A 230686-nucleotide genomic window follows, 5' to 3' on the forward strand; every position below is an offset into this window, starting at 1 on the left:
ATGCCTGATGACCATAGCGAGTCGGTCCCACCCCTTCCCATCCCGAACAGGACCGTGAAACGACTCCACGCCGATGATAGTGCGGATTGCCCGTGTGAAAGTAGGTAATCGTCAGGCTCCTCACCCCAGTCCCGGCCCCGCCCCTCAAAAGGCGGGGCCGTGGCCGTTTACAGCGGCGCGTTTTTACCCTGCCGCTGGCCAGCGCTGCTTAAGCCGGGCTGGCAGCGGCGACACGGGTAACGAGCCGGGCTGCACGCTCAGACTGGCGCCGCCCCGATAGCGCCGGCGCCACGATCCCGGCCGGGGCAGACATTTCTTCCCGGCAGACCCTCCCTCCGGTTGATAGCTCCCGTACGCGCACCGCTACGCGCTGTCCCCAGACACTGGCATCTGTTTCACCGCACGTGCCATGCGTTCATGCCACGTATCAACGCAAGGCCGTCCTGCGGTCTCCCCCAGCAACGCGACATCGCGGGCAATGACCTGTGACAACCGCTACTCATCGAAATCAATCATCCGCGCAAGCAATGCATTGCCGGAAGTCCATCACAAATTTCATAGATCTGGTATCCCGACTTGGTGTGCGATAACCGTAAGCGTTGCTTCACCACCGTCTGTTCATAGGTGCGCCTGATCGGCAACCTAGTTCCCACCAGATCAAGTGGGAACCAGAACGATGGAAACGAAGGCAGTAGGCCGACGACCGGGATCCAAGAACTACTCAAAGGCATTCCGGGCGATGGTCGTAGCGCAATCAAACGATCCGGCCCGTTCGATCGCCGACGTAGCACAGGAGCACGGATTGAACGCCAACATGATCGCGCGCTGGCGTCGTGCTCATGAGCGCGCCCAATCGACTACGCAAGCTCAGCCCGCTGAGACGTTCATTCCTGTGCATGCCTGTGCCGGCGCAACTGACGTCGAGTATCGTCGTCGAGTGCGGCGCCGTGCGAGTCCGCTTCGATGGACCACTTGATCTGAGTGCGCTTCGGACGGTACTGGCAACGTTGCGGTCGTCGTCGTGATTGGCCTGCCGTCAGGGACGCGCGTGTGGCTGGCTGCCGGTGTGACCGACATGCGGGCCGGATTCAACAGCCTCGCCGCCAAGGTGCAGACCGTGCTGGAAAGGGATCCTTTCTGCGGGCACGTCTTCGTGTTTCGTGGCAAACGCGGCGACCTGCTCAAGATGCTGTGGTGGAGTGGCGATGGGATGTGCCTGCTGATGAACTAGCTGGATTCATACTGCAACTCCTATTCGCGGCATCAGAGGGTTTTAGATGCGACGCTCGCTGTGCGCCGCTTTCGCACGGTCAGTGAGTCGATCCCATCGGCTGCTGTGCTTTATTGGCGGGTGGGAATCCGGGACTTCATAGAGAAACGCATAATCGTTATAGGCGTGTCGTTTGACGAGGCCGTGTTCGACCCACCAGGTGAGTGTTGCTTCGTGGATGTCGAGTCGAGCTGCAGCCTCCAGTTTTGTGAGCATGCCGCGGTCTCGCAGTCTGTCGCGGCGGGACCGGAGTCCGTTTCGCTGTGCGATGTATGAGACGCGCAGCGCGGTAAACCGAATGTTGCTTTTGCCTGGACGGACACAACCGCCGGGGCGGATACCCCGATCATTGAGGAGCTGGGCAATCTGAGAGCACGTATGGTCATCGAGAAGCTTGTCGATGAGCTCGAGGACCTCTGGCTGGGTTTTGACCTGTTGTGCAGATGTTTTGGGATTCTGCGCCGTGAGCGTTTCAATCTTGCCGGCCTTGAAGCGAACGTGAATCTTTGTTGTCCCTTCGTCTGCAAGTTTGACCAGTGTGACGTCCTCGACGATATAGGCTAGCAGCCGCTTTCGCTCTCGATTCGCCAGCGGCTGGATCACGCCAAAGTGCTTTGAAGTCCGCTGTCATTGCGATGAGCCGGTCGCGCATCGCATCGTCGAGTATGAGACGCTCCTGCTGCTGGCTACGCTCCCTTTGTTCTCTCGCGTCGGCCAATATGCGCAGTTTGTCGTTCCATTCTTGCTCGAGTGTGTCGGCGACCAGTCGGTTACTTGGGTCGACCAGCATGAAGCGCCGTTGCGCAAGATCTGCATCGAACCGGGCGCGTTCGATGGCGCGCAGGCGTAATCGGTCGGCTTCATCGTGACGCGTTTCGATTTCCCTGCGTATCTCCCATGCCAACTCAACGGCAGCCGGAGTCATCGACGCGACGATCAATGCGCCAACCGCTTCATCAATCGGCGCTCCGGCAATTGACTGGCAGCAAGGTTCTCCACGAGCGCCGTGTGCTCGATCGCAGACATACCAGGCTTCCTGTCGTCCGCGTAGCGTACCGGAGCCGGAGATACCGACCACAACGACCGCAGATGGCGCGTCCCTGCAGTAGAGCAGCCCCCTCGCGAGGTGGCGATGATCGCGCGACTTTATACCCGCGACCATTCGTCTCCAGAACAGCAAGGTTCTGCTGATACTGCTCCCAGGTAATGTATCCAGGATGGGCGTCCGGAATGCAAGCAAGCCAGTCATTGCGATCACGCTTTCTCGGCACTTTCCGCCCGTCTGCGAGTTTGCGATAGTGCCTCCGGCCGTAGGCGTAAGCGCCTGCGTAGCGCGGATTGTTTAACATGCGAAGTGCCGTCGACGCGGTGAGGTGCTGGAAGACCAGGAACTTCGCGTTGCGCATACGGGATGGAAACAGGAGGCCTTCTTTCTTGAAGACCTTGACTGTCTGGCTGGCAGAGCCGACTCGCAAAAACGTTTCAAAGAAGTATGTGATGGTCTCTCTGACCTGGGAGTCTGGGTCAAGCACTACGTTGCCAAGGTCGTCATATACGAAGCCGGTCGGTAGCACGCACCGATACTCGCCTCGATTCACCTTGTTCAGAATGCCGCCTCGTAGGCGCGCTTTGAGAACATGAAGCTCCGCTTCACTCATTGTTCCTTTGAGCCCAAGCAGGAGCCGATCATTGAAGCTTGCTGGATCGTATATCCCGTCTTCGTCGAGAATCAGCGTATCAGCGAGCGCGCAGATTTCCAGAAGCCGATGCCAGTCAGCATTGTTTCGGGCCAGGCGCGACACCTCCAGGCCCATGACGATGCCTGCGCGGCCCATGCCCACGTCAGTGACCAGTCGTTGAAACCCCTCCCGCCAGGACGCCGATGCTCCAGACTCCCCTTGGTCGCTATCGATAGTGACGATCTGCTCGTCACGCCAGCCGAGCGCCGTCGCGCGTCCACGCAGGGCATATTGTCGCTTTGTGCTCTCGACGTTCTCGAGGACTTGCCGCATCGACGACTGCCGGACGTAGAGGTAAGCGCTCCGTTCGAGGTGGTGAGGCTGAACTTTAAGGGACGCGTTCACGGTGTTCTCCGCTCATTGACCGTCACAGCCATGCCTGCGAGTACGTAGATAAAGCCTTGACGCTCGATGGGCTGAGCGTTCGACGACTTTACATGTGCGGCAAAAATCCCTTTACGGTCAAGTACCGCTCCCGGCACGCCTGTACGAAAGGCGTCTCACGAGTAGCGCAAGCTCCATCAAGTCGTTGACCGTGAACAACGCGCGCTCTCGTCCCATAGAGATCTCGGGATCAGGTTCGCTCATATCGGTCCACTTCGGAGGAACGGAGCAATAACTCTTGTCGTCGATGCGCAGAAGGAGACGTCGGCCAGACCGGTTATAGCGTTCTCCAACACAAAGAAGTTGCTGTCCGCTGAACGGGTGGAACGGGTGAGTGATGCGGACAAGATGTTCTGTGGCAGCCCCAGAGCCTGCATTTCGCGGTATGTTACAAGCGGCTCGAGAAGGGGCGCTTCGTATGGCCTCAAGCCGACGCTGGTGTTATTTGCCTGAGCCCGGCGCAATTATCCATGCTGCTGGAAGGCATCGACTGGCGGCAACCAACGAGAACAGCGCGACCGACCTCAGCGTTGTAAACGTCGTTGCCGGCGCGTAAACTGCCTGCATGACGCGCGCGAACCCCTTCCCGACGATGTCGAAACGCTGAAGGCCATGCTGTTCAGCCAGGAGGCGGCGCTTCGCGAGCGCGACGCTCAGGTGCTCAAACTGCAAGAAACGGTCGACTCGCAACAAGCCGCCTTGGCTTCGCGCGCAGCCGAAGTCGAACACCTGAAGCTGCTCATTGCCAAGCTGCGCCGTATGCAGTTCGGTCGCAAGTCGGAGAAGCTGGACCGTCAGATCGAGCAACTCGAACTGCGTCTCGAAGAGCTTGAGGCCGACGAAGGCGCGACGCCGCTCGAAATCCCGAAGACGCCGCGCGCGGCCGTGGAACAGGCACCGCACAAGCCACTGCCCGATCATCTGCCGCGAGAGATCCAGACGCACCTGCCCGAATCCGCCGGGAAGTGCACGCAGTGCGGTGGCCTGATGAAGTCGCTGGGCGAAGACGTCGCCGAACAGCTTGAGTACGTACCGGCCAGCTTCCGGGTCATCCGTCATGTGCGCCCGAAGTTTGCCTACGTGTGTTGCGACCACATCTCCCAGGCGCCTGCACCGAGCCGCCCCATCGAACGCGGACTCGCCGGCGCAGGGCTGCTGGCGCACGTGCTGGTCTCGAAGTTCGCAGACCACATACCGCTTTACCGGCAGTCAGTCATGTACGCGCGAGAAGGCGTCGAGCTTGATCGTTCGCTGCTTGCGAAGTGGGTCGGTCACGCGGCGACGCTGCTGCAGCCGCTCGTTGAAACACTGCGTCGTCACGTGATGTCGGCGACGAAACTGCACGCCGACGACACACCGGTTCCAGTGCTTGCTCCGGGCAACGGCAAGACGAAGACGGGTCGCTTGTGGGTGTACGTGCGCGATGATCGCGCATCGGCCGACATCACACCGCCGGCGGTGTGGTTCGCCTATACGCCGGATCGCAAGGGTATCCACCCGCAGCAGCACCTCGGGTCGTTCAGCGGTACGCTGCAAGCCGATGCATACGGTGGCTACCAGGCCATCTATGAAACCGGGCGTGTCACGGAGGCAGCTTGCTGGGCGCACGCTCGACGCCAGTTCTATGAATTGCACGCAGCGCGCCCCAATGCGTTGAACACCGAGGCGCTTGAGCGTATCGGCGCGCTATACCGGATTGAGGAAACGATCAGGGGCAAACCGCCCGACGAGCGCCACGCCTATCGCCAGCAGCACGCAAGGCCGTTACTTGACCGATTCCATGCGTGGCTCACGACGACACTCGAAACGCTCTCGCGCAAATCCGACACGAGTCGGGCGATCCTCTATGCGTTGAACCGGTGGGAAGCGCTCACACGCTACTGCGATGATGGCCAGCTCGAAATCGATAACCTGCCAGTCGAGCGCGCGCTACGCGGGATGGCCATCGGTCGACGCAACTATCTGTTCGCTGGAGCAGACTCTGGTGGCGAACGTGCCGCCGCAATTTACAGTCTGGTTGGCACCGCGAAACTCAATGGCATCGATCCTGAGGCGTATCTGCGCTACGTGCTCGCACGCATCGCCGACCATGCGATCAACCGCATCGACGAACTCGTACCGTGGGTCGTTGCCGCTCAACTCCGCACCGCAGTCTGAAATCACGATTTCCAGTCAAGAGGTCGCTGGTGACACGCTTACCGATAACCGTTATCGCAGCGCTTTAAAGCTTCAAAAGAATTTAAAGATACAAAACACTCCTAATAGGCCTGATGTTTAATTCATAAGAAAAATAGCCTCAAAAAGGGCGCGATTCATCTCGCAATTTTCCGTGTAGGATACTGTACAAATATACAGGTATTTTCCTACATCGATGTCAGCCGCCGCTACCCGTGCCGAAGAGATTCATCCGTCGCTATGGCGAGCCTCACAGCTCGCGCGCGGCGGACGGCGCACGCTCGACACCGGCTATCCCGCGCTATCCACTGAGTTGCCCGGCAGTGGCTGGCCCATCGGCGCGCTTGTCGATTTGCTGGTCCAGGTGCCGGGCGTCGGCGAGCTGCGGCTGTTGCGGCCGGCATTGAGTTCACTGGGCGATCGGCCGGTTGCTCTCGTTCAGCCGCCGCATATTCCTGACGGCCTGGGCCTCAATTACATCGGGCTCTCGCTCGACAAGCTGCTGCAAATCAAAGCCCCCAAAAGCGTCGATGCCTTCTGGTCCGCCGAACAGATCCTGCGTGCCGGCAGTTGCGGCGCGCTGATCCTGTGGGCACAGCATGCGCAGGCGTCGTCGCTGCGGCGTCTCCATCTGGCCGCGCAGTCGTCGGAGACGCTCTTCATCATGGTCCGGCCGCTCGCCTCGGCTCAGGACTCATCCCCGGCGCTCTTGCGGCTCGCGTTACGCCCCTCGGCCGACGGTCTGATGGTCGACATCGTGAAACGACGAGGCCCAACACGCGCGGAACCTCTGTCGATCCCTCTTCAACCCACTCCTGTTCTGTTTTCTCGCCATGCGCGTCTTTCTCGCCGTCCATCTGCCGAAGTTGCCGCTCGAAGTCTTTCGACCGAGGTGGTCGCCTGAGCCGGTGCACGGCAGCGCGGTGCTGGAGAAGGACAAGGTCGCGATTGCCGACAGCGCGGCCCGCGCAGCCGGCGTGCGACTGGGCATGAAGCGCGGTGGTGTGCTGACGTTGTCGCCGGAAACAGCTCTGTACGAGCGCGACATCGCACGTGAAAACGCGGCGCAGCGCGAAGTCGGCGTGGCGCTGATGAAATTTTCACCCGATGTCGCGTTGCTCGACGAAGCGACGGTGCTCGTCGAAGTCGGCGCGAGCTTGCGGCTTTTCGGCGGGCTGTTGTCGCTATGCCGGCAGGCGAAGGCGGTTCTCGACGCGCTCGGTCTGACGGCGCGCATCAGCGCCGCGCCGACGGGGCAGGGCGCATGGCTTCTGGCGAAACACGGCAACCGGCGCGTGCTGCAGCTCGCATCGCTCGAGCGCGTGCTCGAGCCGCTGCCGATGCTCGCCGTGCCGGAGATCCGTCCGTTTGCCGACTGGTTCGGCGGCTTGGGCTGCGAATCGATTTCCGATGTGCGCCGTCTGCCGCGCGCAGGTCTGCAGCGGCGCTGCGGCGAGCATCTGCTGGATTCGCTCGACCGCGCGTTCGGCACCGCGCCGGAACTGTTCGACTGGCTCGAGCTGCCGCCCACGTTCAGCGCGCGCCTCGAATTGCCCGATCGTCTGGAGCATGCGGATGGCGCCGTGTTCGCCGCGCATCGTCTGATCGTGCAGCTGTGCGGCTGGCTGTGCGCGAAGCAACTGGCCGTGACGGCGATTACGCTATCGTTCGAGCACGAGCGCGGCCGTGAAGCCATCGCGCCGACGTCGATCGACATCGCACTGGGCGAAGCCGCATGGCGCGAAGACCACCTGCTGCGCCTCGTGAAGGAGCGGCTGCATCGTCTCACATTGGAGGCACCGGCTATCGCGGTGCGGCTCGATGCATCGAAGGTCGATGCGGCCGCGCCCGCCACCGATCAGCTCTTTCCCGAGCCGGGTGGCTCGCCGGCGGATCACGCGCGGCTGATCGAGCTGCTGATTGCGCGACTCGGCGACGAAAACGTGTTGCGTCCCGCGCCGACGGCCGACTACCGGCCGGAGATCGCGAACCGCTGGGTGCCCGTGAACCACGCGGAAAAAAAGATGCAGTTGCCGAAGAGCCTGCCTCGTCCGACGTGGATGCTGGCGACGCCCATGCGTCTGCTGATGCGTCAGCACCGGCCGTTTTACGGCTCGCCGCTGAAGATAGTGTCGCCGGGCGAGCGGATCGAAGCGGGCTGGTTCGACGGCGCACTCGTCACGCGCGATTACTTCGTCATGCAAGGCGAAGACCGCAGTTGCTATTGGGTTTATCGCGAGCGCATCAGCAGCCGCGATGCCGAAGAGGAGCCGCGCTGGTTCCTGCACGGCCTGTTCGGGTGACGCGCGATGGACACGACATTCAATGCGTTGCCGGCCTACGCCGAGCTATTCTGCTTTTCGAATTTCACGTTCCTGCATGGCGCATCGCATGCGGAAGAACTCGCCGAGCGCGCGTTTCAGCTGGGTTATTCGGGGCTCGCCATCACCGACGAATGCTCGCTCGCGGGCGTCGTGCGCGCGCATGTCGCGGCGAAGGAAGTGGGCTTGCCACTCGTCATCGGGTCGTATTTCCGGTTGCGCAATGCCGATGGCACGCCCGCGTTCGGCCTGATTCTGCTGGCGCAGAATCGCGAGGGCTACGGCAATCTGTCGGAGCTGATCACGCTCGCGCGCACGCGCGCGCCGAAGGGCGAATATCGCCTCACGCCGCACGATCTGTCGCGGCCTGATCGCGAGAACGCACATCTGCGCGGCATGCCCGATTGCCTCGCGATCCTCGTGCCCGACTTTCCCGCGGACGAAGAGGCGCTCGAAGCGCAGATCGAATGGCTCGACGAGACGTTTCCCGGCCGCGCATGGGTCGGGCTCGTGCTGCATCAGCGCGCAATGGACGACATTCATCGCGGCGCGCTCGAATATGTCGCGGGCAAGCAGAACGTGCCCGTCGTCGCATTGGGTCATGTCGTGATGCATGTGCGCTCGCGCAAGCCGCTGCAGGACACGATGACGGCGATCCGCGTCGGCAGGCCGGTGCACGAGTGCGGCTACGAGCTTGCGCCGAATGCAGAACAGCATCTGCGTTCGCGTCTGCGCATCGCGAATCTGTATCCCGAGCATACGTTGCGTGAAACGATCAGCGTGTTGTCGCGCTGCGCGTTTTCGCTTGATGAACTTCGCTACGAATATCCCGACGAACTCGTGCCCGAAGGCTACACGCCGACGCAATATCTGCGACAGGAAACGTATATCGGTGCGCAGCGGCGTTTTCCTTCGGGCATTCCGCAGAATGTAAAGGATCAGATCGAGCACGAACTCGCGCTGATCGCGGACCTCAAATACGAGCCGTACTTTCTGACCGTCTATGACATCGTGCGTTACGCGCGCAGCCAGCACATTCTGTGTCAGGGGCGCGGGTCGGCGGCCAATTCGGCTGTCTGTTACTGCCTGAGCGTGACGGAAGTGGACCCGGCGCGCGGCAACATGCTGTTCGAGCGGTTCATCAGCAAGGAACGCGGTGAGCCGCCCGATATCGACGTGGACTTCGAGCATCAGCGGCGCGAAGAAGTGATCCAGTACATCTATCGCAAGTACGGGCGCGACCGTGCGGCGATCGCTGCGGCCGTGTCGACGTACCGGCCGCGCGGCGCGTTGCGCGAGACGGGCAAGGCGCTCGGCGTCGATCCGCAGATCGTCGATACTGTCGCGAAGTCGCATCACTGGTTCGATACGAGTCACGATCTGCTCAAGCGCTTCGAAGAGTCGGGGCTGAACCCGGAGAAGCCGCTGATTCAGGCATGGGCGCGGCTCGCGTCGCAATTGCTCAATTTTCCGCGCCATCTGTCGCAGCATTCGGGCGGCTTCGTGATCAGCCGCGGCAAGCTCACGCGGCTCGTGCCCGTCGAGAACGCGGCGATGGCCGATCGCTCCGTGATCGAATGGGACAAGGACGATCTCGAATCGCTGGGCTTGCTGAAGGTCGATGTGCTCGCGCTCGGCATGCTGTCGGCGATCCGGCGCACGCTGGATCTCGTTTCGGAGCGGCGCGGCGAACGCTTCGAGATGCAGGACATTCCGCCCAAAGACAAAGCGACCTACGACATGATCTCGCGCGCCGATACGATCGGCGTGTTCCAGATCGAATCGCGCGCGCAGATGAGCATGCTGCCGCGTCTGAAGCCGCAAGAGTTCTACGATCTCGTGATCGAAGTCGCGATCGTGCGGCCGGGGCCGATTCAGGGCGGAGCGGTGCATCCGTATCTACGCCGGCGGCAGAAGCTCGAACCCGTCAGTTATCCGAACGACAAGCTGAAGGTCGCGCTCGAGCGCACGCTCGGCGTGCCGATCTTCCAGGAGCAGGTGATGCAGGTCGCGATTATCGCGGCGGGGTTCACACCGGGCGAAGCCGATCAGCTGCGCCGCGCGATGGCTGCATGGAAGCGCAAGGGCGACCTCATCAAATACTACGACCGCATCGTCAACGGCATGCAGGAGCGTGGCTACCCGCAGAGCTTCGCCGAGAGCATCTTCGAGCAGATCAAGGGCTTCGGCGAATACGGCTTTCCGGAGAGTCACGCGGCGAGCTTCGCGCTGCTGGTCTATACGAGCAGTTGGCTGAAATGCCACGAGCCCGAGGCGTTTCTCGCCGCGATGCTCAACAGCCAGCCGATGGGCTTCTATTCGCCGTCGCAACTCGTGCAGGACGCGCGGCGGCATGGCGTGATCGTCTTGCCCGCGGATGTGACCGTCAGTGGCTGGGATTCTTCGCTTGAAACAGTGGCGGGCCGCACGCGTCCCGCTGTGCGCCTCGGGCTGTCGCTGTTGCGCGGCATGAAGGACGGCGCAGCAGAGCGCATCGAAAAGGCACGCGTGGAGCGCCCGTTCAGGAGCGTCCATGATCTCGCGCGGCGGGCGCAACTCAACCGGCACGACCTGCATGTGCTCGCCGATGCGAATGCGTTGTCGTCGCTGGCGGGCAACCGGCGCGAGGCGTTGTGGCATTCGGTCGCTGCCGTGCCCGACAAGGACATGCTGTCTGTCGCCGCCGTTCAGGACGACACGCCCGAACTGGGCGCGCCGTCGGAAGCGCAGGACATCGTCGCTGATTACCGGTCAGTGGGACTGACGCTCGGCCGTCATCCGCTGGAACTGCTGCGGCCCGTGTTGCTGGAGCAACGCCTCATGCCCGCGTCGACATTGTGCAGCTATCGCAATGGACGTCTCGCACGCGGATGCGGAATCGTCACCGTGCGGCAGCGGCCCGGCACGGCGAAAGGCGTGCTGTTCGTGACGCTCGAGGACGAAACGGGCAACGTCAACGTGATCGTATGGCCGAGCCTGCTGGAGAAGCAGAGAAGGGAAGCGCTGGGCGCATCGCTGCTCGCCGTCTACGGCACGTGGCAATGCGAGGGCGAAGTGCGGCACCTCGTGGCGCAACGCCTCGTCGACATGTCGCATCTGCTGGGCGGACTGCAATCGACGAGCCGCGACTTCCATTGATCTCGCGCCGTTTTATGCCCCGCTAACCGCGCCATGGAAACTGAGCGAGCACCTGGCGGATCGCCGTATCGAACGGCGTGCGCCGACCCATGCCGAGCGCTTCGAGCCGTGACGAGTCCAGATGGCAGTTGTGCGGACGCGGCGTCGAGTCCGTTGGCGTGTGCTGCGGCACGAGTTGCGCGTCGATTTGCAGCGCGTCTGCGAGGCGTTGCGCGATGTCGTACTTCGTCATTGGTTCGTCGCCGGACCACTGCGCCGTGCCACACACCGCCTCGCCGCGTGCATGCCGCTCCAGCAACTGTCGCACGACGACGGCCACATCCGGCGTATAGGTCGGATAGCGGATCGCCCACGCGTCCATCATGGCAGCCTTTGCGTCGGGCGCCGCGCTTGCCGATGCCGCAATCGCGGGCACGAGACTCGTTACCGCCGACTCCTGCCAGCCGACGATCGGCCCGAACAGCAGCGGCAGGCGCAGCACGCAGCCCAGGTCGGTGGATTCGGCGAGCGCCCGCTCGCCATCCAGCTTGCTGCGGCCATATGCGTTGATCGGCGACGGCGTCGCATCGCCGTGATAAGGCGGCTGCGTGCCGTCGAATACATAGTCGGTGGAAATGGACAGCAGCCACGCGCCGCGCCGCTGTGCCGCCGACGCAATCGCGCGCACGGCGTCGACATTCAACGCGCGCGCGAGCGCCGGGTCGTGCTCGCAGACATCCGGCCGGCGCTCGGCCGCTGCGATCACGATGGCATCGGGTTGCTCGCCCTCGACGAACCGCGTGACGGCATCGGCATCGCGGATGTCGAGCCTGACGCTTTGCGGGCCCGGATGGTTGAGTGCCGTCTGCACGAGTTGCCAGTCATGCTGCCGGGCGAGCTCGCCGACGACGGCCCGCCCCAGCAGACCCGATGCGCCGATAACGGCAACCTTGAACATCTGCGTTCCCCGGCTCAATGGCTGTCGACGGCGACGACTGTGTAGCCGGCTTCGTCGATGGCGGCCTTGAGCGTGTCGACGGATGCCCCCGACTGGACGGCGACCTTGCCCGCAGGCAGATCGATGTGAACCTGCGCGTGCGCGTCGTGTTCCTGGATGGCGCGTGTAACGGCCGCGACGCAATGCTGGCAGCTCATGCCTTCTACCTTGAATTCGATGCTCATGCTTTTCCTTTAGCTTGTCAGTCCTGCAACCATTGAATTATGCCTGTCGACCGGCAACTACATGATTGACCTTCCCATCATGGGAAGGTCAAGAATCATGCAACATATTGTGGAAAGCAGAGTGGGGAACGGGCGATGAATATCGGTCAAGCGGCCCGCGCATCGGGCGTGACGGCGAAAATGATCCGCTACTACGAGAGCGTCGGATTGCTCGCGGCAAAGGAGCGCACGTCAGCGGGATATCGGGTTTATGGCGCGCAGGAAGTACATTCGCTGCGCTTTATCCGTCAGGCGCGGCGGCTGGGCTTTCCCGTCGAGGACATCCGCAGGCTGCTCGCGCTGTGGCACGACCGGACACGCACGAGCGCGGAAGTGAAATCGATCGCGCTGGAGCACGTCGCCGAACTCAACCACCGCATCGCCGAACTGACCGAGATGCGCGACACCCTGGCGCATCTCGCGGAGCATTGTCATGGTGATGACCGGCCGGATTGTCCGATTATCGAGGGCCTCGCCGCTGTTGATCCGATAGATATCGCGCCGGATTGTCACAGCCATTGAAAAACAGCCACGCAACATTGTGCCCAATCGCCAACGATTGCGCTAAATTGGTGCAATCGTGATGCAACTTCCGCGGATTTCACGGCAAATCTCAAGAAATCTACCGCAAAACAAGGGTTTGTCTAAGAGATTAAGATGCACCATTCCAAAACGGAATGCACACCATTCGGGCAATTCACTGGCAAGACCGCACCAGACCGCTATAATCCGGGTTAACCCTTTTACGGGAAATCCCTGATGTCCAACCCACCGGGGATTCTTCACTGATCCTTGGAGTTCATCATGATTGCGTTTCTGGTCGAAAAGCTGAGCAACTGGTTTGAAACTGCTGAACGTAGCCGCCGTGAGGCTTACCTCGCAGCGTCGTCGGATATCGTCCAGCTCGAGCAGCGTATTCGCTCGCTCGAAACCAGCGGCTACTCGCTGTAAGTCGATCGCTTCAGTCAACGCGGCACGCTGTTCGCCGCGAGCCCAAAGCGATACGGAAGCCCCGCCATGCGGGGCTTTGTCGTATCTGGCGCCTGCGGATCGCGTGCGATGGCTTCGACGACTAGCCGGAACGCGGTCGTCGCGGTAATGTAGGACGTTTTTGCGATAACCGGCATTCCTACAATCAACCCGGGGCGCTCATGTTTTCAGACCATTCGATGCTTCTGCTGCGATCAGCAGCAACCGTCGTGCTGCTGGGGGCGGCATCGGCGGTGTTTGCCGCTTCGCCGGCGGGCCGTCAGCCGCTGATTCTCGATACCCAGAGCGGCATCAGCGACGGCCAGAGCGGCACCATACTGCAGACGGGACCACTTTCGACGAGACGCATCGTCGAAGCACAGCCGATCGCGGCGCCCGAGGAATTGCCGTACAACAACGGCTCGACACCGCCTTATGTGGTCGCGCCGTATATCCAGCTGCCGGGCGGTGCGCCGGCGTCGCATCCGCCGCCTCAGCCGCATCCACGACCCACGCCTCGCTCGCAATAGAGCGGCTGATTTGCCCCGCGCAAATATTCCGCGCTTGCACGCAAGGGACGGACGATCGCCCATCATTCGGGTTTCGGCGCATGGCGCACGCCGGATCATCCGACGACAATCGTTTCGCAATCATCGCTCGCGGCACACGCGGTTAGCGCGTCCAACGCAGTGAGACGAACAACTCGAAAAAGACAGGAGACGACGAATGTCCAAGCTCTGGTTCCGGCGCGCCATGGGCGCCTGTGCGGCGCTGCTTGCGCTCGCGACGTATCCCGCCATCGCGAAAGAGACGCCCGAGAAGCCGAAGCTCACGATGGCCGTCGGAGGCTTGCCGGGCCTCTACTACCTTCCCGTGCTGACCGCGCAGCAACTGGGCTTCTTCAAGGATGAAGGCCTCGACGTGACGCTCGAGGATTTCGCGGGCGGATCGAAGGCGCTGGAAGCCGTGGTCGGCGGCAGCGCGGATGTCGGCGCGGGTGCCTACGAACACACGATCTTCATGCAGGCGAAAGGCCAGCACTATCGCGCGTTCGTGCTGATGGGCCGCGCGCCGCAGATCGTCGTGGCGGTGACGAAAGAGAAGGCCGGCACGTTGAAGACGCTGGCCGATTTCAAAGGCGCGAAGGTCGGCGTGAGCGCGCCCGGTTCGTCGACCGACCTCGTGCTGACCGTCGCGCTGCGCAAGGCAGGGGTACAACGCAGCGATATCTCGGTGATTGGTGTCGGCAGCGGCGCGACGGTGATTTCCGCCGTGAGCAACGGACAGGTCGACGCACTATCGAATGTCGATCCGATGATGACCAAGCTGCAGCGTTCTGGCGACATCAAGGTGCTGGTCGATACGCGCACCGTGAAGGGCACGCAGGAAGTATTCGGCGGGACGATGCCCGCGGCGACGCTCTACGCACCGGACAGCTTCATCCAGAAATATCCGAAGACGACTCAGGCTTTGGCCAACGCGATCGTGCGCGCGGACCGCTGGCTTCAGACGGCCAACGACGCCGGCATCGTGAAGATGGTGCCCCCCGCGTATCTGCTCAACGACAAGGCGCTGTATATCGATGCGTTTCACAACGTCCGCGAAGCCTATTCGCCGGATGGCCTGATGCCCGCGGACGGGCCGCCGACGGCCTTGCGCGCGCTTTCGTCGTTCGATACGCGGCTCGACGCGTCGAAGATCGACCTGAAGGCGACCTATACGAACGACTTCGCGCGCAAGGCGGACGAGCAGACCAAGTAGTTGCGGCGCTGCGCGGGAGCCGCGTCTTAGGTACGGCTCCTTCTTCTCTCTAATGCACGTGCTTGCTGTACCGCTTAGGTCCGAGTCCGCGTTCGGCCCAATGTGGCTCAGTCGCCACGATGTTCGATCTTGAACTGTGCGGCCTTGTCTTGACCGAGCGTCCCGACGAGCCACGGCAGCGCTTCCTTCATCATCTTCGGCAGCGTGTAGGGCGGATTCAGAATGAACATGCCGCTGCCAAAGAGTCCGAAGCCATCGCTGGGCGGGCTGCTGACCGTCAGCGACACATGCAGCCAGTTCTTGTTCTGCAGCCGTTTCAGCTGTTCGGGGAATCGCTGCGACTCCGGACGCGCGACTTGCGGATACCAGACCGCATATGTTCCCGTCGCAAAGCGCTTCAGACTTTCTTCGACGCAAGTCAGCGTGCGCGCGTAGTCGCGCTTGTCTTCATAGGACGGATCGACGAGCACGAGTGCGCGGCGTGGCGCGGGCGGCAGCAGCGTCTTGATACCATCGAAGCCGTCACCATCGAACAGCATTGCGCGCCGGCCGGCATCGCGGAAGTTATGGCGCAGCACGTCGATTTCGGTGCTGTGCAATTCGAACAGGCGCATGCGGTCCTGCTCGCGCATCAGCCGCCATGCGAGATAGGGCGAGCCCGGGTAGAAGCGCAACTCGCCGTCGGCATTCAGCGCGGATACTTCATCGACATACTCCGCAATCACGGGCGGCAAGTCCTTGCGATTCCACAGCTTCGCGATGCCCGTTTCGAACTCCGCAGTCCTGGTCGCGTACCCTTCCTTCAGCGAATACACGCCCGCGCCAGCATGCGTGTCGATATACCAGTACGCCTTGTCCTTTTGTCCGAGATAGCGCAGCAGTTGCACGACGACTGCGTGTTTCAGGACGTCGGCGTGATTGCCTGCGTGAAAAGCGTGGCGGTAACTGAGCATGGCGATGAGAAGCGCTAGAAGAGGCGGGTTATGCGGCTGCGTATTGTACGTGAATGAGGTAAGCGAACGAGCGGCGCGGCCGGCGCCCGCGGTTCGCCGTTCCGGCCGAACGCATGATCCGGTCGACCCGCGCTCGACCCTCGTCCGGCTCGAGGCTCTTCGAAAGCCTAGTCGTAAGCGTCGCCGACAATCGTTTCTATATTGAACTTGATTTCCGATGTGATCTGCTCGGCGACATCCTGCGCCTTCATGTTTTCCGCGATCTGCTCGACGCGCGACGCGCCCGTAATGACCGTGCTGACGTTCGGATTCGTCAGGACCCACGCAAGCGCAAGCTGCCCCACGGTGCAGCCCAGTTCGTCCGCGAGTTCGCCGAGCTGGCCGACGATGTTGTTCCTGCCCGCGTCGGTGACTTCCTTGCGCAGCCAGTCGTAGCCTTGCAGTTCCGCGCGGCTGCCGGCTGGCACGCCGTTGCGGTACTTGCCCGTGAGCAGTCCCGAAGCAAGCGGGCTCCACGTCGTGAGACCGAGGCCGATGTCCTCGTAGAGCCGTCGGTATTCGTCTTCGACGCGCTTGCGGTGGAACAGGTTGTATTGAGGCTGCTCCATCACGGGCTTGTGCAAATGATGCCGCTCGGCGATTTCATAGGCCGCGCGGATCTCGTCGGCGCTCCATTCGGACGTGCCCCAGTACAGCGCTTTGCCGCGCGTGATCATGTCGCTCATCGCCCATACCGTCTCTTCGATGGGCGCGTTCGGGTCAGGACGATGACAGAACACGAGGTCGACATAATCGAGTTGCAGACGCTTCAGCGAGCCGTCGATCGCGTTGAGCAGGTACTTGCGATTGAGCGTGTGATATTGATTGGGCGCTTCGTTGAGCCCCCAGAAAAATTTCGTGGAGACGATATAGCTCACGCGCGGCCAGTTCAGCTCCTTCAGCGCCTCGCCCATGATCTCTTCGGATCGACCGCCCGCATAGACTTCGGCGTTGTCGAAGAAATTGACGCCCGCGTCGCGCGCAGCCGCCAGCGATTCCCGCGCGGCGCGCCGGTCCACCTGATTGCCGTAAGTCACCCATGAGCCGATGGACAGCTCGCTGACCTGCAGGCCGGAACGGCCGAGACGTCGGTAGTTCATCCAGATCTCCTTGTAAGTATCGTCGCCGGAACATCACACATTAATCCGATTCGGCAAGACGCGCCTTTGGTGTTCATTCGCGTCGGTTCATGCACAATAGCGAAGTCGGCCGCAGCGCAGCAATCGACCGAACGGCATATGCCGTTCGGCCAGCTTCACGCTATCTGCGCGCCATGTTCTCATTGCTCAATCAACCGCATGGAGGTTCTGGATGTCGTCATCGAATGAGAGTCTGAAAGGCAAGGTCGCCGTCGTCACGGGCGCGGCGAGCGGCATCGGCAAGCAGATCGCGTTGACGCTGTCGGCGGCGGGCGCGGCCGTCGCGATCGCTGACTTGAACCAGGACGGCGCGAATGCCGTCGCCGAAGAGATCAGGAAGGCCGGCGGCAAGGCGCTCGGCGTCGCGATGGACGTGACGAGCGAAGACGCCGTCACTCAGGGCATCGATAAGGTCGCGGCCGAACTGGGCTCCGTGGATATCCTGGTGTCGAACGCCGGCATTCAGATCGTCAACCCCATCGAGAACTATTCGTTCGCCGACTGGAAGAAGATGCAGGCGATCCACGTCGACGGCGCGTTCCTCACGACAAAGGCCGCACTCAAGCACATGTACAAGGACGATCGCGGCGGCGTCGTGATCTACATGGGCTCGGTACACTCGCACGAAGCGTCGCCGCTGAAGTCGGCATACGTGACAGCCAAACACGGACTGCTCGGTCTTGCGCGCGTGCTTGCCAAGGAAGGCGCGAAACACAATGTGCGTTCGCATGTCGTGTGTCCGGGCTTCGTGCGCACGCCGCTCGTCGACAAGCAGATCCCCGAGCAGGCCAAGGAGCTGGGCATCAGCGAGGAAGAAGTGGTCAAGCGCGTGATGCTGGGCGGCACGGTGGACGGCGTATTCACGACTGTCGAAGATGTCGCGCAGACGGTGCTGTTCCTGTCGGCATTCCCGACCGCTGCGCTCACGGGCCAATCGTTCATCGTGAGCCACGGCTGGTACATGCAATAAGAACGGAGGGTGATGATGGCGCAACGCGAATCACAACGCAGCGTGAAGCGGGAGCGCGCCGGCGGCGCCGGTGCGGAGGAGGGCGAACGGGTGGGCGCGTCGTCCGGCGTTCGCGCCAGTCATCACATCGAGCTGCCGCAGTACGAAACGGTCGCGCTGGTGCTGCAGGGCGGCGGCGCGCTCGGCGCATATCAGGCGGGCGTCTACCAGGGGCTCGACGAGGCCGGCATTTTGCCGAACTGGCTCGCTGGCATTTCGATTGGCGCGTTGAACACGGCGATCATCGCGGGCAACGCGCCCAAACATCGCGTCGAAAAGCTGCACGAGTTCTGGGAGACGATCTGCCAGCCGGCCTACGGTCCGCCCGTGCCGCCGTCCATCGAGCACGCGCTCTTCAATTCGAACGACGCCGTACGCAAGATGTTCACGGCGATGCAGGCAGTCGGCGCGCTCGTCGACGGGCAGAAGGGTTTCTTCACGCCGCGCTTTCCGCCGCCGTTGCCTGCCGTGTCGGTTCCGCCGCAAAACGCGAGCTACTACGACACGACGCCGCTCAAGGCGACGCTCGAGCGGCTATGCGATTTCGACCGGATCAACTCGAAAGAGATGCGCGTATCGGTCGGCGCGGTGAACGTGCATACGGGCAACTTCGCGTACTTCGACAACACGCATACGACGCTCAAGCCCGAGCATTTCATGGCATCAGGCGCGTTGCCGCCGGGCTTCGGGGCCGTGGAGATCGACGGCGAGTACTACTGGGACGGCGGGCTGATGTCGAATACGCCACTCGCCGAGGTCGCGCAGGCAAGCCCGCGCCGCGATACGCTCGCCTTTCAGGTCGATCTGTGGAGCGCGATCGGCCCCGTGCCCGACAACATCACCGACGTGCAGGGTCGTGTCAAGGACATCCAGTATTCGAGCCGGACGCGCTTCGTCACGGACACGATGCGGCATTCGCAGCGCTTTCGGCATGTGCTGCGCGAAGTGCTTGAGCGCGTGTCGCCGGAGCATCGCAACGATCCGTGGTGCAAGCTCGCGGAGCAACTCGCGTGCTCGAAGCGCTACAACATCATTCACCTGATCTACCGGGACAAGGAATACGAAGGACACTACAAGGACTACCAGTTCGGCTTGTCGACGATGCATCAGCATTGGGCAAGCGGTCTGGACGATATCCGCAACTCGCTTGCGCAACCGGGCTGGCTCGACATGCCGGACAACGACGCGAGCTTCGTCACGCATGACATTCATCGCGATTCACGTTGAGCGTCGTGTCCGACGCCTGCTGATGACGTGTGGCATTGAATGCACGGTTGCCGTCGCGTCGAATGCGCTCGCGAGTCGGCGTAAGGGCGAGTGGGGCATGACATGAAAAAGGCGCTCACGAGGAGCGCCTTTTGACTGGCAGCATGGACTGCCATGCGAGACGAGACGGCGCTGCACGCCGTCTCTTTACGACTTACTTCAGGACGGCAGCAACCGCGTTGGCCACGACGTCCAGATTGCGTGTGTTCAGCGCGGCCACGCAGATACGGCCCGTGCTGACGGCGTAGATGCCAAATTCTTCGCGCAGACGGTCAACTTGCGGCGCCGTCAGACCCGAGTACGAGAACATGCCGCGTTGCGCGTTGACGAAGCTGAAGTCGCGGTCGATGCCCGCCGCCTTCAGACGCTCGACGAGACCATTGCGCATCGCGCGGATGCGGTCGCGCATTTCTCCCAGTTCCGTCTCCCACGTTGCGCGCAGTTCCGGCGAAGCGAGTACCGCTGCGACGACGGCACCGCCGTGCGTCGGCGGGTTCGAATAGTTCGTGCGAATTACGCGCTTGAGTTGCGACAGCACGCGCACAGCCTCTTCCTTGCTGCCCGTGATGATCGACAGTGCGCCGACGCGTTCGCCGTACAGCGAGAACGACTTCGAAAACGACGACGACACGAACACGTTCAGCTCCGATTGCGCGAAGAGACGCACGGCAGCCGCGTCGGCGTCGATGCCGTCGCCGAAGCCCTGATAGGCGATGTCGAGGAACGGCACCAGTTCGCGTGCCTTCACGACTTCGACCACCTGGCGCCACTGGTCGACCGTGAGATCGACGCCCGTCGGGTTGTGGCAGCACGCGTGCAGCACGACGACTGTGCCCGGTGCGTAGCTATTGAGCGCCGACAGCATGCCTTCGAAGTTCACGCCATGCGTCTTTGCGTCGTAGTACGGGTACGACACGACTTCGAAGCCAGCGCTTTCGAACAGCGCGCGGTGGTTTTCCCAGCTCGGATCGCTGATTGCGACCTTCGCCGCCGGATTGAGGCGCTTCAGGAAATCCGCGCCGATTTTCAGCGCGCCCGTGCCGCCCAGCGCCTGCGCCGTCACGACACGGCCAGCGGCGATCAGCGGCGAGTCGTTGCCGAGCAGCAGCTTCTGCACCGCTGCGTCATAGACGGCGATGCCTTCGATCGGCAGATAGCCGCGCGGCAGCGCGGCTTCAACGCGTGCCTTTTCTGCTTCGCGGACGGCGCGCAGCAGAGGAATCTTGCCTTCTTCGTTGGTGTACACGCCGACACCCAAATTGACTTTAGTGGTGCGCGTGTCGGCATTGAAGGCTTCGTTCAGGCCCAGAATCGGGTCGCGGGGAGCAAGTTCGACGGCGGAGAACAGAGACATGATGATTCGGCAGTAGTGAAAAGAGGGACGACTTCGGATGCTGCTAGGAACCGCATGCGGCTCGGGGCGGCGAGGTTCGGAATATGCGATGGGACCATGCTTGGGTCCCGATCATGCTTTCGACGACAGCCGCGCGGGCGCGAACGTGCCATTGTAACGAATCTCGCCGGGCTTTTTTGCGCCGGGCGCGCTTGCAGATGGATTAATTTGCAATGAAAACAGCGATCTGGCGATGTTTTTTTGCCGCAAACGCATGATTTCCGGCGCAACGGCGTGGGTGGTCGGGCACGGTTTCAGACGCGAGGTGAGGCGTCGGCTCGACCGTTCGCAAAACGCTAGAATAGTCGTTTGCTCCGGGGCCGAGGTGCCGCTTCCATGTCCGAACATCATCTGAGTGAAGTCAACGACGCTCTCGACGAATCCAAATTCGTGACGTTCGAGGACTCGCCGTTCAGGCTCTATCAGCCGTATCCGCCCGCTGGCGACCAGCCGACGGCGATCGACACGCTCGTCGAAGGCGTCGAGGACGGTCTGTCGTTCCAGACGCTGCTCGGCGTGACGGGCTCCGGCAAAACGTACACGATGGCGAACACGATCGCGCGTCTGGGCCGGCCCGCAATCGTCTTCGCGCCCAACAAGACGCTCGCGGCGCAGCTGTACGCGGAGTTTCGCGAGTTTTTTCCGCACAATGCCGTCGAGTACTTTGTCTCGTATTACGACTACTACCAGCCGGAAGCGTATGTGCCGCAGCGCGACCTCTTCATCGAAAAGGACTCGTCGGTCAACGAGCACATCGAGCAGATGCGTCTGTCGGCGACGAAGAGTCTGATGGAGCGGCGCGATGTCGTGATCGTCGCGACCGTGTCGGCGATCTACGGTATTGGTAATCCGTCGGAATATCACCAAATGATTCTGACGCTGAGAACCGGCGACAAGATCGGACAGCGCGACATCATCGCGCGTCTCATCGCGATGCAGTACAACCGCAACGAGGCCGATTTCCAGCGCGGTTCGTTCCGCGTGCGCGGCGACACGATCGATATCTTTCCTGCCGAACATGCGGAAATGGCGGTGCGCGTCGAACTGTTCGACGATGAAATCGACACGCTTCAATTGTTCGATCCGCTCACGGGCCGCGTGCGTCAGAAGATTCTGCGCTTCACCGTTTATCCGTCGTCGCACTATGTGACGCCGCGTGAGACCGTGATGCGTGCCGTTGAGACGATCAAGTCCGAACTGCGCGACCGGCTCGAGTTCTTCTACAACGACGGCAAGCTCGTCGAAGCGCAACGGCTCGAGCAGCGCACACGCTTCGATCTGGAAATGCTGCAGGAACTGGGCTTCTGCAAGGGCATCGAGAACTACTCGCGGCATTTTTCAGGCGCCGCGCCTGGCGAGCCACCGCCGACGCTCGTCGACTATCTGCCGACGGACGCGGTCATGTTCCTCGACGAATCGCACGTGCTGATCGGCCAGCTGAACGGCATGTACAACGGCGACCGCGCGCGCAAGGAGAATCTCGTCGACTACGGCTTCCGGCTGCCGTCCGCGCTGGACAACCGGCCGCTCAAGTTCAACGAGTTCGAGCGCAAGATGCGCCAGGTCGTGTACGTGTCGGCAACGCCCGCCGACTACGAGAAAAAGACGTCGGGGCAGGTGGCCGAGCAGGTCGTGCGTCCGACGGGCCTCGTCGATCCGGAAATCAACGTGCGGCCGGCGCGCACGCAGGTGGACGATGTGCTGGCCGAGATCAACGAGCGCGTGGCCGCGGGCGACCGCGTGCTCGTCACCGTACTGACCAAGCGCATGGCCGAGCAGCTGACGGAGTTTCTCGCCGATCACGGCGTGAAGGTGCGCTATCTGCACAGCGATATCGATACCGTCGAGCGCGTCGAAATCATCCGCGACTTGCGGCTGGGCACGTTCGACGTGCTGGTCGGGATCAATCTGCTGCGCGAAGGGCTGGATATTCCGGAGGTTTCGCTGGTCGCGATTCTCGACGCGGACAAGGAAGGCTTCCTGCGCGCCGAGCGTTCGCTGATCCAGACGATCGGCCGCGCCGCGCGCAACGTGAACGGCAAGGCCATTCTCTATGCGGACAAGATCACGGATTCGATGAAGCGTGCGATCGACGAAACCGAGCGGCGGCGCGCGAAGCAGATCGCGTTCAACGAGAAGATGGGCATCGTGCCGCGCGGCGTCGTGAAGCGGATCAAGGACATCATCGATGGCGTGTACAACGTCGACGAGGCGCGCGCCGAACTGAAGGAACAGCAAGTCCGTGCGAAGTTCGAAGACATGTCCGAGAAGCAGGTCGCGAAGGAGCTGAAGCGACTTGAGAAGCAGATGATGGAGCACGCGAAGAATCTCGAATTCGAAAAGGCGGCTCGGGTGCGCGATGAGATTGCCCTGTTGCGCGAGCGTGTGTTCGGCGCAAACGTCGGCGATCATCTGACGGGCACGGATTAGGGTTTCAGCGACGTCCTTCAAGACGCACAGATGGTCAACGTGCGGCGCTTTGCCGCCGCGCACATCTGTTTGCCGGATTGCAGTAACGGCATCGTTCTGAAAACAGTGCTTAAAGCTTCCCGTAAGACCCTGTTGCAGCAAGGCTTTCGACGCGTTCGCATTTGTTCTTCCGCATGAACAGTGATAAACTCCGCCATGTATTGAGAATGGTTCGCATTACCGTTCGTTACTGCTTTCGCACTTGCGCGAGCGGCATCGAACAATTGGCGAAACACGTGAAGAAATGCGCATGCGAAACCTCTTCGACGCGCCTTTCCGTTTCCAGCTTTTCCTTGCTTCAGTCTAAAAAAACAAAGGAGTTTCAATGCGCGTTTCGTCAATTCTGAGCGGCGGCGTTGCTGTCCTCGCTGCCGTTGCCGCGATGTCGGCGTCGGCTGCTGAATATCCGATCGGCAAGCAGCAGATCCAGGGCGGCATGGAAATCGGCGCCGTGTATCTGCAGCCGATCACGATGGATCCGGAAGGCATGATGCGCAAGGCATCAGATTCCGACATCCACCTCGAGGCCGACATCCACTCGGTCAAGAAGAATCCGACTGGTTTCGCCGAAGGCGACTGGATGCCTTATCTGCAAGTGCGCTACGAGCTGACCAAGCCGGGTTCGAGCTACGACCAGAAGGGTGATCTGATGCCGATGGTCGCCGACGACGGTCCCCACTACGGCGACAACGTCAAGCTCGCTGGCCCGGGCAAGTATCACCTGAAGCTGATCGTCGAACCGCCGATGCAGAACGGCCATATGGCGTTCGGCCGTCACGTCGACAAGGAAACGGGCGTCGGTCCGTGGTTCAAGCCGTTCACGATCGAATACGATTTCCCGTTTGCGGGCATCGGCAAGAAGGGCGGTTACTGATCGCCGTCGATCGCATCGCGATCCCCAATGAAGTGAGCGGCGCGTGAGAGCGCGCCGCATTTCCAGGAAGGGTGCATGAGAGTCAACAAGAAGATTGCCGTTCTGGCATTGGCCGCATCGTTCATCGGGCTGGTGCACGCGGACGAAGCCGTGACGTTCAAGCTGGAAATGACGGACGGCAAGCTGAATCCGGCGCGTATCGAAGTGCCCGCCGGCAAGCGCATCAGAATCGAAGTGAAGAACACGGGTAAAGGCGCGGCGGAATTCGAGAGCGTCGAGTTGCGCAAAGAGAAGGTTCTGGCGCCGGGCGCCGAATCCGTCGTCGTGATCGCTCCGCTCGATCCCGGTACGTACAAGTTTTTTGACGATTTCCATCAACAGGCGCAGGGCGTGATCGTCGCCAGGTGATGTCGTCGCGGCGAGCCGTAACACGGACGCGCGGCGTCCACTGAAGCAGTTGGAGGTTTCGATGGGTCAGGTGGTGTTCATCGTTTGGCGGGAGAGCGTCGAGGCGCTGCTCGTCGTCGGGATTCTGTACGCGTGGCTGAAGAATGGCGACGAGCAGGCGCGCCATGGTCTGCCGTATCTGTGGGCGGGCGTGGCGGCCGGCGTGCTGGCCGCGATCGGCCTGGGCGCGGCGCTGGTCGGGTTCACCGAGGTATTGTCGGGCGATGCGCAGGACTATTTCCAGACGGCGATGGTGCTGATCGCTTGTGTGCTGATCGTGCAGATGGTGCTGTGGATGAAATCGCACGGACGCACGCTCAAACGGGACATGGAACAGTCGCTCAAGAAGAGCACGCAGGACGCGAACTGGTGGGGCATCGCCGTGCTCGTCGCGCTGGCGATCGCGCGCGAGGGCAGCGAGACGGTGATCTTCCTGTACGGTCTCGGCTTTGGCCAGTCGGGCCATGTGGACGCGAGCCAGGTGATTGCCGTTGTCGTCGGCCTTGGCCTTGCGTTCATCACGTTCTATGTGCTGCAGCTGGGCGGCAAGATATTTTCATGGCGGCTCTTTTTCCGCATCACGGAAATGATGCTGCTGTTCCTCGGCGCGGGTCTGTTTCAGACGGGCGTCGACAAGCTGATCGACAAGGAAATCCTGCCGACCATCTTCGACCGGCTGTGGAACACATCGATGATCCTCGACGATTCCAGCACGTTCGGCTCGCTCGTCGCGACGCTCACCGGCTATCGTGCTCATCCCGCGTTGATGAACCTGATCACCTATGCGCTGTACTGGGCCGTCGTCTGGCTGCTGCTGCGCCGCGCGAAGCGCGGCCCGGCGCGGCAACCCGCGGGGCGCGCGGCATGAGCAGTGTCGTTGCGAATCGCCGCAGCCGTCTTGCGGAAGTCGGCCACTGGATGCAGCGCCACGGCGCTGTCATCCGCGGCATTCAGTGGATGGTCGTTGGCGTCTACGCGTTTCTGATTCTCGTGCCTGCGTTCACCGAACTGCCGGGCGACACTGCGCATCTGTGGAGCAACCTGACGCTCGCCGCGCAGTTCGTTTTCTGGGGCATCTGGTGGCCATTCGTGCTGCTGTCGATGGTGATGCTCGGACGCGTCTGGTGCGGTGTGCTGTGTCCCGAAGGCGCGCTGTCGGAGTTCGCGAGCAAATACGGACGAGGCCGGGCGATTCCGCACTGGATGCGCTGGGGCGGCTGGCCATTCGTCGCATTCGGTCTGACGACGATCTACGGCCAGATGGTCAGCGTCTACCAGTATCCGAAAGCGGTGTTGCTGGTGCTCGGCGGCTCCACATTGGGCGCGATGGTCATCGGATTGCTCTATGGCCGTGAGAAGCGCGTCTGGTGCAAATACCTGTGCCCTGTGAATGGGGTTTTTTCGCTTCTGGCGCGGCTCGCGCCGTTTCACTACAAGGTCGATGAGGACGCGTGGCGCCGCTCGTACAAGCAGGGCGAGCACGGTCATCGCGTGATTCCCATCAACTGCGCGCCGCTCGTGCCGTTGCGCAACATGAAGGGCGCGTCGTCGTGCCATATGTGCGGCCGTTGCAGCGGGCATCGCGACGCGATCGCGCTGACGTGGCGCAAGCCGTCGTCGGAAGTGGTCGATCTCGGCGACAAGCAGGCGAGCGCCTGGGACACGGCGCTGATCCTGTACGGCCTGCTCGGCATCGCGATCGGCGCGTTCCACTGGACGGGCTCGCCGTGGTTCATCGACGTCAAGCAGACGCTCGCGACGTGGTTCATCGATCACGACATCATGTGGCCGCTCGACACGAATGCGCCGTGGTTCGTGTTCACGCACTATCCGGAGCAGAACGACGTCTTCTCGTGGCTCGACGGCGGGATGATCATCGGCTACATCCTCGCGACGGGCGCCTTCTACGGCACGGCGCTGCTGGCGCTGCTGGCGGGCGCGACGCGCACGCTGGGCCGCTTCGACACGACGCGCCTGCATCATCTCGCGCAGGCGCTGATTCCGATTGCGGGCACGGGCGTGTTCCTCGGGCTTTCGGCAACGACGCTGTCGCTGCTGAAGGCCGAGCATGTGCCGATCGACTGGGCTTCGGATGTGCGCATCGCGATTCTCGTGATCGCGAACGCGTGGAGCGCGTGGCTCGCGTGGCTCGTGACGCGCCGCTACACCTCGCACATTTTGCAGCGCGGGCTCGCGATGGTATGGTTCATGGCGGCATTGGCGGTCGTCGATAGTGCGTGGTGGCTGATGTTCTGGGGCTGGACGCACTGAAGGCGCGCCGCGTTTTCCAGCGAGGTAGCCTGTGAGAACCAAACCCGTACTGACCGACGAAGACGTCAAGAAAATGGCGGCCGCCGCCGAGGCGCACGCGGTGGCCAATCACTGGATCGTGACGATCGCCATCCTCGACGATGGCGGTCATCTGCTCCATCTGCACCGGATGGACGGCGCCGCGCCGGGCACGGTCGACATGGCGACCGCGAAGGGGCGCACGGCTGTACTCGGGCGCCGCGAAACCAAGGTCTATGAAGACGTGATCAAGCAGGGGCGCACGGCGTTTCTAAGCGCGCCGATCACGGCGATGGTCGAGGGCGGCGTGCCCGTCCTCGTGGACGGCGAGACGGTCGGTGCGATCGGCGTATCGGGCGTGAAGTCGGAGCAGGATGCGGCGATCGCGCGCGCGGGCATCGCCGCGCTGGAGATCGGCTGACGCCGTTTTTCCGCCGTCGGCCGAGGCTCGCGATTCCGCGCGACACGCCTTCAAGGACAAAAGCCGTGCGGATGTATTCATCCACACGGCTTCATCTCGTTTGAACGTCGCGCGCTGTTCGTTGCGCGCGCTTTATAGTGCTATCCGCGGTGAGAACCCAAAAAAGCGGCCTGGCTGGCTGAGACGGCTGGCTTGGTGTCTGCACGAAGGGGTCTAGATCTCGCGTGCAAGCCGTCGTGGCTGGCTAATGCCCAACACCTCTCGGAGAGGTGGTCCCCACAATACCCGGTTCTACTGCAATCGTTACTTGGTCAGGATCAGCTTGCCCAGACGCGTCGCGCGCAGTTGATACGTCTCGCCGTTATGCACGATGCTCACGTGGCTGCGGCCCTGAAGCAGCGCGTCGCTGGTCAATACGCGCTCGGTCGGCTCGGCGGGTCGTGCGGCGTTACTGCCGCTGCCGTTGCCGGTGCGGCTTTCGGCGGGTGCCGTCGTGACGGACTTCGCCGGGCGGCCGGTCGTCAGTGCCGCAGCGGCGGGGCGGCGCAGGCTGAGCGTGGAAGAGCGAGTCGTGTTCGTCATGCTTGCCATCGGTTCGTCGATTTGTTGGATTGATTCTAAATGATAACCATTCCTATTCACAAGGCAGCGAAATCAATCGGCAAGGCGTTTCGATAGGCAGAGGATTGCGCCGCACGGAGCGTCCGGCGGCGCGCAGGATTTAATGCAGCTGGTCAGGCGTATTGCGCGTGCTGACGTACTGGCGGATCAGCCGGACAGTGTCGATGTCCGACTCGCGATACGCCGATTTCACGATCTCTTCCGTCTGACGCGCGTCGGGATCGCCGTTGTCGTCGGCGGAGGGCAGGCTCGTTTTGTACTCGAAGCGCAAAAAGAGCTGCAACTCGTCAGGCTGCTCGATCGTCATCGTCAGCGATCCCCCGACGTATTCGGCCGTCGCGAGGATGTCGTAACGCACGCTGTCCTTCGGCGTGAGCGTCACGTGATCGCGCACGGTTGCCTGGCCGTAGTGCAGTTCACGTTCCATCGTGCTATCGGTGCGCGAGAGGATCGAGCAGCTGTCGAGGCCGATCACGAACAGCTGCGGCTGCTCGGCGCGCAGCACGAGCCCCTCCCACAGCTGTTCGCGCGTCAGCGATTCGACGAGCGGATTCAGCGGATCGTTAATCTGGATCAGATGTTCGAAGTTCAAGGCGGCAGCTTCCTTCTAAAGCCCAAGGTTTATAGCGTCAAGCAACAGCCAGGCCTGTACGGATCGAAATCGGATTGCTGAGGATCTTGTGCACGGGACACGAATTGGCGATCTGCAGGAGCCGTTCTTGCTGCTCGTCGGACAGATCGCCCGTCAGCACGATCTGGCGGTCGATGGCCGTGCCGTCGCCTTCTTTCTGCATGGACAGCGTCACGCGCACTTCTTCGAGCGGCCAGCCTTTGCGCTGCGCATACATCTTCAGCGTAATCGACGTGCACGCGCCGAGGCTCGACAGCAGCAGCGAGTTCGGCGTGGGGCCGCGATCAGCTCCGCCGAGCGACTCGGGTTCATCGGCGATCCATGTATGCGCGCCGTCGTCGAACATCACTTGATAATTCGTCGAGCCGATGTGTGCCGTGACCTTCGTGTCTGCCATGCGCGTTCCTTACGGGAAAGGTGATGCCGCGCGGCATATCACGCGGCGCGCGGGCTCAGGTTGCTTTTCTCAGGTTGCTATTGTGAACGAATTTGCTGCGATTCGCGGGTAGGGCTTGCTGCGCGTAAAACTGAAACTTCGGGGCGAAAGGGCGCTGATAAGGCGCTCAATGCGTGATCTGTCCCATGCGGCCCGCCTGATAGTCGATGACGGCCTGACGGATTTCGTCTTCCGTGTTCATCACGAACGGGCCATAGCGCACGACGGGCTCGTTGAGCGGCACGCCGCCGAGCAGCAGCACGTCGAGCGGCTCGGCGCCGGCGGCCATCGTCACCGTGTCGCCGTCGTTGTCGAATACGATCATCTGCTGCGGTCCGATTTCGAGCTGCTCGTCGCTATAGAAGCCTGTGCCCGCGAGCCCATAAGCGAACACGCGATAGTCGCGCGGCACCGGATGCACGATGCGCGCACCCGGCTGCAACGTGAAATGCTGATACAGGATCGGCGTGCGCGTCTCGATCGCGGCCTTCACGCCGAGCGCCTCGCCGGCGATCACCTTTACGCGCACCTTGCTGTCGTCGGATGTCGCGATGGGGATGCCCTCCGACGGCATCTCCTGATAACGCGGCGCGATCATCTTGTCACGCTTCGGCAGGTTCACCCACAGTTGCAGACCGTGCACGCGCCCACCCGTCGCGACGAACGACGGGTCCGGCATTTCGCTATGCACGACGCCGGAACCAGCCGTCATCCATTGGACATCGCCCGCGCGCAGCGTGCCCGAGTGGCCCGCCGAGTCCTTGTGGCCGAACTGGCCTTCGAGCACGTACGTCACCGTTTCGAAGCCGCGATGCGGGTGATCTGGCGCGCCTTTCGCCTCGCCGGGCGCGTAGTCGACGGGACCCATTTCGTCGAGCAGCAGAAACGGATCGAAGTCCATCAGCATGCGTGTCGGAAACGGGCGGTGGACGACAAAGCCGCCGCCCTCAACCGTGCGAACAGAAGGGTACGTGCGTTCGATCGTGCGGGTCGCGCTCATCAAAGTCACCTCGAAAAAAGGGGAATAGCGTTATTTCTGAAACATGCGGCTATTATATGGACCGATTTTGGCCAAAACAGGCCGTCTGTCGCAATGGATTGTTCTGCTAGTGAAACGATGACATGAAGATCGATTCGCATAACCTGAACGACCTGATGTACTTTTCGCAGGTCGTCGAACATGGCGGTTTTTCCGCCGCCGAGCGTGTGCTCGGCATTTCGAAGTCGCGTCTGTCGCGGCGTCTGACCGAACTAGAGGCGTCGCTGGGCGTGCGTCTTTTGCAGCGCTCGACGCGCAAGCTCGCGCTGACGGAAGCCGGGCAACTGTTCTACCAGCACTGTCAGGCGATGCTTTCCGAGGCGCAGGCGGCCGTCAACGTCGTACAGCAGCTGCGCTCGTCGCCGCGCGGCACGGTGCGCGTCAGCGTGCCCGTGACGATCTCGCAGACCATCCTGTCGCAGATCCTGCCGGAATTCATGCATCGTTATCCGGAAGTGCGCGTCGTGATGCGCGTGACGAACCGCGTCGTCGATCTGTTCGAAGATTCGATCGACGTTGCGTTGCGCGTGCGCTCCGAGCCGCCGGAGAACGCGAACATCGTCGTGCGGCCGTTGTGGCGCACGCAACAGATGCTGGTCGGCGCGCCAAGCCTGCTGAGCCAGAATGCGCCGCCGCTCGCGCCCGCCGATCTGAACCGTTTCGAGACGCTCGACACGCCGACGGGCGACGGCCGCCACGTGTTCAATCTGATTGCGCCGGACGGCACGCGTCACGCGCACGAGCACGAACCGCGCCTCGTGACGGCCGATCTGATGATGATCACGGAAGCGGCGCTCGCGGGCGTCGGCATCGCGGCGCTGCCGGAGATGATGTATGGCGCCGCGTTGCGCAGCGGGCGCCTGTCGCCCGTGATGCCGGGCTGGACGCTGCCGTCGCCGCAGCTCTATGCGGTGTTTCTGTCGCGTCAGGGGATGGTGCCGGCCGTGCGGACTTTCGTCGATTATCTGGTCGAGATGCTCGATCCGGACACGGGCAAGCATATCCAGCAGGAATGCCCCGAGCGCGCAGCGAAGCCGGCGCGTCTGAAGGCGGAAGCGATCTGACGCATCGACATCACATCGCATCGCGCCGTGTCCACGCGTGAACGTAGCGCACGCCACACGGCAAATATCGTTTTTGCCATTTAAGCGCGAACGGCGATGGATACTTTCAATGGCCGCAGACTTGTACGCACGCGCCCGCAGGCTTATATTGAAATCCCTTCGCTAAGGAGTGTCCTATGCGAAAACTGACGGCCGCTTTGATAGTGAGCCTGATAGGGCTGACCGCGCTGTCCGTGTCAACCACGGCTGCCGCATGCGGTGATCAGATCCAGAGCAGAAGCGATGGCAAATGATCCCGCCGCCCGAAGGCGCCGAGTGCGCACGAAAAAAGGCCTTCATCCGACGATGAAGGCCTTTAACATTTAGCCCTGAAAAACAGGGCTTTTCTTCGAAGAACGACGAACGCGGGCGGCGCGCTCAGCGCGCTTTCGGCTGCGTGACGAAGCCGATCTTCGTCAGACCGCCCGCCTGGGCCGCCGACATCACGTCCGCCACCTTCTCGTACGCAACCTTGCGGTCCGCGCTCAGATGCAGCTCCGGCTGCGGATTCTGCTGCGCAGCCGCGGCGATTTTCGCCTGCAGCGCATCGTCGGAGATTTTCTGGTCGTCCCACAGCACGTTGCCGTCGGCGTCGATCGACACCGTCACCTGCGCGGGCTTCGTGTCTTCCTTCTGGCTGCTCGCGTGCGGCAGGTCGATCTTCACCGCATGGCGGATCACCGGGATCGTCACCATGAATACGATCAGGAGAACCAACATGACGTCGACGAGCGGCGTCATGTTGATTTCGTTCATGAGGCCGTCGTCATCGTCGCCGGCAAAAGGGCTCATTGCCATCGCTATGCCTCCCGGTTAGTTAGCGCGGGACGCGAGCCGAAGACCGTCTCCGCGTTTCGTCGACGACAGGCGTGCGCCCGTCACGAAGAACGCATGGAGGCCATGAGCGAAGCGGCTCAGCTTGCTGACGATCGCCTTGTTGGCGCGCGTGAGTGCGTTGTAGCCGAGCACGGCAGGAATCGCGACGAAGAGACCGAAGGCCGTCATGATGAGCGCCTCGCCGACGGGGCCCGCGACCTGATCGATCGACGACTGGCCCGTCGCGCCGATGCTCAGCAGCGCGTGATAGATGCCCCACACCGTGCCGAACAGGCCGACGAACGGCGCGGTGCTGCCGATCGACGCGAGAATCGCGAGGCCGCTCTGCATGCGCGCGACGCTGTCATCCATCGTGTCCTTCAGGCAGCGCGTGACCCAATCCGATACATCCATGCGGTCGTGCAGATGCGGCTGCGTCTGATGATGATGGTCGGCGGCTTCCTGGCCCGACAGCGCGAGCGCGAGAAACGGGTTTTCAGCCGGCGACGACGTATCGCTGCCGAGCTTCTTCACGCCGTCGTTGAAGTCGTCCGAATGCCAGAATGCCTGCTCGGCGTCTTTCGTCAGACGCTTGAGACGCATGACGTTCCAGCTCTTGATGACGATCACGCTCCAGGACAGCACCGACATGATGAGCAGTGCCAGCGCGATGCCGCGCGTGACGAAATCCCCTTGTGCCCAGACGTGGGCAATACCGTAGTTCTGCATGGCAATTCCTTTTCTTCTTTGAAATCTGTTCCGGCGGATCAGTTGCTAAGGCTGAAGGCGAAAGGCTGTGTGTACGCGGCGCGGACGGGCTCGCTGTTTTCCAGGTACGGCTTGCACGAACTGGAGTGCATCGCGTCGAGCGCGGCCTGGTCGAGGCGGTCGTAGCCGCTGCTCTTTTTCAATTCGATGTTCTCGATCTTGCCCGTCAGCCCGACGACGAAGTGGATCATTGCTGTCCCCGTCTCGCCGCGTCGGCGCGACAGGGCGGGATAGTCGGGCTGGACGATGCTGCAATCGAGGTGCGACACGTTCTTCGGCGCGGACAGCGCCATCGTCGGCTTGCCGACGGCTGGCGCGGCGGGTGCAGCTGGCGTCGCGGGAGCGGGCGCGGCTGGCGTGGGCGGAGCCGGCGGGGCAGGCTCGGCGGGCGCGGCGATCTCGTGCTGCGACGGCGCCTGCGCAACGGGCAGCGGCGTCGGTGTGGGCTTCGGCGTCGGGCGCGGCTGCACCTTCGGCTTGACCTTCTGGACGGGCGTGGGCTTCGGCGGAGGCGGCGTCGGGATCGATTGGATTGCGGCCGGCGCGGCGACGGGCGCCGGGCTGATCAGCTCGGCCGTGATCGTGCGCGATTCGATCGGTTTGAACGGCGTCGCTTCGCGCATCGTGAACGCGACGGCGAGCGCAACGAAATGAAGTCCGATGACTATACCTGTCACCGTGACGATACGCGGATTGATTCGGGCGGAAGCGTCTGGCGCGAAGCCGGTTGGGAGAGTAGGCGTGGCCTGCATGTTAGCGTGGCGGCGCGCCGTCGATGCAGCACGGCGTCATTTTCGGAATATCAGCAGTGAAATGCACAGGGTGGTCACGAAACCGATCAGCAATTCCATTTCGAACTCCTCGAAGAATGGCGTCGCTGGCTGGTCTCGGACTGGCTTGCTGACGGCGGAAAGAAAACTGAAGCGCGTGCGATGCTAGCGCGCTTTTCAGCGCGCAACATGAAGATGAGTCAAGGCTGACGAACGCAGTTTCAGGCGGCCTTGCGTTCGTAGAACGTCAGCGGCACGGCTTGCGTGTGGTGCTCGACGCCGCAACGGCTCGCGCAGACGCCACTTTCGGCCATCACATCCCGCACGGATTGTTCGCACTTGCCGCAGCACATCGCGACGCCCAGCTCGAATTGAAGTTCGTCGAAGGTGTCGATGCCCTCGGCGATCGAGGCGCGGATCTTCCGGTCGGATACAGACTTGCACACGCAGACAATCATGACAGCTCGCGATAGCTAACGTTAATGCGAATTATTATCATTATGTTGGGGCGCTTTGGCAAGCGTCTGTCGCAAATTTTTGTAACAAAACCAGCCTGGTGGAAGGGTTTCGTTCCTGCGGTCCTTATGTGGCGCGGGTGCCGCAAGAGTGCCGTGTGGGCTTTTTACCGCAGGCGGACGTTGGGAGCGTATATCTGTTGCGACCGACGGTGGGCGTAAGACAGCACTGATGTGCATCCAGATCGGAAAATACCGCGCGCCTGCTAACCGGAATCAGCTCAGGCGGCGTGCGAATCCGTGGCGGCCGTACGACGAGAAGGAATGTGCACGCGCTCAACGGGTGCGTCGATTTGCAGCAGTGTCGCCGCGAGCTGTCTGAGATGCGCGCCGTCGCTGGTCGAGCAGAAGCGGGGCTGGGCGGCGTCGCGCTCGGGCGGACGCAGCCCCTGTTGGTCGAGCACGCGCTCCAGTTGGCGGGCAATCGCGATGCTCGTGTCGATCAGCGCAAGCCGGTCGCCGGCGATATCGCGGATCGCGGCGTCGAGAAACGGATAGTGCGTGCAGCCGAGCACGAGCGTATCGGCGCCGGCATCGAGCATCGGCTGGATGTAGCTTTCGAGCAGCGCGCGCAGTTCCGCCGAGCCGATATCGCAGCGCTCGACAGCCTGCACGAGCCCGTGGCCCGGCTGGCACAGAAAACGGCAATCGGCGGCGTGGCGTTCGAGCAGCGCCTGAAAGCGCGCGCTGCGCAGCGTCACCTGTGTGGCGAGCACGCCTGCCACGCGCGAGCGCGATTGCAGTGCCGCGGGCTTCACGCCCGGCTCGACGCCGATCAACTGAATAGGCAGTTTCTCGCGTACCAATGCGATCGACTGCGCCGTCGCCGTGTTGCACGCGACCACGAGCGCCTTCGCTCCTTGCGCGACGAGCCATTCGCCGATCGCCAGCGTGCGGTCCGCGATGAAGTCGTCGTCGCGCTCGCCATAGGGGGCGTAGAGCGAATCGGCGACATAGATGATCGCTTCGCTCGGCAGTTGCGCGCGCACCGCGCGCAACACCGACAGGCCGCCCAGGCCCGAGTCGAAAATGCCGACGGGCGCACGCGGATCGAGCGAGGGAATCGCAGCGAGCGAAGACAGCGCGGAGGAGGCGGGGGGCGAAGCGGTCATGGATTCAATGGAAGCCATATAAGAAAATCCGCGCTGCGCGTTCGAAAGACGTTGCGCGGATCGAACCGCGGAAGTGTAGCAGGAGTCGCAGGCGCGGCGATGCCACGGTTTTATTCTTCGGGCGAACCCATCGCGGACTGCTGGTAATTCTGGATGCCGACCTTGTCGATCAGATCGAGTTGCGTTTCGAGCCAGTCGATGTGCTCTTCGGTGTCGTCGAGAATCGTCGTGAAGATGTCACGCGATACGAAATCGCGCACCGACTCGCAGTAGGCGATCGCCTCCTTGCACGTGCCCTGCGAGATCTGCTCGAGCTTCAGATCGCATTCGAGGATTTCCTTCGTCTCTTCGCCGATCAGCAGCTTGTGCAGATCCTGCAGATTCGGCAAGCCGTCGAACATGAAAATGCGCTCGATGAGCATGTCGGCGTGTTTCATCTCGCCGATCGATTCGTCGTATTCATGCTTGCCAAGCTTGTCGAGACCCCAGTGCTTGTACATCCGCGCGTGCAGGAAGTACTGGTTGATCGCGGTCAGTTCGTTCTTCAACTGGGCGTTCAGATATTCGATGACCTTTTTATCGCCTTGCATGATCTTTCCCTCTCTGGAGCCTGGTTTTCCAAGTACGATAAACGGCTGAACCCGAAAAGCCAAGGACGAATGCGGTTGATGAGAATTGCTCACGCAATTGTGTTGCGTTCTGCGTGAGCAAATAAAAAGCCGGGACTATAACGCCCCGGCTTCCGTAAAACAAACGGACACAAACAGACTCAGGCCGTCGCGACAGGGATCTTGCCGATCTTCGCCTGCCATTCCTTCGGGCCCGTCTGGTGAACCGACGTGCCGTTCGAATCGACGGCCACCGTCACGGGCATGTCCTGCACGTCGAACTCATAGATGGCTTCCATGCCGAGGTCTTCGAACGCGAGCACCTTCGCGCTGCGGATCGCCTTCGACACCAGATACGCCGCGCCGCCCACGGCCATCAGATATGCAGCCTTGTGCTTCTTGATCGCGTCGATCGCGACGGGGCCGCGCTCGGCCTTGCCGATCATCGAGATCAGGCCGGTTTGCGCGAGCATCGTCTCGGTGAACTTGTCCATGCGCGTTGCCGTGGTCGGGCCTGCGGGGCCGACCGCTTCGTCGCGCACGGGGTCGACGGGGCCCACGTAGTAGATCACGCGGTTCGTGAAGTCGACGGGCAGCTTCTCGCCTTTCGCGAGCATGTCGGCGATGCGCTTGTGCGCGGCGTCGCGGCCCGTCAGCATCTTGCCCGACAGCAGCAGCGTCTGGCCCGGCTTCCACGACGCGACTTCTTCAGGCGTCAGCGTGTTCAGGTCGATGCGCTTGCTCGTTTCCGTGTTGGGCGCCCACGTGACCTTCGGCCATGCGTCGAGCGACGGCGCTTCGAGCTTCGCGACGCCCGAGCCGTCCAGCGTGAAGTGCGCATGGCGCGTGGCCGCGCAGTTCGGGATGATCGCGATCGGCTTCGATGCCGCGTGCGTCGGCGCTGCCATGATCTTCACGTCGAGCACCGTCGACAGGCCGCCCAGGCCCTGCGCGCCGATACCGAGCGCGTTGACCTTCTCGTGCAGCTCGACGCGCAGCTCTTCGATCCAGTCCTTCGGGCCGCGCGCGATGACGTCCTGAATGTCGATCGGGTCCATCAGCGATTCCTTCGCCATGACCATCGCCTTCTCGGCCGTGCCGCCGATGCCGATGCCGAGCATGCCCGGCGGGCACCAGCCCGCGCCCATCGTCGGCACGGTCTTGAGAATCCAGTCGACGATCGAGTCCGATGGGTTCAGCATCGCGAACTTCGACTTGTTCTCCGAGCCGCCGCCCTTGGCCGCGACCTGCACGTCGACCTTGTCGCCTGGCACGATCTCGTAGTGGATCACGGCCGGCGTGTTGTCCTTCGTGTTCTTGCGGCCGCCTTCGGGCGGGCTCACGATCGACGCGCGCAGCACGTTGTCGGGGTGCGTGTAGCCGCGACGTACGCCTTCGTTGATCATGTCGGTGACGCTCATCGTCGCCGAACCGGATTCACTCGCCCAACGCACGTCCATGCCGACCTTCACGAACACCGTGACGATGCCCGTGTCCTGGCAGATCGGGCGCTTGCCTTCGGCGCACATGCGGCTGTTCGTGAGGATCTGCGCGATGGCGTCCTTCGCGGCCGGGCTCTCTTCAAGCTCGTACGCGCGGCCGAGTGCCTGGATGTAATCGAGCGGATGGTAGTAGCTGATGTACTGCAGCGAGTCCGCAATACTCTGGATCAGGTCTTCCTGTTTGATGACGGTCATGGCTAGGCTCAGTGGGGTGGCGCTCGTTATCGCGACTGCGCGGCTGCGCGGTCGGTCATGCGCTTTCAGGGGAGTGGGAAATCTTCTGCTTCAAGGTGCGCGCGGCTGCGGGCTCGTGGAAATGCTCGGGGTGCGTGTGCGTCGTGAGGCGGTCGACGTAGGCCATCACCAGCGCGGACACGAGGAACGCGATGTGAATGATCACCTGCCACATCACCGCGTGCGTCGTGTGCTGATCCGGGTTGATGAAGGTCTTCAGCAGGTGGATCGACGAGATGCTGATGAGCGCCATCGACAGCTTCACCTTCAGCACGCCAGCGTTCACATGGTCGAGCCATTCGGGCTCGTCGGGATGGCCCTCGACGCCGAGCCTCGACACGAACGTTTCATATCCGCCGACGATCACCATGATCAGCAGGTTCGAGATCATCACGACGTCGATCAGGCCGAGCACGACGAGCATGATGCTGGTTTCGTCGAGCGTCATCGACGCGGTGACGAGGTGCCACACTTCCTTCAGGAAGAGCACGACGTACACGCCTTGCGCGACGATCAGGCCCAGATAGAGCGGCACCTGCAGCCAGCGGCTCATGAAGATTACGGAGGGCAGCGGGCGCATGCGTCGATGCTGGCCGGAAGGAACGGGGCGCAGGGCAGTCATGGGGCGTCGGCGTAGTGTTGGCGCTTGATGGTGGCGAATAACAGCGGGCACGGGCGCGCTCGCATCGACGACGGCGGATCACGCGGGAGAGCGAACAACCGACGTTCAGGCGGCCGGCGATGAAACCGGCCGGCGCAGCGCGCTGGGCGCGTTATTGTACAGCTTGATGCATGACGGCCGTGTCGAAACGGGCAGAGGCGCGCACGGCGTCCCGCGCGCCCGGCATATCAGCACGAGGGCCATGCGTGAGGTCACGCGTGAGGTCATGTGTGAGGTCATGTGTGACGCCGAGGCTACGACGCGACGGGCGGCACGCGCCTCACCTTGAGGCTCGCGAGCGCGATGCCCGCGATCACGCACGCGAGCGCGACGCCGTGCGCGAGCGTCGGACGTTCATCGAGGAACACGATGCCGTAGACGGCAGCCGCGACGGGCAGCACCGCGCTGAACACGCCCGCAAGGCTGCCCGGCACGTGACGGATGCCCTTCATCCAGAGCCAGAACGAGAAGATGCTCGCCGACAGCCCGTACCACAGCACGAGCGCCCAGATGCTGACGGGCGTGCTCATATAGTCGAATGCGAACAGCGCCGACACGCCGAGCGGCAGCATCAGCAGCAAGCCGAACAGATGCGTGTACGCGCAAATATCGATGGGGGCGAGCGTCTGCGTGAGGCGGCGCGACAGGATCACATACAGCGATTCGCAGCAGACGGCGCCCAGCACCATCAGATTGCCGGCGAACGAGTTCGCGCTCGCGGCGTTGTCTGCGTGCGCGAGATTGATGACGACTACGCCGGCGATCGCGAGCGCAATCGACGCCAGTGCCCGCCCATCGGGCTTTTCTTTCAGGAAGATCCACGAGAACAACGCGACGACGGCGGGTATCGTGCTCGTGATGACGCCTGCCGCCACGGCGCTCGTCCGGTGCACGCCGTTGAGCATCAGCAGCGTAAACCCGAATGTGCCGAAGAGGGCCTGGAGGAACAGATTGACCCATTCGCCCGCTTTCACGCGGCGCAGCTTGCTCACGCGCAGCAACGGCCACAGCACGGCCATCGCGATCACGAAACGCAGCAGGGCGAAGAGCGGAACGGGAACGAACGCAACAATCGACTTGCCAATGCCGACGTTGCTGCCGACGAGCAGCATCGCGGCAATGAGGAACAGTGAATAGCGGTTCAAGCTGGAATCCATATGGCTAGTTCAGTTAGCATTGTAAAAGGGCGCATAACAGCGGCGCAAAGCCGACAGCAATTGCACTAGGACGTGTGCAAGACACGCGAGCGACAGGTAGGCTCGATGTTTGCGGCGTTTGCGATGCTTGCGATGTGCTTGCATCGCGATGTGTCGGCAGTTATGGCGCCTGGTGTTTTGCCTGACGCGCGGCCGGTCCGCGCGTAAGTACGCGGTAAGTTGCAACGCTTATCGTGGGAAGCGATCGAAGCTGTTGAACGGGCAGGCGGTCCGCGCGATGTTGCGACGCCGCACCTGCCATGCGTTGATTCGCAGTGTGCCCGCCGATGCGGATGGGCACGAGGGTGGGAGACACGCCGCGGCCGGTGTCACGCGCGGCGCCACTATGACGACACGGAGCGACGCCTTGCGCCCGCTGGACGGGCACGCATCGCGAGCGCGCCGGCACAGGATTGATGTTTCATCTTCACCAAGGGGTAGTCGATGTCTGCGATTGAATCGGTTCTTCAGGAACGCCGCGTGTTTCCGCCTTCCGCCGAAATGACGGCACAGGCAGCAGTGTCCGGCATGGACGCATATCGGGCGCTCGCCGCCGAAGCGGAGCGCGATTACGAAGGCTTCTGGGGCAGGCTGGCGCGCGAAACGCTCAGCTGGAAAAAGCCCTTCACGAAGGTGCTCGACGAATCGGATGCACCTTTCTACAAATGGTTTGAAGACGGCGAACTGAACGCGTCATACAACAGCATCGACCGGCATGTCGAAGCGGGCAATGGCGATCGCGTCGCCATCATCTTCGAAGCCGACGACGGCACCGTCACCAACGTCACGTACAAGGACATGCTGCAGCGTGTGTCGCGCTTCGCGAATGCGCTGAAGAAACGCGGCATCAAAAAGGGCGATCGCGTCGTCATCTATATGCCGATGTCGGTCGAGGGCGTCGTCGCGATGCAGGCCTGTGCGCGTATCGGCGCGACGCACTCGGTCGTGTTCGGCGGGTTCTCGTCGAAGTCGCTGAACGAACGTCTCGTCGACGTGGGCGCCGTCGCGCTGATCACGTCCGACGAACAGATGCGCGGCGGGAAGGCGCTGCCGCTCAAGAACATCGCCGACGAGGCGCTCGCAATGGGCGGCTGCGAGGCGGTGAAGACCGTGATCGTCCACAAGCGCACGGGCGGCAAGATCGGCTGGGACGACAAGCGCGATCTGTGGATGCACGAGATCACGGCGAACGAACCGGATCAATGCGCGCCGGAATGGGTCGGCGCCGAGCATCCGCTTTTCATCCTTTATACGTCGGGCTCGACGGGCAAGCCGAAGGGCGTGCAGCACAGCACGGGCGGCTATCTGCTGTGGGCCGCGCAGACAATGAAGTGGACCTTCGACTGGAAGCCGACGGATGTCTTCTGGTGCACGGCCGACATCGGCTGGGTCACGGGCCACAGCTACATCACGTATGGGCCGCTCTCGCTCGGTGGCACGCAGGTCGTGTTCGAAGGCGTGCCGACGTATCCGAACGCAGGCCGCTTCTGGGACATGATCCAAAAGCACAAGGTCTCCGTGTTCTACACGGCGCCGACGGCGATCCGCTCGCTGATCAAGGCATCGGAAGCCGATGCGAAAGTGCATCCGAAGAGCTACGATCTGTCGTCGCTGCGCATCATCGGTACCGTCGGCGAGCCGATCAATCCGGAAGCGTGGGTGTGGTACTACGAGAACGTCGGCGGCTCGCGCTGCCCGATCGTCGATACGTGGTGGCAGACGGAAACGGGCGGCCACATGATCTCGCCGCTGCCGGGCGCGACGCCGCTCGTGCCGGGTTCGTGCACGCTGCCGCTGCCGGGCATCATGGCTGCGATCGTCGATGAAACGGGCCAGGACGTGCCGAACGGGCAGGGCGGCATTCTCGTCATCAAGCGTCCGTGGCCCGCGATGATCCGCACGATCTGGGGCGACCCCGAGCGCTTCAAGAAGAGCTACTTCCCCGAAGAACTCGGCGGCACGCTGTACCTCGCGGGCGATGGCTCGGTGCGCGACAAGGAGACGGGCTACTTCACGATCATGGGCCGCATCGACGACGTGCTGAACGTATCGGGCCACCGCCTCGGCACGATGGAGATCGAGTCGGCGCTGGTCGCGAATCCGCTGGTGGCGGAAGCCGCCGTGGTCGGCCGTCCGGACGAGACGACGGGCGAGGCCGTGTGCGCGTTCGTCGTGTTGAAGCGCGCGCGCCCTGAAGGCGAAGAGGCCGCGAAGATCGCTGCGGAACTGCGCAACTGGGTCGGCAAGGAAATCGGTCCGATCGCGAAGCCGAAGGACATCCGTTTCGGCGACAACCTGCCGAAGACGCGTTCGGGCAAGATCATGCGGCGTCTGTTGCGCTCGCTCGCAAAGGGCGAGGAGATCACGCAGGACGTGTCGACGCTCGAGAACCCGGCGATTCTCGATCAGTTGGGTGAATCGCGCTGATCGACGAAAGGGCATGGGGCCGTAAGGCTCTTAAGGGCCTTAAGGCCCTTAAGGCCCTGAAGCCTTGAAGACGCAAACGGCGCATCCGATCAGGGTGCGCCGTTTATTTTTGTGCCGCGCGGCGTGCTTCGACGGGTGACGCAAGTCGTTGCGCGGACAACCCCGATTGCCGATGCAACACGTTTTTGATACATAGGCGCATGGCCGCGCCACACCACACATCGCGTCACAACCTCAATCCCTTGCCCGAGCCGCCGCCCGTGACGGAGGCGATGGCGCGCGCGCACGCGCGCTACTGGCGCTTCAACGTCGTGCTGATTGTCGCGTTGATGCTGGTCGGCTTCTTCGTGTCGTTCATCGTGCCGCTGATCGCGAAAGGGCTCGCGCCCGTGCGTTTCGCGGGCTTTAGCCTGCCGTTCTACATGGGCGCGCAGGGCGCGATCCTCGTGTATCTGATGCTGATCGTGATCTACATCGTGCTGATGCAGCGCGCCGACGCCGCATTGCAACGCGCGCTCGAAGCGAGCGCCCAGGACGACATCGCCGAGCGCACGGCCGACCGATGAAGCTCGCGCATCGGCTGATCCGTTCGTATTCGCTCTATACGCTGGGCTTTTTTGCGTTCATCTATTTGTTGTGGCGTATCGAAGCCGCGAACGGGCCGGGCATGTGGATCGGCTATGTGTTCCTGTTCGTGCCGATCGCCGTGTATGCCGTGATCGGCCTGCTGTCGCGCACCTCCGATCTCGTCGAGTACTACGTGGCCGGGCGGCGCGTGCCGTCCGCATTCAACGGCATGGCGACGGCGGCGGACTGGCTGTCGGCGGCGTCGTTCATCGGGCTTGCCGGGTCGCTCTACGCGACAGGCTACGATGGCCTCGCGTACACGATGGGCTGGACGGGCGGCTACTGCCTCGTTGCGTTTCTGCTCGCGCCGTACGTGCGCAAGCTCGCGCGCTACACGATTCCGGATTTTCTCGGCACGCGCTTTTCGAGCAACGCGGTGCGAGGTCTTGCGGCGCTGTCGGCGATTCTCTGTTCGTTCGTCTATCTGGTCGCGCAGATTCAGGGCGTCGGACTGATCGCGACGCGCTTCATCGGCGTCGACTTTGCGATCGGCATCTTCTGCGGGCTAGCGGGCATTCTCGTGTGTTCGTTCCTCGGCGGCATGCGTGCCGTCACGTGGACGCAGGTCGCGCAGTACATCATCCTCATCGCGGCGTTCCTGATTCCCGTGTCGATGATCGCGCACAAGGATGGCCTCGGCTGGGTGCCGCAATTCGGCTATGGGCGTCTGATGGAGCGCGTCGAGACGATGGAGCGCGCCGTGCGCGATGCGCCGTCCGAGCAGTCGGTGCGCGACGATTACCGGATGCGCGCGGCGCTGATGCAGGCGCAGATCGACGGCCTGCCGCAGTCGTATATCGACGAGAAAGGCCGTCTGACCGATCAGCTCGCCGACTTGCGGCGGCACAACGGACCGTTGCGCGAGATCGCCGATCTCGAACGGCGGATCGAGCGCTTTCCCCGCGACGCCGCGATGGCACAGATCGTATGGGCGCAGCAACGCGACGAGATGATCCAGCGCGCGGCGGCGCCCGTGCAGATGCACGAGCCGTTTCCCGCCGCGAACGAAGGCGAGCGGCGGCTGCATCTGCGCAATTTTCTTTCGCTGCTGCTGTGCCTGTCGCTAGGGACGGCGAGCTTGCCGCACATTCTGACGCGCTATAACACGACGACCTCCGTGGCGTCGGCGCGGCGCTCGGTCGGCTGGACGCTCTTCTTCGTCGCGCTGTTCTACCTGACGGTGCCCGTGCTCGCGGTGCTGATCAAGTACGAAATTCTGTCGAACCTCGTCGGCCATCGCTTCGCCGAACTGCCGCAGTGGGTGATGCAGTGGCGGCGGATCGAGCCGTACCTGATCAGCATCGCCGATGTGAACGGCGACGGCATCGTGCGCTGGAGCGAAGTCCAGATGCAGCCCGACATGGTCGTGCTGGCCGCGCCGGAGATAGCGGGGCTGCCGTATGTGATGTCGGGGCTGATCGCGGCGGGCGCGCTGGCGGCGGCGCTGTCGACAGCCGATGGCTTGCTGCTGACGATCGCCAATGCGCTGTCGCACGATGTCTACTACCACATGGTCGATCCCGACGCGTCGAGCCAGCGGCGCGTGACGATCTCGAAGATCCTGCTGCTGGGCGTGGCGCTGTTCGCTTCGTATGTGGCGTCGCTGAATACGGGGAACATCCTGTTTCTGGTCGGCGCGGCGTTTTCGCTGGCGTCGTCGAGTCTCTTTCCGGTGCTGGTGCTCGGCGTGTTCTGGAAGCGCACGACGCGGCTGGGCGCCGTCGCGGGGATGCTCGCGGGGCTGGGTGTGTGCATTTACTACATCGTGTCGACGTATCCGTTCTTCACGCAGCTGACGGGCTTCGTCGGGACGCGCTGGTTCGGCATCGAGCCGATCAGCTCGGGCGTGTTCGGCGTGCCGGCCGGGTTTCTGGTGACGGTGCTGGTGAGCCTCGTCGACGCGAAGCCGGACGCTTACACGAGGGCGCTGGTGGATTACATACGGCACCCGTGACGCTGGCCATCCGGCTGAGGTGGCAAGGGCGCGAGAGTTTGCTATAATGCGCGTCCCCGCCGGAGAGATGGATGAGTGGTTTAAGTCGCACGCCTGGAAAGCGTGTATAGGTTAATAGCCTATCGGGGGTTCGAATCCCCCTCTCTCCGCCAGGACACCCATGAATACGGGCCTTTTCGGCCCGTTTTTCGTTTCCGCCCGCCAAAAACCCGCCGCACACCAAAAAGGCGCCTGTGCGCGGGCCATCAGTGCCTGTGGTGCATCAAATCGACGTAGTGCGTGTCGAGCCAACGGGCTCCCCGTCCGTGTCCGGGCTTGCCGTGGTAATGGGCGACGATCCAGAGAACAACGCCGACGATTGCCATTACGACGGGCCCTAGCAAGTACGCCATCAACGTTTCATTCACGGCGTGCCCTCCATCAAGTCGTGGCCGAACTTACATTGTAGGTGACTACTCGCGAGAACGCTGGCCAGGGTCGATGCATTGCGAGCGTCCCTCAACGGCGGCAAGGCCGCGGTCACAGCGTCACAAATCTCGACACGAACTTGATGCACAATCGATGCTGGTTCGCCACACACGATCTCCACGAGGAGCAGAGATGAGAGTTTCGGATCTGGAAGGTGCGTTGCTCGATTACTGGGTCGCACGAGCGGACAATTTGCCGAAGCCGCGCGTCGACGATGGCTTCTGCTGGATCGAAGAACCGGCTTGCGACGGCGACCCGGAAGGCGCGCTCGAAGCCGCGTTCGCGCCGTCGACGGATTGGGCCCAGTGCGGCCCGATTATCGAGCGGGCCAGGATTCATCTCGTGCCCGCCGCGGCGGGCGAGCAGGCGACGTGGACGGGTTCCGTCCCCGCAGGCACAGGCACGATCGAACAGACGGGCGCCACGCCATTGATCGCCGCGATGCGCGCGTTCGTCGCGAGCCATTTCGGCGATACCGTCGCGGATCAATCGAATACGGCCTGAGCGCCGTTCATCGCTTCATCAGAAGCACTCGAACACAACTTCGACACTCTGATTGCCCGCGCTGCGCACGCCGTTCGTATGGATCTCGACGGTGTGCATCTGCATGTTCTGGTCGCGGCAATAGGCCTTCGCGTGCTTGAGCCCCGCGTTGCGGATGCTGTTCCACGATGCGAGGCTGGTGCGTCCGCGACTCGTGACCGAGAGATAGCCATTCTGCTTCTTGTCCACGCTCGATACCGCGGTGCAGGCCGCGAGCACGCCAATCCCGGCCAGCAGAATGCACTTCTTCATAGTCCTCCCCTGGTTGGCGCATTGTGGCGGCCGATGCCCATAACAAGCAATCGAAAAAAGTCCTGGTCCGATTCACGGCGCCAATGCGGGCACGCATCGGACCATGTTATTGCATGTGCTTCCGATACCGGACGTGGCGGGCCAATTGCGTCTGGCAGGCCGCGAAAACATGAATTGAGTAAAGCTCAAGAATGCGAGATTCATGCTGATCCTCGTGGCTCGATCACTTCAAAACGACTCGCAGAAAATGGGCGATTATGCTATCCCTCACTTGACGCAAAAGATGAGATAGACTCAAATGAAGACGCAAATGTCCCGCCAGGGCCCGCAACGCGCAACCTGTATGCGATTCGACGTCCGGCATCGACATCTGCGAACTCGACGCGTTGTGCGGATCATCCGCGTCGCTTGCGGAGTAGCATGACATCGAGCGCATTGCCGCATGTATAAGCAACACTCAGGAGACACTGATGCTTCCCGCCGCTGACACCTACGACGGTCTCATCGCCGCATTCGAATGGCGCATTCCGCAGCAATACAACATCGGCGTCGACGCGTGCGACAAGTGGGCTGACGGCAGCGGCCGTCTCGCGCTGATCTGCGAGACGCGCAAAGGGCAGGCGACGCGCTACACGTTCGACGAACTGAAGTCGCTGTCGGACCGCTTCGCGAATGCGCTGCGGCGCAGTGGGGTGAAGAAGGGCGACCGCGTCGGCATCTTTCTCGCGCAATCGGTCGAGACGGCGATCGCGCATCTCGCCGTCTACAAGTGCGGAGCAATCGCGGTGCCGCTCTTCGCGCTGTTCGGGCCCGATGCGCTCCAATACCGCTTGTCGGATAGCGGCGCGGTCGCGCTCGTCACGGACCTGAGCGGCGCGCAGAAGATCGCCTCGGTGCGCGCCGCATTGCCCGAACTGCGCGCGATCTTTTGCGTCCACGCCGAGCAAGCCGATCCCGCATCGCAGGTCGAATCGTTCTGGACCGCGCTCAACGAATCGCCGGCCGCGTTCAATGCAGAGGCGACCTCCGCGGACGATCCCGCCGTCATCATCTACACGTCCGGCACGACGGGCAAGCCGAAGGGCGCGCTGCACGCGCATCGCGTGCTGCTCGGCCATCTGCCCGGCGTGGAGATGCCGCAAGCGTTTTTCCCCGCCGATGCGCGGCTGATGTGGACACCCGCCGACTGGGCATGGATCGGCGGTCTGTTCGATGTTCTGCTGCCCGCATGGCATCACGGCGTGGCCGTGCTCGCGCGGCGCTTCGAGAAGTTCGATGGCGAAGCGGCCTTCGATCTGATGCAGCGATATGCCGTTACGCACACGTTCTTGCCGCCGACCGCGTTGAAGATGATGCGCGCCGTCGAGCATCCGGAGCGATGGAAGCTTTCGCTGCGCGCAGTCGCGAGCGGCGGCGAGTCGCTCGGCGCGGAGCTGATCGACTGGGGGCGGCGTGCGCTCGGCGTGACGATCAACGAATTCTATGGCCAGACGGAGTGCAACGTCGTGGTGTCGTCGTGCGCGACGCTGTTCGAGCCGCGTCCCGGCTCGATCGGCAAGGTGGTGCCGGGGCATCGCGTCGCGATCGTCGACGATGCAGGGCAGACCGTCCCGCGCGGCGAGCCCGGCAATATCGCGATCCGCGCGCCGGACCCGGTGATGTTTCTCGGCTACTGGCGCAACGAGCCGGCCACGCGCGACAAGTTTCGCGGCGACTGGCTGCTGACGGGCGACATGGGTCTGATGGACGCGGACGGCTTCATCCGTTTCGTCGGCCGCGACGACGACGTGATCACGAGCGCCGGCTACAGGATCGGTCCCGCGCCAATCGAAGACTGCCTGCTGCGTCATCCCGCCGTGCGGATGGCAGCTGTGGTCGGCGCGCCCGACGTGCAGCGCACCGAAATCGTCACCGCCTTCGTCGTGCTGAATCCCGGCTACGAACCCGGCGATCTGCTCGTGCGGACTTTGCAGGAGCACGTGAAGACGCATCTCGCCGCGCATGAGTATCCGCGTGCGATTCATTTCGTCGAAGCGCTGCCGATGACGGCGACGGGCAAAGTGATCCGCCGCGAACTGCGCGAGCGCGTTTCGCCGCCGCAGCGCTGAGCCCGTGCGCGCAAGCGGCGCGCGAGCGGATCTGAGCCTTCTTTAAGCCCATTCGCGCGGCACATCGTCATCCGCGGACAGCGTGAGGCCCGCGACGGGCAGCGGCAACGCCGTCTTGTAGCGCACCTGCTTGAGCGCGAAGCTCGAGCGGATGTTCGACACGCCGGGAATCTTCGTGAGCCACTGCACGATGAAGCGTTCGAGGCTTTGCATGTCGGGCACGACGACGCGCAGCAGATAGTCGGCGTCGCCCGTCATCAGATAGCACTCCATCACCTCGGGCCGCTCGCCGACTTCCTGTTCGAAGCGGCGCAGCGCATCTTCGACCTGCTTTTCGAGGCTCACCTGAATGAACACGTTAATGCGCAGCCCAAGCGCCCCGGCATCGAGCAGCGTGACCTGCTGACGAAAGAGCCCGAGCTTTTCAAGCGCGCGCACGCGGTTGAAGCACGGCGTCGGCGACAGGTTCACGGCACGCGCCAGCTCCGCGTTCGTGATGCGTGCGTTCTGCTGTAGCTGCTGGAGAATCGCGATGTCGATACGGTCGAGCCGCCTTGCGGTGGCGGATCTGGCTTCCGATGTCATAGTGTAAACATTCCATATGAAGCTGAATTTCAGGAATAAATACACTATCTGAAAGCGCGCGAGCAAGCAAAAGAGACGCACATTTTGTGACTGCATGGGTAAGCTGATCCGACGTTGCCAGGTCGTTTCGACATTCCGCCGCCTTTCACGTCTCTCTTCTGCCGGAGTCGCGCCATGACCGATTTATCGAGCGGTGCTCAACCCGTTCAAGCCCTCACTCAAGCTCGCGTCGACAGCGACCCGCAGGAAACGGCCGAATGGCTCGCCGCGCTGGATGGCGTCGTTCAGCATGTCGGCATCGAGCGCGCGCAGTATCTGTTCGACCGGCTCGCCGCGCATGCGCTGTCGAACGGCATCGCGTCGGCGCGCGTGAGCGTCACGCCGTACGCGAATACGATTCCCGTCGATCAGCAGCCGCCTTATCCCGGCGATCTCGACACGGAAGAACGGCTCGCCGCCGCGTTGCGCTGGAATGCGCTGGCGATGGTCGTGCGCGCCAATCGCGCATACGGCGAACTGGGCGGTCATATCGCGAGCTATGCGTCGGCGGCCGATCTGTTCGAAGTCGGCTTCAATCATTTCTTTCGCGGCCCAGACGATGCGCGCGGCGGCGATCTCGTCTACTTCCAGCCGCATTCGTCGCCGGGCGTGTATGCGCGCGCGTTTCTCGAAGGCTTCCTGAGCGAGACGCATCTCGAGCATTACCGGCGCGAGATCGCCGGGCCGGGGCTGTGTTCGTATCCGCATCCATGGCTGATGCCGGACTTCTGGCAGTTCCCGACGGGCTCGATGGGCATCGGGCCCATCAACGCGATCTACCAGGCGCGCTTCATGCGCTACCTGCACAATCGCGGCCTGCTGAAGACGGAAGGCCGCAAGGTGTGGGGCTTTTTCGGCGACGGCGAGATGGACGAGCCTGAATCGATCGGCGCATTGTCGCTGGCCGCGCGCGAAGGGCTCGACAACCTCGTGTTCGTGATCAACTGCAATCTGCAGCGGCTCGATGGTCCCGTGCGCAGCAACGGCCGCATCATCGACGAACTCGAAGCGCAATTCACGGGCGCGGGCTGGAACGTGATCAAGGTGCTGTGGGGCTCGGACTGGGATGCCCTCTTCGCGCGCGATCGCACGGGCACGTTGCTGCGCGCGTTCGCGCATACCGTCGACGGCCAGTTCCAGACCTTCTCGGCCAACGACGGTGCCTACAACCGCGAACGCTTCTTTGGCCAGAACCCGGAGCTGGCCTCGCTCGCAGCGCATCTGAGCAACGACGACATCGACCGCCTGCGGCGCGGCGGCCACGACGTGCGCAAGCTGCACGCAGCGTATGACCGCGCGTCGAAGCACAGCGGCCAGCCGACCGTGATTCTCGCGAAGACGATGAAGGGCTTCGGCATGGGCTCGATCGGCCAGGGGCGGATGACGACGCATCAGCAGAAGAAGCTCGACGTCGAGCAATTGAAGGCGTTTCGCGACCGCTTCCGTCTGCCGCTCTCCGATGACGACGTCGAGCAGCTCCGGTTCTACAAGCCAGCGGAAAAAAGCCCGGAAATGCAGTACCTGCATGCGCGCCGGGCTGCCTTGGGAGGCTATTTGCCCAGAAGGCGGAGAGCCGCATCGCAGACGCCGACCGTGCCTGCGATGCCGTCCTGGGGGCAATTCGCGCTGGACGCGAACGGCAAGGAGATGTCGACGACGATGGCGATCGTGCGGATGCTCGGCAGTCTGTTGAAGGACGCGTCGCTCGGGCCGCGCATCGTGCCCGTCGTCGCCGACGAGGCGCGCACGTTCGGCATGGCGAACCTGTTCCGCCAGGTCGGCATCTATTCGCCGCTCGGCCAGTTGTACGAGCCCGAAGACATGGGCTCGATGCTCTACTACCGCGAAGATACGCGCGGCCAGATACTCGAAGAGGGCATTTCGGAGGCGGGCGCGATATCGTCGTGGATCGCGGCGGCGACGTCGTACAGCGTCCACGATCTCCCGATGCTGCCGTTCTACATCTACTACTCGATGTTCGGCTTCCAGCGCATCGGCGATCTGATCTGGGCCGCCGCCGACCAGCGCGCCCGCGGCTTTCTGATCGGCGCGACGGCGGGCCGCACGACGCTCGGCGGCGAAGGCTTGCAGCACCAGGACGGCACGAGCCATCTGGCGGCATCGACGGTGCCGAACTGCCGCGCGTACGATCCCGCGTTCGCGTACGAGATCGCGATGATCGTCGACGAAGGCATGCGCGAGATGATCGAGCGTCAGCACGACGTGTTCTATTACCTCACGGTCACGAACGAAAACTACGCGCAGCCTTCATTGCCAGCCGCGCCCGTCGATGCGGTGCGCGACGGCGTGCTGAAGGGTATGTATCCGCTCGATGCCGTGGCGCTCGATACGGCGCAGGTTCAGTTGCTCGGCTCAGGCGCGATACTCGGCGAGGTGCAGGCGGCGGCGCGCATGCTGAAGGACGACTGGCAGATCGACGCGGCTGTGTGGAGCGTGACGAGCTTCACTGAACTGCATCGCGACGGCGTCGCATCGGAGCGCGCCGAGCGCCTGTTCGATGCCGATGCCGACGACGAGGCGCCTTATGTCACATCGGCGCTCGCCGTATCGCGCGGCCCCATCATCGCGGCAACCGATTATGTGCGCGCCGTGCCCGAGCTGATTCGCGCGTATGTGCCGCGCCGCTACGTGACGCTCGGCACGGACGGCTTCGGGCGCAGCGACACGCGCGCGGCCTTGCGCGCGTTCTTCGAGGTGGATCGGGTATCGATCGCGATCGCGGCGCTGAAATCGCTCGCCGACGACGGCGTTGTTTCGCGCGATACCGTGCGGCAGGCGCTTGGACGCTACGGCAGGCTCGACGCGGATCGGCGCGTGCCGTGGGAAAAGTGAGCCGCCATTGCCGCGATTCGCGTAGCGGTTGCCTGGGTCACTGCTGCGGCACGAGCAGATTGGCGTCGCGCGCGAGCAGCCAGCGGCCGTCGATTTCCTTGCGCAGGATCGTCAGCGTGTTGCCGGCGCGGCGCATCGGCGGCGAGCCGTCCTTCGGCGTGATCGTCACTTCGAGATGCGCGCGCAAGAACGCCCAGTCGCCGAGCACCTGAAGTTCGAGAATGTCGCTCTTGCCGTCGATGTCGATGTTCTTCTGTCCTTCGGATGCCGCCATGAACGCGGCCTTGCCGAAAGGCTTCTGGCCCGCGACCATGAACACGGCGTCGTCCGTCATCAGGCTCAGCACGGTCGCCGTGTCGCCTGCCTTGCTGGCGGCGAGCCATGTGTCGATCAGCTGGCGGATTGCGCGCTCGTCGTCGGTCATGATGCTGTCCTCGATGGTCGGAATGTGATCCGTCGATTGTAGACCGTCGATGCGAAGCGTCAGCGCAGCGCGTTATCTCGACGTGACGATTACGCCGACGCTCGCGCTCACGACGAACAGCGTCCCCGCGAGTTGCAGCGCCGTCATCGGCTGATGCAGCACGACGAAGCCCGCGAACGCGCCGATCGCCGGTTCGATGCTCATCAGAATGCCGAACGACGACGCGGGCATGTGCCGCAGCGCGATCATCTCCAGCGCGTAGGGCAGAAGCGGCACGAGCAGCGCGAGCCCGGCCGTTGCGGCCAATTGCGTCGATGCGATGTGCAGGCCGTGCTCAGCGAGCCCGAACGGCGTCGCGGCGAGCGCCGCCGCGATCAGCGATACCGACAGCCCTTCGAGCCCGTCGAAGAGCGCGCCCGTCTTCTTCATCAACACGATGTAGCTGCCCCAGCCGCACGCCGCGCCCGCCGCGAGCAGCATGCCGATCGGCTCGCCGACCCAGCCCGCGCGGTCATGCGCGAGCAGCAGCACGCCGGCGACGGCGAGCAGCGGCCATAGCAGCGCGCGCAGATGCCGCACGCCCAGCGTCGCGACGGTGAGCGGGCCGAGAAAATCGATCGCGACGGCAAGGCCAAGTGGAATGCGCTCGATCGCCGAGAAGAAGCACAACGTCATGCCCGCCATCGCAACGCCGAGCACGCCCGCCGCGATCCAGTGCGCGCGCGAGTAGCGGCGCAACCGAGGTCGCACGACGAGCGCGAGAACAGCCGCCGCCCACGCGAGCCGCAACCAGGTCGTGCTGAATGCGCCGAATGCGTCCATCGTCGGCGCGGAAAGCGCGGCGCCGAATTGCACGCACGACATCGACAGCAAGCCGAGCAGCGCTGCCACGCCGACGTGGCGCTTCGGCGCGGCGGGCGTAGGTGCGGCGGTCTCTGGCGTGGCCGGCGCGGGTCCAGTCGGTGCGGGTCCGGTCGGTGCGCGAGACGAAGGCGACGCGTCCAATGCGGTGGGATCGGCGAACGAGGAATCTTTCATGGGTTGTTTTCAATGGGCGCGCAGTGCAATGGGCGCGCAGTGTGCATCGAAGGACAGAAGAACGACAGAACCCATCATATCGGCGAAATGAGCGTTAAGATAAGCTGATATTTCTTATGCCACTATCACGGACGCTAATAGTGCGCGACTTCGACAACAGTCTTCTCAGAGCCTTCGTGACGGTCGCGGAGACGGGCGGCGTCAGTGCCGCCGCTGCGCGGCTCTCACGAACCCAGGCGGCCGTCAGCATGCAACTGCGCCGACTGGAGGACGACATCGGCCAGCGTCTGCTCGAGCGTTCGCCGCGCGGCGTGCGCCTGACGGAGGCGGGCCATCGGCTGCTGCCCTATGCGCACGCGATTCTCGGCGCGGGTGAAGATGCCCGCCGCGCGTTCGAAGCGGGCGATGTGGCAGGCACCGTGCGTCTCGGCATGCTCGAAGACGTCGCGGTGGGCCGTTTGCCGCGCGCGTTGCGGCGTTTCTCGGCGGCGCATCCGCAGGTCGCGCTGGAGATCGTCGTCGATGCGAGCGCGGCGCTGTCGCAGCGCCTTGCCGATGGCGCGCTCGACGTGCTCGTCGGCGATCCGGCGATGGTCGATGCGACGCCGCTCGTCGCGTGGACTCAGCCGCTCTATTGGGTCGGCGCGCGCGGCTATGTGGCCGGGCGCGATGCGCCGCTGCCGCTCGTCGCCTTCGGCGGCACATGCCTGTGGCAGCAGCATGTGATGACGATCTTGCGGCGCGCGGGCATCGCGTGGCGCGTCGTCTGCACGAGCACGAGCCTGCCTGCCGTGCAGTCGGCCGTCGAAGCAGGGCTGGGCGTATCGGTGCTGCTCGAAGGCAATATCCGCTATGAATCGATGCGTGTGCTCGGCGCCGCCGACGGCTTGCCCGAGCCGCCCACTGCAGACCTCGGCCTTTTCACCCGGCACATGCCGGGCGCGCAGAGCGCCGCCGTCGATGCATTGCAGACCTTCCTTTGCGAAGAACTGGATATCGGCCTTATCGAGCGTTCATCGAAAGAGCGCCGTTAGCGCCGGAATGCGGCAGCGGATGCTATGCACGCATGGCTTGCGCGAAAAGCGACAGTTTGAGAGCGCGTGAAAGCTGTGAGGATTCCTCGTATGTCCAACGATGAACAACGGTGAACAACCGTTGACTTGCGGGCGTGTTGATCGTGTTGTCATATTGCCCGTTCATAGTCTGTCCGAGGGCCGCGATGGCTTGAGTGCGTGAGAGCCCGCTTCAGCACATATCAATTCGACACTGCCGCTACAGCATGACGAGGTGATCCGCGCGGACGGTGTGATCGGGGAAAGGCATGAACCATCATCAGCTTGAGTCGGATCTCGAGCATCTCGAGCATGTCCTGGTGCGCATTTCCGGTGCGGAGCCCATTCCGCTTTCGTACTGGCGCAAGCGCGTCGATGACGTCAATGCGGCTGCGCGCATTCCTGCGCAGAAGTGCCGTGCGCAGAAGCTTCACGAAGCGTTGAATGCGCTGGAGTCCCGTACGGGGACTTGAGCGTTTGCCTGTTCCGCGATGCGTCGCCTGGGCGCTTTCGCTGGCATCCGCGTTAGCGCCTCCTCGCGCATTGCGGATGCTCCGAACAGGCAAGGACACCCACGAAAAGCAGCCGCAAGCGGCTGCCGGCAACTATTGCAAAAAGCGGCAAAAGCGGCGGCGCCGCGCACGATTTGCAGGCGCCTCGATCAGCCGTTTGCCGGAACAAAGGCACGTGCGCTCAGCGTCTGATCACGCCCATCAGCAGCGTCACGAGGAAGATCACGATAAAAATAAAGAACAGCACCTTCGCGATTTCGGCAGCGCCGGCGGCGATACCGCCAAATCCGAAGATGGCCGCGATAATGGCAATGACGAAAAAGATGGCAGCGTATCGAAGCATGGCAGTCTCCATCGTTGGATTGCTGGACAGGTCGATGCAGCGATCGACCGACACGCGGGAACCGCGTCGGCAGGCGCAGGCGCCGCCGTCACGGCATCGAGCAACGCCCGTGCCCATCATGCCATCATAGGAAGCCTGGTGGGCCCTATGCAATTTTCAGCAAGTGTCGGCTCATGACAGCCAATTTTCTCGCCTCGATCGGAATTTCGTGGATCGTCATCGCTTGCGTGGTGGTGGCGATACTGCCGTTGTCGATTGCATGGCTGCGGCCCGCAATCACCGCGTGCAAGCAGGTTTCGTCGACGGGTATCGGGTCGGTCGCGTTCTTCTACGGCGCAAACGTGCAGGCCGAGCAGTTAGAGTCGTTCGATACTGTCGTGCTCGAACCCGACAGTGGATTCGATCCGTGCGCACACACGGCGCACTGTCCGAACTGGTATGCGTATGTGAGCGTCGGCGAGGTGACGAAGCAGCGCGCGTACTACGCGAAAATCCCGAAGGAGTGGTTTGCAGGCCGTAACGAAGCGTGGGTGTCGACGGTCGTCGACCAGACGGCGGCCGGCTGGCCCGGGTTCGTTGTCGACGAGATCATCGGGCCGCTGTGGGAGCGTGGCTATCGCGGCTTTTTCCTCGACACGCTCGACTCGTATGGGCTCGTCGCGAAGACGGATATGGAGCGGGCGCGGCAGCAGGCGGGATTGATCGCGGTGCTGCACGCATTGAAGGCGCGCTACCCGCAGGCACAGCTGATCCTGAATCGCGGCTTCGAGATCCTGCCGCATGTGCACGATCAGGTCGCGGCCGTTGCGTTCGAATCGCTGTTCGGCCGCTGGGACCAGGCGAACCAGCGCTATGACGACGTGCCTGACAACGACCGTGAATGGCTGCTCGACCAGGCGCGCACGATATGCGAGCGGTACAGGCTGCCCGTCATTTCAATCGATTATTGTCCGCCGGATGACGACGCACGCCGCTGCGAGATCGCGCTGAAGATCGCCGCGCTGGGCCTCGAGCCCTATGTAACGGACGGCGCGTTGCAGACGGTGGGCGTGGGCAGCGCGGCACTCGAAGACATCGCGCGGCCCACGAAGGTGACATTCAAACTTTGAAGAGCCGGCGCGACAATCGACGCAATCCGGCACACGTCAGCGGCCTTAGCGCAACTGCGTGACGGCCAGCAGCAACACCATGCTGCCGATCGCGCCATCCAGCACGCGCCACGCGGTCGCGCGTTTGAAGAGCGGCGCGAGAGCCCGCGCGCCATAGCCCAGTGCAACGAACCAGATCGCGCTGACGAACATCGCGCCGACGGCGAACGCGGCACGTGTGCCTTGCGCTTCGCGGGCGCCCGCCGTGCCGATCAGCAGAAACGTATCCAGATAGACGTGCGGATTGAGCCACGTGAACGCGAGCGTCATCAGCACGATAGGCCACGCGCGTTGCACGGGCGGCGCGGCGTCGCCTTTCGAATCGGTGTCGAGCACGGCATGCCCGGGGCGCAGCGCGCGCATCAGCGCGCTGATGCCGAACCACGCCAGATAAGCGAGACCCACATACAGCAGCGCGTGGATGAAAGCCGGATAACGCTCGACGAGCACCGATGCGCCGCCGACGCCCGCGCCGATCAGCAGAAAGTCCGACAGCGTGCACAGCAGCACGATCTTGCCGATATGCGAGCGCATGATGCCTTGACGCAGCACGAATGCATTTTGCGCGCCGATAGTGACGATGAGTGACGCGCACAACGCGGCGCCATGTGAAAAAGCGAGCCAGTTCATGATGTTTTTGGGGAAGTGAGGAAGTCGCGTGGTGCCAGTCTGCCGCGATCGTTAGAATAAGAGAAGCTAATTTCGGTAATGCCGATTAAGGAGCGCTAATGCTCGACTATGCACTGCTGGATGCGCTCGCGGCCGTCGTGCGCCACGGCTCGTTCGATCGCGCGGCGACGGCGCTCAATGTGACGCCTTCGGCCGTATCGCAACGCGTGAAGCTATTGGAAGAGCGCGTCGGCAGCGTGCTCGTCAAGCGCGGGCAGCCATGCACGGCGACCACATCGGGCGCGTTGCTGTGCCGGCATACGGAGCGCGTGCAACTGCTCGAAGCCGAACTCACGGGCCGCGTGCCCGATCTGCCCGGCGCGTTGCTGGAGCCGTGGCCGACCTTGCGCGTCGCCGTGAACGACGACAGCGTGGGCACGTGGTTCATCGATGCTGTTGCGGGCTTCTGCGCCGAGCGCGGCATGTTGCTCGATCTGGTGATCGACGATCAGGACCATACCGCACAGCGTATTCGTGACGGCAGCGTGCAGGGCGCCGTGACGACGCAATCGGAGCCCGTGCAGGGTTGCCGTTCGACGCGGCTCGGCAGGATGCGTTATCTCGCCGTCTGCACGCCCGCGTATTTCGAGCGCTATTTCAGCGAAGGCGTCGCGCGCGATACGCTGCGCCGCGCGCCGTGCATCGATTTCAATCCGAAGGATCAGCTACAAAAGCGCTTCGTGCGCAAGATCACGCGCGCCGAACTCGATGCGCCGACGCACTGGATTCCGCACGTCTCCGGGTTTCTGCGCGCATGCTCGACGGGCCTGGGCTGGGGCATGTGCCCGGAGCGGATGATCGCCGCGCAGCTCGAAAGCGGCGAGCTGATCGACATGGCGCCGGGCAAGCATCTCGACGTCGACTTGTACTGGCAGAGCTGGCGGCTGTCGATCGGCTGGCTCGACGATTTTGGCGCGGCGCTGCGCAAGCGGTCCGCCGAGTTTCTCGACTGACCGCCTGCATGCTTTCTTTTCACGCGAGATTCAATGCAGCCGGATCACAGGATGCACGCGGCGGCGCAGCCAATGGCTCGCCGTATCGAGCGTCATGCGCGCGAAGCCGGTGAGCGTCATTACGTGCCGGCGATAGATCAGCCGGTAGACGACGGTTGCGAACCAGCCGTCGACGAACACGGGCCGTTCGCGCAGCCCGCTCAGGCTGCCGATCGTGCCGACATCGCCGAAGCCGACCAGCGTGCCCGCATCGCGATATGTGAACTCCGGCAGCGCTTCACCGCCGACACGGCATTTCAGCGCGCGGGCGAGAAACATCGCCTGCTGATGCGCAACCTGCGCACGCGGCGCGAGAAAGCCGTCTGCATCTGACGGACAGGCCGCGCAATCGCCGAGCGCGAACACGTTCGCATCCGTCGTCGTTTGCAGCGTGCGGTTCACAAGCACCTGCGCGTTGCGATTCACCGCGATGCCGTCTAGCGTGCGCAACACGGGCGGCCCTGCAATGCCTGCTGTCCAGATCGCGATATCGCTTGCGAGTTGCTCGCCGTCGTGCGTGCACACGGCCGCTTCGCGCACTTCGGTGACACGCGTATTCGTGAGCACGTCGACGCCGAGCCCGCCGAGAATCCGCTGCGCCCGCGCCGAAATGCGTTGCGACAGCGCGGGTAATACGCGATCGGTGCCTTCGATCAGCCTGATGCAGAAGTCGCGCTCGGGATCGAGTGCGAAGAGGCTATAGCGGTGCATCAAACGGATGCTGTCGCGCAGCGCTGCCGCAAGCTCGACACCCGTCGCGCCCGCGCCGATGATGTTGATCGACACGGGCTGCACGTGTTGCGCGCCGCTCACGCGCCGCGCGTGATTCGCCCGCGTGCACGCGTCGAGCAGCTTGCGGCGAAACGATTCCGCATGCGTGACTGATTCAAGCGGCAGCGCGTGTTCGGCGGCGCCTTGCACGCCGAAATAGTTCGTCACGCTGCCCATCGCGAGCACGAGCGTATCGAATGCGATGTCGCGCGCGGGCAGCACTTCGCGGCCATCCGCGTCGCGCGTCGCATCGATCGTGATGCGGCGCTGCGCGCGATCGAGCGATTGCAGCGAGCCCTGTTCGAACTCGAAGCCATGGCGCCGCGCCTGCACCGCGTATTGCAGCTGGTGCGTGGCGGGATCGATCTGCCCCGATGCCGCTTCGTGCAGCAGCGGCTTCCAGAAGTGCGTCGGCGAGCGGTCGACGAGAACGATCCGCGCTTGTCCGCTCTTGCCAAGCGATTCGCCGAGCCGCGTCGCGAGTCCCAGTCCACCGACGCCGCCGCCAACGATGACGATACGGTGCGGCGCATAGTGCGTGCTGCTTGCTGTGTGTCGATCGATCGAGGCCATGACGTGTACTCTCCTGAACGTTTGCAATTCGATTCATGCGGCAACTTCATCATTGAGGTCGAGTATAGAATCGGGGAAAACAGCAGCACAATTTAATGTTTGTACGAAACATATAGGTTTTTGCTTATGTTGAAAGCGGCGACATTTCGTCAATTGAAGGCGCTTCATACGGTGGCGAAGCTCGGCAGCGTGTCGGGCGCGGCGGAGGAGTTGCGTCTGACGCAACCCGCCGTATCGCTGCAAATCAGGTTGCTCGAAGACGCCGCGGGCGCGCCGCTCTTGCAGCGCGTGGGCCGCGGCGTGCAACTGACGGCGGCGGGAGAAATCCTCGCGCGCTATGCGCTCGAAATCCTCGACTTGTGGAACGGCGCCGCCGACGATCTCGCCGCGTTGCACGGCGAGCAGGGCGGCACGCTGCGCATCGGCGCAATCACGACGGCCGAGTATCTGATCCCGCCGTTTCTCGTGCGTTTTACTGAGGCGCGTCCGCAGGTGAAGGTGCAGTTCAAGGTCGGCAACCGCGCGGACATCATTCGCATGCTTGCGACGCACGAAATCGATCTCGCCGTGATGGGCAGTCCGCCGCGCGAGTTGCGCACGGTCGCCACGGCATTCGCGAAGCATCCGATGGCGTTCGTCGCGTCGCCGTCACATCCGCTGATGAAGAAGAAGCGCCTGACGCTAGGCGATCTGGAGTCCGCGAATCTGTTCGTGCGCGAGCGCGGCTCGGGCACACGTTCGACCGTCGAAAATCTGTTCCGTCAGGCGGGGCACAAGCTTCACATCGGCTCGGAGCTGTCGAGCAACGAAGCGATCAAGCAACTGGTGGAAGCGGGCCTCGGCATTTCGTTTCTGTCGCTGCATGCGTGCACGCTGGAATTTCAGGCGGGGCTGCTCGCGCTGCTGCCGCTACCCGACAACCCGATCGAGCGCGACTGGTATGTGATGCATGTATCGGACAAGCGCTTGCCGCACGTCGCGAGCCTGTTTCGCGACTTTCTGATCGACGAGGGCATGACGGGCAGTGTGCCGATTCCGATGCCGTCCGTCGCGGCTGCGAGGAAGCGGCGCCGCGCGTGAAATCTGCCGGCTCGCGTTGAGACTTCGAGCCGAGCACGGCCGAAGCGCGCATCGACGTTGCTTCTACGTTACTCCGCCCGCTTGAACGGTCCTTCGTCGGACGGCGCGGGCTTCGTCTGCATATCGTCGTTTGCATCGCGCGTCTCGGGCATCGCGGCCCACACGAGCAGCACCGCAAGCGCGCCCGCGCCCGCGAGTCCGAAGAAGCTGATTGCGCTGCCGAAGCGGTCGGCAATGAAGCCCGCGAGCGCCGTCGAGAACGTTGCGCCGATCCCCGCCGCAAGACCGAACAGGCCGATCGTGAGGTTGTAGCGGCCCTTGCCGCCTGCGACGTCGGCGGCGATCAGCGGCAGCATCACGCCGAACACGGCCGCGCTCACGCCGTCGAGCATCTGCACGGGCACGAGCAGATACGGGCTGCTCACGCCCGCGAACAGCAACGCGCGCAACGGCAAAGCGGAGAAGCCGAGCAGCAGGATAGGGCGGCGTCCCCAGCGCTCTGCCGTGCGTCCGACCCACGGTGACAGCATCGCGACGATCGCTTGCGGCACGATGATGCAGGCGGCGATCACGAGTTGAACGTTTTCGCCCATGCCCGTCGTCACTTCGCCCGCTGCGAGGTTCAGCATTGCCGCATTCGACAGGTGGAACAGCACGACGCACGCCGCGAAGACCAGCATGCGCTTGTCGCGCAGCAGCTCGAGGATCGACTCCTTTTCCTCGTGCTCGTCTTGATCGTTCTTCACGGGCACGTGCGCCGGTGCGTGGTGCGACGGCATCGTGATCATCGACAGCGCGAGCAGAGCGGGCGCCGCGAGCGCGGCCGTCAGCCAGAACACGGCGCGCGCCGAGAAGTACTCGCCGAACAGGCCCATCAGGCCCGCGGCGATGGCGCTGCCGATCGACGCCCAGCGCGCATTGCGTCCGAGCCGGTCGCCGAGATCGTGCCGTCCGACGAGCGCGAACGAGATGGCCGCCATCGCCGGCACGAGCATGCAGCTCGCGAAGCCGTGAAAGACCTCGGCGGCCATCACGGGCAGCATGGTCGGACTCGCCGCGAGCAGCACGGCGCTGAGGATGATCGCGATGATCGCCCAGGCGGCGGCGCCCTTCTTGTTATGCAGGGCATCGACGACGGCGCCGCCCGGCACCTGACACACCATCGCGCTGATCGTGCCGACGGAAAGGGCGAGCCCGATCTCGCCCTGCGTCCACTTGTGCGACGCGAGGTAGGAAGCGATGAACGGCCCGAATCCCGTCTGCACGTTGGCGACGAAGAAGTTGAGCCAGTCGAGGGCGCGGAGACTGCGTGCGTTGACCATGAAACGGCTCGTCATCGTGAATTGCGTGCGGTTGATGCCGCCGCAGCGGACGACGATGGGCCAGCCGCCGTGGCAGGCGCGGAGGCTGGAGGCGGTGCGGGCAGTGCGGGTGACACGGCGCGGATCGGCTTGTCCGTCTCGTAGGATGGCGACGCCTTGATCTGCGCGTCATTGAGGTCCATCAACGGGCGCAGCGTCTTGTCCTTCGTGACGAAGCGCAGCGCCGACCAGTTCGCGGCGATCATCCGGCGATCGGGGCTGATGATGCCGCTCACGTCGAGCACGACGGCCTGCGGCTGCGCGTTCGCATCGATCAGCACGTCGATCACGCGGCCGACCTTGCCGCCGTTCGGACGCTCGACATCCGCGTCCATCAGTTCCAGTTGGCCGGGCGGCACGGCGGGCGGCGCCGTCACGGCGGCGAGCGGCGTCGCGAGCGCGGCCGACGGCTTCGGCTGGCTGGCCGCCGACACTTGATTGGGCGGCACGGTGATCGTGATCGGCGCGCCTTTCGCGTTCGGCGTGAAGCGGAAGGCCGTCCACGGAAATCCGACCTTGCGGTCGCCGACGCCGAGAAAGCCCTGCAGGTTCACGATCATCAGTCGCGGCGTGCCGCTCGCGTCCGCCGTCATGTCGACGGCGCGGCCAAACACCTTGCCGTCGCTCTTCTGCACTTCGCTGTCGAGCAGACCGTGCGTCGTGCTGCGCTCGATCACGCGCGTCGTGATGATCGGCGCGGGAGCGGGCGGCGGGGGCGGCGGCGGGGGCGGCGGCGCGACGACGGGCGGCGGCGGTTCCGGCTTGCGCGGACGCACCACAGGGGGACGCGGCTTCTTCGGTTCCTTCGGCTCGACGGTTTCGACGGGCTCGGGCTCAGGCTCGGATGCGGCGACGGGCGCGGGGACGTTCAGCAGCGTCACCGTCGCTTCGCTGATGGGCGCGGGCGGCTGCTCGGTGGGTCCGAACAGGCTGCATCCCGACAGGGTGGCGATCAAGGCCGCAAAAACGGCCAGAAACAAAAGACGGAAGGCTGGACGTAGGAAACCGCCGTTCATCAAGTGGGACTCCGTGGCCAGGGCGGCAGGCCGATGCAGGTGCTGTCGCAAACAAACGATCGAGAGACTCACGCGGGCATCGAAAGCCTCGCCGGCAATGCATTAAAGGCGTGGTTTGCCGAGAGTTTAACCTGTGACGCCGCGCGGCCCTTGTTTCGTCTGCGTTTGCGGGGCGCGGAACGCACGGCGCCGCTTCGCAAACGACGCTGTCGATGCGGTGGCCGCGCGAGCGCGCGGGCTGCATTCAATCTCGGCTTCAAAGTGCTTACAGCAACGCTTGCGCGCCTGTCGGGCCGCGCGCAGGCGTAGGTGTTAACACGCGGGTCGCGAGCGCGCGTTGCCGTGATTCAAACGATATAAGGATCGCGACATGCCCGGCATCTTTTTATCGCGATGGGACTTATAAGGTGATTCGCCTAACCTTCGCCTCAGCATAAAAAGAACAACGGCGCGCTGGCATGACGGACGACGTCCACCAGCGCGCCGAGGGCCGGAAAGGCAACACATACCGACTACTCAACGAGACGAACCTGATGACGGCGCAGCCGCTGAAGCGGCCGCCGTTTCAGCATGCTGATAAAGGAGGCACTCATCATGATGGAACCCCAGGCCCAGAGCATCGCGGAAGCCGCCGCGAGCGAGGTATTCGAAGGCACCCGCGGCGGGCAGACGTTCATCGATCGCTTTTTCGACATCACCGCGCGCGGCAGCACGGGACGTCAGGAGATCATCGCAGGCATCACGACGTTTCTCGCGATGGTGTATTCCGTGTTCGTCGTGCCGGGCATGTTCGGCAAGGCGGGTTTCGACACGAGTGCCGTGTTCGTCGCCGTGTGTCTGACGACAGCCTTCGGTTCTCTGCTGATGGGCCTCTGGGCGCGCCTGCCGATCGCGATCGGCTGCGCGATCTCGCTGACTGCATTCACCGCCTTCGGCCTCGTGCTCGGCAAGGGCTTGCATCCGAACGTCGCGCTCGGCGCCGTGTTCCTGATGGGCCTCGTTTTCACGGCGATTTCGGTGACGGGCGTGCGCTCGTGGATTCTGCGCAATCTGCCTGCGGGCGTCGCGCATGGCACGGGCATCGGCATCGGGCTCTTTCTGCTGCTGATCGCGGCCAACGACGTCGGTCTCGTCGTGAAGAATCCTGGGCCGGGGCTGCCTGTGTCGCTGGGCCATATCACGTCGCTGCCGGTGCTGATGTCGGTGGGCGGCCTCGCTGCCATCTTCGGTCTCGTGCGCCGTCGCGTGCCGGGCTCGATCCTGATCGTGATCGTCGCAATCTCGGCGCTCGCGCTGCTGATCGATCCCGCCGTCGCGTTCCATGGCGTGTTCGCGTTGCCGTCGCTGAGCACGCCGGGGCACGCTTCGCTGATCGGCGCGATGGACATCAAGGGCGCGTTGTCGCTTGCCGTGCTGCCTAGCGTGCTCGCGCTCGTGATGACGGCCGTGTTCGACGCGACGGGGACGATACGCGCCGTCGCAGGGCAGGCGGGCCAGCTCGACGAGAACGGCCGCATCATCAACGGCGGCCGCGCGCTGACGGCCGACTCGCTCAGCTCGATCTTCTCCGGCCTGATGGGCGGCGCGCCGGCTGCCGCTTATATCGAGTCGACGGTGGGCGTCGCGGCGGGCGCGAAGACGGGTCTGGCGGCGGCCGTGGTCGGCTTGCTGTTCCTCGTGGTCATGTTCTTCTCGCCGCTTGCCGCGCTCGTGCCTTCGTATGCGACGGCGCCTGCGCTGATGTATGTCGGCTTGCTGATGCTCTCCAGCGTGAGCAAGCTGCACATGGACGATATGGTCGATTCGATGTCCGGCCTCGTGTGCGCCGTGTTCATCGTGCTGACGGCCAATATCGTCACGGGCATCATGCTGGGCTTCTGCACGCTCGTGATCGGCCGCGTGGTCAGCGGCGAATGGCGCAAGCTGAACGTGGGGACAGTGGCGATCGCTGTTGTGCTGGCCGTGTTCTATCTCGGCGGCTGGGCGATCTGATTCTTCCGTCTGTCTCTCCTTCGTCTGCGGCGCGCAAAGCAAATCACACACAAGCTGTCGCAGACGCAACCCGGCGTTGACACCGGGCTTGACACCTCGCGTCAGACGCCTACACTTAACCTCATGGTTAAGTTTCAAGTCGACACACTCGATCGCACGTTCGCGGCGCTGGCGGACCCCACGCGCCGCGCGATGCTGTCGCGTCTGTCCGACAGCGTGGATCTGTCCGTCTCCGAACTCGCCGAGCCGTTCGCGATGTCGCTGCCCGCCGTGATGAAGCACCTCGACGTGCTGTCGGACGCGGGCCTCGTCACGCGGACCAAGACGGGCCGCACGGTCGCGTGCCGTCTGTCGGCGGGGCCGATGGAGGAAGCGATGGAATGGCTGCGCCGCTATCAGCGGTTCTGGTCCGAAGCGCTCGATCAACTGGCCGCCTACGTGGAGGAACAGTCATGCCCGACCGCCCCAGTCTTACGCTCCACCGACACATCAGCGCGCCCCCGGCGAAAGTCTTCAGCGCGTGGACGGACCCGCAGCAAATCGTGAAGTGGCTGCATCCCGGCGGCTGCAACGTCGTTCACGCCGAGATGGAGCTGAAGGCGGGCGGCCGCTTTCACATGATCATGCGCGCGCCCGATGGCGAAGAGCACGACGTGAACGGCGTCTTTCGCGAAGTCGCGATGAACGAAAAGCTCGTCTATACGTGGGCGTTTCGTTCGACGCCGGAACGTGAGTCCATCGTCACATTTACGCTGAAGCCTGACGGCGACGGCACGTGGCTCACGTTGAAGCACGAACAGTTCTTCGACGAAGCCGCGCGCGATGCGCATCGAGGCGGATGGACGGAAGCGCTCGACGGACTCGAACACTATTTCTTGTGAAGGCCGCGCTCGCCTGCATGGAGTGAACGTAGAGTGAATGCAGAGCGAACGGGCCGTGCAACCGGAGGAACAGATGGAACAGCACAAGATCGTTTCACGCGAAGAATGGCTTGCTGCGCAACGCGCACATCTCGTCGAAGAAAAGGCGTTCACGCGCGCACGCGACGCGCTTGCGAAAAAACGCCAGGCACTGCCATGGGTGAAAGTCGACAAGACCTACATGTTCGATACACCCGATGGCAAGAAGACGCTCGCGGATCTTTTCGCGGGGCGAAGCCAGTTGATCGTCTATCACTTCATGTTCGGACCGGACTGGGAGCAGGGCTGTCCCGGCTGTTCGTTCCTGTCCGATCATATCGATGGCGCGCTCGTGCATCTCGCGCATCGCGACGTCACGTATGTGGCTATCTCGCGCGCGCCGCTCGAAAAAATCGAGGCGTTCAAGGAGCGCATGGGCTGGCAATTTCCGTGGGTGTCGTCGTTCGGCAGCGACTTCAATTACGACTTCAACGTGTCGTTCACGCCGCAGCAGGAAGCCGAAGGCAAGGTCGTCTACAACTTCGACACGCAGGATTACGCGTGCGACGAACTACCCGGCATGAGCGTGTTCTACAGGAACGACAAGGGCGAAATCTTCCGCACGTTCGCGTCGTTCGCGCGCGGCGGCGAGCCGTTGATCGGCACGTACACGCTGCTCGATTACGTGCCCAAGGGCCGCGATGAAGGCGAGAACAAGATGATGGGCTGGTTGCGTCGTCACGACAGTTACGAAGACGGCGTGACGGGCAGATCGTTGACGGAAGGGAAAGAGGCCGACGCATGCTGCCATTCGGCGACGCACAAGTGAACGCGCGTGAATAGCCAGCACAGCCGGATCGGGCCCGCGTTTACAGCGACATTTCGAACGCGGGCTTGAGAAAGAGTTCGATGGCCATCACGACCAGGCCCATCGCGCCTGATGCGAGCGTGAGCGTGCCGTATTCGTCGTAACGCGAGTCGTACAGGCACGCGATCACGAAGAGAATCGCGAGCAGATTCGTCAGCCAGTCGAAGTTGAGTGCAAGCAGCATTGAATGATCCGGGCTCGTGCCGATAGATCAAAATCGTCGTGATCCTGATCGAACGGATTCTAGCGATGCGAGCTTACGGATAAGCAACAGCCGGGCTTACAGCGTGTGCGCTGGACAACGTTCTGCGCGCGTTTCTACGCGTCTTTCTACGCACCTGTTACGCGTCTTTCATCATGTCGTTCTCGATCCAGTCGATTACCGACGTGCGCGCCGGTTGCCAGCCGAGCAGATCGCGCGAGCGGGTGCCGCGCACGCGGCTATTCGAGCCGAGCCCATACGACGCCATTTCGTAGCCCCATTCGGCGATGGCCTGATCGAGCGGCCAGTCTTGCGCGGGACCGAGATGCAGTGCCTTCGCGATGGCCGCGCTCATGTCGCGGAACGACGCTTCGCCGCTTTCGACGAAATAGAACGTACCCGCCGGGCTCTTCTCCAGCGCGAGACGATACAACTCGACGACGTCGTCGATGTACACGTTCGACCAGATGTTGCCCCCGCTGCCGACATGCCGCACGACGCCGCTCTTTTGCGCCTGACGCACGAGGCGCGGCAACTGCACGCTCGCGCTGCCTTTGACGGCGCCGTGTCCGTAGATCAGCGTATTGCACAGCACCGACGAACGGACGCCGCGCTGCGCCGCATCGAGCACGAGCCGGTCGATCGCGACGCGCGGCGCCTTGTCGGCCGTCGGCTCGGGCAGCGCATCTTCCGTGTAGATCTTCGCGTCGCCGCGTTCGCCGCCCGACGCATCGCCGACGATGCTCGATCCGCTCGTGTGCAGGAGCGGCTTGCCGGAGCCCGCGAGTCCTTCGATCAGCGCAACGACCGCGCCGCGATGGTCGCTGCTCGCCGCGTTGATGACGGCGTCGGCTGCTTGCGCTTGTGCGATCAGCAGATCGCGGTCGTCGAGCGTGCCAGTTACGGGCTCGATGCCGAGGCGCTTCAGTTCGGCCGCATGTTCCGGGTTGCGGATCAGGCCCGTCACGCGATGGCCCGCGCGCACGAGCCCCGCCGCGATCGATCCGCCGATAAAGCCGCTTGCGCCTGTCACGAAGATGTTCAAAACGTTCTCCTTACGAGAAAAGACTTGGGACGGCGTCAGTATGGCGGCGCGCTGCTCTTGCAAAAAGCGCGCGGATCTCAAATCAATCTTGATCTGGAATCAAGAATGCGTCCGCGTGGCAGACATCGGCTGGCGCGGCGGTTTTTGTCCGCTTGCCAATGCGCAAACTCGACGTGTATATACAAGTTATCGGCGCGGCGCGACGAGGCGCGTGAACTGAAGCGCGAATTCGGCGATCGGCATGAACCGGCGAAAACTGCCAGATCCATGCCAGATTGCCTTGTCAGCTCTAATGGAAACCCCTTATGCGAATCTTCGAAATTTGAGTTGTATATACAAGCTGACGCCGCTACACTTCTCGAAATTGTATAGACAGGAACTCACACCATGATCCTCACGCCCGGCTCCCTGACTCTGCCCCAACTGCGCCAGATCGCGCGCGAACAGGTGACGTTGCAACTCGATCCCGCGAGCTTCGCCGCCATCGACGCCTGCGCTCAAGCCGTCGCGGACATCGCCGCCAAGGGTGAGCCGGCGTACGGCATCAACACGGGCTTCGGCCGCCTCGCGAGCACGCACATCCCGCACGATCAGCTCGAACTGCTGCAGCGCAATCTGGTGCTCTCGCATGCCGTCGGCGTCGGCGAGCCGATGTCGCTGCCCGTCGTGCGTTTGCTGATGGCGCTCAAGCTGTCGAGCCTCGGCCGCGGCCATTCGGGCATTCGCCGCGAAGTGATGGACGCGCTGATCAAGCTGTTCAACGCCGACGTGCTGCCCGTGATCCCCGTGAAGGGCTCGGTCGGCGCATCGGGTGATCTCGCGCCGCTCGCGCATATGTCGGCCGTGCTGCTCGGCGTCGGCGAAGTGTTCGTGAAGGGCGAGCGCATCTCCGCGACGGAAGGCCTGCGTCTCGTCGGCCTCAAGCCGCTGACGCTGCAAGCGAAGGAAGGCCTCGCGCTCTTGAACGGCACGCAGGCATCGACGGCGCTCGCGCTCTACAACATGTTCGCGATCGAAGACCTGTATCGCGTCGGCCTCGTGGCGGGCGCGTTGTCCGTCGATGCGGCTGCGGGTTCCGTCAAGCCGTTCGACGCGCGCATTCACGCATTGCGCGGCCATCAAGGCCAGATGGATGCAGCCGCTTCGTACCGCACGCTGCTCGACGGCTCGGCGATCAATCTGTCGCATCGCGATTGCGGCAAGGTGCAGGACCCGTACAGCCTGCGCTGCCAGCCGCAGGTGATGGGCGCATGCCTCGACCAGATGCGCGCCGCTGCGCAAGTGCTGCTCGTCGAAGCGAACGCGGTGTCCGACAACCCGCTGATCTTCCCGGACACGGGTGAAGTGCTGTCGGGCGGCAACTTCCACGCCGAGCCCGTCGCGTTCGCCGCCGACAATCTCGCGCTCGCCGCATCGGAAATCGGCGCACTGGCCGAGCGCCGCATCGCGCTGCTGATCGACGCGACGCTGTCGGGTCTTCCGCCGTTCCTCGTCAAGGATGGCGGCGTCAACTCGGGCTTCATGATCGCGCACGTCACGGCCGCCGCGCTCGCATCGGAGAACAAGACGCTGGCTCACCCGGCTTCCGTCGATTCGCTGCCCACGTCGGCGAACCAGGAGGACCACGTGTCGATGGCGACCTTCGCCGCGCGCAAGCTCGCCGACATCGCCGATAACACGGCGAACATCCTGTCGATCGAGCTGCTCGCCGCCGCGCAAGGCGTCGATCTGCGCGCGCCGCACAAGACGAGCCCCGCGCTGCAAAAGGTGATGGACACGGTGCGCGCGCACGTCGCGCATTACGAACTCGACCATTACTTCGCGCCCGATATCGCGGCGATCACAAAGCTCGTGCAGGACGGCACGATCGCGGCGCACAGCCCGTTCTCGTTCGTCTCCGAGCAACGCTAAACCACTTGCACAGCGACAGAGCGAGAGCGATGCCCAGCATGAACGCACCGGCCTATCAGGGAATCAAGGACTTTATCCTCGCCCGCATCCACGCGGGCGAATGGAGCGAAGGGCACCAGGTTCCATCGGAGAACGAGCTTGCACGCGAGTTCAACGTCGCGCGCATGACGGTCAACCGCGCGCTGCGTGAACTGACGGCCGAACAGGTGCTCACGCGCGTTCAGGGCTCGGGCACGTTCGTCGCGCGGCCGAAATACGAGTCGACGCTGGTGGCGATCCGCAGCATCTCCGACGAGATCGTCGCGCGCGGCCATCAGTATCACGCGAACGTGCTGCACGTGGGCGCCGCGATCGCCGACGAAGAACTCGCCGCCGAAATGCAGGTGAGCGCGGGCAGCCCGATCTTTCATTCGCGCGTGCTGCACTTCGAGAACGACGAGCCGGTGCAACTCGAAGAACGTTGGGTCAATCCCGCCGTCGCGCCCGAATACGCATTGCAGGACTTCACGAACACGACGCCGAATCAGTATCTCGTACGTGTCGCGCCGCTGCAGCGCGTCGAGTACCGCATCGAAGCGTCCGCGCCGGACACCGACACGCGCCGGCTTCTGACGATGGACGACGTCGAGCCGTGCCTCGTGCTGCATCGTCGCACATGGTCACAGAGTGTGGTCGCGTCCATTGCGAACCTCTGGCATCCGGGCAATCGTTACCGGTTCACCGGGCACTTCTGATTTCGTTCCGTTCGATCCATTCGCTCAGTCATCACCTCAGTCATCACCTCAGTCATCACCGTTACTAGCGCTTCCGAGGGCAACATGAATAACCCGAAACACATCGACCCGCGTCTCGACCCGACCCGCACGATCCGCGCGCCGCGCGGCAGCGAGAAAACCTGCAAGACCTGGATCGCGGAAGCCGCGTACCGGATGATCCAGAACAACCTGGACCCGGAAGTGGCCGAGCATCCGCATGCGCTCGTCGTGTACGGCGGCATCGGCCGCGCGGCGCGCAACTGGGATTGCTTCGATCAGATCCTCGCATCGCTGAAGGACCTCGAAGAGAACGAGACGCTGCTGGTGCAATCGGGCAAGCCCGTCGGCGTGTTCCGCACCCATGCCGATGCGCCGCGCGTGCTGCTCGCGAACTCGAACCTCGTGCCGCACTGGGCGAACTGGGACCACTTCCACGAACTCGACCGCAAGGGCCTGATGATGTACGGCCAGATGACGGCGGGCAGCTGGATTTACATCGGCAGCCAGGGCATCGTGCAGGGCACGTACGAGACGTTCTTCTCCGTCGCGAACCAGCACTTCGACGGCAACCCGAAGGGCCGCTGGATCCTGACGGGCGGTCTCGGCGGCATGGGCGGCGCGCAGCCGCTCGCGGCGACGATGGCGGGCTTCTCGATGATCGCCGTCGAATGCGACGAGACGCGCATCGACTTCCGCCTGAAGACGCGCTACGTCGACAAGAAGGCGAAGACCCTCGACGAAGCGCTCGCGATGATCGACGAGGCGAAGAAAGCGGGCACACCCGTTTCGATCGGCCTGCTCGGCAATGCCGCCGATGTGTTCGCGGAACTCGTTGCGCGCAACATCACGCCCGATTGCGTGACCGACCAGACGAGCGCGCACGATCCCATTCACGGCTATCTGCCGCAAGGCTGGACAATCGAAGACTGGCGCGAGCGTCAGAAGACGGACCCGCAGAGCATCGTGACGCCCGCGAAGCAGTCGATGGCCAAGCAGGTGCAAGCGATGCTCACGCTGCAGCAACGCGGCGCGGCCACGCTCGACTACGGCAACAACATCCGTCAGATGGCGCTCGAAATGGGCGTGCAGAACGCGTTCGATTTCCCCGGCTTCGTGCCCGCGTATATCCGTCCGTTGTTCTGCGAAGGCAAGGGGCCGTTCCGCTGGGTCGCGCTGTCGGGCGATCCCGAGGACATCTACAAGACGGATGCGAAGGTCAAGGAGCTGATCCCCGACGATCCGCACCTGCACAACTGGCTCGACATGGCGCGCGAGCGCATCGCGTTTCAGGGCTTGCCGTCGCGGATCTGCTGGGTTGGCGTGAAGGACCGCTATCGTCTGGGCCAGGCGTTCAACGAAATGGTCAAGAAGGGCGAACTGAAGGCGCCCATCGTGATCGGCCGCGATCACCTCGATACGGGATCGGTGGCGAGCCCGAACCGCGAAACGGAGGCGATGAAGGACGGCTCGGATGCCGTCAGCGACTGGCCGCTGCTCAACGCGCTGCTGAACACGGCAGGCGGCGCGTCGTGGGTATCGCTGCATCATGGCGGCGGCGTCGGCATGGGCTTTAGCCAGCACGCGGGCGTCGTGATCGTCGCCGATGGTTCGGACGCCGCGCACGAGCGCCTCGGCCGTGTGCTGTTCAACGATCCCGCGACGGGCGTGATGCGTCACGCGGACGCCGGCTACGAGCTTGCGCAGAAGACGGCGCGCGAAGCCGGTCTCAAGCTGCCGATGCTGGGCCGCTGATCGTGAGCGCGACGTCATCGTCCGCAAGCGTGTCGCTGATCCGCGGCGCGGATCTCGTGGCGTCGCCGTGGAAGAACGGCGGCGGCGTCACGCGCGAAGTCGCGGCTCATCCCGTGGGCGCGGCGCTCGATGCGTTCGTGTGGCGCGTGAGCGTCGCCGATGTCGGCGCGGCCGGTCCGTTCTCGCGCTTCGCGGGCATCGACCGGACGCTCGTGCTGCTGTCGGGCGCGGGCATGCTGCTCGACGAAGCGAGCGAAGAGGACGAAGCGCAACGAATGTCGCATGCATTGCGCGCGCCGCTCGACGTTGCGCGCTTCAAAGGCGAGACGGCCATCGACGCGCGCCTCGTCGACGGCCCGACGCGCGACTTCAACCTGATGGTGCGGCGTGGCGCGGCAACGGGCGACGTCGCGATATGGCGTGACGAAGCGCGCGCGCAACTCGATGCCGACATTGTGCTGCTGTTCTGCGCGCATGGTTCGCTCGATGTCGCGCTCGGCGGCGATATGAAAGCCGCCACGCTCACGTCCGACGACACCTTGCGCATCGACAGCGCACGCGCATTGCGATGCGAGGTCGAAGGCAAGGGCGCGTTGCTCGTCGTCAGCATTCGTTATACAGACAAATCTACGGACAAGTCTGCGGACAACTCGCCAGCCTGAACGTGCCTTGAACGCAATGGGCCTGCCCTCAACAGACTGCCTTCAACGATATCCGCAATGAAGCCAACCGTCTGGAACCATCTCAAGCTCTGCGCGCAGGGCAACCCCAACGAAACGATCGACGATGCCGCGATCGCCGTCGAGAGCGGCCGCATCGCGTGGCTCGGCGCGGCACGCGAACTGCCCGCGCAGTATGCCGCGTGGCCGCGCGAGGACCTGGGCGGCGCGTGGGTGACGCCGGGGCTCGTCGATTGCCATACGCATCTCGTGTACGGCGGCCAGCGCGCCGACGAATTCGCACAGCGTCTCGCGGGCGTGAGCTACGAAGAAATCGCGAAGCAGGGCGGCGGCATCGTGTCGACGGTGCGCGCGACGCGTGCCGCCGACGAGGCATCGCTCTTCAGTCAATCGGCGGCGCGGCTCGAACCGATGCTCGCCGAAGGCGTGACGGCCATCGAAATCAAATCCGGCTACGGGCTCGACCTACAAAGCGAGCGCAAGATGCTGCGTGTCGCGCGGCAACTGGGCGAGCGTTATCCCGTGACCGTCTACACGACGTTTCTCGGCGCGCATGCGTTGCCGCCGGAGTTCGCAGGCCGTGCGGACGACTACATCGATGAAGTGTGCGAGCGCATGCTGCCCGCGCTCGCCGACGAAGGGCTCGTCGATGCCGTCGACGTCTTTTGCGAGCGCATCGGCTTTTCGCTCGAACAGAGCGAGCGCGTGTTCAACGCCGCGGCGCGGCGCGGGCTGCCCGTCAAGATGCACGCGGAGCAGTTGTCGAACAGCGGCGGCACGGCGCTTGCCGCGCGTCATCGCGCGTTGTCGGCGGATCATCTCGAGTTTCTCGACGAAGCGGGCGTCGCCGCGATGAAGGAAGCGGGCACCGTCGCCGTGCTGCTGCCGGGCGCGTTCTACTTCATCCGCGAAACGCAGTTGCCGCCGCTCGACTTGCTGCGCCGTTACGAGGTGCCGATTGCGATTTCGACCGACAGCAATCCGGGCACATCGCCCGCGACCTCGCTGCTGCTGATGATGAACATGGCGACGACGCTCTTCCGGATGACCGTCCCCGAAGTGCTGCAAGGCGTGACGCGCCATGCGGCGCAAGCACTCGGCAAGGCGGATACGCATGGCGCGCTCGCGGTCGGACGTGCCGCCGACTTCGCGGTGTGGTCGGTGCAATCGCTTGCGGAACTCGCATACTGGATCGGACGGCCGCTGTGCGAGCGCGTGGTGCGCGGCGGCGAAACGGTATATACGCGGCGCGGCTGATCCGCGCGCGGGAACACAGGCACAGAAACACGCACAGACGCACGCACACGCACAGACGCACGCACAGGCACGCTATCAAAAGCACGCCAACGCAACGACAGCCCAACACGACATGACTCAAGCCACCCAATCGCTTTTCGCCGATCACGCGTTCCTGCCCGAAGGCTGGCGCCGCAATGTGCTGCTGCAATGGAACGCGCACGGCGCACTGCTTTCCGTCACGCCCGACGCGCAAGCGTCCGCAGGCGTCGCGCGCGCGAGCGGCCCCGTCTTGCCCGGCATGCCGAATCTTCATTCGCACGCGTTTCAGCGCGCGATGGCGGGCCTCACCGAATACCGCGCCGCATCGGGCACAGGCGCCACCGACAACTTCTGGAGCTGGCGCGACCTGATGTATCGCTTTGCCGCGCGCATCACGCCGGAAGGACTCGCGTCGATTGCGCAATGGCTCTACATCGAAATGCTGAAGGCGGGCTACACGTCCGTGTGCGAGTTCCATTACGTGCATCACATGCAGGACGGCAGCCGTTATGCGAACGCGGCGGAACTGGCGCAACGCGTCGTCGATGCGGCTGGCGCGAGCGGCATCGGCATCACGATGCTGCCCGTGCTCTATCAATACGCGGGCTTCGGCGCGCAGCCGCCGCGCGACGATCAGCGCCGCTTCATCAACACGCCGGAGAGCCTGCTCACCCTGCTCGACACGCTGCGCAGCGCGCGTCCCGAACACGGCGCGCTGCGTTATGGGGTCGCGCCGCATTCGCTGCGCGCCGTGTCGAACGATACGCTGCGCGCGCTGCTCGATGGCCTCGATGCGATGTCGCCGGGCGCGCCCGTGCACATCCATATCGCCGAGCAGACGGCGGAAGTGGATGCGTGCATCGAAACGGAAGGCGCGCGGCCCGTGCAATGGCTGCTCGATCGCTTCGACGTGGATGCGCGCTGGTGTCTCGTGCACGCGACGCATATCGACGCCGACGAAACCACGGCGCTCGCGAAGAGCGGAGCCGTCGCGGGCCTGTGCCTGACGACGGAAGCGAATCTCGGCGACGGCATCTTTCCCACGCACGATTATCTGGAGCAAAGAGGGCGCATCGGCGTCGGCAGCGACAGCCATATCGGCGTCGACTGGCGCGCGGAACTGCGGCTGCTCGAATACGGCCAGCGCCTGTCGAGACGGCAGCGCAACGTGCTCGCGTCGGCGGACATGCCGCGCGTCGCGGACCGCCTGTTCGCCGCGTCGCTGGAAGGCGGCGCGCTCGCGACGGGCCGCGCGGTCGGCGCGTTGCGTACCGGCGCGCGCGCCGACTTCATCGTGCTCGATGCGAACCATGCGAGCATCGCGGAGCATGGGAGCGACGCGTGGCTGTCGGGTGTCGTTTTCTGCGAGCACGGAGAGACACCCATCCGCGATGTGTACGCGGGCGGCCTAAAGGTTGTCGACGGTCGCAAGCATCGCGACGAAGAGCGCGCGTATGCGCAATACCGCGCGGCGCTCGCCGAACTGCTGAAGTGAAGCTAGCCGCCGAATCGCCGGCGCTTTTGTCGGCCCGAATCAACTTTGAGAAGCACTGACGACATGACTGCGACGCACACCTTACCCGTCTTCTCGCTGCATCGGGGAAGCCTGCCGATGCTGATCTCGATCCCGCATCTGGGTACGCGTATTCCCGACGACATCGCCGCGACGATGACGCCCATCGCCGCGCGCACGGACGATTGCGACTGGCATCTCGACCGCCTGTACGCGTTTGCGAAGCGCATGGGCGCGTCGATTCTCGCGCCCACTTATGCGCGCTACGTGATCGACCTGAACCGTCCGCCCGATGGCGCGAACCTCTATCCGGGGCAGGACACGACAGGCCTCTTGCCTGTCGATACCTTCGACAAGGAGCCGCTCTATCGAGACGGCCATCTGCCCGACGACGCCGAAATCGCGCGCCGCCGCGATGCGTACTGGAAGCCGTATCACGAGGCCTTGCAGGGCGAGCTTGCCGCGCTGAAGGCGCAGCACGGTAACGTGCTGCTGTGGGAAGCGCACTCGATCCGCTCGCAGGTGCCGCGCTTCTTCGACGGACGGCTGCCCGATTTCAACTTCGGCACGTCGAACGGCGCGAGCGCAGTCGAAGGGCTCGCCGAAACGCTGGCGAATATCGTCAAAGGGCACGACGGCTATACGGCCGTTGCGAATGGCCGCTTCAAGGGCGGCTACATCACGCGGCACTACGGACAACCCGCGCAGAACGTGCATGCCATCCAGCTCGAACTGTCGCAGATCACGTACATGCAGGAGCAGATGCCGTACGCGTACGACGAAGCGCTTGCCGCAAAGATCGAACCGCTGCTTGAAACGCTCGTCAAGACGGCGCTCGAACGCGTCGTGGCCGCCTGATCCTCCTCTTTGCCCGCCACACGGCGAAATCCATGTGGCGGCGTCTCCATCGCGCGGAACGCTGCTTGCTTTCCGCGGTCAATTCCCGAGTGAGTTGCGCGCGTCTGTTCTGCGCGCCACTGTTGTCTTTGCGCCGCGGCGTTCGGGCGAATCCGGTTGCGCGCCGCATGGCGATGCGTCTATCTTTGTCGAACACAGCGCCTGGGCACGTGCGTTGCGCCGCGAGGCTGTCCGGCGGAGCATCGTGCATGGGCGCGGCCTGCGCGCATGCGCTAGCAGCGAGACTGACGAAGGAAGAGCCAGCGATGGAATATTCCGACGAATACCTGCTTCCTGTCTGGCGAACGAATCTGGCCTTGCTGACGCGGGAGGTCGGCGCATCGACGCGTCTTGCGCGGATGATGACGTTCTCCCCGTCGTACCTGAAGCTGATGCTCGCCGGCCAGCGCGACTTCAGCGAAGAGTTCGTGCGCGGCGTCGAAGCGGTGACGGGGCTGCCGCCCGGCTGGATGGATACGCCGCATGAATCGCACGACGTGCCCGACAATGCACGCGATGCAATCGACAACGAAACGCCGCTTGCCCGCTTTCGCGGCACCGCGCATCCGGTACGAAAGAAGTCGGTGCTGCGTCCGCCGGAACCGATCTTCGGTCAGCAGCCGCAACGCCGTCCCGAAGATGACACTCACGAAGCCGAACAGCATCGGCGTCAGGCGCACTTTCGCAAGGTGCGCGATCTCGCCGTGCAGGAAGTGCGGCGCTTCGAACGCTATCTGACGCATCCGCCCGTCGAGCTCGCGTCGGTGCGCGCGAAAGTCGAAGACGTAATGGCTGCCGCCGATCTCGACGAACGGATCGATGCCGATCTCGCCGGCCGTCTCGAACAGATCGACAAGCACCGCCATATGCTGCTGCGTCATACAGAGCGCTTGCACGCGCTGCTCGCACAGCTAGGCGAAGACGACTGACCACGTCGCGCACGAGCCTATAGCGCATGATGTGTCAGAGCCGCGCGAGCGCGGCGCTGTCGAGAATGCGGATCCGCTTGCCGCGCGCATGCACGAGCCGCTCCTGCTGCAACTTCGAGAACATCCGGCTGGCTGTCTCGAGCGTGATGCCGAGATAGCTGCCGATCTCGTTGCGCGTCATACGCATGTTGAACTCGGTCGCCGAATAGCCGAGCGTGCCGTAGCGCTCCGCGAGATTCAGCAGAAACGCGGCGACGCGCTGCTCGGCGCGCATCGTGCCGAGCAGCAGGATCATGTTCGTTTCGCGTACGATTTCCCAGCTCATCATTCTGTGCAGATGGCGCTGCATCGGCCTGATTTCGCGGCACAGGTTCTCGAGCGGCTCGAACGGAATCACGCAGACGGTGCTGCGTTCGAGCGCAACCGCGCCGCAACGATGCTGGCCGCCGGCGATGCCGTCCAGCCCGAGCATTTCCCCAGAGATCTGGAATCCCGTCACCTGCTCGCGTCCTTCTCGATGCATGACGACGGTCTTGAACGAACCGCTGCGCAGGACATAGACGCTTTGAAACGGATCGTTAGCGCGATAGAGGTTGGCGCCGCGCTGCACGGTACGCACCTCGCAAACGAGCGAGTCCACCTGCGCGAGTTCGTCGGCGCTGAGATCGGCGGGATTGCATAGCGTGTTGATCGCCCATTGCGAGCCGCGCGGCACCGGATGCAGTGCCGCGCCCGCGTGCAACCTGCGCGCGAGGTCCGGTGCCTGGCTGAATGGGAAGAGCGTGGTCGTCTGCGCATCGACAAGCAGCATGATGGTCTCCTTCAAGGGAACGCGCATGCGGGCCATGTGCACGCGCTGTGGTGTTGTCCCGCTTTCGCGTCATTGCAGAAGAGCGGCGCGGACGGGCGACGTTAGCGTTGCATCGAGCGTGGCGCTCAGGGTTCCTCGCTGTCATCGAACAGCCTGTGGCGCATCGCGTAGCGCACGAGCGCCGTGCCGTGCGGCATCCGCATCTTCTCGAGGATGCGGGCCTTGTACGTGCTGACGGTCTTCGTGCTCACGCACAGTTGCGTCGCGATCTCGCCGATTCTTTCTCCCGCCGTGATGCGCCGGAACACATCGAATTCGCGCTTGCTGAGCCGCCGATGCGGCAGCGCCTCGACAGGCTCGGGCGGATTGCGCCCGATCTGCCCGGCCATCGCGACGCCCATGTAGAGACCGCCACTGGCGATTGTCATCAGCGCGCCGATCAACTCGCCGCTTGCGCTTTCGCGGGTCAGATAACCCGATGCGCCCGCCTCGAATGCGCGCATCGCGTACTGCTCGTCGCCGTTCATCGTCAGCACGAGTACCTGGATACCCTGATTGATCTCCCCGATTTCGCGGATCAACTCGACGCCGGTGTGGCCCGCGATCGACGCGTCGAGTATCAGGACGTGCGCTTGCGTCGAGCGCACCAATGCGATCGTGCCGGCCGCGTCGGCTGCTTCACCGGCGACTTCGAAGTCCGTCAAGTGCAGCAGAATGTTGCGAATGCCTTCGCGTATCAGCGCGTGGTCGTGTGCAATGAGGATGCGAGTCATGAGTGCGGCTCTTGAAATTGAAAGGGCGTTCAATGGAAACGCGTTCTCACGCGCGAACGGTACGATTTACGTGTCGTCGCGCGTCATGTTCATTTCGTTCGTTCGCGTTCTCGATTATTTAATGCATCGATCATGTTTGATATCGCTTATGTAACTACCGGATAGCCGGCATTTCATCGTTGCAAACAAAGCGGATTGATCGTGCATGGGAATGATTTATCCCCCTCCAAACGGAGGGTGCCACATTGAATTTGTCGACTTAGACTCTCTGCTAATCGGTCGAGCATGCAGCCAGATGTAGCCAGGAAGCGCGCCGCGATCGGCTTGCACGCCATGACGTCGGATGCGCGAATCAACGATGTATTCAGCGCTCCGCCGCATGCCGTTTTGCATACGCCTAATCAACCGCGCGAAGGAAAAAGACCTCCGCTTCAAGGCCTGCGACTCACAGTCGTGTTCTGCATGTTCGCGCTTGTTCATCGGATGCCTCCATTGCGATACCGAGTTAGCAATGCAAAACGGCGTTTTGCCGTATCGCGAGTCGAGATGTATATGATTTTTCCTTAAAAATAATATGTCCCATAGGATAACTAAGAAATAGATGTAGTTGAAAACAGCATTTTCATTTTTGAAAAAGGTTTCTTATGGATCTAAACGCGACTCGTATGTTCGTTACGGCAGTGCAGACGGGGACCCTTTCTGCCGCGGCAGCACGCCTTAACGTACCGTTGCCCACGTTGAGCCGACGCATCCGGCGGCTCGAGCGCGACTTGCGCGTGCAACTGATCGAGCGCGGCACACGGGGCGTGACGTTGACGCGCGCCGGCATGCAGTTTTATGAAACGACGGACTTCGGCATCGACTCACTGCTCAAAGCCGAGGACGTGCTGAGATCGGGGCAGGCTCACTATGAAGGCGTGCTCAGGCTATCGTTGCCGCCTTCGTTCGAGCCGTGGTGGGAAATGCTCGGCGATTTCCAGGAACGGTATCCGGCGATCAAGGTGTGCGTGTACACCAGCGAGCGCAATGTCGATCTGCGGCACGAGGGCATCGACGTTGCGCTGCGGGTTGGCCGGGTCGTCGACGACAGCATGGTAGCGCGGCGGCTCGTCAGCTACCGGCATGTGCTGGTGGCAAGTCCATCGCTCGCCGAGCGCCTCGATATCGATTCTCCTGAGGCGCTGCAGTCGTGTCCGTGCGCGGTCTGGTCGAACCAGCCGAACGACGAAAGCAGCTGGCGTCTGGGCGACCAGGCGCTGCGCGGCAGCGTGAGGCTCGCCACGAACGACTACCTTCATTTGCGCATTCGCGCGTTGCGTGGCGAGGTCGTCACGGAGCTGCCGCCGTTCCTTGCCGCGGACGCGATCCGCGATGGCACGCTGCGCGCGCTTTTCCCCGACCACGTGATGCCGTTGCAGTACATCAGTCTCGTGTACCCGTCGCATCGGCATCCGTCGAGCCTCGTGAAGGCTTATCTCGACCACTGCGAGGAATACGTCGCTTCGTTCGTGGGGCTCGCCAACCAGGGGGCGCACGCACCCGGAGCCGCGCGGCCGTCTCGCTCGTGACGCGTGCCTTCAGGCGCGCAGTTCGCTCAGGATCTGTTCCGCGAGATAGTCGCAAGGCGGACGATTCGAGCGCGCGCTGCGTGCCAGGATGATTTCGAGTTCCGGCAGCTTCGGCAGGCCATGCTGCCGACCGAGCGTGACGAAGCGCTCGGGCACCGCGCAACGCGCGAGCGGCGCGACGGCGAGCCCGGCGTCGACCATGCTGAAGAGGCCCATCAGGCTCGGACTTTCATACGATGTGCGATAGGCGATCTTTGCGCGTTCCAGCGCGTGAAGCGCATTCGCGCGCGCGACGCTGCCCGTGCCGAACACGGCGATGGGCAGCGGGCGCTCCTTCCACACTTCGCGTCCTGCGGCGGACGTGCCCGCCCAGACCATCGGTTCGAGCCGGATGAACTCGCCCGCGAGACCCTTGACGCGCGTCACGCACGCGAGATCGATCTTGTTGTCCTTCAGGAGCGGCGCCAGCGCATTGCTGGGCAGGCCGACCACCTGAATTTCGACCTTCGGATACGTCGCCGAAAAATTACGCAACACGGAGGGCAGCAGCGACGACGCGTAGTCGTCCGGCACCCCGATCGCGACGCGGCCTTTCACATCGGGATGCACGACGGACGCCCACGCCTCGTCGCGCAGCGCGAGCATGCGCCGCGCGTAGGCGAGCAGCGTCTGGCCGTCCTGCGTCAGCGTCACGCTGCGCGGTCCGCGTATGAAGAGCGGCTTGCCGAGCGCCGCTTCGAGCGAACGTATCTGCATGCTCAGCGCCGATTGCGAGCGATGCACGAGCGTCGCGCCGCGCACGAAGCTGCCCGTGTCGGCGATGGCGACGAACATCGCGAGCACGTCGAGGTCGAGGGCTTTCATTCGCTTTTATCCGTCGTTATCTGCTTGATTGAACACATCAGAAATATTGATCGAAATGTTCAATATAACGCGTTTGCCTGAAGTCAGGTGCGGCGGGCATACTGGTTTCGTCAGAGACCTTTCACACGACACCATGACGACGCCCGCCACCTACGACGAATTCAAGCGCCTGAACATGCGGCTCGACATGTCGCGCGGCAAGCCTTCGCCCGAGCAACTGGACCTGTCGCGGGCACTGATCGACGAAGCGGGGACGGCGGGCTTCATGTCGCGCGATGGGATCGATTGCCGCAACTACGGTCATGTGCTGGGCTTGCCGGAAGCGCGCGAGTTCGGCGCGCAACTGCTGGATGTCGACACGGCGCAAGTCGTCGCGGCGGGCAATTCGAGCCTCGAACTGATGCACGATGCGCTCGTGTTCGCGATGCTGCACGGCGTGTCCGACCATGTATCCGCGCATGCATCCAATCACGCGCCGTGGAGCCGGCAGGGCGAGGTCGCGTTTCTGTGTCCTGTGCCCGGCTACGACCGGCATTTCGCGATCTGCGAGGCGCTGGGCATTCGCATGATCGCCGTGCCGATGACGCAGGACGGTCCCGACATGGACGCCGTCGAAGCGCTCGTCAAGCACGATGCGTCGGTGAAAGGCATCTGGTGCATGCCGCTCTACAGCAATCCGTCGGGCGCGATCTGGTCACGCCCGACGATCGAGCGTCTCGCCGCGATGCCGACGGCCGCGAACGATTTCCGGCTCTTCTGGGACGACGCCTACCGTTTTCATCATCTGACCGACACGCCGCACGCGACGCCCGACATCATCGAACTCTGCGAGCGGGCGGGGCACGCGGATCGCGCGCTGGTATTCGCGTCGCTGTCGAAAGTGACGCTCGCGGGCGGCGGCGTCGCGTTCCTCGCGTCGTCGCGGCGCAATGTGGACTGGTGGCAGCGGCATGCGAGCATTCGCACGATCGGCCCGGACAAGCTGAACCAGTTGCGGCACGTGCGCTATCTGCGCGACCGCGAAGGGCTCGAACATCTGATGGCGAAGCATCGCGCGTTGCTGCGCCCGAAGTTCGATGCGGTGGTGGCTGCGTTCGACGCGCTGCTCGCCGATGTGCCCGATGTGTCGTGGAACCGGCCGGAAGGCGGCTACTTCATCAGCCTGTACGCGCCAAAGGGCCGTGCGAAACGCACCGTCGCGCTCGCGGCCGACGCGGGACTCGTCTTGACGCCCGCGGGCGCCGCGTATCCATACGGACGCGACGACGAAGACCGGCATCTGCGTATCGCGCCGTCGTTTCCTTCGCTGCATGAGGTGACGCTCGCGGCGCGCGGCATCGCGCTATCGCTGCGTCGCGCGCTGGAGGAGAGCGCCGCCAGCGCGACGCGGTGACGAGGTGAAGCGCGCCCGCCCGCATGCGCAAGCCACATGCGGCGCAAACCGGTAGCGCGCGCAACAAACTGTAATGACGGGCACGCGATGGAACTCGTCATCGCCGGCGGTTTTGCGGTAAAAGAAGCGGATGACCGACCGCGCCCGCATCATTCCGCTGATCGTTGCCTGCCCGCTGTTCCTGCAAAACCTCGATACGTCGATCATGGCGACCGCGTTGCCGTCGATCGCGCGCTCGCTCGACGTCGAGGCGCTGCATCTGAATCTCGCGATCACTTCCTATCTGCTCAGCCTCGCGGTGTTCCTGCCCGCGAGCGGCTGGCTTGCCGACCGCTTCGGTGCGCGCCGCGTGTTCTGCTCGGCGATTGGCCTGTTTTCGTTTGCCTCAGCGCTGTGCGGGCTCGCCACGTCGCTGCCGCAGCTCGTCGTGTTCCGCGTGCTGCAGGGCATGGGCGGCGCGATGATGGTGCCCGTCGGCCGCCTGATCCTGTTGCGCAGCGTGCCGCCCGCGCAGATGGTCGCGGCGATGGTGTGGTTCACGGTGCCGGGCGCCGTCGGGCGGCTGGCAGGGCCGCTCCTCGGCGGCTTCGTCGTGACGATTACGTCATGGCGCTGGATCTTTCTGCTCAATGTACCGTTCGGCGTGATCGGCGTGCTGTGCGCGCTGGCCTTCGTCGACGATACGCATGAGCACATCGACGAGCGTTTCGATCTGCCCGGTTTCATCCTGCTTTCGACGGGGCTTGTCGGGCTCGTCGGCGGGCTCGACACGGCGGGCCGCGGACTCGTGCCGCAATGGGTGACGTTCGCGTTCACAGGCACGGGCGCGCTATCGATGCTGCTGTACTGGCTCTATAGCCGCCGCCACGCGGACGCCATCATCGATCCGTTGCTGCTGCGCTTCAAGGCGTACCGGACGGCCGTGCTCGGCGGGATGCCGCTGCGCATCGGCATCGGCGCGTCGCCCTTTCTGATGCCGCTGATGCTGCAACTGGGCTTCGGTCTCTCGCCGCTCACATCGGGGTCGCTGAGCGTCGCGACGGCCGTCGGTTCGCTCGCCGTGCGCGGCGTGATGGGCCTCGCGATCCGCCGCATCGGCTTTCGCACGGTGCTGATCGGCGCGACCTGCATGACGGGCTGCTTCTACGCGTGCTATGGCCTGTTCCGGCCGAGCACGCCGCATCCGCTGATCTTCTGCGTGTTGCTGGTGGGCGGCCTGTTCAATTCGCTGGCGATGGTCACGCTCAACACGCTCGGCTACTCCGACATGCCCAAGCCGAAGATGAGCCGCGCGACGGCGCTGTCCGGCATGGCGCAACAGCTTTCCGTGAGCGTGGGCGTCGCGTTCGGCGCGTCGCTGCTCGCGCTGACGGCGCATCTGCACGGCGGCAGCGCCGCGCATCTCACCGCGCGCGACTTTTCGCCGGCGTTTTTCGTCGTCGGCGCGGCGGTGCTGTGCTCGCTATTCTTCTTCGTAAAGCTGTCGAAGGACGAGGGCGCGGAGTTGCGGCAGCGTTAGACGGTTCGCTCGCTTGCGTTGGCGGCGTTATTCGCGCCGGCGCCGCGCAACGAACTCGCCTTGCAGATTCCACGAGATGCCGTCATCGGCGAGTGCGACGCCTGTCCAGCGGAACGAATCGTCGGTGATCTCGGTGAAGTTCCAGCGGATCGGCGTGCCGTTCGTACGCGTGCCGATCTGCACGATATCGCGGCCGACTTTCCTGCCGATCAGCTCGTCGCGCTGGCCGTTCACCGGATTGATGTACGTGACGCGCCACGCGCCGATCGACGGGTCCCAGACGCGCAACGTCGTGCCGTACATGTCGAGGCCGGGCTCGCGCTGCGCGCTACGGTCCGCGCGGCGCGGCATGATCCAGACATCCTGCACCGCGCGCCCTTCGAGCGCCCAGCCGAAGTGAATCTCGCCCGTGAGGCGCCGCTCGCGCACGTCGACGCGATAGTGCAAAACGTCCATGTCCCAACTGCCGACGAGCCAGCCATACAGATCGTCGGCGGCATCGATATCCGCTGCGCGGCAAGGCGCGGCGAGTGCGGCCTGAAAGCCAGAAGCGAGACCATGATCCAATGCGTTCATTGCGTGTTGCTCCGTTTGACAGGTTCGGTTGAAGGGTCCGGTTGACGAATCCGGTTGAAGGTTCCGGTTGAAAAGGGCGGCCGGGCGTGGCACTGTGCGCCTGCCGCCGATGTGATAAAACGATCGTACGGACCCGGCGAGGTGACATCTTGGGAAAAATTGCCGTCGATCTCGAAGCTGCGCTGCAACGACGCGATGCACTCGGCACGCGCGGCGACACACACATGCGCACGCTCGCAGCAGGCGACGGCTGGACTGTCGTCGATGTGCTGTGCACGTTCGGTCCGCGTGACCTGCCCTTCGAAGAGCGGCACGCGGGCGTCTGCATCGCGATGGTGGTGGCAGGCGCGTTCGGCTATCGCTCGACGAGAGGACGCGAGTTGCTGACGCCCGGCTCGCTGCTGCTCGGCAACGCGGGCGAATGCTTCGAGTGCGGGCATCGTCATGCGCCGGGTGACCGCTGCGTGTCGTTTCACTATCAGCCTGCGTACTTCGAGCGGCTTGCCTCCGACGCGGGTTTTTCACGCAAGGACATCCCGTTCCGGCATGGCTGCATGCCGCCGTTGCGCGCGTTTTCCGGGCTGATCGCGAAAGCCTGCGTGGGCGCGACCGATGCAACGCAGTTCGACGCCTGGGACGAACTGGCCGTCGATCTCGCCGAAGCCACGCTGCGCTCGACGCAAGCCGATGTGAAACGCCGCGCTGCGCAGACGAGCGCATCGGCATGGGCACGCGTCACGCAGATCGTCCGCGCGATCGACGAAGCGCCCGATGCGCCGCATACGCTCGCGAGTCTCGCGCAAATGTGCGGGCTGTCCGATTTCTATTTTCTGCGCACCTTCGAACGCGTGACGGGCGTCACGCCGCATCAGTACGTGCTGCGCGCGCGACTGCGTCACGCGGCGCTGCGGCTTGCCAGTGAGGACACGAAGATCGTCGATATCGCTTTCGATAGCGGCTTTAACGACGTGTCCAATTTCAATCACGCATTTCGCGCCGAATTCGGCATGAGCCCGCGCGCGTGGCGCGTGCAGCGCGGCGCGCGTGCGGATCGCGTGGCTCGCATCTGCGAGGCATCGAAAGCATGAGCCGGCGTGTGCACCGGTTGCGCGCGGCTGCCGTGCTGCCGCTGATCGTCTGCGCATGCGGTGCAGTTGCCGTGCACGCGCAGGAGCGCGTCGCGCCCGACGACGTGCCGCCGTCGACCACGGAACGCGACGTGCATCTGTTCGTCGTGCAGAAAGACGGTTCCGTCGAGGAGCACGACGATACGATCCTGCGCGCGAACACGACGAGCGGCGTCGACGAAATCGCGCAGCGCTATGTGTGGTTCAACAAGGACATCGAGCAGGTGCAGCTGCTCGCGGCGGAGACGATCGACGGCAATGGCGTCGCGCATCCCGTCGGACCGGACGGCATTCGCGACGTGCAGGAGCCGCGCTCGGCGGGCGCGCCGACCTTCGAGGACGGCGTGCTGCGCACGGTGATCTTTCCGGGCGTCGAGCCGGGCTCGCGCGTGCATCTCGCGTTTCGCAAGACGCGCGCGGTGCCGTTGCAGGCGGGCACGTTCGCGTATTTCGTCGAGCCGACGCGCGGGCCCGTCGATATGCAGCAGCTGATCTTCGATCTGCCCAGCGACGTGCCGCTCTACGCCGACGCGCGCGGCTACGTCGCGCTTCCTCCCGTGACGGAGAACGGCCGCACGCGCTACACGTTCGAATACCATCACGGACCCTATGCGCCCGTCGAGTCGGGCGCCGTCGGCTATCCGACGTGGGGCGACCGCCTGATGGTCTCGACGACGCGAGACTTCGCCGCGTTCGCCGAGCGTTATCGTTCTGCCGCATACGATCCGAGCTGGCGCGACCCGAGCGTCGTGCAACTCGCGCAATCGTTGACGGCGCAGGCCGACGATCCGCGCACGAAGGCGCAGATCCTTTACGACTGGGTGCGTCTGAATATCCGCTACGTCGCGCTTTTTCTCGGCGAGACGGCGGCCATGCCGCACAAGGTGAGCGACATACTTCGCAACCGCTACGGCGACTGCAAGGACCACGTCGCGCTTTATAGCGCGATGCTGGCGGCCGTCGGCATCGACAGCCAGGCCGTGCTGCTCAATCTCGGGCCCGTCTATTCGCTGCCCGACGTGCCGGGCTACGGCGCGAGCGCGATCAATCATGCGATCACGTGGATTCCGTCGCTGCAGATGTACGCGGATACGACGGCGGGCGGAATCGGCTTCGGCTATTTGCCGCCGGGCGCGATGGACCGGCCCGTGTTGCTCGTCGACGACGGCGCGCTCGCGCGCACGCCCGCGACACAGGAGCACGGCCGCACGGTGCGGCTCGCCATCGACATCGATCGCACGGGCACGGCGGGCTTCACGTATCGCGTCGAGGATGCGGGCGTGTCCGCCGAACTGGAGCGCAACGTGTTTCGACGCGCGACGCGCCAGCGCTGGCTGCAGATCGCCGCCGACCGCTTGCGGCAGACGGGACTGCACGGCATCGCGCGCCTTCAGCCGGGCGAGCTGCGGGCGACCACGGGCCCGTTCCCGACGACGATGCAGGGCACGCTCGAGCACTTCTCATGGCCCGACGGCACGACGGCGCTGCCCGCACTGACGAGCTTGTCGGGCGGTATCGCGACACAGGTGCAGGCGTGGCTCGCGGAGCCGGCCCGCACGCAGCCGTGGGTGTGCATCGGCGGCGACTTCGACGAGACGTCGCAGATCACGCTGCCCGATACAGTGCGCGTGACCGACATGCCGCAGGACACATCGGTGCGCGACCGCTTCTTCGATTACGAGTCGCACTATGTGTTCGATCCGTCGTCGCGGATCGTGCAGATCACGCGGCGGCTGCATGCGCGGTTCGGGCATCAGGTGTGCAGCCCGGATGAGTTCGCGCAGACGCGGGCGTCGCTGGTGAGGATCGAACGCGATGCGTTGTCGCAGATCGTGGTAAGGGTGGGCTAGGGCGCCTGAGGTCTGAGTGTGATTGGTTGGTTTAGCCTGCTGCTGGCATCCGCGTATGCGGTTTCTGTCTGCGACGGCTTTTTTGTGATGGTTGTTTCAGCGTGCCGCTGGCATCCGCGTTAGCGCCTCGCGGCGCGAGCGTTGCCCCTGTGCGGGGCGGCACCTACTTTTCTTTGCCGCCGCAAAGAAAAGTAGGCAAAAGAAAGCGGGCTAACACCGCCAATGCTTGACGATTACCCACGGGCTCTCAACGTCCCCGTGTTTCGCACGGCAATGTGCTGGCTTGCATTCGTTGCCAACGCTCTGGCTCGACGCCTCACCCGCTTCATACACGCGTGGCACAACGGAGGGTATCGAACGCTTTAGCGCCGCATGTCGGTAGTGAATGAGGTTGCTGTGTCGTACAGGGCAACGCTCGAACCTGGCGCCGCATCGCGTAGCGAGGGTTTCCTGTGCGGTGCGATCGCCTACACACAGTTTGCCGCAAAGGGGCCCGCGATCTTCGATGTCGCGGCCCGCAACACGGGTGCATGAAGCAGGTGAGGCGCTCGGGTAGTGCGTTGGCAACGAACATGAGCCGGTAAGTTGCCGTGTGAACGATGGGGACGTTGAGGGCTCGTGGGTAATCGTCAAGCACTGGCGGTGTGAGCGGCTTTCTTCTGCCTACTCTTCTTTGCCGCGGCAAAGAAGAGTAGGTGCCGCCCCGCACAGGGGCAACGTCCGCGCCGCGAGGCGCATCGCGAATGCCAGCGGCCGGCCAAAACAACCAGCCAGCGGCAGGCTAAAACAACCAAAAAAAGGGGGCCGCGGCGACCGCTAAACGCCGCTCTTAGTCACGACAGGCACCCAAACCCCGTTCTTCACCTGATACAGCGTCGATGCCGCGCTCTTCAGCGCGCCCGTGCTATCGAACGAGATCGTGCCCGTCACGCCTTCGAAGTTAATGCTCTTGAGAGCCGGGCGATACACCTTCGGGTCCGACGATTTCGCCGTCTGCATCGCCTTGATCACGGCCCACGCCGCGTCATAGCCGAATGGCGCATACGACAGGATGTCGTCGCCGAAGCGCTTCTTGAACTTCGCCGAGAAGTCCTTGCCGCCGGGCAACTGCGCGAGCGGCCGGCCATATTCCCAGGCCATCGCGCCTTCGGCCGCTTCACCCGCGAGCTTCACGAACTCGGGATCTTCGACACCGCCGCCGCCGAGCAGTTGCGCCGTCATGCCGAGCTGCTTCATCTTCTTCGCAATCGCGGCAGCCTGCGTGTCGAGTCCGCCGAAGAAGATCAGATCGGCGTTGGTCGCCTTGATCTTCGTGAGCTGCGTGCTGAAGTCGACGGCCGTGTTACTCGTGAACTCGCGCGCGACGATATTGCCGCCCGCCGCCTTCACCGCCTTCTCGAACTCGTCCGCCTCGCCCTGGCCGAACGCCGTGCGGTCGTCGATGATCGCGATGCGCTTCGCCTTCGTCACCTGCACGGCGTACGTCCCCGCGTTGCCGGCGTTCTGCGCATCGGTGGAGATCACCATGAACGTGTTCGCGAAGCCGCGGTTCGTGATGGTCGGATTCGTCGCGGCGGGATCGATCATCGGAATACCCGCCTGTTCATAGACCTGCGAGGCGGGAATCGTCGTGCCCGAGTTGAAGTGGCCGACGATGCCGGACACGCTCTGGTCCACCAGTTTCTGCGCAGCCTGCACGCCGATGCGCGGGTCGGCCTGGTCGTCCTCCGAGACCAGTTCGAAACGCGCGACCTTGTCGCCGATCTTGATCTTCTGCGCGTTGGCTTCCTCGATGGCGAGCCGCACGCCGTTCTGCAGGTCCTTGCCATACCCTGCGTTGGGTCCCGTCATCGGTGCGGCGAAGCCTATTTTTACGGGCATTTCGTCTGCGGCGAAACTGGTGAGCGGCGCAATGGACAGCACGGCGCCCAACATCACGGCAAACGGATTCAGCGTCTTGCAAAGGCTCATGGTTTCTCCTTACATCGGCAGACAGGGATGGGAAAAACAGCCGGCTTGCAGTGCACGCTTCACGTCGGGCTCGACGTCTGGTCTTACGTCGAATGACGCGAAGCGCTACCGGTCGGATTGCTCGATGCAGTGTGTCGGCAGGGTCTCCTTCGTGACGAAATCGGACAAATGCACGGACGAGAGTACGGACGATGCAGCACAAACGGCAATGCTGGAAAACACCGAAGCCGCATCGCTTGCATGCCCTCTGCCGACGGACCTGTGACCTCGCGCAACCCGCGTGCTGCAGCCGATCCGTGGCGCGAATATAGAAAGCCAATATGCGTGCGTCTTGGTAGTTCGCGGCATGTTGAATGCGCATTTCAGCACAGCGGGTGTGCCACGAGCGTGCCGGCTGTCGAGCGAGGGCAGCAAAGATGCGCATGCGGTTGGCCGCGCAAGGGGAGGGGAAGTGTGGAGGCCGCGCGTCATGCCCGCATGGCGCGCTGGCGATCACGCAACGTCCGTTCATGCAAAAGATGCAGAAGGCGCTGCGCGAGAAAGATCAGCGTGATGTGCTCACTGCTCGCCTTGCATGCGCAGCAGTTCTTCGCGCAGACGCAGCAGCGGCTCTTTCACGTCGTCTTCGGCCCATGTGTCGAGATCGTCGATTGCGCGCTGGCAACCGTCGAGCACGACGTCGAGATCGACGGGCACGCCGTTCGCAATTGCGAAGTGCAGGGTCTCGGCGAATTGCTGGCATTCGTCCGCGCCATACGAGATGTCGAGGTTGTCGCCGATCACTTCGGCGATGTTGCTGCGCGCCTTGTCGTCGGGCGTGACCATGTCGATGATGCCGCGCGCGACGGCGGGCGAGTAGTAGAGCGCGATATCGAGCCATTGAGCCGCGTCGAAATCCGCTTCGCCGAATTGCGATTCGAAGAACTCGATCGCTTCCTGCTCGTGCGCTTCGTCTGCATCGACGCTGATGCACAACTCTTCAAACTGCTCTTCACGTTCGCTGCGGATAGTGCCGTCCATCGGTGCCTCGTCTGCCAGTGCCAATAACAATGCTGCGCGGTTTCGCGCGGCACGCATTATAGGACGTCAGGCTTAAAGGTAAAGTTCGCGGACGCTCGATGTATCGCCGGACGCTATGCCGACTCCACCACCCACGCATCGAACCAGTCGCGCGGATGCGCGATATCGTCCTGCGCGGCGATGATCTCGAGCTCATAGCGTCCCGCATCCCACGTCGCGCGCACGACTGCGTTGACGGCGGCCATCGTATGTTCGAACGCGCCGCGCACGGAATCGCCGTGCAGCGTGCGCGCGACGAACACGGCGCTCGTCAGGTCGCCGACGCCGACGGGCTGCCGCGCGAACGGGTAGAGCGGGCGCTGGCCCATCCACGCTTCGCGCTCCGTGACGACGAGCATATTGAAGCGGTCGGCGGCGCTGTTGCGATCGAGCAGATGCTTGACGAGCACCGTCTTCGGTCCGCGCTCCATCAGGTCGCGGCACGCGGAGACGGCTTCTTCGACGGTTTCGATCTCACGGCCCACGAGCCGCTGCAATTCGCTGTGATTCGGGCACATCACGTCGGAGACTTCGGGCATCGTCCGCACGAGAAACTGCTGGATGCCGGGCTCGGCGCGGCAGCCCGTCGCCGAGCCCATCACCGGGTCGCAGATATAGCGCGCATGCGGATTCGCGGCCTTCACGGCGCGGACGATTTCGATCACCGCCTGCGCCTGCTCGGGCGTGCCGAGATAGCCCGACAGCACGGCGTCGCAGCGCGGCAGCACGCCGATCGCGCCGATCCCTTCGACGAGCGCGAGCATCTGCGATGCGTCGATCGCGCTGCCTTCCCAATGGCCGTATTGCGTATGGTTCGAGAACTGCACCGTGTTGAGCGGCCACACGTTGACGCCGAGACGCCGCATCGGAAACACCGACGCGCTGTTGCCTGCGTGCCCGAACACGACGTGTGACTGAATGCTCAGAACGTTTTTCATGTTGAACCGATATGGCGCGGCGAAGGCGCTGGTCAAATGCGGACGGATGTATTGATGGGCACCCGGCACCCGGCAGGCAGCACGCGTCGGCTCATGCGCCAGGCGACCTGTCGGGCAGCCGCGCGCGCGGGCGTCCTTGCACCGTTTTGGCGTCTATGCCCATCGATATATGGACAGCATGCGCGTCATGCCCTGATCAGCACAAGATACATGAGTTTTCGTGCGACGGAAGCGATCCGGCCCCGTCGTGTTGCGCCGAACCATCATCGCGAAGGCCGATGGCACAGGCGCTTGCGTCCGATCACGCGGCGCCGCAGCACGCCTTGACGCGCGCTTACACCAGTTCGCGATACAGCGCGAGATAGCGTTCCGCCGATGCGCCCCAGCTGAAGTCCTGGCGCATCGCGCGACGCTGCGCCGCTTTCCAGTCGGTGCGCCGCGCGTACAGCGCGAAAGCGCGGCGGATCGCGCCCAACAGCGCATCGGGCTCGAAGCGCTCGAACACGAAGCCCGTCGCGAGATCGTCGGCGATGTTTTCGAGCGACGCATCCGTGACGGTGTCCGCGAGGCCGCCCACGCGATGCACGAGCGGCAGCGATCCGTACGCGAGCGCATAGAGCTGCGTCAGGCCGCACGGCTCGAAGCGCGACGGCACCGCGATCACGTCGCTGCCCGCGACGATCTGATGCGCGAGCGTCTCGTCGAAGCCGAGTTCGACGGCGACGCTGTCCGGATGCGCGTGCGCGACGCGCTGCAAGCCGTTCTCGAGCGCCGGATCGCCGGTGCCGAATACGACGAGCTGCCCGCCGCGCTTGACGATCTCCGGCAGTGCCGCGAGCAGCAGATCGAGACCTTTCTGCTCCGTCAGCCGGCTGACGACGCCGAACAAGAGCGCGTCGCTCTTTTGCGCGAGATGGAAGCGCTCCTGTAGCGCCGTCTTGCACGCGCGCTTGCCGGCGAGGCGCGTGTCGGTGTAGCGCGCGGCGATCAGCTGATCGGCGGACGGCCGCCACACCGCGTAGTCGACGCCGTTCAGAATGCCCGACAGATCGTGCGAACGCTGGCTCAGCAGCCCGTCGAGCCCGCCGCCTTGCGCGAGCGTCTGGATTTCGCGCGCATAGGTCGGGCTCACCGTCGTAATGCGGTCGCTGTAGAAGAGGCCTGCTTTCAGAAACGACATCTGCCCGTAGAACTCGACGCCGCTCATGTGGAAGAAATCGGCGGGCAGTCCCAGCTGGCCGAACTGATGCGCAGGAAAAATGCCCTGATACGCGAGGTTGTGGACCGTGAACACCGTGCGCGGCAACGGCCTGCCGCGCTCGCGCCCGGCGGCTTTCAGATACGCGGGCGCGAGCCCGGCGTGCCAGTCGTGCGCGTGGACGATCTGCGGCGACCATTCGGGATCGAGCTGCTGCGCGAGCTGCGCCGCCGTCCAGCCGAGCGTCGCGAAACGCTGCGCGTTGTCGCCGTAGGGCACGTGCTCGGTGTCGAGATACGGATTGCCGCCGCGGTCGTACAGCGTCTTCGCGCGGATCACATACACGACGAGGCCGTTCGCGGGCAGCGTGCCGCGCTCGAGCGTCACGTCGGGCGCGCCGAAGCGCTCGCCGATCCGGGCGACGGGTTGCAGGTCCGACAGGCCCGCGACGACGGCGGGAAAGCCCGGCAGCAGCACGCGGACGTCGGCGCCCAGCTCGATCAGCGCGGGCGGCAGCGCGCCCACGACATCGGCGAGACCACCCGTTTTCAGAAGGGGATACAGCTCGCTTGCGACGTGCAGCGCGCGAATCGTCATGGGCTGGGTCCTGTTCGCAATGGGTTGGGTTCGTTGTTCCAGTGCCGGCGATTGCCACGATTGCCACCATCGCCGCGCCCGCCGCGCGTCCGCTATTGCACTGCCGCCGCCTGACGCCTGAGCGCTTCGGCCGTCACGAGCACGACGCCGCTATCCGTCCGGTAGAAGCGCTCGCCGTCGCGCACGGGGTCTTCGCCGATCACGGTGCCGTCGGGAAGCTGGCAGCCGCGGTCGATCACGACCTTACGCAGTCGGCAGCTCGCGCCGATCGTCACCTGCGGCAACAAGACTGCCTCAGCGATGTTACAGAACGAATTCACGACGACATTCGACGACAGCACCGAGCGCGAAATCTGCGAGCCGGAGATCACGCAGCCGCCGCACACGATCATATTGGTGCCCGAGCCTTGCAGTCCGTTCAGGTCGCGCACGAACTTCGCGGGCGGCAACTGCTCCTGATGCGTCCAGATCGGCCAGTTGCGGTCGTAGAGATCGAGCGCGGGGATCGTCGATGCGAGATCGAGATTCGCGGCCCAGTAAGCGTCGATCGTGCCGACGTCGCGCCAGTACGGCTCGACGCTCGGGTCCGACGATACGCACGACATGCTGAACGGATGCGCGATCGCATGCCCCGACGTGACGACGCGCGGAATGATGTCCTTGCCGAAGTCGTGATCCGTCGCGACGCTGGTGATGTTGTCCTCGAGCAGCGAGTACAGGTAGTCGGCGTTGAACACGTAGATGCCCATGCTCGCGAGCGCGATGTCGGGGCGGCCGGGCATCGCGGGCGGATCGGCGGGCTTTTCGACGAAGCCCGTCACGCGGCGCTCTTCGTCCACATGCATCACGCCGAACGCGACGGCATCCATGCGCGGCACCTCGATGCAGCCGACCGTGCAGTCCGCGTGCGACTCGACGTGGTCCATCACCATCCGCGTGTAGTCCATCTTGTAGATGTGGTCGCCCGCCAGCACGACGACGTACTTCGGACTGATCGAGCGGATGATGTCGAGGTTCTGGAACACCGCGTCGGCCGTGCCGCGATACCAGTGCGCGCCTTCGACGCGCTGCTGCGCGGGCCACAAATCGATGAACTCGTTGAACTCGCCGCGCAGGAAACCCCAGCCGCGCTGCACGTGGCGAAGCAGCGAATGTGCCTTGTACTGGGTGACGACGGCGATGCGCCGGATGCCTGAGTTCAGGCAATTCGATAACGCGAAGTCGATGATCCGGTATTTGCCGCCGAAGTGGACGGCGGGTTTGACGCGCTTGTTCGTCAGGGGGCCGAGGCGGGTGCCGCGTCCACCAGCGAGAACGATCGCGAGTGTCGTGTGCTGAAGATCGTTGAGGCTAGCCGGCGTATCCATGTGCGTCTCCGGTGTCGACCAGAGTTGGCATGGGACGGGAATTGACGCTTTAGCTGTCGGCTGGAGTGAGTGCATTAGCCCTTACTCCAGCCCCATGCAGAACGTCGACTCGCGTCCCATGCTTACTCTGGTCCCATGCGAGGGGGGCGACCAGAGTTGGCGCTTTAACTGTCGGCTTGAGTTAGTGCTTTAGCACTTACTCCCGCCTCATGCGGAGCACCTACTCCGGTTCCATCCAAGATGGTTGCTGTTATGGGTGAGCCCTGGTGGAAGCTTTCTGTCTTCGCCTACATTGCCCCGGCGTTTTATTGTTCTGGCCTGGCGCTTGATGTTGCTGTCGGCTGCGCCAGCCAGCGTTTAGTCTGGACCATGCGCATGCGGCGCGCAACGGTAGGGCGCCCGCCTGTTGTGCGTCGCGCGTTCGGCACGCCACATTGCGCGCGTGGCCGCAAGAAGAAGCGGCTCGTATCCGGTAGAAACGGCTCTCATGCGCTGCGGCATGAAGCACGTACGGTAATTGATGCCGTAGTCAAACGCGCGTTTGGACCGCGCTCGCCGCCCGACGCAGTGGCACGTGCGCGCGGCGCTGCAAAGGGGCCGCGACGCGGGCATCATGCGGGCTTGTCTGCTCTTCCTTCCTGTGTATTCATTCCACGCTCACTGCCTATGAGATTGCCTTCATCCCTCGTTGCCGTCGCCTTGTCCGCATGCGCCGCCGCTCTGGGGGCGAATGCCTTCGCCGCCGATGCCACGGCTGCCTCTGCTTCATCCGCCACGTCTTCGCCGAATGCGGCAGCGAGCGACGATGGTCCCGCGTACGGTCCCGAACTTCAGGGCTTCGACTATCCCGCGCCCGTGCAGCAGTTCGAGTTCACGTCGCAAGGCGAAGCGCTGCACATGGCCTATATGGACATCGCGCCCGCGCATCCGAACGGCCGCACGGCCGTGTTGCTGCATGGAAAGAATTTTTGCGCCGCGACATGGGAAGGCACGATCGAGCGGCTGTCGGCAGCGGGCTATCGTGTGATCGCGCCCGACCAGATCGGCTTTTGCAAGTCGAGCAAGCCGCAGCGTTATCAATTCAGCTTCCAGCAGCTCGCGCGCAACACGCATGCGCTGCTCGAATCGCTCGGCGTGAGCAACGCGACCGTCATCGGTCATTCGACGGGCGGCATGCTCGCGATCCGGTATGCGTTGATGTATCCGGCGCAGACGCAGCAACTGGTGCTCGTCAATCCCATCGGGCTCGAGGACTGGAAAGCGAAGGGCGTGCCGTCGCTTTCCGTCGATCAATGGTACGAGCGCGAACTGAAGACCACGGCGGACGGCATCCGCCGATACGAACAGGCCACATACTACTCAGGCCAGTGGCGCAGCGATTTCGAGCCGTGGGTGCAGATGCTCGCGGGCATGTATCGCGGGCCGGGCAAGAAGGAAGTCGCGTGGGATTCGGCGCTGCTGTACGACATGATTTACACGCAGCCGGTCGTCTACGAACTCGGGCAGTTGAAGATGCCGACGCTGCTGCTGATCGGCGACAAGGACACGACGGCCATCGGCAAGGATGCGTCGCCGCCCGACGTGCGCGCGAAGATCGGCCACTACCCGGAACTGGCGAAGCTGACCGCGCAGGCCATTGCGCATGCGAAGCTCGTCGAGTTCGCCGAGCTTGGCCACGCGCCGCAGATGCAGGACCCGCGAGCGTTTCACAAGGCGCTGCTCGACGGGCTCGCCGCCGTGCCGGCCGATCACTGAACGCGGCTGTTCGATGATGATGCGAAGGCGGTGGTGCCGCCTTCGCCGGCGTCTTGTGTGCCTGTCATTGCCGTGGTGCGCCGACTCGCATGCACGACGCGCCGGCCGTATCGCAACTGCTCAAGCTTTCACTTCACGCCGATTTCGTCGCGCACCTGCGCGCCGATCTCGAATGAACGCAGCCGCGCCGCGTGATCGTAGATCTGCGCGGTCAGCATCAGTTCGTTCGCGCCCGTCTGCTCGGTGATCGATTGCAGGCCTTCGCGTACCGTGTCGCGATCGCCGATGACCGAGTACGCGAGCGAATGACGCACACTGCTCAACTCCATCTCGGATGCGTCGATGCGATCGACGGGCGGTTGCAGTTGGCCTGGCGTGCCGCGCCTCAGATTGATGAACTGCTGCTGCAACGACGTGAAGAGGCGTTGTGCCTGTTCGTTCGTATCGGCGGCGAACAGATTCACGCCGACCATCACGTACGGCTTTTTGAGCGTCTCCGACGGCTGGAACTGCGCGCGATATACATGCAGCGCCTGCATCATGTAGTCAGGCGCGAAGTGCGAGGCGAACGCGAACGGCAGGCCGAGCGCCGCTGCCAGTTGCGCGCTGAAAAGGCTCGACCCGAGCAGCCACAGCGGCACGTGCAGCCCAGCGCCCGGCACGGCGCGCACGCGCTGGCCCGGCACGGGATCGGCGAAATAGCGCTGCAATTCGACGACGTCGTCGGGAAACGAATCGGCGCTGCCGTGCAGATCGCGACGCAGCGCGCGGGCCGTCGTCTGGTCCGTGCCGGGCGCGCGGCCGAGGCCGAGATCGATGCGCCCCGGAAAAAGCGACGCCAGCGTGCCGAACTGCTCGGCGATCACGAGGGGCGCGTGATTCGGCAGCATCACACCGCCCGAGCCGACGCGGATCGTCTTCGTGCCGCCCGCGACATGCGCGATCACGACGGACGTCGCCGCGCTCGCGATGCCCGTCATGTTGTGGTGCTCGGCGAGCCAGTAGCGCTTGTAGCCCCATTGCTCGGCGTGCCGCGCGAGATCGAGCGTGTTGCGGAACGCGTCGGCGGCGCTTCCGCCGGCCGTGATGGGCGAAAGATCGAGGACCGAAAAAGGAATCATGGCAATGGATGTGCGGCCAACCATCGTCCGCTGCAAGGGGCGATGGGCGAGCCGGCTCGGCAGGGCAAAACCGGATTGTGCCAAAGCGTCCTCATTCGCGCTGGTGGCGTGATCGTGCCCCTGACGGCGGGAGGGTCGCGGCCATTGTTGGTTGCAAACCCGGCAAGCGCGGAACAGCGAGGCCGCGCGCCCGACGGCAGAGCACCTTGAAAACACGGCTCGGCATGTGTTGCCGTCTGCTTCGATGCGTGTGTCCTCGCACAGAGTCCGGCGCGTCCGTGCGTTAGGGTCAAGGCGTCGCCGTCGACGACGCGAAACTGCGCGGCGCGTTTTCGCGTGGCGAAGCGGCGGCCTCCACGGACCTCGACGCCGGTCGGTCCGTCACGTCACGCGTAGGTCGGCTACGCAGCACACACCCGGGCGAACCGGGCCGGCCGGGTCAGCCGGGCACGCATTGCCCGCCTGCTATCTTTGCGCGCGCCCGCGAAATCGGCACCGCCAGCTTGCGATTCATCAGCCGATTCGGTGTAAACGCGCTCTCGCGCAATTCGCACGCGGACGCTAGATTGTCAGCATTTGCGGGACAGTCGAGGGGCCAGTGGCCGTCGCTCCGGCGGCCGATCAAGTGGTGAAATTGCGCGACGGCCAGATGCCCCAAGGGCTTCTGGCCGAAACGCTAACTGCACGGCGGCTCTTATCCATGGCTTGCGTCTGCGGCCTGCGTTGTTCGCAGTGAACCGGTTGCGTCGGCCGGGCCCTCATTCATGCACGCGCTCGTGCAATCCGCTATCCCGGCACGTCTCCTCACTCAGCATTTCCGCACTTCTCCGCACGCGCGAAATCTCGCGTAGCAATTCTTTAACTTTCCAAACACATCTGCGTTCCGCTCGCTCTCGGTTTCGCCGTCGAGCGGGTTATCCTCTCTGTCGTTCACACTATGTGATTGACATGTCATCGAAGATGGTTATCCGCACCTCGTTGCGCAACATGATGCTTTTCGCAGCGGTGGCGGGCGCGCTCTCCGCGCTTGCCGGCTGCGACCAACAGCAAAGCGATCAGGCCGTGCAAAAACTCAAGGAATTTTTCAACGCCGTCAAACCGGATGCGCTGCTTCTGAAAGGCCTCACGCCCGGCGTCACGACGGAAGCGCAGATTCGCGACCAGATGGGCAAGCCCGAAACCGAACGCGATTTCACCGACGGCTCGAAGCGGCTCGAATATCCGCGCGGCCCGCAAGGGCTCAACACGTACATGGTCGACATCGCTCCGGACGGCACGCTGCAAGCGATCACGCAAGTGCTGACGGCCGCGAACTTCGCGAAGATCCGCCCGGGCATGACGGAAGACGAAGTGCGCCGCCTGCTCGGCAAGCCCGGCGAAGTGGCCGTCTATCCGCTCAAGCCCGAGACGGTATGGAGCTGGAAGTGGCGCGAAGGCGGCGTCACCGAGGAGGGCTTTTTCAATGTGCATTTCGACGTCAATCACGTCGTCTACGCGACGTCGCGCTCGGACGTGATGCGCGGCCATTGACGAACTACGAAGCAGCGCAAAGCACGAAGCACGCGAGACCGCGAAGCAACCGGAGGACGATACTCGCCGGGCGACGACCACGACCGGATACGAAGCGCGAAATATCGGGCGCGAAATGCCATGCGTGAAAATATCGAAGGCAACAGCGGCCGATTAAAACAAACGCCGAAAACGCCGGTCCAATCATAAAAATGGCTGGAAGCAAGGGAGAGAACAACGGTGTCAACTCAAAGACGCTACCGGCGCATCGGCCTCGTGCTCGGCGGGGGCGCTGCGCGGGGCTGGGCGCATATCGGTGCGATTCGCGCGCTGCACGATGCGGGGATCAGGCCGGATATCGTCGTGGGGACGTCGATCGGCGCGCTGGTCGGCGCCGTCTACGCGAACGGCGATCTCGACTGGCTCGAGGAGTGGGTGTCGCGGCTCACGTGGCAGACGGTGGTGCGGCTGCTCGATCTGCGTATCTCGGGCGGTCTGCTCGGCGGCAAGAAAGTCATCCAGGTGTTTGCGAACCGCTTTAACGGCCGCGAGATCAACCAGCTGGACATGCCGTTCGCCGCCGTCGCGACCGAGCTCGATTCGGGCCGCGAGACGTGGCTGCAGGATGGCGGCGTGGTCGATGCGGTGCGCGCGTCGATTGCGATCCCCGGCATCTTTACGCCCGTTCTGCACGATGGCGTGTGGCTCGTCGACGGCGGGCTGTCGAATCCCGTGCCCGTTTCCGTTGCGCGCGGGATGCGGGCGGACTACGTGATCGCCGTCGATCTGAACAATGATCTTCTTAACGGCCGCGATTTCGGCGGTGCGGTGGTCGATCTGCCGCCCGTGCCTGTCGAAGAGGCGCAGCCCGTCGGCGTCGATCCCGATGCGCCCGCGCCCGCGATCGCCACGGCTGAGCCTTCGCCGCTGTTACGGCGCAACGGCAAGCCGTTTCCGGACTGGTTGCAGCCGTCGCCGGAATATTCGCGCGACGTGCGCGTGCCGGCCGCGCCGAGCGCGCGCGTGCCTTCGTTGCTCAGCTCGATCGCGCAAAGCATCGACATCATGCAGGTGCGGATCACGCGCAGCCGCCTCGCGGGCGAGCCCGCCGACATCCTGATCCAGCCGCGTCTGGGCGGCATGGGCATTTTCGATTTCCATCGCGCGGAGCCCGCGATCGAGGAAGGGCGCGCGGCCGTCGAGGCCATGCTGCCCGCCATTCGCGCGTGTCTCGCGATCGATTGACGCACTTGTGCCGGTTCGCCTTCAATCCCCGGCGCCTTCCGTGCGTTTGGCCGCGATGATGCGGCACACGCGCTTGCCCGAACTGGCGCTCGTCGTGTCGTCGGTGAACAGGATCACGCAGGCGCTCAGCGCGTTCGTGACGGGCGAAGGCTCGAACGCCGACTAGAGGCGCCCATCCGGCTGGCGCTGGGTTCTCGCGCTCAGTGACGCACCATCACCGGACCAGAATCGCCGCATGACACTTCGCCCTGACTCCGCGACGCTCGCATCAGCAAGTCTGGCGCGCGGCGAAGAATGCGGCTTCGACGCCACGCGCGTCGCCGCGCGAAAGGCGCTTGTCATTCAGGGAAAGCCCCAATCGGCGCGGGTTTGCGGCCTTTTCGCACGGCTTGCGCGTCTATCGAAAAAGCGACCCGAAACTTGCGAAATCACGGCACGCCGATTGCGCACGGCGCCCGCTTACAAACCGATAGCGCCCGAGTCTGCGGGCCTTCAACGCTAGCCATCCGTCGCCATTGAAGATGTTGCGATGCACAAGAGCTGATCGGTCCGGTTTGAGAAAGTATTTTTGCCTGCGAGTATCCGCGCCATGCCGCAGTTGATGCGGCTTTCGAACGATTCTGCTTTGCATGGGACGGGAGTCAGTGCTAAAGCACTGACTCCAGCCGACAGCTAAAGCGCCAACTCTGGTCGACAGCTTTGCATGGGACAAGGAGACGCGCGTGATTCTTTATGGCTTTGGCCCGGTGCTTCTCGACGGCACGATCAAGACGATCGAGCTGTCGGTTCTTTCGCTGGCGGCGGCCGTCGTGCTCGGCCTGATCGGCGCGGCCGCGAAGCTGTCGTTCAACCGCCCGCTGCGCGCGATCGCGACGGGCTACACGACGCTGATCCGCTCGGTGCCCGATCTCGTGCTGATGCTGCTGCTCTTCTACAGCATCCAGATCGCCATCAACAATCTGACGGACGCGCTCGGCCTGCCGCAATTCGACATCGATCCGTTCGTCGCGGGCGTGCTGACGCTCGGCTTCATCTATGGCGCGTACTTCACCGAGACGTTTCGCGGCGCGTTTCTCGCCGTGCCGCGCGGCCAGCTCGAAGCGGGCGCGGCGTATGGCATGAGCGGTGCGCGCGTGTTCGCCCGCATCCTGTTCCCGCAGATGATGCGCTTCGCGCTGCCCGGCATCGGCAACAACTGGCAGGTGCTCGTGAAGGCGACGGCGCTCGTGTCGATCATCGGGCTCGCCGATGTCGTCAAGGCCGCGCAGGACGCCGGCAAGAGCACCTTCAACATGTTCTTTTTCATCCTCGTCGCCGCGCTGATCTATCTCGCGATCACGACCGTATCGAATCTCGTGCTGATCTGGCTGGACAAGCGCTATTCGACGGGCGTGCGGCACGCCGAACTCTGACTGCCCGATTCCGCTGGAGACGACGACCATGATCGACATCCTCAACCAGTTCTGGCGCGCGTTCCTCTATTGGGACGGCCAGCGCATCTCGGGGCTTGCCGTCACGTTGTGGCTGCTGGTCGCATCGATCGGCATCGGCTTCGTGACGTCGATACCGCTTGCCGTCGCGCGCGTGTCGAAGAAGCGCTGGCTTTCGATGCCCGTGCGCTTCTACACGTACGTGTTTCGCGGCACGCCGCTCTACGTGCAGCTGCTGCTGATCTACACGGGCATGTATAGCCTCGAGTTCGTGCGCTCGCATGCGTTGCTCGACACCTTTTTCCGCAGCGGCTTTCACTGCGCGATCCTCGCGTTCGCGTTGAACACGTGCGCGTACACGACGGAGATTTTCGCAGGCGCGATCCGCGCGACGCCGCATGGCGAAGTCGAAGCCGCGCGTGCTTATGGGATGAGCTGGTTCACGATGTACCGGCGTATCGTGATACCGTCCGCGCTGCGCCGCGCGCTGCCGTTGTACAGTAACGAAGTGATCCTGATGCTGCACGCGACCACCGTTGCCTTCACGGCGACTGTGCCCGACGTGCTGAAGGTCGCGCGCGATGCGAACTCGGCGACGTACCGCTCGTTCGAGGCATTCGGGCTCGCGGCGCTGATCTATCTTGCTGTATCGTTCGCGCTGGTTGCGCTGTTCCGGCGCGCCGAGCGTCACTGGCTCGCGCATCTGGCCGTACGCGGGCATTGACCGGGCTTCGCGCCGCAGCGCATGTGCGCATCGTTCGCCTTGATCGATCGGCCGCCCGACAGCATCGAAGCATTCGTTTCACCCGTCTTCACTCTGGGAGAGCATCTTGCTCCACACGACTCAAACGGAAGCCTGCAAGCTCGCCGTGCAGGACATCCACAAGCGCTATGGCGATAACGAAGTGCTCAAGGGCGTTTCGCTGAACGCCAACAAGGGCGACGTGATCAGCATCATCGGTGCGAGCGGGTCGGGCAAGAGCACGTTCCTGCGCTGCATCAACTTTCTCGAGCGGCCGAATGCCGGACAGATCATCGTCGATGGCGAAGCGGTGCGCACGAAAGTCGACCGCCACGGCAACTTCGAAGTCGCGGATCACAAGCAGTTGCAGCGCATTCGCACGAAGCTCGCGATGGTGTTCCAGCACTTCAATCTGTGGGCGCACATGAATGTGCTGGAGAACGTGATCGAGGCGCCCATCCATGTGCTCGGGGTGCCGCGCAAGGAAGCGGAAGACCGCGCGCGCGAATACCTCGAGAAAGTGGGCCTCGCGCCGCGTCTCGAGAAGCAGTATCCGTCGCATCTGTCGGGCGGCCAGCAACAGCGCGTGGCGATTGCTCGCGCGCTGGCGATGCATCCCGACGTGATGCTGTTCGACGAGCCGACTTCCGCGCTCGACCCCGAGCTCGTCGGCGAAGTGCTGAAGGTAATGCAAAAGCTCGCCGACGAGGGCCGCACGATGATCGTCGTCACGCACGAAATGGGTTTCGCGCGCAACGTGTCGAACCATGTGATGTTCCTGCATCAGGGGCGCACGGAGGAAGAGGGCGTGCCGTCCGAGGTGCTGGTCACGCCGAAGAGCGAGCGCCTGAAGCAGTTCCTGTCCGGCAGCCTCAAGTAATCCCGTATCGCGCGGCACTACTTTGCAGCACACATCAATGGCACGCCCGTCGTCCAGTCCGGCACGCACGACCCAGGTCGCGATCGTCGCGTTGCCGCCCGTCTCGATGTCGGGCGTGGGCCCCATCGTCGATGCGCTGAATCTTGCCAATGAAATCGACGGCCGCGCGCTGTACCGCTGGCAGGTGTGTTCGTGGGACGGCCGGCCCGTGCCGCTTGCGGGCGGCGCGCACTGGCCCGCCGACGCCGCGTTCGGCGATGCCGTTTCATGCGACTGGCTGATCATCGTCAGCGAACGGTTCCAGCAATTCGCGGATTACCGCCTGTTCCTTGCGAGCCTGTCGCGCGTCGGCCAGCGCACGCCGCTGGTGACGGGCATTCATCATGGCGTCTGGTGGCTCGCGATGGCGGGGCAGTTGTCCGGCTATCGCGTGAGCGTGAACTGGGAGACGTACCAGCAGTTCACGGAGCAATTCGAGCGCTCGATCGTCACGCAGCAGATCTTCGAGATCGACCGTGACCGTGCGACTTGCGCGGGCGGCCAGGCGACCGTCGATTTCATGCTCGCGATGATCGGCCGCGAACACGGCCCGGAGTTGGCGGAACGCATCGCGGACACGATGGGCGTCGGCACACTGCGCTCGGGCGAGGAGCGCCAGCGCATTCCGTTTGTGACGGCGCCGGGCGAGCGCCATCCGCGTTTGAACGACGCGTTGCTGCTGATGGAAGCGAACATCGAAGACCCATTGACCTCGGACGAGATCGCGGGTCTGGTCGGCGTATCGCGCCGGCAGTTGGAACGTCTTTTTCGCCAGTACCTCGGCTCGATGCCGTCGAAATACTACCTGGGGCTGCGCCTTGCGAAGGCGCGCACGCAGTTGCAGCGCACGAGCAAGTCGGTCGTGCAGATCAGCCTTGCGTGCGGGTTCTCGTCGGCGGCGCACTTTTCCAATGCTTACCGCGAGCGGTTCGGCGTGACGCCGCGCGAAGAGCGGCGCAACTGGATCGAGAAGCAGCACGGGGGTGGGGTTGGGGCTGCGCGTGCGGGCATCGATGAGCCGCGGCCGGCGGCGATGATAGAGCCGCCTGATGCTGGCGGGGGGTGAAGGTTTTTGTTGTGGTTATTTCAGCGTGCCGCTGGCATCCGCGATGCGATGGTTGCTTTGCCCTTGCCGCGGGCATCCGCGATGCGCCTCGCGGCGCGGGCGTTGCCCCTGTGCGGGGCGGCACCTACTTTTCTTTGCCGCCGCAAAGAAAAGTAGGCAAAAGAAAGCGGGCTCACACCGCCAGTGCTTGACGATTACCCACGGGCTCTCAACGTCCCCATCCTTCATGCGGCAGCGTACTGACGTGCATTCGTTGCCAGCGCACTACTCAAGCGCCTCACCTACTTCATGCACCCGTGTTGCAGCCCGCGACGTCGAAGATCTTCGGCCCCTTTGCGGCAAACTGTGTGTAGGCAGTCGCACCGCACAAGAAACCTTCCTACGCGATGCGGCTCAAGTGCGGGCGGCGTCCTGTACGACACAGCAACCTCATTCACTACCGACATGCGGCGCTGAAACGCTCGATACCTTTAGCTGTACCACGCGTGTATGAAGCGGGTGAGGCGTTGAGCCAGAGCGTTGGCAACGAACGCAAGCCCGCACATTGCCGCGCGAAACACGGGGATGTTGAGAGCCCGTGGGTAATCGTCAAGCATTGGCGGTGTTAGCCCGCTTTCTTTTGCCTACTTTTCTTTGCGGCGGCAAAGAAAAGTAGGTGCCGCCCCGCACAGGGGCAACGCTCGCGCCGCGAGGCGCAATCGCGGATGCCCGCGAAGGGCAAGGCAAACCAACGCATCGCGGATGCCCGCGAAGGGCAAGGCAAACCAACGCATCGCGGATGCCCGCGACAAGGGCAAAGCAAACGACCGCTAACGCGGATGCCCGCGAAGGGCAAGGCAAACCAACGCATCGCGGATGCCCGCGAAGGGCAAGACAAACCAACGCATCGCGGATGCCAGCGAAGGTCAAGGCAAACGAACGCACGCGTGGATGCCAGCGGCACGCTGAAATAACCGGATGCCCGCGACAAGGGCAAAAAACCAAAACAGCGTCGCGAGACATTAAAAAGAACCCGTCGCTTCCACGCAAGACGCCTCGCGCCACGTCACCTACACTAGGAACCATTACTGTGAACGAGCCCCAAGGACCCGCCATGAACGACCAGAACGTAACCCGCCAGACCTTCGACGAAGTCATGGTCCCCGTATTCGCGCCGGCGTCTTTCGTGCCGGACCGCGGCGTCGGCTCCCGCGTGTGGGATACGCAAGGCAAGGACTACATCGACTTCGCAGGCGGCATCGCCGTGACGGCGCTCGGCCACGCGCATCCGGAACTGCTGAACGTTCTGCACGATCAGGGTGCGAAGCTGTGGCACATCGGTAACGGTTACACGAACGAGCCCGTGCTGCGTCTGGCAAAGCGTCTCGAAGAACTGACCTTCGCCGATCGCGCGTTCTTCGCGAACTCGGGCGCGGAAGCCAACGAAGCCGCGCTGAAACTCGCGCGCCGCGTCGCCTTCGAGCGCTTCGGCGCGGACAAGGACGAAATCATCTCGTTCACGCAGTCGTTTCATGGCCGCACCTTCTTCACGGTGAGCGTCGGCGGCCAGCCCAAGTATTCGGAAGGCTTCGGCCCCGTGCCTGCGGGCATCCGGCATCTGCCGTACAACGACATCGACGCGGCGCGCGCGGCCATCGGCCCGAAGACGTGTGCGGTGATCGTCGAGCCGGTGCAGGGCGAAGGCGGCGTGATTCCCGCCGATCCCGCGTTCCTGAAGGCGCTGCGCGAAGCATGCGACCAGCACAACGCGCTGCTGATTTTCGATGAAGTGCAGACGGGCGTGGGCCGCACGGGCTTCTTCTACGCGTACGAAGACACGGGTGTGACGCCCGACGTCCTGACGACGGCGAAGGCGCTCGGCAACGGCTTCCCGATCGGCGCGATGCTGACCACGAAAGAACTCGCCGCCCACTTCAAGGTCGGCGTTCACGGCACGACATATGGCGGCAATCCGCTCGCGACGGCGATCGCGCTGAAGGTGGTCGATCTCGTCAGCGATCCGAAGCTGCTCGAAGGCGTGCGCGCGCGCAGCGAAGCACTGAAGGCGACGCTCGCGAAGATCAACGAACGCTTCGGCATTTTCAGCGAAGTGCGCGGCAAGGGCCTGCTGATCGGCGCGGAACTCACGGACGCGTACAAGGGCCGCGCGAAAGATTTCGTGACGGCAGCGGGCAAGCACGGCGTGATCATGCTGATGGCGGGTCCCGATGTGCTGCGTTTCGCGCCGTCGCTGATCATTCCGCTCGACGACATGAACGAAGGTCTCGCGCGCTTCGAAAAGGCGATCGAGGAAGTCGTCGGCGCCACGGCGCTGGCCAAGTAATCCACGAGCCACATTAAAGCTTCATTACACGAGACCACGATGCTCTTCGTCCGCCCTGGCCGCCTGGCCGATCTCGACGCCTTGCAACAGATGGCGCGCAACGCGCAGCCCGTGCTGCACTCGCTGCCGCACGACCGACGCGCGCTGGAGGCGCGCGTCGCGTTGTCGGAGGACTCGTTTCGCGCGGAAGTCGATTTTCCGGGCGAGGAGTTCTATCTCTTCGTGCTGGAGGACAGCGAGACGGGCAAGCTGCACGGCACGGCGAGCATCGTCGCGGCAGCCGGCTACTCGGAGCCGTTCTACGTGTTCCGCAACGACGCCCTCATTCATGCGTCGCGCGAGCTGCACGTGAACCGCAAGATCCACGCGCTGACGATGTCGCATGAACTGACGGGCAAGAGCCGTCTCGCCGGCTTCTACATCGACCCCGCGATGCGCGGCGATGCCGCCGCTCACCTGATGTCGCGCGCGCGCATGATGTACATCGCCGCGAACCGCAAACGCTTTACGTCCGAGGTCTTCTCGCTGCTGCTCGGCGTGACGGACGACGCGGGCGTGTCGCCGTTCTGGGAAGCCGTCGGCCGCAAGTTCTTCGGCCGCAATTTCGCGGATATCGAAGTGCAGTCGGGCGGACGCAGCAGCACGTTCATCGCGGAAGTGATGCCGAGCTATCCGATCTATGTACCGCTGTTGCCCGAAGCCGCGCAGCGCGTGCTCGGCGAGCCCGACGAAAAGGCACTGCTCGCCTACGACATCCACATGGAAGAGGGCTTCGAGACGGACCGCTATGTCGATATCTTCGATGCGGGCCCAGTGCTCACCGCACAGGTCGATCGCAGCACATGCGTGGCGCGCAACGAGACGCGCACGGTGCGCGAGGCATCGGCGCAACAGGGCGCAACGTATCTGATCGCGAGCAACAGGCCCGGCGAATTCCGCTGCGTGCTCGCCGATCTGCCCGCGCAGAAGGACGATGGCGCGCCGCTGCCGGTTGCCGCACGTCATGTGCTCGGCGTGCAGGACGGCGAGGCCGTGCGCTGCGTGCCGCTGCATCAGCAGGAACAGAAACAGACTACGGGAGAAGCACAATGATCGTCGTTCGCGTCGTGCAGACGGGCGATGTGGATGCGCTCGTCGCGCTCGCTCAGGAGACGGGGCCCGGTCTCACGACCTTCAAGCCGGACCGCGATGCACTCGCCGCGCGCATCGCGCGCGCGCGCCGCACGATCGAGGACAAGGCCGCATCGCACGAGAAAGGCTACTTCTTCGTGATGGAAGATTCGCAGACGAAGGACATTGCCGGTGTCTGCGGAATCGAAACGGCCGTGGGACTCGAGCAGCCGTTCTACAACTATCGCGTGAGCACGGTCGTGCACGCGTCGCAGGATCTCGGCATCTGGACGCGCATGCGCGCGCTCAACATCTCGCACGACCTGACGGGTTACGCGGAAGTGTGCTCGCTGTTCCTGAGCCCGCGTTATCGCGCGCACGGCGTCGGCGGCTTGCTGTCGCGCTCGCGCTTCATGTTCATCGCGCAGTTCCGCGACCGCTTCCCGCAGCGTATCTGTGCGGAGCTGCGCGGCCATTTCGATGCGGACGGCACGTCCCCGTTCTGGCGAGCGGTCGGCTCGCACTTCTACCAGATCGACTTCAACGCAGCGGACTATCTCAGCTCGCATGGCCGCAAGTCGTTCCTCGCTGAACTGATGCCGCGCTTCCCCGTGTATGTCGAGCTGCTGCCCGAGAACGCGCAGCAGGCGATCGGCCTCACGCACAGCGATACGCTGCCCGCGCGCAAGATGCTCGAAGCGGAAGGGCTGCGATACGAGAATCACGTCGATATCTTCGATGCGGGCCCCGTGCTCGAATGCCATGTCGCCGACTTGAGGACGGTGCGCGAGAGCATCGTCGTGCCCGTCGAAATCTCCGCAGTTCGAGCGCAGGAAGACGCCGCGCCCGAAAGCGGCCCGCGTTCGCTCGTATCGAACACGTCGCTTGCAGATTTCCGCACGGGCGTGGCGGCGGGCGTCGTCGAGGATGGCGTGTTCCGTCTGTCGGCGCACGAGGCGGAGGCATTGAACGTGAAGGCAGGCGAGCCCGTGCGCGTGCTGCCGCTGAAACGCAAATGAGCGTAGGTAAGTGAGAGAGAAACAAGGACTGACATGAGCGAGCTTTTCATCGACGGCGAATGGATCGCCGGCACAGGACACGCATTCGCATCGCGCAACCCCGGCACGGGCGCGACGGTGTGGGAAGGCAATAGCGCATCGGCCGACGATGTCGATCGCGCCGTGATGAGCGCGCGCCGTGCGTTCGCGGTGTGGTCGGCCGTGAGCCTGGACGAGCGCATCGCCATCGTGCGCCGCTTCGCTGCACTGATCAACGAACGCAAGGAAGCGATCGCCGAGGCGATCGGCCGCGAAACGGGCAAGCCGCTGTGGGAAGCGCGCACGGAAGCCGCGTCGATGGCGGCGAAGGTCGAGATCTCGATTCAGTCGTACAACGAGCGCACAGGCGAACGGCGTGCCGCGATGGCGGACGGCACGGCTGTGCTGCGTCATCGTCCGCATGGCGTCGTCGCCGTGTTCGGCCCGTACAACTTTCCGGGGCATCTGCCGAACGGGCATATCGTGCCCGCGCTGATTGCGGGCAATGCCGTCGTGTTCAAGCCTTCGGAACTCGCGCCGGGCGTCGCGCGCGTCACTGTCGAAGTGTGGCGCGACGCGGGTCTGCCCGCTGGCGTGCTGAACCTCGTGCAAGGCGAGAAGGACACGGGCATTGCGCTTGCGAATCATCGGCAGATCGACGGCCTCTTCTTCACGGGCAGCTCGGATACGGGCACGCTGCTGCACAAGCAGTTCGGCGGCCGGCCTGAGATCGTGCTTGCGCTGGAGATGGGCGGCAACAACCCGCTCGTCGTCGCGCCCGTCGCGGATATCGACGCCGCCGTGCATCACACGATTCAATCGGCGTTCCTGTCGGCCGGGCAGCGCTGCACGTGCGCGCGCCGCATCTTCGTGCCGAACGATGCGTTCGGCGACAGCTTCATCGACCGCCTTGTGGACGTGACGTCGCGCATCGCGGTCGGCGAATACAACGCGGATCCGCAGCCGTACATGGGCGCCGTGATTTCGGCGCGCGCGGCGGCGCGTCTCGTCGAAGCGCAGGCGCGCCTGATCGCCGACGGCGCGAAGCCGCTCCTGAAGATGGCGCAGCGCGATCCGAAGCTCGGCTTCGTGAAGCCCGCGATTCTCGACGTGACGAACGTGCAAAGCCTGCCTGACGAGGAGCACTTCGGTCCGCTTGCGCAGATCATTCGCTACGGTTCGTTCGACGAAGCGATCACGGGCGCGAACGATACCGGGTTCGGTCTGTCGGCAGGCCTGCTCGCCGACGACGAAGCGCTGTGGATGCACTTTCAGCGTACGATCCGCGCCGGCATCGTGAACTGGAACCGGCCGACCAATGGTGCATCGTCGGCGGCGCCATTCGGCGGCACGGGGCGCTCGGGCAACAACCGGCCGAGCGCGTATTACGCGGCCGATTACTGCGCGTACCCGATGGCGTCAGTCGAAAGCGCGCAACTGCAAATGCCCGCGAGCGTGTCGCCGGGTCTTCATTTCTAAGGATCGACGATGCAAGCCACTGAAGCGAATTTCGACGGACTCGTCGGACCGACCCACAACTATGCGGGGTTGTCGTTCGGCAACGTCGCGTCGCAGACCAACGAGAAGTCCGTTGCGAACCCGAAGGCCGCTGCGAAGCAGGGCCTGCGCAAGATGAAGCAGCTCGCGGACCTTGGTTTCAATCAGGGCGTGTTGCCGCCGCAGGAGCGGCCGTCGATGCGCCTGTTGCGCGAGCTGGGTTTCTCCGGCGATGAAGCGAGCGTGATCGCGCGCGTCGCGAAGAATGCACCCGAATTGCTCGCGGCGGCGAGTTCCGCATCGGCGATGTGGACGGCGAACGCCGCGACCGTCAGCCCGTCCGCGGATACGCACGATGGCCGCGTGCACTTCACGCCCGCGAACCTGACGAGCAAGCTGCATCGCGCGATCGAACACGAATCGACGCGCCGTACGCTGCGCGCGATCTTCGCGGACCCGTCGCGCTTCGTCGTGCACGAAGCGTTGCCCGGCACGCCCGCGCTCGGCGACGAAGGCGCGGCGAACCACACGCGTTTTTGCGCGCAGTACGGCGCGAAGGGCGTCGAATTCTTCGTCTACGGCCGCAGCGAGTATCGCCGCGGACCGGAGCCGAAGCGTTACCCTGCGCGTCAGACGTTCGAGGCGAGCCGTGCTGTCGCGCATCGTCATGGCCTTTCCGACGATGCAACGGTGTACGCGCAACAGACGCCCGATGTGATCGACGCGGGCGTGTTCCACAACGACGTGATCGCGGTGGGCAATGCGCGCACGCTGTTCTGTCATCAGCTGGCGTTCGTCGATCACCAGGCCGTGTACGACGAACTGCGCGCGAAGCTGTCGAAGCTCAACGGCGAGTTCAATGTGATCGAAGTGCCAGACGCGCAGGTGAGCGTGGCCGATGCCGTGACGTCGTATCTGTTCAACAGCCAGTTGCTGTTGCGCGGTGACGGCCGCCAGGTGCTGGTGGTGCCGCAGGAGTGCCGCGAGAATCCGCGCGTTGCGGCGTATCTCGACGAGCTTGCATCGGGCAAGGCGCCCATCGATGATGTGCTTGTTTTCGATCTACGCGAGAGCATGAAGAACGGCGGCGGGCCCGCGTGCCTGCGTCTGCGTGTGGTGCTCAACGATGCCGAGCGTGGCGCGGTGGCGCCGGGCGTGTGGATCGACGATAGTCTCTTCACGCGGCTCGATGCCTGGATCGAGAAGCACTATCGCGACCGCCTCGCGCCGCTGGATCTGGCCGATCCGCAGTTGCTCGCGGAGTCGCGCACTGCACTCGACGAACTGACGCAGATTCTGGGTTTGGGATCGCTGTATGACTTCCAGCGCTGATACGGCCGTGCCGGCGATGCTCGACGATTTTCTCGCGTTCACGCTCGCGGGCGCGCATCCTGCCGACGATGCGCGCGCCGGCGTGTGCGTGAACGGCGTGCAATGGTCGTGGATCGACGACGGCGTGCTGCAGTTCGAGCCCGCTGCGTCATCGGGCGGCGACGTGCATAGCGTGCTTGCGTCCGCTGGCATTCATGGCGACGAGACGGCGCCCATCGAGTTGCTGTCGTTTCTGGTCCGCGACATTGCGCACGGACGCGTTGCGCTCGCGTGCCGGCTGCTCGTGATCCTCGGCAATGTGCAAGCGATGCGCGAGTCGTGCCGCTATATCGACGACGATCTGAACCGGCTTTTCAGCGGGCGTCATGCGCAGTTGCCCGAGAGTCACGAGGCGCCGCGTGCTGCCGCGCTCGAGCGCATCGCGATGCGCTTTTTCGCCGATGCATCGGATGCGCCCGGTGCGCGCTGGCACATCGACATGCACACGGCGATTCGCGCGTCTGTGTTCGAACAGTTTGCGTTGTTGCCGCATACGGGCGCGCCGTTGTCGCGTTCGATGTTCGAGTGGCTGCGCGATGCGCGTATCGCGGCTGTGCTGCTGCATACGACGAAGGGCAACACATACTCGCATTTCACGGCCGAGTCGTGTGGCGCGGATGCCTGTACGTTGGAGCTCGGGAAGGTAAGGCCCTTTGGGCAAAACGACTTGTCGCGGTTTGCCGGCGCGGATCATGCCGTGCGACAGCTCATCGCCGGTGAGGCGGGGGATGCTTCGCTTGCGTTGCCGCGCGTGTTTACTGTGATCGATCAGATCACCAAGCAAAGCGATGCGTTTGAGTTGCTGCTCGCAAAGGATGTGGCCAACTTCACCGCGTTCGGGCGCGATACGGTGCTCGCGCGGGATGGCGATTATCGGTATGTCGTGCGGCATGACGAAGAGCGGATCGTGTTTCCTAACGCGACCGTCAAGCCTGGGTTGAGGGCGGGGTTGCTGGTCGTTGAGACTACCGATGAGACTCATTCGGTGTTGATGTAGGTTTTTTGTCTGCGACGGCTTGGGTTTTTATGGCTTGCTGCTGGCATCCGCGTTAGCGGTCGTTTGCTTTGCCCTTGTCGCGGGCATCCGCGATGCGCCTCGCGGCGCGGGCGTTGCCCCTGTGCGGGGCGGCACCTACTTTTCTTTGCCGCCGCAAAGAAAAGTAGGCAAAAGAAAGCGGGCTCACACCGCCAGTGCTTGACCAATACCCACGGGCTCTCAACGTCCCCATCCTTCATGCGGCAGCGTGCTGCCGTGCATTCGTTGCCAGCGCACTACCCAAGCGCCTCACCTGCCTCGCGCACCTGCATTGCGGCTCGCGACATCGAAGATCTTCGGCCCCTTTGCGGCAAACTGTGTGTAGGCATTCGCGCCGCACAGGACACCCTCGCTACGCGATGCGGCGACAAGTGCGTTGCCCTGTACGACACAGCAACCTCATTCACTACCGACATGCGGCGCTGAAACGTTCGATATCTTCGTCGTGCCACACGTGCATGAAGCGGGTGAGGCGTTTAGCGAGCACATTGGCAACGAACACAAGCCAGCAAACTGCCGTGCGAACTATGGGGACGTTGAGAGCCCGTGGGTAAAGGTCAAGCATTGGCGGTGTGAGCCCGCTTTCTTTGCTTACTTTCTTTGCGGCGGCAAAGAAAGTGAGTGCCGCCCCGCACAGGGGCAACGCCCGCGCCGCGAGGCGCATCGCGGATGCCCGCGAAGGGCAAAGCGAACGAACGTATTCGCGCATGCCAGCGACAAAGGCAAAAAAACCCAACAGCGTCGCAGACAAAAACCCATCGACCAACACCAATCCCATTGCCCCTTTCCGACAAGAACTTGCGAATTCACGCGCAGCAGGAACCATCGAGACAAGAATCAAAACCGACACTGCCGCGCGCGGCGAACAAGGAAGACCCTGTAAAATCCACCGCCTCGTGCGGCGCCTTGTGCGCCGCATCAACCCCCGCGCATGCGCTTGAACCGCATTTTTGGCGTTGCAATGATCGCTCGCACGCCCAACGCGGGGCGTACCGCATACCCGCATTCTTGAGGAAAGCATCGATGAAAATGAGTTGGCAAAAGATGGCCGCGCTCGCCGCATTCGCGGGCGCGATGATGGCAGTGAACGCAACGGCCGCCGAGATCAAGGAACTCCGTTTCGGCGTGGAGGCGTCGTATGCGCCGTTCGAATCGAAGTCGCCGGCCGGCGAACTGCAAGGCTTCGATATCGACATCGGCAACGCCGTCTGCGCCAGGCTCAAGACGAAGTGCGTGTGGGTCGAGAACGCGTTCGACGGCCTGATCCCTGCGCTCCAGGCCCGCAAGTTCAACGCGATCAACTCGGATATGTCGATCACCGACCAGCGTCGCGCCGCCATCGACTTCACCGATCCCATCTACGTGATCCCCAACCAGATGATCGCGAAGAAGGGCAGCGGCCTGCTGCCGACGGCCGCATCGCTGAAGGGCAAGCACGTCGGCGTGCTGCAAGGCACGATCCAGGAAACCTACGCGAAGGCCAAATGGGCGCCCGCCGGCGTCGACGTGATTCCGTATCAGACGCAAGACCAGGTGTACGCCGACCTCGTCGCGGGCCGCCTCGATGCTTCGTTCCAGGACGCGGAAGCGGCCTCGAAGGGTTTCCTCAAGAAGCCGCAGGGCGCAGGCTTCGAATTCGCGGGTCCGCCCGTTTCGGACGAAAAGCTGCTCGGCTCGGGCGTCGGCTTCGGCATCCGCAAGGGAGACGCCGCGCTGAAGGACGCCGTCAACCAGGCACTGAAGGAGCTGAAGGCTGACGGCACGATCGACCGCCTCGCCGCCAAATACTTCGACGTGAAGGTCGTGCTCAGGTAATACGCGCGTCATCGGCTGCGGATAAGCTCGCCGACGTTGTTCGACTACGGCCGCTTCGAGCGGCCGTTTTGTTTTTTTGCCCTTGTTTCAGGGTCTTTTTCACGCAGCCGTGCTCCCGGGCCATCGTGGCTGAGCTAAAATCGGCGAGCGGGGAAAGGGGCTCGATGCGCCGCGCTCGGGAAGCGGGCGCCTCGAAGCCTGAAGAACAACACTGAACACGATGAGAGTACGAAGCGTCACGCTTCGCCGCAATCACTTGCATGGGACCAGCAGGCATGGACAGGAGCACACGCTAAAGCGCCCACTCCCATCGCGCGCCACGTCTGGTCGACAGGGGACCGCAATGACCACCACCGCAGTCGCTGAGGAACGCCAGGCCGAGGGCGTTCCCGGCATCGCGCAGGACCAGCGGGCAAACGTTTCCTTTGCTCGTCAGCCTGTTCTGAATCGCGACAACATGTTGTGCGCGTTCGAACTCAAGGTGTACCAGCCGCCCGTCGCGAAAGCGAGCGAAGAGCCGGCAGCGGCAGATGAGCCGTCATCGAAGGCCCAAGGCAGCGCAACGGAAGCCATCATCCACGCGGTTTTGCAGGCCGATGTGCGCGCCGCGCTCGCCGGTCATCCGGGCTATTTGCAGGTCACGCGTGAACTGCTGTTCGACGACGCGCTTCGCCAGATTCCCGCCGGGCGATTCATGTTCGAGTTGCCGCCCGAAATCGGAGCCGACGATCAACTGATCGCGCGCATCGTCGAGCTGCATGGCCGCCGCTATCGCTTCGTGCTCGACAACGTCGCGCAGGCCGACGAAACGTTTGCGCGTCTTCTGCCGTATGCGGATGCCGTGAAGATCGACGTGAACCGCATCCCGCAGGCGATGTTGCCGAAGTTCGCAAGCGTGCTGAAGTCGGCGGGCAAGCTGCTGATCGCGGTGGGCGTCGAGTCGCAAGCCGCGTTCGAGCAGGCCTTCAATCTCGGCTTCGACCACTTCCAGGGCTATTACTTCGCGCATCCGCAGGGCGCTGACGCGCGCAAGGTCAGTGCGCCGCGTCATGCGCTGCTGAACCTGCTGCAACTGCTCGGCGGCGAGCCGACGGTCGCGCAACTCGAAGCGGAACTGAAGCTGAACCCCGTGCTCGTGATGCACCTGATGCGCCTCGCGAACTCGAGCGGCCTCGCGATGGGGCGCAAGGTCACGACCCTGCGCGAGGCGATCAACGCGACGGGCACCAACCGCATCGCGCGCTGGACGCAACTGCTGTTGTACGCGGACGGCCGCAAGGTCGCGCTCGAAGACGATCCGCTGCTGCAACTCGCCGCCACGCGCGCGCGCTTCATGGAACTGGCCATCGAGCGCCTGCCCGAGGCGGGCCGCCACGAAACCGATGCGGCGTTCCTCACGGGCGTGTTCTCGTTTGTCGATTCGGTGTTCGGCGGCTCGCTCGAACATACGCTGAACGTGCTCGCGCTGTCGAAGCCGATCCGCGACGCGATTCTCCAGCGCGAAGGCGTGCTCGGCGCGTTGCTGACCGTGATCGAAGCGCTGGAGCGCGGCGCGTGGACCGACATCGAAAACGGCTGTGTTCGGCTCGAAGGCCTGCAGGTGCGCGACGTCGCGCAAATGGGCCTGGTCGCGGCCGCATGGGCGGGTATCGCCGATCGCAGCGCGGAAGCGGCGGGGCTCGAGCGGATCGACGATTGAAGAAGCCGCGCGGCTCGAACGCATGAGCCGCGCAGATCGATGGCAGAACGCGCGCGTCTGATCTCGGCCGGAGCCCGTCAGCGCGCTCTTCCAGATTACTTCACAGCGTTTCCACTTCGCTCACCGGCGCGTGCGCGAAGAACCGTCCCAGTTCTCGCGCGAGGTCGTTGAGCGCGGCCATTTCCCGCTGCGAGATGCGGCGCGGCATATCGTGACGTGCCCAGTCGCCGTAGAGCAGGGCCACCGTCGATTTGTTCTCCAACACTACGGGCAGCAATACGAACGAATGCACGTCGTCGAATGCGCGGCGATACCAGCCGGGCAAGCGCGCGTGCATCTTCGGATCGCGCGCGTTCTCGATGAAGATGCCGACCGAGTTCGCGATCGCGAGATGAAACACGTCGGGCTCGAACGCCGTCGCGAAGCTGAGCTCGGGCAACGCGCCTCCGATCTTCGCGCCGAAGCCCATCGTCGCCCTGAAGATGCCGCTGCCCTGACGCACGAACACGACGGTGCGTTCGAAGTTCAGCCCGGCAAGCACGGTCTCCGATGCCATCGCGAGCGCGGGCGCAAGTCCGCTGTCGCCCGGCAACGCCTGTAGCTCGCCGACGCCCGCAAGAATGCACGATTCGGGGTCGAGCGACTCGCGCGCAATCGCATCGGCGTTCGCGCGCAATTCGAAGATCTCGCGCATCACGCCGTCGCGGGTCTCTTCTTCGGCGAGCGTCAGGCTCATGTCGACGAGCACTTCGGGGTCGGTGCCGAGCGTGCGGCTGTAGCGCTGCGCAAGTTCGGCGATGCGCACGTCGCGTTGCGACTCGGGCAGATGCGTCTGCGTGAGCACGTTTGCGACTTCCGTCGAATAGTTCGTGATCGCGCGCAGCCATTGCGCCTGGCGTGGTTCGTCGTGCTGCTGCGGATCGAACTCGGTCATGCCGACGCAGATCATGTCCGGCAGGCGCCAGCGCGTCGCCGCTTCGAGTCCGATCTCCTGGAACGTCACGCCGAGCACGCTTTCACACGCTTCGTTTTCGCCCATGCCCGTATCGATCTGGCGGCGAATCTGATCCCACTCGGCATCGAGATAGAACACCACGAGCAGCTTGCCGACCTGGCGCATCAGCGTGCACACGACGGCCTCTTCGCCCTGGCGCAGATCGCCGCGTTCGGTGATCTTGCGCGCGACGCAGCCCGAGAGCATCGTGCGATTCAGTTCGAGCTTCGCGTCGATGCGGCGCGGCGCGCTGTGATGAAAGTGATCGACGATTTTCAGGCCGACGACGAGATGGCCGACGGCGTCCATGCCGAGCACCATCAGCGCGCGTGAGACGGTCGTGATGTTGCCGCCGAACGCCATGTACATCGCCGAGTTCGCGAGACGCAGCACTTTCTGCGTCAACGCGAAGTCGGAGAGCACGATCTGCACGAGTGCGCTGAAGTCGAGGTCGTCGCTGTTCATCGCGGCCATCGTCGTGCGGAGCGACTGCTGCAGCATCGGAAAATCGCCGCGCTCGTTCATGCGAGCCCAGAGCCGTTCAAGCAGCGCAGCCTTTAGCATGAGAATCCCGCGAAAGCCATACAAGTTCCAGTTAGCGGCACGCGCAAGCGTGGCCGATGCACAGTGCGAACACGCGTCGTCTCAGTCACGCTTCACCATGCACGTGTAGCGCGCGCGATTCGAAGCGCTGTGCGAGTTCTTCCGACGGCAGTGCCTTGCAGACGAGCCAGCCCTGAATGTGATCGCAGCCCATCTCGGTGAGCAGATTGCGCTGTTCTTCCGTCTCGACACCTTCGGCGACGAGTTCGAGATCGAGCGTCTGCGCAAGGCCCACGACAGCGCTGACGATGGCCTGATCGTTGCGCGAGGTTAGCAGGTTCTCCACAAAGCTGCGGTCGATTTTCAGTTTGGCCAGCGGAAAGCGTTGCAGATACGCAAGGCTCGAATAGCCGGTGCCGAAGTCGTCGACGGCGAAGCGGATGCCGAGGCCCGTCAGTTCTTCGAGCAACGTCGTCGCGTGCTGCGGGTCGTGCATCAGCAGGCTTTCCGTGATCTCGAACACGAGCCGGCGCGGATCGATGCCCGTCAGCGCGATCGCCTCGCGCACGCTCTCCTTGAAGCGCGGATCGCGGAACTGTTGCGGCGACACGTTGACGGCGACGTATTGCAGCCGGATGCCTTGCGCGTCCCAGCGGATCAGCTGCATGCACGCGGCCTTCAACACCCAGTTGCCGAGGTAGTTGATCAGGCCGACCGATTCGGCGAGCGGAATGAACATCGACGGCGGCACGAGTCCGTGCACGGGATGCTGCCAGCGGATCAGCGCTTCGACGCCGACGACGCCGCGCGTCTGGCTGCTCGTGATCGGCTGGAAGTGCAGCGAGAACTCGCCGTTGCGCACGCCGTCGTACAGGTCCGATTCGAGCTTGAGACGCTCGGCGTCGGCGGGGCTGTCGTCGGGCACGTAGAAGGCGAGCGTGTTGCCGCCCGCCGCCTTCGCGCGCAGCAATGCATGATCGGCCCAGCGCAACAGCTGGCTGTCGCGCGGCGACGCGTCGGACGAGTCGGGCGTGCGCTGCATGTCGAGAATGTGCTGCACGTCGGACATGTGCTGCGCGTCGGGATAGAGCGCGATGCCGACGCTCGCCGACAGATGCACGGGCTGACGGTTGAATGTGTACGGCTGCTGGATTGCCGTCAACAGACGCCGCGCTAGCGCTTCGGCGGCGATCGCGGCATCGGCGCGTGCATGCACGGGCGGCAGCAGAATCGCGAATTCGTCGCTGGAAATGCGCGCGATCACTTCGCCTTGTGTCGCCATATTGGTCAGGCGGCGCGCGGTGTCGCGCAGCATCTCGTCGCCCGCGTCGTAGCCGAGCGCGCGGTTCACGCGCTGATAGTCGTCGAGATCGAGCAGCAGCAGCGCGGCCGCCTTGCTCGTCGCAACGGCCTTTCGCTGTGCGTCGCGCATGTCCTCGATCAGCGCGGGCAAGGTCGCGAGGCCCGTCAGATGATCGTGATGCAGTTGATGCTTGAGGTTTGCTTCCGCTGCGCGCCAGCTCGATACGTCGAAGCCCGCGATCGCGTAGCCTTCGATTCCGTCGTGACAGTTGCGCGCAATGCGCAGCTCGACGGGCACGGGGTAGGTCAGCGACTTGATCAGATCGAGCGTGACCTTTTCGACGGCGCCCGTCTCGTCGGCACGGCGCAATGCGGCGTCGAGAGACGCGACATCGGCGGGGGCGACGAGCTCGTGCAGCGTGACGGTCTGCAGGTATTCGCGGTGATAGCCGATGAAGCGCAGGCTCGCTTCCGATACATACAGGAACGTGAGGTTGCGCGCCACGTGCGCGAGGAAGTCGACGGCGCCCGCAGCCTGCTCGAGGCCGGCCGCGAGGCTTTGCGCGACCGTCGTGCGCGCGGGCTGACGGCCCGCGCGGAACCGGTCGATAGCTGTGCGCAGCAAGCCCCGGCGGGCTGGGGTGATCCTGGTCGCTTCCATGTATGTCGCTGACTACCCGGGTTCGTCGTGAGGCGGGACGGCCGCGCAATACCCGCGGGACGACGGGTCCGTCGGGGCGTAAGGCCATCCATCAGAACGGGATAACGACCCCCGCGACGGAATCTTTAGCGTTCGCACATAAAAAGCGCCATAACGTGTGATAGAAGCGGCCGTCCAATGCATGCGCCGATGAATTCCGCTAAAGTCGCGGCGATCGTGCACCGTTAATGCGGCTGATGTGCCGCGTTGGCGAAGCACGCACGTTGCCCAAAGGGTGGCACGCGCCAGCCCATTCAACTCACCATGGAATTCAAGCCGCCGGGAAAAATGTCCGATCCGTCTCACGACAACGATGAAGCCCTTCGTCTCCAAACGTTTGCGCAAGCGCATGGCGAGGACGACGCGCTGCAGTCGTCGCAGTCCGCGTCGCAGTTCGTCTATGTGGGACGTCAGCCGATTCTCGACCGCAACGGCGCGTTGCATGCGTACGAACTGCTCTTTCGCGGCAGCGCGCGCAACTACGCGGAAGTCTCCGACGATGCGCAAGCGACTGCACAGGTCGTCGTGCGCACGATCGGCGGCATCGGCGTGCAGTCGATGCTCGGCACGCATCTGGGCTATGTGAACATCGGCCGCAAGCTGCTGTTCGACGACATCGTGCATCTGATGCAGCCCGAGCGCTTCGTGCTCGAAATCCTCGAAACGGTCACGTTCGATGCGCGGCTCATTGCGCGCATCGCCGAGTTGCGGCGCGCGGGCTTTCGCATTGCGCTCGACGACGTGTGCGAGCTGTCGCCGAATCTGCTCACCGTGTTGCCGCACGCGGACATCGTCAAGATTGACTTCCTGCAGACGGACCGCGCGCAGCTGCGCACGCTCGCACGGACGCTGCGCATGCACGGCAAGACGCTGATCGCCGAAAAGGTCGAAACGCGCAAGGACTTTGCGCTTGCCCGCGAGTTGGGCTTTCATCTGTTTCAAGGCTATTTCTTTGCGCGGCCACAAGTGCTGTCGACGCGCCGCAATCGTTCATCGCGCACGTCGTTGCTGCGGCTGCTTGCGCTGCTCGCGCGCGATGCGGGCATCGTCGAGCTCGAAGACGAATTGAAGCGCAATCCGAACGTCGTGATGCAACTGCTGCGCCTCGTCAATTCGAGTGCGTTCGGGCTCGGACGCAATATCTCGTCGCTGCGTGAAGCGATCATCGCGACGGGCACGCGGCAGATCGCGCGCTGGGCGCAACTGTTGCTGTACGCGGGCGGCGGCGATCTGCCGTGGCGCTCCGATCCCCTCGTGCAGCTGGCGGGCACGCGCGCGCGCTTCATGGAGCTGGCCGCGCGCTGGATACGTCCGAACGACGAAGGCTTCGCCGATGCAGCGTTTCTGACGGGCGTGTTCTCGCTGGTGCATGTGCTCGTCGATTCGACGCCCGATGAGACGCTCGATCCGCTCGACCTGTCGCCCGTCATTCGCGATGCGATCGTCCAACGCGCGGGGCCGATGGGCGTCCTGTTGCGGATCGCCGAAGCGGCGGGCGAAGCTCAGGATGCGGCCGCGATTGCAGCGATCGCGAGTTCGGCATCGCTGGCGGAATTCGCGGCGCTGACGCCCGCCGTGCTCGCCGAGTTGAACCTGTCGGCGGCAGCGTGGTTCGGCGCGCATCTCGTGGATTAAAGTCCGCATCCCGTTCGTTTCATGCATTGGCGGGCGATGGTGCGCGATGTCAGCGGACTGCAAAGTTCGTGGCCGCATCGACAGCCTTCATGCTGTGCGCCGACGTGCATTCGCCAAACGTGGTCCAATGTTGGACGGCAGGTTACGGTTGCGACGGCTCGCATGGCTGATGCGAGAGCGTCGCGCGGCGTCGCACGGGCATCGTGCGCTCAAGATTCGAGGGCTCGACATGAAGCAGAAGATTGTGCCGTTGGCGCTCGCGGCTACGCTGTGCGCGAGTTTATCGGTGTATGCGCTAACGGCTTCCGCCACGCTCAAGCCCGGCGACGACGCGCCGGACTTCACGACGCAGGCATCGCTGGGAGGCAAGACCTATCAGTACCAACTCGCCGATGCGCTCAAGAAAGGGCCCGTCGTCCTGTACTTCTATCCCGCCGCCTTCACGAAGGGCTGCACGATCGAGGCGCATGAATTCGCTGAAGCCGTCGACGAGTACAAGAAGTACGGCGCGACCGTGATCGGCGTGTCGCACGACAACATCGACACGCTGACGAAGTTCTCGGTCAGCGAATGCCGCAGCAAATTCCCCGTTGCGGCCGATCCCGATTCGAAGGTCATTAACGCGTATGACGCGGGCCTGCCGATGCATGCGTCGATGGCGAACCGCGTGTCGTATGTGATCACGCCCGACGGCAAGGTCATCTACGAATACACGAGCCTGTCGCCCGACAAGCATGTCGAAAACACGATGCAGGCGCTCAAGGAGTGGGCCGCGACCCACAAGCAGCCTTGATGATGCTTCGTTGCGCGCAGTCCGCGTCGTTCCACTTCTGATCGCCGATACGCGATGCCGATAGCCGTCGGACTGCTCGTACTGGCCGCGCTGATCTATGGCGCCGTGCAGGCGTTTCACGCGCTGTCGGCGCGATTCGGCGTGGGCGTGGCCGTCGGCGTCGCGATGCTCGTCGCGGCGCTGCTGCTCACGGCGCTTGCGTGGTGGTCGCGTCGCCGCAAGGAAGTCGCGGCCAATATCCGCGACGGCGACTGGACGCACGAACTCAAAGGCGAATGGGGCGACGTGCGGCTCGCTGCGGGCAAGCGGCTTTGCGACGTGCAGGTGAGCGGTGCGCGCGGCTCGTACATTTTCGCGGACCTTCGACACGCGCAGCCGGTGCGCGATGGCGAGCGCTGGCAGGTCAAGCTCGATGTGAAGGATGCGGCGCATCCCGAATGGCGCTTGCCGATGACGTCGGAGCGCGAGGCGCGTCAGTGGACGCGCATTTTCTTGCTGGCGATGGCGCAGAAGCTTTGAGCGGGAGAGGGCTTGTAGCGAGTATCGGAACGACTCGCTGAACGCTGGCATTCGCATGATGCTTCGCGGATGCCAGCGACCCGGCAATGCAAATCACAACAAGCGCCATCGCATGTAGCGAATCGAACAGACTCAGCTCCCTGAAGCCGCCGCCTGTGCTCCCTTGTTCTTTCGCGCTTCCCAGCGCACGCGCAGGCGGTCCATATACAGATAGACGACGGGCGTCGTATAGAGCGTGAGCATCTGGCTCACTATCAGCCCGCCGACGATCGCAAGACCCAGCGGCGCGCGCAGCTCCGCGCCTTCGCCGCGCCCGAACGCGAGCGGCAGCGCGCCGAGCAAGGCTGCACAGGTCGTCATCATGATCGGGCGGAAGCGCAGCAGACACGCCTGCTCGATCGCATCGCGCGACGACAGCCCTTGCCGCGACGCATCGATTGCGAAGTCCACCATCATGATCGCGTTCTTCTTCACGATGCCGATCAGCAGGATCACCGCGATCAGCGCGATGATGCTGAACTCCGTGTTGAAGAGCAGCAGCGCGAGCAGCGCGCCGACACCCGCCGACGGCAGCGTCGACAAAATGGTCAGCGGGTGGATGTAGCTCTCGTACAGGATGCCGAGCACGATGTAGACGGCCGCGAGCGCCGCGAGAATCAGGATCGGCTGGTCGGACATCGATTGCTGGAAGGCTTGCGCGGTGCCCTGGAAGCTGCCGTGGATCGTCGCCGGCATGCCGATCTCGGCCATCGTCTGGTAGATGATCTGCGTGGCCTGCGAGAGCGACTTGCCGGGCGGCAGGTTGAACGAGATCGTCGACGCGACGAACTGGCTCTGGTGGTTCACCGCGAGCGGCGTGTTGCCGGGGCCGAAGCGGGCGATCGCGGAGAGCGGAATCATCGTTTCCTTCGAGGTCGACACGGCCGCGCCCGTCGACGCGCTCGACTTGCCGCTCGCCGCAATCGAGTTGTTCGCCAGATTGCGCGCGGAGTCGGCGGCGATGGCGGCCGCGCTCGATGCCGCCGTGCCCGCGGTGCCGCCCGCCGACGAACGTGTCGTCGCCGTCGTGGCCGACGTGACCGTACCCGCCGTCGCGTTAGTGGATTGCGAGCCGCTCGCGCTGCCACCCGACGTGCTGACCCATACCTGATTCAGCATGTCGGGGCTCTGCCAATATTTCGGCGCGACTTCCATCACGACGTGATACTGGTTCAGCGGGTTGTAGATCGTCGAGACCTGGCGCTGGCCGAATGCGTCGTACAGCGTGTTGTCGATCTGCGCGGGTTTGATGTTGAGGCGCGCCGCCGTCGCGCGGTCGATCGTCACCATCGATTCAAGACCGGCTTGCTGCTGGTCCGAGTTGACGTCGGTGAGTTCGGGGCGCTTTTGCAGCGCTTCCGTGAGAAGCGGCGCCCATTTGTACAGGTCGGCCGTAGTGTCGGAGAGCAGCGTGAACTGATATTGCGCATTCGACTGCCGGCCACCGACGCGTATGTCCTGCACCGCCTGCAGGAACGTGCGCGCGCCCGCGACGCCCGACAGGGGCACGCGCAATTGCTGGATCACCTGATCGGCGGAGATCTTGCGCTCCGTCTTCGGCTTGAGCGATACGAACATGAAGCCGGAGTTGGTCTGCCGTCCGCCCGTGAAGCCGACCACGCTGTCGACGGCGGGGTTCGCCTGCACGATGCGCATCATCTCGGAGAACTTCACCTTCATCGCCTGGAAGGATGTCGCCTGGTCGGCCTGGATGCCGCCGACGAGACGCCCCGTGTCCTGCTGCGGAAAAAAGCCCTTCGGCACGATGATATAGAGCGCGATGTTGAGCGCGATCGTGACGAACAGCACCATCAGGATCAGCAGCGGATGACGCAGCGACCAGCCGAGCGTGCGCGCGTAGCCGCGCTGCATCCTGTCGAAGCCGCGTTCGAGCCAGCGCGCGAAACGGCCTTCTTCGCGCTTCTCATGTGGCTCGGAGAGCAGGCGCGAGCACATCATCGGCGTGAGCGTCAGCGACACGATCAGCGACACGCCGATCGCGAGCGACAGCGTGAGCGCGAACTCGCGGAACAGCCGCCCGACGATGCCGCCCATCAGCAGGATCGGCAGGAACACGGCGACGAGCGAGATGCTGATCGACATCACCGTGAAGCCAACCTCGCGCGCGCCGACGAACGCCGCCTTCATGCGCGGCATGCCGCTCTCGATATGGCGCGTGATGTTTTCGAGCACCACGATTGCGTCGTCGACGACGAAGCCCGTCGCGATGGTCAGCGCCATCAGCGACAGGTTGTCGATTGAAAACCCGAGCAGATACATCGCGGCGAACGTGCCGATGATCGAAATCGGCACGGCCACGCTCGGAATCAGCGTCGCGCGCCAGTTGCGCAGGAACAGGAACACGACCATCACGACGAGCGCGACGGCGATCATCAGCGTGTGCTCGGTGTCCTTCAGCGACGCGCGGATCGTCGTCGAGCGGTCGGCCGTCGGTGTGATCTGGGCGGCGGCGGGCAGCGAAGCCTGCAACTGCGGAATCATCGCCTTCACGCGGTCGATCGTCTCGATGATGTTCGCGCCGGGCTGCCGGTACAGGATCACGAGCACCGAGCGCTCGTTGTTCATCAGGCCGAGATTGCGCAGGTCCTCGACGGAATCGACGACTTCGGCGACATCGGACAGATGCACGGCCGCGCCGTCGCGATACGCGATCACGAGGTCCTTGTACTGCGAAGCCTGCTTCGCCTGGTCGTTCGTGTAGAGCTGCACGCGGTTAGGGCCGAATTCGATCGAGCCTTTCGGGCTGTTCGCATTCGCCGAAGCGAGCGCCGCGCGCACGTCTTCGAGACCGATGCCGTAGTGAAAGAGCGCTTGCGGTTCGAGTTCGACGCGCACGGCCGGGTTCGCAGAGCCGCTCACGTCCACTTCGCCGACGCCTTCGACCTGCGACAGCGACTGTTGCAGCACCGTCGCGGCCGAGTCGTATAGCTGGCCCGCCGTCATCGTCTTCGACGTGAGCGCGAGAATGAGGATGGGCGCGTCGGCGGGATTGACCTTGTGGTAGGTCGGGTTCTGCCTGAGGCTCGTGGGAAGGTCCGCGCGAGCTGCGTTGATGGCGGCCTGCACGTCGCGCGCGGCGCCGTCGATGTTACGGTTCAGTCCGAACTGCATCGTGATGCGCGCCGAACCGACGGAGCTCGTCGACGTCATTTCGGTGACGTCGGCAATCGACCCGAGATGCCGTTCGAGCGGACTCGCCACGCTCGTCGCGACGGTCTCCGGGCTCGCGCCCGGCAGGCTCGCCTGAATCGAGATGGTCGGGAAATCGACTTGCGGCAACGGCGCGACGGGCAACCTTGCGAGCGCGAACAGGCCCGACAGTGCAATGCCGATCGCGAGCAGCGTCGTGGCGACGGGACGCTTGATGAAAGGGCGCGACAGGTTCATCGGTTCGGCCTCTTCATTCAGGCGTCGGCGTCGGTGACGGGCGGAGTCGGATGGCCGTCGCGATGAAAGCGCGCGCGCAGCCGCCGCGCAATCGAATCGAAGCCAAGATAGATCACGGGCGTCGTGAAGAGCGTCAGCAACTGGCTGACGATCAGGCCGCCCGCAATCGCGATACCGAGCGGCCGGCGCAGCTCCGAGCCCGCACCCGTGCCGAGCATCAGCGGCAGCGCGCCGAGCAGTGCCGCCATCGTGGTCATCAGGATCGGCCGGAAGCGCAACAGGCACGCCTGATAGATCGCTTCGCGCGGCGGCTTGCCGTGCTCACGCTCGGCTTCGAGCGCGAAGTCGATCATCATGATCGCGTTCTTCTTCACGATGCCGATCAACAGCACGATGCCGATGATGCCGATGATGTCGAGATCGTGGCCCGTCAGCAGCAGCGCGAGCAGCGCGCCGACGCCCGCCGACGGCAGCGTCGACAGGATCGTGACGGGATGCACGAAGCTCTCGTACAGCACGCCGAGCACGATGTACATCGTGACGACGGCGGCGAGGATCAGGAACAGCTCGTTCGAAAGCGACGCCTGGAACGCGAGCGCCGCGCCCTGGAAGCGCGTCTGGAACGACGCGGGCAGGCCGATGTCCTTCTCCGCCTGCTGGATCGCCTTGACGGCCGCGCCGAGCGACGCGCCGGGCGCCAGATTGAACGACACGGTCGTGGCTGGGAACTGGCTCAGATGCGTGACGAGCAGCGGCGCGGGCTTCTCGTGAAAGCTCGCGATGGACGCCAACGGCACCTGGCCGCCCGTCGACGTCGACGACGGCAGATAGATCGAGTTCAGCGACTCCGTGTAGTGCTGCATCTGCGGCTGCGCTTCGAGAATCACGCGGTACTGGTTCGACTGCGTGAAGATCGTCGAGATGATGCGCTGGCCGAACGCGTCATAGAGCGCGTTGTCGACGGTCGCGGGCGTAATGCCGTAACGCGCCGCCGACGCTCGGTCGATTTCCACGTAGACCGACTGGCCGTTGTTCTGCAGATCGGTGGCCACGTCGACGAGCTCGGGCGACTGTTGCAGGCGCTCCATCAGCTTCGGCACCCACGTCGCGAACTCTTCGATGTTCGGATCGGTCAGCATGAACTGATACTGCGTCGGGCTCACCGTCGAATCGATGGTCAGGTCCTGCACCGGCTGCATGTAGAGCGTCGCGCCCGGAATGTGCGACGTGTCGCGCTGCAACTGGCGGATCACCTGGCTCGCCGTCGCGTCGCGGTCGTCGCGCGGCTTCAGGTTGATCAGCATGCGGCCGCTGTTCAGCGTGATGTTGCTGCCGTCCACGCCGATGAAGGACGTCAGGCTCTCGACGTTCGGATTCTTCAAAATCTCGGTGGCCAGCTGCTGCTGGCGCTCGGCCATCGACGCGTACGACACCGACTGCGGCGCCTGTGTGATCGCCTGGATCACGCCCGTGTCCTGCACCGGGAAAAAGCCCTTCGGAATGAACACGTACAGCACGCCCGTGAGCACCAGCGTGAGCACGGCGACGACGAGCGTCGAGCGGTGCCGGTCCAGCACCCATTCCAGCGCGACGGCGTAGCGCGCGATGATCCAGTCGATCGCCGCGTGCGCCCTCGCTTCGAAGCTGTGGCTTTCCTTGGGCGGCGTGTGGCGCAGCAGCTTCGCGCACATCATCGGCACGAGCGTGAGCGATACGACGGCGGAAATCACGATCGTCACGGCGAGCGTGATCGCGAACTCGTGGAAGAGGCGGCCGACCACGTCGCCCATGAAGAGCAGCGGAATCAGCACGGCGATCAGCGAGACCGTCAGCGAGATGATCGTGAAGCCGATCTGCTTCGAGCCTTTCAGCGCGGCTTCGAGCGGCGTGTCGCCTTCCTCGACGTAGCGCGCGATGTTCTCGATCATCACGATCGCGTCGTCGACGACGAAGCCTGTCGCGATGGTCAGCGCCATCAGCGAGAGGTTGTCGAGCGAGAAGCCGCACAGGTACATCACGGCGAGCGTGCCGATCAGCGAAAGCGGCACCGACAGGCTCGGAATGATCGTCGCGTAGATGTTCGCAAGGAACAGGTACATCACCAGCACGACCAGCACGACCGACATCAGCAGTTCGAACTGCACGTCGCGCACGGACGCGCGGATCGTCGTGGTGCGGTCGGTGACGATCTGCACGTCGAGCGCGGCAGGCAGCGACTGCTGGAGCGTGGGCAGCAGCTTCTTGATGCTGTCGACCGTCTGGATCACGTTCGCGCCCGGCTGGCGCTGCACGTTCAGGATGATCGCGGGCGTGTTGTTCACCCATGCGCCGAGCTTCGTGTTCTCCGCGCCCGAGACGATGCTCGCGACGTCCGTCAGCATCACGGGGCGGCCGTTCTTGTACGCGACGACGGCGCTTTTGTATGCGTTGGCGTCCGTCAACTGATCGTTCGCGTTGATCGTGTACGCGCGCGTCGGGCCGTCGAAGCTGCCCTTCGGCGTGTTGACGTTGAGGTTCGAGATCGTCGTGCGCAGATCGTCGAGATTGAGGCCGTAAGAGGCGAGTGCGCGCGGGTTCGCCTGGATGCGCACGGCGGGGCGCTGGCCGCCCGACAGGCTCACGAGGCCGACGCCCGCGACCTGCGAAATCTTCTGCGCGAGCCGCGTATCGGCGATGTCCTGCACCTGCGTGAGGGGCATCGACTTCGACGTGATCGCGAGCGTGATGATGGGCGCGTCGGCGGGATTGACCTTCGCATAGATGGGAGGCGCGGGCAGGTCCGACGGCAGCAGGTTGCCCGCCGCGTTGATCGCCGCCTGGACTTCCTGCTCGGCGACGTCGAGGGGCAGGTCGAGACTGAACTGCAGCGTGATGATCGACGAGCCCGCCGAGCTTTGCGACGACATCTGGTTCAGCGACGGCATCTGCCCGAACTGGCGCTCGAGCGGCGCCGTCACCGATGACGTCATCACGTCGGGGCTCGCGCCCGGATAGAACGTCTGCACCTGGATGGTCGGGTAATCGACTTCGGGCAGCGCGGAAAGCGGCAGGAAGCGCAGCGCGACGAGCCCGACCAGCATGATGGCCGCCATCAGAAGGGCGGTGCCGACCGGGCGCAGGATAAAGGCGCGGGATGGATTCATGCGAAAGCCAGTACCTTATTCCGCCGACGTCTGCGACGCGTGCCGGCGACGATGTGTGCCCGATGCGCCCGCTGCACCTGATGCACCTGATGCACCTGATGCACCTGATGCGCCCGATGCGGCGCGGGCACCCGAAGCACCTGAAGCACCCGACGCGCCACGGGGCCGGTCAGCCGGAATGGTGATCTTCGCGCCTTCCTTCAGGCGGTCCGAGCCGTCCGTCACGACGCGCTCGCCGACCTGCAGGCCCGACGTGATGCTGGTGCGCTCGCCGTCGACGGGACCGACTTTCACGGGGCGCACTGTCACCGTGTTGTCCGGCTTGACGACATACACGAACGACCCGATCGAGCCGTTGAGCACGGCCGACGTCGGCACGATGATGGCGTTTTTCACGACATTCACGAGCAGGCGCGTATTGACGAACTGATTCGGGAACAGCATGCCTTCGTTGTTCTGGAACGTCGCGCGGAGTTTCACGGTGCCCGTCGTCGTGTCGATCTGGTTATCGACGGTTTCCAGATAGCCCGCTTCGAGCGACGTCGTATTGCTGCGGTCATACGCCGTCACCGACATCTTCGTGCCCGTATGCAATTGCTTGAGGATGGCGGGCAGGTTGTCTTCGGAGGTCGTGAAGATCACGCTGATCGGCTGCAGTTGCGTGATGACGACGACACCGTTCGTATCGCTCGGCGTCACGTAGTTGCCGGGGTCGACCTGGCGCAGGCCGACGCGGCCCGACACGGGCGCCGTGATGCGCGCATAGACGAGATCGAGCCTGAAGGTATCGATGTTCGCCTGGTCGGACTTGACCTGGCCTTCGTATTGCCTCACGAGCGACGCTTGCGTATCGACCTGCTGGCTCGCGATCGAGTCTTGCGACAGCAGCGTCTGATAGCGTTTCAGGTCGAGGCGGGCGGTTTGCAGGAGCGCCATGTCCTTGGCAAGCGTGCCTTCGGCATTGGCAAGACTGATCTGATACGGACGCGGATCGACCTGTGCGAGCAGATCGCCTTTCTTCACCATCTGACCTTCCTGGAATGCGACCGTCTGCAGTGTGCCCGTCAGTTGCGTGCGCACCGTGACGTTCGCGAGCGGCGTGACGGTGCCGAGCGCGTTCAGCACGACAGGCATTTCGCCTTGCGTAACGGAGGCCACATGGACAGGCTGCGGCTGGTTCATGCCGCCCGCGCCGCCGCGGCGTCCGCCGCGCGCCGCCTGCGCACCGCTCGCGCCCGCTGCCGCGCTCGCGCCGGCGTCGCTCCTGTTCCACGGATGCCAACGTACCAGCACGATCGCCGCGATGATCACGACGGCGACAATCAGCGCAATCGTGCGGCCGCGATGCCGTTTGACGGCGCCGGGTTCATGTCCGGGAGGAGGGCTGGACGGACCGGCGTTGCGTGAAGATTCTGGCTGATTTTTTTGTTCGTCCATCGGTTCGATCAAATGGCTGGCGTGAATTGAAGCAAACGTGCGATGCGCGGCGTGCGAACTGACGGCTGCCGCGCGCGGGTTGTCGTGCTCGCGCCTGTCTGCGCGCCTGTCTGCGCGTTTATCCGCGCGATGCTACGCGATGCGAGGCTCATCGAGATGACCTTGATGTGACGGTGACGGCGGCCGCGCTGGCGGCCTGGCGCGTTGTCGACATGAATGACGGCTCCTCCCCGACGGCCGTGCTTTTGCCCGCTGCGCGTTCGACGTCGCGTTGCCGCGGCAGCGCTCGCGCTGCTGCAACGAAAGACCGGTCCGATGGTCGCTTCGATGGGGCTGGCCGTTGCCGATGCGCGTCGCGTTGCATATGAAGGGCATCGTGGCCGGCCGCGCCGAAAACCGGCCGCACCGGGCATCGGCGCGCGGGAAAGCATGATGCTACGTCCCCGGCCGAGTTACAGTCCAGCGGCGTATTTTTCGGCGGATTACGACCGTTACATACGGTTGGGTAATTTGAAAGCCTGGGTTAGCCGGGTGTCGCGCAAGGTGGCGCGGCAACGGGTGTATCGGCGGGGAGGGCGGCGAAAGTCGACGCGCGTCGATGCGTCGTGCCGCGCGAAGCTCAATCGTCGAGCCGGCGGCCCGGCGTTCCGCCGATCTCATGGATGATCTTTTCGATCGTTTCGAGCAAGACGGGCGCCGCGCGCGACACGAGCCAGTCGCGCGGGCACTGATGCGCGGAGCCGCCGCAATTGACCGCGTAGCGCTCGCCCGACGGTCCGATGAAGCCAGCCGCGATCGCGTTGAGCCCCTCGTACCATTCGCCCGTCGCGATCGCGAAACCTTGCGCGGCCGTTTCCTGCAGCGCCGCGTCGAGACGGCTGCTGATATGCCCCCACTCGTCGCCGGCTGCGGCTTGCAGGCCCGTCAGCAGACTCTGGCGATCCGTCTCGGAGAGCGCGGCGAGATACGCGCGGCCGACGGCCGTGCGGCTCAGGTCCATCCGCGAGCCGACGTCGAGGCGCGACACCAGCACGGCCGAGCGCGGCTTGATCGCATCGATGACGACCATGTCCAGCCGGTCGCGCACGGCGAGATGCACCGATAGCGACGTGCGTTCGGCCAGTTCGATCAGGAATGGCCGCGAACGCGCGCGGATGTCGAAGTTGCGCAGGAAACCGTTGCTCAGCTCGAGCACCGACGACGTGAGCACGAAGCGCTCGCTGTCGGGCAGACGAAACAGAAAGCCTGCACTGACGAGCGTCGCGGTGATCCGCGAGACGGTCGGTTTCGGAATACCCGTCAGTTCTGTCAGCTCGCGGTTGGAGAGTGGCGCGTCGGCGGCGGCAATGCGCCGGAGCACGGTCAGGCCGCGCGCGAGCGCAGTGACCTCGTCGCCGGAGCCGTCCTTTTCCTTCAACGGATCGGTGGCGGACGGACGCGTCGATGGCTGGTTCATGTGGTTTTTATGAAACGTTATTTCACTATAGTTGAACGCGCGTCGAAAGGCAGACGCCTTCAGGCCGCGCTCCGCCCTCTCTCAGCAGGGCGTAAGTCCATATTTTTCGTACGACCATTCATTGTATCGAATTGTGAGATGCAAGGCCGCCGAGCCGCTCAGATTTTGCTTGACTTAGTCAGCATTACCATAAAAAATGGAACTATATTTCGAAACCGGAAAAGGTGGGCCCGCGCCCACATCGCCCATAGATCATTGCGCGTGCAACCAGTGCGCGCATCGGCGTCAGCCCGGTTCGGCCCGGTTCGGCTGCGCTTCGCAGCGGCTTCGAAGGCAGGATTTCTTCAGTACCGTCTCTCAGGTTCTAGCACGGCCCTCGGAATGGCTAGAACTTTTTGAAGGCGCCATGGCAACATGGCGCCTTTTTTTTGTCCGTCTGATCGGCTGTCGTTTGCGTTCGATGCGAGTTGCCATCATGGCGCGCATCCGTGAACGACGCGGCGGCAGTCTGCACGACTGCCGCCGTCAGGGCGCCCAAAGCAAAGAGAGTCAGCGGCGCCCGCCTTGCTGCGCGACGTGAGGGCGCCTGTCAGAGCCCGCGGTCGCGCGTCACTGCCGGATCGACCGAGGTCGTGGTCCAGTATGGATCGCGGTTGTAGTACTTGTGCATCTGCGTGCCCCAGGTCTCGTCGGCCATCGATGGCCAGTGGTCCTTGTCGAAGCCTGGTTCGTCCTTGATCCGCTGCGCGGTGATGTCGACGCGGAAGACCTTTTCGTCCGTATCGAGCGTCAGCGCGCTCCACGGGATTGCGTGCAGATTGCTGCCCATGCCGAGGAAACCGCCTTCCGACAGGACCGCATACGCAATGCGTCCGCTGCGCACGTCAAGCATGATGTCCGAAATCTTGCCGACGTGTTCGCCATCCGACGAGACGACCTTGTTGCCATCCAGCGTGGCCGCGGCCATCACCTCAGGCCCCGGACCTTCGCCGACTCCACCGCCGACGATGCCTGCGCCGGCTTGCGCCGGGTTCATTTTCGGGTCTAGCGTGGTCATGATTTCCTCCCTGGAAAAGTCCACGGGATGCGATGCGCATCCGCCGTGCCCGCGAGCTTTTCACGGGACGGCGAACGCAGGCGTGCGTGCATCGTCACGAACGCGGCAGGACCAAACTCGAAGCCGCTGCCGGCAATGCACAGCGGCGCGGCTCGAATGTGCGGCTGCAAAAACTTCAAGCACCGGTGTCAAGCTGACAGAGACACGCGCGTCGCCTGGCCGACTGCGCATGCAACGACGATCGCGCTCACGACGTCGCGGTGCCCGGCGAAGAGCCGCATGCAGAGTCGACGTTCTCCGCGCTGGCGACGCCCCTCATCGACGAAGCGCTCGCGCGCGTCGCCGCCATCCACGCCGACGCTTCTCCCGAATCCCTGCATCAGTTGCGCGTCGCGCTGCGGCGCCTGCGTTCGCTATGGTGGGCGTACCGACCGATGCTCGACAAGGAAGAGAACGCACGGCAGCGCGCGCTGTATCGCTATCTGGCTGACGCCGCGGGCAGAGAGCGCGATTGGGACATCTTCCTCGAACTGCTCGCCGGCGACGAAGACAGCCCGCGCGATGTGCCACCATGCCTGCGCGAAGCGCGCGAGCAGGCGCTGGCGGCGAGCCGCGAGACGCTCATCAACGCCGATATCCGTAACGTGCTGCACAGCGCGCTTGCGAGCACGTCGAAGGAACTGAACGCCGCACCGGAACGACATGCGCTGCAGAAGTTCGCTGCGAAGCGCGTGCGTGCCGCCGAACGCTCACTGCGCAAGACGCTGCGCGGCGCATCGCATGCGAAGCGCTTCGATCACGAGGCGCTTCGTGATGTGCGCAAGGCGGGGAAGAAGGTCCGCTATCTGCGCGAGTTTTTCGGGCCGATGCTCGACGACGATGGACACGGACACACGCTCGCGCACCTGGAGAAACTGCAGCAGTGCTCGGCGAACTCAACGACGTGATCGCAAGTGTCGCGCTGCTGCGCGACAACACGGGTCTTTTCGCCGACGAGCAGGACGCCAGCGCGGCGCTCGCGTATCTTAAAGAGCGGCGCAGGCATCGTCAGCGCGAAGCCGTGCGGCTGCTGCGCAAATCATAGTGTCCATTGCATCTGCGCATCGGGCGCGCGAGGGCAGAAGTCGCGCCTTCAAAACCGTATATACTGTTTATACCGTTAACGAGGAATCGACATGAGCACGCCACGAATCAAGGAACCCACGAAGAAAGCCTTCCACTTCCCGAAGAGCGCGAAGGAAACGTCCGCTGAAGCGAAGAAGCCGTCGGCGAAGGCATCGCGGGCGTCGGATGCGAAGAAGGCATCCCCGGATGCGCAAGCGGCCGCGAGCGCGCCGGATGCGGCATCGACGAAAGCGCAGGCACCGAAGGCCGCGCCGCAGAGCAAGGCCGCGAAGACTACGAAGCCGACGAACGCAACGAAGCCGACGAACGCAACGAAGCCGACGAAGCCGGCAAAGGCCGTCAAGCCCACGCAGACGCCAGAGGCCGCCAGGCCCGCGGCGAAAACGCCGAAGGCAGCGAAGTCGTCGAAGGCGCAAGCGGCGCCCGCCGTCGCTGCGGAGAAGAAGCCGCGCATGAAGAAGGAAAAGGAAAAAGTCGTCCGCGACAGCTTCACGATGCCCAAGTCGGACTACGCGAAGATCGCCGAACTCAAACAGCGCTGCCTCGATGCGGGACTCTCCGTGAAGAAGAGCGAATTGCTGCGCGCAGGTTTGAACCTGCTCGCCGTCTCGCCTGCGAAGCGGCTGATCGCGGCCGTGCAGGAGCTCGAAGCGGTCAAGACGGGACGCCCCGCCAAGTCGTGATCATGCGGCGGCCGCCCGCGCCGCCGTCATCCCGCATCGTTTGGATAGCGCCCGGCGAAAGCCGAGTGCATACGCTTGAGCAGCGCAATATACGGACGCCCTTGATCCGTCATCATCCAGGATGCGGCCAGGGCGTTCGTCTCATCCCACAGGCGCTCGAACTTGTCGCGCGCGACGTCCGCGGGAATCCCGGACATCATCAGATCAAGAAAGTCCTTTTCGATTGCTTCGGCGGAGCGGGGCGCCGGCGCTGGCGGGCTCGTCTGCATGTCGCCGGACTGATCGGAGGACACGATCGCCTCGCGTGCTAGTTCATCGATGGCAGGAATCGCCAGCGCCGATCCATCCTGTGCAGCAGCGCGATATACGAAAACGCGGCATCGCTGTCGACGCACGACTGTGCCGCATCGTTGACTTCGTTCCACAACGTTTCGAATCGAACCGCCGCTTCGGGCCGGCTGAGCGGCTGCGTGAGGAGCACCGAAAAAGCAAACGACAGTTCCTCCGCGCTGCGCCGCAGCGGGTAGCACGATCGACGCGATAGATATCTGTACTTCAAGTGGTCTCCGGCTAACGTGTCGGTATGTACGCGTTCGAAAGCGGCGCCGATGTCGCTGACGTCACGGGGGTCCGGCATCACATTGCCCGCCGCATATGACGCCGATGATACAGCCGCGCGAAACGTGCGCGGCAGCCATCGTCCGTGATCTTTTGGTGAAGGACGGATGTCTGTCATCGCCGTCAGCGGCGACGCGGCAACGTGCTCCCCTCAGCGCGCGACGGCGGCCACCGTCGCGATGCCGAGCACCGTCGCGATCACGGAAGCCGTCACGTGAATCGCGATCTCGCCGGCGGCCCAGTTCAGCCGTCCTTGTTGCAGGTGCTGGACCACTTCCGCGGAGAAGGTCGAGAACGTCGACAGCCCGCCCATCAGGCCAGTGATGATGAAGAGGCGCCATTCGGGCGCGATCTGCGGATTGCGTCCGAAGTACGCGACCGCGACACCGATGATGTAGCCGGCGATCACGTTCGCCGCGAGCGTGCCGAGCGGCAGCGCGGGAAAGAGCGCATTGAGACGCAGACCGAGCAACCAGCGAAACAGCGAACCGAGTGCGCCGCCAATGCCGACGGCAAGAATGGACAGATACATGGGAAGCCTGGAAAGCCGAACGTCGACAAACCGGCTGCGGCGGGGCGTGAGGCTGCAACGTCCGCAGTGATCCGGGCGAAGCAGGCATCATCAGCCACGAGGGCGGTTCAGGAGAATGCCATCTCCGGCGCGCGCAAGTCTAACACCGGCGCGCGCGGTGTATGAAGGGCGCGCGGCTCGACAGGGCGGGCCGCTCACCAGCATCGCGAGGTTACACCAGCAGCGCGGGCACTGTCAGCGAACGCACGCAGCCGCGCTGTGCTTCCGGCGATGCAGCGCACGTCGTCCCGCTTTGCGCGAGTCATTCGGTTGCCGGACCCATGTCGGCTCGATATCGCGCCGTTCAGCCGACCGTCTCGCGCTCCGGCGTCGACGTGATCTTGTGGATCGACAGGTCGGCCCCGTTGAATTCGTTTTCCTGGTCGATCCGCAGTCCGACGCTCATGCGGATCGCGCCGTAGACGATCGTGCCGCCCAGCGCCGCGAACACGACGCCGCCGAGCGTGCCGATCACCTGCGCGACGAGCGACACGCCGCCCAGGCCGCCCAGCACATGCTGGCCGAAGATGCCCGCCGCGATGCCGCCCCACGCGCCGCACAGACCATGCAGCGGCCAGACGCCGAGCACGTCGTCGATGCGCCAGCGGTTCTGGACAATCGTGAACATGTGGACGAACAGCACGCCCGCGACGGCGCCCGTCACCAGCGCGCCGAGGGGATGCATCACGTCCGAGCCGGCGCACACGGCCACCAGCCCCGCGAGCGGACCGTTGTACGTGAAGCCCGGGTCGTTTCGGCCCGCGAGCCACGCGGTGAGCGTGCCGCCGACCATCGCCATCAGCGAGTTGACGGCGACGAGGCCGCTGATCTTGTCGATGGTCTGCGCGCTCATCACGTTGAAGCCGAACCAGCCGACGGCGAGCACCCACGCGCCGAGCGCGAGAAACGGAATGTTCGACGGCGGATGCGCGGCGATGCGTCCGTCGCGCGTGTAGCGGCCATGCCGCGCGCCGAGCAGCATCACGGCGGGCAGCGCGACCCAGCCGCCGAACGCGTGCACCACCACCGAGCCCGCGAAGTCATGAAACGGCGCGCCGAGCGCGTGCGTGAGCCATGTCTGGATGCCGAAGCGGTCGTTCCACACGATCCCTTCGAAGAACGGATAGATGAATCCCACCAGCACGAAGGTCGCGAACAGCTGCGGGTTGAACTTCGAGCGCTCGGCGATACCGCCCGAGACGATTGCGGGGATCGCCGCCGCGAACGTCAGCAGGAAGAAGAAGCGCACGAGCGCGTAGCCGTTGTGCGCGGCGAGCGTCTCCGCGCTGCCGTAGAACTGGACGCCATAGGCGATCGTGTAGCCGATGAAGAAGTACGCGATGGTCGACACCGAGAAGTCGACGAGGATCTTCACGAGCGCGTTGACCTGATTTTTCTTGCGGACCGTGCCCAGTTCCAGGAACGCGAAGCCCGCGTGCATGGCGAGCACCATGGCCGCGCCGAGCAGCAGGAAGAGGGTGTCGGTGCCGGTTTTCAGACTGTCCATCGGTAGGAATCCTGCGATGCGCAAAAAGCGGGCGTCGAATGCAAGAAACGGGCCAAAGCGAGGCGCGCACGCGTTCTGCCGGTGCGAAGGCGCACCGGAATGGGACGAGACGATTCCGTGAGGCGGTCTGTTGGAACGGGTTACGTGGCGATTCGGACGAAGTGAGCACCGTATGTGTGCAATTTGTCCAAAAACAGGGCATCGGACGAACCCAAAAATGTGCGAATCCCTATGGTTTGCTTGATAAAGCCCTACGATTTCATAACAGACGCGGCGTCCGACGCGCCGAACGAAACGTGCGCCGCCGGTGTGCGCCGATGCGGGCTGTATTTGCATCAGGCTGGCGAGCCATCCTCGCTGGACGGCCTTTTGTCATCGGAACCGATCGCCGACATAATGTGCCGTCCCCCGGCGCAACCCGCCGGCTTCCGCTTCTTCCGGCGCGCGCATGAGACTTACCACCAAAGGCCTGCTGCTGATCGCGATACCCGCCGTATTCGAAATCGCGCTGCTGTCGGGGCTGCTGAAGGCGCAGTCGGATGCCGATCAGGCCGAACGGTGGAGCATGCACAGCCAGGACGTGCTGCGTCGGACGGCGGACATTCTGGCGCCCGTGCTGCTGGAATCGGTGCGGCTGCGCGGCGCCGTCGTCAGCGGCGCGCGCGATACCGCCACGCCCGTCGCGCTGTGGATGGATGTCGATCGGCGCATTGACCAGCTGGCCGAACTCGTCTCCGATGATCCGGCGCAGGTCGAGCGTGCGGTGCAGATCCGCCAGTCCGTGCAGGCGTACCGGCAATGGTCGGACCGCGTGCAGGACCTGATCCGCTCGGGGCGCCGGCGAGACGTGCTGCAACGCTTTCGCGACCTCGCCGCGACCGACGTGCTCGACCGCTTCCGTGCGCAGGTCGCCGAGTTCCAGGCGCAGGAGCGGCGTCTCGATTCGCTGCGCTCGGCGGCCGCCGCGGCGGCGCGCTCGCGGCAGCAGTCGCTGATCGTCGCGGCTGTGGTCAGCTCGCTCGTGTTCGTCGCAATCGCGTTCTGGATGTTCGCGCGCGGCGTGCGTGGCCGGCTCGCGCTGCTGTCGGACAATGCGAGCCGCCTCGCGAGCAACGAGCCGCTTGCGCCGCTTACACCGGGCAGCGACGAGATCGCGCGGCTCGATCTGATGCTGCACGAGACCAGCCGACGTTTGCTCGAATCGGAGCGCCAGCAGGCGCGTTTTCAGTCGGATCTGAGCCGCCATGCCGCCGAGCTCGCGCAGACCAACGAAACGCTGCGCCAGCAGACGCAGGAGAACGAGACGTTCATCTACAGCGTGTCGCACGATCTGCGCGCGCCGCTGGTGAATTTGCAGGGCTTCTCGAAGGAGCTGATCCATGCGTGCGACGATCTGCGCGCGGCCGTGCGGCAGTCGTCACTGACGCGGCAGCAGCGCGAACACGTCGAGCAACTGATCGACGAAGACATCGGCGAAGCGCTGCGTTTCCTGCAGACGGCCGTGCTGCGCGCATCGCACATCATCGACGCGCTGCTGCGGCTGTCACGCGTCGGCCGCGTCGAGTACCGGCGCCAGCAGGTCGACGTGCGCGACATCGTGCAGCGCGTGATCGACGCCATGCAGGCGACGATCCGCGATCGCGGCGCGCGCATCGTTGTGCAGACGCTGCCGCCCGTGTGGGGCGACCCGACCGCGCTCGAACAGGTTTTCGCGAACCTGATCGGCAATGCGATCAACTATCTGAGCCCGGCGCGCGCGGGCGTCGTCGAAATCGGCACGACGGTCGGGCCGCCCGGCGTGCAGACGCTGCGGATCTTCTATGTAAAGGACAACGGACGCGGCATTCCCGACATCGCGATGCCGCGTCTCTTCAACGCGTTTCAGCGGCTGCACGGCAACGTCGCGGCGGGTGAGGGAATCGGTCTTGCGCTCGTGCGGCGGATGGTCGAGCGGCACGGCGGGCGGGTGTGGGCGGAATCGAAGGAGGACGTCGGAACGACGTTCTATGTGTCGTTGCCGGACGCCGCCCCGGCAACGTCGGGCGACGAGCGGCAAGACGTCGTGCTCTCGGGCGCCGTGCAGGCGCTGCGGGCTGAAACGCGGTAGCCTGGGGCGCGCACAGGGCGAACGTCAGGTCGCCGAAAACAGCCGGCGCGGCCGGAGCAGCTTGCTGCCGCGAATCGACCAGTAGCAGCTGGCCGCGATCAGGAACAGCGCGCCCGCCAGAATGAACGAAGGCGCGACGTGGAGGGCCCCGGCGCCCAGCACGAACAGCCCGCGTACGACGACGAACAGCGCGGCCCAGAACGACAATACGGCCTGTGCGAGCAGCCGTGTGCCCGTGAAGCGCCGCGCGCGGTTTTCAATCGACCAGCTGGCGGGCGCGCGCGAGCAGAAGAACGTCAGCGAGATCAGCGCGACTGCGAGAATGATCATCCAGTTAGTGAGATCCATGGTAGAGCCCTTCTAAAGTCAACGCGCGACTTTAGGGGGCGCTACGCGTAGCGGATATCGGAGAAGTCTCAATCTGGACTGTGAGCGGCAGCGTGCCGCGCATCAAGGCCGGGCGCGAACCCGGCCATCGAGACGCATCAAAGTTCGATGCGCGTGCCGAGCAGGACTAGGAATTGCCGCAGCCATTCCGGATGCGCGGGCCACGCGGGCGCGGTGACGAAATTCGCATCGGTGACGGCCGCGTCGATGGGGATGTCCGCGTAGTCGCCGCCCGCCAGTCTCACTTCCGGCGCGCACGCCGGATAGGCCGAGATGCGCCTGCCGCGAATCACGTCGGCGGCGGCCAGCAACTGCGCGGCGTGACAGATCGCGGCGATCGGCTTGTTGCCTTGCGCGAAGTGGCGCACGAGATCGATCACTTTCGCGTCGAGGCGCAGATATTCCGGCGCGCGTCCGCCCGCGATCGCGAGCGCATCGTATCGGGACGCGTCGATGTCGTCGAATGCGGCGTTCAGCGTGAACTGGTGGCCGGGCTTCTCGGAGTACGTCTGGTCGCCCTCGAAATCGTGGATCGCCGTCTTCACGCGATCGCCTGCGCGCTTGCCGGGGCAGACGGCATCGACGGTATGGCCGATTGCCTGCAGCGCCTGAAACGGCACCATCGTTTCGTAATCTTCGGCAAAGTCGCCCGTGAGGAACAGAATCTTCTTTGCTGCCATCGCATGCCTCCAGTCGTTGAGGGAAGACGTCGAACGTCGGCCAGTCTACTCCAGCACATTTGACAACACCGCGAACGATCGCCTGATAACCCCGTCGCGAACGGAGTCAATGACACGCAGCGGCGTATCATTGAGATGTTTTCGCATCAGGAGGCCGCTTGAGGCGGCTCATACGCAACGATGACACCGATCAAACCCATCTCCCGCCGCCCGATCGTCCGTTCGACGCTGTTCGCCGCCATGCTGCTCGCGGGCCTCACTGCGTGCCAGAAGAACGATGCGTCCGCAGGTCAGACGCCGTCGGGCCTCAACAATATCGGGCAGCAGGCCGGCCAGAAGCTCGATCAGGCGGCGAGCTACGTCGGCCAGCAGGTCGATGCCGCGAAGGCCACGGCGCAGCAGAATCTGGACGCGGCCGCATCCGGCCCGTCGATCAACCTCAATCCGGGCGACCTCGCGTCGCAGGCGCAAGCCAATCTGCAAGGCGCGGCCAGCGCGACGAACGCGGCCGTCGCCAAGGCGATGAGCTCGACGGGCGCCGGACTCGAGACGGCGGGACGCAAGCTTCAGCAATGGTCGAGCGAAACGTCGTCGAACTCGTCGCCGTCGTCGACCGACGGCGGCAGCGACGCGCAGAAACAGATGGACAAGTGAATCTGCACTTGACCGCGACCGGTAAGTGTAACTATCATGATTGCATATCGTCGTTCGGGACGGTGCGTAAGTGCGCGCATGTGACGCGCATCGGATGATCTACCGCTGTGAATACGAGTAGCCGGTTTGCCTTTGCGGTTCATGTGCTCGCGTTGCTGTCGTTGCAGCAGGGCGTGGCGTTGTCGTCGGAGATGATCGCGGGGAGTGTGAACACGAACCCCGTGCTGATCCGCCGGCTGCTCGCAATGCTGGCCGAAGCGGGCCTCACCACGTCGCAGCTGGGCGCGGGCGGAGGCGCACTGCTTGCGCGCGAGCCGCGCGACATTACGCTGCTCGACGTCTATCACGCCGTCGACGATGCGCAACTGTTCGCGATGCATCGTGAGACGCCGAACCCGGCATGTATGGTCGGCCGCAATATCCAGACAGTGCTGACGGGCATCATCGACGATGCGCAGCAGGCACTCGAGTCGTCGCTCGCGTCGCGCACGCTGGCGGACGCGACGGCGGACGTCGTGCGCGCGGAACGTTCGCGCGAACGCAAGCGAAAAGCGGCGGGCGGCTGAACGAAAGCCGAACGCTGCAAACAAGGGGCCAAGCCCCGATTTTTTTAGCGAAATATGTAATCAACAGAGTTACATTTAACTGAAAGGACTATCGACATGAGCAAGACACTGAAGATCGCGCTGTTCGGCGCAACGGGCATGATCGGCTCGCGCATCGCGGCGGAGGCGGCGCGTCGCGGGCATCAGGTGACGGCGTTTTCGCGCAATCCGGCTCGCGTGCCGGCGGACGTCGCGAACCTGGAGGCGGCGCAGGCCGACGTGACGGATGCGGCGAGCGTGGCGGCAGCGGCGCGCGGGCACGATGTCGTCGCGAGCGCGTATGCGCCGCCGATGGACGACGTCGCGCTGATCGGAAAGGCGACGCGCGCGCTGGTCGACGGCACGCGCGAGGCGGGCATCAGGCGTCTCGTCGTGGTGGGCGGCGCGGGCTCGCTGGAAGTGGCGCCCGGCAAGCAGCTCGTCGATAGCGAAGGCTTTCCGGAGGCCTACAAGGCAATCGCGCTCGCGCACCGCGACGCGCTGCCGATCCTGCGAGGCAGCGATCTCGACTGGACCTTCTTCGCGCCCGCCGCTTTGATCGCGCCGGGCGAGCGCAAGGGCACGTTCCGCACGGGCGCAGGCTCGCTGATCGTCGACGCGCAGGGCAACAGCAGCATTTCGGCGGAAGACTACGCGATTGCGTTCGTCGACGAGCTGGAGCAGGGCCGTTTCGTTCATCAGCTCGCGACGGTCGGGTACTGAGGGCTTCGAAACATCGGCCGGCACGCGCGCGAACTGCACGCGGCGTGCCGGAGCGCGTCTGACGGCGTCGCGCAAGTGCACTAACATTCGGTTACGCATCGGGAAGGTTTCCCTCGACGACACCCGCTACACTTGGCGTCTTTCCCGTTCAATCACGGATGGCCATGAAGTCATGCCTTGCGCGGCGTGAATCGCGGGCTGCGCCGTTATGCGGCGGGCTTCTGGCGATTGACGCCGTCTTTTGCTTTGTTTTCCGTATTGTGTCGCGTGAGCGTTTGTCCGGCCTCATGCGCGATCTCATGCGCAATTGCCTTTGCTTGCGCTCGCTTCTGTCTGTCGTTTGCGTATGGCTCGCGCTCGCAGGCGCTGGCGTCGCGATCCCGGGCGTCGCGCACGCGGCGGGCGCGGCCAGCGGCACGCCGATGATTCCCGCGCTGCAAAGCCTGATCAACAGTGCGACGGTGTCGGCGGCGGCGCCCGCGTCGGGCGCTTCGGCGGCAGATGCCGCGTCGGCGCCGTCGCCTGCGAGCCAGGCCGAGATGGCGAAATCGCTCGACAGCGTGATCACCACGCTCGATAACGATCGCCAGCGCACCGCGCTCGTCGCACAACTGAAGAAACTGCGCGATGCAACGAAAAACGTCGCGCCCGCTGCGGCCGCACAGCCGAGCCCCGGGCTGCTCGGCGCCATCGCGGCGGGCATCGCGTCGTTCGAATCGGACGTGCATCAGGGCCGCTCGCCGCTCAACTACTGGTCCGGCCGCTTCAACGCGGCGGCCAACGAGATCTACACGATCGTCACGAGCCAGGGGCGCGAGCATTTCGGACAGGTGCTGCTGAACATGTTCGCGGTGCTGGCGGGCTGGGGCGCGTGCGCGGCCGGTCTCATCTACGTCCAACGCAGGGTGCATGAGCGGTTCGGCATCGTGGTGCGGCTGGATGCCAATCCGACCACGCGCGATCTGCTGATTTTCGCGCTGCGTCGCGTCGGACCGTGGATCATCGCGTTCGTCGCCGCGCTGGTGTTCGTGCGCGCGATGCCCAATTCGCTGGGCCGCACGATCGCGATGGTGATCGCCTATGCAATCGTCGCAGGCGCGGTGTTCTCGGCAATCTGCCTGATCATGTTCTCGCTGTTCGGCTCGGGCCATCGGCGCGCGGCCGTGCGTCTGCTGATCGAACAGGCGCGCCGGCTGCTGTTCGTGATCGGCATCTGCAGCGCGCTCGGCGATGCCGCCGTCAACTACGACGTCGCGCATGAACTCGGCACGAATCTCGCCGCGCTCGTGTCGACGGTATCGAACATGACGGCGGCCGCGCTGACCGCGTACTTCGCGCTCGCGTTTCGCCGGCCCGTCGCGCATCTGATCCGCAACCGTGCGTACGAACAGCGGCACGACCACAAGGCCGCGACCGACGCATTCGACGTGCTCGCGTCGCTGTGGCACGTGCCGATGCTCGTGCTCGCGACGGCATCGGTGATCGCGACGATCGGCGGCATCGGCAGCGGCGAGAACGTGCTGCAGATCTCTGTCGTGACGGCGCTGCTGCTCGTGCTGGCGTTTTTCCTGTCGGCGATCGTGCTGCGCGTGACACGGCCGCGCAATGCGCGCCGCCGTCGGCGCTCGCCGTATCTGACGCGTCTGCTGCGCTTTGTCGGCACATTGCTGACGCTCTTCATCTGGCTCGCGTACTTCGAGTTCGCGTCGCGCCTGTGGGACGTGTCGCTTGCCCAGATCGTCGAGGAGAGCGTGACGGCGCGCGGCATCGCGCACGCGCTGACGGCGATCCTGATCACGGTGTTCGTGTCGTGGCTCGTGTGGATTCTGATCGACACGGCGATTCAGGAAGCCGTCAATCCGAGCAGTCCGCGCAACAAGTCGAAAAACCCAAGCATGCGCGCGCGCACGATGCTGCCGCTCGTGCGCAACGTGCTGTTCGTGTCGATCCTGACGATCGCGGGCATCGTCACGGCGGCCAATCTCGGCATCAACGTGACGCCGCTGCTCGCGGGCGCGGGCGTGATCGGTCTCGCGATCGGCTTCGGCGCGCAGTCGCTGGTGAGCGATCTGATTACGGGCCTTTTCATCATCATCGAGGACACGATTTCGGTCGGCGACTGGATCGACATCGACGGCGGACATGCGGGCACCGTCGAGTATCTGTCGATCCGCACCGTGCGGCTGCGCGACGGCCAGGGCGCGATTCACGCGATCCCGTTTTCGCAGATCAAGATCGTGAAGAACCTGTCGCGCGATTTCGCTTACGCGGTGTTCGAGGTGCGCGTGCCGTTCTCCGCGGACGTCGATCAGGTGACGCAGCTGATACGCGCGGTCGGCGCGGATCTGATGGCCGATTTTCGCTACCGGCGTGAGATGCTCGGGCCCGTCGAAGTGTGGGGGCTGGACCGGTTCGATCCGAACTGGATGGTGGTCAAAGGGCAGATCAAGACGCGGCCACTGCAGCAATGGAGCGTCGCGCGCGCGTTCAATCTGCGTGTCAAGCGCAAGATGGACGAAGCGGGTATCGAGATTCCCGTGCCGCAGATGCGCATTCATTCGTCGCGCGACGATGCCGAAGGCGAGGCAATGATGAACGAAGAGGTCGTGCGCCATGCGGTTCGCGAGCGCGAAGCCGCGACGGGCACGACGACGCCGTTCAGATCGAAGCCGACGAGCGCGATGCCGCCTGCGCGCGACGTGTCGCATGAGCCGCGTCCGGCGCCACCGTCGACGGGGCAAACGGCGGCCGTGCCGCCGCAGATTCCGACGGCGGGCGACGGCGGTAAGACTTGAGCGAAGAGTCGGGGCTTGCGACGGAAAGGAAGGAAAGGCGTCACGCGTGACGCCTTTCTTTTCGACAGTATGGACGGGAGCAGCAGCGCGCGGACTTCAGGCGAGAAGGGCCTGCGCGCTATCGGCGATACGCACGATGTCGTTCACGTGGCTCGCGATCCGTTCGCCCGGCACGCCGTAGATGTGCAGCGATACGGCGGCTGTGCCACTGCTGTTGCCGAGTCGATGGATGCCCGTGCGTCCCGCGCGCGTGAACGATACCGCGCCTGGCTTGCGCGACTGGTCGCGCAACGGCGCCGCGTACTCGCTGGCCGGGTTCCATTCGTAGACCGTCTCCGTCAACGTGCCGTCGATGACCGCGTATCCGCACCACGTGTGATGCGCGTGAATCGCGCTTGCCTGGCCGGGCATCCAGACGAGCGCCGCGATCGCATAGCGGCCGAGCGGATCGGCGGCGAGCAGATGCCGCCGATAACCATTGGCTGCGCCTTCGCGCTGCGCGTCGGTGAGCAGCGTCGGATCGGCGGCGGCTTCCGCGAGCGCCGCTCGCACGCCGCGTGCAAAGCTCGCGCGCAGCGACGGATCTTGTGCACCGTCGCACGTATCGAAGGCTGCATCGAGGGCCAGGCACAGGCGCGCGATCGCGCAATCGGGCGATGCCGCATGAGAGAACGATGCGGGCATGGCTTGTGTCAGCGAGCGATCGAGTGTGCTCGAGCCGGTTGTGTGGTTCATGAAAGGCTCCGCGGACGTTGTTTTTAGAGAACGCTACTGCCAACATTTATACCGATTTGCGCGGAGAAAGAGTTTTCATATAATTCCCTCGTTTCCGCGGGAAATAGAATAATTTTCTATCCAGGTGCAAAGATGGGAATGGACATCATTGATCGGCGGCTGCTTGAACTGCTACAGGAAGACGCGACGATGCCGATCGCGGAACTCGCGGCCCGCGTGAACCTGTCCCAGACGCCGTGCTGGAAGCGGGTGCAGCGACTCAAGGAAGCAGGGGTGATCCGCGCCCAGGTTGCGCTGTGCGATCCGCGCAAGCTCGGGGTCGGTACGACGGTGTTCGTCGCGGTGCGCACGAACCAGCACACCGAGGCCTGGGCGCAAACCTTCACGCGCGCGGTGCAGGATATTCCCGAAGTGGTCGAGGTCTATCGGATGAGCGGCGAGACAGACTACCTGCTGCGCGTCGTCGTCTCGGATATCGACGATTACGATCGCGTCTATAAACAGCTGATCCGCGCGGTGCCGCTCTACGACGTGAGTTCCAGTTTCGCGATGGAGCAGATCAAGTATTCGACCGCGCTGCCGGTGCGTGCTGCCGTGGTCGCCGAAGGGCGCTGATTCATCATTCATCGGGCATTGCGCTTGCGTATCGCGTGGCGGCGCAGCGGGACGGCGCGGCGAACCGCAAGCCGCGCGCAAGGTGCTTCGTCGTAGAATGCCCGCTTCGTCGAATCAACCAGCAAGCAGAGCCAGACTCATGACCGATTCACGCAAGAAAAACTCGACGCTTGGTATCGCCGTGTTCATCGTCGTCGTCGTGTTGCTCGTGATTGCGACGATCCTTTACAACGCGATCTCCGAAAAGCACGAGTACGAGCGCGACAATCCCTCCCATTCGTCGACGTCGGCGCTCTCGGCGGCGGCGTCCGCCGTGGATGCCGCCAAGGGCGCATCGCAGTAAGAGGTTACTGACCCGGGTTGCGACCAGGGTTGCATTTTCAGGTTGCATCCCTGGTTACAACCGCCACGCAATAACCGACGCAACCACTGCGTCAGTTCTCCGGCAGCCGGATCACGCTCGCGTCCTTGCGGATCAGAAACGACGCCGCCAGCATCTGTTTGCACTGATGCGCGAGCAGTTTCAGTTCATGGACGGCGTCGGCGGAACAGTCGGGCGCACGCTCCGCTTCGACGACCATCGTATCGAGCTCACGCGTCAACTGCTTCGAGATGTCAGTCTGATCGGCGGGCGGCGCGCTGCCTTCTTCCGCTTGTGTGAGGTTATCTCGGACCACCGTCAGCGCGCGTTGCAGTGGCTGATGCGACGGGCCGCCCATCTGCTGCGACGACGTGCGCAGCAACGGCGCCACCGCCGTGATCTGCGATGCGAGCACATGTGAGCGCACGAGCAGATCGTTCAGTTCCGGCACGAACTTCTGCGCGGACTTGGGTTCGAGCATCATCCGCTGGAATGCCTGGCCGAGATTCGCGAAGGCGACGTGCACGTTCTTGCGCGCGAGCCGATAACGATAGTCGCGATCGAGCGCGCTCGCTGCCGCTGCGGCCGCCGGTGTCGGTGCCGATGTTTTCGCTGCTGTCGTCGATGTCGCGCTTGCCGGTGCAGCGTTGGGTCCCGCGTCAGGCGTCGGCATGGACGATTGAGCCGTCGCTGCCGCCGCTGCCGTCGATATTGCATCGGCTTGCGCTGCGTTCACCGGCGCCTCATTCACCGGCCCACCATTCATCGGCGCACCACTTGCCGCGACTTCCGCCATCGCCACGGCGGGCGCGAGCGCTGCCGCTTCCGTCAGCGCGGCGGGCGCGGCGACGGCAGCGGCCGGCTTGCCGCTCCACCACCAGCTCGCTTCCAGATAGCTGCGCATTGCCGCGATCATGTTGTTGACGAGCTTACCCATCAGCCGGTATTCCCAGTACGGGAACAGATGGCTTGCCGCAATCGCGATCGCGCAGCCGACGACGGTATCGATCGCCCGCTCGCCGATGATGTGCAGGCTGCCCGGCGCGAGCAGATGGAACATCAAGAGCACATACGACGACGTGAACACGACGCTCGCCGTGTAGTTGAAGAGCAGCAGGCTGTAGCTCATCACCATCGACGCGAACATCACGACGAGCAGGATATGCGGCTCCTTTACGCTGAAGATGAGCGCGATGCTCGCCGCGCAGCCGATCAGCGTGCCGACGATACGCTGCCCGTTGCGCTGCTTGGTGAGCGAGTAGCCCGGCTTCAGGATGATGACGGTCGTCATCACGATCCAGTACGCGTTGGTGAGCGGCAAAAGTCGCCCGAGCCAGAAGCCGATGGCCACGGCGATCGTCACGCGCAGCGCATGCCGGAAGCTGGGCGACGCCATTGTGAGATTCGAGAAGATCGAGCCGAACGGCACCCGCCGGCTCGACACGAAACGCGTGAGCGCCTGGTCGATGCGCAGTTCGGTTTCCGTCGCGCTTTCCTCGTTCGCGAGGTTCTTGCGCATCTTGTCGATCAGACGCGTCGCACTCCAGATGCGCCGGAACGTAGCGGAGACAGCCGAATAGGCCTCCGGGTTCTTCGCGGGCAGATCCTGCTTGCGCATCAGTTCGATTTCGTACTCGATCGCGCGCAGTTCCGCTTTCACGCTGATCCGCGCGCGCGGCGGCTCGTTCTGCAGCACGGCGAGGCCGATGTCCTCGAGATCGGACGCGGCCTTGCGGATCAGATCGCGATAGAAGATCAGCAGGTCCGAGCCGCCGAACGTATTGCGCACGAGCGGGTAGTCGGTATGCGCGCCGACGAACTGCTCGTGCAGATCGACGATATGGATGAACAGGTTGAAGAGCGTCGCGCGGCGCGGTTCGAGCCGGCCGCTTCTGAGCTTGGGCAGATTGCGCAGCACGATGTCGCGCGCGGCATCCTGCATCGCGACGGCATCGATCTGCTTCGCGACGAGGTTGCGATAGCACTCGTCGAGGTCATTGTCGAGATCGTAGAAGTTCGCGCGCGCGAGCAGATAGTCGGCGAGCGCGAACACGCTTTCGGCGAGCGCCTGCTGCTCGATCCGGTACATCATCCAGTGGCTCACGAGCGTCGACCAGTACGTGAACCACAGGCCGCCCACGAGTATCCACGACGCGTTGACGAGTGCCTGCAACGGCGTGAAATGCTCTTCGAGCGTCATGATCATCATGAATAGCGTCGCGAAGCTGATCTGCGGCCAGCGGTTGCCGTAGACGACGATCAGCGACAGCACGAACGTGAGCGGCACGACGGTGCACCACAGCGCGATCGAGCTGACAGTGGCGAGCCCAGTGGCCAGCGCGGCCAGAAAGCCGATCACGCTGCACGCGAGCATCTCGTTGTGCTTGTACTTGAGCGGACCGGGCATGTCGACGACACATGCGCCGAGTGCACCCGTCGCGATCGTGAAGCCGAGTTCCCGGTTATGAAAGACGATCAGGCAAAGGACGGCCGGCAGCGAAACGCCGACCGCAATACGCAAGCCGCCGTAGAAGTACTGGCTATACAGAAACTTTTTGATTTCGACTGAATAGCGCATCGACTGCCTGATGTATCCGAATGTTGATTGAAGCAGATGAGGGCGGGGCTCACGGGCTTTATCCGAGCCCGAACTGCCGTCGAGTCTAACTGATTTGCCCATGCCCGGACCATCGTCCGAATGGCCAGGTTTCATGCCTGCGAGTGCCTTTGTTATGCTGTCGGCTCTTTCATACGCGGGCTGCACGCGAGCGCGCAGCCGCTTCATCGCACAGGCTTTATGCTCCAGCTTTTCTATTCGAACCGGTACGATGTGCTTGTCGATGCGCTGCTCGACGGACTCGTTCAGGCGCCGTCGAGTCCATGGACCGCGCAGCCTGTGATCGTGCCGAGCGCGGCCGTGCGGCGGCGGCTCGAACTGGACATTGCCGCGCGTCAGGGCGTGTGCGCGAACATCGACTTCGGCTATCTCGCGCAATGGCTGTGGACGCAGATCGGCGGCGTGATCGAAGTGCCGCCGCACTCGCCGTTCGCGCCGGACCGGCTCGTGTGGCGCTGCTATCGCTTGCTCGGCGACGCGGATGAAGCGCGTCCCTGGAACGCGTCGCCTCGTCTGCGCAGCTATCTCGACGCCGCCGACGCACCGATGCGCTACGAGCTTGCGCGCCGCGTCGCGACGGTACTCGACCACTATCTGACCTATCGTCCCGAGTGGCTGCTGCAATGGCAGAAGGGCGGCTCGATCTTCGCAAGCAGCGCGGCCGACGATACGGGCCCGCGCCTCGTCGGCGCGAGTGCTGCGGCGCGCGAAGACGAACGCTGGCAGGCCGCGCTGTGGCGCGCGCTGCTCGGCGAAGTGGCGGGCAGCGCACCTTCGTCGGATGCCGCCACGCCGCCCGCGTATCGCTTCCTCGACGAAGTGCGCTCGCTCGATCTCGAAGCGATCGCGAATGCCGACTGGCCCGAGTCCGTCAGCGTGTTCGCGCTGCCGACCATGCCGCCGCTGCACATCGCATTGCTGCGCGAACTGTCGCGCTGGATCGATGTGCGCCTGTACGCGATGAACCCATGCCGCGAGTTCTGGTTCGATATCGTCAGCGAAGGACGCGTGCAAGCGCTCGACGTTGCGGGCCAGCTCGACTATCAGGAAGTCGGTCATCCGCTGCTCGCGGAATGGGGGCGGCAGACGCAGGCGCAACTGCATATGCTGCACGAGCTGACCGAGAGCGCGGCGTCGGGCGAGGCTTCGTATTTCGCGGAAAACACCGCGCCCACGTGGCTCGCCGCCGTGCAGAACGGGATGCTCGATTTGCGCAGCGAGCGCGATGTCGACCCGAAGCCGCAGGAGCGCGGCATCGAAGTGCATGTGTGCCATAGCCTCGCACGGCAGCTCGAGGTGCTGCACGACCGGCTGCTGGGCTGGTTCGACGAGTTCGACGATCTGCAGCCTTCGGACGTGCTCGTAACGTTCCCCGATCTGGGCGCAGCCGGGCCGTTGATCGATGCCGTGTTCGGCACGGCGCCCACAGGAGACACACGGCGCATTCCATATCGCGTCACGGGCTTGCCGCCTTCGCAGGCGAACCCCATTGCGCGCGTGCTGCTCGACTGGCTCGCGCTGCCCGAACGCAATGTCGGCGCGCCGGAGCTGATCGAATGGCTGCGCGTCGATGCGATCGCCGCGCGTTACGGCATCGACGCGGCGGCGCTCGAAGACGTCCAGGAATGGCTCGCGGCAGCAGGCGCGCGGCGCGGCCTCGCGCCCGTCACGCCCGCCGACAGCGCCGTTCCCGTCGCGCGCCACACGTTCGCCGATGCGCTCACGCGGCTCTTTCTCGGCTACGCGATGCCCGAAGGCGGCGAGCCGGTGGATGCATGGCTGCCCGTCGAAGGCGCCGATGGCTCGGATGCGGAACTGCTCGGGCGCCTCGCGAGCTTCGTCGACGACGTCGACGCGTTCGCGCGCCGTTGCGCCGACGACATGACGCCCGCCGAATGGACGCAGCTTCTGCTCGAAGTGCTCGGCCGCTGCTTCGATGGCGGCGTCGACTTTGCGGATACCCTGGCCACCGTGCGCGACGCAATCGACAAGATGAGCGAAGCGATGCGCGCGGGTGCCGGTGACATTGCGCTGCCCGCGGCCGTCGTACGCACCGCGCTGTCCGAAGCGCTCGACGACCCGGCGCGCGGCGGCGTGCCGTGGGGCAGCGTGACGTTCTCATCGTTGACGAGTCTGCGCGGCTTGCCGTTCAGGATCGTCTGCATGCTCGGCATGGACGACGGCGTGTTGCCGAGCCTCGCGCGCGCCGACGAATTCGACCTGATGGCGGAGTTCGGCAAGGCGGGCGACCGGCAGCGCCGCGACGACGAGCGCAATCTGTTTCTCGATCTGCTGCTCGCCGCACAAGACCGTCTGCTGATCGCGTACACGGGGCGAAGCATTCGCGATAACGCGCCGTTGCCGCCCGCTGCACTCGTCGACGAACTGCTCGATCACCTCGCGCGCGTGTCGTGCGAAGAGGATGCATCGCCCGCCGATCTCGACGCGGCGCGCCGTGCGTTCATCGTCGACCATCCGTTGCAGCCGTTCGCGTCCGAGTACTTCGAAGCGAAGAACAATGGAAGGAGCGGCCTGTTCACCTACGACCCCGACCGCGCGGAACTGGCCGCGTCGCTGGCCGCACCGGCGCGTGACGCGACGCAACCCTTCTTCGCTGCGCCGCTGCCCGCCGAGCCGGACGAACGCAACCAGCCAGTTGCCTTCGACGACTTCCGGCGTTTCTGGCGGCATCCTGCGCGCGCATTGTTGCGCGACCGGCTTGGCATCGTGCTCTCCGATGCGCAAGGCGAACTGCTCGACATGGAGCCGTTCGAACTCGACTACGCGGGCCGCGATGCGCTCGCCGAACGGCTGCTGCCTGCGCTCCTCGACGCGAGTGCCAGCGACGATGCATTGGCGCGCGTGCGTCGGGTCGCCGAAGCGAGTCCCGAACTGCCTGGCGGCGCGACGGGCGCCGTGTGGCGCGCGCGCGAGCTGTCGGCGTTGCGGGGGCTCGCTGAGCGCGTGCGGCGCGAAGTGGCGTCGGGTGTCACGCGCTTGCCTTTCGCGCTCGACATCGGCGCGCGCTGGCCCGATACGGGCGACGTCGCGCTCTTCGGCGCATTCGACGACTCACTGCGTGAACGCTCGGAAGGCCCGCTGCATCTGCAAGGCACGCTCAATCTGTTGACTGAAACGGGGCAAGTCATTTTCCGTTATGCAAGACCCAGCGCGCGGGACTATCTGTCCGCGTGGCTCTCTCATCTTGTCTATTGCGCGGCGATGCCCGAAGGCCCGCGTCGCACGGTTTGGCACGCGAGCGGCGAGTCGTTCGAACTCGCGCCCGTCGAACAGCCGCTCGATCAGCTTGCGCCGCTTGCCGCGCTGTACCGGGCAGGGCGCGCGTTTCCGCTGCGCTTCTTTCCGAAGAGCGCGTGGGCGAAGATCAGCGACAGCGACTCCGTCGCGCAGAACGCGTGGGCAAGCGACCGCGTGCGGGCCGAATCCGACGATGCCGCATTGCGCATCGCGTTCCGAGGCACGCCGCTGACGCTCGACGCACCGTTTGGCACGTTGGCGTCGATTGTCTTCAAGCCGCTCGTCGCGCATCTGAGGAGCGCATCATGAGCGGCGCAGCGTGGATGCATGCGCCCGCGGCGCAAGAGCTCGATGTGTTCGCTTGCGATCTCGACGGCGTCAACCAGATCGAGGCATCGGCGGGCACGGGTAAGACATGGAACATTTGTGCGCTCTACGTGCGGCTGTTGCTGGAGAAGAATCTGAGTGCCGATCAGATTCTCGTCGTTACCTTTACGAAGGCCGCGACGGCGGAACTACATGAGCGCATTCGGGGCCGTCTCGCCGAAGTGCAGCGCGCGATCGAAACAGGCGTCGATGGCGGCGATCCGTTCATCGCGCGGCTCTTCGAAACGACGCTTTCCGAAGCGCGCGGCGTCGATCTCGAAGCGGCGGCGAAAGTGGTTCGTCGCGCGCTGCGCACGTTCGATCAGGCCGCGATTCACACGATTCACGCGTTCTGCCAGCGCGCGTTGCAGGAAGCGCCATTTGCCGCCGCGATGCCGTTCGCGTTCGAGATGGAAGCCGACGACGCCGCGTTGCGTTTCGAACTCGCCGCCGATTTCTGGCGCGAGCAGGTCGAACCCGTCGCCGCGGCGCATCCTTCGTTCGCGGCCTGGCTGGTCGAACGGCGCGCAGGCCCCGCGTCGTTCGATGAACAGCTTGCGCGGCGCCTGAAGAAGCCGCTCGCGCAGCTGCGCTGGGGCCAGACAGACGATATCGACGAGCCGGAAACGGACGCGTCGGATGATGCGCGCGGGCGCTTCGACGCAGCGTGGGCAATGTGGCGCGACGAGCGCGACAACGTCGTGCGTCTGCTCGATGAGACGCAGGCGCGTCTGAAACAGACGTCGCACAAGCCCGACGCCATCGCTGCCGCGATTGCCGCGTGGAACGACTACTTCGCGCAGGACGACTGTCACGCCGCGCCGCCCAAAGCCGCGCTGAAGCTGACGGCCAGCGCGCTGACGAAGGGCACGAAGAAGGATTTCGAGCCGCCCGCGCATCCGTTCTTTGCAACCGCCGACGAACTCGCGGCCGCCGCCGTCGCAGCCGAAGCGGCGCAGCACGCGCGCTGGCTTCGCCTCGTGCAGAAGTGGCTCGACTATGCGCCGCACGAACTGGCGGCGCGAAAGCGCACACGGCGCGTCGTGTCCTTCGACGATCTGCTGTCGAACCTGCATCGCGCGCTCGCCACGCACGTCTGGCTCGCGGACGCGTTGCGCTCGCGCTATCCCGCTGCGTTGATCGACGAGTTTCAGGATACCGACCCGTTGCAGTTCGCAATCTTCAATCGCATCTTCGCGCCGGCGGGACCGCTCTTTCTCGTCGGCGATCCGAAGCAGGCAATCTACAGTTTTCGCGCGGCCGATCTGCACACGTATCTCGCGGCGCGCGCCAAGGCATCGGCGCGCTATACGCTCGCCGTCAACCAGCGTTCGACGGCGCCCATTGTCGAAGCGTCCAATCGTTTCTTCGAAGCGAACCCGCAGGCATTCGTGCTCGAAGGGCTCGACTATCACCCGGTGCGTGCGGGCGAGCGTCAGCGGCCGCCGTTCGTTGATCGCGCTGGACCCGATGACGGCGATTTTCGCGTCTGGATGCTGCCGCCCGGCGACGCGGCGCGGACCAAGCGCGACGCGCAGCGCGCGGCGGGCGAGGCGTGCGCGGCGGAGATCGTGCGTCTGCTGCGTGGCGCGCGCGACGGCAGCGTGACGATCGGCGACAAACCGCTCGCGCCCGGCAATATCGCAGTGCTCGTGCAGACCCATAAGCAGGGCAGTCTGATCAAGCGCGAGCTGTCCGCGTGGGGCGTGGGCAGCGTCGAACTGGCGCAGGCGTCCGTGTTCGAATCGCTCGACGCCGAGCAGATCGAACGCGTGCTGGCCGCCGTCGATACGCCCGGCGACTTGCGCCGCCTGCGCGCCGCGCTCGCGACGGACTGGTTCGGGCTCGACGCCGCTTCGTTATGGCGACTCGAGCATCTCGACGACGGCGCGGCCGTCCCGGGCGATGCCGCGCAATCCGTCGATGCGATGAGCTGGGTCGAGCGCTTTTCGCGCTATCGGATGTTGTGGCATGAGCGCGGCTTCGCCGTGATGTGGCGTACGCTGATGCGCGAACTGAACGTCGCGCAGCGCCTCGTCGCGGGTGTGGAAGGCGAGCGGCGGCTCACCAACGTCAACCATCTCGCCGAACTCGTGCAGGCGCGCGCCGCGACGCAGCCCGGCATCGCGCCGACGCTGCGCTGGCTGGCTGCCCAACGTGCGGGCGGCTCGGGAGGCGGCGAAGAGGCGCAATTGCGGCTCGAATCGGATCGCAATCTCGTGCAGATCGTCACCGTGCACAAATCGAAGGGTCTCGAATATGCCGTCGTGTTCTGTCCGTTTCTCAACGACGGCGGCATGCGCGAGCCGCCGTCGTCGGGCTTGCCCGATGCGCGCGAATATCACGCCAACGACGGCGCGGCCGTGCTTCACTACGGCTGCGACGACGAGCAGAAGGACTATGCGAGCCGCCAGGCCACGCGCGAGCAGGCGGCCGAGCGCGCGCGCCTCGTCTATGTCGCGTTGACGCGCGCCGTGTATCGCTGCTACCTGGTGGCGGGCACGTATCTGTCGCACAACTCGGCGAAGGAATCGGCGCGCAGCGTGTTGAACTGGCTCGTCGCGGGCAGCGGACGCGATTTCGATGAATGGCTGGCGAAGCCGCTCGACGAAAGCGCGATCTATCAACGTTGGCAGGCGCTCGCGGGCGGGCCCGTCGCCGTCGGCGCGCTGCCTGCCGTCGGGCGCCGCGTGCCGCTGGAAAGCATCGCCGACGGCACGGCGCTGATGCGCGCGCGCACCAACCGGCGTACGCTGCGCGACGCGTGGCGCATGGCGAGTTTCAGCTCGCTGGTCTCGGCTGGTTCGCGCGCCGAAGAAACGACGGCGGCGAACGACGAGGCGCGTCCCGATCACGACGAACTGGCCGATGTTCCGGCGCCGCTGCACGCAAGCGCATTCGATGCTGCACCGGCTCCCGTCGCACTCGCGCCCGACGATATCCTTGCATTCCCGCGCGGCGCGGCGGCGGGCGAATGTCTGCACCGCATGTTCGAACTCGCGAATTTCTCCGATCGCAGCACATGGGCGCATGCGATCGAACGCGCGCTGCACGAGCGGCCCGCGCCCGCCTCGCCGGAGCTTGCGCAACGGCTGCCGGCGATGATGCATCGTCTGCTCGATGACGTCGTGAGCACGGAACTCGTGCCGGGCATGACGCTCGCGGCGCTCGATTCGAAGCGCCGGCTCAACGAGATGGAGTTTCTATTTTCGGCGGCATCGCTGGATTTTCCGGCGCTGCGCGCGCTGCTTTCTGAGCACGGCTTTCCCGATGTCGCGCTGGAGCCCGGCATGCTGCGCGGCTACGTGAAGGGGTTCATCGACATGATCGTCGAGCATCAGGGGCGCTACTGGGTGATCGACTGGAAGTCGAACCATCTCGGCGATACGCGCGAGGACTACGCCGCCGCGCCGCTCGACGAAGCGATGACGAGTCATGCCTATCACCTGCAAGCGCTGCTTTATGTCGTCGCGCTGCATCGGTATTTGCGCGTGCGGCTTGCGGACTATGAGTACGACAAGCATATCGGCGGCTATCTGTATCTGTTCGTACGCGGCGTGCGTCCGGCGTGGCGCGACGCGGACCGCTCGGCGGGCGTGCATGCGCGACGGCCAGAGTACGCGCTCGTCGCCGCGCTCGACGCATTGATGGACGGAGGCACGGCATGAGCACATTCGATCAGCCATTGCCCGACGTCGAAGTGAACGTGCCCGCGCCCGCGGATTTCAGCACGGCGCTCGCCGAAGGATTTGCGCGGCGGGTGAGCGCACTCGCGCAGCGCGGTCGCGCGCCGGCGGACGGCGTGCGCTGGGCCGCGCGCGCTGCATTCGCCGCGAGCCGCGCGACGTCGGAAGGACACGTGTGCGTGTCGCTCGACGAGCTTGCGCAGCGCTACGATGCGAACGCCGACGACGTGCGCGCGGCGCTGCTCGCGAGCGGTGTCGCAAGCGACGGCACGGAGACGGCGCAGGCGTTGCGGCCGCTCGTCGTCGATGGGCAAGGGCGGCTTTATCTCGCGCGTTACTACGATTACGAGCGGCGGCTTGCGCAGTCGCTCGTCGGCCATGCGGGCGCGTCGCGCGGCGAAGCGCAACAGGACGATCCCGTTTCGCGCGTCGCGTCGCCGCACGCGTTGCGCGAAAGGCTGCCGCGTTATTTCGGGGAGCCGCGGGACGACGAGATCGACTGGCAGCGCGTGGCCGCCGTGATGGCGCTGTCCGGGCGGCTTACGATCGTCAGCGGCGGGCCGGGCACGGGCAAGACCACGACCGTCGTCGGCGTGCTCGCGTGTCTGCTGGATACGCGAGCGGATCTGCGCATCGCGCTGGCGGCGCCGACGGGCAAAGCCGCGCAACGGATGCAGGAAGCGTTGCTCGCGCGCGCCGGCTCGTTGCCGCCTGAACTCGCCGCGCGTCTGCCGCAAACGTCGTTCACGCTGCATCGTTTGCTGGGCACGGGGCCGGATGGGCGCTTCAGGCATCATCGCGACAATCCGTTGCCTTATGACGTGATCGTGATCGACGAGGCGTCGATGATCGACGTCGCGATGGCCACGCATCTGTTCGATGCGCTCGCACAAGAGACGCATCTCGTGATGCTCGGCGACAAGGATCAGCTGGCCGCCGTCGAAGCGGGTGCCGTGTTTGCGGAACTGAGCGCGCAGCCGGCGTTCAGCGACGAAGGCGTCGGCGCGATTGCGACAGCGCTGGGCATCGACCCAAGCCGGTTGCGCGCGGCGTTGTCCAGCGCCCGTAGCGATACTTCGCCAAACGATGCGCCGCCATTCGCCGACGATCTGTTCGGCGCGCCGTCGGAAGCAATCATCGACGCACGATCGCAGCCCGCGCCGTTAGCCAATTGCGTCGTCTGGCTGGAGCGCAACTATCGCTTCGGGCTGGAGTCGGCGATCGGCCGGCTGTCGGTCGCGATCCGGCGCGGCGACGCGCAGGCCGCGCTCGACGTGCTGGAAACCGATCCCGCTGGGCATTGCGCGGCGGCATTCCATGTGGACACGGACGCGGCGCCTTCGGAGCGCACGATCCAGCGGCTCGCCGCCGGTATTGCGCCGTATGCCGACGCGCTCGCCGCGACGCTAGGCGAAGCGGCATTCGGCACGGCGCCGCAGCCGCTTGCGCTGTTCGACGCGCTCAACCGCTTTCGCATTTTGTGCGCGACGCGCCTCGGGGCGCGCGGCGTCGATCAGATGAATGCCGCAATGGCGGCGCAAGTACGCCGTGCCGCGCGCGTGCCGCTGACGGCGGGCGCGCAGTGGTTCGCGGGCAGGCCGATCATGGTCACGCGCAACGACTATGCGCTGGCTCTCTTTAACGGCGATATCGGCATCGCGCTGCCGGGCGCGGACGGCTCGCTGCGCGTGTACTTCCGTGGCGCGGACGGCAGCTTGCGCGCGGTGTCGCCCGCCGCGCTGCCGCCGCACGATACCGCGTTCGCGCTGACGGTCCACAAGTCGCAGGGATCGGAGTTCGATCATGCGGTGCTGATGCTGCCTTCGACGTTCAGCCGCGTGCTGTCGCGAGAGCTCGTCTATACGGCGATCACGCGGGCGCGCGAGCGGGTCGAAGTGGTTGGCTCGCGGGCCGTGCTGATGCGCGCAATCGCGACGCCGACGCAGCGCGACTCGGGACTCGCCGCGCGGATCGCCGAAGCGGCGCAAGAAGGTGATTGCTGATTCGAAACCTGGACGGCACGAGGAGTGTGGGGAGCGCGCGAGGAAAACGTGGTAGGCGGGAGGCAGACGACGGGCCGCGAGGCAAACGGGGAAGGCGCAAGGCAAACGGGGAAGGCGCGAGGCAAACGGGGAAGGCGCGAGGCAAACGGTAAGGCGCACGGCAAACGGGGAAGGCGCGAGGCAAACGGGGAAGGCGCGAGGCAAACGGTAAGGCGCAAGGCAAACGGGAAGGCGCGAGGCAAACGGGAAGGCGCGAGGCAAACGGGGAAGCCGCAAGGCAAACGGGGAAGGCGCGAGGCAAACGGGGAAGGCGCGAGGCAAACGGGAAGGCGCGAGGCAAACGGGAAGACGCGAAGCAAACGGGAAGGCGCGAGGCAAACGGGAAGACGCGAAGCAAACGAGGAAGCCACAAAGCAAACGGACGAGCGGAAAAGCACACGAGGAAGCCGCAGAGCAAACCAGCAAGCCGTTCAGTTCGCGGCCGTCCCGCGCGACGGTTGTGCTTCGGTTTCCGGCGCCTGTCCGGCGAGGTCGTGCATCGTGCGTCGATACCAGAACGTCCAGACCATCAGGCCGCCGAAGATCGCATAGCCGACGACAGGCGACACCACCAGCACGCGCTCGATCGGCCAATGCCACGCCATCCAGATGCGCAGAGCGGTTTCGCTGATGAGGCCGACGCCCCATGTGACCGTCAGCACCCGCAGCGCGCGAGCGAAAGCGGGCCGGTTGCGCCACAGCATGTCGACGTGCGCGGCGCCGTTCGTCATCTCGCGGGCCACGAAGGCGCGCGTCAGGTAGAAGATGATCGGCCGGCGCAGCAGCAGCGACAGCAGGAACGCCGCGCCGATCGCGCCCGATACCAGCGATTCGCGCATCAGCAGCACGCGGGAGTCGCCGCCGAGCGCCATCGCGCCGATCGACAGCACGATGCCGAGCAGCACCATCAAGGCAAGCGCATCGACGCGCCGAAAGCGCACGAGTTCGACGACGCTCCAGATGACGGGCGGCACGGCGGATGCGATCAGGCCACCCGTCTCGCCCCAGTACGGCTGCGCGAGGCGATACGTGACCCAGGGCAACAGCAGGTTGACCACCAGTTCCAGCACCTGCGCGGGGCGCATCTTCATCACGATGATTGGCCTATGAGCTAAAGATGTCAGTATTGGCGAGATCGGCGAATTGAAGCAAATGCGCCGCGCGTACGGCGAAAAGCATGCCGCGCGGCGCATGCGGATCGTCTGATACAGCATAGCCGGTACACGACACAACATAGGTACACTCATTTTGCACCGTCCGACCATTTGACATGACTTCACGCTATCCGATCCCGCCGAACGAAATCGAACTGACAGCCGTGCGCGCGCAGGGCGCGGGCGGGCAGAACGTCAACAAGGTGTCCAGCGCGATCCATCTGCGCTTCGATGTGCGCGCGTCGTCGTTGCCCGACGTGCTGAAGATGCGTCTGCTTGCGTTGCAGGACCATCGGCTGACGCGCGATGGCGTCGTCATTATCAAGGCGCAGGAATACCGGACCCAGGAAATGAACCGCGCGGCGGCGCTCGCGCGGCTCGATGCGCTGATCGACAGCGTCAGCGTCACCCGCAAGGCGCGTGTCGCGACGCGGCCGACGCGCGCATCGAAGGAACGCCGGCTGGAGAGCAAGGCGAAGCGCGGCGATGTAAAGGCGGCAAGGCGGCGCATCGAGCACGAGTAGCAGAAGCGCAGCGCATGGCCCGCAGCGCGCAAGTCGCGCGCTGCGGGCCTCGTCGTCGAAACGCGTGTGGCGGAGCCGGCCGATCCTTCAGACAGGGTTCGCGTTGCGCCGCTCTGGCAGAAAGTCGACGCAGAACACGCGCGTGACGCCGTCACGCTCGACGGTCACGGCGGCTGTGTAGCAATCCCGGCCATCCATCAGCGAGCAGTGCGGCCCCATCATCGCGACGCGTCCGGGCGCCGCGAGCGCATCCTTGAAGTAGGCGCGCCGCGACCAGTTGTTGCGCGTGTCGGGCACGAGAGGCGCAAGCCGCGCCGGCGGAGGCGGCGTGCCGCAAGCGGCAATCGACGGCGCCAGCTGTTCGCCGCGGTCGCTCAATATGAACACGCGGCGCGCGTCGGGCACGCGAAAAACGGGTTGCGCGGCCTGCGCGAGATCGCCCGTCAGCGTGTACACGTTCGCGCCCGCAAGCACCGCTTCCGTGAAACCCTCGAAACCCGGGCGCTGATAGCGCGAGTGCGTGCGCTCGAAGCTCGCGAAGCGCTGCCACATCTCATCGATCAGTTCGGGCACGCGCGCGTTCGTCGCCTGTATCGACGCTTTCGGATGACCGAACCAGTAACCCTGGACGAAATCGACGTCGGCGTGCATTAGCGTCATCAGTTCGTCTTCCGTCTCGACGCCTTCGGCCAGCACCAGCGTGCCCGACTGATGCAGCATGTTGATCAGATGGCCGATCAGCGAATTGTCATTGTCCTGGCGGCCCGCGCGCGCAACCAGCGAGCGGTCGAGCTTCACGATGTCCGGCCTGAAGCGCCACACGCGATCGAAATTCGAAAAGCCCGTGCCGAAGTCGTCGATCGCGATCAGGAACTCGCGCGGCTGCGAAGCCGCGAGCATGCTGGCGACAGCGGACTCGTCGTCGGCGGGCTGTTCGAGCACTTCGATCACGATGCGTTCCTGCGGCAGTCCGAAATGATCGGACAGTTCGTCGATGAACGGGCGCTGCGGCCAGCCCGTCTCGAACACCTGCGGCCGCGTGTTGAGGAACAGCCAGCCCGTCTCGATGCCTTGCGCCATGAAGTTCGCGACATGCAGGCAGCGCGCGAGCCGGTCAAGCGCGCGCGCATCCGCCGTCGAGCGGGTGCCCGAAAACAGCACGGCGGGCGAGATCGGATGGCCGACGGGATCGAAGGCGCGCAGCAGCGCTTCATAGCCGACCACGCGCTGATGCGTCACCGAGATGACCGGCTGAAAGACGCTGCGCAACGTAATGGTTCGCCACGGCGCGGCCCATCCGGCTTCGTCCTGCACCATATGCTGCAGGAGGCCAGGGAGCGTCGTATCGTCGACGTTTGGCATGACGGCAGATGTGTCCTATGCAGCGTGCGGCGCGCGCCCGGACGAGGCGACATGTCCGCGGCAGGCATGCGCAACGTCGGCGCAATGGAGGTCGGGCCCGAAGGCGGGCGGATCAATGCCCGTCACGCGCGACCCCGTTCAGTTGTGCAGCTCAGATGCAGTCCAGTTCGTCGAATCAGTCTAGCAGTTCGCATGCGCAATGAATGTTCGGGTAATCACAGACGGAGTAAGAGTCTGTGCAGTTTCGTCTTGATGTTGGCGCGGAGAAACGGTGCATTTATGGCAGCGGCGTTATGCTGCTGATTCTTCAAAAGTGGAGTCCAGCATGTCGGAAATCGCGGTGGTGGCGATCTCGGTGGCGAAGCCGGGGCACGAGGAACAGTTGCGCAAGGCGCTCGAAGGTATCGTCGGCCCGACGCGCAAGGAACGTGGCGCGTTGCAGTACGACTTGCACCGCGATCGGCGCGAACCGCGCCGCTTCGTCTTCTTCGAGCGATGGGAAAGCGAAGAGGCGCTTGCTGCGCACGCCAAGTCCGCGCATATCGAGGCGTACAGGAAGGCGTCGGCGGAATGGATCGAGTACGCGGAGCTGCGCATCGTGTCGAAGATCGCCTGAAGCGCAAGGGCGGCGGGCGAAGCCGAAAAAAGGAAAGCCCGGCAATGCGGTTGCCGGGTTCGAGCATGCTGGCGCTAGCAGCGCCGTGGATGCCCGCAGATGCTCCAGGCGCATTTCGTTTCATGCGCTTCGCGCTTCGCGTGGGCCGATGCGGCCTTCATGCTGATCGCGCCGTCTCCGCCGGCGCGCGCATGAAGCTTGATGCGGTCAATGCGTCGAATGCGGCACGTCGAGGATCAGGATGATGGTCCAGTCGGCGTCGCCGTCGTGATGGTACTGGCGTTCCGCGACGATGAACGGCTGCTGTTTGCCGGCCGGTCCGAGAAACAGCACGTCGCCTTCCATCGGCAGACATTCGACGGGCGGCAGCGCAAGGAACGCATCCTGACTGCCGCGCGGCATGAGTTTTTCGATCTTGCGGGATGCTGCTTCAGTCCATTCGATGTCCAGCTGGATGTTGCTCATTCTGTCCTCCGCACCAGGGTGCGCACGGGTTGGGTGGGTTCTTCGGTGCGCGACTTTAGCATACCGTCAGCGCACATCCGGCGACTTGCGTTGCGCGGTCGGCCGCTCGTGCAAAGCGCGCTGAGGCAATGAAAAAGCCGAGGCCGTGCGGGACGGCTTCGGCTTCTGTTCGAACTTTGCATCGAGCGACGACAGCAGGCGCATGACACTCCACCGTCACGCAGTTGCCGCGCGCGGCGGCGCATGGGCTCTAACTGCGAGGGCCTGACTGCGACGGCTTGCTGCGGCGGCTTACTGCGCCGGCGCAGCCTGCTTCTTGTGATGCATCGAGCCCTTGTGATGCTTCGGCATCGGCGCAGGCGGCGCGCTTTCCATTGCCTGCTGCTTCGATTGCAGCTCTTGCGCGCGCTGTTCGACGTCCGCGGCCTTCGCCGGATCGGTGCTCATCGTCACCCCCTGGTCCTGCTGCGCGTACGCCGCGCCCGTCAGTGCCGAAAGGGAAACCAGGATTGCCAGGGACACTTTCTTCATCGCTGCCTCCGTAGAGAGTGGTTGTGGACCCGAGTATGGCTGTCCGTTGGAACGACAGTGCATTCTAGCGAGCAATGTTTGATCCAGCGTATTCTCTGTAACAGAATTCACAGATGGTTACATTTAGTTACATATGTGGGCCGTCGTCACGGAGCCGCTTCCCAGAAGCCATTGCGCATGAAACGTATTGTGCTTCTGTTCGCCGCATTCGTCTCGAGAAGTCAGATTTTCCCGCTCGTGCGTCACGCAGTGATTTTTCGATGCGCTCGAAAAATTCCATCGGATAGCTAAGCAAATCCCGACGCGCCCGTCGGTTTCCCGCGATCAGAACCAGCCGATCGCCTGGTAGACATGAAACTGCGCGAGACCGATCAGCTCGTGCAGCGCGATTTCCGCGTCGAAGAGGTTTTCGCCGCGCGGCAAGAAGCCGAGTTTCGCGTGGCGCGTGTTCGACACGACGGGCAGCGGCTGCATCCCGAAACGGTGAAAGTTGAGCAGCGCCCGTGGCATGTGATAGGCGGATGTGACGACAATCAACGAACCGTAATATCCGTCGTGCAGAATCGCTCTGACGTTGCGTGCGTTTTCGTAAGTCGTCAGGCTGCGGTTCTCGAGGATGATATCGCCGCGCGGCACCTGGTCGCGCAGCAGGTAGGGCAGATAGGTGTCGGCTTCCGTCGCCTCGTGCTCCTGCGGATTGCCGCCGCTCACGATCACGTGACAAACGGGACTGACCTGCTTGCAGCGGGCGTAGAGGTCGGCGCTCTTCTCGATGCGGGCGTAGGCGTCCTTGGGCGGAACGAGCTTGCCGTCATGGTCATGGATGGTGCCCGTGCCGAGCAGCACGATCGCCGTATGGGGCGCGTACGTTGTGGGGGCAACCGTCTGCCCGCCGGGTGGCGCGCCGCGCTGGGTGAGGTCGAGGAGTGGCTGGGCCAGCCAGCCCGAGCCGAGTGCCCAATAGAACGCAATCGCTGCCGCGCCGATTATCGTGCGCGCGCTGCGCAGCAGCACGAAAGCTGCAAAAAAAAGCAGCAATAAAGTTAAGAGAATCAATTTTATTGGGGTAACGTATGGTATTCGGACATTTCCAGCCGCGAGCCATCGCGCCGATACGGTCGCATCGCCGCCAGTTGGAAGCAGAACGCTAGCACGGCGTTCACACGGGGACCGAAAAAATGGCGGCCAATGCCTGAAATTGCGGACCTACGGGGGAAATCTCCGGCCATCCGCGATTCGCGCGTCGAAACACGCGCCATTGTGTCGCGAACAAATAAGTCATGGCTGCACTTAAAGAAAGAAGTGAGATGACCACTTATTCCAACGAAGCCGTACTTGAGGCGCTGCGACGGGCGCAATACCGTCAGGTGCCATGGGCCAAGCGCCCAGGCGTTTTTGAATATCTGCGTTCGCTTGGCATGATGGATACCGTTCGTCAACGGACGGTCGCTCCCGCGCCGGGTTTCCATGCTCCCGTGGACATCGCGGTGCTGACCGAACGTGGCCGCTCCGAATTTGCGCGGCTCGCTCGCGATGAGCGTTCGCTCGACTGGGACACGCGCCGCGCGCGCAACTACGTTTTCGCCGGCGCGGTCGCCGGAGAGAGGGCAGCTGCCGTCTAGACGACGGGCTCTTGCAGGACGCGCGCTCACCATGACAGTGCGGCGCGCGGAAAACGCGTCGTGCGAGCCGCGTCGAGGGTATGTCGCCGCCATTTCCGGCTTTTAACACTTTCTATACGCATGCCGGGCAGTGTCGCGCGGCATCCACGCCGACTGCCTCTGCAGAAACACTGGACAAAAAAAAGCCCGTATCGCGAGGATACGGGCGTACCGGAATTACTTCTGCCACGCTGTGCTTATGGCATTGGTGAGACTGGCGGCCCGGCGGGTGGTTCCCGACTTCATGCATCTTCTTCGCGGCTGCTGCAAAAGCCGCGCAGCCGCAAGGTAGCCCGCCTTCTCGCGGCGCGCGTTAGTGCGCGTCCGTCGCCCGCCGTTGCACGGGCTCGTCTCGCTGCCCATCGGGCCGCGCGCGAACGTTGCTGGCGATATCGCCGCGCAGATCCCCACGTGGCGAAGGCGGCGTAAAGCCCTGATTGCGCGCTTCCGTCTGCTGCCACGCCTGAAGCGTGGCCGGCTGTTCCGGCCGCCAGTTCCAACCCTGCTGCGGGCGTTGCTGGGCAAATGCGGTCGCGGCAATCACTGAAGCGACCATGCCGCAGAAACGCAGTGACATCGGCCTCATGATCAACTCCCGACAAGCCAGTCGGGGCTTGTTTGCATACTTGTACGGTATGCCGCACTGCGAAAGCGTGCTGTAAATAAAAGTAAATGGATGTTTCGTCCCGTCACGGAAGGTATGCATGCCGCAAAAACGGGAATCGGCAGGCGGCAAGGGCGGGCGTGCGGAACGCGGTGGAACTGCGAAGCTGGCGAAGGCGCGCAGTAACGGGTGGCGAAATCCGCGGCGCGCCTGATGCGCCGTCAGCGAAGGGGCGAGGCGTCACGATCGGACGGACGTGCGGCGCCGCCGATCTCTCAACGGGGTCGTCTACAGTCCGGAACGGACAACGAGGGACGAAATGGGGGAAAGCCCGGTCCCAGAAACGCACCGGGCGCCCCCAAAGGGGCGCCCGGTGGCGTGGTTTGCCGCGTCAGGCCATCTTGACGGGCGCGCGCCAGGATTCCGGATTGGTCCAGAACGCGCCGCGCAGACGGTCGCGGCTCGGCGGTGCCGGTGGTTTGGCCGCCGTTGCGCCAATGCGTCCGCGCAACGAAATCTCACGGCCGCTCGTGCCCAGCCGCTTGACTATTTCGGCGAGCGTGCCGTCGGCTTGCCATTCGTCGAAACGTCGACGGCACGTCGGCGGCGACGGGTAGCGGCCGGGCAACTTGGACCAGCCTTCTCCCGTCGACAAAACCCACAACACGGCGTTGACTACCGCGCGAGCTTCGACGCGTGGTCGACCACGGCGTTCGCTCCGTGCCGGCTCCGCACAGAACAACGCCTCGACCAGCGCCCACTCGTTGTCTCTCAAATCGTCGAACACCATCATGTTTCACCTCAGCGAAGCTAACTCCGGTGCGCTGCCCCGCGCTGCGCACTCTTCATGCACCCGAATCCATATCGGGCGCCGGCGGAGAGCCGGCCTGTACCGTTGCGAACCGCTTTTTTCGCCAGTCCGAATCGGCGCCGACTCTTGTGCAAGACGAAATGCACGAAGCGTGCCATCTTTCACCCAACCGCCTCGAAGCCCCGCCGCATCAAGCCGTTGCGGGCGTTAGCCTGGCCCGTATGAGAATCCAAAAAACCCGTCCAGCAAATCGGGACAATCACCAATCTTGTGCAGCCAGGCCCGCCCCGCGTGCGTTTGCGCCTTCCTGCTGCATTGCAGCGAAGCTAAAGAGGCGATGCGTGGATACGTCGCAGGTTATAAAATCGGCATCAAACGACATTATTTATGAGGGGAACGGATGAATGTGACGCTGCGTCAACTGCGCGTGTTCATCGAGGTGGCGCGGCTGCAGAGTTTTAGCCGGGCGGGGAGCGAAATCGGGCTGACGCAGTCGGCCGTGAGCCGGTGCGTGCGTGAGCTGGAAGCGGAAATCGGCCTGAAGCTGATCGACCGGACGACACGCGAAGTCCAGCTCACCGACGTCGGCGGCAACCTGGTCGCGAGCGTGTCGCGGCTGCTCGGCGATCTTGACGACGCGCTGCGCGAAATCCGCGAGATCGGCGAGCAGCGGCGCGGCCGTGTGATGGTCGCGGCCAGCCCGACGATCGCTTGCCGGCTGATGCCGCAGATCGTCGCGGCTTGCGGCAAGCAGTATCCGTTCATCACGCTCGGTTTGCGCGACGACGTGCAGAGCGACGTGGTGCGCAAGGTCAAGTCGGGTGAGGTGGATTTCGGCGTGATCATCGGCCCCGTGTCCGCCGACGATCTGATCGCCGAGGCGTTGATGACCGACTCGTTCTGCCTCGTCTCGCGCGACGATCATCCGCTTGCGGGGCGCAGCGAGGTGGCGTGGCGCGAGCTGGAAGGCGAGCGTCTCGTGCTGCTCGACCATGCGTCGGGTAGCCGGCCCATCATCGATGCCGCGCTGGAGGCGTACGGCGTCAGCGCGAACGTCGTGCAGGAGCTCGGTCATCCGTCGACGGTGTACGGGCTGGTGCAGGAGGGCATCGGCGTGAGCGTGCTGCCGTGGCTCGCGATGCCGTTGCCGGCGGGGTCGTCGCTGGTCACGCGGGCGCTCGTGCCGCGCGCCGAGCGAACCGTCGAGCTGGTGCGGCGGCGCGACCGCTCGCTGTCGCCGGCCGCCGATGCCGTGTGGAACCTGATCCACCAGGTGCCGGGACGCACGGAGGACTTGCGCTGAGCGGACGTGGCCGCGTTGCCGCGTTGCCGGATTCGCGGCCCCGCATTTTGCGACACGCTACACTCGCATTTTTCACCGACCCGCCGGGATCTTCGATGAGCGAAACCGATTTGCCCCCGTTCCCCCATGCACGCGATGCCGTGCGCTCGCTGCGCGCGTCGCAGATCCGCGAAGTGGCGAACGCCGGCTTCGGCGTGCCGGACGTGCTGCCGTTCTGGTTCGGCGAATCGGACCGCGTGACGCCGCCGTTCATCCGCGATGCCGCGAGCGCGGCGCTCGCGTCGGGCGCGACGTTCTACACGCACAACCTCGGCATTGCGCCGTTGCGCGAGACGCTCGCCCGTTACGTGAGCGCGCTGCACGGGCCGACGTCGGTCAAGCATGTGGCCGTCACGAGCGCGGGCGTCAACGCACTGATGCTGGCCGCACAGTTGGTGGTCGGCGCAGGCGATCGCGTGGTGGCCGTGACGCCGCTCTGGCCGAATCTCGTCGAGATTCCGAAAATTCTCGGCGCGCACGTCGAAACCGTGTCGCTCGGGTATGGTGCGAACGGCTGGCAACTCGACCTGGAGCGGCTGCTTGCGGCGCTCACGCCGGACACGAAGCTGCTGATGCTGAACTCGCCGAACAATCCGACGGGCTGGGTGATGAGTCGCGACGAGCAGCGCTCGGTACTCGAGCATTGCCGGCGCCTGGGCATCTGGGTCGTCGCCGACGAAGTCTACGAACGTCTCTATTACGCAGGCGAGCCGGGGCAATGTGCGCCGTCGTTCCTCGATCTCGCGGGCCGCGACGAACGCGTGATCTGCGTGAACTCATTTTCGAAGGCCTGGCTGATGACGGGCTGGCGGCTCGGCTGGATCGTCGCGCCGGCTTCGCTGATGGACGATCTCGGCAAGCTCGTCGAGTACAACACTTCGTGTGCGCCGGCGTTCGTGCAACAGGCGGGCATCGCCGCGATCGAGCAAGGCGGGCGGTTCACGACTGAACTGGTCGGCGAGCTGCGAGCGTCGCGCGATCATCTGGTCGCGGCGTTGTCGGCGCTGCCGGGCGTCGACGTGAAAGCGCCGCCGGGCGCGATGTACGTGTTCTTCTCGTTACCGGGTGCTTCGCGCAGCCTCGATTTGTGTAAGGCGCTCGTGCGCGACGCGGGGCTCGGCCTTGCGCCGGGCAGCGCGTTCGGCCCGGAGGGCGAGGGCTTCGTGCGCTGGTGCTATGCGTGCGATACGGCGCGTCTCGATGCGGGTGTCGAACGGCTCAAGGACTACCTCGCGCGCCATTGAGCGCATCGGCAAAGTTCAGAACGCGGGGCGGCGCAACGGCGCGGCGCCTCGCGCCGTGACGCATGGCGGCGTATCCCGATTAAGGTGCAGTCTGGATTTCGTCTTTACGCACCGATTGTTTTTGCGTAATATGGCAGCCAGTCACGCGGTTCCCTCGCGGAATTTCGCTGCTCCGTCGTCCGGCTGGGTTTGGCTCGATGCCTGTTTCGCCTCCCCCCGGTGCGTGCTCCCATCAATATGACCGATCAAAATCGGGCGAGCGCGTCTTCAGTTCCACATCGTCTGTTTGATCCGGTTCTTTGACCACAGGGTCTGACCTAGCTGCATGAATACCCAAGAGGCGAAGATCGTCCTCGAGACTGCCTTGATCTGCGCGCAGGAGCCGTTGAAGATCGGCGATTTGCGTAAGCTCTTTGCCGACGGCGTGTCGGCAGACACGGTTCGCACGTTGCTTGAAGACTTGAAGCAGGACTGGTCGGGACGCGGTGTCGAACTCGTCGGACTGGCTTCCGGCTGGCGTTTTCAGAGCAAGCCGGCGATGCGGACGTATCTCGACCGCCTGAATCCCGAGAAGCCGCCAAAGTACTCGCGCGCGGTGCTCGAGACGCTCGCGATCATCGCGTACCGGCAGCCTGTCACGCGCGGCGATATCGAAGAGATTCGCGGCGTGACCGTGAACACGCAGGTCGTCAAGCAGCTCGAAGATCGCGGGTGGATCGAAGTGATCGGCCATCGCGACGTGCCGGGGCGCCCCGCACTGTATGCGACGACGCGTTCGTTCCTCGACGACCTCGGCCTGAAGTCGCTCGAAGAACTGCCGCCGCTCGACGATCCGTCGGCGCAGTCGAACATGGATCTGCTCGCGCAGCACGCGATCGAATTCGCGGACTGCGAAGCGGGTGAAGAGAGCGTCGCGGCGGATGCGGGCGGCGACGTCGATGGCACGGCTCATGCTGCATCGGAAGCAGAGGAACCCGCTAGTGTCGCCGAAGCCGAGGCCCAAGCCGAGCAAGCCGGCGAGCAATCGGAGCCTGCGGAAGAAGCGCATGCAATGCACGGCTTAACGCAAGACGCACAAGGCACGCAAGACGCAGCGCCCGACGACGCCAAAAACGACATCGGGCAAGCGAACGTGTTGGCGTCCACCGAACAGCACAGCACCGCACAGGCCGCGCATGAAACGGAGCCGGCTCACCAGGCCGGATCTGCCGCGCGGTCGGAAGACGAACACGAAGACACGCGCGAATCGCATAACGAGACCGGGCACGCGCAGCGCGCCAATCCGGCCGGAACAGACCAGACTCACGCGGTGCATGACGATCGGCACGATCGCCGCGACACGGCCCAGGACGCAGGCGAGCAGACCGACGACGAAGCCGAGTCACGCAGCGCCTGACGTAACCATACCTTTTGGCGCGCCCGCAACGGGCGTGCGACCAGACATTTTGAGGTTGTTTTGACAGACATCCACGACACCGATTCGCCCGAATCCGAGCGCGCCGTTGCCGCCGCGCGCCCCGACGAGACGCGTACGGCGCAAGCATCGGCGGCCGATAGCGAAAGGCCCGCGCAGGCGCACGACGCCGAAGGCGAAGAGCGTCCCCGACGCGGCCTGCGCCGCGGTCCGCGCAGCCTGATCGCGCGTCGTCGCGCTGGCACGAAGGCGAAGACGGCCGAAGCCGCTGACGCGCAGCCTGCGCCCATCGCGGCGGAAGCCCCGCCCGACGGCGAAGTCGTCGCGCAGGTGCGCGCGCCGCGCAAGGACGCGGGCGCGAAGGGACACGGCGGGCAGGGCGGCGGCCGCCGCACGGGCGGCAAGCAGGGCGCGCAGCAAGGCGGTCAGCGCAAGAATCGCGGCGGCGGTAACGCTGCGGCGCCCGCAATGGCCGCTGAAGGTGACAAGCAGGATGACCTGTTCGCGTACGTGACGTCGCCGGCGTTCGATGCCGACAACTCGACGACGGGCGGAGTGCGCGCGCCGATGCTGCGTCGTGGCCGCGCCGCGGCGCCCAAGCGCGTGCTCGCCCCGGACGATGACGCACCGAAGCTGCACAAGGTGCTCGCCGAAGCGGGCATGGGCTCGCGCCGCGAGATGGAAGAACTGATCGTCGCGGGCCGCGTGTCGGTGAACGGCGAGCCGGCGCACATCGGCCAGCGCATCATGCCGACCGATCTCGTGCGTATCAACGGCAAGCCCGTCAAGCGCAAGCTGCAGAACAAGCCGCCGCGCGTGCTGCTGTACCACAAGCCGACGGGCGAAATCGTCAGCCACGCCGATCCGGAAGGCCGTCCTTCCGTGTTCGACAAGCTGCCGCCGATGAAGACGGCAAAGTGGCTCGCCGTCGGCCGTCTGGACTTCAATACGGAAGGCCTGTTGATGCTCACCACGTCGGGCGATCTGGCCAACCGCTTCATGCATCCGCGTTACAGCGTCGAGCGTGAATACGCGGTACGCGTCGTCGGCGAACTGACGGAAGGCAACCGGCAAAAGCTGTTGCACGGCGTCGAGCTGGACGACGGCCCGGCGAACTTCCTGCGCATCCGCGATGGCGGCGGTGAAGGCACGAATCACTGGTATCACGTCGCGCTCGCCGAAGGGCGTAACCGCGAAGTGCGCCGCATGTTCGAGGCCGTCGGCCTGATGGTCAGCCGGCTGATCCGCACGCGTCACGGCCCGATCCTGCTGCCGCGCGGCCTCAAGCGTGGCCGCTGGGAAGAGCTTGAGGACAATCAGGTGCGTAGCCTGCTGGCCTCGGTTGGCCTGAAGGCGCCGACCGAAGAGAAGGGCGGCGGCCGTCGCAATGAGCCGGATCGTCGTCAGCCCGATCCGATGCAGACGTCGATGGGCTTCATCAACCGCGAGCCGGTGCTGATGTCGCATGGCCGCTTCGATCAGCAGCCGCGCGGCGGGCAGGGTCGCCGCGGCAAGGCGCCGGGCGCGTTCGGCGCGTTGAATTCCGGCTCGGGCGGATTCGGCAACACGAACGGCAATCGCGAAGGACGTGGCCGTGGTGGCCGCGATGTCGACGGCAATCGCGCGCCGTCGGGCAACCGCGCGGCAGCGGGCGGCAATGCGAAGCGCAGCGGCGGCAATCGCGCGCCGAGTGGCAACCGTGCGAACAACGGCAATCGCACGGGCGGCAATCCGAACGCCGGCGGCAATCGCAGCGGCGGCGCGCCGCGCGGCCGTTCGCGCGGCCGCTGATCGCCTGGCGCTGCGGGCGGTCTCGGGCTCGAGCCGTCTGCCGCGAGGCTGCGATGGCGCCGCGGTGTTTCTGTATTCAGCCCCACCGTTTGCAGATGCATTCAAGTTGTTTCGAGCGCGGACCGTGAGCTCGCGTGGACTGCCCGAAAAAGCCCGGCTTTAACCCTTGATTGCGGCGAAATCAGCCGCAAGTGCACTTGGCGAGCCCGCCTGCGGTTTGCGTTTGTCCTGAAAAATGGCTACAATCGCAAAGTCACTGGGCGTGCGGTTTCATGTGCGGCTCAGGTGCGACCACCGGCAATAAGATGATGGGCGTTTCGCCCATTTTTTTTTGCCGCTCAGTTTTCATGTGGATCGGCATCTCGGGTAGCACGAACGTGCGCCGGCTTGGCGCGCAGCCCGCGGGTGTATCGCAAAGGCTTGCAGCGCGAACATCTTAGAGGGCAGCACTGTGCAACTGACGGAACTGATTGAAACCACGGTCGTGGGGCTCGGCTATGAGCTCGTCGATCTCGAGCGCACCGGGCGCGGCATGCTGTGTGTGTATATCGACCAGCCTGCTGGCATCGCGATCGAAGACTGCGAAAAAGTTACCCGTCAGCTCCAGCACGTTCTGACGGTCGAAAATATCGATTACGAGCGGCTTGAAGTATCGTCGCCGGGTCTCGACCGCCCGCTGAAGAAACTGGCGGACTTCGAACGCTTCGCGGGCAGCGAAGCGGTCATCACATTGAAAAAACCATTGGACGGACGGAAATCGTACCGGGGCATCGTGCATGCACCCGAAGGCGAAACGATCGGTCTGGAATTTGAAGGGAAGGAAGGCGCCGCGATGCTGGATTTCACGCTCGCGGATATCGACAAGGCACGCCTCGTTCCGAAAGTTGACTTTAGGAGCCGCAAACAATGAGTCGCGAAGTGTTGATGCTGGTGGATGCGCTGGCACGCGAAAAAAATGTCGACAAGGACGTGGTTTTTGCCGCGCTCGAGGCAGCGCTCGCGTCTGCATCCAAGAAACTCTTCGACGAAGACGCGGACATCCGCGTCCATATCGACCGTGAAAGCGGCGAGCATGAGACGTTCCGCCGCTGGAAAGTCGTGCCGGACGAAGCGGGCCTGCAGGAGCCGGATCAGGAAATCCTGTTGTTCGAAGCGCGCGAGCAGAAGCCCGATGCGCAGATCGACGAGTTCCTGGAAGAGCCCGTGCCGTCGATCGAATTCGGCCGCATCGGCGCGCAGGCCGCCAAGCAGGTGATCCTGCAGAGGGTGCGCGACGCGGAACGCGAGCAGATCCTGAACGACTTCCTCGAGCGTGGCGAAAACATCATGACGGGCACCGTCAAGCGTCTCGACAAAGGCAACTTCATCGTCGAATCGGGCCGCGTCGAAGCGCTGCTGCGCCGCGACCAGCTGATTCCGAAAGAAAACCTGCGCGTCGGCGACCGCGTGCGCGCCTATATCGCGAAGGTCGACCGCACCGCGCGCGGCCCGCAGATCGAGCTGTCGCGCACGGCGCCCGAGTTCCTGATGAAGCTCTTTGAAATGGAAGTGCCGGAAATCGAGCAGGGCCTGCTGGAAATCAAGGCGGCGGCACGCGATCCCGGCGTGCGCGCGAAGATCGGCGTCGTCGCTTACGACAAGCGCATCGATCCCATCGGCACTTGCGTCGGCATTCGCGGCTCGCGCGTGCAGGCCGTGCGCAACGAGCTCGGTGGCGAAAACGTCGACATCGTGCTATGGTCGGAAGATCCCGCCCAGTTTGTGATCGGCGCGCTCGCGCCGGCAGCCGTCCAGTCGATCGTCGTCGATGAAGAAAAGCATTCGATGGACGTCGTCGTCGACGAGAACGAACTGGCCGTCGCTATCGGCCGCAGCGGCCAGAACGTGCGTCTTGCCAGCGAGCTCACCGGCTGGCAGATCAACATCATGACGCCGGACGAGTCTGCGCAGAAGCAGAATCAGGAACGCGGCGTACTGCGCGACCTGTTCATGGCTCGTCTCGATGTCGACGAGGAAGTCGCCGACATCCTGATCGACGAAGGTTTCACGAGTCTCGAAGAGATTGCGTACGTGCCGCTCAACGAGATGCTCGAAATCGAAGCATTCGACGAAGACACGGTTCACGAACTGCGTAATCGCGCTCGCGACGCACTGCTGACGATGGCGATTGCGAACGAGGAGAAGGTCGAAGGCGTTGCGCTCGATCTGAAGAGCCTGGAAGGCATGGATGCCGACCTGCTGGCGAAGCTTGCTGAACATCAGATCCAGACGCGCGACGAACTGGCAGAACTGGCTGTCGACGAGCTGGTCGAGATGACGGGAATGAATGAGGGCGCCGCGAAGGCGTTGATCATGAAGGCCCGTGAACACTGGTTTCAATGAGATCCACGACCATGAACCACTGATCTGATCGCGGCCGCAAGGCTGCATGACCCGATGCTAACCGCAAGGAATCGGTCCTTGCACTAAGAGGAATGAATGGCGAGTAACAACGTAGCCCAATTTGCCGCGGAACTGAAAATGCCTGCAGGCGTGCTGCTCGAGCAGCTGCAGGCGGCGGGCGTCCAGAAAGCGAGTGAAGACGATGCCTTGTCCGAGACGGACAAGGCGCGTCTGCTCGACCACTTGCGCAGGTCGCACGGCTCGAACGATGCTGACAAGCGGAAGATCACGCTGACGCGCCGGCATACGTCGGAAATCAAACAGTCCGACGCCACGGGTAAAGCTCGCACCATTCAGGTCGAAGTGCGCAAGAAGCGCACGTTCGTCCGCCGCGATGAAGCGGCCGAACAGGCGGAAGTAGCGGGCAACGGTCACGAAGCGGAAGATCTCGAACTGCAGCGTCGCGAGGAAGAAGCGCGTCACGCGGCAGAGCTGCTCGAAAAGCAGGCGCTGGAACTGAAGGAGCGCCAGGAGCGTCTCGAGCGCGAAGAGGTCGAGCGTCAGGCACGCGAACAGGCGGCCGAGGCGGAGCGTCGCCGTGCCGAAGACGAAGCGGCGAAGAAGCGCGCAGCGGCCATGGCCGAAGCGGCGGCTCGCGAGCAGGCCGAGCAGGAGCGCGCATCGCAGGACGAAGAGCGCGCGGCGGCGGAACGCGCTGCGCAGCGCGAAGCGGCGAAGAAGGCCGAAGACGCTGCACGCGAGCAGGCCGAGAAGGCACGCCTCGAACAGGAAGAAATCGCGAAGCGCCGCGCGGCGGCTGAGGCCGAAGCACGCGCGATCCGCGAAATGATGAGCACGCCGCGCAAGGCGCAGGTGAAGGCGCCGGAACCGGCACCGAAGCCCGCCGAGCCGGCCAAGCCCGCCGAAGCGAAGGGCACGCTGCATAAGCCGGCGCGTCCCGCTGGCGAAACGTCGGCGCGTCCGGCCGCGAAGAAGCCGGCGCCCGCAGCAGCGGCGCAACCGGCGGCAACTGCGCAGCCGGCGGGTCCCGCTGGCGACAAGAAGAAGGCGGGCGGCAAGGGCGGCACCTGGCAGGACGACGCGGCGAAGCGCCGAGGCATCAAGACGCGCGGCGACACGAGCGGCGGCGTCGATCGCGGCTGGCGCGGCGGTCCGAAGGGCCGTGGCAAGCATCAGGAAGCCACGACCTTCCAGGCGCCGACGGAGCCGATCGTGCGCGAAGTGCATGTGCCGGAAACGATTACGGTTGCAGACCTCGCTCACAAGATGTCGGTGAAGGCTTCGGAAGTCATCAAGGTGATGATGAAGCTCGGCCAGATGGTCACGATCAACCAGATGCTGGACCAGGAAACGGCGATGATCGTCGTCGAGGAACTGGGCCACCGTGCCGTCGCGGCGAAGCTGGACGATCCGGAAGCGATGCTGATCGAAGGCGATGCCTCGGACGCGCCGCAACTGCCGCGTCCTCCCGTCGTGACGGTCATGGGTCACGTCGACCACGGCAAGACCTCGCTGCTCGACTACATCCGTCGCGCGAAGGTTGCGGCGGGCGAAGCGGGCGGCATTACGCAGCACATCGGCGCGTATCACGTCGAAACGCCGCGTGGCGTCATCACGTTCCTCGATACGCCGGGTCACGAAGCGTTCACGGCCATGCGTGCGCGCGGTGCGAAGGCAACCGACATCGTGATTCTCGTGGTCGCAGCCGATGACGGCGTGATGCCGCAGACGAAGGAAGCGATCTCGCACGCGAAGGCGGGCGGCGTGCCCCTCGTCGTCGCGATCAACAAGATCGACAAGCCGGAAGCGAATCCGGAACGCGTGAAGCAGGAGCTCGTCGCGGAAGGCGTGGTGCCGGAAGAATACGGCGGCGATTCGCCGTTCGTGCCGGTGTCGGCGAAGACGGGCGCGGGCATCGACGATCTGCTCGAAAACGTGCTGCTGCAAGCCGAAGTGCTGGAGCTGAAGGCACCCGTCGAAGCACCGGCGAAGGGCCTCGTGATCGAAGCGAAGCTCGACAAGGGTAAGGGTCCGGTTGCAACGATCCTCGTCCAGTCGGGTACGCTCAATCGCGGCGACGTCGTGCTGGCCGGCAGCGCCTACGGCCGCGTGCGCGCGATGCTCGACGAAACCAGCAAGCCGACCAAGACGGCGGGTCCGTCGATCCCGGTAGAAATCCAGGGTCTGTCGGAAGTGCCGGCGGCGGGCGAAGAAGTCATCGTCATGCCGGACGACCGCAAGGCTCGCGAAATCGCGCTGTTCCGTCAGGGCAAGTTCCGCGACGTGAAGCTCGCGAAGCAGCAGGCCGCGAAGCTCGAAAACATGCTCGAGCAGATGGGCGAAGGCGAGGTGCAGCATCTGCCCCTCATCGTCAAGGCCGACGTGCAAGGTTCGCAGGAAGCACTGGTGCAGGCGCTGCTCAAGCTGTCGACGGACGAAGTGCGCGTGCAGATCGTGCACAGCGCGGTCGGCGGCATCAGCGAGTCGGACGTCAATCTGGCGACGGCGTCGAAGGCGGTCATCATCGGCTTCAACACCCGCGCGGACGCGCAGGCTCGCAAGCTGGCGGAGACCAATGGCATCGACATCCGCTACTACAACATCATCTACGACGCAGTGGATGAGGTGAAGGCGGCGATGTCGGGCATGCTGGCGCCGGAGAAGCGCGAAGTCGTCACGGGCATGGTCGAAGTGCGCCAGGTCTTCAAGGTGCCGAAGGTCGGCACGGTGGCGGGCTGTATGGTCACGGACGGTTTCGTCAAGCGTACGTCGTCGGTGCGCGTGCTGCGCAACAACGTCGTGGTCCACACTGGCGAGCTCGATTCGCTCAAGCGCTTCAAGGACGACGTCAAGGAAGTGCGCCAGGGCTTCGAATGCGGTATGTCGGTGAAGAACTTCAACGACATCCAGGAAGGCGACCAGTTCGAAGTCTTCGAAGTCACAGAAGTCGCGCGTACGCTGTAATTCAGGCGTCGAGCGCATGAGGGGCGGGGCGGGCGCTTGAGCCCAGTCCCGCCCCTTTGTTTTTTTGCATCGAATGTTGTGTTGTCGTGTTTGCGTTGGAGTCCGTGGCTGGTTGCCGCCGAATGCGCGAACACATTGCCACCGGATCACGGATTCACCATGCCTAAGAAACGTACGTCTCCCAACCGCAACGTACAGATCGCCGATCAGATTCAGCGCGATCTGTCCGAACTGATTCGCGAGGTCAAAGATCCGCGCATCGGTATCGTGACTTTTCAGAGCGTCGAGTTGACGCCTGACTATGCGCACGCGAAGGTCTACTTCACGACGCTCACGGGCGATCCGCTCCAGACGCAGGACGCGCTCAATCACGCGGCCGGTCATCTGCACAACCTGTTGTTCAAGCGCCTGCATATCCACACGGTGCCGACGCTGCATTTCCACTACGACAAGACGATCGAACGCGCGGTGGAGATGTCGCGCCTGATCGACGAGGCGAACGCCACGCGCGCGAAAGACGACTGATCGAAGTCGAGGCACGCGCGCATATGACTCAGAATCCACGTCCCAAAGTACCGCGCCGCGCGCTGGATGGCGTGTTGCTGCTCGACAAGCCAGTGGGTCTGTCGAGCAACGACGCGCTGATTCGCGCAAAGCGTCTGTATCTCGCGAAAAAGGCGGGACACACGGGCACGCTCGACCCGCTCGCGTCGGGACTGTTGCCGCTCTGTTTCGGCGAAGCGACGAAGTTTTCGCAAGACCTGCTCGACGCGGACAAAACGTACGAAGCGACGATGCGCCTGGGCATACGCACGACGACGGGCGATGCGGAAGGCGAAGCTATCGAAACGCGCGACGTGGCGTGCGACCAGCCCGCCGTCGAACAGGCGCTCGCGCAATTTCGCGGCGACATCGTGCAGGTGCCGCCGATGTATTCGGCGCTCAAGCGCGACGGCAAGCCGCTGTACGAGTATGCGCGCGCTGGGCAGACCATCGAGCGCGAAGGGCGCCAGGTGACGATTCATGTGCTGGAACTCGTCGCGTGCGCGCTGCCCGATGTGACGTTTCGCGTGACGTGCAGCAAGGGCACCTATGTGCGCACGTTGGCCGAGGACATCGGCGAGGCGCTCGGCTGCGGCGCGCATCTGGTGATGCTGCGGCGTACGGGCGTCGGCGCGCTGACGCTCGAGCATTCGGTCACACTCGACGCGCTGTCCGACGCGACGGAAAGCGAGCGCGACGCGTGGCTGCAACCTGTCGACGCGTTGCTGTCGACGTTCCCGTCGGTGCAACTCGATGCGGACGCGACGCGTCGTTTTATGCATGGCCAGCGCTTGCGGCTTGCCGATCTTTCCGTCGGCGACGATGTGCTGCAAGCCGCCCGCACGCGCGTTTATGCGAGCGAAGGCAAACTGCTCGGCGTGGCGAGAGTGGGCGAGGGCGTGCTTGCGCCCGAGCGCCTGATCGTGACGGCCTAGTTACGGTTCAGTAACGGCCTGACGGCAGCAAGACCCACTACCAGACAATCTGCGCAGGAAGCAAAAAAGGCGGACCGCAATCGAGCGGTGCCGCTTTTTTTCTTGCCGACTGATTGATGCCCCGACGAATCAAAGCATCAGCCGGCAACGCGCAGAATCAATGTGCCGCTGAAGCCGCCGCGCTCGCGTCACCGCTGGCCGCGCGCTCGGGACGTGTGAGCCAGATCAGCGCGATCAGTGCAACGAAAATTCCCGCCGACACATAGAACAGATCGTTCACGCCGAGTTGCGCGGCCTGCTGCGTCGCCATTGAGTTGAAGAGTCCGTACGCTTGCGCCTGGTTCAACCCGGCGCCGCCCATCTGCGTGATCGACTGATCGAACACCGGGTTGTATGCGTTCGCGCGCTCGGTCAGTTGCGCGTGATGCAGAATCGAGCGATGGTCCCACGCGGTCTCGAAGATCGACGTGCCGATGCCGCCGCACATGATCCGCACGAAGTTCGATAGTCCGGAAGCCGCAGGAATCCGTTGGCCGGGCAAACCGGACAGCGTGATCGACACGAGCGGAATGAAGAAGCCCGCCATGCCGATGCCTTGAATCAGCGTCGGCAGCATCAGCGAGTACGTGTCGACGCCCGTCGTGTAGCGCGAGCGCATCCAGAAGCACAGGGCGAACACGAGAAACGACGCCGTCGAGATGTAGCGCGGATCGGTGCGCGGCAGGATCTTGCCCGTCAGCGGCGAGAGCAGGACTGCGAACACGCCGACGGGCGCCATCACGAGGCCGGCGTCCGTCGCCGTGTAGCCGATGTCGGTTTGCAGCCAGAGCGGCAGCAGCACGAGGTTGCCGAAGTACAGGCCGTAGCCGATCGCAAGCGCGACCGTGCCGCCCGTGAAGTTGCGCAGCTTGAAAAGCGACAGGTCCACGACAGGGTGCTTGTCCGTCAGCTCCCATACGATGAAGAACGCCAGCGCGATCAGCGCGGTGAGCGCGAGCACGACGATCGTCGTCGACGCGAACCAGTCGAGGTCCTTGCCCTTGTCGAGCATGACCTGCAGCGAGCCGACCCACGTGATCAGCAGCACGAGGCCGACGATATCGATCGGTGCTTTCTTGATGAGGGAATCGCGGTTGCGGAAGATCGCCCACGTCGCGGCCGCAGCGATGATGCCGACGGGGATGTTCACGTAGAAAATCCACGGCCACGAGATGTTGTCCGAGATCCAGCCGCCGAGAATCGGACCGGCGACAGGCGCGATCAGCGTCGTCATCGCCCACATCGAGAGCGCCATCGGCGCCTTCGCGCGCGGATAGCTTGCGAGCAGCAGCGTCTGCGACAGCGGAATCATCGGGCCGGCGACCGCGCCCTGGAGCACGCGCGACGCGAGCAGGAACGGCAGATTCGGTGAGAGACCGCACATCCACGACGAGATCACGAACAGCACGATCGACGCCATGAAGAGCCGCACCTGGCCGATGCGGTCCGTGAGCCAGCCTGTCAGCGGCACGGAGATCGCGTTCGCGACCGCGAACGACGTGATCACCCACGTGCCCTGATCGGCGGATACGCCGAGGTCGCCGGAAATCGACGGAATCGAGACGTTCGCGATCGACGTGTCCAGCACATTCATGAAAACGGCGAGCGACACCGCGATGGTGCCGATCACCAGTTGCGCGCCCTCGAGCGGCGGATGAGGGACATGCGCTTGAGCCTGAGCCATCTATTGTTCGAACCTTGTTGAATGCGGACGGACACCGCTCACATCAGCTTCGGCGTGGCCTTCGAGCCGGACGCCGCCTTCTGCGGTACGCCGGCGTTCGGCCCTGCGTTTTCCGAAATGATGCGCGCGATTTCCGCGTCGGCTTCGTCGCCGTACTTGTTGAAGACGTTGGTCTGGTAGACGGTGTTCTGCGCGCTGCCGAGCTCGCCGCCCGTGTCGTTCTTGATGCTCACGTCGACCTGCATCGACAGGCCGATGCGCAGCGGATGCTTTTCGAGCTCCTGCGGATCGATCGCGATACGCACGGGCAGACGCTGCACGACCTTGATCCAGTTACCCGTCGCGTTCTGCGCGGGCAGCAGCGAAAACGCCGAGCCCGTGCCCGCCGAGAAGCCGACCACCTTGCCGTGATACTTCACCGATGAGCCGTAGACGTCCGCCGTCAGTTCGACGGGCTGGCCGATGCGCATGTGCTTCAACTGCACTTCCTTGAAGTTCGCGTCGACCCACACGGCATTGAGCGGCACGATCGCCATCAGCGGATTGCCCGGCGACACGCGCTGGCCGACCTGCACTGAGCGCTTCGCGACATAGCCCGTGACAGGCGCGGGCAGCGTGTTGCGCGCGTTGTTCAGATACGCGTCGCGGACCTTGGCGGCCGCGGCCTGCACGTTCGGATGGCTCGCGATCGTCGTGTTGGCCGTCAGCGCGCGGTTGGACGCGAGCTGCTGCTGAGAGGCGTCGAGCGCGGCTTGTGCGCTCTTCACGGCATCGCGTGCGTGCGAGATTTCTTCCTGCGACACGGCGCCCGTTTGCGCGACGGTCAGACGGCGCTTCAAGTCGTCCTGGGCACGCGACAGATCGGCCTGGCGAACGGCGACTTGTGCCTGGTACTGGCTGTCGTCGGCGTAGAGGCCGCGCACCTGGCGCACGACCTGGCCGAGATTCGCTTCCGCCGATTGCAGCGCGATGCGCGAATCGGCGGGATCGAGCACGACGAGCGGATCGCCGGACTTCACAGTTTGCGTGTCGTCGGCGTTCACGGCGATCACCGTGCCCGTGACCTGCGGCGTGATCTGCACGACGTTGCCGTTCACGTATGCGTCGTCGGTATCCTCGTGGAAGCGCGCGACGAGGAAGTAGTAGAGGCCGTACGCGATCGCGGCAATCAGGATCACGATGACGAGCAGCGTCATCATGCGCTTGCGTTTGCCGTTGCTGGCCGGCTGCGCGTTAGCGGGTTGTTGGGGCGTGCTCATGAATAGGCTCCGGATTCTGTCAGTCTGTATCGTTTATTCGGATCGCAGTGTGCTGTGCGATAGTCGATCGCCTGGCGCGCTCAGTTCGACGCGTGGGCCGCCGACGCGGCCGCCGCCGCCGATGCGGGCGCATCCGTCGGCACGACGAGACCCGTCTGCGTCGCGTCGAAGCCGCCGCCGAGCGCCTTGATGAGCGCGATCTGCAAGTCGCGGCGACGCATCTTCAGGTTCGTCACCGTCTGCTCCGCGGCGAGGCGGTTCTCGTCGGCGTTCAGCACCTGCAGTTGCGGCGACAGCCCTGCCTTGTAGCGGATCACGGCGAGTTCGTACGCTTTCGTCGACGCGTCCAGCGCGCGTTGCGCATCGCCTTGCTGGCGGTCGATCGAGCGGATCGACGAAATCTGCGTGGCCACGTCGGACAGCGCGTTGATCAGCGTCTGGTTGTAGTTCGCGACGTCCAGGTCGAAGTCGGCGTAGCGGCCCTTCAGTTGAGAGCGCAGCGCGCCGGCGTCGAAGATAGGCAGATGGATCGCGGGGCCGAACTGGATCTGGCGGCTCGATGCCGTCAGGAAGCGGCTCCAGCCGAACGCATCGAAGCCGAACGCGGCGGCGAGGTTCACGTCCGGGAAGAACTCGGCCTTCGCTTCCTTCACGTCGTGCATCGCGGCTTCGACCTGCCAGCGCGCGGCGACGATGTCGGGGCGGCGCGAAACGAGATCGGCGGGCACGTTGTCCGGCAGCGTGACAGCGCCGCCCGGATTGAACACCGGCTTGGCGATCTGCAGGCCGCGGTCCGGGCCCTTGCCGAGCAGCGCGCCGAGCTGGTAGCGCGTGGTCGTGATCTGGCCGTCGAGTTCGGTCAGGTTCGACTGGCTGGTCGCGATGTTGCCGTTCGCGGTCTGACGCTCGACGTTCGTATCGAGACCGGCAGCGACGCGGCCGTTCGTGATCGAGCCGACCGTCTGGCGGTTCTTGATCTCGCGCTCGGCGATGTCTCGCAGCGCGTAAAGCTGTGCGAGCGAGTTGTACGTGCGCGCGACGGACGCGGCGAGCGTCACGCGTGCCTGTTGCATGTCCGCTTCGGCGGCCTTTTCCTGCGATACGGCCTGGCCGAGCCGCTGACGGTTCTTACCCCAAAGGTCGAGATCCCAGGAGGCACTGGCGAGCACATTGTTTTCGCTGTACCACGTCCCGCCGAAGGGCGGCGGGAACAAGGCGTTTTCCGAATACAGCTCGCGGGTCCACGAGTAGCTGCCTTCGACCTTCGGATACAGCGCCGATTTCGACGATTCGATATAGGACGACGCCTTCGCGATGCGCGCCTGCGCCTGCGCGATCGACGGATTGCCCGCGAGTGCTTCCGCGATCAGCTGCGGCAACTGCGAATCGCCGAACTGATTCGCCCAGTCGAGCGTCGGCCACTGACCGCCCTCGGCGGGCAGGCTTTGCGCGGACTCGAACTGCGAGCTGGGCGCGATCTGCTTGTCGTCCTTCAGATCGAAGTAGTTCGCGCAGCCGGCGAGCACCAGCGCCGCGACGGCGGCAGCGACTGCCGCCCGGCGTGACGATGCGTGCGCGCGTCTCGACAGGAATTTCATCGCTGAACTCTTTGCGTGTAATGGCATTTTTCTTTAATGGACGGTGCAACTATTTTCTTACGATTTGCTATCGGCATTGCTTGCCGAGTCACGGTTTTCGCCGAGTAATTCGCAGCTATTTGCCAAGACTCGCCTCAGAAGACTCTTGAGGAATCCCGTTTCCTCTGGCGTGAAACCGGATAGCAACTTCTCCGTCACGCCCGTGAAAACGGCCGGCATGCGCGCGGCGATTGCGTGGCCTTCGGCCGTCAACGCAAGCCGGACGACGCGCCGGTCTTCGTCGCTGCGGACCCGCGTGAGCAGCCCGCGTTTTTCGAGGCGATCGACGAGGCGCGTGACCGCACTCGCGTCGATGCCGTACTCGCGCGCCAGTTCGGCCGCGAGCAGGCATTTGCCGCTCGCGACCATGAACAGCACGCTGGCCTGCTGGCTGGTGATGCCGAGTTCGGCCATCGTGCGCTGCGTCACGAGGTTCGACAGCGCTGATTTCACGCGTGAAATCAGATAGCCGACGCTTTCGCCCAATTGGTATTCGCTGACCTCGGGCGATGGCGTGTTGGACGGTTCGGTCATGATTCTCGTGCGACTGCAATGGTTGACTATGCACGATTGTAGAATCGATTAATTGACGCGGCAAGCGTTATTGCAGCTTAGGCAAGGATCTATCTCGCGTCGGATGAAAATCGGAGGAAAACTTTGCTGGCGTGACAGGCGGGAAGGGCGCATGCGTTGCGTTATTGAGATATTGGGGCGCGCCATCGGGGAATACCAGAAACGCGTCACCGACGCGTGCTATACTTTTGGGTTCCCAAAAGTGCGCTTTGGGCTTGGCGAAGTAGCTGGGCAGGTGGCGCACTCCACTCGTTTCCAGCGTCTCCAGGTTCCTATGTCCCGCGCTCTCCGCAACATCGCCATCATCGCTCACGTCGACCACGGCAAAACCACGCTCGTCGACCAGCTGCTCCGCCAGTCCGGCACCTTCCGCGAAAACCAGCAGATCGCGGAACGCGTGATGGACTCGAACGACATCGAAAAAGAGCGCGGCATCACGATTCTCGCCAAGAACTGCGCCGTCGAATACGAAGGCACGCACATCAATATCGTCGATACCCCGGGCCACGCCGACTTCGGCGGCGAAGTGGAGCGCGTGCTGTCGATGGTCGATTCCGTGCTGCTGCTCGTCGACGCCGTCGAAGGCCCGATGCCGCAAACCCGTTTCGTCACGAAGAAGGCGCTCGCGCTGGGCCTCAAGCCGATCGTCGTGGTCAACAAGATCGACCGTCCGGGCGCGCGCATCGACTGGGTGATCAATCAGACGTTCGAGTTGTTCGACAAGCTCGGCGCGACGGAAGAGCAGCTTGACTTCCCGGTCGTCTACGCGTCGGGCCTTAACGGCTACGCCGGCCTCGATCCTAGCGTGCGCGACGGCGACATGCGCCCGCTGTTCGAAGCGATCCTCGAACACGTGCCCGTGCGCCCGGCCGATCCGGACGGTCCGCTGCAACTGCAGATCACGTCGCTCGACTATTCGACGTACGTCGGCCGCATCGGCGTGGGCCGCATCACGCGCGGCCGCATCAAGCCGGGTCAGCAGGTGGCGCTGCGCTTCGGTCCGGAAGCCGAGATCCTGAACCGCAAGATCAACCAGGTTCTGTCGTTCCAGGGCCTGGAGCGCGTCCAGGTCGATGAAGCGCAAGCGGGCGACATCGTGCTGATCAACGGCATCGAAGACGTCGGCATCGGCGCGACGATCTGCGCGCCGGACAATCCCGAAGCGCTGCCGATGATCACCGTCGACGAACCCACGCTGACGATGAACTTCCTCGTCAACTCGTCGCCGCTCGCGGGCAAGGAAGGCAAGTTCGTGACGAGCCGCCAGATTCGCGACCGTCTGATGAAGGAGCTGAACCACAACGTCGCGTTGCGCGTGAAGGATACGGGCGACGAAACGGTATTCGAAGTGTCGGGTCGCGGCGAACTGCACCTCACGATTCTGGTCGAGAACATGCGCCGCGAAGGGTATGAGCTGGCTGTGTCGCGTCCGCGCGTGGTGCTGCAGGAAGTCGACGGCGTGAAGCACGAGCCGTACGAACTGCTGACGGTCGACGTCGAAGACGCGCACCAGGGCGGCGTGATGGAAGAACTGGGCCGCCGCAAGGGTGAAATGCTGGACATGGCGTCGGACGGCCGTGGCCGCACGCGTCTGGAATACCGCATCCCGGCGCGTGGCCTGATCGGCTTCCAGGGCGAGTTCATGACGCTCACGCGCGGCACGGGCCTGATGAGCCACGTGTTCGACGAGTACCTGCCGCTGAAGGAAGGCTCGCTTGGCGAGCGCCGCAACGGCGTGCTGATCTCGCAGGACGACGGCGCCGCTGTTGCCTACGCGCTGTGGAAACTGCAGGATCGCGGCCGCATGTTCGTGAAGCCGGGCGACGCGCTGTACGAAGGCATGATCATCGGCATTCACAGCCGCGACAACGACCTGGTCGTGAACCCGATCAAGGGCAAGCAGCTGACCAACGTGCGTGCGTCGGGCACCGACGAAGCCGTGCGTCTCGTTCCGCCGATCCAGATGTCGCTCGAATACGCGGTCGAATTTATCGACGATGACGAGCTCGTCGAAGTGACGCCGCAAAGCATCCGTCTGCGCAAGCGTCACCTGAAGGAGCACGAGCGCCGCCGCGCGAGCCGCGAAGCGGCAGCCAGCTGAGGTCCGCGAGCCTTTGCGGGCATGCATTCGGCATCAGCAAAAAGCCGCCTTCGGGCGGCTTTTTGCATTGCGCGCGGTACCTCGTCGGACGGTGTTCGAATATGCGCCTAAAGTATTCTTGCGCAGTGCGGCAAACACTGTTGCGAAAGCATAAAACCTGCCGCAAAGCCCCGTGGGAAGGGGATTTCAATTGGGATCTGTCCTATATCAACCATTGGTTATGTGATATGCTCCCGCGAATGCAAGTTTTAGGTCCTTCCAAGCAAGACTTGATTCGCGCAATCCGCTAAACGGTCAGGCCGTGTCGCGGAAGGTTCAGTAACCCGCTATTTCTCGAGAAGCTCGAAGAAAGGTGAGCGTAAAATGATGAAGCAATTCCAGTCGAACTCGTATCTGTTCGGCGGCAATGCTCCGTACGTAGAAGAGTTGTACGAAGCATATCTCGACAATCCCGCGTCAGTGCCCGAGACCTGGCGCAACTATTTCGACGCATTGCAGAACGTCCCTGCGTCGGATGGCACGGCAGCCAACGATGTGGCTCACGGCCCGATCGTCGAATCGTTTGCTCAACGCGCGAAGGCCAATGCGTTCCTTCCGCGAGTCGCCGGCGAAGATCTCACCACCGCGCGAAAGCAGGTTTATGTGCAGTCCCTCATCGGCGCATATCGCTTCCTCGGCTCGCAATGGGCCAACCTCGATCCTCTGAAGCGCCGCGAACGTCCGAACATTCCCGAGCTCGAACCCGCGTTCTACGACTTCACCGAAGCCGACATGGACCAGGTGTTCAACACGAACAACCTGTACTTCGGTTTCGAGCAGGCTTCGCTGCGTGACATCGTCAAGGCGTTGCGCGACACGTACTGCGGCACGATCGGCGCCGAGTACATGTATCTGAGCGATCCGGAGCAGAAGCGCTGGTGGAAGGAAAAGCTCGAGTCGATCCGCTCGACGCCGAACTTCTCGAACGAGAAGAAGAAACACATCCTGAACCGTCTGACGGCATCGGAAGGCCTCGAGCGCTTCCTGCATACCAAGTACGTCGGTCAGAAGCGCTTCTCGCTGGAAGGCGGCGAAAGCTTTATCGCGTCGATGGACGAAGTCGTGCATCACGCAGGCAAGAACGGCGTGCAGGAAATCGTCATCGGCATGGCGCACCGCGGCCGTCTGAACGTGCTGGTCAACACGCTGGGCAAGATGCCCGCTGACCTCTTCGCCGAGTTCGAAGGCAAGCACGTCGACGACCTGCCGGCAGGCGATGTGAAGTACCACAAGGGCTTCTCGTCGGATATCGCCACGGAAGGCGGCCCGGTTCACCTGTCGCTCGCATTCAACCCGTCGCACCTCGAAATCGTGAACCCGGTGGTCGAGGGCTCGGCGAAGGCCCGTATGGACCGCCGCGGCGACGAGCAGGGCCTGCAGGTGCTGCCCGTGCAGATTCACGGCGACGCCGCCTTCGCAGGCCAGGGCGTCGTGATGGAAACGCTGAACCTCGCGCAGACGCGCGGCTACGGCACGCACGGCACGCTGCACATCGTCATCAACAACCAGATCGGCTTCACCACGTCCGATCCGCGCGATGCGCGTTCGACGCTGTACTGCTCGGACGTCGTCAAGATGATCGAGGCGCCCGTTCTGCACGTGAACGGCGACGATCCGGAAGCCGTCGTGCTGGCGACGCAACTGGCCATCGACTTCCGCATGCAGTTCCACAAGGACGTCGTGCTCGACATCATCTGCTTCCGCAAGCTGGGTCACAACGAGCAGGACACGCCGGCCGTCACGCAGCCGCTGATGTACAAGACGATCGCGAAGCATCCGGGCACGCGCGCGCTGTACGCCGAAAAGCTGGTGCAGCAGGGCGTCATCACCGCCACGGAAGGCGATGAATTCGTCAAGGCATACCGCAAGGCGATGGACGAAGGCCACCACACGGTCGACCCCGTCCTGTCGAACTACAAGAGCAAGTACGCGGTCGACTGGGTGCCGTTCCTGAACCGCAAGTGGACGGATGCCGCCGACACGGCCGTGCCGCTCGCCGAGCTGAAGCGTCTGGCCGAGCGCATCACGACGATTCCGGAAGGCTTCAAGCTGCACCCGCTCGTCGAGCGCGTGATCAACGATCGCCGGGCGATGGGCCGTGGCGAGGCGTCCCTCGATTGGGGCATGGGCGAGCATCTGGCATTCGCATCGCTGGTCGCATCGGGCTATGCCGTGCGTCTGACGGGCCAGGACTCGGGCCGCGGCACGTTCACGCACCGTCACGCAGTGCTGCACGACCAGAACCGCGAGCGCTGGGACGGCGGCACGTACGTTCCGCTGCAGAACATCGCCGAAGGCCAGGCGAAGTTCAACGTGATCGACTCGGTGCTGTCGGAAGAAGCCGTGCTCGGTTTCGAATACGGCTACTCGACGGCCGAACCGAATACGTTCGTCGCATGGGAAGCGCAGTTCGGCGACTTCGTCAACGGCGCGCAGGTCGTCATCGACCAGTTCATCTCGTCGGGCGAAGTCAAGTGGGGCCGCGTGTCGGGCCTGACGATGCTGCTGCCGCACGGCTACGAAGGCCAGGGTCCGGAGCACTCGTCGGCACGTATCGAGCGCTTCCTGCAACTGTGTGCAGACCACAACATGCAGGTCGCCCAGCCGACCACGCCGGCGCAGATCTTCCATCTGCTCCGCCGTCAGATGATCCGCTTGTTCCGCAAGCCGCTCATCGTCTTCACGCCGAAGTCGCTGCTGCGTCACAAGGAAGCCGTGTCGGACCTGTCGGAACTCGCGAAGGGCTCGTTCCAGCCGGTGCTCGGCGAAACGGACGCGTCGATCGACGCGAAGAAGGTCAAGCGCGTGCTGGTCTGCTCGGGCCGCGTGTACTACGACCTCGTCGCACATCGCCGCGAAGCGAAGGCGCAGGACGTCGCGATCTTCCGTATCGAACAGCTCTATCCGTTCGCGCACAAGCAGTTCGAAGCGGAACTGAAGAAGTACGACAACGCAACCGAAGTGGTGTGGGTGCAGGACGAGCCGCAGAACCAGGGCCCGTGGTTCTACATCGAGCATCACCTGCGCGAAGGCATGAAGGAAGGACAGAAGCTCGCGTACAGCGGCCGTCCAGCTTCGGCCTCGCCAGCTGTCGGCTACTACGCGAAGCACTACGAGCAGCAGAAGGCGCTGGTCGAAGGCGCGTTTGGCCGCCTGAAAGGCGCGTCCATCGTTAAATAACCAAAGAGAGCGAACCGGGAAAGCGCTGAGCGCTTTCCCGCCCCGCGTCTGAATCACCCATGTAAGCGCGACATCCACGCGCACCAATCAGACGCGGCTCGCACAAGGTTCGTTGTCATCCGATACGTATTCAGAGAAATCAAATGGCTATTGTTGAAGTCAAGGTTCCCCAGCTGTCCGAGTCGGTCTCGGAAGCGACGATGCTGCAGTGGAAGAAGAAGCCGGGCGAAGCCGTCGCCCAGGACGAAATCCTGATTGAAATCGAAACCGACAAGGTCGTGCTCGAAGTGCCGGCTCCGTCGGCGGGCGTGCTCGCGCAAGTCATCAAGAACGACGGTGACATCGTGGTCGCCGACGAAGTGATCGCGAAGATCGACACGGAAGGCAAGCCGGGCGAAGCCGCCGTCGAAGCCGAAGTGAAGCCGGCTCCGCAAGCCGAACAGGCAGCAGCGGCTGCCGCTCCTGCGCAGGCTGCGGCCGTTGCGGGCGCAAGCACGTCGGCATCGCCGGCTGCAACGAAGATCATGGCCGAGAAGGGCCTTGCAGCAGGCGACGTCGCCGGCACGGGCCGCGACGGCCGCATCACGAAGCAGGACGTGCTGGGCGCGGGCGCCGCGGCACCGGCTGCGAAGGCTGCGCCGGCACCGGCAGCAGCGCCCGCGCGTGCCGCGAAGCCGTCGCTGCCGCAAGTCGGCGCGCCGGCATCGGCCGAGCAGTGGCTGAAGGACCGTCCGGAGCAACGCGTGCCGATGTCGCGTCTGCGCGCGCGTATCGCCGAGCGTCTGCTGGAGTCGCAGCAGACCAACGCCATCCTCACGACATTCAACGAAGTGAACATGGCGCCCGTGATGGATCTGCGCAACAAGTACAAGGACAAGTTCGAGAAGGAACACGGCGTGAAGCTCGGCTTCATGTCGTTCTTCGTGAAGGCGGCTGTCCACGCGCTGAAGAAGTTCCCGCTGGTGAACGCGTCGATCGACGGCAACGACATCGTCTATCACGGCTACTTCGACATCGGTATCGCTGTCGGCTCGCCGCGCGGTCTGGTGGTGCCGATCCTGCGCAACGCGGATCAGATGAGCCTCGCGGACATCGAGAAGAAGATCGCCGAATTCGGCGCGAAGGCACGTGACGGCAAGCTGTCGATCGAAGAAATGACGGGCGGCACGTTCTCGATCTCGAACGGCGGCGTGTTCGGTTCGATGCTGTCGACGCCGATCATCAACCCCCCGCAATCGGCGATCCTCGGCGTGCACGCGACGAAGGAACGCGCAGTTGTCGAAAACGGCCAGATCGTGATCCGCCCGATGAACTATCTGGCGCTGTCGTACGACCACCGTATCATCGACGGCCGCGAAGCCGTGCTCTCGCTGGTCGCGATGAAGGACGCGCTGGAAGATCCGGCTCGTCTGCTGCTCGACCTGTAATGCCTGTCTCGCGACGCGGCCGCGGCTTGAAACCGCGGCCCGCCGTCGCGATATGAGGACAGGACCTCTCGCATTTCCGCAGTACCTGAAGCCACGCGCGCCGCGAAGCGCGGCTGCGTCGGCTGGTCATCAAAAGGATAGTCATGTCCAAAGAATTTGACGTCGTCGTGATCGGTGCCGGTCCCGGCGGCTATATCGCGGCCATTCGCGCCGCGCAGCTCGGCAAGACGGTTGCCTGTATCGAGAAGTGGAAGAACCCGGCCGGCGCGCTGAAGCTGGGCGGCACGTGCCTGAACGTCGGCTGCATTCCGTCGAAGGCGCTGCTCGCGTCGTCGGAAGAGTTCGAGAACGCGTCGCATCACCTCGCGGACCACGGCATCAGCGTGGAAAACGTGAAGGTCGACATCACGAAGATGCTGGCCCGCAAGGAAGGCATCGTCGAGAAGATGACGAAGGGCATCGAGTTCCTGTTCCGCAAGAACAAGATCACGTGGCTTAAGGGTCACGGCAAGTTCACGGGCAAGACGGACGCCGGCGTGCAGATCGAAGTGTCGGGCGAAGGCGAAACTGAAGTGATCACGGCGAAGAACGTGATCATCGCGACGGGCTCGAAGGCGCGTCACCTGCCGAACGTCCCCGTCGACAACAAGATCGTCGCCGACAACGAAGGCGCGCTGTCGTTCACCGAAGTGCCGAAGAAGCTCGCCGTGATCGGCGCGGGCGTGATCGGCCTCGAGCTGGGCTCCGTGTGGCGCCGTCTGGGCTCGGAAGTGACCGTGCTCGAAGTGCTGCCGGAATTCCTCGGTACCGCCGACCAGGCACTCGCGAAGGAAGCCGCCAAGCAGTTCAAGAAGCAGGGCCTCGACATTCAGCTCGGCGTGAAGATCAGCGAAGTCAAGAACAACGGCAACAGCGTGTCGCTTGCATACACGGACAAGGATGGCAACGCGCAGACGCTCGATGCCGACCGCCTGATCGTGTCGATCGGCCGCGTGCCGAACACGGATGACCTGGGCCTCGAAGCGATCGGCCTGAAGGCGAACGAGCGCGGCTTCGTCGACGTGGACGACCACTGCGCGACGTCGGTGCCGAACGTGTACGCGATCGGCGACGTGGTGCGCGGCCCGATGCTCGCGCACAAGGCCGAGGACGAAGGCGTGCTGGTGGCCGAGATCATCGACGGCCAGAAGCCGCACATCGACTACAACTGCATTCCGTGGGTCATCTACACGGAACCGGAAATCGCGTGGGTCGGCAAGACGGAACAGCAGCTGAAGGCGGAAGGCCGCGAGATCAAGACGGGCCAGTTCCCGTTCATGGCGAACGGCCGCGCGCTCGGCATCAACAAGGCGGATGGTTTCGTCAAGATGATCGCCGACGCGAAGACGGACGAGCTGCTCGGCGTGCATATCATCTCCGCGAATGCGTCGGATCTGATCGCCGAAGCGGTGGTGGCGATGGAGTTCAAGGCTGCGTCGGAAGACATCGGTCGCATCTGCCATCCGCACCCGTCGCTGTCTGAAGTGATGCGTGAAGCGGCGCTCGCCATCGACAAGCGCGCGCTGAATATGTAAGAAGCTTCTGCCCGGAGTCTTATCCGGGCAAACGCGAATCACGACGAAGGCGGGTGGGTTCAACCCCTCCCGCCTTCTTCATTGCTGCGTCACATAATGAACGTCACCGAATACTACGAACAGGAACTGCAGACACGGGGATACGAGTCCGATCCGGCGCAACGCGCTGCCGTCGATCGTCTGCAGCGGTGCTATGAAGAGTGGACTGCGTATAAGGCGCGTCGTCCGAATGCCTTTATGAAGCTGATCATGCACCCTGATCTGCCGAAGGGCGTCTATATGTGGGGCGGGGTGGGGCGCGGAAAGAGCTTCCTGATGGACAGCTTCTATGCAGTCGTGCCACTCGTGCGTAAGACGCGTCTGCATTTTCACGAGTTCATGCGAGAGGTTCATCGCGAACTCGAAGAACTCAAAGGCCAGGCCGATCCGCTCGACGAACTCGCGCGGCGCATCGCGAAGCGCTACCGGCTGATCTGCTTCGACGAGTTCCACGTGTCCGATATCGCGGACGCGATGATCCTGTATCGCCTGCTCGACCGCCTGTTCACGAACGGCGTGCAGTTCGTGATGACGTCCAACTACGATCCCGACACGCTGTATCCCGACGGCCTGCATCGCGACCGTCTGCTGCCCGCGATCGAGCTGATCAAGAGCAAGCTCGACGTGGTCAATGTCGACGCGGGCATCGATTACCGCAGGCGCACGCTGTCGCAGGTCGAGGTGTATCACACGCCGCTCGGCGCCGCCGCCGACAAGGCGCTGCGCGATGCGTTCGCGAAGCTCGCGGCCGTGCCCGACGAAAGCCCGCTGCTGCACATCGAGAAGCGCGAGCTGAAGGCGCTGCGGCGCGCGGACGGCGTCGTCTGGTTCGATTTCGCGACGCTGTGCGGCGGTCCGCGCTCGCAAAACGACTACCTCGAGCTGGCGAGCCGCTTCCACGCGGTGATCCTTTCCAGCATCCCGCAGATGACGCCGCGCATGCAATCGGAAGCGCGGCGCTTCACGTGGCTCATCGACGTCTTCTACGATCACAAGGTCAAGCTGCTGATGTCGGCGGCCGTGCAGCCCGAAGAGCTCTACACGGAAGGGCCGATGGCCAACGAGTTCACGCGAACGGTGTCGCGTATCGTCGAGATGCAGTCGCAGGAATATCTGGATGCGCCGCGCCGGCTCGTCGATACATCGCTCACCTGATCGATTTCATACGAACGGCACGCCGTTTGGGATAGCGCAACCCGCGCTGACCCTTATGGCAGCGGCTAGCCGTGCATTTTCAGGATTCGGATTGGTCTGATATCCGGTAGTGGGTCAACTCTATATCGTCGAGGCACTCTTGACGAAGGAGAAAATATGACCCCTTACCGTGATATCACCGACGAAGAATGGCAGCAGGTCGCGCCGCTGCTGCCGGAACTGCGCCCGCGTTCCGAACTGCGCGGCCGTCCGCTCGCCAACACCCGCTCCGTGCTCAACGGCGTGCTCTGGGTGATCTATAGCGGCGCCACCTGGTCCGCCATGCCGCGCAAATACCCGTCGTATCAAACGTGTCACCGCCGCTTCAAGGCGTGGCATAAGGCAGGCGTGCTGAAGCGTGTGATGGACCAGTTGTTCGGCGATGCCGGCAGCGAACTGTGCAGCACGATGGAAGCACGCATGCGCATCCATGCGCCGAACGCAGCCGCGGCAGCCGAAAACGATGCGGCCACCGCGCAACCGGTCAAGCCCGCCACGCCGTTGTTCCCATCGCCGGGCGCGCCCGCATCGACGCCGCTGGTATTCGACTACGCCAGTCACTTCATGAATGCGGCTTGACGGATCGAACGAATTGAACGCACGCAATAGCGAAAAGCCGGCCTGGCGAGAGTAGTCGCCAGGCCGGCTTTCTTGCATTCATGCTTCGCCGCGAGGAACGAAACGCCGCGCTACGGCATCAGTTCTGTCGAATCCAGGTCTGCGAACGTCCCAGCAGCGATACGCCGATATAGCCGCGCACCACGAGCTTCTGTCCGCCGTCCTCGACGTGCATCTTGCACTTGTAGAGCTTGCCATTCTCCGGGTCGAGAATCTGCCCGCCATCCCAGTTGTCGCCGTCCTTTTTCATATCGTTGATGATCGTCATGCCGAGAATCGGCTGGTCCTTGCGCGCGTCCGTGCAGGCCGTGCAGCGGCGGTCGGGCTGATCGTTCGGGTTGAGCCCCTTGATGACTTTGCCGCTCAGCGTGCCATTCGCGTCCTGCGTGATCTGCACGAGCGCCTTGGGCTGGCCCGTGTGATCGTCGATGGTTTGCCATATGCCGACGGGACCGTCGGTCTGCGCGAATGCCGTGACGGCGCCGGCGAGCAGCACGCCCGCGACAGCCGCCTGTTTCAACGTGTTGCCGAACGCGGAACGCGCGCGCTGGGTGAATGATGTCATCGTCTTCCTCCTTGTTGAGAATCGTCGCGATCGGGACTCGCGCGGCGCCGTGTGAGCACATATGCGAGGCGGCGCCCTGCCTTTTGTGGGCTGCGTTGGAGAGGGCAGAATACGTGAAAGCGTGCGCGTCGTTTGATAGTGGGGCCTCTAATCGAAGGCGCCGTTTTGCGAGCGCTTCATGGTTGCGATGCCGCCGTCAGTTCAGCTGATACGAGAACGTCGCGTTGATGCGCGGACTGCGCGACGCGCTTTCAATGGGCGCATCGCCGAGCGCCTTCGCGAGAGAAAGATCGAGGCTGTAGTACTTCGCGTCGGAGAGCCGAAAGCCGATCGCAACGGATGACAACCTGTTCGGCTGGAGCGTGCCCGCATGCAGATAGACGCGCGCCATGTCGAACGACACATACGGCGTGAGCGTGCGCAGATACGTGAGCCCCAGCGCGACCGCGCGATTGATTTCGAACGATGCGCCCCAGCCCGAATCGCCCGATGTCTCGCCCGGCTGGTAGCCCTGCGCGAAGCGTTGCGCGCCGAACGAAATCTGTTCGGAAGTGGGCAGTGTGTCGGGGCTGTATTGCGCCGTCGCGGCGATCGACGTGCCGATGCCGAACGGCCACTCGTTGCTTTGCGACACGCTCGCGCCCGTGCGCACGAACGTGATCGAAGCGGGATTGACGGTCGTCGTGCCGGGGATGTTCGAGTCGCCGGCCTTGCCTGCGCCGAGTATGTCGAATGCTTTCGCAACGTTGATGCTGGCCTTGCGCACCTGGCCCATCTGCGCTTGCGCGTAGTCGGCTTGCAGCTGAAGCACGCGCACTTGCGTGCGCAGCCCGATCGCCGCGCCCGTGATCGTGTTGTTGAAGCGGTCTTCGTCGTGCGATGCATACGCCGTCATGGTGCCCGTCAGGCTGCGCGTGTTGCTCAGCATCAACGGATACGACAGCGAGCCGCCGATCCTGTCGTTGATCACCGTGCGTTGCACATACGAGGGCAGGCCGGGGTTGTTCTTCGGATTGCCGCGATAGTGCGATGCGTCGATTTTCGCGGTCATGCCGCCCGTGCCGATGGGCAGCGCGCCATGCGCCGCGAGATACGTGACGTTGTCGCGGCCCTTCGGCAGCAGCGCCGATACGCTGAGCTGCTCGCCAAGCGACGTGAGCCCGTTCTCCGTCGCCGTCAACAGGCCCTGGACGCCCGGATGATTGAAGTCGATGCCCGTGCTGATGTCGAACGGCTTGCGCTCGACGCTCAGTTCGAGCGTCGTCTGACGCGAAGCACACGCGCTACGTTTGCGTGAGCGCTTTACTTCATCACTGACGGCACGAGTCCGCCGACCAGCGATGCGCCGCCACCTGTCGTGCCGCTTCCCGCCGCTGTGGCGAGCGCGCCCGTGAGCGCGCCGACGATGCTGGTCGCGGGCGCGAGCGGAGTGCCGCTCGACGCACTGCCGCCGAGTGCGCCCGTCACCGTCGACAACGCCCCCGCACCCGTCACTGCGCCCATCGTTGCCGTCGCGCCTTGCGGCGGCGTTCCGCCGAGCAGCGTCGTCGCGGAGCCGGGCGGGTTGCTGCCCAGGCCAATGCTCGACAGCACGCCATCGAGCGGACCGGGCGCGCCGGGCGCGGACGACGGCGGTGGCCCCGGTCTGACGACGGCCGCCCGTCCGCCGACGAGGCTCACGATCAGCCCGGGAATCGGCGCATAGCCATTCGCGCCGTTGGGATTCACGAGGCCGCCCGCGTTCGTCACCGTGTTGCCGAGGGAGCCGACGAGCAGACCCACATCTGCGCCGAGCGGAGTTTGCGTGGTACTGCCAACCGTTGCGTCCGCGTTCTGCAACGCGCCGCCGATCTGCGCGAGCACGCCGGACACCGGCTGGCCGAGGCCCGTCGTCGTGCCGACGGCCTGCGTCACCTGGCCGAGCGTGATCACGAGCGGCGTGATCGTGGTGCTGAGCGGTTGCGTCACCTGCTGAACGGGTGCCGACGACAGCGACGCGCCGAGCGGACTGGCGCCACCCGCGCCGCCTGCGTCGAGCGCGTTGCCCAGGCTGTCCAGCGTCCCGGCCACGGGTGTCGGGACGGGCGAGAGCGGCGCGAGATTGCCTGTGCCGAGACCATCGACGGTCGCCGCGAGGCCGTGTACGACGCCGCCCGTGGAGCCGACGACGGGGCCGAGTCCCGCGACCGTGGTGCCGACCGGGTCGGAGATCGAGCCGGTTTGCCCGAGGCCGTTGCTGACGGCGTCCGCAAGCGCGCCGACCGTCCCGCCCGCGCCCGACACCGCGTCGCCGAGTCCTTGCGTGACTTGCGGCGACACGCCCGGCACGTTTGTCGAGCCGACCGTGTTGCCGAGGTCGTCGACTGTCTTGGCCAGCGTCGATACCGCGCCCGACGTGCCCGTAGTCGCCGTGCTGCCGCCACCCGTCGTGCCGGTGCCGCCAGACGGCGTGGGCGCAGGCGAGGGGCCCGCGGTGACGCTGTGGCCGCCGCAAGCCGCGAGCAGGCACGCGAGCGCGAACGCGGAAAGCGGGGCGCGCAGCGACGGAATCGAGGCGCGCGCGGCATGAGAAATAAGAAGACGTTGCGTGTGCATGGAATGCTCCTCGTTGTCTTGCGGATGTCGCCAGAAAACTTCGTTGTCTCGAAGCATTGGATGAAAGGCCGCGACGGTTGCCGACGCGGCCGCGCAGACGCAGGCAGCACGCCGCCTGCGTCGATGCGTGCCTGGGGAAGGGGGCGCCGGGATGCGAGCAGGCGGCCGCGCCCCGACGCGGCCGCTACTTCTTCGCGCCGCTGCCGAGTACGCCACCGACGAGCGACGTGACCGCGGAAAGCGGATTCGACGGAGCGCTCGCGCTGACGCCCGCCGTCGATGTCAGCGAAAGCCCGCCGGGTGCGGACGAAGTCGTCGACGTGGAAGGCGCGGACGCGGTTGACGGTGTCGGCGCGGCGATGGCGGGCGTGTTGAGCGTGCCCGTTACTGTCGAGACGACGACGGTGACGGCGCCCGTCACGGCGGACAGCGGGTTGCCACGGGCCGCGTTGCCCGCGCTGCCTGTCAAGCTGCCCGCCGCGCTTGTGACGGCACCTGCGATTGCGATCCGGGCGTCGCCGATGTGCTGATCCTCAAAGATGGCGCAAAAGCGGACTCGCGCGGTGGCGTGCTGCTTGTCGGCAAGTCGGCGGGCACGACGAGCATGATGCTGTGGGAGCGCAACCGCGACACGCCGCTTACCTACATCGTGAACGTGACGACGTCCGCAGCGGCCGATCTGCTCGACGGCGGCACGCCCGAAGTGAAAGTACTCGGCGCAACGGCCGTGATCAAGGGCACGGCCGCATCGATGCAGGCGCATCAGCGCGCGGCGGGCGTGGCGGCGGGCGCGCTCGCTTCAGTCGCATCGAATGGCAAAGGCGGCGACGGCAAGAGCGCCGGCACAACAGTCGGCACAACAGTCGGCACAACGATCGCCACGACAGTCGACGCATCGACGATCGCCACGCGCCCGGTCGTGCAGGTCGACGTGCGCGCGTCGAATTCAGCCGCGCGGTGCTCAAGCAGATCGGCTTCAACTTCTCGAAGGGCAGCAACGGCTTTGCGTTCGGCTCGTTTGCGCCGTCGTCGCTGAACAAGGCGACGTTCACGCCGGGCCAGGGCACGTCGTTCGATTCGACGATGCCGATCGCGTCCGCGTTCAACCTCGTGTTCGGCTCGGTCGCGCACGATCTGTTCGCGGACCTGAGCCTGATGGAGAGCAACAACCTCGCGCGCATCCTCGCCGAGCCGACGCTCGTCGCGCTGTCCGGCCAGAGCGCGAGCTTTCTCGCGGGCGGCGAGATTCCCGTGCCTGTGCCACAAGGGCTTGGCACGACGTCGATCGAATACAAGCCGTACGGCGTCGGCCTCACGCTCACGCCGACCGTGCTGAGCCCGCAGCGCATCGCGCTGAAGATCGCGCCCGAGGCGAGCCAGCTCGACTTCGTGCACGCGGTGACGGTGAACGGCATTTCGGTGCCCGCGATCACGACGCGCCGCGCCGATACGACCGTCGAACTCGGCGACGGCGAGAGCTATGTGATCGGCGGACTGATCGATCGCGAGACGGCATCGAACGTCGACAAGGTACCCGTGCTCGGCGATCTCCCCGTACTCGGTGCGTTCTTCAAGCGGCTGAACTATTCGCAGAGCGACAAGGAGCTGTTGATTATCGTCTCGCCGCATCTCGTGTCGCCGCTCGCGAAGGGTGCGGCGTTGCCGTCGACGCCCGGCGAGCAGTCCGAGCAACGCGACGCGCCTGTATGGCGCTCGCTGCTGGGCGGCGCGGCGTCGCACGATGCCGCGCCGGGGTTCTCGAAATGAACGCGCGATGCGTGGCGAGCAGCGCATGCGAAACGCGGCTGATCGAAAGCGAACGACAGTTGCGTTGCCAACCGCCGGCAAGGAAAACACACGATGAACGCGAGAACCCACGCTTTGGCTGAGCGCGCCCTCACCGATTGCTTCGTGTTCGCGACGCTCGCCGACGAGCACGCGCGCTGGCTCGCCGAATCGCTCGTCGCGGCGGGCGCCGTCGACCGCGTGAGCCTCGATCCGAAGGCGCTGGCGCAACGCATCGGCACGCTCAACCCGTCGCTGGTGTTCGTCGATTTTTCGGGCGGCCAGATGGCGGCGGCAAGCGCGGCGACGAACGCGGCGCGCGCCGCGTGTCCGGGCTTGCAGATCGTCGCGGTCGGTTCGATGAGCGAGCCCGAGAGCGCGCTCGCCGCGCTGCGCGCAGGCGTGCGCGATTTCATCGATCTGTGCGCGCCCGCCGCGGACGCGCTGCGCATCACCCGCAAGGTGCTCGACAACGTCGTCGAGCCCGTGAGTCGCCACGGCAAGCTGACGGCGCTGATCGGCGCGCGCGTCGGCATGGGCGTGAGCACGCTCGCCGCGAATCTTGCCGTGCTGCTGCAACGGCGCGACGCCGCGCAAGGCCGCGAAGCGCTGCTGCTCGATCTCGGCCTGCCCGCAGGCGACGGCACGCTGCTGCTCAATACGTGCAGCGACTTCACTTTCGTCGAAGCCGTGCGCAACGTGCGCCGCATCGATCAGACCTTCGTGCATACGGCGCTGTCGCATCATGTGAGCGGCCTTGCGCTGACGAGCCTGCCCGCCGATCTCGCCGAGATGCGCGAGGTCTCGCACGCGTCGTCGATGGGATTGCTGAACCGGCTGCGCGCATTCTTCGATCAGCTGATCGTCGATGTCGGCGGCTTCACGAACGGCGAGTTCATCGCGAACGTCGTGCAGGCCGCCGACGAAGCGTGGCTCGTCTGCGATCAGGGCGTGCCGTCGGTGGTGTCGGCCGTCGGCGTGCTGGACGGCTTGCGCGAGCACGGCATCGACACGGAGACGCTGCGGCAGAAGGTGCGGCTCATCGTCGGCAAGTACGAGCCGGAGCTGGGGCTCACGGCTACGCAGATCGCGCAGCGGCTCGAGCTTGAGCTGATCGCGACGCTGCCCGAACGGCGCGTCGCGCTCGGGCAGTCGATGAACCAGGGCAACCTGCTCGCCGAGACTGCACCGCGCGACGCCTACGTGCGCGCGCTCAATGCACTCGTGACGCGCGTCGCGGGCGCGCCGTCCATAACGGGCTCGGGCGCGGGCTCGGGCTCGGGCTCGGGCGCGCGCGCTGCGAATTCGCACGGCAAGGCGGCGCTCGATGCGTTGCGGCGCTTCATTCCCATTTCCAGCAAACGGTCATAGACGATGGCAAAAGAAATCGAATTTGCCGACGACGCACCCGCGTTCGCGCATAGCCAGCAGTTCCAGGACATCAAGAACGCGGCGCACGAACATCTGCTCACGCGCATCGAGGAACTGGGCGCCGAGTTCGGCCGCTGGTCGCGCAACGCGATCCATCAGTTCGTCGATCTCGAAATGGACAGCTTCGTGCGGCTGCGCCGGTTTCCCATTAACGAGAGCGAAGTGCGGCTGATCGCGCAGGCGCTGACGAAGGAACTGGCGGGCTTCGGGCCGATCGAGGATCTGCTGAACGATCCCGCCGTCGAGGACATTCTCGTGAACGGCTATAACGACGTGTACGTGTCGCGTCACGGCATGCTCACGAAAATTCCCGTGCGCTTCGCGGACAACGCGCACCTGCTGCGTATCGTGCGGCGCATTCTCGCGCCCATCGGCAGACGGCTCGACGAATCGAATCCGATGGTCGATGCGCGTCTGCCCGACGGCGGCCGCGTGAACGTCGTGATCGAGCCGCTGTCGATCGACGGACCCGTCGTATCGATCCGCAAGTTTCGCAAGGACCCGCTGCGCCCCGACGATCTGCTCGCGAACGGCACGTACAACGCGGAGATCGGCGCGCTGCTCGAAGCGGCCGTGAAGGCGCGCTGCAATATCCTCGTGTCGGGTGGCACAAGTTCGGGCAAGACGTCGCTGCTCAATGCGCTTGCGTTTCATATCCCGGATGTCGAACGCGTCGTGACGATCGAAGATACGGCCGAGCTGTCGCTCAACCATCCGCATGTGGTGCGGCTCGAAAGCCGTCCGGGCGGCTTCGACGGCAGCGGCCTCGTGACGATCCGCGACCTGTTGCGCAACACATTGCGCATGCGTCCGGACCGCATCATCGTGGGCGAAGTGCGCGGCGGCGAAGTGCTCGAAATGCTGCAGGCGATGAACACGGGCCATGACGGATCGATGGGCACCGTGCACGCGAGTTCGCCGCGCGAATGTCTGTACCGGCTCGAAATGCTCGCCGGCTTCGCGGGCTTTCAGGGCACGGAATCGAGCTTGCGCCGGCAAATCGCGAATGCGATCGACTTCATCGTGCAGATCGGGCGGCTGTCGAACGGGCGGCGGCGCATCCTGTCCGTCACCGAGGTCACGGGGCTGTCGGACAACATCATCGCGACACAGGAGCTGTATCGCTACGAGCCGCTGACGACGCCCGAAGGCGAAGAGGCCGACAACTGGACGTCGCTCGGCATTCATCCGCATTCGCCGAAGCTCGCGCGGTTCAGGCAGGCGCTCGGCGGCGGCATGGGAGGGGGCTTCGACGGCGGCTTCGGTGACGCCATGTCGGGCGGATTCAGTGGAAGCTTCGGCGGCAGGGGCGGCGACGGAGGCTTCAATGTCTAGCGATAGCGCCGCGCTGCTCGTTGCCGCGCTCGCGCTGCTGTGCGTGGCGGGCGCGCTGCTCGTCGTGCGGCGCGGCGCGCAGCGCGACGAGCGCGCGGGCACCGAGCGCTTCATCGACAGCCGCATGGCGCAGATGACGTCGGCTTCGGCATCTGTGGGCGTCGTGGCGGCGGGCATGCATCCGGCGAGCGCCATGCGCGCGCAGCCGCTCACGACACAGCAACCCGTGCAACCGATGCGCGCACAACCGCTCGCACAGACGGCCAACGATTCGAGCCGCTGGCGCAAGCTCAATGCACGCGTCGCGCTCGTGCTCGATCAATCGATGAGTCGCGCGGGGATTTCGAACGCCAAGGTCGCGGCGCTTGCCCCGTTGCTCGGCTCGCTCGCGCTGTCCATGTTCGCGGGCAGCCGCGGCGGCGCGGGCGCGTTCTTCATGACGCTCGCGACGTGCGTCGTGCTGCTCTATGTGCTGATGTCGCGCCGCATCCTGAAGCGGCGTCAGACGATCGTGCGTCAGCTGCCATCGTTTCTCGACGGCATCGTGCGGCTGATCGTGCTCGGTAACAGCGTGCCCGCCGCCTTCCAGGCATCGCTGCAGACGACGGAAGCGCCGCTGCGCCAGTGTCTCGATCACGTGTCGCGGATGCTGCGCGCCGGCGTCGAGATCGACCGCGCGCTGTATCACGTCGCGCAGGTTTATCGCACGAGCGAACTGGAGCTGGTGGGCGCGGTGCTGCGCCTGTCGGTGAAATACGGCGGGCGCGCCGACGTGATGCTCGATCGCATGGCGTCGTTCATGCGCGATCTCGAACAGGCGGAGCGCGAACTCGTCGCGTTGTCGGCGGAGACGCGGCTCTCCGCGTGGGTGCTGACGCTGTTGCCGCTCGGCATCGGCGGGTTTCTGATCGCATCGAACCCGCACTACTTCGCGTGGATGTGGAACGACGCGACGGGCCGCAAGCTTGTCTGGCTCGCGTTCGCGCTGCAGATGCTCGGCGCGTTTCTGCTGTACCGCCTTGCGCGGCTGAAGGGCTGACGATGGACGCGTTTTCGCTTGCCGCATTCGCGCTCGCGTGTGCCGCGCTCGCCTCGCTGCTGGCGGGCGCGATGCTATGGAAGCGCCATATGGCCGGCCGGCGCAGCGCGCGCATGCTCGCCGACGTGCTCGATCAGCGCGCGTCGCAGGCGGCTGCGATGCGCACGGCGTCGAGCGCCAATGCCGGTTCCAACGCCAACTCGACGGCAACGGGCACTGCCGATCGCACAACGCGGGGCAATCCCGATAACTCCGCGCAAGGTGCAAGCCCGCATCCGCTGCTGGAGCGCGCGTCGCGCGCGGGCATGCGCTGGCTCGATTCGCCGCTTGGCCGCCACGTCGTCGCGGACGAAGACCGGCGTCTGCTCGAACAATGCGGTTTCGTCGACGCGCGGGCGCGACGTCTGTTCCTCTTTGCGCGGCTCGGCGGCGCGCTGTTGCTGCCGCTCGCCGCGCTTGCGCTGATGGGCTTCGACCTGCATGGGCCGCGCGCGCCCGCGATCGTCGTGATCGCGCTGCTCGCGGGCTTCATGCTGCCGAAGATCGCCGTGCAGCGGCGCGCGACGGCACGGCGCGCGGCTGTGGTCGACGAACTGCCGATGCTCGTCGATCTGCTGCGTCTGCTGCAGGGCGTCGGACTGTCGCTCGATCAGAGCCTGCAGGTGATGGTCAACGATTTTCGCGATGTGCTGCCCGTGCTGTCCGGCGAACTCGCGATTGCGCAGCGGCAGGCCGCGGCGGGACGCACGCGCGAGCAGTCGCTGCAGCGTCTCGCGTCGAGCTACGCGAACGAAGACCTGCGGGCGGTCGTGCGTCTGCTGATCCAGGTGGACCGCCACGGCGGCGCGGTGCAGGAGCCGCTCAGTCAGTTCGGCGACCGTCTGCGTGAAGCGCGCCGCTCGATGCTGCGCGAACGGATCGGCCGTCTCACCGTGAAGATGACGGGTGTGATGGTGGTGACGCTTTTGCCCGCGCTGCTGATCGTGACGGCGGGGCCGGGTGTGCTCGCTGTCGTGCATTCGCTCGCGGCATCGGCGGCCGTGCATCGCTAGGGATACGAAACATCATGAACGATCGAATGAACCCATCTCGTCGCGCGGCGTGCATGAACGCAATCCAGCACGTGATCCGGCTCGCTGTGCCTGCCGGCATCTGCGCGCTGCTCGGCGCGTGCGCGGTAAAGGAAGCGGGAAGCGGGCTACGGTGTCGGCGTGCAGGCCGAGCGCGAAGCGAAGCTGCAGCAGTCCGCGCGCGATACCGCGCCGGATACGCCCGGCATGTATCTCGGCCTGATCGACAGGATGCAGGCGCAGGGGCTGTACTACGCATCGCTCGCGCATATCGATGCATACGAGAAACAGTACGGCGCGTCGCCCGATTCGATCCTGCTGCGCGCCGATGCGTTGCGCGCCACCGATCAGCACGCGGCGAGCGCCGCCGCTTATACGCAATTGCTGCGCACGCCGCTCGCGGCGCGTGGCTATCGCGGGCTCGGTCTGCTGGCGGGCGCGTCGGGCGATTTCGAACGCGCGTCGCAGGCGCTGGAGACGGCCGTCGAGCTTGAACCGACGGATGTTGCGACGCTCTCCGATCTCGGCTACGCGCGGCTGCGCGCGGGCGATGTCGCGGGCGATGTCGCGGGCGCGCGCGTGCCGCTGATGAAGGCGGCCGAACTCGACGGCCACAACCAGAAGGTGATCGGCAACGTCGCGCTGTACCTGCTCGCCGACGGGCAGACGGCGCGTGCGCAGGCGCTCATCAAGGACCAGAAGTTCGCGCCGGACGTGCGCGCGCAGATTCGCGACGAAGCGGCGAAGGTCGCGGCCGCGAGCCGGGCGCGCCGCAACAGCGAACCGCGCGCGCAGAAGCCGCGCGTGCTGCCTGCGTCCGGCGGGCCCGTCGCGAGCATTCAGGACGTCGACCAATCGCAGCGGATGCTGCAACGGTTTGCACAGTGAAGGCGCGCATTGCGCGATTGACGGCAGCGAGGCAAGGGAGCGAACGATGAGAACGGTCATGACATGGCGAGGTGTGATGGCAGCGGGCTGCGTGACGGTGGCGTGTTGCGCAGTGGGCAGCGCGTGGGCACAAAGCGCGAACGGCAATACGGTGAGCGGCAGTACGGTGAACGGCAGTACAGCAAACGCCAATACAGCAAACGCCAATACAGCAAACGCCAATACGGCAAACGCCAATACGGAAACGGCAGCGCACACGCACCCTTGCTCGCGACCGAGATCGGCCATTCGACGCGCGGCTGGCTCGATCTGCAGCGCAGCGGCGCGGCCGCCGCACCAGCGCTGTCGATGCTCGGCGAAGAAGCGGGGCTCGCGTACCAGCGCCACATGGACTCGTTCAGGACGAAGGTTCCCGCGTCGTTCGGTTCGTCGTTGAGTGGAAACGGCAACCTGCTGCACGTCGATTACACGAACGTCGGCGGAGCGTCGCAGAACTGAGATGGCGTCGATAGACATTCGTTGCCGTCCGTCGATACCGTTGCGGCGAGAGCGCGTCTTTCGCGCGAGCGCGCGCCGTCAGCGCGGCGCGGCAGCCGTGCTGGCGGCCGTGTGGATCGGCGCGGACGTTGTGGCGCTGGGCGTGATCGACGTCGGCAACGTGTACCTCGTGCGCCGACAGTTGCAGCGCTCGGCCGACATGGCCGCCGTCGCGGGCGCGCAGACCATCGGCATGGCGGGCGGCTGCGCGACGGCGACGGTCTCGGCGCAACAGAGCGCGCCCCAGAACGGCTATAAGGGCGCGGGCCCCGTCAGTGTCATATGCGGCAGATGGAGCAGGACGGGCGGGGACACGCAATTCGATACGTCGGGCGCTATGCCGTTGAACGCCGTGCAGGTGACGGCCACACAAAACGTGCGGCACTTTTTCATCGGGCCCGCGCGCGACGTGCAGGCGGTCGCAACGGCCAAAGCCGTCGATACCGCGTCGTTCGCGCTGTCGACGAGCCTCGCCACGCTGTCTGGCGGCGCGATCAACGGATTGTTGGGCGCGCTGCTCGGCGCGAACGTGTCGCTGGATGTCGCGGCATGGCAGGCGCTCGCGTCGGCGAACGTGCAGCTCGGCGATCTGGCGACGCAGCTCGGTGTGGCATCGATGAACGATCTGCTCGATTCGAACACGACTGTCGCAGACCTCGCGGACGCGATGGCGACGGTGTTGAGCCGCAACGGCACCGCGAGCGCCAGTGTGACGTCGGCGCTCGCAACGATCCGGGCGGCGGCAAACGGCGGGCCGAAGCTCGCGCTCGGCGACAGCGCGGGCGCGCCGGGACTGCTCGCGATCGGACTTGCCGATAAACAGGCGGCGGCGTCCGCGACTGTCAGCGCGCTCGATGCGCTGATCGTCGCCGCCGAACTCGCGCATGGCAAGTCGGCGCTCGAGCTGGGCGCGGCGCTCGATCCGTCGGCGATACCTGGCATCACGTTGCCGGCGAGGCTGACCGCGAAGGCCGCGATTCTTCAGCCGCCTGTCATTGCGGTGGGCGAGTCGGGCATGGACAGCAGCGGCAACTATAGGACGAGCGCACACGCCGCGCAGGTCCGCGCGTATCTGGACGTCAAGCTACAGGTGCCGCCGATCCTGCTGTTGCCCGCCGTGACCGTCGATCTGCCGCTCTACGTCGAAGCCGCGCAGGGTACGGCAGACCTGGCCGCGACGCAGTGCGCGGCATCGAGAGCGGCGAGCACGAGCACGATCGTCGTGCGGACGGGCATCGCGAACGCATGCATCGGCGGCGATGCCGCGTCGAACATGAGCAACCTGACCTCGCCGTCGACGTGCCAGCAGCCGGCAACGATCGCAACGCTGACGGTGCCACTGCTTCTGACGTCGGTGTCGGCGAATATCAATGTCGGTAGTGTCTCGCCGCCGTCGGGTGTGCAGGCCACCTTGCAGGCGTCGGAGCCGACGACGCGCACATTCAACGGCGTCGCAGGTGACACCGACGACTATCAATCGACCAACACCAACGGCCTTGGCTCGGCGGCGGGCGAACTGCTGGCCCAACTCGCGGCACAACTGCAACAGCCGGACGCGCTCTTCGTGAGCGTGGGCGGCGCCACGGCGAATCCGGCGGTGTCGAGCGCGGTGCAGCCGCTGCTGACCTTTCTGGTCGGCTCGCTGACGCCGCTCCTCAGCGGACTCGACACGCTGCTCGTTCCGCTTTTCCAACTGCTCGGCGCGCAGGTCGGCGTGAGCACGGTCCACGCGATCTCGCAGACGTGCAGCGACGCGCAACTCGTCAACTGAACAGATCGACGGAAAACGCCATGGCCATCCCATCAATCGAAGGTGAACGGATTTTTCACCCATGAAAACCACTACCAGGATCGAGGAACTGGACCTGTATGTCTGGGAAGGTAAGGCCGATATCGTCGATCGCGTCGCGCGCTGCATGGCGAGCTTCGACGTCGAAGTGATTCGCGCCGACGCTATCGCGCTCTCGCCGGAGCGTACGTCGATGCGGCCGTCGCTCGCGATCATCAGCGTGTCGGTGATCGATACGGCGGGCTTTGCCGTGCGCGATCTGCAGGCGACGCACGCGATGCCCGTGATCTGGGTCGGCGCGGCGCCGCGCGATCACGATCCGGCGATGTTCCCCGCCGAGTACTCGCACGTGCTGCCGCTCGACTTCACGTGTGCCGAGTTGCGCGGCATGGTATCGAAGCTCGTCGTGCAGCTGCGCGCGCATTCCGCGCAGACGCTCGAATCGGGTGCGCTCGTCGCGAACTCCGAATGCATGCAGGCGTTGCTGCACGAAGTCGAAACGTTCGCCGACTGCGACACGAGCGTGCTCGTGCATGGCGAAACGGGTGTCGGCAAGGAGCGCATCGCGCAACTGCTGCACGAAAAACATTCGCGCTACGGACAGGGACCGTTCGTCGCGGTGAATTGCGGCGCGATTCCCGATGGGCTCTTCGAATCGCTCTTTTTCGGACACTCGAAAGGGTCGTTCACGGGCGCGGTCGGCGCACACAAAGGCTATTTCGAGCAGGCCGACGGCGGCACGCTGTTTCTCGACGAAATCGGCGATCTGCCGATGTATCAGCAGGTCAAATTGCTGCGGGTGCTCGAAGACAGCGCCGTCACGCGCATCGGCTCGGCGACGCCCGTGAAGCTCGACTTCCGGCTCGTCGCGGCGACCAACAGGAACCTGCCGCAGCTCGTAAAGGACGGCACGTTCCGCGCGGATCTGTACTACCGGCTCGCAGTGATCGAGCTGAGGATTCCGTCGCTGGAAGAGCGTGGCGCCGTCGACAAGATCGCGATCTTCAAGGCGTTCATCGCGGCTGTCGTGGGCGCCGGGCGGCTCGCGACGCTGCCCGACCTTCCGTACTGGCTCGCGGATGCCGTCGCCGATACGTACTTCCCCGGCAACGTGCGCGAGCTGCGCAATCCCGCCGAACGGATCGGCGTGACGGTGCGGCAGATCGGCGCCTGGGACGCGCCGCGGCTGCACCGGCTGCTGGCGACCGCGCGCAGCAGCCAGCCCGTGCCCGCCGAGAGCGCGGCGGAAGTGCTCGTCGACCGCAGCAAATGGGACATGGCCGAACGCAGCCGCGTGATCGCGGCGCTCGATGCGAACAGCTGGCGTCGCCAGGACACGGCGCACTATCTCGGGATCAGCCGCAAGGTGCTGTGGGAGAAGATGCGCAAGTACCAGATTTTCGACGAGGAACCCGAAACGCGAGAACTGAGTAATAATTAGCCGGTTTTGCAAAACTACAACACGATACGGGCAGAATTACATGGACCAGAAGTCGAAAGTTCGACACATCGCGCTGTCGGCATGCATTGTTTTCGGGGCTGTTCACGGGGCGGCATACGCGCAGGCTTCAGAGGAAAACGGCGCAGTAGTTGCCACCACCGCCGCCACGGCCGTCGCTGCACAGACGCCTACGGCGGCGGCTTCCGCCACATCGGCGAGTCAAACGTTTGTCCTCACGCCCGACGAAGCGAAGCAGTCGGCGACGGGCAATGTCGCGGAACTGCAACAGATGATCCACGGCAGCGACATCGCCGAATTGCGCACGACGTACAACGGCAGCTACGGGGCAAGTCTGCTGTTCAACGCGAAGGCGATGACGTACTACGTCGCGCTGTTCCAGCAGAAGAACTTCTGGCGCGTCATCAAGACGCAGGACGACGCGCGTGCCGAGCAGATCTATCGCGACTTCGCACGTCAGACGGCGCAGCTGTCCGACGTCGAAATTCGCCGCACGAGACTCGAAGCGCAAAAGGCGTACACGGATCGCCTCGTCGCGCTGTCGCAGGAGCGCGCGAACCGTCTGCAAGCGGACCTGAATGTCGCGCACGAGCAGCAGACCATCGTCAACAGCATGCAGCAGCAGACCCGCGCGGAAGCGGCCTCGCTGGCGCAGCAGAAGGCGCAGGCGCAGGAGCAGTTGCGCGCCGCGCAGCGCCAGGTGCGCGATCTCCAGCGGCAACTCGAAAGCGGATTGCCGGCGCACTGATCCGGTGCGGCCTTTCCTGCGAGCCACGCGGGACTTTTATCGCTTCGCGGCTCGCTCATGGATCGTCCACGGCTCGTTTTCGGCTTGTTAGCGGCTCGTTCGCGGCTCGTTCGCGGCTCGTTCGCGGCTCGGCAACGCGTGATTATGCGCACGCTCGTGCGCGCGAACGTTCACGCGTCCAGGGCGGCATTGCCTGGGGCGCGAACCGCAAGCGCAGTTTTGCCGCGCGCACTTCGGAATGCTTGTTCCTGATTAACGACGGCCACGGCCGCTCACTCAACGCGACTTCTTCTGCTTGCGCTGATGCCCCCCTTCGTCGGCTTCTTCGGGATCGACGGCGATGGGATCGCTTGCGGGAAAGGTTTCTTCGAGCGCTTCGTCGAGGCGCTCTTCCGTGGTGTGGGGTTCCTCGGTTGGCTTCGGTACTTTCGGCTTCGTGTTCGACATGACGTGCTCCGCTATGACGTTCTACGGTATCGAGCAACCAGAATAGCTCAATCGCGTGAACCCGACCGCCTGGCCGGATGGCATAGGACGATGCGCATGCTCACTCGTCGCGCGCGCTGTCATTCGACATTCGGAAAAGCGTCATGAAGTGGTTTTAGGCGGCAGGACAGGCCGCCGATGCAGGCCGATGGAATTTTTCGCCTGATGATTCGTTTTTAGCGCATCGGGACGGCGGCACGCACAGCGAGCCGGTCGCGGCGGACATGCGAGGGAGGCCCATGCAGGCGGACGGATATCACAGCAGACAGCGCTTGAACGCGACGCATGTCGTCGAATCGGAACTGCAGCATCTGGAATGGGCGACGCGTCAGCCGATGATGCGCAGGCTCAACGCACGTTATTGGCGTCGCAGGGTGCTGGAAGTGAAGGGCGGCTATGAGTTGACCGCGCAGCAGGGGATGCGGATCGAGAGGATGCTGAAGCAGCTGGCCGATCGCGCTGGCTCGTCCGTCGCGTGAAATGCCGGCGCGCCGCACACGCCGGTTAGACGTGTCGTCGCCTGTCTGGCGACTCGTGCAGCCCCTAATCGGGCTGCTTGTTCGGTACTTGCCGGGCGGCGCGTTGGATGGCTTCCTGCTGGCCTCTCACGCTCCTTGGGCCGCTTATTCGGCGTTCCCGCCGTTGTTGTTGCCCTGATCGTTGCCCGCGCCATACAGACGCCGGCGGCGCGTGACGACCACCGGGCCGTCCGACGACGACCGGTCCGACGGCGCTTGCGGCGCGCCGCCATACGGCTCGCGCTGTTCGCGCGGCTCCCGATGCTCGCGCGCGCCGTGCGGACCGCGCGCGGCATGTTCGCCATGTGACGTCCGTCCGCCTGCGCGCGGCGCGGGACGCGTGCCCGTGTCGAGCTGGATCGTCGAAATGGCGCGCTTGTAGATGCCTTGCAGCCCGACGGGCGTGCGCAGCATCACCAGATACTGATCGAACGACTCGATGCAGCCCGTCAACCGGATTCCGTTGACGAGGTAAATTTCGACGCGCTTGCGTTCTTTGCGCGCCGCGTTCATGAAGTCGTTTTGCGGATGCGATTCTGCGGGAGGCATGGACAATTGAGTATAGAAAATCGGTTGTTCGCCGGGGATTTTACCCGTTGTGGCTGCGGGCCGGCGTGACGGGCGCCAAACGCGAACTGACTGACGCCCACTATAACCACTTGTGAGCGCGGAAGCATCCCTTAAAACCCATGTGTAACGTTGAGTTACGAAATCCTGCTTCGCAGTGCGCGCCATCCAACGTTCGCGCGTCGCCGCGCAATGAGCATGCCGCGTGTGAGTCGTTCGCAACGCGTGCTCGTCGGGGCAATACCCGAAGGCGGACGGGTAATAAATGACGGATGCTCTGGAATAAAGCGCATGTTGTGAGCGTTTATCAGTCAGGCATCGCACACAAGGCTGCGGCATCCGCCGCCGGCGTCGTGCGATTCCGCATGATTTGTCCATTCAACGCATGGCTGCGTCACGCGTGGCGTGGTCCATACAGGAGGGTCTTCATGAAAGTGTCCAGACTGGTATCTGCCGTATCCGTGATCGTGGCGCTAGGGTTTGCTTCGTTGTCGTTGAGCGCGTGTCAGTCCACCGGCGACATGAGTTCGTCGGGCGCGAGCAGCAGCGGCACGAGCGGCAGCAGCGGCGGCTATTGATGCGCGCGCTCGCTTGACGGCTAGCGCCGGGGTGAAGTTCGAAGCGGAGGTGATTTCGTGGCTCCCCCAGTTGCGCCGCTACGCGCGCGCACTGACGGGCGACCCAGCTTGGGCGGACGATCTGGTTCAGGATACGGCCGAGCGTGCGCTCGCGCGATGGAAGGGGTTTCGCCCCGACAGCAATCTGCGCGCGTGGCTCCTCACGATCCTGCGTCATCTGTACATCGACCAGTTGCGCGTGCGCCGTGAAATTGCGGTCGACGACGAGAGCGCGCCGTGGCGCAATCTCGAAGCGCCGCACGGTGAAGTCGACGGACTGGTGTTGCGCGACGTGCAGCGCGCGCTTTATTGTCTGCCCGTCGAGCAGCGCGAGGTGATGCTGCTCGTGTGCGTAGAGGAGTTGAGCTATCAGGAAGCGTCGGCCGCGCTGGGCGTGCCCATCGGCACGGTGATGTCGCGGCTGTCCCGTGCGCGCGAGCACATGCGGGCGCTGTTGACGGAAGGGCCAGTACAACACAAGTCGCCGTCGCTGAAAGTGGTCAGAAACGGGGCGAGAAACGGGCAATGAACAACGACGAACATTCGACCGGTTCCACGGGCGCGCCCGACCTGCGCGCGCTGTCGGCATTCGTCGACAACGAATTGCCGGAGAGCGAGCACGCGGCCGTGCGGGAACATCTTGCGAAGGATGCGCAAGCGGCCGCGCAAGTCGCGTCGTGGCGCGCGCAAAAAGCGGCATTGCAGGCGCTGTGCGGCGCGAACGAGCGCGAGCGCGAGGAGCCACCCGTGATCGTGCTGCGTGCCCGCGTGCCGTGGTGGCGGCGCGTGGGCATCGCGGCGTGCTGGGTGATCGCGGGCGCGGGGCTTGCACTCGCGCTGGGCCCGCTCGTCCCGCGTCTGACGGGCGGTGGCAACGGCGAGGTCATGTCGTTCGTGAAGCGCGCGGATATCGCCTACGCCGTCTACACGCCGGAGCGCCGGCATCCCGTCGAAGTCGCCGCGAGCGAGGAAGAGCATCTGATCACGTGGCTGTCCAAGCGGCTCAACCGTCATCTGTCCGTGCCTTCGCTGCAGGAATACGGCTATATGCTCGTCGGCGGGCGGCTGCTGCCGGGCGAGGCGGGGCCCGCCGCGCAATTCATGTACGAAAACCAGAGCGGTGCACGGCTCACGCTTTACGTGACGGGCATTCCCAGAGACGAAACCGCGTTTCGTCTGTTCCGTGACGGCAATCGCCGCACGTTCTACTGGATCAGCGACCACATGGGCTACGCGCTCTCGGGCCCGATCGAAGAAGCCAAGCTGCGGTCCATTGCGATCGAAGTCTGCGGCGAGCTCGGCGGACGTCCGGAGGCCTGGCAGTAGCCTGCGCTCGCGCCGTGCTTCTGTTCGCTTCGCCTTCTCTTGCAGAAGTAAACAACCGAAACACCGGGTAACAGACCGGCCCGCGTTATAACCCGCGGCGCAGGAATAGCGCCGCACGCGTGTGCGTTTATGTCGTTATGCAGGCGCGCGTTCCGTCGGCTTCGACGGGCGCGAACGGGTGGCTTGTCACTTTGCCTGCAAGGCGAATCGACGGGGTCTTAACGGCGCCGGCGCGCGCCGCGCGCCGCAACACCGCACCGTCGAAGCGGGATCAATCATGCGTACTTTGTCAGGAATCGGCGCGGCGCTGTGCGTGTGCGCCAGTTGTGCGGTGCTCGCCGCGCAGCCCGTCGCCGCGCAGGAGCAGTTCGGCGACAACGCTGGCGACACCGTATGTCAGCCCGTCGTGGGCCAGGCGGAAATCGACGGCACGATGCAGCAGATCAGCGGCATCGCATGCAGGCAGCCGGACGGCACGTGGCGCATCCAGCAGGGCAACGGCACGGACACGACTGCCGTCTATCCCGTTCCGGCCTATGCTTACTATGATCCGTGGTATTCGGGACCGCCTGTCGTGGTTGGCGGCGCGTCGTTCGTGTTCGTCGACCGCTTCCACCATTTTCACCACATGAATCACGTGCATTGGGGGCATGCGGGCGGCGGATTCAACGGGCACGGCGGATTCAACGGGCACGGCGGATTCAACGGGCACGGCGGATTCCACGGCGGGGGCGGCATGCATGGCTGGGGTGGCATGCATGGCGGAGGCGGCGGATCGCACACGTGGGGCGGCATGGGCGGCATGCATGGAGGCGGCGCGCACGGACGCTGAACACGCCGTCGCGTGCCAAGTGGGCACCGCATGGGCGCCGTCCGTCGAATGCCGCCGCGAGCCGGGCAATACGCAACCAATACGCAACCCAATACCCAACCAACACGCAACTCGACCCACAATTCGACGCAGCATGGTCGATGCCACATGGAGGCGCCTTGACACGCACTCTGCCGCCGGACGTTTCCGCCGCGGCATTCGATCGGGCGCTCGCCGCATTCGAAGCGATCGTCGGCGCGACGCAGCTCGCGTCGTCGGCGGCGAGCCTCGCGCCTTATGCCGATCCTTTCGCGCCGGGCACGCTCGCCGCGTCGTTCGTGCCGTCGGCGGCGCTGCTCCCCGCGAACGTCGACGAGATCCGCGCGATCCTGCGCGTCGCCAACGAGTACCGTATTCCGCTGTGGACGGTGTCGACGGGGCGCAACTTCGCGTATGGCGGCGCGGCGCCGCGGCTCGCGGGATCGGTGGTGCTCGACCTGCAACGGATGAACCGCATTCTCGCCGTCGACGAGCCGCTCGCGTACGCGCTCGTCGAGCCCGGCGTCAGCTACTTCGACCTGCACCACTATTTGCGCGAGCACGGCTACCGGCTGTGGGTCGATCCGCCCGCAGCGGGCTGGGGCAGCATCGTCGGCAATACGCTCGAACGCGGCTTCGGCACGACGGCCTACGGCGATCACGCGGCGACGCAATGCGGGATGGAGGTCGTGCTCGCGAATGGCGACGTCGTGCGCACAGGCATGGGCGGCATCGAGATCGGCACGTCCTGGCAGGCCTTCAAGCATGGCTACGGACCGTCGTTCGATCCGATGTTCATGCAGTCGAACTACGGCATCGTCACGAAGATGGGCGTCTGGCTGATGCCTGTGCCGAGCGCCTATCTGCTGGGCGAAATCCAGTTTCAGCGCGACGACGATCTGGACGCCGTCGTCGAGACGCTGAGGCCGCTGCGCCTCGACGGCACGATCGGCAATCACGCCGTCATCGAAGGCGCGCTGCGGCGCGCGGCGGGCATCGGGCCGCGTTCGCAGTGGTATCGGGGCGAGGGCGTGATGCCGGAAAGCGCGATCGCGTCGATGACCGACGCGCTGAAGATCGGCCGCTGGAACCTGCACTACGCGCTGTACGGCGAGCGCACCGTGATCGACGCGAAAGAGACGCTTGTGCGCCGCGCATTCGGCCGCATTCCGGGCGCGCGGATGATGTCGAAGATCTACGACGGCAACGCAGAGCCCGAAGCGGGCGGCGATCGCAATCTGGCGGGCATTCCGGCGATGACGGCGTTTCGTATGCTCGACTGGCGCGGCGGCAGCGGCGCGCATGTCGATTTTTCGCCCCTGTGTCCCGCGACGGGGCGCGATGCGATGCGCCAGTACACGATGGCGAAGGCGCGCGCGAACGAATACGGTTTCGATTACTACGGCGGCTTCACGGCGGGCGAGCGGCATCTGCATCACATCGCAGCGGCGATCTTTGATCACAGCGACGCGCGGCAAAGCGAACAGGCCGGCGATCTGCTGCGCGCATGGATGAGCGATGCGCACGGCGCGGGCTATGGCGAGTACCGCTCGCATCTCGTCTACATGGATTTCGCGGCGGCGCGCTACAACTTCAACGATGGCGCGCTGCTGCGGCTGTCGGAGACGATCAAGGATGCGCTCGATCCCGCGGGCATTCTGTCGCCGGGCAAGCAGGGCATCTGGCCGAAGGCGTTTCGCGGCAAGCGCGGCTATACGTGATTGTCGTGATGCGCGTGGTGACTACGCATGCAGGGAGAAGGAGGTAGCGTCGACATGGAACGTCGCACATTCATCGCGGCGGGCGCGTGGCTATCGGCGACGACAGCCTGGGGCGTGCCGTGGCTTCATGCCGATGGCCTGCTCGCCGACATCGCGCTGATCGATACGAGCTTGCCGGAATCCTCGGCATTGTCGGCGCATGCGGCGCGCGCCCGTCTGCCCGCTTTCGACATCAACGACGCGCCGCACGCCGACATCGCCGCGCTGTGGTACGAAACGCTCGCGCCGCGCGCGGCGCAGGCGGACGGGCGCCTCACGCTGATCGGCGTCACGCGCGCCGCCGATTTCTTCGTGCTCGCGCGTCTCGCGCTGCAACCTGGCGCTGCGCTCACGCAAGCGCATGCGTCGATGACTGGGCAGAATCAAAGCCCGGCCGTCGCCTTCGCGCTGACGACATGATCAGAACTTGTACTCCGGGTTCTTCGGATCGAACACCATGTCTTCGAAGGTCTTCGGTGTGATCGTCACAAACACGATGCGCTCGAAGATCTGTCCATCGTTGCCATACGATTCGACCATTCTGAAATACGGATGCCGCAGATCGAGCCCGAGCACTTCCTTCTTCGCGTAGAAATCGGGTTGGCCCGTCGGCGTCTCGTACGTGAACGCGACGACGCGCACGCCTTCGAGCGTCTTCACTTCGATCTGCGCGGGATGTGTGATGCCGGCCTCGGCGAACTTTCTGCCTTCGTCGAGAAACTGCTGCGTGATGAATTCGGTGCCGAGATCGCGCACGCGATGGTTCGACTGCGCGCGCGCCAGCGATCCGTCGATCGACGTCCACAGCGGCATGATGTTGAACAGGCCGCCGAGGTGGCCGTACATCGCATCGCTGCGCCTGGACTCGTCGTAGATGATTTCCTGGCCCGAGTGCGGACCGCCCGGCAGCCACTTGCCGTAGATGCGCAGCGGATCGCGCGTGAGCCGTACGAGCATATGATCGGGCTTGCGCGGCCACACGCCGCGAATGCGCTCCTGGCGCAGCATCGTGAACTCGTACGACGGATAGCCGTTTGGACCTTGCTCGATATAGCGCGGCACCGTCAACGGGTCGAACGATTCGAACAGCGCGACGAGTTGCGCATCGTCCATCTGTTCGAGCGCACCGCTTTGCGCGGCGCGACGCAGCCATTTGACCTGCTGTTCGAGCGTGAGCTTCGCGACCTGGCCGGCGGCATCGCTAACGATTGGCGCGGCGTTCGCGGTGTTCGGCGCCAGTGCCGCCGCCTCGTTCTGCGCGAAGGCCGTGCTGGCCATGCATGCGATCAGCGCGCAGACCGTGCAGACGACATGGGCGGCGCGAAGCCGGGTCCAGCGCGAGCGTTTCTTCACAAACATCGGTTGATGCATGCATCGCTCCATAAAGCGCGGACGGCTTCGTCGCCCCGGCTGCGCATTCAGACGCGCAAGGGCACGCAAATACACGTGTAGGCCGTCACGATGATTTCAGCTTCTCCAGCTCCTGCTCGCGCAGCTCGCGCCGCAAGATCTTGCCGACATTCGTTTGCGGAAGCTCGTCGCGGAACTCGACGACCTTCGGCACCTTGTAGCCCGTCAGATTCTTGCGGCAATGCGCGATCACCTGTTCCTCGGTGAGCGACGGATTGCGACGCACGATAAACACCTTCACGCGCTCGCCCTGTGCGACATCGGGAATGCCGATCGCGGCCACTTCGCGCACGTCGGGATGCATCGCGATCACGTCCTCGATTTCGTTCGGATAGACGTTGAAACCCGATACGAGGATCATGTCCTTCTTGCGATCGATCAGACGGATATAGCCGCGCGAATCCATCACGCCGATATCGCCCGTCGCGAGCCAGCCTTCGTCGTCGAGCACCTTCGCGGTCTCCTCGGGCCGGTTCCAATAACCTTTCATCACCTGCGGACCCTTCACGCACAGCTCGCCCGCCTCGCCGATATCTGCCCAGCTGCCGTCGTCCTTGCGAAAGCGCACTTGCGTCGACGGCGCGGGCAGGCCGATCGAGCCGTCGAATTCGCGCATGTGCTTCAGATCCACCGGGTTCATCGATACGATCGGTGAGCATTCCGTGAGCCCGTAGCCTTCGATGATCGGCTTGCCCGTCACCTCGCGAAAACGGTCGGCGACGGCTTGCTGCATCGCCATGCCGCCCGCCATCGCGAGCTTGAGCTTCGAGAAGTCACGCTTGCGGAACTCCTCGTCGTCGAGGAACGCGTTGTAGAGCGTGTTGACGGCCGTGATGCCCGTGAACGTCTCGTGGCGAAGGATCTTCATCACGCGCTTCGTGTCGCGCGGATTCGCGATCAGGATGTTGCGTCCGCCGAGGCCCATGAAGATCATCGCGTTCACGGTCAGCGAGTAGATGTGATAGAGCGGCAGCGGCGTGAGCACTGTTTCGATTTCGTCGGTGAGCTGGCTCTCGGCCCATACCTTCGCCTGCAGCAGATTCGCGACGACGTTGCGGTGCGTGAGCATCGCGCCCTTCGCGACGCCCGTCGTGCCGCCCGTGTATTGCAGGAACGCGAGGTCCGTGGGCGCGATCCGCATGGGCGTGAGCGGTCGCCCGTAGCCGGTTGCGAGCGCATCGAGCAGTCGGACGGCTTGCGGCAGGTCGTACGCGGGCACGAGCTTCTTCACGTGTCTGAGCATGAAGTTGATCAGCTTGCCCTTCAGGTTCAGGCCGTCCTTCAGCAGATCGCCGAGCCCGGTGACGATCACGTGCTGCACGCGCGTGCCCGCGAGCGAATCCTCGACCGTCTTCGCGAAGTTCTCGAACGCGACGATCGTCTGCGCGCCGCTGTCCTTCAGCTGATGCGACAGCTCGCGCACCGTGTACAGCGGATTCACGTTGACGACGATCGCGCCCGCCTTCAGCACGCCGAAGAGCGCGATGGGGTATTGGAACGTGTTCGGCAGCATGATCGCGACGCGCTCGCCCGGCTTCACGCCGATGCTTTGCAAGTACGAAGCGAACGCCGTCGCCTTGCGCGCAAGTTCCGCGTAGGTGAGGCTCTCGCCGACGCTCACATAGGCGACGCGCTCGCGAAAGCGCGTCGTGCAATCGTCGAAGAACTCGACGAGCGACGCATACCGCGACGCGTCGATCTCGTGCGGCACTTCGGGCGAGTAGGACGCGAACCAGATGCCGTCCGTGTTCGGTGCGGCGTGGGCGGAGGAGGGCGCGGCAGGTGGCTGTGTCTGCGATTGCGACTGCGACCCGGACTGCGTTTGCGTCTGCGCGGAATGCGAAGCGGTGGGCTCGGTCATGGTGGCGTCTCCTGGGTCTCTCGGCGTCGTTGTGTGCTGGTTGGGCATGCACCGTTCGGGTTGCCAAAGGTAGTCGGTCAAATCGGGGAGCGCGATTCTACCGCTCCAGGATCGCGACGACGCCCTGGCCGCCCGCCGCGCAGATCGATATCAGGCCGCGCACGGTGCCCGCCGGCTTCTCGAGCTGCGCGAGCATCTTCGCGAGTCCTGCGACGATGCGCCCGCCCGTTGCGGCGAACGGGTGGCCCGTCGCGAGCGATCCGCCGTTCACGTTCATTTTCTCGCGATCGATCGCGCCGAGCGCGCCCTCGAGTCCCAGTTGCGTGCGGCAGTACTCATCGTCCTGCCAGGCCGCGAGCGTGCAGAGCACCTGCGCGGCAAACGCTTCGTGAATTTCGTAGAAATCGAAGTCCTGCAACGTCAGGCCCGCGCGTTTCAGCATGCGCGGCACGGCGTACGCAGGCGCCATCAGCAAGCCCTCCTTTTTGTCGAAGAAATCGACGGCGGCCGTCTGCGACCACGTCAGATACGCGAGCACGGGCAGGCCACGCGCGGCCGCCCATTCTTCGCTCGCGAGCAATACGGCCGATGCGCCATCCGTCAGCGGCGTGGAATTGCCTGCCGTCATCGTGCCCGCGTCGCGGTCGAACACGGGCTTGAGCGACGCCAGCTTTTCGAGCGTCAGATCGCTGCGCAGATTGTTGTCGCGCGCGAGGCCGCGATATGGCGTCATCAGGTCGTTCAGGAAGCCGCGCGCGTAGGCCTCGGTCAGCTTGCGGTGGCTATCGTAGGCGAGCACGTCTTGTGCCTCGCGCGAAATGCTCCAGCGCTTCGCCGTCCGCTCGCAATGCTCGCCCATCGACAGCCCCGTGCGCGGCTCGCTGTTGCGCGGCAGCAGCGGCTTGAAGAACATGCCCGGCCGCAGCTTCGTTAGCGCGCCGACGCGTTGCGCCGCCGATCTGCCGCGACCCGCTTCGAGGAGGATCTTGCGCAGCCGTTCGTTCACGCCGATGGGCGCATCCGAGGTCGTATCGACGCCGCCCGCGATGCCCGCATCGATCTGTCCGAGCGCGATCTTGTTGGCGACGAGAATCGCCGCTTCGAGCCCTGTGCCGCACGCCTGCTGCACGTCGTAGGCGGGCGTTTCCTTCGCGAGCGTGGTCGACAGCACGGCTTCGCGCGTCAGGTTGAAGTCGCGTGAATGCTTGATGACGGCGCCCGCCGCGACTTCGCCGAGGCGCTCGCCATGCAGGTTGTAGCGGTCGATCAGACCTTGCAGCGTGAAAGTCAGCATGTCCTGGTTCGAGGCCGTCGCATACGCGGTATTCGAGCGCGCAAACGGGATGCGGTTGCCGCCCAGTATCGCGACGCGGCGCGCGGGAAGCGGTTGTGACGGATGAGGCATCAGGAAGCTCCGTGGTCGCGTCCGTCTGTGCGACGGATCAGGTCAGCATGAAACACCCGGCACCTGCTTCAGAACGAATCAGGCGGGGCGATGATTCCATCGTGATGGCGGATTGCCTGTGTAAGCCGTTGCGTGAGCGGGTTGCGTGAGCGGATTACGTGATCGCGTTGTGTAACCGGTTGCGTGAACGGTTTGCGTAAGCGGGCTATGGGCGCGGCTTCTGCACAGTCTGCGCCGCATGGCCGCCGCCTCATTGCAGATTCCACTGGAACCGGCCCCGCAGATGCGGCTTGCCGCTCTGCGGATCGCGCACTTCGAACTCGCGCGCAGTCGGCGAGGGCGAGGCCGTCCACAGCGACGCTTCGCCCGGCAGCAGCATCGGCGCCCTGAATTCGCCCGCGAGCGTCGCGTCGGCGAGCCGCTTCGGCGGCTGCAGCGCGGCGGCCGTGCGCGCCAGCGTCCACATGCCGTGCGCGATCGCGCGCGGAAAGCCGAACGCCCTCGCGGAGAGCATCGACAGGTGGATCGGGTTGTAGTCGCCCGATGCGCGTGCGTAGTCGCGGCCAAGTTGCGCAGGCAATTGCCAGCGCGAGCTGCGCGAGAGGGCACTTCCATCGGTTTCGAGCGGGCTCAGCGGATCGCCATTCGCCGCGACGCCGCGCTTCAGATACACGCTGTCGCCGTCCCATACGGCTTCGCCGCGCCGGTAGATGCGCGTCTGCATCACGAACGCCTGGCCTTTGTCGTGGCGCAGGCGCGGGCCGAATTCGACTTCGACGCGCAGCGTGTCGTCGAACGAAAGCGGGCGGCGCATGCGCACGCTGTTCGCCAGATGGACGATGCCGAGCGCGGGCCACGGAAACGCCGGGTCGGTCAGCAATAGCAGATGCAGCGGAAACGCGAGCAGATGCGGATACGTGAACGGAATGCCCTGCTCGGGAAAGAAGCCGCAGACGCGCGCGTAGCGTTCGATCGCGACGGAATCCAGCGTGACGGCAGGGCGCACGAGCCGCAGCGCGGGCAGCGCCGTCGGACGGTTGCGCTGAAGGCGCTTGGCCACGCCCGACAGCGCGCGCGCATACAGCTTCGCGGGCTGCGGCAGTTCGGGCAGGACGACTGTTTTCGGGCGCGGCGCGCCGAACATCGGGCTGGAGTCGAACAGGGCCATGCCGTCACGCTCCTATCAGACTTTGGCCGCACACGCGCACGACCTGGCCCGTGATGCCCGCCGATCCTGGATGCGCGAGCCATGCAATCGTCTGCGCGACATCGACGGGCTGGCCGCCCTGGCTCATCGAGTTCATCCGGCGGCCGGCCTCGCGGATCGCAAGCGGCATCTTTGCCGTCATCTGCGTTTCGATGAAACCGGGCGCGACGGCATTGATCGTGATGCGCCGTTTCGCCAGATGCGGCGCCATGCTCTGCACGCGGCCGATCACGCCCGCCTTCGACGCCGCATAGTTCGTCTGCCCGAGGTTGCCCGCGATGCCGCCGATCGACGACACGCAGACGATGCGTCCGCCGTCGCGCAGCGTGCCCGCTTCGAGCAGCGCGTCGTCGATGCGCTCCTGCGCGGACAGATTGATATCGATCACATTGCGCCACGCCGGCTCGCTCATCTTCGCGATCGTCTTGTCCTTCGTGATGCCCGCGTTGTGCACGAACACATCGACGCCGAGCTCGTCGAGCGCCGCCGCGATCTGCGCGGGCGTTTCGGGCGCGGCAATGTCGAACGGCAGCGCCGTGCCGGAGATCTGGCGCATCGTGGCGTCGAGCGCGTCGGTGGCGGCGGGCACGTCGATGCCCGTCACGTGCGCGCCTTGCGCGGCGAGTACGTGTGCGATCGCCGCGCCGATGCCGCGCGCCGCGCCCGTCACGACGGCCCGCTGGCCCGCGAGCGGCTGGGTCCAGTCGAAATCGTCGCCGAGTGCGGAAGGCGCCGTGCCGATCCGCACGACCTGTCCCGACACGTACGCCGAACGCGGCGACAGGAAAAAGCGCAAGGTCGATTCGATGCCGCTCGGGATGCCGGCGTCGTTGCTGTTTCCCGCGCTGCTCGTGGCGCCGCTTTTGGCGCCGCTTTTGGCACCATCCGCGACGTAGATCAGATTCGACGTGATGCCGCGCCGCGCTTCCTTGCCAAGCGAGCGTGTCACGCCTTCGAGCGCGCGTTGCGCTGTCCATTGGCGCGGGCTCGCGCAGGCCTCGGGCGGGCGGCCCAGCACGACGATCCGTCCGCATTTGTCGAGCGAGCGCAGCGCGTCGTGAAAGAACGCGTACAGGGTGTCGAGTTGCGCGCTGTCCTCGATGCCGCTCGCGTCGAACACGAGCGCCCGCACGCGCGCCTGCGAGCCCGCTTGCGAGTGCGCTGCCGGATCGGCGGGCTCGAAGCGGCCCGTCATCAGGCCGTGGCGGTTCGCGAGCGGCACCCACGCGCTAGCGCCCGCGTGCGCGACGCTCGTCATGCCGATATGCGCGATCACGTCGGCAAGCGCGTCGAGCAGTTGCGGCGACGGCCCCGCGCCGACGGCCACGATGCCGTCGAATTCGGGCGTATCGGCGCGATAGCGGCGCAGCACTTCGGGCAACGGCCACCGGAGCGAGCGCGCGACTCGTGCTCCCAGCGGCGAATTGACGAAGTTCAGGTAGGAATCGTTCATCGCGTTGTTGGCTCCTGGCCTGACGGATGGCGTCAGTGTGCACGGTGCGCGTGACTTGCCGCAAGCGTGGTGAATTGCGCGTTCGTCGCGGATTCGTCGTGCATTCGTCGCGCGTTCGCCGCTCAGCCATCTTGATGCCATCGACATGCCATCGACATCCCATCAAGATGACATCAGGCGGCCAGTTGCGTCGCCTTGTCGAGTGCGTCCTTGCGCCGCTGCAGATCGGCGAGCATGCCGAAGTCCGCGGGGAAATCGTCGACCTTCACGACTTCAGCCGCAAAGCGCGCGTAGTCGTCGAGCACCTTGCGCTCGTCCTCGTCGATGAAGCCGCGCTGCTGCGCCGCTTCGTTCCAGCCGGCGAGATCGGCGAGGCTTTGCGGAAGCGGATCGATGCGGCCATGCCGGATCGCTTCGCGCAGACGCTGCTCGATCTGCGCGACACGCGGCGCGAGCTTGAACGCGAGCTCGCCATAACCGAGCGCGTCGACGTCGACGTGCGGCACATACGAGTCCGCGAGCAGCCGGTCGCGCGCGGCGCCCGGCGTCTGCATCAGCTCGGCGACGGCGCTGCCGAGCGCATCGGACGGCGCGCGGTGCGGCAAGCCGAACGGGAACGCGAGCGCGCGCACGAGGCCCGCGGCGACACGGTTCGGATAGTTGCGCAGCACGCCATCGAGGGCCGTTTGCGCGCGATGAAGCGCATCTTCGACGCCCCATTGCACGAGCGGCAGATCGCTCGCCTCGCGGCCTTCGTCTTCGAAACGCTTGAGCGTCGCGGAGATCAGATAGAGCTGCGACAGCACGTCGCCCAGGCGCGCCGAGATGCGCTCGCGCCGCTTCAGGTCGCCGCCGAGCACGAACATCGAGACATCCGCGAGCAGCGCGAATGTCGTCGAAAGACGCGTCGCCGCGCGGTAGTAGCCCGCGAGCGGTGGATGCGCGCGCTGCGGCTTCGCGATCAGCGCGCCGGCCGTCACGCCATCGATGAAACAGCGCACGACGTTCGACAGCGTGAAGCCGATGTGCCCGAAGAGCGCTTCGTCGAAATCGCGCAGCGCCTTCGCGTGGTCTGCTTCATGGCCCGCTTCGCGCGCCGCGGCCATTTCCTTGAGGAGATACGGATGACAGCGAATCGCGCCCTGGCCGAAGATGATCAGGCAGCGCGTGAGGATGTTCGCGCCTTCGACGGTGATCGAGATGGGCACCTGCTGATAGGCGCGTGCGAGGAAATTCGATGGGCCCATGCAGATGCCCTTGCCGCCGAGGACGTCCATGCCGTCGTCGATCACTTCGCGGTTGCGCTCGGTGATGTGGTACTTCGAGATCGCCGAGATCACCGACGGCTTCTCGCCTAGATCGACAGCCCGCGCGGACAGGCGGCGCGTGGCGTCCATCACGTACAGATTGCCGCCCATGCGTCCGAGCGCTTCCTGCACGCCTTCGAACCTGCCGACCGGCGTGCGGAACTGCCGCCGCACGGCCGCGTACGCACCCACCCCGCGCACCGCGACTTTCGACATGCCCACATTCGACGACGGCAGCGAGATCGCGCGGCCCGCCGCGAGACATTCCATCAGCATCCGCCAGCCGTTGCCGACCTGAGCGCGTCCGCCGATCACCCAGTCGAGCGGGATGAACACGTCGTTGCCCCAGTTCGGGCCGTTCTGGAACACGGCGTTCAACGGCCAGTGACGGCGCCCGATGTTCACGCCCGGATGGCTCGTCGGAATCAGCGCGCACGTAATGCCGGGCTCGTCTTCGCTGCCGAGCAGATGGTCGGGATCGAGCGCGCGAAACGCGAGGCCGAGCACCGTCGCGATGGGGCCGAGCGTGATGTAGCGCTTGTTCCACGTGACGCGAAAGCCGAGCGTCTCGCGTCCTTCGAACGTGCCGTTGCAGACGATGCCGAGGTCGGGGATCGCCGCTGCGTCGGAGCCCGCGTAAGGGCTCGTCAGCGCGAAGCAGGGGATTTCGTCGCCGCGCGCAAGACGCGGCAGATAGTGGTTCTTCTGCGCATCGGTGCCGTATTGCAGCAGCAGCTCGGCGGGGCCGAGCGAGTTCGGCACCATCACCGACACGGCGGCCGCCGTGCAGCGCGTGGCGAGCTTCATGATGACCTGCGAATGCGCGTACGCGGAGAAGCCTTTGCCGCCGTATTGCGCCGGAATGATCATTCCCAGGAAGCCCTTGTCCTTGATGAACTGCCAGGCCTGCGGCGACAGGTCCTGCCAGATGGCCGTCGTTTCCCAGTCGTTCGCGAGATCGCACAGCTGCTCGCATTCGTTGTCGAGAAACGCCTGCTCCTGTGCGGTGAGCTTTGCCGGACCGTAGCCGAGCAGCGTGTCCCAGTGAGGGCGTCCCGAGAAGAGCGCGGCATCCCACCAGACGGTACCTGCCTCGATCGCGTCGCGCTCGGTCGGCGACATGTCGGGCATGATCTTGCGGAAGACGCCGAGCAAGCGCCGGCTCACCCATGCGCGGCGCAGCGGTCTGATCGTCAGCAGCAGCGCGGGAATGATCAGCACGATCGCGAGGCAGGTGGCCGTCAGTGTGCCCGCTGCGCCCGTCAGACGCGCGGCCGCGACCCACACGATCAGCAACGCGAGCCACCACGACGCGCGTGCCCGCACATAGACGAGCGCCCCGGCAGCGACGATCAGCGCAACGATGAACCACGACATGATGACCCCTCCTGTTCGGCGATACGGCGCCGGCTGCGAGCGCGTCCCGCGATGCGGGGAACGCTCGCGTGTTCTTCGAGTTGTTCGATGCGCGGCGAGTGTGTCCGCCGTTATCTGCGTTCATCCGTTGCAGCCGCCGTGCCCGCACGATTCCTTGCATCGTCGCGCGCAGTGGAGGGCTGATTCGTCGGCCTTGGGTTCGGTCTTGGGTTCGGCCTTTTGTTTGGTTTTCCGTTTGACCATTCTTTCAGCCCGTGCTGCGCTGCCGCTGCGCGAGAGAACCGTGCGCCATTCACGCACGCACGCAATCGATGATTCACCGCGTCAACCGTGCGCGGCGAAGTGTGAGCCGGCATCGCGTGCGTCCGCTTGCTCGCCGCCGCGCGCCGGTTCGCCGTACGGTTGTGCGTCGGACCCGGGTTCGGCGCGCATCGGCGGTTGCTGCGGTGTGTCGGGCGTTGGCGTCTGCGCGTGAACAGCGGCCGGCGACGCGCTCTGCGCCGCGACATCCGCTTGCGCTTCGCGGACGGCATCGCAAGCGATGTCGGTGCTGCCCGCGTCGCCGAGCACGGATGCGAACGTGGCGAGCTGGCTCACGTCGGGCAACGGCGCCTTCAGCGCGGACACGATCAGCGACGCGAGCCGCGCGATCAATTGCAGATCGTTCATCGACTTGCCTTGCGAGAACTCGGTGATGAGGTTGTCGGTGTCCGCGCCCGCAAGCACGCCCGACAGCGCGCCGATCGCGAAGTGCAGACGCCAGCCGAGCTCCTCGCGCGGCAGATGCGGCAGCGCGCGCTGAAACGCTTCGAAAAAGCGCTCGGATACCGACGCATAATGCGCGTTCAGAAAGTTGCGGATGAACGAAGAGGGATCGGTGTACGCGCGGCCGAGCAGCCGCAGGAACGCCTTGCCGCCGATGCGCGTATCGCGCGACACGCGCAGCGCCGGAATGAACATCGCGCCGAGCACGTGCTCGCACGTGAGGCGCGGGCCGAGCAGCGCGTCGAAGCGGTCGAGCAGCTTCAGGCGCTCCTGGTTCAGCAGATCGAGCCGCCGCGACAGCATCGCGTGAATCAGCGCTTCCTTGCTGCCGAAGTGATAGTTGACGGCGGCCAGATTGACCTCGGCCTTCGATGTGATCTGCCGCAACGACATCGCTTCGTAGCCGCATTCGATGAAGAGCGTTTCGGCTGCGTCGAGGATGCGCGATTTCGTGTCGCCGGTGTGCCGGCTCGTCGTGCGAGTTGCCATGTTGCGTCTCCCTCTGTCGGCTTTTTTGCCGGCCGCAAACAATCGATTCAATTTTGATTTTGAAACGTGCGTTCTTTTCAGGATAAAAATGGAGCTCGTGATCGGGCAAGCGATGAGTGTCGATGGACTCCTCTAAAAAGCGTCTGACCGCGCATTCCCTCGCAGACGACGCGGACAAAAAAGGCCGCTCCGATTCGGATCGGAGCGGCCTCGTGGTTGCTGCGTTGGCTGGGGCGCCGTGGCGCCCTTATGTGGTGTCGTGTTTTCTTGCTGCTTTGTTTTGTTGCTTCGCGGTACTCAGTGTACCGTCGCTGTGATCTGTTCGGCGGATTGTGTCATATCGATGCCACGCCGTTCGCGGCTGAAGAGAATCAGCACCGCGATCACGACGGCCACCACGCCCGCGACCACGGCCATCGCCATCGCGTAGTTGTTGTTATTGCTGACGGCGAACGACGCCTGCATCGTCGCGTTGACGGAAGCGAGCAGGTTGCCGAGCTGATAGACGAGTCCGGGGAACGTCGCGCGGATTTCGTCGGGCGAGATCTCGTTCAGATGCACGGGAATCACGCCCCACGCGCCCTGCACGGAAATCTGCATCAGGAACGCGCCCGCCGCGAGCGCGACGGCCGTGCTCGAGAACGCCCACAGCGGCAGCACGGGCAGTGCGATCAGCGCGGCGATGAAGATCGCGCGGCGCCGGCCGATGCGCTCCGAAAACGCGCCGAACGCAAGACCGCCGACGATCGCGCCGATGTTCAGCGTGATCGTGATCAGCGACACCGTGTGCGGATCGAAGTGATGCTGCTCGCGCAGGAACGTCGGATACAGGTCCTGCGTGCCGTGCGAGAAGAAGTTGAAGGCCGTCATCAGGATGATCGCGTAGATCGACAGGACCCAGTTGCGCTTGAGCGTAACGAGCAGGCCGGGGCGCGCGTGCTTTTCCATCGCGACCCACGCGGGCGATTCCTTCACGTGCGCGCGCACGTACATGACGAGCAGCGCGGGCAGCACGCCGACGAAGAACATGCCGCGCCAGCCGATGTACTGATAGAGCACGCCGAACACGATCGACGCCAGCAGATAGCCGCTCGGATAGCCCGCTTGCAGCAGGCCCGATACGAAGCCGCGCGCTTTCGGGGGCACGGTCTCCATCGTCAGCGCGGAGCCGACGCCCCATTCGCCGCCCATCGCGATGCCGAAGAGGGCGCGCAGGACGAGCAGCGTCGCCAGATTTGGCGAGAAGCCGGACAGCAGTTCGAGCAGCGAATAGCACGCGATGTTGACCATCAGCGTAGGGCGGCGGCCGAACTTGTCGGCGAGACGTCCGAAAATCAGCGCGCCGAGCGGGCGCATCGCCAGCGTGAGCGTAATGCCGAATGCGACTTCCGGGATTTTCGTATTAAATTCCGCCGCGATATCTTTCAGGATAAAGACCATCAGAAAGAAATCGAATGCGTCGAGGGTCCAGCCTAGATAGGCCGCGATCGTGACGTTTCTCTGTTCCCGAGTCCAGCTCATTTCAATTGTTCTCCTGACGACCTGAGTCAACGCTTTAACGCTTGCTCCGGTCCCATGCAACCTGGTTGCAGTCTCCAATATGCCGTGCCACCCAATGCCATTCAAAGGACAATTGCACGGCACGCCGCGCCCCGTATGCGAAGGCTCCGAACGAGTGTACGCCGACCATTAGGCGGCTGCATGTAACCACACCGCTTCGTCGGTGGTAATCCTTGGGAAATAGAACGCAGAAATGGAGGTAATGTTTGGTGAATGTAATTAATGTAGTTGCGTTGAGTGTCCGTGTTTTTATTTTGTAATTATCGGGAATGAGAAATGCGCTTGAATGACAAATGCGCATTCGCCACTCTTTAGGTGCGGTAAGCAGGGCGATGGGATTTTGTGCGATGTAGCTGACGCCACTCGATAAGAGGCCGCAAGAACAAAAAACGGCAAGCAATTCGCTTTGCAAGGAGGTTTGTTCTAGCTGTGAGAGCCGCAGGCTCTTCGCTCCGTGGGCCAGAAATGAAAAAAGGCCGGCATTTGCCGACCTTTTCAAATACGTGGTGCCCAGGAGAGGACTCGAACCTCCACGGTGTTGCCACCGCTAGGACCTGAACCTAGTGCGTCTACCAATTCCGCCACCTGGGCACGTCTCAAACTAGACCGCTATTGTAGCGAGAAGAATCTGCGTGTCAATCGGTATTTCGAAAAACGCTTCATCTTTTCGCCTGGTTGTTCGCGCATCAAATGACTCGATGCGACCCGTCACCAACCGGCTTGCCACTTCCACAGCGCACTGCACGCGGTTCAGGAACCGCAGCCGAAAGCGCTGCTCTCACAACAATGAAAAACCGCCCAAAGGCGGCTTTCATTTGAATCTGGTGCCCAAGAGAGGACTCGAACCTCCACGGTGTTGCCACCGCTAGGACCTGAACCTAGTGCGTCTACCAATTTCGCCACCTGGGCAAGGTGCGTTTGAAGCAGAGACAGCGATTATAGCGTGTCGACGAACCGTGTCAAGCGTTTCTCGAAAACCTCCGCGCGGCGCGTGTGATGCGGGTGAACGCGCTGCCCGCATATCGCGCAATCGCCCGCCGGGCGGCGCGTGGCGGGCAAGACGGGTGTTAGAATCCCCGCAATAGAAAGCTGGCACGGCGCATGGGCCCGTCGCGCGCATGACGGGCACCCGGGGCCGCGCCGCCGTCTTCCATCAGAAAGAGCAGTCGCAGTCCACGAATGCAGTTGCAGTCAGATAGAGCAGCGTCATCACACCCGCCGACGTCCACGCAACGAGAACAATCATCGACAAGCCCTTGAGCAAATATCCGTATCCGATTCCAAGCCGCGAAGAAATCCTCGGCGTGCTGCGCACGAGTGAAGCGCCGCTTGCAGCGAACGACATCGCCGAAGCACTGTCGATCAAGCGCCAGGAGCGCGAAGGGTTCTTCAAGCGCCTCGCCGCGATGGAGCGCGATGGCCAGATCAGACTCGATCAGCGCGGGCATTATCAGCTGACCCATCCGTCGAACTTCGTCGCGGGCCGCGTGCAGGGCCATCGCGACGGCT

At 64.4% G+C, this 230686-nt stretch carries 198 protein-coding genes, 3 tRNA genes, 1 rRNA gene, 4 pseudogenes and 1 riboswitch (1 of these 207 cut by a window edge); of the genes and pseudogenes, 120 read left to right on the forward strand and 86 right to left on the reverse strand.

Annotated features, from left to right (window positions below):
- Positions 1–3: 3 nt before the first annotated feature.
- The 3 genes from rrf (at position 4) to tnpB (BMW76_RS00015) (ending at position 1231) form a co-directional block, all read left to right on the forward strand.
- A 5S ribosomal RNA gene (rrf, locus tag BMW76_RS00005) occupies positions 4–117 on the forward strand.
- 622 nt (positions 118–739) lie between these two features.
- On the forward strand, positions 740–976 hold the full coding sequence (locus BMW76_RS42720; protein WP_407668878.1) for a transposase: 237 nt from the start codon (positions 740–742) through the stop codon (positions 974–976).
- Between the two features lie 45 nt (positions 977–1021).
- Entirely contained in the window at positions 1022–1231 is a 210-nt protein-coding gene (tnpB, locus tag BMW76_RS00015) for an IS66 family insertion sequence element accessory protein TnpB (protein ID WP_090861479.1), read from the forward strand.
- A gap of 42 nt (positions 1232–1273) precedes the next feature.
- On the opposite strand, the gene BMW76_RS41595 is transcribed toward tnpB (BMW76_RS00015), so the two are convergent.
- From BMW76_RS41595 to BMW76_RS42725, 3 genes are all read right to left on the reverse strand, one after another.
- On the reverse strand, positions 1274–1873 hold the full coding sequence (locus BMW76_RS41595; protein ID WP_218162519.1) for a hypothetical protein: 600 nt from the start codon (positions 1871–1873) through the stop codon (positions 1274–1276).
- Between the two features lie 353 nt (positions 1874–2226).
- Positions 2227–3354 (reverse strand): recombinase family protein, encoded by a 1128-nt coding sequence (locus BMW76_RS41600; protein WP_218162520.1) that lies wholly within the window; start codon positions 3352–3354, stop codon positions 2227–2229.
- A gap of 117 nt (positions 3355–3471) precedes the next feature.
- Entirely contained in the window at positions 3472–3813 is a 342-nt protein-coding gene (locus tag BMW76_RS42725; protein WP_177200288.1) for a DUF5372 family protein, read from the reverse strand.
- Here BMW76_RS42725 and tnpB (BMW76_RS00025) point away from each other — a divergent pair.
- The 5 genes from tnpB (BMW76_RS00025) to BMW76_RS00045 all read left to right on the forward strand — a co-directional run bounded on the left by tnpB (BMW76_RS00025) (position 3765) and on the right by BMW76_RS00045 (position 11027).
- Positions 3765–3929, forward strand: a complete 165-nt coding sequence (gene tnpB / locus BMW76_RS00025; RefSeq protein ID WP_407668879.1) for an IS66 family insertion sequence element accessory protein TnpB — start codon at positions 3765–3767, stop codon at positions 3927–3929. The genes BMW76_RS42725 and tnpB (BMW76_RS00025) overlap by 49 nt on opposite strands.
- 76 nt (positions 3930–4005) lie before the next feature.
- Complete coding sequence (gene tnpC, locus BMW76_RS00030; RefSeq protein ID WP_090861481.1) at positions 4006–5550, forward strand: IS66 family transposase; 1545 nt, start codon at positions 4006–4008, stop codon at positions 5548–5550.
- A gap of 214 nt (positions 5551–5764) precedes the next feature.
- Entirely contained in the window at positions 5765–6472 is a 708-nt protein-coding gene (gene imuA, locus BMW76_RS00035) for a translesion DNA synthesis-associated protein ImuA (RefSeq protein ID WP_090861483.1), read from the forward strand.
- Positions 6402–7871, forward strand: a complete 1470-nt coding sequence (locus BMW76_RS00040) for a Y-family DNA polymerase (protein ID WP_177200270.1) — start codon at positions 6402–6404, stop codon at positions 7869–7871. The genes imuA and BMW76_RS00040 overlap by 71 nt, the downstream gene beginning before the upstream one ends.
- Before the next feature lie 6 nt (positions 7872–7877).
- Positions 7878–11027 carry an error-prone DNA polymerase gene (locus BMW76_RS00045; protein ID WP_090861485.1) on the forward strand — a complete coding sequence of 1050 codons (3150 nt, stop codon included), beginning with the start codon at positions 7878–7880 and terminating at the stop codon, positions 11025–11027.
- Between the two features lie 22 nt (positions 11028–11049).
- Here the strand turns inward: BMW76_RS00045 and BMW76_RS00050 are convergent, their stop codons facing one another.
- Complete coding sequence (locus BMW76_RS00050; protein WP_090861487.1) at positions 11050–11964, reverse strand: dTDP-4-dehydrorhamnose reductase family protein; 915 nt, start codon at positions 11962–11964, stop codon at positions 11050–11052.
- Between the two features lie 14 nt (positions 11965–11978).
- Positions 11979–12188 carry a heavy-metal-associated domain-containing protein gene (locus BMW76_RS00055; protein WP_090861489.1) on the reverse strand — a complete coding sequence of 70 codons (210 nt, stop codon included), beginning with the start codon at positions 12186–12188 and terminating at the stop codon, positions 11979–11981.
- Between the two features lie 135 nt (positions 12189–12323).
- Here BMW76_RS00055 and cueR point away from each other — a divergent pair, with 135 nt between their 5' ends.
- The 4 genes from cueR to BMW76_RS00075 all read left to right on the forward strand — a co-directional run bounded on the left by cueR (position 12324) and on the right by BMW76_RS00075 (position 14957).
- Positions 12324–12749, forward strand: coding sequence for a Cu(I)-responsive transcriptional regulator (cueR, locus tag BMW76_RS00060; protein ID WP_090861491.1), 426 nt, complete (start codon positions 12324–12326; stop codon positions 12747–12749).
- A 282-nt stretch (positions 12750–13031) separates the two neighbouring features.
- Positions 13032–13178: a DUF3563 family protein gene (locus BMW76_RS00065; RefSeq protein WP_090861493.1), complete on the forward strand. Its 147-nt coding sequence runs from the start codon at positions 13032–13034 to the stop codon at positions 13176–13178.
- A gap of 200 nt (positions 13179–13378) precedes the next feature.
- A complete protein-coding gene (locus BMW76_RS00070; RefSeq protein ID WP_090861495.1) occupies positions 13379–13726 on the forward strand; it encodes a hypothetical protein in 348 nt (115 codons plus the stop codon).
- 196 nt (positions 13727–13922) lie between these two features.
- Complete coding sequence (locus BMW76_RS00075; protein ID WP_090861497.1) at positions 13923–14957, forward strand: ABC transporter substrate-binding protein; 1035 nt, start codon at positions 13923–13925, stop codon at positions 14955–14957.
- Positions 14958–15064: 107 nt separating this feature from the next.
- Here the strand turns inward: BMW76_RS00075 and BMW76_RS00080 are convergent, their stop codons facing one another.
- Both BMW76_RS00080 and BMW76_RS00085 read right to left on the reverse strand, forming a co-directional pair.
- Complete coding sequence (locus BMW76_RS00080) at positions 15065–15910, reverse strand: 23S rRNA (adenine(2030)-N(6))-methyltransferase RlmJ (protein WP_090861499.1); 846 nt, start codon at positions 15908–15910, stop codon at positions 15065–15067.
- Between the two features lie 167 nt (positions 15911–16077).
- Positions 16078–17049 (reverse strand): potassium channel beta subunit family protein, encoded by a 972-nt coding sequence (locus BMW76_RS00085; protein ID WP_090861501.1) that lies wholly within the window; start codon positions 17047–17049, stop codon positions 16078–16080.
- Positions 17050–17260: 211 nt separating this feature from the next.
- On the opposite strand from BMW76_RS00085, the gene BMW76_RS00090 reads away from it, so the two are divergent.
- Entirely contained in the window at positions 17261–18058 is a 798-nt protein-coding gene (locus BMW76_RS00090) for a 3-hydroxybutyrate dehydrogenase (RefSeq protein ID WP_090861503.1), read from the forward strand.
- A 15-nt stretch (positions 18059–18073) separates the two neighbouring features.
- Positions 18074–19324 (forward strand): DUF3734 domain-containing protein, encoded by a 1251-nt coding sequence (locus tag BMW76_RS00095; RefSeq protein WP_090862431.1) that lies wholly within the window; start codon positions 18074–18076, stop codon positions 19322–19324.
- Positions 19325–19517: 193 nt separating this feature from the next.
- Here BMW76_RS00095 and BMW76_RS00100 read toward each other — a convergent pair whose 3' ends face one another.
- Complete coding sequence (locus tag BMW76_RS00100) at positions 19518–20717, reverse strand: amino acid aminotransferase (RefSeq protein ID WP_090861506.1); 1200 nt, start codon at positions 20715–20717, stop codon at positions 19518–19520.
- Positions 20718–20828: 111 nt separating this feature from the next.
- Positions 20829–21107: a hypothetical protein gene (locus tag BMW76_RS40085; RefSeq protein ID WP_143062177.1), complete on the reverse strand. Its 279-nt coding sequence runs from the start codon at positions 21105–21107 to the stop codon at positions 20829–20831.
- On the opposite strand from BMW76_RS40085, the gene uvrB reads away from it, so the two are divergent.
- From uvrB to BMW76_RS00130, 6 genes are all read left to right on the forward strand, one after another.
- Entirely contained in the window at positions 21093–23186 is a 2094-nt protein-coding gene (uvrB, locus tag BMW76_RS00105; protein ID WP_090861508.1) for an excinuclease ABC subunit UvrB, read from the forward strand. The two genes, BMW76_RS40085 and uvrB, sit on opposite strands and share 15 nt — an antisense overlap.
- A gap of 364 nt (positions 23187–23550) precedes the next feature.
- Positions 23551–24099: an iron transporter gene (locus BMW76_RS00110; RefSeq protein ID WP_090861510.1), complete on the forward strand. Its 549-nt coding sequence runs from the start codon at positions 23551–23553 to the stop codon at positions 24097–24099.
- Positions 24100–24174: 75 nt separating this feature from the next.
- Complete coding sequence (locus tag BMW76_RS00115; RefSeq protein WP_090861512.1) at positions 24175–24507, forward strand: cupredoxin domain-containing protein; 333 nt, start codon at positions 24175–24177, stop codon at positions 24505–24507.
- 61 nt (positions 24508–24568) lie between these two features.
- Positions 24569–25414 carry an FTR1 family iron permease gene (locus tag BMW76_RS00120; protein ID WP_090861514.1) on the forward strand — a complete coding sequence of 282 codons (846 nt, stop codon included), beginning with the start codon at positions 24569–24571 and terminating at the stop codon, positions 25412–25414.
- Positions 25411–26817, forward strand: coding sequence for a 4Fe-4S binding protein (locus BMW76_RS00125; RefSeq protein WP_090861516.1), 1407 nt, complete (start codon positions 25411–25413; stop codon positions 26815–26817). Before BMW76_RS00120 ends, BMW76_RS00125 begins: the two co-directional genes overlap by 4 nt.
- A gap of 31 nt (positions 26818–26848) precedes the next feature.
- Positions 26849–27256, forward strand: coding sequence for a GlcG/HbpS family heme-binding protein (locus BMW76_RS00130; protein WP_090861517.1), 408 nt, complete (start codon positions 26849–26851; stop codon positions 27254–27256).
- A 303-nt stretch (positions 27257–27559) separates the two neighbouring features.
- On the opposite strand, the gene hemP is transcribed toward BMW76_RS00130, so the two are convergent.
- The 4 genes from hemP to BMW76_RS00150 form a co-directional block, all read right to left on the reverse strand.
- Complete coding sequence (hemP, locus tag BMW76_RS00135) at positions 27560–27838, reverse strand: hemin uptake protein HemP (protein WP_090862433.1); 279 nt, start codon at positions 27836–27838, stop codon at positions 27560–27562.
- A gap of 139 nt (positions 27839–27977) precedes the next feature.
- On the reverse strand, positions 27978–28469 hold the full coding sequence (locus BMW76_RS00140; protein WP_090861519.1) for an SRPBCC family protein: 492 nt from the start codon (positions 28467–28469) through the stop codon (positions 27978–27980).
- A gap of 37 nt (positions 28470–28506) precedes the next feature.
- Positions 28507–28905, reverse strand: a complete 399-nt coding sequence (locus BMW76_RS00145) for an OsmC family protein (protein WP_090861521.1) — start codon at positions 28903–28905, stop codon at positions 28507–28509.
- 166 nt (positions 28906–29071) lie between these two features.
- Entirely contained in the window at positions 29072–29944 is an 873-nt protein-coding gene (locus tag BMW76_RS00150) for a pirin family protein (RefSeq protein WP_090861523.1), read from the reverse strand.
- Positions 29945–30066: 122 nt separating this feature from the next.
- Here BMW76_RS00150 and BMW76_RS00155 point away from each other — a divergent pair, with 122 nt between their 5' ends.
- Entirely contained in the window at positions 30067–31047 is a 981-nt protein-coding gene (locus BMW76_RS00155; RefSeq protein ID WP_090861525.1) for a LysR family transcriptional regulator, read from the forward strand.
- Between the two features lie 417 nt (positions 31048–31464).
- Here BMW76_RS00155 and BMW76_RS00160 read toward each other — a convergent pair whose 3' ends face one another.
- The 9 genes from BMW76_RS00160 to BMW76_RS00200 all read right to left on the reverse strand — a co-directional run bounded on the left by BMW76_RS00160 (position 31465) and on the right by BMW76_RS00200 (position 39217).
- Positions 31465–31884 carry an ExbD/TolR family protein gene (locus BMW76_RS00160; RefSeq protein ID WP_090861527.1) on the reverse strand — a complete coding sequence of 140 codons (420 nt, stop codon included), beginning with the start codon at positions 31882–31884 and terminating at the stop codon, positions 31465–31467.
- Positions 31885–31899: 15 nt separating this feature from the next.
- Entirely contained in the window at positions 31900–32631 is a 732-nt protein-coding gene (locus BMW76_RS00165; RefSeq protein ID WP_090861529.1) for a MotA/TolQ/ExbB proton channel family protein, read from the reverse strand.
- Between the two features lie 38 nt (positions 32632–32669).
- Positions 32670–33422, reverse strand: coding sequence for an energy transducer TonB (locus BMW76_RS00170; RefSeq protein ID WP_090861530.1), 753 nt, complete (start codon positions 33420–33422; stop codon positions 32670–32672).
- 239 nt (positions 33423–33661) lie between these two features.
- Positions 33662–33898: a (2Fe-2S)-binding protein gene (locus BMW76_RS00175; protein ID WP_087736062.1), complete on the reverse strand. Its 237-nt coding sequence runs from the start codon at positions 33896–33898 to the stop codon at positions 33662–33664.
- Between the two features lie 278 nt (positions 33899–34176).
- Positions 34177–35067 (reverse strand): glutamate racemase, encoded by an 891-nt coding sequence (murI, locus tag BMW76_RS00180; protein WP_407668868.1) that lies wholly within the window; start codon positions 35065–35067, stop codon positions 34177–34179.
- A 110-nt stretch (positions 35068–35177) separates the two neighbouring features.
- Positions 35178–35657, reverse strand: a complete 480-nt coding sequence (gene bfr / locus BMW76_RS00185; protein WP_087736060.1) for a bacterioferritin — start codon at positions 35655–35657, stop codon at positions 35178–35180.
- A 179-nt stretch (positions 35658–35836) separates the two neighbouring features.
- Positions 35837–37372 (reverse strand): fumarate hydratase, encoded by a 1536-nt coding sequence (locus BMW76_RS00190; RefSeq protein WP_090861534.1) that lies wholly within the window; start codon positions 37370–37372, stop codon positions 35837–35839.
- Between the two features lie 55 nt (positions 37373–37427).
- On the reverse strand, positions 37428–37991 hold the full coding sequence (locus tag BMW76_RS00195; RefSeq protein ID WP_177200289.1) for a TIGR00645 family protein: 564 nt from the start codon (positions 37989–37991) through the stop codon (positions 37428–37430).
- A 335-nt stretch (positions 37992–38326) separates the two neighbouring features.
- Positions 38327–39217 (reverse strand): DMT family transporter, encoded by an 891-nt coding sequence (locus BMW76_RS00200; protein ID WP_090862436.1) that lies wholly within the window; start codon positions 39215–39217, stop codon positions 38327–38329.
- Between the two features lie 495 nt (positions 39218–39712).
- Between BMW76_RS00200 and acs the strand changes: the two genes are divergently transcribed.
- The 4 genes from acs to BMW76_RS00220 all read left to right on the forward strand — a co-directional run bounded on the left by acs (position 39713) and on the right by BMW76_RS00220 (position 44428).
- Positions 39713–41695: an acetate--CoA ligase gene (gene acs, locus BMW76_RS00205; protein ID WP_090861538.1), complete on the forward strand. Its 1983-nt coding sequence runs from the start codon at positions 39713–39715 to the stop codon at positions 41693–41695.
- Positions 41696–41895: 200 nt separating this feature from the next.
- Positions 41896–42261 carry a DUF4212 domain-containing protein gene (locus BMW76_RS00210; protein ID WP_090861540.1) on the forward strand — a complete coding sequence of 122 codons (366 nt, stop codon included), beginning with the start codon at positions 41896–41898 and terminating at the stop codon, positions 42259–42261.
- On the forward strand, positions 42258–44276 hold the full coding sequence (locus BMW76_RS00215; RefSeq protein WP_090861542.1) for a sodium:solute symporter family protein: 2019 nt from the start codon (positions 42258–42260) through the stop codon (positions 44274–44276). Before BMW76_RS00210 ends, BMW76_RS00215 begins: the two co-directional genes overlap by 4 nt.
- A 61-nt stretch (positions 44277–44337) precedes the next feature.
- A tRNA-Ser gene (locus BMW76_RS00220) sits at positions 44338–44428 on the forward strand.
- Between the two features lie 93 nt (positions 44429–44521).
- Here BMW76_RS00220 and BMW76_RS40950 read toward each other — a convergent pair.
- Positions 44522–44683 (reverse strand): hypothetical protein, encoded by a 162-nt coding sequence (locus BMW76_RS40950; RefSeq protein WP_177200271.1) that lies wholly within the window; start codon positions 44681–44683, stop codon positions 44522–44524.
- A 193-nt stretch (positions 44684–44876) separates the two neighbouring features.
- Here BMW76_RS40950 and BMW76_RS00230 point away from each other — a divergent pair, with 193 nt between their 5' ends.
- Positions 44877–45248, forward strand: coding sequence for a DUF2591 domain-containing protein (locus tag BMW76_RS00230; protein ID WP_090861544.1), 372 nt, complete (start codon positions 44877–44879; stop codon positions 45246–45248).
- Positions 45249–45266: 18 nt separating this feature from the next.
- Here the strand turns inward: BMW76_RS00230 and BMW76_RS00235 are convergent, their stop codons facing one another.
- Positions 45267–45539, reverse strand: a complete 273-nt coding sequence (locus BMW76_RS00235) for a hypothetical protein (RefSeq protein ID WP_090861546.1) — start codon at positions 45537–45539, stop codon at positions 45267–45269.
- 470 nt (positions 45540–46009) lie between these two features.
- Here BMW76_RS00235 and BMW76_RS00240 point away from each other — a divergent pair, with 470 nt between their 5' ends.
- Entirely contained in the window at positions 46010–47647 is a 1638-nt protein-coding gene (locus BMW76_RS00240; RefSeq protein ID WP_090861548.1) for an acyl-CoA synthetase, read from the forward strand.
- Between the two features lie 42 nt (positions 47648–47689).
- Here the strand turns inward: BMW76_RS00240 and BMW76_RS00245 are convergent, their stop codons facing one another.
- Entirely contained in the window at positions 47690–48232 is a 543-nt protein-coding gene (locus BMW76_RS00245; protein WP_090861550.1) for an Lrp/AsnC family transcriptional regulator, read from the reverse strand.
- 174 nt (positions 48233–48406) lie between these two features.
- On the opposite strand from BMW76_RS00245, the gene mdeB reads away from it, so the two are divergent.
- Complete coding sequence (mdeB, locus tag BMW76_RS00250) at positions 48407–51124, forward strand: alpha-ketoglutarate dehydrogenase (protein WP_090861552.1); 2718 nt, start codon at positions 48407–48409, stop codon at positions 51122–51124.
- Between the two features lie 37 nt (positions 51125–51161).
- Here mdeB and BMW76_RS00255 read toward each other — a convergent pair whose 3' ends face one another.
- Both BMW76_RS00255 and BMW76_RS00260 read right to left on the reverse strand, forming a co-directional pair.
- On the reverse strand, positions 51162–51548 hold the full coding sequence (locus tag BMW76_RS00255) for an SgcJ/EcaC family oxidoreductase (RefSeq protein WP_090861554.1): 387 nt from the start codon (positions 51546–51548) through the stop codon (positions 51162–51164).
- 72 nt (positions 51549–51620) lie between these two features.
- Positions 51621–52586 carry an EamA family transporter gene (locus BMW76_RS00260; protein WP_090861556.1) on the reverse strand — a complete coding sequence of 322 codons (966 nt, stop codon included), beginning with the start codon at positions 52584–52586 and terminating at the stop codon, positions 51621–51623.
- 116 nt (positions 52587–52702) lie between these two features.
- On the opposite strand from BMW76_RS00260, the gene BMW76_RS00265 reads away from it, so the two are divergent.
- Positions 52703–53620, forward strand: coding sequence for a LysR substrate-binding domain-containing protein (locus BMW76_RS00265; RefSeq protein ID WP_177200272.1), 918 nt, complete (start codon positions 52703–52705; stop codon positions 53618–53620).
- A gap of 287 nt (positions 53621–53907) precedes the next feature.
- A complete protein-coding gene (locus tag BMW76_RS00270; RefSeq protein ID WP_090861560.1) occupies positions 53908–54111 on the forward strand; it encodes a hypothetical protein in 204 nt (67 codons plus the stop codon).
- A 220-nt stretch (positions 54112–54331) separates the two neighbouring features.
- Here BMW76_RS00270 and BMW76_RS00275 read toward each other — a convergent pair whose 3' ends face one another.
- Positions 54332–54493: a DUF1328 family protein gene (locus tag BMW76_RS00275; RefSeq protein ID WP_007590496.1), complete on the reverse strand. Its 162-nt coding sequence runs from the start codon at positions 54491–54493 to the stop codon at positions 54332–54334.
- A 173-nt stretch (positions 54494–54666) separates the two neighbouring features.
- On the opposite strand from BMW76_RS00275, the gene BMW76_RS00280 reads away from it, so the two are divergent.
- Positions 54667–55602 carry an endo alpha-1,4 polygalactosaminidase gene (locus BMW76_RS00280; RefSeq protein WP_090861562.1) on the forward strand — a complete coding sequence of 312 codons (936 nt, stop codon included), beginning with the start codon at positions 54667–54669 and terminating at the stop codon, positions 55600–55602.
- A 45-nt stretch (positions 55603–55647) separates the two neighbouring features.
- Here the strand turns inward: BMW76_RS00280 and BMW76_RS00285 are convergent, their stop codons facing one another.
- Positions 55648–56271 carry a LysE/ArgO family amino acid transporter gene (locus BMW76_RS00285; protein ID WP_090861564.1) on the reverse strand — a complete coding sequence of 208 codons (624 nt, stop codon included), beginning with the start codon at positions 56269–56271 and terminating at the stop codon, positions 55648–55650.
- Positions 56272–56369: 98 nt separating this feature from the next.
- Here BMW76_RS00285 and BMW76_RS00290 point away from each other — a divergent pair, with 98 nt between their 5' ends.
- Positions 56370–57263, forward strand: a complete 894-nt coding sequence (locus tag BMW76_RS00290; protein ID WP_090861566.1) for a LysR family transcriptional regulator ArgP — start codon at positions 56370–56372, stop codon at positions 57261–57263.
- A 30-nt stretch (positions 57264–57293) separates the two neighbouring features.
- On the opposite strand, the gene BMW76_RS00295 is transcribed toward BMW76_RS00290, so the two are convergent.
- Entirely contained in the window at positions 57294–58646 is a 1353-nt protein-coding gene (locus BMW76_RS00295) for an NAD(P)/FAD-dependent oxidoreductase (protein ID WP_090861568.1), read from the reverse strand.
- A 126-nt stretch (positions 58647–58772) separates the two neighbouring features.
- Here BMW76_RS00295 and BMW76_RS00300 point away from each other — a divergent pair, with 126 nt between their 5' ends.
- A complete protein-coding gene (locus BMW76_RS00300) occupies positions 58773–59726 on the forward strand; it encodes a LysR family transcriptional regulator (RefSeq protein WP_090861570.1) in 954 nt (317 codons plus the stop codon).
- 68 nt (positions 59727–59794) lie between these two features.
- Here the strand turns inward: BMW76_RS00300 and BMW76_RS00305 are convergent, their stop codons facing one another.
- Both BMW76_RS00305 and BMW76_RS00310 read right to left on the reverse strand, forming a co-directional pair.
- Complete coding sequence (locus BMW76_RS00305) at positions 59795–61063, reverse strand: MFS transporter (protein ID WP_090861572.1); 1269 nt, start codon at positions 61061–61063, stop codon at positions 59795–59797.
- Positions 61060–62103: a photosystem reaction center subunit H gene (locus BMW76_RS00310; protein ID WP_090861574.1), complete on the reverse strand. Its 1044-nt coding sequence runs from the start codon at positions 62101–62103 to the stop codon at positions 61060–61062. The genes BMW76_RS00305 and BMW76_RS00310 overlap by 4 nt, the downstream gene beginning before the upstream one ends.
- 33 nt (positions 62104–62136) lie before the next feature.
- On the opposite strand from BMW76_RS00310, the gene BMW76_RS41605 reads away from it, so the two are divergent.
- From BMW76_RS41605 to BMW76_RS00335, 5 genes are all read left to right on the forward strand, one after another.
- Positions 62137–62412, forward strand: coding sequence for a hypothetical protein (locus BMW76_RS41605; RefSeq protein ID WP_218162521.1), 276 nt, complete (start codon positions 62137–62139; stop codon positions 62410–62412).
- Positions 62413–62697: 285 nt separating this feature from the next.
- Positions 62698–64095: an NCS2 family permease gene (locus BMW76_RS00320; RefSeq protein WP_090862439.1), complete on the forward strand. Its 1398-nt coding sequence runs from the start codon at positions 62698–62700 to the stop codon at positions 64093–64095.
- 123 nt (positions 64096–64218) lie between these two features.
- On the forward strand, positions 64219–64641 hold the full coding sequence (locus BMW76_RS00325; protein WP_090861578.1) for an ArsR/SmtB family transcription factor: 423 nt from the start codon (positions 64219–64221) through the stop codon (positions 64639–64641).
- Entirely contained in the window at positions 64548–64976 is a 429-nt protein-coding gene (locus tag BMW76_RS00330) for an SRPBCC family protein (RefSeq protein WP_090861580.1), read from the forward strand. The genes BMW76_RS00325 and BMW76_RS00330 overlap by 94 nt, the downstream gene beginning before the upstream one ends.
- Positions 64977–65049: 73 nt before the next feature.
- Entirely contained in the window at positions 65050–65823 is a 774-nt protein-coding gene (locus tag BMW76_RS00335; RefSeq protein WP_090862442.1) for a DUF899 domain-containing protein, read from the forward strand.
- Between the two features lie 40 nt (positions 65824–65863).
- Here the strand turns inward: BMW76_RS00335 and BMW76_RS00340 are convergent, their stop codons facing one another.
- The gene (locus BMW76_RS00340; RefSeq protein ID WP_090861582.1) at positions 65864–66046 is read right to left on the reverse strand and encodes a hypothetical protein; all 183 of its coding nucleotides are present in this window, start codon (positions 66044–66046) and stop codon (positions 65864–65866) included.
- Between the two features lie 157 nt (positions 66047–66203).
- Positions 66204–67109 (reverse strand): NAD-dependent epimerase/dehydratase family protein, encoded by a 906-nt coding sequence (locus BMW76_RS00345; RefSeq protein ID WP_090861584.1) that lies wholly within the window; start codon positions 67107–67109, stop codon positions 66204–66206.
- A 387-nt stretch (positions 67110–67496) separates the two neighbouring features.
- Here BMW76_RS00345 and hutH point away from each other — a divergent pair, with 387 nt between their 5' ends.
- From hutH to BMW76_RS00385, 8 genes are all read left to right on the forward strand, one after another.
- Positions 67497–69020, forward strand: a complete 1524-nt coding sequence (hutH, locus tag BMW76_RS00350) for a histidine ammonia-lyase (protein ID WP_090861586.1) — start codon at positions 67497–67499, stop codon at positions 69018–69020.
- Positions 69021–69058: 38 nt separating this feature from the next.
- A complete protein-coding gene (hutC, locus tag BMW76_RS00355) occupies positions 69059–69754 on the forward strand; it encodes a histidine utilization repressor (RefSeq protein WP_090862445.1) in 696 nt (231 codons plus the stop codon).
- 84 nt (positions 69755–69838) lie between these two features.
- The gene (gene hutU, locus BMW76_RS00360) at positions 69839–71527 is read left to right on the forward strand and encodes a urocanate hydratase (protein WP_090861588.1); all 1689 of its coding nucleotides are present in this window, start codon (positions 69839–69841) and stop codon (positions 71525–71527) included.
- A 2-nt stretch (positions 71528–71529) separates the two neighbouring features.
- A complete protein-coding gene (locus BMW76_RS00365) occupies positions 71530–72189 on the forward strand; it encodes a HutD/Ves family protein (RefSeq protein ID WP_090861590.1) in 660 nt (219 codons plus the stop codon).
- Between the two features lie 57 nt (positions 72190–72246).
- Entirely contained in the window at positions 72247–73464 is a 1218-nt protein-coding gene (hutI, locus tag BMW76_RS00370; RefSeq protein WP_090861592.1) for an imidazolonepropionase, read from the forward strand.
- Positions 73465–73576: 112 nt separating this feature from the next.
- A complete protein-coding gene (locus BMW76_RS00375; protein WP_090861594.1) occupies positions 73577–74980 on the forward strand; it encodes a formimidoylglutamate deiminase in 1404 nt (467 codons plus the stop codon).
- Between the two features lie 63 nt (positions 74981–75043).
- A complete protein-coding gene (gene hutG / locus BMW76_RS00380) occupies positions 75044–75856 on the forward strand; it encodes an N-formylglutamate deformylase (RefSeq protein WP_090861596.1) in 813 nt (270 codons plus the stop codon).
- A gap of 305 nt (positions 75857–76161) precedes the next feature.
- A complete protein-coding gene (locus BMW76_RS00385) occupies positions 76162–76824 on the forward strand; it encodes a hypothetical protein (protein ID WP_090861598.1) in 663 nt (220 codons plus the stop codon).
- A 34-nt stretch (positions 76825–76858) separates the two neighbouring features.
- On the opposite strand, the gene BMW76_RS00390 is transcribed toward BMW76_RS00385, so the two are convergent.
- A complete protein-coding gene (locus BMW76_RS00390; RefSeq protein WP_090861600.1) occupies positions 76859–77635 on the reverse strand; it encodes a helix-turn-helix domain-containing protein in 777 nt (258 codons plus the stop codon).
- Between the two features lie 125 nt (positions 77636–77760).
- Positions 77761–78408 carry a response regulator gene (locus BMW76_RS00395; RefSeq protein ID WP_090861602.1) on the reverse strand — a complete coding sequence of 216 codons (648 nt, stop codon included), beginning with the start codon at positions 78406–78408 and terminating at the stop codon, positions 77761–77763.
- Between the two features lie 644 nt (positions 78409–79052).
- On the opposite strand from BMW76_RS00395, the gene BMW76_RS00400 reads away from it, so the two are divergent.
- Positions 79053–79976, forward strand: coding sequence for a LysR family transcriptional regulator (locus tag BMW76_RS00400; RefSeq protein WP_090861604.1), 924 nt, complete (start codon positions 79053–79055; stop codon positions 79974–79976).
- A gap of 9 nt (positions 79977–79985) precedes the next feature.
- Here the strand turns inward: BMW76_RS00400 and BMW76_RS00405 are convergent, their stop codons facing one another.
- Complete coding sequence (locus tag BMW76_RS00405) at positions 79986–80840, reverse strand: LysR substrate-binding domain-containing protein (protein WP_090861606.1); 855 nt, start codon at positions 80838–80840, stop codon at positions 79986–79988.
- Between the two features lie 133 nt (positions 80841–80973).
- Between BMW76_RS00405 and BMW76_RS00410 the strand changes: the two genes are divergently transcribed.
- Both BMW76_RS00410 and BMW76_RS00415 read left to right on the forward strand, forming a co-directional pair.
- Entirely contained in the window at positions 80974–82233 is a 1260-nt protein-coding gene (locus BMW76_RS00410; RefSeq protein WP_090861608.1) for an aminotransferase class I/II-fold pyridoxal phosphate-dependent enzyme, read from the forward strand.
- Positions 82234–82363: 130 nt separating this feature from the next.
- Positions 82364–83752, forward strand: a complete 1389-nt coding sequence (locus BMW76_RS00415; RefSeq protein ID WP_090861610.1) for a DHA2 family efflux MFS transporter permease subunit — start codon at positions 82364–82366, stop codon at positions 83750–83752.
- A gap of 27 nt (positions 83753–83779) precedes the next feature.
- Here BMW76_RS00415 and BMW76_RS00420 read toward each other — a convergent pair whose 3' ends face one another.
- Positions 83780–84328, reverse strand: coding sequence for a hypothetical protein (locus BMW76_RS00420; RefSeq protein WP_090861612.1), 549 nt, complete (start codon positions 84326–84328; stop codon positions 83780–83782).
- A 149-nt stretch (positions 84329–84477) separates the two neighbouring features.
- Between BMW76_RS00420 and BMW76_RS00425 the strand changes: the two genes are divergently transcribed.
- A complete protein-coding gene (locus BMW76_RS00425) occupies positions 84478–85416 on the forward strand; it encodes a helix-turn-helix transcriptional regulator (RefSeq protein WP_090861614.1) in 939 nt (312 codons plus the stop codon).
- Positions 85413–87305 carry a DUF3857 domain-containing transglutaminase family protein gene (locus BMW76_RS00430; protein ID WP_090862448.1) on the forward strand — a complete coding sequence of 631 codons (1893 nt, stop codon included), beginning with the start codon at positions 85413–85415 and terminating at the stop codon, positions 87303–87305. The genes BMW76_RS00425 and BMW76_RS00430 overlap by 4 nt, the downstream gene beginning before the upstream one ends.
- Positions 87306–88121: 816 nt before the next feature.
- On the opposite strand, the gene BMW76_RS00435 is transcribed toward BMW76_RS00430, so the two are convergent.
- The 5 genes from BMW76_RS00435 to glgC form a co-directional block, all read right to left on the reverse strand.
- Positions 88122–89276, reverse strand: coding sequence for a branched-chain amino acid ABC transporter substrate-binding protein (locus BMW76_RS00435; protein WP_090861616.1), 1155 nt, complete (start codon positions 89274–89276; stop codon positions 88122–88124).
- 558 nt (positions 89277–89834) lie between these two features.
- Positions 89835–90296 carry a hypothetical protein gene (locus BMW76_RS00445; RefSeq protein ID WP_090861620.1) on the reverse strand — a complete coding sequence of 154 codons (462 nt, stop codon included), beginning with the start codon at positions 90294–90296 and terminating at the stop codon, positions 89835–89837.
- Positions 90297–90409: 113 nt separating this feature from the next.
- Positions 90410–91273, reverse strand: a complete 864-nt coding sequence (pdxY, locus tag BMW76_RS00450) for a pyridoxal kinase PdxY (RefSeq protein ID WP_090862450.1) — start codon at positions 91271–91273, stop codon at positions 90410–90412.
- Between the two features lie 334 nt (positions 91274–91607).
- Complete coding sequence (glgA, locus tag BMW76_RS00455) at positions 91608–93068, reverse strand: glycogen synthase GlgA (protein WP_090861622.1); 1461 nt, start codon at positions 93066–93068, stop codon at positions 91608–91610.
- 92 nt (positions 93069–93160) lie between these two features.
- On the reverse strand, positions 93161–94435 hold the full coding sequence (glgC, locus tag BMW76_RS00460) for a glucose-1-phosphate adenylyltransferase (protein WP_090861624.1): 1275 nt from the start codon (positions 94433–94435) through the stop codon (positions 93161–93163).
- Positions 94436–95101: 666 nt separating this feature from the next.
- On the opposite strand from glgC, the gene BMW76_RS00465 reads away from it, so the two are divergent.
- Complete coding sequence (locus BMW76_RS00465) at positions 95102–96190, forward strand: alpha/beta fold hydrolase (RefSeq protein WP_090861626.1); 1089 nt, start codon at positions 95102–95104, stop codon at positions 96188–96190.
- A gap of 128 nt (positions 96191–96318) precedes the next feature.
- Here BMW76_RS00465 and BMW76_RS00470 read toward each other — a convergent pair whose 3' ends face one another.
- Positions 96319–97311 carry an LLM class flavin-dependent oxidoreductase gene (locus BMW76_RS00470; protein ID WP_090862452.1) on the reverse strand — a complete coding sequence of 331 codons (993 nt, stop codon included), beginning with the start codon at positions 97309–97311 and terminating at the stop codon, positions 96319–96321.
- Between the two features lie 987 nt (positions 97312–98298).
- Between BMW76_RS00470 and bamE the strand changes: the two genes are divergently transcribed.
- From bamE to astE, 13 genes are all read left to right on the forward strand, one after another.
- Positions 98299–98841 (forward strand): outer membrane protein assembly factor BamE domain-containing protein, encoded by a 543-nt coding sequence (bamE, locus tag BMW76_RS00480; protein ID WP_090862454.1) that lies wholly within the window; start codon positions 98299–98301, stop codon positions 98839–98841.
- Between the two features lie 219 nt (positions 98842–99060).
- On the forward strand, positions 99061–100065 hold the full coding sequence (locus BMW76_RS00485; RefSeq protein WP_090861630.1) for a patatin-like phospholipase family protein: 1005 nt from the start codon (positions 99061–99063) through the stop codon (positions 100063–100065).
- A gap of 40 nt (positions 100066–100105) precedes the next feature.
- Complete coding sequence (locus tag BMW76_RS42400) at positions 100106–100231, forward strand: hypothetical protein (RefSeq protein WP_281248474.1); 126 nt, start codon at positions 100106–100108, stop codon at positions 100229–100231.
- A gap of 556 nt (positions 100232–100787) precedes the next feature.
- Entirely contained in the window at positions 100788–101477 is a 690-nt protein-coding gene (locus tag BMW76_RS00495) for an ABC transporter permease (protein ID WP_090861632.1), read from the forward strand.
- 28 nt (positions 101478–101505) lie between these two features.
- Positions 101506–102219, forward strand: coding sequence for an ABC transporter permease (locus tag BMW76_RS00500; RefSeq protein ID WP_090861634.1), 714 nt, complete (start codon positions 101506–101508; stop codon positions 102217–102219).
- A gap of 106 nt (positions 102220–102325) precedes the next feature.
- On the forward strand, positions 102326–103117 hold the full coding sequence (locus tag BMW76_RS00505; protein ID WP_090861636.1) for an ABC transporter ATP-binding protein: 792 nt from the start codon (positions 102326–102328) through the stop codon (positions 103115–103117).
- Positions 103118–103154: 37 nt separating this feature from the next.
- On the forward strand, positions 103155–104222 hold the full coding sequence (locus tag BMW76_RS00510; protein WP_090861638.1) for a GlxA family transcriptional regulator: 1068 nt from the start codon (positions 103155–103157) through the stop codon (positions 104220–104222).
- A gap of 1093 nt (positions 104223–105315) precedes the next feature.
- On the forward strand, positions 105316–106545 hold the full coding sequence (locus BMW76_RS00515) for an aspartate aminotransferase family protein (protein WP_090861640.1): 1230 nt from the start codon (positions 105316–105318) through the stop codon (positions 106543–106545).
- A 39-nt stretch (positions 106546–106584) separates the two neighbouring features.
- Positions 106585–107637, forward strand: coding sequence for an arginine/ornithine succinyltransferase subunit alpha (gene aruF / locus BMW76_RS00520; protein WP_090861642.1), 1053 nt, complete (start codon positions 106585–106587; stop codon positions 107635–107637).
- Positions 107634–108674 (forward strand): arginine N-succinyltransferase, encoded by a 1041-nt coding sequence (astA, locus tag BMW76_RS00525; protein WP_090861644.1) that lies wholly within the window; start codon positions 107634–107636, stop codon positions 108672–108674. Before aruF ends, astA begins: the two co-directional genes overlap by 4 nt.
- Before the next feature lie 33 nt (positions 108675–108707).
- Positions 108708–110171: a succinylglutamate-semialdehyde dehydrogenase gene (gene astD, locus BMW76_RS00530; RefSeq protein WP_090861645.1), complete on the forward strand. Its 1464-nt coding sequence runs from the start codon at positions 108708–108710 to the stop codon at positions 110169–110171.
- Between the two features lie 9 nt (positions 110172–110180).
- The gene (gene astB / locus BMW76_RS00535) at positions 110181–111521 is read left to right on the forward strand and encodes an N-succinylarginine dihydrolase (RefSeq protein ID WP_090861647.1); all 1341 of its coding nucleotides are present in this window, start codon (positions 110181–110183) and stop codon (positions 111519–111521) included.
- Positions 111505–112557, forward strand: a complete 1053-nt coding sequence (astE, locus tag BMW76_RS00540; RefSeq protein WP_177200273.1) for a succinylglutamate desuccinylase — start codon at positions 111505–111507, stop codon at positions 112555–112557. The genes astB and astE overlap by 17 nt, the downstream gene beginning before the upstream one ends.
- A 445-nt stretch (positions 112558–113002) precedes the next feature.
- On the opposite strand, the gene BMW76_RS40090 is transcribed toward astE, so the two are convergent.
- Positions 113003–113374: a hypothetical protein gene (locus BMW76_RS40090; RefSeq protein ID WP_143062178.1), complete on the reverse strand. Its 372-nt coding sequence runs from the start codon at positions 113372–113374 to the stop codon at positions 113003–113005.
- A gap of 245 nt (positions 113375–113619) precedes the next feature.
- Between BMW76_RS40090 and BMW76_RS00550 the strand changes: the two genes are divergently transcribed.
- Together BMW76_RS00550 and BMW76_RS00555 are read left to right on the forward strand one after the other, a co-directional pair.
- Entirely contained in the window at positions 113620–114411 is a 792-nt protein-coding gene (locus tag BMW76_RS00550) for an ABC transporter substrate-binding protein (RefSeq protein WP_090861651.1), read from the forward strand.
- A gap of 343 nt (positions 114412–114754) precedes the next feature.
- Positions 114755–116110, forward strand: a complete 1356-nt coding sequence (locus tag BMW76_RS00555) for an EAL and HDOD domain-containing protein (RefSeq protein ID WP_090861653.1) — start codon at positions 114755–114757, stop codon at positions 116108–116110.
- 100 nt (positions 116111–116210) lie between these two features.
- Here BMW76_RS00555 and BMW76_RS00560 read toward each other — a convergent pair whose 3' ends face one another.
- Together BMW76_RS00560 and BMW76_RS00565 are read right to left on the reverse strand one after the other, a co-directional pair.
- Positions 116211–117668, reverse strand: coding sequence for an HDOD domain-containing protein (locus BMW76_RS00560; protein ID WP_090861655.1), 1458 nt, complete (start codon positions 117666–117668; stop codon positions 116211–116213).
- An 85-nt stretch (positions 117669–117753) separates the two neighbouring features.
- A complete protein-coding gene (locus BMW76_RS00565) occupies positions 117754–119610 on the reverse strand; it encodes a putative bifunctional diguanylate cyclase/phosphodiesterase (RefSeq protein WP_090861657.1) in 1857 nt (618 codons plus the stop codon).
- A 327-nt stretch (positions 119611–119937) separates the two neighbouring features.
- Here BMW76_RS00565 and BMW76_RS00570 point away from each other — a divergent pair, with 327 nt between their 5' ends.
- The 3 genes from BMW76_RS00570 (at position 119938) to BMW76_RS00580 (ending at position 122596) form a co-directional block, all read left to right on the forward strand.
- Positions 119938–121284 (forward strand): EAL and HDOD domain-containing protein, encoded by a 1347-nt coding sequence (locus tag BMW76_RS00570; protein WP_090862460.1) that lies wholly within the window; start codon positions 119938–119940, stop codon positions 121282–121284.
- 229 nt (positions 121285–121513) lie between these two features.
- Positions 121514–122077 (forward strand): peroxiredoxin, encoded by a 564-nt coding sequence (locus BMW76_RS00575; protein ID WP_090862463.1) that lies wholly within the window; start codon positions 121514–121516, stop codon positions 122075–122077.
- Between the two features lie 54 nt (positions 122078–122131).
- The gene (locus BMW76_RS00580) at positions 122132–122596 is read left to right on the forward strand and encodes a hypothetical protein (protein WP_090861659.1); all 465 of its coding nucleotides are present in this window, start codon (positions 122132–122134) and stop codon (positions 122594–122596) included.
- A 132-nt stretch (positions 122597–122728) separates the two neighbouring features.
- On the opposite strand, the gene BMW76_RS00585 is transcribed toward BMW76_RS00580, so the two are convergent.
- The 5 genes from BMW76_RS00585 to BMW76_RS00605 all read right to left on the reverse strand — a co-directional run bounded on the left by BMW76_RS00585 (position 122729) and on the right by BMW76_RS00605 (position 133136).
- On the reverse strand, positions 122729–126043 hold the full coding sequence (locus BMW76_RS00585; RefSeq protein WP_090861661.1) for an efflux RND transporter permease subunit: 3315 nt from the start codon (positions 126041–126043) through the stop codon (positions 122729–122731).
- A 17-nt stretch (positions 126044–126060) separates the two neighbouring features.
- Positions 126061–129186: an MdtB/MuxB family multidrug efflux RND transporter permease subunit gene (locus BMW76_RS00590; RefSeq protein ID WP_090861663.1), complete on the reverse strand. Its 3126-nt coding sequence runs from the start codon at positions 129184–129186 to the stop codon at positions 126061–126063.
- Positions 129187–129201: 15 nt separating this feature from the next.
- Positions 129202–130623, reverse strand: coding sequence for an MdtA/MuxA family multidrug efflux RND transporter periplasmic adaptor subunit (locus BMW76_RS00595; RefSeq protein WP_090861665.1), 1422 nt, complete (start codon positions 130621–130623; stop codon positions 129202–129204).
- 619 nt (positions 130624–131242) lie between these two features.
- Positions 131243–132079: an IclR family transcriptional regulator gene (locus BMW76_RS00600; RefSeq protein WP_090861667.1), complete on the reverse strand. Its 837-nt coding sequence runs from the start codon at positions 132077–132079 to the stop codon at positions 131243–131245.
- A gap of 589 nt (positions 132080–132668) precedes the next feature.
- Positions 132669–133136 carry a PRC-barrel domain-containing protein gene (locus BMW76_RS00605; protein ID WP_090861669.1) on the reverse strand — a complete coding sequence of 156 codons (468 nt, stop codon included), beginning with the start codon at positions 133134–133136 and terminating at the stop codon, positions 132669–132671.
- A gap of 260 nt (positions 133137–133396) precedes the next feature.
- Between BMW76_RS00605 and BMW76_RS00610 the strand changes: the two genes are divergently transcribed.
- From BMW76_RS00610 to BMW76_RS00615, 3 genes are all read left to right on the forward strand, one after another.
- The gene (locus BMW76_RS00610) at positions 133397–134083 is read left to right on the forward strand and encodes a CHAD domain-containing protein (RefSeq protein ID WP_245763083.1); all 687 of its coding nucleotides are present in this window, start codon (positions 133397–133399) and stop codon (positions 134081–134083) included.
- The gene (locus BMW76_RS41735; RefSeq protein WP_245763084.1) at positions 134059–134220 is read left to right on the forward strand and encodes a hypothetical protein; all 162 of its coding nucleotides are present in this window, start codon (positions 134059–134061) and stop codon (positions 134218–134220) included. Before BMW76_RS00610 ends, BMW76_RS41735 begins: the two co-directional genes overlap by 25 nt.
- Before the next feature lie 91 nt (positions 134221–134311).
- Positions 134312–134944, forward strand: coding sequence for a hypothetical protein (locus BMW76_RS00615; RefSeq protein ID WP_090861671.1), 633 nt, complete (start codon positions 134312–134314; stop codon positions 134942–134944).
- Between the two features lie 26 nt (positions 134945–134970).
- On the opposite strand, the gene BMW76_RS00620 is transcribed toward BMW76_RS00615, so the two are convergent.
- The 4 genes from BMW76_RS00620 to BMW76_RS00635 form a co-directional block, all read right to left on the reverse strand.
- Positions 134971–135213, reverse strand: a complete 243-nt coding sequence (locus tag BMW76_RS00620) for a hypothetical protein (protein WP_090861672.1) — start codon at positions 135211–135213, stop codon at positions 134971–134973.
- Positions 135214–135251: 38 nt separating this feature from the next.
- A complete protein-coding gene (locus BMW76_RS00625) occupies positions 135252–135503 on the reverse strand; it encodes a hypothetical protein (protein WP_090862466.1) in 252 nt (83 codons plus the stop codon).
- A 210-nt stretch (positions 135504–135713) separates the two neighbouring features.
- The gene (crcB, locus tag BMW76_RS00630) at positions 135714–136094 is read right to left on the reverse strand and encodes a fluoride efflux transporter CrcB (protein WP_090861674.1); all 381 of its coding nucleotides are present in this window, start codon (positions 136092–136094) and stop codon (positions 135714–135716) included.
- A 74-nt stretch (positions 136095–136168) separates the two neighbouring features.
- Positions 136169–136229, reverse strand: a riboswitch (Fluoride riboswitch).
- A 208-nt stretch (positions 136230–136437) separates the two neighbouring features.
- The gene (locus BMW76_RS00635; protein ID WP_090861676.1) at positions 136438–137640 is read right to left on the reverse strand and encodes an ammonium transporter; all 1203 of its coding nucleotides are present in this window, start codon (positions 137638–137640) and stop codon (positions 136438–136440) included.
- Positions 137641–138088: 448 nt separating this feature from the next.
- Between BMW76_RS00635 and BMW76_RS00640 the strand changes: the two genes are divergently transcribed.
- Complete coding sequence (locus BMW76_RS00640) at positions 138089–139747, forward strand: sensor histidine kinase (protein WP_090861678.1); 1659 nt, start codon at positions 138089–138091, stop codon at positions 139745–139747.
- Between the two features lie 24 nt (positions 139748–139771).
- Here BMW76_RS00640 and BMW76_RS00645 read toward each other — a convergent pair whose 3' ends face one another.
- Positions 139772–140095 (reverse strand): hypothetical protein, encoded by a 324-nt coding sequence (locus tag BMW76_RS00645; protein WP_090861680.1) that lies wholly within the window; start codon positions 140093–140095, stop codon positions 139772–139774.
- 137 nt (positions 140096–140232) lie between these two features.
- Positions 140233–140814 carry a DJ-1/PfpI family protein gene (locus tag BMW76_RS00650; RefSeq protein WP_090861681.1) on the reverse strand — a complete coding sequence of 194 codons (582 nt, stop codon included), beginning with the start codon at positions 140812–140814 and terminating at the stop codon, positions 140233–140235.
- Between the two features lie 180 nt (positions 140815–140994).
- On the opposite strand from BMW76_RS00650, the gene BMW76_RS00655 reads away from it, so the two are divergent.
- The 4 genes from BMW76_RS00655 (at position 140995) to BMW76_RS00670 (ending at position 145570) form a co-directional block, all read left to right on the forward strand.
- A complete protein-coding gene (locus tag BMW76_RS00655; protein WP_407668870.1) occupies positions 140995–141468 on the forward strand; it encodes a hypothetical protein in 474 nt (157 codons plus the stop codon).
- Positions 141469–141575: 107 nt separating this feature from the next.
- The gene (locus BMW76_RS00660) at positions 141576–142034 is read left to right on the forward strand and encodes an Rrf2 family transcriptional regulator (RefSeq protein ID WP_090861682.1); all 459 of its coding nucleotides are present in this window, start codon (positions 141576–141578) and stop codon (positions 142032–142034) included.
- A gap of 96 nt (positions 142035–142130) precedes the next feature.
- The gene (locus BMW76_RS00665; RefSeq protein WP_090861684.1) at positions 142131–142775 is read left to right on the forward strand and encodes an NAD(P)-dependent oxidoreductase; all 645 of its coding nucleotides are present in this window, start codon (positions 142131–142133) and stop codon (positions 142773–142775) included.
- Between the two features lie 164 nt (positions 142776–142939).
- A complete protein-coding gene (locus BMW76_RS00670) occupies positions 142940–145570 on the forward strand; it encodes a mechanosensitive ion channel family protein (protein WP_090862472.1) in 2631 nt (876 codons plus the stop codon).
- A gap of 96 nt (positions 145571–145666) precedes the next feature.
- Here BMW76_RS00670 and BMW76_RS00675 read toward each other — a convergent pair whose 3' ends face one another.
- A complete protein-coding gene (locus tag BMW76_RS00675) occupies positions 145667–146305 on the reverse strand; it encodes a cysteine dioxygenase family protein (protein ID WP_090861686.1) in 639 nt (212 codons plus the stop codon).
- A 132-nt stretch (positions 146306–146437) separates the two neighbouring features.
- On the opposite strand from BMW76_RS00675, the gene BMW76_RS00680 reads away from it, so the two are divergent.
- Both BMW76_RS00680 and BMW76_RS00685 read left to right on the forward strand, forming a co-directional pair.
- A complete protein-coding gene (locus tag BMW76_RS00680; protein WP_090861688.1) occupies positions 146438–146920 on the forward strand; it encodes an Lrp/AsnC family transcriptional regulator in 483 nt (160 codons plus the stop codon).
- Between the two features lie 139 nt (positions 146921–147059).
- A complete protein-coding gene (locus BMW76_RS00685) occupies positions 147060–147263 on the forward strand; it encodes a hypothetical protein (RefSeq protein WP_090861690.1) in 204 nt (67 codons plus the stop codon).
- Between the two features lie 91 nt (positions 147264–147354).
- Here BMW76_RS00685 and BMW76_RS00690 read toward each other — a convergent pair whose 3' ends face one another.
- Entirely contained in the window at positions 147355–149859 is a 2505-nt protein-coding gene (locus BMW76_RS00690) for an FUSC family protein (RefSeq protein WP_090861692.1), read from the reverse strand.
- A 219-nt stretch (positions 149860–150078) separates the two neighbouring features.
- Here BMW76_RS00690 and recC point away from each other — a divergent pair, with 219 nt between their 5' ends.
- From recC to recD, 3 genes are read left to right on the forward strand one after another with little or no spacing between them, the layout of a single operon-like run.
- The gene (recC, locus tag BMW76_RS00695; RefSeq protein WP_090861694.1) at positions 150079–153465 is read left to right on the forward strand and encodes an exodeoxyribonuclease V subunit gamma; all 3387 of its coding nucleotides are present in this window, start codon (positions 150079–150081) and stop codon (positions 153463–153465) included.
- Positions 153462–157190 (forward strand): exodeoxyribonuclease V subunit beta, encoded by a 3729-nt coding sequence (gene recB, locus BMW76_RS00700; protein ID WP_090861696.1) that lies wholly within the window; start codon positions 153462–153464, stop codon positions 157188–157190. Before recC ends, recB begins: the two co-directional genes overlap by 4 nt.
- Positions 157187–159211, forward strand: coding sequence for an exodeoxyribonuclease V subunit alpha (recD, locus tag BMW76_RS00705; protein ID WP_090861698.1), 2025 nt, complete (start codon positions 157187–157189; stop codon positions 159209–159211). The genes recB and recD overlap by 4 nt, the downstream gene beginning before the upstream one ends.
- Before the next feature lie 470 nt (positions 159212–159681).
- Here the strand turns inward: recD and BMW76_RS00710 are convergent, their stop codons facing one another.
- Positions 159682–160341, reverse strand: a complete 660-nt coding sequence (locus BMW76_RS00710) for a VC0807 family protein (RefSeq protein ID WP_090862476.1) — start codon at positions 160339–160341, stop codon at positions 159682–159684.
- A gap of 179 nt (positions 160342–160520) precedes the next feature.
- Between BMW76_RS00710 and arfB the strand changes: the two genes are divergently transcribed.
- Positions 160521–160928 carry an alternative ribosome rescue aminoacyl-tRNA hydrolase ArfB gene (arfB, locus tag BMW76_RS00715; protein ID WP_090861700.1) on the forward strand — a complete coding sequence of 136 codons (408 nt, stop codon included), beginning with the start codon at positions 160521–160523 and terminating at the stop codon, positions 160926–160928.
- Positions 160929–161015: 87 nt separating this feature from the next.
- Here the strand turns inward: arfB and BMW76_RS00720 are convergent, their stop codons facing one another.
- Positions 161016–162290 carry an EAL domain-containing protein gene (locus tag BMW76_RS00720; protein WP_090861702.1) on the reverse strand — a complete coding sequence of 425 codons (1275 nt, stop codon included), beginning with the start codon at positions 162288–162290 and terminating at the stop codon, positions 161016–161018.
- A 325-nt stretch (positions 162291–162615) separates the two neighbouring features.
- Between BMW76_RS00720 and BMW76_RS00725 the strand changes: the two genes are divergently transcribed.
- A complete protein-coding gene (locus tag BMW76_RS00725; RefSeq protein ID WP_090861704.1) occupies positions 162616–162906 on the forward strand; it encodes a putative quinol monooxygenase in 291 nt (96 codons plus the stop codon).
- Between the two features lie 207 nt (positions 162907–163113).
- Here the strand turns inward: BMW76_RS00725 and BMW76_RS00730 are convergent, their stop codons facing one another.
- The 3 genes from BMW76_RS00730 to BMW76_RS00740 all read right to left on the reverse strand — a co-directional run bounded on the left by BMW76_RS00730 (position 163114) and on the right by BMW76_RS00740 (position 164958).
- Positions 163114–163371, reverse strand: coding sequence for a DNA-binding protein (locus BMW76_RS00730; protein ID WP_087732723.1), 258 nt, complete (start codon positions 163369–163371; stop codon positions 163114–163116).
- Between the two features lie 291 nt (positions 163372–163662).
- A complete protein-coding gene (locus BMW76_RS00735; RefSeq protein WP_090861706.1) occupies positions 163663–163902 on the reverse strand; it encodes a hypothetical protein in 240 nt (79 codons plus the stop codon).
- A gap of 324 nt (positions 163903–164226) precedes the next feature.
- The gene (locus BMW76_RS00740; RefSeq protein WP_407668871.1) at positions 164227–164958 is read right to left on the reverse strand and encodes a YdcF family protein; all 732 of its coding nucleotides are present in this window, start codon (positions 164956–164958) and stop codon (positions 164227–164229) included.
- A 251-nt stretch (positions 164959–165209) separates the two neighbouring features.
- Here BMW76_RS00740 and BMW76_RS00745 point away from each other — a divergent pair, with 251 nt between their 5' ends.
- Positions 165210–165524: a hypothetical protein gene (locus tag BMW76_RS00745; RefSeq protein ID WP_090861707.1), complete on the forward strand. Its 315-nt coding sequence runs from the start codon at positions 165210–165212 to the stop codon at positions 165522–165524.
- Positions 165525–165876: 352 nt separating this feature from the next.
- On the opposite strand, the gene BMW76_RS00750 is transcribed toward BMW76_RS00745, so the two are convergent.
- Together BMW76_RS00750 and BMW76_RS00755 are read right to left on the reverse strand one after the other, a co-directional pair.
- Positions 165877–166149, reverse strand: a complete 273-nt coding sequence (locus tag BMW76_RS00750; RefSeq protein WP_090861709.1) for a hypothetical protein — start codon at positions 166147–166149, stop codon at positions 165877–165879.
- Positions 166150–166561: 412 nt separating this feature from the next.
- Positions 166562–166957: pseudogene (locus BMW76_RS00755) on the reverse strand (transposase); the annotation flags it as partial.
- 421 nt (positions 166958–167378) lie between these two features.
- Here BMW76_RS00755 and BMW76_RS00760 point away from each other — a divergent pair.
- The 9 genes from BMW76_RS00760 to truB all read left to right on the forward strand — a co-directional run bounded on the left by BMW76_RS00760 (position 167379) and on the right by truB (position 179614).
- On the forward strand, positions 167379–168281 hold the full coding sequence (locus BMW76_RS00760) for a LysR family transcriptional regulator (protein ID WP_090861711.1): 903 nt from the start codon (positions 167379–167381) through the stop codon (positions 168279–168281).
- Between the two features lie 95 nt (positions 168282–168376).
- On the forward strand, positions 168377–169564 hold the full coding sequence (locus BMW76_RS00765; RefSeq protein WP_090861713.1) for a pyridoxal phosphate-dependent aminotransferase: 1188 nt from the start codon (positions 168377–168379) through the stop codon (positions 169562–169564).
- Between the two features lie 325 nt (positions 169565–169889).
- On the forward strand, positions 169890–170960 hold the full coding sequence (gene scpB, locus BMW76_RS00770) for an SMC-Scp complex subunit ScpB (protein ID WP_090861715.1): 1071 nt from the start codon (positions 169890–169892) through the stop codon (positions 170958–170960).
- 60 nt (positions 170961–171020) lie between these two features.
- On the forward strand, positions 171021–172769 hold the full coding sequence (rluB, locus tag BMW76_RS00775; RefSeq protein WP_090861717.1) for a 23S rRNA pseudouridine(2605) synthase RluB: 1749 nt from the start codon (positions 171021–171023) through the stop codon (positions 172767–172769).
- Positions 172770–173220: 451 nt separating this feature from the next.
- Positions 173221–173679, forward strand: coding sequence for a ribosome maturation factor RimP (gene rimP, locus BMW76_RS00780; RefSeq protein WP_090861719.1), 459 nt, complete (start codon positions 173221–173223; stop codon positions 173677–173679).
- On the forward strand, positions 173676–175151 hold the full coding sequence (gene nusA, locus BMW76_RS00785; RefSeq protein WP_090861721.1) for a transcription termination factor NusA: 1476 nt from the start codon (positions 173676–173678) through the stop codon (positions 175149–175151). Before rimP ends, nusA begins: the two co-directional genes overlap by 4 nt.
- A 96-nt stretch (positions 175152–175247) precedes the next feature.
- On the forward strand, positions 175248–178136 hold the full coding sequence (infB, locus tag BMW76_RS00790) for a translation initiation factor IF-2 (protein WP_090861722.1): 2889 nt from the start codon (positions 175248–175250) through the stop codon (positions 178134–178136).
- A gap of 159 nt (positions 178137–178295) precedes the next feature.
- Positions 178296–178661: a 30S ribosome-binding factor RbfA gene (rbfA, locus tag BMW76_RS00795; protein WP_087732733.1), complete on the forward strand. Its 366-nt coding sequence runs from the start codon at positions 178296–178298 to the stop codon at positions 178659–178661.
- Positions 178662–178684: 23 nt separating this feature from the next.
- Positions 178685–179614, forward strand: a complete 930-nt coding sequence (gene truB, locus BMW76_RS00800) for a tRNA pseudouridine(55) synthase TruB (protein WP_090861724.1) — start codon at positions 178685–178687, stop codon at positions 179612–179614.
- Between the two features lie 157 nt (positions 179615–179771).
- Here truB and BMW76_RS00805 read toward each other — a convergent pair whose 3' ends face one another.
- From BMW76_RS00805 to BMW76_RS00820, 4 genes are all read right to left on the reverse strand, one after another.
- Positions 179772–181337 (reverse strand): DHA2 family efflux MFS transporter permease subunit, encoded by a 1566-nt coding sequence (locus tag BMW76_RS00805; RefSeq protein WP_090861726.1) that lies wholly within the window; start codon positions 181335–181337, stop codon positions 179772–179774.
- Between the two features lie 38 nt (positions 181338–181375).
- Positions 181376–182596, reverse strand: coding sequence for an EmrA/EmrK family multidrug efflux transporter periplasmic adaptor subunit (locus BMW76_RS00810; RefSeq protein ID WP_090861728.1), 1221 nt, complete (start codon positions 182594–182596; stop codon positions 181376–181378).
- An 80-nt stretch (positions 182597–182676) separates the two neighbouring features.
- Positions 182677–184194, reverse strand: a complete 1518-nt coding sequence (locus tag BMW76_RS00815; RefSeq protein ID WP_090861730.1) for an efflux transporter outer membrane subunit — start codon at positions 184192–184194, stop codon at positions 182677–182679.
- Between the two features lie 57 nt (positions 184195–184251).
- On the reverse strand, positions 184252–184767 hold the full coding sequence (locus BMW76_RS00820) for a MarR family winged helix-turn-helix transcriptional regulator (RefSeq protein ID WP_090861732.1): 516 nt from the start codon (positions 184765–184767) through the stop codon (positions 184252–184254).
- 313 nt (positions 184768–185080) lie between these two features.
- Here BMW76_RS00820 and typA point away from each other — a divergent pair, with 313 nt between their 5' ends.
- The 6 genes from typA to BMW76_RS00850 all read left to right on the forward strand — a co-directional run bounded on the left by typA (position 185081) and on the right by BMW76_RS00850 (position 194939).
- Positions 185081–186907: a translational GTPase TypA gene (gene typA, locus BMW76_RS00825; RefSeq protein ID WP_090861734.1), complete on the forward strand. Its 1827-nt coding sequence runs from the start codon at positions 185081–185083 to the stop codon at positions 186905–186907.
- 363 nt (positions 186908–187270) lie between these two features.
- Positions 187271–190126, forward strand: coding sequence for a 2-oxoglutarate dehydrogenase E1 component (locus BMW76_RS00830; protein ID WP_090861735.1), 2856 nt, complete (start codon positions 187271–187273; stop codon positions 190124–190126).
- Positions 190127–190269: 143 nt separating this feature from the next.
- Positions 190270–191553: a 2-oxoglutarate dehydrogenase complex dihydrolipoyllysine-residue succinyltransferase gene (gene odhB, locus BMW76_RS00835; protein WP_090861737.1), complete on the forward strand. Its 1284-nt coding sequence runs from the start codon at positions 190270–190272 to the stop codon at positions 191551–191553.
- Positions 191554–191696: 143 nt separating this feature from the next.
- Positions 191697–193127, forward strand: coding sequence for a dihydrolipoyl dehydrogenase (gene lpdA, locus BMW76_RS00840; RefSeq protein WP_090861739.1), 1431 nt, complete (start codon positions 191697–191699; stop codon positions 193125–193127).
- Positions 193128–193223: 96 nt separating this feature from the next.
- Positions 193224–194321: a cell division protein ZapE gene (zapE, locus tag BMW76_RS00845; RefSeq protein WP_090861741.1), complete on the forward strand. Its 1098-nt coding sequence runs from the start codon at positions 193224–193226 to the stop codon at positions 194319–194321.
- 156 nt (positions 194322–194477) lie between these two features.
- A complete protein-coding gene (locus BMW76_RS00850; RefSeq protein WP_090861743.1) occupies positions 194478–194939 on the forward strand; it encodes a transposase in 462 nt (153 codons plus the stop codon).
- 118 nt (positions 194940–195057) lie between these two features.
- Here the strand turns inward: BMW76_RS00850 and BMW76_RS00855 are convergent, their stop codons facing one another.
- The 3 genes and pseudogenes from BMW76_RS00855 to BMW76_RS00865 all read right to left on the reverse strand — a co-directional run bounded on the left by BMW76_RS00855 (position 195058) and on the right by BMW76_RS00865 (position 198138).
- The gene (locus BMW76_RS00855; protein ID WP_090861745.1) at positions 195058–195543 is read right to left on the reverse strand and encodes a DUF2147 domain-containing protein; all 486 of its coding nucleotides are present in this window, start codon (positions 195541–195543) and stop codon (positions 195058–195060) included.
- Positions 195544–195739: 196 nt separating this feature from the next.
- A pseudogene (locus BMW76_RS00860) lies at positions 195740–196807 on the reverse strand (ShlB/FhaC/HecB family hemolysin secretion/activation protein); the annotation flags it as partial.
- 38 nt (positions 196808–196845) lie between these two features.
- The gene (locus BMW76_RS00865) at positions 196846–198138 is read right to left on the reverse strand and encodes a collagen-like triple helix repeat-containing protein (protein ID WP_090861747.1); all 1293 of its coding nucleotides are present in this window, start codon (positions 198136–198138) and stop codon (positions 196846–196848) included.
- A 227-nt stretch (positions 198139–198365) separates the two neighbouring features.
- On the opposite strand from BMW76_RS00865, the gene BMW76_RS00870 reads away from it, so the two are divergent.
- The 11 genes and pseudogenes from BMW76_RS00870 (at position 198366) to BMW76_RS00920 (ending at position 210219) form a co-directional block, all read left to right on the forward strand.
- Positions 198366–198668 carry a hypothetical protein gene (locus tag BMW76_RS00870; RefSeq protein ID WP_143062179.1) on the forward strand — a complete coding sequence of 101 codons (303 nt, stop codon included), beginning with the start codon at positions 198366–198368 and terminating at the stop codon, positions 198666–198668.
- Positions 198644–199905 (forward strand): annotated as a pseudogene (locus BMW76_RS00875) (type II and III secretion system protein family protein); the annotation flags it as partial. The gene BMW76_RS00870 and the pseudogene BMW76_RS00875, both read left to right, overlap by 25 nt.
- A gap of 93 nt (positions 199906–199998) precedes the next feature.
- Entirely contained in the window at positions 199999–201294 is a 1296-nt protein-coding gene (locus tag BMW76_RS00880) for a fimbrial protein (RefSeq protein ID WP_090861751.1), read from the forward strand.
- Between the two features lie 3 nt (positions 201295–201297).
- On the forward strand, positions 201298–202689 hold the full coding sequence (locus BMW76_RS00885) for a CpaF family protein (RefSeq protein WP_090861753.1): 1392 nt from the start codon (positions 201298–201300) through the stop codon (positions 202687–202689).
- Positions 202682–203728, forward strand: a complete 1047-nt coding sequence (locus BMW76_RS00890) for a type II secretion system F family protein (RefSeq protein ID WP_090861755.1) — start codon at positions 202682–202684, stop codon at positions 203726–203728. The genes BMW76_RS00885 and BMW76_RS00890 overlap by 8 nt, the downstream gene beginning before the upstream one ends.
- A 2-nt stretch (positions 203729–203730) precedes the next feature.
- Positions 203731–204780 (forward strand): type II secretion system F family protein, encoded by a 1050-nt coding sequence (locus BMW76_RS00895; RefSeq protein ID WP_090861757.1) that lies wholly within the window; start codon positions 203731–203733, stop codon positions 204778–204780.
- A 53-nt stretch (positions 204781–204833) separates the two neighbouring features.
- Positions 204834–205686, forward strand: a pseudogene (locus BMW76_RS00900) (pilus assembly protein).
- 63 nt (positions 205687–205749) lie between these two features.
- The gene (locus BMW76_RS00905) at positions 205750–206184 is read left to right on the forward strand and encodes a DUF3613 domain-containing protein (protein WP_090861759.1); all 435 of its coding nucleotides are present in this window, start codon (positions 205750–205752) and stop codon (positions 206182–206184) included.
- A 1-nt stretch (position 206185) separates the two neighbouring features.
- Positions 206186–207994 carry a TadG family pilus assembly protein gene (locus BMW76_RS00910; RefSeq protein WP_090861761.1) on the forward strand — a complete coding sequence of 603 codons (1809 nt, stop codon included), beginning with the start codon at positions 206186–206188 and terminating at the stop codon, positions 207992–207994.
- 61 nt (positions 207995–208055) lie between these two features.
- Positions 208056–209453, forward strand: a complete 1398-nt coding sequence (locus tag BMW76_RS00915; RefSeq protein WP_090861763.1) for a sigma 54-interacting transcriptional regulator — start codon at positions 208056–208058, stop codon at positions 209451–209453.
- 40 nt (positions 209454–209493) lie between these two features.
- Complete coding sequence (locus BMW76_RS00920) at positions 209494–210219, forward strand: DUF2968 domain-containing protein (protein ID WP_090861766.1); 726 nt, start codon at positions 209494–209496, stop codon at positions 210217–210219.
- A 276-nt stretch (positions 210220–210495) separates the two neighbouring features.
- On the opposite strand, the gene BMW76_RS40955 is transcribed toward BMW76_RS00920, so the two are convergent.
- Positions 210496–210666 carry a hypothetical protein gene (locus tag BMW76_RS40955; RefSeq protein WP_177200274.1) on the reverse strand — a complete coding sequence of 57 codons (171 nt, stop codon included), beginning with the start codon at positions 210664–210666 and terminating at the stop codon, positions 210496–210498.
- Positions 210667–210944: 278 nt separating this feature from the next.
- Between BMW76_RS40955 and BMW76_RS00925 the strand changes: the two genes are divergently transcribed.
- Positions 210945–211184 (forward strand): hypothetical protein, encoded by a 240-nt coding sequence (locus tag BMW76_RS00925; RefSeq protein ID WP_090861768.1) that lies wholly within the window; start codon positions 210945–210947, stop codon positions 211182–211184.
- Between the two features lie 144 nt (positions 211185–211328).
- Here BMW76_RS00925 and hfq read toward each other — a convergent pair whose 3' ends face one another.
- Positions 211329–211772 carry an RNA chaperone Hfq gene (hfq, locus tag BMW76_RS00930; protein ID WP_090861770.1) on the reverse strand — a complete coding sequence of 148 codons (444 nt, stop codon included), beginning with the start codon at positions 211770–211772 and terminating at the stop codon, positions 211329–211331.
- A 446-nt stretch (positions 211773–212218) separates the two neighbouring features.
- Between hfq and BMW76_RS40960 the strand changes: the two genes are divergently transcribed.
- The 6 genes from BMW76_RS40960 (at position 212219) to BMW76_RS00960 (ending at position 216763) form a co-directional block, all read left to right on the forward strand.
- Positions 212219–212368 (forward strand): hypothetical protein, encoded by a 150-nt coding sequence (locus BMW76_RS40960; protein WP_177200275.1) that lies wholly within the window; start codon positions 212219–212221, stop codon positions 212366–212368.
- A gap of 31 nt (positions 212369–212399) precedes the next feature.
- Positions 212400–212936 (forward strand): sigma-70 family RNA polymerase sigma factor, encoded by a 537-nt coding sequence (locus BMW76_RS00940; protein WP_090861774.1) that lies wholly within the window; start codon positions 212400–212402, stop codon positions 212934–212936.
- Positions 212933–213733 carry an anti-sigma factor family protein gene (locus BMW76_RS00945; RefSeq protein ID WP_090861776.1) on the forward strand — a complete coding sequence of 267 codons (801 nt, stop codon included), beginning with the start codon at positions 212933–212935 and terminating at the stop codon, positions 213731–213733. Before BMW76_RS00940 ends, BMW76_RS00945 begins: the two co-directional genes overlap by 4 nt.
- A gap of 277 nt (positions 213734–214010) precedes the next feature.
- Positions 214011–214565 (forward strand): hypothetical protein, encoded by a 555-nt coding sequence (locus BMW76_RS00950; RefSeq protein WP_090862482.1) that lies wholly within the window; start codon positions 214011–214013, stop codon positions 214563–214565.
- A 158-nt stretch (positions 214566–214723) separates the two neighbouring features.
- Positions 214724–216304, forward strand: a complete 1581-nt coding sequence (locus tag BMW76_RS00955) for an FAD-binding oxidoreductase (protein ID WP_090861778.1) — start codon at positions 214724–214726, stop codon at positions 216302–216304.
- Positions 216305–216358: 54 nt separating this feature from the next.
- Entirely contained in the window at positions 216359–216763 is a 405-nt protein-coding gene (locus tag BMW76_RS00960) for a hypothetical protein (protein ID WP_090861780.1), read from the forward strand.
- Here BMW76_RS00960 and BMW76_RS00965 read toward each other — a convergent pair whose 3' ends face one another.
- The 10 genes from BMW76_RS00965 to BMW76_RS01010 form a co-directional block, all read right to left on the reverse strand.
- Positions 216764–217714: a DUF1571 domain-containing protein gene (locus BMW76_RS00965; protein WP_090861781.1), complete on the reverse strand. Its 951-nt coding sequence runs from the start codon at positions 217712–217714 to the stop codon at positions 216764–216766.
- Between the two features lie 85 nt (positions 217715–217799).
- Positions 217800–219614, reverse strand: a complete 1815-nt coding sequence (locus BMW76_RS00970; protein ID WP_090861783.1) for an AMP-binding protein — start codon at positions 219612–219614, stop codon at positions 217800–217802.
- Between the two features lie 97 nt (positions 219615–219711).
- Positions 219712–221019, reverse strand: a complete 1308-nt coding sequence (locus tag BMW76_RS00975) for an acetyl-CoA C-acetyltransferase (RefSeq protein ID WP_090861787.1) — start codon at positions 221017–221019, stop codon at positions 219712–219714.
- A 250-nt stretch (positions 221020–221269) separates the two neighbouring features.
- Positions 221270–222187, reverse strand: a complete 918-nt coding sequence (locus tag BMW76_RS00980; RefSeq protein ID WP_090861788.1) for a MaoC family dehydratase — start codon at positions 222185–222187, stop codon at positions 221270–221272.
- A gap of 4 nt (positions 222188–222191) precedes the next feature.
- The gene (locus BMW76_RS00985) at positions 222192–223679 is read right to left on the reverse strand and encodes a 3-oxoacyl-ACP reductase (RefSeq protein WP_090861790.1); all 1488 of its coding nucleotides are present in this window, start codon (positions 223677–223679) and stop codon (positions 222192–222194) included.
- Positions 223680–223852: 173 nt separating this feature from the next.
- On the reverse strand, positions 223853–226363 hold the full coding sequence (locus BMW76_RS00990; protein WP_090861792.1) for an acyl-CoA dehydrogenase: 2511 nt from the start codon (positions 226361–226363) through the stop codon (positions 223853–223855).
- A 324-nt stretch (positions 226364–226687) separates the two neighbouring features.
- Complete coding sequence (locus tag BMW76_RS00995; protein WP_090861794.1) at positions 226688–227617, reverse strand: TetR/AcrR family transcriptional regulator; 930 nt, start codon at positions 227615–227617, stop codon at positions 226688–226690.
- Positions 227618–227914: 297 nt separating this feature from the next.
- Positions 227915–229138 (reverse strand): MFS transporter, encoded by a 1224-nt coding sequence (locus tag BMW76_RS01000; RefSeq protein ID WP_090861797.1) that lies wholly within the window; start codon positions 229136–229138, stop codon positions 227915–227917.
- A gap of 543 nt (positions 229139–229681) precedes the next feature.
- Positions 229682–229768, reverse strand: a tRNA-Leu gene (locus tag BMW76_RS01005).
- Between the two features lie 231 nt (positions 229769–229999).
- Positions 230000–230086, reverse strand: a tRNA-Leu gene (locus BMW76_RS01010).
- 347 nt (positions 230087–230433) lie between these two features.
- Between BMW76_RS01010 and rnr the strand changes: the two genes are divergently transcribed.
- Positions 230434–230686 carry the beginning of a ribonuclease R gene (gene rnr / locus BMW76_RS01015; protein ID WP_090861800.1) on the forward strand. The gene runs 2204 nt beyond the window's last position, so the window shows 253 of its 2457 coding nt (coding positions 1–253); it begins with the start codon at positions 230434–230436; its stop codon lies off the right edge, out of view.

Source organism: Paraburkholderia diazotrophica, from assembly GCF_900108945.1.
GTDB classification, from domain to species: domain Bacteria; phylum Pseudomonadota; class Gammaproteobacteria; order Burkholderiales; family Burkholderiaceae; genus Paraburkholderia; species Paraburkholderia diazotrophica.

What these genes read in the sequence shown, in the direction of transcription:
- BMW76_RS00885 (WP_090861753.1), top strand. Translation starts at nt 201,298, where the DNA reads ATGGCAAAAGAAATCGAATTTGCCGACGACGCACCCGCGTTCGCGCAT.
- crcB (WP_090861674.1), bottom strand. Translation starts at nt 136,094, where the DNA reads ATGTATCTGTCCATTCTTGCCGTCGGCATTGGCGGCGCACTCGGTTCG.
- BMW76_RS00215 (WP_090861542.1), top strand. Translation starts at nt 42,258, where the DNA reads ATGAAGCTCGCGCATCGGCTGATCCGTTCGTATTCGCTCTATACGCTG.
- glgA (WP_090861622.1), bottom strand. Translation starts at nt 93,068, where the DNA reads ATGACGATTCGCGCGCTGCACGTCGCAAGCGAGCTGTATCCCCTTCTG.
- BMW76_RS00970 (WP_090861783.1), bottom strand. Translation starts at nt 219,614, where the DNA reads ATGACCGAGCCCACCGCTTCGCATTCCGCGCAGACGCAAACGCAGTCC.
- BMW76_RS00690 (WP_090861692.1), bottom strand. Translation starts at nt 149,859, where the DNA reads ATGCGCTATTCAGTCGAAATCAAAAAGTTTCTGTATAGCCAGTACTTC.
- BMW76_RS00055 (WP_090861489.1), bottom strand. Translation starts at nt 12,188, where the DNA reads ATGAGCATCGAATTCAAGGTAGAAGGCATGAGCTGCCAGCATTGCGTC.
- astB (WP_090861647.1), top strand. Translation starts at nt 110,181, where the DNA reads ATGCAAGCCACTGAAGCGAATTTCGACGGACTCGTCGGACCGACCCAC.
- BMW76_RS00850 (WP_090861743.1), top strand. Translation starts at nt 194,478, where the DNA reads ATGACCCCTTACCGTGATATCACCGACGAAGAATGGCAGCAGGTCGCG.
- aruF (WP_090861642.1), top strand. Translation starts at nt 106,585, where the DNA reads ATGCTCTTCGTCCGCCCTGGCCGCCTGGCCGATCTCGACGCCTTGCAA.
- BMW76_RS00910 (WP_090861761.1), top strand. Translation starts at nt 206,186, where the DNA reads ATGGCGTCGATAGACATTCGTTGCCGTCCGTCGATACCGTTGCGGCGA.
- BMW76_RS00550 (WP_090861651.1), top strand. Translation starts at nt 113,620, where the DNA reads ATGAAAATGAGTTGGCAAAAGATGGCCGCGCTCGCCGCATTCGCGGGC.
- infB (WP_090861722.1), top strand. Translation starts at nt 175,248, where the DNA reads ATGGCGAGTAACAACGTAGCCCAATTTGCCGCGGAACTGAAAATGCCT.
- BMW76_RS00765 (WP_090861713.1), top strand. Translation starts at nt 168,377, where the DNA reads ATGAGCGAAACCGATTTGCCCCCGTTCCCCCATGCACGCGATGCCGTG.
- BMW76_RS00890 (WP_090861755.1), top strand. Translation starts at nt 202,682, where the DNA reads ATGTCTAGCGATAGCGCCGCGCTGCTCGTTGCCGCGCTCGCGCTGCTG.
- BMW76_RS00075 (WP_090861497.1), top strand. Translation starts at nt 13,923, where the DNA reads ATGTCCAAGCTCTGGTTCCGGCGCGCCATGGGCGCCTGTGCGGCGCTG.
- mdeB (WP_090861552.1), top strand. Translation starts at nt 48,407, where the DNA reads ATGACCGATTTATCGAGCGGTGCTCAACCCGTTCAAGCCCTCACTCAA.
- BMW76_RS00600 (WP_090861667.1), bottom strand. Translation starts at nt 132,079, where the DNA reads ATGAACCAGCCATCGACGCGTCCGTCCGCCACCGATCCGTTGAAGGAA.
- BMW76_RS00995 (WP_090861794.1), bottom strand. Translation starts at nt 227,617, where the DNA reads ATGGCAACTCGCACGACGAGCCGGCACACCGGCGACACGAAATCGCGC.
- recC (WP_090861694.1), top strand. Translation starts at nt 150,079, where the DNA reads ATGCTCCAGCTTTTCTATTCGAACCGGTACGATGTGCTTGTCGATGCG.
- BMW76_RS00965 (WP_090861781.1), bottom strand. Translation starts at nt 217,714, where the DNA reads ATGCATCAACCGATGTTTGTGAAGAAACGCTCGCGCTGGACCCGGCTT.
- BMW76_RS00420 (WP_090861612.1), bottom strand. Translation starts at nt 84,328, where the DNA reads ATGAACGCATTGGATCATGGTCTCGCTTCTGGCTTTCAGGCCGCACTC.
- hemP (WP_090862433.1), bottom strand. Translation starts at nt 27,838, where the DNA reads ATGACGAACACGACTCGCTCTTCCACGCTCAGCCTGCGCCGCCCCGCC.
- BMW76_RS00115 (WP_090861512.1), top strand. Translation starts at nt 24,175, where the DNA reads ATGAGAGTCAACAAGAAGATTGCCGTTCTGGCATTGGCCGCATCGTTC.
- BMW76_RS00560 (WP_090861655.1), bottom strand. Translation starts at nt 117,668, where the DNA reads ATGCTAAAGGCTGCGCTGCTTGAACGGCTCTGGGCTCGCATGAACGAG.
- BMW76_RS00155 (WP_090861525.1), top strand. Translation starts at nt 30,067, where the DNA reads ATGAAGATCGATTCGCATAACCTGAACGACCTGATGTACTTTTCGCAG.
- BMW76_RS00665 (WP_090861684.1), top strand. Translation starts at nt 142,131, where the DNA reads ATGAGCAAGACACTGAAGATCGCGCTGTTCGGCGCAACGGGCATGATC.
- BMW76_RS00570 (WP_090862460.1), top strand. Translation starts at nt 119,938, where the DNA reads ATGTCCGATCCGTCTCACGACAACGATGAAGCCCTTCGTCTCCAAACG.
- BMW76_RS00085 (WP_090861501.1), bottom strand. Translation starts at nt 17,049, where the DNA reads ATGAACTACCGACGTCTCGGCCGTTCCGGCCTGCAGGTCAGCGAGCTG.
- glgC (WP_090861624.1), bottom strand. Translation starts at nt 94,435, where the DNA reads ATGGATACGCCGGCTAGCCTCAACGATCTTCAGCACACGACACTCGCG.
- recD (WP_090861698.1), top strand. Translation starts at nt 157,187, where the DNA reads ATGAGCACATTCGATCAGCCATTGCCCGACGTCGAAGTGAACGTGCCC.
- bfr (WP_087736060.1), bottom strand. Translation starts at nt 35,657, where the DNA reads ATGCAAGGCGATAAAAAGGTCATCGAATATCTGAACGCCCAGTTGAAG.
- BMW76_RS00340 (WP_090861582.1), bottom strand. Translation starts at nt 66,046, where the DNA reads ATGCTGCTTGCACTCAACTTCGACTGGCTGACGAATCTGCTCGCGATT.
- BMW76_RS00320 (WP_090862439.1), top strand. Translation starts at nt 62,698, where the DNA reads ATGATGGAACCCCAGGCCCAGAGCATCGCGGAAGCCGCCGCGAGCGAG.
- BMW76_RS00090 (WP_090861503.1), top strand. Translation starts at nt 17,261, where the DNA reads ATGTCGTCATCGAATGAGAGTCTGAAAGGCAAGGTCGCCGTCGTCACG.
- hutH (WP_090861586.1), top strand. Translation starts at nt 67,497, where the DNA reads ATGATCCTCACGCCCGGCTCCCTGACTCTGCCCCAACTGCGCCAGATC.
- hutU (WP_090861588.1), top strand. Translation starts at nt 69,839, where the DNA reads ATGAATAACCCGAAACACATCGACCCGCGTCTCGACCCGACCCGCACG.
- BMW76_RS00960 (WP_090861780.1), top strand. Translation starts at nt 216,359, where the DNA reads ATGGAACGTCGCACATTCATCGCGGCGGGCGCGTGGCTATCGGCGACG.
- BMW76_RS00295 (WP_090861568.1), bottom strand. Translation starts at nt 58,646, where the DNA reads ATGGCCTCGATCGATCGACACACAGCAAGCAGCACGCACTATGCGCCG.
- BMW76_RS00640 (WP_090861678.1), top strand. Translation starts at nt 138,089, where the DNA reads ATGAGACTTACCACCAAAGGCCTGCTGCTGATCGCGATACCCGCCGTA.
- BMW76_RS00465 (WP_090861626.1), top strand. Translation starts at nt 95,102, where the DNA reads ATGAGATTGCCTTCATCCCTCGTTGCCGTCGCCTTGTCCGCATGCGCC.
- BMW76_RS00160 (WP_090861527.1), bottom strand. Translation starts at nt 31,884, where the DNA reads ATGGCAATGAGCCCTTTTGCCGGCGACGATGACGACGGCCTCATGAAC.
- BMW76_RS00580 (WP_090861659.1), top strand. Translation starts at nt 122,132, where the DNA reads ATGCCGATAGCCGTCGGACTGCTCGTACTGGCCGCGCTGATCTATGGC.
- BMW76_RS00040 (WP_177200270.1), top strand. Translation starts at nt 6,402, where the DNA reads ATGCGCGTCTTTCTCGCCGTCCATCTGCCGAAGTTGCCGCTCGAAGTC.
- BMW76_RS00385 (WP_090861598.1), top strand. Translation starts at nt 76,162, where the DNA reads ATGGAATATTCCGACGAATACCTGCTTCCTGTCTGGCGAACGAATCTG.
- acs (WP_090861538.1), top strand. Translation starts at nt 39,713, where the DNA reads ATGTCTGCGATTGAATCGGTTCTTCAGGAACGCCGCGTGTTTCCGCCT.
- scpB (WP_090861715.1), top strand. Translation starts at nt 169,890, where the DNA reads ATGAATACCCAAGAGGCGAAGATCGTCCTCGAGACTGCCTTGATCTGC.
- BMW76_RS00415 (WP_090861610.1), top strand. Translation starts at nt 82,364, where the DNA reads ATGACCGACCGCGCCCGCATCATTCCGCTGATCGTTGCCTGCCCGCTG.
- BMW76_RS00725 (WP_090861704.1), top strand. Translation starts at nt 162,616, where the DNA reads ATGTCGGAAATCGCGGTGGTGGCGATCTCGGTGGCGAAGCCGGGGCAC.
- hutI (WP_090861592.1), top strand. Translation starts at nt 72,247, where the DNA reads ATGAAGCCAACCGTCTGGAACCATCTCAAGCTCTGCGCGCAGGGCAAC.
- zapE (WP_090861741.1), top strand. Translation starts at nt 193,224, where the DNA reads ATGAACGTCACCGAATACTACGAACAGGAACTGCAGACACGGGGATAC.
- BMW76_RS00760 (WP_090861711.1), top strand. Translation starts at nt 167,379, where the DNA reads ATGAATGTGACGCTGCGTCAACTGCGCGTGTTCATCGAGGTGGCGCGG.
- BMW76_RS00290 (WP_090861566.1), top strand. Translation starts at nt 56,370, where the DNA reads ATGCTCGACTATGCACTGCTGGATGCGCTCGCGGCCGTCGTGCGCCAC.
- BMW76_RS40955 (WP_177200274.1), bottom strand. Translation starts at nt 210,666, where the DNA reads ATGTCGAACACGAAGCCGAAAGTACCGAAGCCAACCGAGGAACCCCAC.
- BMW76_RS00670 (WP_090862472.1), top strand. Translation starts at nt 142,940, where the DNA reads ATGAAGTCATGCCTTGCGCGGCGTGAATCGCGGGCTGCGCCGTTATGC.
- BMW76_RS00325 (WP_090861578.1), top strand. Translation starts at nt 64,219, where the DNA reads ATGGTTAAGTTTCAAGTCGACACACTCGATCGCACGTTCGCGGCGCTG.
- imuA (WP_090861483.1), top strand. Translation starts at nt 5,765, where the DNA reads ATGTCAGCCGCCGCTACCCGTGCCGAAGAGATTCATCCGTCGCTATGG.
- BMW76_RS00620 (WP_090861672.1), bottom strand. Translation starts at nt 135,213, where the DNA reads ATGCAGACGAGCCCGCCAGCGCCGGCGCCCCGCTCCGCCGAAGCAATC.
- BMW76_RS00880 (WP_090861751.1), top strand. Translation starts at nt 199,999, where the DNA reads ATGAACGCGAGAACCCACGCTTTGGCTGAGCGCGCCCTCACCGATTGC.
- BMW76_RS00980 (WP_090861788.1), bottom strand. Translation starts at nt 222,187, where the DNA reads ATGGCCCTGTTCGACTCCAGCCCGATGTTCGGCGCGCCGCGCCCGAAA.
- BMW76_RS00575 (WP_090862463.1), top strand. Translation starts at nt 121,514, where the DNA reads ATGAAGCAGAAGATTGTGCCGTTGGCGCTCGCGGCTACGCTGTGCGCG.
- BMW76_RS00375 (WP_090861594.1), top strand. Translation starts at nt 73,577, where the DNA reads ATGACTCAAGCCACCCAATCGCTTTTCGCCGATCACGCGTTCCTGCCC.
- pdxY (WP_090862450.1), bottom strand. Translation starts at nt 91,273, where the DNA reads ATGAAAAACGTTCTGAGCATTCAGTCACACGTCGTGTTCGGGCACGCA.
- BMW76_RS40960 (WP_177200275.1), top strand. Translation starts at nt 212,219, where the DNA reads ATGAAAGTGTCCAGACTGGTATCTGCCGTATCCGTGATCGTGGCGCTA.
- BMW76_RS00070 (WP_090861495.1), top strand. Translation starts at nt 13,379, where the DNA reads ATGTTTTCAGACCATTCGATGCTTCTGCTGCGATCAGCAGCAACCGTC.
- astA (WP_090861644.1), top strand. Translation starts at nt 107,634, where the DNA reads ATGATCGTCGTTCGCGTCGTGCAGACGGGCGATGTGGATGCGCTCGTC.
- BMW76_RS00100 (WP_090861506.1), bottom strand. Translation starts at nt 20,717, where the DNA reads ATGTCTCTGTTCTCCGCCGTCGAACTTGCTCCCCGCGACCCGATTCTG.
- BMW76_RS00710 (WP_090862476.1), bottom strand. Translation starts at nt 160,341, where the DNA reads ATGAAGATGCGCCCCGCGCAGGTGCTGGAACTGGTGGTCAACCTGCTG.
- nusA (WP_090861721.1), top strand. Translation starts at nt 173,676, where the DNA reads ATGAGTCGCGAAGTGTTGATGCTGGTGGATGCGCTGGCACGCGAAAAA.
- BMW76_RS00655 (WP_407668870.1), top strand. Translation starts at nt 140,995, where the DNA reads ATGACACCGATCAAACCCATCTCCCGCCGCCCGATCGTCCGTTCGACG.
- BMW76_RS00585 (WP_090861661.1), bottom strand. Translation starts at nt 126,043, where the DNA reads ATGAACCTGTCGCGCCCTTTCATCAAGCGTCCCGTCGCCACGACGCTG.
- BMW76_RS00445 (WP_090861620.1), bottom strand. Translation starts at nt 90,296, where the DNA reads ATGGACGGCACTATCCGCAGCGAACGTGAAGAGCAGTTTGAAGAGTTG.
- BMW76_RS00650 (WP_090861681.1), bottom strand. Translation starts at nt 140,814, where the DNA reads ATGGCAGCAAAGAAGATTCTGTTCCTCACGGGCGACTTTGCCGAAGAT.
- BMW76_RS00175 (WP_087736062.1), bottom strand. Translation starts at nt 33,898, where the DNA reads ATGATTGTCTGCGTGTGCAAGTCTGTATCCGACCGGAAGATCCGCGCC.
- BMW76_RS00745 (WP_090861707.1), top strand. Translation starts at nt 165,210, where the DNA reads ATGACCACTTATTCCAACGAAGCCGTACTTGAGGCGCTGCGACGGGCG.
- BMW76_RS40090 (WP_143062178.1), bottom strand. Translation starts at nt 113,374, where the DNA reads ATGGGATTGGTGTTGGTCGATGGGTTTTTGTCTGCGACGCTGTTGGGT.
- astD (WP_090861645.1), top strand. Translation starts at nt 108,708, where the DNA reads ATGAGCGAGCTTTTCATCGACGGCGAATGGATCGCCGGCACAGGACAC.
- BMW76_RS00245 (WP_090861550.1), bottom strand. Translation starts at nt 48,232, where the DNA reads ATGACATCGGAAGCCAGATCCGCCACCGCAAGGCGGCTCGACCGTATC.
- BMW76_RS00150 (WP_090861523.1), bottom strand. Translation starts at nt 29,944, where the DNA reads ATGAGCGCGACCCGCACGATCGAACGCACGTACCCTTCTGTTCGCACG.
- BMW76_RS00300 (WP_090861570.1), top strand. Translation starts at nt 58,773, where the DNA reads ATGTTGAAAGCGGCGACATTTCGTCAATTGAAGGCGCTTCATACGGTG.
- BMW76_RS00990 (WP_090861792.1), bottom strand. Translation starts at nt 226,363, where the DNA reads ATGTCGTGGTTCATCGTTGCGCTGATCGTCGCTGCCGGGGCGCTCGTC.
- BMW76_RS00240 (WP_090861548.1), top strand. Translation starts at nt 46,010, where the DNA reads ATGCTTCCCGCCGCTGACACCTACGACGGTCTCATCGCCGCATTCGAA.
- BMW76_RS00635 (WP_090861676.1), bottom strand. Translation starts at nt 137,640, where the DNA reads ATGGACAGTCTGAAAACCGGCACCGACACCCTCTTCCTGCTGCTCGGC.
- BMW76_RS00675 (WP_090861686.1), bottom strand. Translation starts at nt 146,305, where the DNA reads ATGAACCACACAACCGGCTCGAGCACACTCGATCGCTCGCTGACACAA.
- BMW76_RS00270 (WP_090861560.1), top strand. Translation starts at nt 53,908, where the DNA reads ATGAACCATCATCAGCTTGAGTCGGATCTCGAGCATCTCGAGCATGTC.
- BMW76_RS00470 (WP_090862452.1), bottom strand. Translation starts at nt 97,311, where the DNA reads ATGATTCCTTTTTCGGTCCTCGATCTTTCGCCCATCACGGCCGGCGGA.
- BMW76_RS00430 (WP_090862448.1), top strand. Translation starts at nt 85,413, where the DNA reads ATGAGCCGGCGTGTGCACCGGTTGCGCGCGGCTGCCGTGCTGCCGCTG.
- tnpC (WP_090861481.1), top strand. Translation starts at nt 4,006, where the DNA reads ATGCTGTTCAGCCAGGAGGCGGCGCTTCGCGAGCGCGACGCTCAGGTG.
- BMW76_RS00510 (WP_090861638.1), top strand. Translation starts at nt 103,155, where the DNA reads ATGGCACGCCCGTCGTCCAGTCCGGCACGCACGACCCAGGTCGCGATC.
- BMW76_RS00285 (WP_090861564.1), bottom strand. Translation starts at nt 56,271, where the DNA reads ATGAACTGGCTCGCTTTTTCACATGGCGCCGCGTTGTGCGCGTCACTC.
- BMW76_RS42720 (WP_407668878.1), top strand. Translation starts at nt 740, where the DNA reads ATGGTCGTAGCGCAATCAAACGATCCGGCCCGTTCGATCGCCGACGTA.
- BMW76_RS00815 (WP_090861730.1), bottom strand. Translation starts at nt 184,194, where the DNA reads ATGAAATTCCTGTCGAGACGCGCGCACGCATCGTCACGCCGGGCGGCA.
- BMW76_RS00195 (WP_177200289.1), bottom strand. Translation starts at nt 37,991, where the DNA reads ATGCGCCCGCTGCCCTCCGTAATCTTCATGAGCCGCTGGCTGCAGGTG.
- BMW76_RS00210 (WP_090861540.1), top strand. Translation starts at nt 41,896, where the DNA reads ATGGCCGCGCCACACCACACATCGCGTCACAACCTCAATCCCTTGCCC.
- recB (WP_090861696.1), top strand. Translation starts at nt 153,462, where the DNA reads ATGAGCGGCGCAGCGTGGATGCATGCGCCCGCGGCGCAAGAGCTCGAT.
- BMW76_RS00810 (WP_090861728.1), bottom strand. Translation starts at nt 182,596, where the DNA reads ATGAGCACGCCCCAACAACCCGCTAACGCGCAGCCGGCCAGCAACGGC.
- BMW76_RS00565 (WP_090861657.1), bottom strand. Translation starts at nt 119,610, where the DNA reads ATGGAAGCGACCAGGATCACCCCAGCCCGCCGGGGCTTGCTGCGCACA.
- BMW76_RS41605 (WP_218162521.1), top strand. Translation starts at nt 62,137, where the DNA reads ATGCAGGTGCTGTCGCAAACAAACGATCGAGAGACTCACGCGGGCATC.
- BMW76_RS00730 (WP_087732723.1), bottom strand. Translation starts at nt 163,371, where the DNA reads ATGAGCAACATCCAGCTGGACATCGAATGGACTGAAGCAGCATCCCGC.
- BMW76_RS00590 (WP_090861663.1), bottom strand. Translation starts at nt 129,186, where the DNA reads ATGAATCCATCCCGCGCCTTTATCCTGCGCCCGGTCGGCACCGCCCTT.
- BMW76_RS00190 (WP_090861534.1), bottom strand. Translation starts at nt 37,372, where the DNA reads ATGACCGTCATCAAACAGGAAGACCTGATCCAGAGTATTGCGGACTCG.
- BMW76_RS00310 (WP_090861574.1), bottom strand. Translation starts at nt 62,103, where the DNA reads ATGAACGGCGGTTTCCTACGTCCAGCCTTCCGTCTTTTGTTTCTGGCC.
- BMW76_RS00405 (WP_090861606.1), bottom strand. Translation starts at nt 80,840, where the DNA reads ATGAAAGCCCTCGACCTCGACGTGCTCGCGATGTTCGTCGCCATCGCC.
- BMW76_RS00500 (WP_090861634.1), top strand. Translation starts at nt 101,506, where the DNA reads ATGATCGACATCCTCAACCAGTTCTGGCGCGCGTTCCTCTATTGGGAC.
- BMW76_RS00390 (WP_090861600.1), bottom strand. Translation starts at nt 77,635, where the DNA reads ATGCTGCTTGTCGATGCGCAGACGACCACGCTCTTCCCATTCAGCCAG.
- BMW76_RS00915 (WP_090861763.1), top strand. Translation starts at nt 208,056, where the DNA reads ATGAAAACCACTACCAGGATCGAGGAACTGGACCTGTATGTCTGGGAA.
- BMW76_RS00855 (WP_090861745.1), bottom strand. Translation starts at nt 195,543, where the DNA reads ATGACATCATTCACCCAGCGCGCGCGTTCCGCGTTCGGCAACACGTTG.
- BMW76_RS00280 (WP_090861562.1), top strand. Translation starts at nt 54,667, where the DNA reads ATGACAGCCAATTTTCTCGCCTCGATCGGAATTTCGTGGATCGTCATC.
- hutG (WP_090861596.1), top strand. Translation starts at nt 75,044, where the DNA reads ATGACTGCGACGCACACCTTACCCGTCTTCTCGCTGCATCGGGGAAGC.
- BMW76_RS00050 (WP_090861487.1), bottom strand. Translation starts at nt 11,964, where the DNA reads ATGTTCAAGGTTGCCGTTATCGGCGCATCGGGTCTGCTGGGGCGGGCC.
- BMW76_RS00170 (WP_090861530.1), bottom strand. Translation starts at nt 33,422, where the DNA reads ATGCAGGCCACGCCTACTCTCCCAACCGGCTTCGCGCCAGACGCTTCC.
- BMW76_RS00975 (WP_090861787.1), bottom strand. Translation starts at nt 221,019, where the DNA reads ATGCCTCATCCGTCACAACCGCTTCCCGCGCGCCGCGTCGCGATACTG.
- BMW76_RS00230 (WP_090861544.1), top strand. Translation starts at nt 44,877, where the DNA reads ATGAGAGTTTCGGATCTGGAAGGTGCGTTGCTCGATTACTGGGTCGCA.
- BMW76_RS00595 (WP_090861665.1), bottom strand. Translation starts at nt 130,623, where the DNA reads ATGGACGAACAAAAAAATCAGCCAGAATCTTCACGCAACGCCGGTCCG.
- BMW76_RS00395 (WP_090861602.1), bottom strand. Translation starts at nt 78,408, where the DNA reads ATGACTCGCATCCTCATTGCACACGACCACGCGCTGATACGCGAAGGC.
- murI (WP_407668868.1), bottom strand. Translation starts at nt 35,067, where the DNA reads ATGACCGCTTCGCCCCCCGCCTCCTCCGCGCTGTCTTCGCTCGCTGCG.
- BMW76_RS00125 (WP_090861516.1), top strand. Translation starts at nt 25,411, where the DNA reads ATGAGCAGTGTCGTTGCGAATCGCCGCAGCCGTCTTGCGGAAGTCGGC.
- lpdA (WP_090861739.1), top strand. Translation starts at nt 191,697, where the DNA reads ATGTCCAAAGAATTTGACGTCGTCGTGATCGGTGCCGGTCCCGGCGGC.
- odhB (WP_090861737.1), top strand. Translation starts at nt 190,270, where the DNA reads ATGGCTATTGTTGAAGTCAAGGTTCCCCAGCTGTCCGAGTCGGTCTCG.
- BMW76_RS00555 (WP_090861653.1), top strand. Translation starts at nt 114,755, where the DNA reads ATGACCACCACCGCAGTCGCTGAGGAACGCCAGGCCGAGGGCGTTCCC.
- BMW76_RS00275 (WP_007590496.1), bottom strand. Translation starts at nt 54,493, where the DNA reads ATGCTTCGATACGCTGCCATCTTTTTCGTCATTGCCATTATCGCGGCC.
- BMW76_RS00235 (WP_090861546.1), bottom strand. Translation starts at nt 45,539, where the DNA reads ATGAAGAAGTGCATTCTGCTGGCCGGGATTGGCGTGCTCGCGGCCTGC.
- BMW76_RS00410 (WP_090861608.1), top strand. Translation starts at nt 80,974, where the DNA reads ATGACGACGCCCGCCACCTACGACGAATTCAAGCGCCTGAACATGCGG.
- BMW76_RS00330 (WP_090861580.1), top strand. Translation starts at nt 64,548, where the DNA reads ATGCCCGACCGCCCCAGTCTTACGCTCCACCGACACATCAGCGCGCCC.
- BMW76_RS00685 (WP_090861690.1), top strand. Translation starts at nt 147,060, where the DNA reads ATGACCGATTCACGCAAGAAAAACTCGACGCTTGGTATCGCCGTGTTC.
- rbfA (WP_087732733.1), top strand. Translation starts at nt 178,296, where the DNA reads ATGCCTAAGAAACGTACGTCTCCCAACCGCAACGTACAGATCGCCGAT.
- BMW76_RS00925 (WP_090861768.1), top strand. Translation starts at nt 210,945, where the DNA reads ATGCAGGCGGACGGATATCACAGCAGACAGCGCTTGAACGCGACGCAT.
- BMW76_RS01000 (WP_090861797.1), bottom strand. Translation starts at nt 229,138, where the DNA reads ATGAGCTGGACTCGGGAACAGAGAAACGTCACGATCGCGGCCTATCTA.
- BMW76_RS00750 (WP_090861709.1), bottom strand. Translation starts at nt 166,149, where the DNA reads ATGAGGCCGATGTCACTGCGTTTCTGCGGCATGGTCGCTTCAGTGATT.
- cueR (WP_090861491.1), top strand. Translation starts at nt 12,324, where the DNA reads ATGAATATCGGTCAAGCGGCCCGCGCATCGGGCGTGACGGCGAAAATG.
- BMW76_RS00985 (WP_090861790.1), bottom strand. Translation starts at nt 223,679, where the DNA reads ATGAACGATTCCTACCTGAACTTCGTCAATTCGCCGCTGGGAGCACGA.
- BMW76_RS00260 (WP_090861556.1), bottom strand. Translation starts at nt 52,586, where the DNA reads ATGAAAGATTCCTCGTTCGCCGATCCCACCGCATTGGACGCGTCGCCT.
- BMW76_RS00905 (WP_090861759.1), top strand. Translation starts at nt 205,750, where the DNA reads ATGGCGAGGTGTGATGGCAGCGGGCTGCGTGACGGTGGCGTGTTGCGC.
- BMW76_RS00095 (WP_090862431.1), top strand. Translation starts at nt 18,074, where the DNA reads ATGGCGCAACGCGAATCACAACGCAGCGTGAAGCGGGAGCGCGCCGGC.
- BMW76_RS00165 (WP_090861529.1), bottom strand. Translation starts at nt 32,631, where the DNA reads ATGCAGAACTACGGTATTGCCCACGTCTGGGCACAAGGGGATTTCGTC.
- BMW76_RS00080 (WP_090861499.1), bottom strand. Translation starts at nt 15,910, where the DNA reads ATGCTCAGTTACCGCCACGCTTTTCACGCAGGCAATCACGCCGACGTC.
- hfq (WP_090861770.1), bottom strand. Translation starts at nt 211,772, where the DNA reads ATGCCTCCCGCAGAATCGCATCCGCAAAACGACTTCATGAACGCGGCG.
- astE (WP_177200273.1), top strand. Translation starts at nt 111,505, where the DNA reads ATGACTTCCAGCGCTGATACGGCCGTGCCGGCGATGCTCGACGATTTT.
- BMW76_RS00615 (WP_090861671.1), top strand. Translation starts at nt 134,312, where the DNA reads ATGAGCACGCCACGAATCAAGGAACCCACGAAGAAAGCCTTCCACTTC.
- BMW76_RS00805 (WP_090861726.1), bottom strand. Translation starts at nt 181,337, where the DNA reads ATGGCTCAGGCTCAAGCGCATGTCCCTCATCCGCCGCTCGAGGGCGCG.
- BMW76_RS00720 (WP_090861702.1), bottom strand. Translation starts at nt 162,290, where the DNA reads ATGCCAAACGTCGACGATACGACGCTCCCTGGCCTCCTGCAGCATATG.
- BMW76_RS40085 (WP_143062177.1), bottom strand. Translation starts at nt 21,107, where the DNA reads ATGATGTTCGGACATGGAAGCGGCACCTCGGCCCCGGAGCAAACGACT.
- BMW76_RS00950 (WP_090862482.1), top strand. Translation starts at nt 214,011, where the DNA reads ATGCGTACTTTGTCAGGAATCGGCGCGGCGCTGTGCGTGTGCGCCAGT.
- BMW76_RS00605 (WP_090861669.1), bottom strand. Translation starts at nt 133,136, where the DNA reads ATGACCACGCTAGACCCGAAAATGAACCCGGCGCAAGCCGGCGCAGGC.
- hutC (WP_090862445.1), top strand. Translation starts at nt 69,059, where the DNA reads ATGAACGCACCGGCCTATCAGGGAATCAAGGACTTTATCCTCGCCCGC.
- BMW76_RS00680 (WP_090861688.1), top strand. Translation starts at nt 146,438, where the DNA reads ATGGGAATGGACATCATTGATCGGCGGCTGCTTGAACTGCTACAGGAA.
- typA (WP_090861734.1), top strand. Translation starts at nt 185,081, where the DNA reads ATGTCCCGCGCTCTCCGCAACATCGCCATCATCGCTCACGTCGACCAC.
- BMW76_RS00865 (WP_090861747.1), bottom strand. Translation starts at nt 198,138, where the DNA reads ATGCACACGCAACGTCTTCTTATTTCTCATGCCGCGCGCGCCTCGATT.
- truB (WP_090861724.1), top strand. Translation starts at nt 178,685, where the DNA reads ATGACTCAGAATCCACGTCCCAAAGTACCGCGCCGCGCGCTGGATGGC.
- BMW76_RS00265 (WP_177200272.1), top strand. Translation starts at nt 52,703, where the DNA reads ATGCCACTATCACGGACGCTAATAGTGCGCGACTTCGACAACAGTCTT.
- BMW76_RS00255 (WP_090861554.1), bottom strand. Translation starts at nt 51,548, where the DNA reads ATGACCGACGACGAGCGCGCAATCCGCCAGCTGATCGACACATGGCTC.
- bamE (WP_090862454.1), top strand. Translation starts at nt 98,299, where the DNA reads ATGATGCTTTTCGCAGCGGTGGCGGGCGCGCTCTCCGCGCTTGCCGGC.
- BMW76_RS00400 (WP_090861604.1), top strand. Translation starts at nt 79,053, where the DNA reads ATGGATCTAAACGCGACTCGTATGTTCGTTACGGCAGTGCAGACGGGG.
- BMW76_RS00045 (WP_090861485.1), top strand. Translation starts at nt 7,878, where the DNA reads ATGGACACGACATTCAATGCGTTGCCGGCCTACGCCGAGCTATTCTGC.
- BMW76_RS00305 (WP_090861572.1), bottom strand. Translation starts at nt 61,063, where the DNA reads ATGACGAGCCGTTTCATGGTCAACGCACGCAGTCTCCGCGCCCTCGAC.
- BMW76_RS00735 (WP_090861706.1), bottom strand. Translation starts at nt 163,902, where the DNA reads ATGAAGAAAGTGTCCCTGGCAATCCTGGTTTCCCTTTCGGCACTGACG.
- BMW76_RS00515 (WP_090861640.1), top strand. Translation starts at nt 105,316, where the DNA reads ATGAACGACCAGAACGTAACCCGCCAGACCTTCGACGAAGTCATGGTC.
- BMW76_RS00645 (WP_090861680.1), bottom strand. Translation starts at nt 140,095, where the DNA reads ATGGATCTCACTAACTGGATGATCATTCTCGCAGTCGCGCTGATCTCG.
- BMW76_RS00830 (WP_090861735.1), top strand. Translation starts at nt 187,271, where the DNA reads ATGATGAAGCAATTCCAGTCGAACTCGTATCTGTTCGGCGGCAATGCT.
- BMW76_RS00145 (WP_090861521.1), bottom strand. Translation starts at nt 28,905, where the DNA reads ATGGCAGACACGAAGGTCACGGCACACATCGGCTCGACGAATTATCAA.
- arfB (WP_090861700.1), top strand. Translation starts at nt 160,521, where the DNA reads ATGACTTCACGCTATCCGATCCCGCCGAACGAAATCGAACTGACAGCC.
- BMW76_RS00945 (WP_090861776.1), top strand. Translation starts at nt 212,933, where the DNA reads ATGAACAACGACGAACATTCGACCGGTTCCACGGGCGCGCCCGACCTG.
- BMW76_RS00820 (WP_090861732.1), bottom strand. Translation starts at nt 184,767, where the DNA reads ATGACCGAACCGTCCAACACGCCATCGCCCGAGGTCAGCGAATACCAA.
- BMW76_RS00435 (WP_090861616.1), bottom strand. Translation starts at nt 89,276, where the DNA reads ATGAGCCTTTGCAAGACGCTGAATCCGTTTGCCGTGATGTTGGGCGCC.
- uvrB (WP_090861508.1), top strand. Translation starts at nt 21,093, where the DNA reads ATGTCCGAACATCATCTGAGTGAAGTCAACGACGCTCTCGACGAATCC.
- BMW76_RS00065 (WP_090861493.1), top strand. Translation starts at nt 13,032, where the DNA reads ATGATTGCGTTTCTGGTCGAAAAGCTGAGCAACTGGTTTGAAACTGCT.
- BMW76_RS00110 (WP_090861510.1), top strand. Translation starts at nt 23,551, where the DNA reads ATGCGCGTTTCGTCAATTCTGAGCGGCGGCGTTGCTGTCCTCGCTGCC.
- BMW76_RS00920 (WP_090861766.1), top strand. Translation starts at nt 209,494, where the DNA reads ATGGACCAGAAGTCGAAAGTTCGACACATCGCGCTGTCGGCATGCATT.
- BMW76_RS00120 (WP_090861514.1), top strand. Translation starts at nt 24,569, where the DNA reads ATGGGTCAGGTGGTGTTCATCGTTTGGCGGGAGAGCGTCGAGGCGCTG.
- BMW76_RS00335 (WP_090862442.1), top strand. Translation starts at nt 65,050, where the DNA reads ATGGAACAGCACAAGATCGTTTCACGCGAAGAATGGCTTGCTGCGCAA.
- BMW76_RS00895 (WP_090861757.1), top strand. Translation starts at nt 203,731, where the DNA reads ATGGACGCGTTTTCGCTTGCCGCATTCGCGCTCGCGTGTGCCGCGCTC.